This is a genomic window from Kitasatospora sp. MAA19 (assembly GCF_029894125.1).
Taxonomy (GTDB): domain Bacteria; phylum Actinomycetota; class Actinomycetes; order Streptomycetales; family Streptomycetaceae; genus Kitasatospora.
Map to the genome: position 1 here is coordinate 1 of NZ_JARXYZ010000006.1, position 217310 is coordinate 217310.

At 73.1% G+C, this 217310-nt stretch carries 231 protein-coding genes and 13 pseudogenes (1 of these 244 running past the window's edge); 109 read left to right on the forward strand and 135 right to left on the reverse strand.

From position 1 onward, the window contains the following. Positions 1-136 precede the first annotated feature (136 nt). The 3 genes from P3T27_RS11735 to P3T27_RS11745 form a co-directional block, all read right to left on the reverse strand. Complete coding sequence (locus tag P3T27_RS11735; protein ID WP_280677255.1) at positions 137-421, reverse strand: hypothetical protein; 285 nt, start codon at positions 419-421, stop codon at positions 137-139. Beyond that, the gene (locus P3T27_RS11740; protein ID WP_280677256.1) at positions 418-753 is read right to left on the reverse strand and encodes a hypothetical protein; all 336 of its coding nucleotides are present in this window, start codon (positions 751-753) and stop codon (positions 418-420) included. Before P3T27_RS11740 ends, P3T27_RS11735 begins: the two co-directional genes overlap by 4 nt. Before the next feature lie 269 nt (positions 754-1022). Beyond that, entirely contained in the window at positions 1023-1166 is a 144-nt protein-coding gene (locus P3T27_RS11745; RefSeq protein WP_280677258.1) for a hypothetical protein, read from the reverse strand. A 454-nt stretch (positions 1167-1620) separates the two neighbouring features. Here P3T27_RS11745 and P3T27_RS11750 point away from each other — a divergent pair. Next, positions 1621-2123 (forward strand): annotated as a pseudogene (locus P3T27_RS11750) (transposase); the annotation flags it as partial. A 239-nt stretch (positions 2124-2362) separates the two neighbouring features. Beyond that, complete coding sequence (locus tag P3T27_RS11755) at positions 2363-3340, forward strand: DUF5996 family protein (RefSeq protein WP_280677260.1); 978 nt, start codon at positions 2363-2365, stop codon at positions 3338-3340. A gap of 205 nt (positions 3341-3545) precedes the next feature. Here the strand turns inward: P3T27_RS11755 and P3T27_RS11760 are convergent, their stop codons facing one another. The 4 genes from P3T27_RS11760 to P3T27_RS11775 form a co-directional block, all read right to left on the reverse strand. Then, positions 3546-4259 carry an SDR family oxidoreductase gene (locus tag P3T27_RS11760; RefSeq protein WP_280677262.1) on the reverse strand — a complete coding sequence of 238 codons (714 nt, stop codon included), beginning with the start codon at positions 4257-4259 and terminating at the stop codon, positions 3546-3548. An 837-nt stretch (positions 4260-5096) separates the two neighbouring features. Next, a complete protein-coding gene (locus P3T27_RS11765; RefSeq protein WP_280677264.1) occupies positions 5097-5504 on the reverse strand; it encodes a hypothetical protein in 408 nt (135 codons plus the stop codon). Between the two features lie 529 nt (positions 5505-6033). Continuing rightward, positions 6034-6408, reverse strand: coding sequence for a transglycosylase SLT domain-containing protein (locus P3T27_RS11770; protein ID WP_280677266.1), 375 nt, complete (start codon positions 6406-6408; stop codon positions 6034-6036). A gap of 996 nt (positions 6409-7404) precedes the next feature. Then, positions 7405-7896, reverse strand: coding sequence for a signal peptide protein (locus P3T27_RS11775; protein ID WP_280677268.1), 492 nt, complete (start codon positions 7894-7896; stop codon positions 7405-7407). Between the two features lie 572 nt (positions 7897-8468). Here P3T27_RS11775 and P3T27_RS11780 point away from each other — a divergent pair. After that, complete coding sequence (locus P3T27_RS11780) at positions 8469-9236, forward strand: glucose 1-dehydrogenase (protein ID WP_280677270.1); 768 nt, start codon at positions 8469-8471, stop codon at positions 9234-9236. A 249-nt stretch (positions 9237-9485) separates the two neighbouring features. Here the strand turns inward: P3T27_RS11780 and P3T27_RS11785 are convergent, their stop codons facing one another. Further along, positions 9486-9926 (reverse strand): nuclear transport factor 2 family protein, encoded by a 441-nt coding sequence (locus tag P3T27_RS11785; protein ID WP_280677271.1) that lies wholly within the window; start codon positions 9924-9926, stop codon positions 9486-9488. Positions 9927-9928: 2 nt separating this feature from the next. Then, positions 9929-10432, reverse strand: coding sequence for a hypothetical protein (locus P3T27_RS11790; RefSeq protein WP_280677274.1), 504 nt, complete (start codon positions 10430-10432; stop codon positions 9929-9931). A 103-nt stretch (positions 10433-10535) separates the two neighbouring features. On the opposite strand from P3T27_RS11790, the gene P3T27_RS11795 reads away from it, so the two are divergent. Next, positions 10536-10931: a hypothetical protein gene (locus tag P3T27_RS11795; protein WP_280677276.1), complete on the forward strand. Its 396-nt coding sequence runs from the start codon at positions 10536-10538 to the stop codon at positions 10929-10931. 419 nt (positions 10932-11350) lie between these two features. Here the strand turns inward: P3T27_RS11795 and P3T27_RS11800 are convergent, their stop codons facing one another. Beyond that, a complete protein-coding gene (locus P3T27_RS11800) occupies positions 11351-11536 on the reverse strand; it encodes a hypothetical protein (RefSeq protein ID WP_280677278.1) in 186 nt (61 codons plus the stop codon). Between the two features lie 190 nt (positions 11537-11726). On the opposite strand from P3T27_RS11800, the gene P3T27_RS11805 reads away from it, so the two are divergent. The 3 genes and pseudogenes from P3T27_RS11805 to P3T27_RS11815 form a co-directional block, all read left to right on the forward strand. Continuing rightward, positions 11727-13052 carry a cytochrome P450 gene (locus P3T27_RS11805; protein ID WP_280677280.1) on the forward strand — a complete coding sequence of 442 codons (1326 nt, stop codon included), beginning with the start codon at positions 11727-11729 and terminating at the stop codon, positions 13050-13052. A 103-nt stretch (positions 13053-13155) separates the two neighbouring features. Continuing rightward, the gene (locus P3T27_RS11810) at positions 13156-13632 is read left to right on the forward strand and encodes a hypothetical protein (protein WP_280677282.1); all 477 of its coding nucleotides are present in this window, start codon (positions 13156-13158) and stop codon (positions 13630-13632) included. A 79-nt stretch (positions 13633-13711) separates the two neighbouring features. Further along, a pseudogene (locus P3T27_RS11815) lies at positions 13712-13867 on the forward strand (transposase); the annotation flags it as partial. A 21-nt stretch (positions 13868-13888) separates the two neighbouring features. Here P3T27_RS11815 and P3T27_RS11820 read toward each other — a convergent pair. Beyond that, entirely contained in the window at positions 13889-15106 is a 1218-nt protein-coding gene (locus P3T27_RS11820; RefSeq protein WP_280677284.1) for an alpha/beta fold hydrolase, read from the reverse strand. 112 nt (positions 15107-15218) lie between these two features. On the opposite strand from P3T27_RS11820, the gene P3T27_RS11825 reads away from it, so the two are divergent. The 4 genes and pseudogenes from P3T27_RS11825 (at position 15219) to P3T27_RS11840 (ending at position 18235) form a co-directional block, all read left to right on the forward strand. After that, complete coding sequence (locus tag P3T27_RS11825) at positions 15219-15878, forward strand: TetR-like C-terminal domain-containing protein (RefSeq protein ID WP_280677286.1); 660 nt, start codon at positions 15219-15221, stop codon at positions 15876-15878. Positions 15879-16061: 183 nt separating this feature from the next. Continuing rightward, a pseudogene (locus P3T27_RS11830) lies at positions 16062-16355 on the forward strand (deaminase); the annotation flags it as partial. A gap of 986 nt (positions 16356-17341) precedes the next feature. Further along, complete coding sequence (locus P3T27_RS11835) at positions 17342-18073, forward strand: hypothetical protein (RefSeq protein WP_280677288.1); 732 nt, start codon at positions 17342-17344, stop codon at positions 18071-18073. Positions 18074-18144: 71 nt separating this feature from the next. Next, positions 18145-18235: pseudogene (locus P3T27_RS11840) on the forward strand. A gap of 381 nt (positions 18236-18616) precedes the next feature. On the opposite strand, the gene P3T27_RS11845 reads toward P3T27_RS11840, so the two are convergent. After that, positions 18617-19072 (reverse strand): MarR family transcriptional regulator, encoded by a 456-nt coding sequence (locus P3T27_RS11845; protein WP_280677290.1) that lies wholly within the window; start codon positions 19070-19072, stop codon positions 18617-18619. Positions 19073-19190: 118 nt separating this feature from the next. On the opposite strand from P3T27_RS11845, the gene P3T27_RS11850 reads away from it, so the two are divergent. From P3T27_RS11850 to P3T27_RS11860, 3 genes are all read left to right on the forward strand, one after another. Then, entirely contained in the window at positions 19191-19583 is a 393-nt protein-coding gene (locus P3T27_RS11850) for a nuclear transport factor 2 family protein (RefSeq protein WP_280677292.1), read from the forward strand. Positions 19584-19898: 315 nt separating this feature from the next. Continuing rightward, the gene (locus P3T27_RS11855) at positions 19899-20456 is read left to right on the forward strand and encodes a hypothetical protein (RefSeq protein ID WP_280677294.1); all 558 of its coding nucleotides are present in this window, start codon (positions 19899-19901) and stop codon (positions 20454-20456) included. Positions 20457-20786: 330 nt separating this feature from the next. Beyond that, positions 20787-21995, forward strand: coding sequence for a PP2C family protein-serine/threonine phosphatase (locus tag P3T27_RS11860; protein WP_280677296.1), 1209 nt, complete (start codon positions 20787-20789; stop codon positions 21993-21995). 123 nt (positions 21996-22118) lie between these two features. On the opposite strand, the gene P3T27_RS11865 is transcribed toward P3T27_RS11860, so the two are convergent. Further along, positions 22119-22628 (reverse strand): hypothetical protein, encoded by a 510-nt coding sequence (locus P3T27_RS11865; protein WP_280677298.1) that lies wholly within the window; start codon positions 22626-22628, stop codon positions 22119-22121. 428 nt (positions 22629-23056) lie between these two features. On the opposite strand from P3T27_RS11865, the gene P3T27_RS11870 reads away from it, so the two are divergent. The 3 genes from P3T27_RS11870 (at position 23057) to P3T27_RS11880 (ending at position 26277) form a co-directional block, all read left to right on the forward strand. Continuing rightward, the gene (locus P3T27_RS11870) at positions 23057-23677 is read left to right on the forward strand and encodes an L-threonylcarbamoyladenylate synthase (RefSeq protein ID WP_280677300.1); all 621 of its coding nucleotides are present in this window, start codon (positions 23057-23059) and stop codon (positions 23675-23677) included. A 251-nt stretch (positions 23678-23928) separates the two neighbouring features. Beyond that, entirely contained in the window at positions 23929-25074 is a 1146-nt protein-coding gene (locus P3T27_RS11875; RefSeq protein WP_280677302.1) for an NADH:flavin oxidoreductase, read from the forward strand. Between the two features lie 237 nt (positions 25075-25311). Then, positions 25312-26277 (forward strand): alpha/beta hydrolase, encoded by a 966-nt coding sequence (locus P3T27_RS11880; RefSeq protein ID WP_280677304.1) that lies wholly within the window; start codon positions 25312-25314, stop codon positions 26275-26277. Positions 26278-26326: 49 nt separating this feature from the next. Here P3T27_RS11880 and P3T27_RS11885 read toward each other — a convergent pair whose 3' ends face one another. Next, entirely contained in the window at positions 26327-26761 is a 435-nt protein-coding gene (locus tag P3T27_RS11885; protein WP_280677306.1) for a hypothetical protein, read from the reverse strand. Between the two features lie 249 nt (positions 26762-27010). On the opposite strand from P3T27_RS11885, the gene P3T27_RS11890 reads away from it, so the two are divergent. Further along, positions 27011-27436 carry a helix-turn-helix transcriptional regulator gene (locus P3T27_RS11890; RefSeq protein ID WP_280677308.1) on the forward strand — a complete coding sequence of 142 codons (426 nt, stop codon included), beginning with the start codon at positions 27011-27013 and terminating at the stop codon, positions 27434-27436. 87 nt (positions 27437-27523) lie between these two features. On the opposite strand, the gene P3T27_RS11895 is transcribed toward P3T27_RS11890, so the two are convergent. Continuing rightward, positions 27524-28126 (reverse strand): ATP-dependent Clp protease proteolytic subunit, encoded by a 603-nt coding sequence (locus tag P3T27_RS11895; RefSeq protein ID WP_280677310.1) that lies wholly within the window; start codon positions 28124-28126, stop codon positions 27524-27526. A 1-nt stretch (position 28127) separates the two neighbouring features. Continuing rightward, a complete protein-coding gene (locus tag P3T27_RS11900; protein WP_280677312.1) occupies positions 28128-28766 on the reverse strand; it encodes an ATP-dependent Clp protease proteolytic subunit in 639 nt (212 codons plus the stop codon). A gap of 525 nt (positions 28767-29291) precedes the next feature. Between P3T27_RS11900 and P3T27_RS11905 the strand changes: the two genes are divergently transcribed. Next, a complete protein-coding gene (locus P3T27_RS11905; protein ID WP_280677313.1) occupies positions 29292-31460 on the forward strand; it encodes a glycoside hydrolase domain-containing protein in 2169 nt (722 codons plus the stop codon). A 569-nt stretch (positions 31461-32029) separates the two neighbouring features. Here the strand turns inward: P3T27_RS11905 and P3T27_RS11910 are convergent. From P3T27_RS11910 to P3T27_RS11930, 5 genes and pseudogenes are all read right to left on the reverse strand, one after another. Further along, complete coding sequence (locus tag P3T27_RS11910; RefSeq protein WP_280677315.1) at positions 32030-32959, reverse strand: CAP domain-containing protein; 930 nt, start codon at positions 32957-32959, stop codon at positions 32030-32032. A gap of 259 nt (positions 32960-33218) precedes the next feature. Continuing rightward, complete coding sequence (locus tag P3T27_RS11915) at positions 33219-34334, reverse strand: basic secretory protein-like protein (RefSeq protein WP_280677317.1); 1116 nt, start codon at positions 34332-34334, stop codon at positions 33219-33221. A 426-nt stretch (positions 34335-34760) separates the two neighbouring features. After that, complete coding sequence (locus P3T27_RS11920; protein WP_280677319.1) at positions 34761-35774, reverse strand: hypothetical protein; 1014 nt, start codon at positions 35772-35774, stop codon at positions 34761-34763. A gap of 318 nt (positions 35775-36092) precedes the next feature. Next, entirely contained in the window at positions 36093-36911 is an 819-nt protein-coding gene (locus P3T27_RS11925; protein WP_280677321.1) for a maleylpyruvate isomerase family mycothiol-dependent enzyme, read from the reverse strand. Between the two features lie 100 nt (positions 36912-37011). Beyond that, positions 37012-37431 (reverse strand): annotated as a pseudogene (locus P3T27_RS11930) (transposase); the annotation flags it as partial. Between the two features lie 123 nt (positions 37432-37554). Between P3T27_RS11930 and P3T27_RS11935 the strand changes: the two are divergent. From P3T27_RS11935 to P3T27_RS11945, 3 genes are all read left to right on the forward strand, one after another. Further along, the gene (locus P3T27_RS11935) at positions 37555-38070 is read left to right on the forward strand and encodes a SigE family RNA polymerase sigma factor (RefSeq protein WP_280677323.1); all 516 of its coding nucleotides are present in this window, start codon (positions 37555-37557) and stop codon (positions 38068-38070) included. Next, positions 38067-39044 carry a hypothetical protein gene (locus P3T27_RS11940; protein ID WP_280677325.1) on the forward strand — a complete coding sequence of 326 codons (978 nt, stop codon included), beginning with the start codon at positions 38067-38069 and terminating at the stop codon, positions 39042-39044. Before P3T27_RS11935 ends, P3T27_RS11940 begins: the two co-directional genes overlap by 4 nt. Before the next feature lie 304 nt (positions 39045-39348). Then, positions 39349-40683, forward strand: coding sequence for a glycosyltransferase 87 family protein (locus P3T27_RS11945; protein WP_280677327.1), 1335 nt, complete (start codon positions 39349-39351; stop codon positions 40681-40683). Between the two features lie 223 nt (positions 40684-40906). Here P3T27_RS11945 and P3T27_RS11950 read toward each other — a convergent pair whose 3' ends face one another. From P3T27_RS11950 to P3T27_RS11965, 4 genes are all read right to left on the reverse strand, one after another. Further along, complete coding sequence (locus P3T27_RS11950) at positions 40907-41581, reverse strand: hypothetical protein (RefSeq protein WP_280677329.1); 675 nt, start codon at positions 41579-41581, stop codon at positions 40907-40909. 267 nt (positions 41582-41848) lie between these two features. After that, complete coding sequence (locus P3T27_RS11955) at positions 41849-42325, reverse strand: MarR family transcriptional regulator (RefSeq protein ID WP_280677331.1); 477 nt, start codon at positions 42323-42325, stop codon at positions 41849-41851. Next, positions 42322-42816 (reverse strand): MarR family transcriptional regulator, encoded by a 495-nt coding sequence (locus P3T27_RS11960; protein ID WP_280677333.1) that lies wholly within the window; start codon positions 42814-42816, stop codon positions 42322-42324. Before P3T27_RS11960 ends, P3T27_RS11955 begins: the two co-directional genes overlap by 4 nt. Positions 42817-42914: 98 nt before the next feature. Then, complete coding sequence (locus P3T27_RS11965; protein ID WP_280677335.1) at positions 42915-44003, reverse strand: VWA domain-containing protein; 1089 nt, start codon at positions 44001-44003, stop codon at positions 42915-42917. A gap of 319 nt (positions 44004-44322) precedes the next feature. Here P3T27_RS11965 and P3T27_RS11970 point away from each other — a divergent pair, with 319 nt between their 5' ends. After that, positions 44323-44874 (forward strand): hypothetical protein, encoded by a 552-nt coding sequence (locus tag P3T27_RS11970; RefSeq protein ID WP_280677337.1) that lies wholly within the window; start codon positions 44323-44325, stop codon positions 44872-44874. Between the two features lie 222 nt (positions 44875-45096). Here the strand turns inward: P3T27_RS11970 and P3T27_RS11975 are convergent, their stop codons facing one another. Next, on the reverse strand, positions 45097-47823 hold the full coding sequence (locus tag P3T27_RS11975) for a PKD domain-containing protein (protein ID WP_280677339.1): 2727 nt from the start codon (positions 47821-47823) through the stop codon (positions 45097-45099). Between the two features lie 202 nt (positions 47824-48025). Then, on the reverse strand, positions 48026-48904 hold the full coding sequence (locus P3T27_RS11980) for a LysR family transcriptional regulator (protein WP_280677340.1): 879 nt from the start codon (positions 48902-48904) through the stop codon (positions 48026-48028). A gap of 165 nt (positions 48905-49069) precedes the next feature. Here P3T27_RS11980 and P3T27_RS11985 point away from each other — a divergent pair, with 165 nt between their 5' ends. Next, positions 49070-49921, forward strand: coding sequence for a hypothetical protein (locus P3T27_RS11985; protein ID WP_280677342.1), 852 nt, complete (start codon positions 49070-49072; stop codon positions 49919-49921). 155 nt (positions 49922-50076) lie between these two features. Here P3T27_RS11985 and P3T27_RS11990 read toward each other — a convergent pair whose 3' ends face one another. From P3T27_RS11990 to P3T27_RS12015, 6 genes are all read right to left on the reverse strand, one after another. Continuing rightward, positions 50077-50616 (reverse strand): hypothetical protein, encoded by a 540-nt coding sequence (locus tag P3T27_RS11990; RefSeq protein ID WP_280677344.1) that lies wholly within the window; start codon positions 50614-50616, stop codon positions 50077-50079. Between the two features lie 245 nt (positions 50617-50861). Then, positions 50862-51701, reverse strand: a complete 840-nt coding sequence (locus tag P3T27_RS11995) for a PIG-L family deacetylase (RefSeq protein WP_280677346.1) — start codon at positions 51699-51701, stop codon at positions 50862-50864. 167 nt (positions 51702-51868) lie between these two features. Further along, positions 51869-53095 carry a cytochrome P450 gene (locus P3T27_RS12000; protein ID WP_280677348.1) on the reverse strand — a complete coding sequence of 409 codons (1227 nt, stop codon included), beginning with the start codon at positions 53093-53095 and terminating at the stop codon, positions 51869-51871. After that, complete coding sequence (locus P3T27_RS12005) at positions 53092-54489, reverse strand: FAD-dependent oxidoreductase (RefSeq protein WP_280677350.1); 1398 nt, start codon at positions 54487-54489, stop codon at positions 53092-53094. The genes P3T27_RS12000 and P3T27_RS12005 overlap by 4 nt, the downstream gene beginning before the upstream one ends. After that, positions 54486-54695 (reverse strand): ferredoxin, encoded by a 210-nt coding sequence (locus tag P3T27_RS12010; RefSeq protein WP_280677351.1) that lies wholly within the window; start codon positions 54693-54695, stop codon positions 54486-54488. The genes P3T27_RS12005 and P3T27_RS12010 overlap by 4 nt, the downstream gene beginning before the upstream one ends. Positions 54696-54954: 259 nt before the next feature. Beyond that, on the reverse strand, positions 54955-56286 hold the full coding sequence (locus tag P3T27_RS12015; protein WP_280677353.1) for a carboxylesterase family protein: 1332 nt from the start codon (positions 56284-56286) through the stop codon (positions 54955-54957). A gap of 199 nt (positions 56287-56485) precedes the next feature. Here P3T27_RS12015 and P3T27_RS12020 point away from each other — a divergent pair, with 199 nt between their 5' ends. Next, positions 56486-57487, forward strand: coding sequence for an Lrp/AsnC family transcriptional regulator (locus P3T27_RS12020; protein WP_348534084.1), 1002 nt, complete (start codon positions 56486-56488; stop codon positions 57485-57487). A gap of 103 nt (positions 57488-57590) precedes the next feature. On the opposite strand, the gene P3T27_RS12025 is transcribed toward P3T27_RS12020, so the two are convergent. From P3T27_RS12025 to P3T27_RS12035, 3 genes are all read right to left on the reverse strand, one after another. Beyond that, a complete protein-coding gene (locus P3T27_RS12025; protein WP_280677357.1) occupies positions 57591-58013 on the reverse strand; it encodes a hypothetical protein in 423 nt (140 codons plus the stop codon). An 811-nt stretch (positions 58014-58824) separates the two neighbouring features. Continuing rightward, positions 58825-59820: an AraC family transcriptional regulator gene (locus tag P3T27_RS12030; protein WP_280677359.1), complete on the reverse strand. Its 996-nt coding sequence runs from the start codon at positions 59818-59820 to the stop codon at positions 58825-58827. Continuing rightward, a complete protein-coding gene (locus P3T27_RS12035; RefSeq protein WP_280677361.1) occupies positions 59817-60605 on the reverse strand; it encodes a phytanoyl-CoA dioxygenase family protein in 789 nt (262 codons plus the stop codon). Before P3T27_RS12035 ends, P3T27_RS12030 begins: the two co-directional genes overlap by 4 nt. Before the next feature lie 492 nt (positions 60606-61097). Here P3T27_RS12035 and P3T27_RS12040 point away from each other — a divergent pair, with 492 nt between their 5' ends. Then, the gene (locus P3T27_RS12040) at positions 61098-64139 is read left to right on the forward strand and encodes an amidohydrolase family protein (RefSeq protein WP_280677363.1); all 3042 of its coding nucleotides are present in this window, start codon (positions 61098-61100) and stop codon (positions 64137-64139) included. A gap of 46 nt (positions 64140-64185) precedes the next feature. On the opposite strand, the gene P3T27_RS12045 is transcribed toward P3T27_RS12040, so the two are convergent. From P3T27_RS12045 to P3T27_RS12055, 3 genes are all read right to left on the reverse strand, one after another. Further along, entirely contained in the window at positions 64186-65385 is a 1200-nt protein-coding gene (locus P3T27_RS12045) for an FAD-dependent oxidoreductase (RefSeq protein WP_280677365.1), read from the reverse strand. Beyond that, a complete protein-coding gene (locus P3T27_RS12050) occupies positions 65382-65579 on the reverse strand; it encodes a ferredoxin (protein ID WP_280677367.1) in 198 nt (65 codons plus the stop codon). Before P3T27_RS12050 ends, P3T27_RS12045 begins: the two co-directional genes overlap by 4 nt. A gap of 142 nt (positions 65580-65721) precedes the next feature. Next, positions 65722-66921: a cytochrome P450 gene (locus P3T27_RS12055; protein ID WP_280677369.1), complete on the reverse strand. Its 1200-nt coding sequence runs from the start codon at positions 66919-66921 to the stop codon at positions 65722-65724. 235 nt (positions 66922-67156) lie between these two features. On the opposite strand from P3T27_RS12055, the gene P3T27_RS12060 reads away from it, so the two are divergent. After that, positions 67157-67756, forward strand: coding sequence for a MarR family transcriptional regulator (locus P3T27_RS12060; protein WP_280677371.1), 600 nt, complete (start codon positions 67157-67159; stop codon positions 67754-67756). A gap of 40 nt (positions 67757-67796) precedes the next feature. On the opposite strand, the gene P3T27_RS12065 is transcribed toward P3T27_RS12060, so the two are convergent. After that, positions 67797-68495 carry a hypothetical protein gene (locus tag P3T27_RS12065; protein ID WP_280677373.1) on the reverse strand — a complete coding sequence of 233 codons (699 nt, stop codon included), beginning with the start codon at positions 68493-68495 and terminating at the stop codon, positions 67797-67799. A 224-nt stretch (positions 68496-68719) separates the two neighbouring features. Here P3T27_RS12065 and P3T27_RS12070 point away from each other — a divergent pair, with 224 nt between their 5' ends. Next, positions 68720-69508: a VOC family protein gene (locus P3T27_RS12070; RefSeq protein WP_280677375.1), complete on the forward strand. Its 789-nt coding sequence runs from the start codon at positions 68720-68722 to the stop codon at positions 69506-69508. Between the two features lie 195 nt (positions 69509-69703). Here P3T27_RS12070 and P3T27_RS12075 read toward each other — a convergent pair whose 3' ends face one another. Further along, on the reverse strand, positions 69704-70507 hold the full coding sequence (locus P3T27_RS12075) for a methyltransferase domain-containing protein (RefSeq protein WP_280677377.1): 804 nt from the start codon (positions 70505-70507) through the stop codon (positions 69704-69706). 83 nt (positions 70508-70590) lie between these two features. On the opposite strand from P3T27_RS12075, the gene P3T27_RS12080 reads away from it, so the two are divergent. Continuing rightward, on the forward strand, positions 70591-70848 hold the full coding sequence (locus P3T27_RS12080; protein ID WP_280677378.1) for a hypothetical protein: 258 nt from the start codon (positions 70591-70593) through the stop codon (positions 70846-70848). Positions 70849-70891: 43 nt separating this feature from the next. After that, positions 70892-71017: pseudogene (locus tag P3T27_RS12085) on the forward strand (RidA family protein); the annotation flags it as partial. Positions 71018-71112: 95 nt separating this feature from the next. On the opposite strand, the gene P3T27_RS12090 reads toward P3T27_RS12085, so the two are convergent. The 5 genes from P3T27_RS12090 to P3T27_RS12110 form a co-directional block, all read right to left on the reverse strand. After that, entirely contained in the window at positions 71113-71382 is a 270-nt protein-coding gene (locus P3T27_RS12090) for a hypothetical protein (RefSeq protein WP_280677380.1), read from the reverse strand. A gap of 40 nt (positions 71383-71422) precedes the next feature. Continuing rightward, on the reverse strand, positions 71423-71623 hold the full coding sequence (locus tag P3T27_RS12095; RefSeq protein WP_280677382.1) for a hypothetical protein: 201 nt from the start codon (positions 71621-71623) through the stop codon (positions 71423-71425). A 67-nt stretch (positions 71624-71690) separates the two neighbouring features. Next, a complete protein-coding gene (locus P3T27_RS12100; protein ID WP_280677384.1) occupies positions 71691-71927 on the reverse strand; it encodes a DUF6296 family protein in 237 nt (78 codons plus the stop codon). 252 nt (positions 71928-72179) lie between these two features. After that, positions 72180-72572 (reverse strand): STAS domain-containing protein, encoded by a 393-nt coding sequence (locus tag P3T27_RS12105; RefSeq protein ID WP_280677386.1) that lies wholly within the window; start codon positions 72570-72572, stop codon positions 72180-72182. A 74-nt stretch (positions 72573-72646) separates the two neighbouring features. Beyond that, positions 72647-73552, reverse strand: a complete 906-nt coding sequence (locus P3T27_RS12110; protein WP_280677388.1) for a SigB/SigF/SigG family RNA polymerase sigma factor — start codon at positions 73550-73552, stop codon at positions 72647-72649. Positions 73553-73928: 376 nt separating this feature from the next. On the opposite strand from P3T27_RS12110, the gene P3T27_RS12115 reads away from it, so the two are divergent. From P3T27_RS12115 to P3T27_RS12125, 3 genes are all read left to right on the forward strand, one after another. Continuing rightward, entirely contained in the window at positions 73929-74507 is a 579-nt protein-coding gene (locus P3T27_RS12115) for a carboxymuconolactone decarboxylase family protein (protein WP_280677390.1), read from the forward strand. Then, positions 74504-75355 carry an RNA polymerase sigma factor SigJ gene (gene sigJ, locus P3T27_RS12120; RefSeq protein WP_280677392.1) on the forward strand — a complete coding sequence of 284 codons (852 nt, stop codon included), beginning with the start codon at positions 74504-74506 and terminating at the stop codon, positions 75353-75355. The genes P3T27_RS12115 and sigJ overlap by 4 nt, the downstream gene beginning before the upstream one ends. 493 nt (positions 75356-75848) lie before the next feature. After that, complete coding sequence (locus P3T27_RS12125; RefSeq protein WP_280677394.1) at positions 75849-76430, forward strand: hypothetical protein; 582 nt, start codon at positions 75849-75851, stop codon at positions 76428-76430. 57 nt (positions 76431-76487) lie between these two features. Here the strand turns inward: P3T27_RS12125 and P3T27_RS12130 are convergent. Continuing rightward, positions 76488-76649: pseudogene (locus P3T27_RS12130) on the reverse strand (ATP-binding protein); the annotation flags it as partial. Between the two features lie 23 nt (positions 76650-76672). Here P3T27_RS12130 and P3T27_RS12135 point away from each other — a divergent pair. Further along, a complete protein-coding gene (locus P3T27_RS12135; RefSeq protein ID WP_348534094.1) occupies positions 76673-77092 on the forward strand; it encodes an endonuclease/exonuclease/phosphatase family protein in 420 nt (139 codons plus the stop codon). Positions 77093-77115: 23 nt separating this feature from the next. Here P3T27_RS12135 and P3T27_RS12140 read toward each other — a convergent pair whose 3' ends face one another. The 4 genes from P3T27_RS12140 to P3T27_RS12155 form a co-directional block, all read right to left on the reverse strand. Beyond that, entirely contained in the window at positions 77116-78078 is a 963-nt protein-coding gene (locus P3T27_RS12140) for a hypothetical protein (RefSeq protein ID WP_280677396.1), read from the reverse strand. Next, the gene (locus tag P3T27_RS12145) at positions 78075-78938 is read right to left on the reverse strand and encodes a hypothetical protein (RefSeq protein WP_280677398.1); all 864 of its coding nucleotides are present in this window, start codon (positions 78936-78938) and stop codon (positions 78075-78077) included. The genes P3T27_RS12140 and P3T27_RS12145 overlap by 4 nt, the downstream gene beginning before the upstream one ends. Beyond that, complete coding sequence (locus tag P3T27_RS12150; RefSeq protein WP_280677400.1) at positions 78935-79705, reverse strand: hypothetical protein; 771 nt, start codon at positions 79703-79705, stop codon at positions 78935-78937. The genes P3T27_RS12145 and P3T27_RS12150 overlap by 4 nt, the downstream gene beginning before the upstream one ends. A 156-nt stretch (positions 79706-79861) precedes the next feature. Further along, positions 79862-80809 (reverse strand): hypothetical protein, encoded by a 948-nt coding sequence (locus P3T27_RS12155; protein ID WP_280677402.1) that lies wholly within the window; start codon positions 80807-80809, stop codon positions 79862-79864. A 335-nt stretch (positions 80810-81144) separates the two neighbouring features. Here P3T27_RS12155 and P3T27_RS12160 point away from each other — a divergent pair, with 335 nt between their 5' ends. From P3T27_RS12160 to P3T27_RS12175, 4 genes are all read left to right on the forward strand, one after another. Then, the gene (locus tag P3T27_RS12160; protein ID WP_280677404.1) at positions 81145-82110 is read left to right on the forward strand and encodes an ATP-binding cassette domain-containing protein; all 966 of its coding nucleotides are present in this window, start codon (positions 81145-81147) and stop codon (positions 82108-82110) included. Then, positions 82107-82955, forward strand: coding sequence for an ABC transporter permease (locus tag P3T27_RS12165; protein WP_280677406.1), 849 nt, complete (start codon positions 82107-82109; stop codon positions 82953-82955). The genes P3T27_RS12160 and P3T27_RS12165 overlap by 4 nt, the downstream gene beginning before the upstream one ends. Positions 82956-83060: 105 nt before the next feature. Further along, positions 83061-84368 carry a sensor histidine kinase gene (locus P3T27_RS12170; protein WP_280677408.1) on the forward strand — a complete coding sequence of 436 codons (1308 nt, stop codon included), beginning with the start codon at positions 83061-83063 and terminating at the stop codon, positions 84366-84368. Continuing rightward, the gene (locus P3T27_RS12175; protein ID WP_280677410.1) at positions 84365-85042 is read left to right on the forward strand and encodes a response regulator transcription factor; all 678 of its coding nucleotides are present in this window, start codon (positions 84365-84367) and stop codon (positions 85040-85042) included. Before P3T27_RS12170 ends, P3T27_RS12175 begins: the two co-directional genes overlap by 4 nt. 31 nt (positions 85043-85073) lie before the next feature. Here P3T27_RS12175 and P3T27_RS12180 read toward each other — a convergent pair whose 3' ends face one another. Both P3T27_RS12180 and P3T27_RS12185 read right to left on the reverse strand, forming a co-directional pair. Next, entirely contained in the window at positions 85074-85520 is a 447-nt protein-coding gene (locus P3T27_RS12180) for an SRPBCC family protein (RefSeq protein ID WP_280677412.1), read from the reverse strand. A gap of 114 nt (positions 85521-85634) precedes the next feature. Next, positions 85635-86606, reverse strand: coding sequence for a helix-turn-helix domain-containing protein (locus P3T27_RS12185; protein WP_280677414.1), 972 nt, complete (start codon positions 86604-86606; stop codon positions 85635-85637). Between the two features lie 71 nt (positions 86607-86677). On the opposite strand from P3T27_RS12185, the gene P3T27_RS12190 reads away from it, so the two are divergent. The 3 genes from P3T27_RS12190 to P3T27_RS12200 all read left to right on the forward strand — a co-directional run bounded on the left by P3T27_RS12190 (position 86678) and on the right by P3T27_RS12200 (position 88649). Further along, positions 86678-87010 (forward strand): cupin domain-containing protein, encoded by a 333-nt coding sequence (locus P3T27_RS12190; RefSeq protein ID WP_280677416.1) that lies wholly within the window; start codon positions 86678-86680, stop codon positions 87008-87010. A 139-nt stretch (positions 87011-87149) separates the two neighbouring features. Next, on the forward strand, positions 87150-87806 hold the full coding sequence (locus tag P3T27_RS12195) for a hypothetical protein (RefSeq protein ID WP_280677418.1): 657 nt from the start codon (positions 87150-87152) through the stop codon (positions 87804-87806). A gap of 48 nt (positions 87807-87854) precedes the next feature. Beyond that, positions 87855-88649 (forward strand): AraC family transcriptional regulator, encoded by a 795-nt coding sequence (locus tag P3T27_RS12200; protein ID WP_280677420.1) that lies wholly within the window; start codon positions 87855-87857, stop codon positions 88647-88649. Here P3T27_RS12200 and P3T27_RS12205 read toward each other — a convergent pair. Continuing rightward, positions 88628-89281 carry a class I SAM-dependent methyltransferase gene (locus P3T27_RS12205; RefSeq protein WP_280677422.1) on the reverse strand — a complete coding sequence of 218 codons (654 nt, stop codon included), beginning with the start codon at positions 89279-89281 and terminating at the stop codon, positions 88628-88630. The genes P3T27_RS12200 and P3T27_RS12205 overlap by 22 nt on opposite strands. Positions 89282-89494: 213 nt before the next feature. Between P3T27_RS12205 and P3T27_RS12210 the strand changes: the two genes are divergently transcribed. After that, positions 89495-92248 (forward strand): M4 family metallopeptidase, encoded by a 2754-nt coding sequence (locus tag P3T27_RS12210; RefSeq protein ID WP_280677424.1) that lies wholly within the window; start codon positions 89495-89497, stop codon positions 92246-92248. 51 nt (positions 92249-92299) lie between these two features. On the opposite strand, the gene P3T27_RS12215 is transcribed toward P3T27_RS12210, so the two are convergent. Continuing rightward, a complete protein-coding gene (locus P3T27_RS12215; protein ID WP_280677425.1) occupies positions 92300-93298 on the reverse strand; it encodes a LuxR C-terminal-related transcriptional regulator in 999 nt (332 codons plus the stop codon). A gap of 221 nt (positions 93299-93519) precedes the next feature. Between P3T27_RS12215 and P3T27_RS12220 the strand changes: the two genes are divergently transcribed. The 5 genes from P3T27_RS12220 to P3T27_RS12240 all read left to right on the forward strand — a co-directional run bounded on the left by P3T27_RS12220 (position 93520) and on the right by P3T27_RS12240 (position 98216). Beyond that, positions 93520-94635: an alpha/beta hydrolase-fold protein gene (locus tag P3T27_RS12220; RefSeq protein ID WP_280677427.1), complete on the forward strand. Its 1116-nt coding sequence runs from the start codon at positions 93520-93522 to the stop codon at positions 94633-94635. Between the two features lie 73 nt (positions 94636-94708). Continuing rightward, positions 94709-95806, forward strand: a complete 1098-nt coding sequence (locus P3T27_RS12225; RefSeq protein WP_280677429.1) for an RICIN domain-containing protein — start codon at positions 94709-94711, stop codon at positions 95804-95806. Positions 95807-95992: 186 nt separating this feature from the next. Further along, on the forward strand, positions 95993-96418 hold the full coding sequence (locus tag P3T27_RS12230) for a hypothetical protein (protein ID WP_280677431.1): 426 nt from the start codon (positions 95993-95995) through the stop codon (positions 96416-96418). 11 nt (positions 96419-96429) lie between these two features. Beyond that, positions 96430-97611: a sensor histidine kinase gene (locus tag P3T27_RS12235; RefSeq protein WP_280677433.1), complete on the forward strand. Its 1182-nt coding sequence runs from the start codon at positions 96430-96432 to the stop codon at positions 97609-97611. Continuing rightward, entirely contained in the window at positions 97608-98216 is a 609-nt protein-coding gene (locus P3T27_RS12240; protein WP_280677435.1) for a response regulator transcription factor, read from the forward strand. The genes P3T27_RS12235 and P3T27_RS12240 overlap by 4 nt, the downstream gene beginning before the upstream one ends. 39 nt (positions 98217-98255) lie before the next feature. Here the strand turns inward: P3T27_RS12240 and P3T27_RS12245 are convergent, their stop codons facing one another. From P3T27_RS12245 to P3T27_RS12255, 3 genes are all read right to left on the reverse strand, one after another. Beyond that, complete coding sequence (locus tag P3T27_RS12245; RefSeq protein ID WP_280677437.1) at positions 98256-98777, reverse strand: peptidylprolyl isomerase; 522 nt, start codon at positions 98775-98777, stop codon at positions 98256-98258. Between the two features lie 23 nt (positions 98778-98800). Next, positions 98801-98926 carry a hypothetical protein gene (locus tag P3T27_RS12250; RefSeq protein WP_280677439.1) on the reverse strand — a complete coding sequence of 42 codons (126 nt, stop codon included), beginning with the start codon at positions 98924-98926 and terminating at the stop codon, positions 98801-98803. Between the two features lie 89 nt (positions 98927-99015). After that, a complete protein-coding gene (locus P3T27_RS12255; RefSeq protein ID WP_280677441.1) occupies positions 99016-100404 on the reverse strand; it encodes an MFS transporter in 1389 nt (462 codons plus the stop codon). Between the two features lie 219 nt (positions 100405-100623). Here P3T27_RS12255 and P3T27_RS12260 point away from each other — a divergent pair, with 219 nt between their 5' ends. Then, the gene (locus P3T27_RS12260) at positions 100624-100830 is read left to right on the forward strand and encodes a hypothetical protein (protein WP_280677443.1); all 207 of its coding nucleotides are present in this window, start codon (positions 100624-100626) and stop codon (positions 100828-100830) included. Between the two features lie 170 nt (positions 100831-101000). Here P3T27_RS12260 and P3T27_RS12265 read toward each other — a convergent pair whose 3' ends face one another. Next, positions 101001-102335: an ALF repeat-containing protein gene (locus tag P3T27_RS12265; protein ID WP_280677445.1), complete on the reverse strand. Its 1335-nt coding sequence runs from the start codon at positions 102333-102335 to the stop codon at positions 101001-101003. 195 nt (positions 102336-102530) lie between these two features. Between P3T27_RS12265 and P3T27_RS12270 the strand changes: the two genes are divergently transcribed. Beyond that, positions 102531-103484, forward strand: coding sequence for an NAD-dependent epimerase/dehydratase family protein (locus P3T27_RS12270; RefSeq protein WP_280677447.1), 954 nt, complete (start codon positions 102531-102533; stop codon positions 103482-103484). A gap of 42 nt (positions 103485-103526) precedes the next feature. Here P3T27_RS12270 and P3T27_RS12275 read toward each other — a convergent pair whose 3' ends face one another. Both P3T27_RS12275 and P3T27_RS12280 read right to left on the reverse strand, forming a co-directional pair. After that, the gene (locus P3T27_RS12275) at positions 103527-103850 is read right to left on the reverse strand and encodes a DUF1330 domain-containing protein (protein ID WP_280677449.1); all 324 of its coding nucleotides are present in this window, start codon (positions 103848-103850) and stop codon (positions 103527-103529) included. A 162-nt stretch (positions 103851-104012) separates the two neighbouring features. After that, a complete protein-coding gene (locus P3T27_RS12280; RefSeq protein ID WP_280677451.1) occupies positions 104013-105473 on the reverse strand; it encodes an MFS transporter in 1461 nt (486 codons plus the stop codon). Positions 105474-105638: 165 nt separating this feature from the next. Here P3T27_RS12280 and P3T27_RS12285 point away from each other — a divergent pair, with 165 nt between their 5' ends. Together P3T27_RS12285 and P3T27_RS12290 are read left to right on the forward strand one after the other, a co-directional pair. After that, entirely contained in the window at positions 105639-106094 is a 456-nt protein-coding gene (locus P3T27_RS12285; RefSeq protein WP_280677453.1) for a MarR family transcriptional regulator, read from the forward strand. A 251-nt stretch (positions 106095-106345) separates the two neighbouring features. Then, on the forward strand, positions 106346-107293 hold the full coding sequence (locus P3T27_RS12290; RefSeq protein WP_280677455.1) for an RICIN domain-containing protein: 948 nt from the start codon (positions 106346-106348) through the stop codon (positions 107291-107293). Positions 107294-107722: 429 nt separating this feature from the next. Here P3T27_RS12290 and P3T27_RS12295 read toward each other — a convergent pair whose 3' ends face one another. From P3T27_RS12295 to P3T27_RS12305, 3 genes are all read right to left on the reverse strand, one after another. After that, positions 107723-108190 (reverse strand): NUDIX domain-containing protein, encoded by a 468-nt coding sequence (locus P3T27_RS12295; protein ID WP_280677457.1) that lies wholly within the window; start codon positions 108188-108190, stop codon positions 107723-107725. A gap of 74 nt (positions 108191-108264) precedes the next feature. Then, a complete protein-coding gene (locus P3T27_RS12300) occupies positions 108265-108513 on the reverse strand; it encodes a hypothetical protein (protein WP_280677459.1) in 249 nt (82 codons plus the stop codon). Between the two features lie 2 nt (positions 108514-108515). Continuing rightward, a complete protein-coding gene (locus tag P3T27_RS12305) occupies positions 108516-108713 on the reverse strand; it encodes a hypothetical protein (RefSeq protein WP_280677461.1) in 198 nt (65 codons plus the stop codon). A 114-nt stretch (positions 108714-108827) separates the two neighbouring features. Here P3T27_RS12305 and P3T27_RS12310 point away from each other — a divergent pair, with 114 nt between their 5' ends. Next, on the forward strand, positions 108828-109667 hold the full coding sequence (locus tag P3T27_RS12310; protein WP_280677463.1) for a helix-turn-helix transcriptional regulator: 840 nt from the start codon (positions 108828-108830) through the stop codon (positions 109665-109667). Continuing rightward, on the forward strand, positions 109664-109876 hold the full coding sequence (locus P3T27_RS12315) for a DUF397 domain-containing protein (protein ID WP_280677465.1): 213 nt from the start codon (positions 109664-109666) through the stop codon (positions 109874-109876). Before P3T27_RS12310 ends, P3T27_RS12315 begins: the two co-directional genes overlap by 4 nt. A gap of 206 nt (positions 109877-110082) precedes the next feature. Here P3T27_RS12315 and P3T27_RS12320 read toward each other — a convergent pair. Further along, positions 110083-110181: pseudogene (locus P3T27_RS12320) on the reverse strand (aldo/keto reductase); the annotation flags it as partial. A gap of 144 nt (positions 110182-110325) precedes the next feature. Here P3T27_RS12320 and P3T27_RS12325 point away from each other — a divergent pair. Then, complete coding sequence (locus P3T27_RS12325) at positions 110326-112116, forward strand: beta-galactosidase (protein WP_280677467.1); 1791 nt, start codon at positions 110326-110328, stop codon at positions 112114-112116. A gap of 45 nt (positions 112117-112161) precedes the next feature. On the opposite strand, the gene P3T27_RS12330 is transcribed toward P3T27_RS12325, so the two are convergent. From P3T27_RS12330 to P3T27_RS12360, 7 genes are all read right to left on the reverse strand, one after another. Beyond that, positions 112162-112527 carry a DUF4253 domain-containing protein gene (locus P3T27_RS12330; RefSeq protein ID WP_348534085.1) on the reverse strand — a complete coding sequence of 122 codons (366 nt, stop codon included), beginning with the start codon at positions 112525-112527 and terminating at the stop codon, positions 112162-112164. A gap of 87 nt (positions 112528-112614) precedes the next feature. Next, positions 112615-113613: an aldo/keto reductase gene (locus P3T27_RS12335; RefSeq protein ID WP_280677469.1), complete on the reverse strand. Its 999-nt coding sequence runs from the start codon at positions 113611-113613 to the stop codon at positions 112615-112617. A 68-nt stretch (positions 113614-113681) separates the two neighbouring features. After that, positions 113682-114227, reverse strand: a complete 546-nt coding sequence (locus P3T27_RS12340; RefSeq protein WP_280677471.1) for a hypothetical protein — start codon at positions 114225-114227, stop codon at positions 113682-113684. A 217-nt stretch (positions 114228-114444) separates the two neighbouring features. Continuing rightward, positions 114445-114873, reverse strand: coding sequence for a sigma factor-like helix-turn-helix DNA-binding protein (locus tag P3T27_RS12345; protein WP_280677473.1), 429 nt, complete (start codon positions 114871-114873; stop codon positions 114445-114447). An 80-nt stretch (positions 114874-114953) separates the two neighbouring features. Beyond that, positions 114954-115745 carry a helix-turn-helix transcriptional regulator gene (locus P3T27_RS12350; protein ID WP_280677475.1) on the reverse strand — a complete coding sequence of 264 codons (792 nt, stop codon included), beginning with the start codon at positions 115743-115745 and terminating at the stop codon, positions 114954-114956. A gap of 20 nt (positions 115746-115765) precedes the next feature. Further along, positions 115766-115999, reverse strand: coding sequence for a hypothetical protein (locus P3T27_RS12355; protein ID WP_280677477.1), 234 nt, complete (start codon positions 115997-115999; stop codon positions 115766-115768). A 731-nt stretch (positions 116000-116730) separates the two neighbouring features. Continuing rightward, positions 116731-117231 (reverse strand): cupin domain-containing protein, encoded by a 501-nt coding sequence (locus P3T27_RS12360; RefSeq protein ID WP_280677479.1) that lies wholly within the window; start codon positions 117229-117231, stop codon positions 116731-116733. Between the two features lie 258 nt (positions 117232-117489). On the opposite strand from P3T27_RS12360, the gene P3T27_RS12365 reads away from it, so the two are divergent. The 4 genes from P3T27_RS12365 to P3T27_RS12380 all read left to right on the forward strand — a co-directional run bounded on the left by P3T27_RS12365 (position 117490) and on the right by P3T27_RS12380 (position 121452). Beyond that, positions 117490-118023, forward strand: coding sequence for a hypothetical protein (locus tag P3T27_RS12365; protein ID WP_280677480.1), 534 nt, complete (start codon positions 117490-117492; stop codon positions 118021-118023). 6 nt (positions 118024-118029) lie between these two features. Further along, positions 118030-119043, forward strand: a complete 1014-nt coding sequence (locus P3T27_RS12370; protein WP_280677481.1) for a hypothetical protein — start codon at positions 118030-118032, stop codon at positions 119041-119043. A 38-nt stretch (positions 119044-119081) separates the two neighbouring features. After that, a complete protein-coding gene (locus P3T27_RS12375; protein WP_280677482.1) occupies positions 119082-120392 on the forward strand; it encodes a Dyp-type peroxidase in 1311 nt (436 codons plus the stop codon). A gap of 235 nt (positions 120393-120627) precedes the next feature. Then, entirely contained in the window at positions 120628-121452 is an 825-nt protein-coding gene (locus tag P3T27_RS12380; protein WP_280677483.1) for a hypothetical protein, read from the forward strand. Positions 121453-121459: 7 nt separating this feature from the next. Here P3T27_RS12380 and P3T27_RS12385 read toward each other — a convergent pair whose 3' ends face one another. The 3 genes from P3T27_RS12385 to P3T27_RS12395 all read right to left on the reverse strand — a co-directional run bounded on the left by P3T27_RS12385 (position 121460) and on the right by P3T27_RS12395 (position 123353). Beyond that, complete coding sequence (locus P3T27_RS12385; protein WP_280677485.1) at positions 121460-121927, reverse strand: NADAR family protein; 468 nt, start codon at positions 121925-121927, stop codon at positions 121460-121462. Positions 121928-122039: 112 nt separating this feature from the next. Further along, entirely contained in the window at positions 122040-122303 is a 264-nt protein-coding gene (locus P3T27_RS12390) for an MMPL family transporter (protein ID WP_280677486.1), read from the reverse strand. Between the two features lie 186 nt (positions 122304-122489). Next, a complete protein-coding gene (locus tag P3T27_RS12395; RefSeq protein ID WP_280677488.1) occupies positions 122490-123353 on the reverse strand; it encodes an alpha/beta fold hydrolase in 864 nt (287 codons plus the stop codon). Between the two features lie 54 nt (positions 123354-123407). Here P3T27_RS12395 and P3T27_RS12400 point away from each other — a divergent pair, with 54 nt between their 5' ends. After that, positions 123408-124007: a TetR/AcrR family transcriptional regulator gene (locus P3T27_RS12400; protein ID WP_348534095.1), complete on the forward strand. Its 600-nt coding sequence runs from the start codon at positions 123408-123410 to the stop codon at positions 124005-124007. Between the two features lie 693 nt (positions 124008-124700). Here the strand turns inward: P3T27_RS12400 and P3T27_RS12405 are convergent. After that, the gene (locus tag P3T27_RS12405) at positions 124701-125528 is read right to left on the reverse strand and encodes an alpha/beta hydrolase (RefSeq protein WP_280677492.1); all 828 of its coding nucleotides are present in this window, start codon (positions 125526-125528) and stop codon (positions 124701-124703) included. A gap of 208 nt (positions 125529-125736) precedes the next feature. Beyond that, on the reverse strand, positions 125737-126000 hold the full coding sequence (locus P3T27_RS12410) for a hypothetical protein (protein WP_280677494.1): 264 nt from the start codon (positions 125998-126000) through the stop codon (positions 125737-125739). A 161-nt stretch (positions 126001-126161) separates the two neighbouring features. Between P3T27_RS12410 and P3T27_RS12415 the strand changes: the two genes are divergently transcribed. From P3T27_RS12415 to P3T27_RS12435, 5 genes are all read left to right on the forward strand, one after another. Then, the gene (locus P3T27_RS12415) at positions 126162-126305 is read left to right on the forward strand and encodes a hypothetical protein (protein WP_280677495.1); all 144 of its coding nucleotides are present in this window, start codon (positions 126162-126164) and stop codon (positions 126303-126305) included. Positions 126306-126406: 101 nt separating this feature from the next. Further along, positions 126407-126946 (forward strand): SigE family RNA polymerase sigma factor, encoded by a 540-nt coding sequence (locus P3T27_RS12420; protein ID WP_280677832.1) that lies wholly within the window; start codon positions 126407-126409, stop codon positions 126944-126946. Continuing rightward, positions 126946-127563, forward strand: coding sequence for a PASTA domain-containing protein (locus tag P3T27_RS12425; RefSeq protein WP_280677497.1), 618 nt, complete (start codon positions 126946-126948; stop codon positions 127561-127563). The genes P3T27_RS12420 and P3T27_RS12425 overlap by 1 nt, the downstream gene beginning before the upstream one ends. Before the next feature lie 88 nt (positions 127564-127651). Next, entirely contained in the window at positions 127652-128284 is a 633-nt protein-coding gene (locus tag P3T27_RS12430) for a carbonic anhydrase (protein ID WP_280677499.1), read from the forward strand. 143 nt (positions 128285-128427) lie between these two features. Then, the gene (locus P3T27_RS12435) at positions 128428-129063 is read left to right on the forward strand and encodes a flavin reductase family protein (RefSeq protein ID WP_280677500.1); all 636 of its coding nucleotides are present in this window, start codon (positions 128428-128430) and stop codon (positions 129061-129063) included. 15 nt (positions 129064-129078) lie between these two features. On the opposite strand, the gene P3T27_RS12440 is transcribed toward P3T27_RS12435, so the two are convergent. The 3 genes from P3T27_RS12440 to P3T27_RS12450 all read right to left on the reverse strand — a co-directional run bounded on the left by P3T27_RS12440 (position 129079) and on the right by P3T27_RS12450 (position 134365). Continuing rightward, positions 129079-129666 (reverse strand): hypothetical protein, encoded by a 588-nt coding sequence (locus tag P3T27_RS12440; RefSeq protein WP_280677501.1) that lies wholly within the window; start codon positions 129664-129666, stop codon positions 129079-129081. Between the two features lie 421 nt (positions 129667-130087). Beyond that, positions 130088-130300 (reverse strand): DUF4287 domain-containing protein, encoded by a 213-nt coding sequence (locus P3T27_RS12445; protein WP_280677502.1) that lies wholly within the window; start codon positions 130298-130300, stop codon positions 130088-130090. Positions 130301-130387: 87 nt separating this feature from the next. Then, the gene (locus tag P3T27_RS12450) at positions 130388-134365 is read right to left on the reverse strand and encodes a Pls/PosA family non-ribosomal peptide synthetase (RefSeq protein WP_280677503.1); all 3978 of its coding nucleotides are present in this window, start codon (positions 134363-134365) and stop codon (positions 130388-130390) included. A 383-nt stretch (positions 134366-134748) separates the two neighbouring features. Between P3T27_RS12450 and P3T27_RS12455 the strand changes: the two genes are divergently transcribed. Then, positions 134749-135408, forward strand: coding sequence for a histone deacetylase (locus tag P3T27_RS12455; RefSeq protein ID WP_280677505.1), 660 nt, complete (start codon positions 134749-134751; stop codon positions 135406-135408). Between the two features lie 289 nt (positions 135409-135697). Then, positions 135698-135949, forward strand: coding sequence for a hypothetical protein (locus P3T27_RS40985; RefSeq protein ID WP_348534087.1), 252 nt, complete (start codon positions 135698-135700; stop codon positions 135947-135949). Positions 135950-135966: 17 nt separating this feature from the next. Here P3T27_RS40985 and P3T27_RS12465 read toward each other — a convergent pair whose 3' ends face one another. From P3T27_RS12465 to P3T27_RS12475, 3 genes are all read right to left on the reverse strand, one after another. Further along, entirely contained in the window at positions 135967-136431 is a 465-nt protein-coding gene (locus P3T27_RS12465) for an NUDIX domain-containing protein (protein ID WP_280677507.1), read from the reverse strand. 96 nt (positions 136432-136527) lie between these two features. Continuing rightward, the gene (locus tag P3T27_RS12470; protein WP_280677509.1) at positions 136528-136776 is read right to left on the reverse strand and encodes a hypothetical protein; all 249 of its coding nucleotides are present in this window, start codon (positions 136774-136776) and stop codon (positions 136528-136530) included. After that, positions 136776-136973 carry a hypothetical protein gene (locus P3T27_RS12475; protein ID WP_280677510.1) on the reverse strand — a complete coding sequence of 66 codons (198 nt, stop codon included), beginning with the start codon at positions 136971-136973 and terminating at the stop codon, positions 136776-136778. Before P3T27_RS12475 ends, P3T27_RS12470 begins: the two co-directional genes overlap by 1 nt. A gap of 118 nt (positions 136974-137091) precedes the next feature. On the opposite strand from P3T27_RS12475, the gene P3T27_RS12480 reads away from it, so the two are divergent. From P3T27_RS12480 to P3T27_RS12495, 4 genes are all read left to right on the forward strand, one after another. Then, complete coding sequence (locus P3T27_RS12480; protein WP_280677512.1) at positions 137092-137928, forward strand: helix-turn-helix transcriptional regulator; 837 nt, start codon at positions 137092-137094, stop codon at positions 137926-137928. Beyond that, on the forward strand, positions 137918-138124 hold the full coding sequence (locus P3T27_RS12485; RefSeq protein ID WP_348534088.1) for a DUF397 domain-containing protein: 207 nt from the start codon (positions 137918-137920) through the stop codon (positions 138122-138124). Before P3T27_RS12480 ends, P3T27_RS12485 begins: the two co-directional genes overlap by 11 nt. A gap of 140 nt (positions 138125-138264) precedes the next feature. After that, entirely contained in the window at positions 138265-138468 is a 204-nt protein-coding gene (locus P3T27_RS12490) for a DUF397 domain-containing protein (protein ID WP_280677515.1), read from the forward strand. Positions 138469-138580: 112 nt separating this feature from the next. Beyond that, the gene (locus P3T27_RS12495; RefSeq protein WP_280677517.1) at positions 138581-138919 is read left to right on the forward strand and encodes a hypothetical protein; all 339 of its coding nucleotides are present in this window, start codon (positions 138581-138583) and stop codon (positions 138917-138919) included. Here P3T27_RS12495 and P3T27_RS12500 read toward each other — a convergent pair whose 3' ends face one another. The 4 genes from P3T27_RS12500 to P3T27_RS12515 form a co-directional block, all read right to left on the reverse strand. Beyond that, on the reverse strand, positions 138920-139999 hold the full coding sequence (locus tag P3T27_RS12500; protein WP_280677519.1) for a HEAT repeat domain-containing protein: 1080 nt from the start codon (positions 139997-139999) through the stop codon (positions 138920-138922). It lies immediately after the preceding gene. Positions 140000-140278: 279 nt separating this feature from the next. Next, complete coding sequence (locus P3T27_RS12505; protein WP_280677521.1) at positions 140279-141823, reverse strand: FMN-binding glutamate synthase family protein; 1545 nt, start codon at positions 141821-141823, stop codon at positions 140279-140281. Positions 141824-142058: 235 nt separating this feature from the next. Continuing rightward, positions 142059-143288, reverse strand: a complete 1230-nt coding sequence (locus tag P3T27_RS12510) for a hypothetical protein (protein WP_280677523.1) — start codon at positions 143286-143288, stop codon at positions 142059-142061. Between the two features lie 342 nt (positions 143289-143630). Then, on the reverse strand, positions 143631-144035 hold the full coding sequence (locus P3T27_RS12515; RefSeq protein ID WP_280677525.1) for a nuclear transport factor 2 family protein: 405 nt from the start codon (positions 144033-144035) through the stop codon (positions 143631-143633). A 141-nt stretch (positions 144036-144176) separates the two neighbouring features. On the opposite strand from P3T27_RS12515, the gene P3T27_RS12520 reads away from it, so the two are divergent. Next, positions 144177-145019 carry a MerR family transcriptional regulator gene (locus P3T27_RS12520; RefSeq protein ID WP_280677527.1) on the forward strand — a complete coding sequence of 281 codons (843 nt, stop codon included), beginning with the start codon at positions 144177-144179 and terminating at the stop codon, positions 145017-145019. 308 nt (positions 145020-145327) lie between these two features. Here P3T27_RS12520 and P3T27_RS12525 read toward each other — a convergent pair whose 3' ends face one another. The 5 genes from P3T27_RS12525 to P3T27_RS12545 all read right to left on the reverse strand — a co-directional run bounded on the left by P3T27_RS12525 (position 145328) and on the right by P3T27_RS12545 (position 149854). After that, the gene (locus P3T27_RS12525; protein WP_280677529.1) at positions 145328-146455 is read right to left on the reverse strand and encodes a serine hydrolase domain-containing protein; all 1128 of its coding nucleotides are present in this window, start codon (positions 146453-146455) and stop codon (positions 145328-145330) included. 74 nt (positions 146456-146529) lie between these two features. Beyond that, positions 146530-147204 (reverse strand): DUF4097 family beta strand repeat-containing protein, encoded by a 675-nt coding sequence (locus P3T27_RS12530; protein ID WP_280677531.1) that lies wholly within the window; start codon positions 147202-147204, stop codon positions 146530-146532. A gap of 64 nt (positions 147205-147268) precedes the next feature. Continuing rightward, the gene (locus P3T27_RS12535; protein WP_280677533.1) at positions 147269-147649 is read right to left on the reverse strand and encodes a VOC family protein; all 381 of its coding nucleotides are present in this window, start codon (positions 147647-147649) and stop codon (positions 147269-147271) included. Between the two features lie 395 nt (positions 147650-148044). Beyond that, positions 148045-148938 carry a LysR family transcriptional regulator gene (locus P3T27_RS12540; protein WP_280677535.1) on the reverse strand — a complete coding sequence of 298 codons (894 nt, stop codon included), beginning with the start codon at positions 148936-148938 and terminating at the stop codon, positions 148045-148047. Between the two features lie 397 nt (positions 148939-149335). After that, the gene (locus tag P3T27_RS12545) at positions 149336-149854 is read right to left on the reverse strand and encodes a MarR family transcriptional regulator (RefSeq protein ID WP_280677537.1); all 519 of its coding nucleotides are present in this window, start codon (positions 149852-149854) and stop codon (positions 149336-149338) included. A gap of 136 nt (positions 149855-149990) precedes the next feature. Here P3T27_RS12545 and P3T27_RS12550 point away from each other — a divergent pair. After that, positions 149991-151189, forward strand: a pseudogene (locus tag P3T27_RS12550) (FAD-dependent monooxygenase). A 70-nt stretch (positions 151190-151259) separates the two neighbouring features. On the opposite strand, the gene P3T27_RS12555 reads toward P3T27_RS12550, so the two are convergent. Next, positions 151260-151472 (reverse strand): hypothetical protein, encoded by a 213-nt coding sequence (locus P3T27_RS12555; RefSeq protein ID WP_280677539.1) that lies wholly within the window; start codon positions 151470-151472, stop codon positions 151260-151262. 97 nt (positions 151473-151569) lie between these two features. On the opposite strand from P3T27_RS12555, the gene P3T27_RS12560 reads away from it, so the two are divergent. Further along, complete coding sequence (locus tag P3T27_RS12560) at positions 151570-152034, forward strand: hypothetical protein (RefSeq protein WP_280677541.1); 465 nt, start codon at positions 151570-151572, stop codon at positions 152032-152034. Positions 152035-152115: 81 nt separating this feature from the next. Here P3T27_RS12560 and P3T27_RS12565 read toward each other — a convergent pair whose 3' ends face one another. The 3 genes from P3T27_RS12565 to P3T27_RS12575 all read right to left on the reverse strand — a co-directional run bounded on the left by P3T27_RS12565 (position 152116) and on the right by P3T27_RS12575 (position 153900). Further along, the gene (locus tag P3T27_RS12565; protein WP_280677543.1) at positions 152116-152613 is read right to left on the reverse strand and encodes a nucleoside deaminase; all 498 of its coding nucleotides are present in this window, start codon (positions 152611-152613) and stop codon (positions 152116-152118) included. Positions 152614-152736: 123 nt separating this feature from the next. Next, complete coding sequence (gene cynS, locus P3T27_RS12570; protein WP_280677545.1) at positions 152737-153207, reverse strand: cyanase; 471 nt, start codon at positions 153205-153207, stop codon at positions 152737-152739. A 105-nt stretch (positions 153208-153312) separates the two neighbouring features. After that, on the reverse strand, positions 153313-153900 hold the full coding sequence (locus tag P3T27_RS12575; RefSeq protein ID WP_280677547.1) for a carbonic anhydrase: 588 nt from the start codon (positions 153898-153900) through the stop codon (positions 153313-153315). A 124-nt stretch (positions 153901-154024) separates the two neighbouring features. Between P3T27_RS12575 and cynR the strand changes: the two genes are divergently transcribed. Further along, a complete protein-coding gene (cynR, locus tag P3T27_RS12580) occupies positions 154025-154921 on the forward strand; it encodes a transcriptional regulator CynR (protein WP_280677549.1) in 897 nt (298 codons plus the stop codon). Positions 154922-155092: 171 nt separating this feature from the next. On the opposite strand, the gene P3T27_RS12585 is transcribed toward cynR, so the two are convergent. From P3T27_RS12585 to P3T27_RS12600, 4 genes are all read right to left on the reverse strand, one after another. Continuing rightward, positions 155093-155842 carry a dienelactone hydrolase family protein gene (locus P3T27_RS12585; protein WP_280677551.1) on the reverse strand — a complete coding sequence of 250 codons (750 nt, stop codon included), beginning with the start codon at positions 155840-155842 and terminating at the stop codon, positions 155093-155095. Between the two features lie 346 nt (positions 155843-156188). After that, on the reverse strand, positions 156189-156935 hold the full coding sequence (locus P3T27_RS12590; RefSeq protein ID WP_280677553.1) for a 2OG-Fe(II) oxygenase: 747 nt from the start codon (positions 156933-156935) through the stop codon (positions 156189-156191). Positions 156936-156992: 57 nt separating this feature from the next. Then, a complete protein-coding gene (locus P3T27_RS12595; RefSeq protein ID WP_280677555.1) occupies positions 156993-157532 on the reverse strand; it encodes a hypothetical protein in 540 nt (179 codons plus the stop codon). Positions 157533-157815: 283 nt separating this feature from the next. Continuing rightward, on the reverse strand, positions 157816-158979 hold the full coding sequence (locus P3T27_RS12600) for a hypothetical protein (RefSeq protein WP_280677557.1): 1164 nt from the start codon (positions 158977-158979) through the stop codon (positions 157816-157818). Positions 158980-159154: 175 nt separating this feature from the next. Here P3T27_RS12600 and P3T27_RS12605 point away from each other — a divergent pair, with 175 nt between their 5' ends. Further along, on the forward strand, positions 159155-159907 hold the full coding sequence (locus tag P3T27_RS12605; RefSeq protein WP_280677559.1) for a helix-turn-helix domain-containing protein: 753 nt from the start codon (positions 159155-159157) through the stop codon (positions 159905-159907). Next, on the forward strand, positions 159904-160641 hold the full coding sequence (locus P3T27_RS12610) for an SRPBCC domain-containing protein (RefSeq protein ID WP_280677561.1): 738 nt from the start codon (positions 159904-159906) through the stop codon (positions 160639-160641). The genes P3T27_RS12605 and P3T27_RS12610 overlap by 4 nt, the downstream gene beginning before the upstream one ends. 188 nt (positions 160642-160829) lie before the next feature. Here the strand turns inward: P3T27_RS12610 and P3T27_RS12615 are convergent, their stop codons facing one another. Next, positions 160830-162032 (reverse strand): Cmx/CmrA family chloramphenicol efflux MFS transporter, encoded by a 1203-nt coding sequence (locus tag P3T27_RS12615; RefSeq protein WP_280677563.1) that lies wholly within the window; start codon positions 162030-162032, stop codon positions 160830-160832. A gap of 402 nt (positions 162033-162434) precedes the next feature. Here P3T27_RS12615 and P3T27_RS12620 point away from each other — a divergent pair, with 402 nt between their 5' ends. Continuing rightward, positions 162435-162617, forward strand: coding sequence for a hypothetical protein (locus P3T27_RS12620; RefSeq protein ID WP_280677565.1), 183 nt, complete (start codon positions 162435-162437; stop codon positions 162615-162617). Between the two features lie 59 nt (positions 162618-162676). On the opposite strand, the gene P3T27_RS12625 is transcribed toward P3T27_RS12620, so the two are convergent. Together P3T27_RS12625 and P3T27_RS12630 are read right to left on the reverse strand one after the other, a co-directional pair. Continuing rightward, entirely contained in the window at positions 162677-163135 is a 459-nt protein-coding gene (locus P3T27_RS12625; protein WP_280677567.1) for a hypothetical protein, read from the reverse strand. A 159-nt stretch (positions 163136-163294) separates the two neighbouring features. Further along, entirely contained in the window at positions 163295-163483 is a 189-nt protein-coding gene (locus tag P3T27_RS12630) for a hypothetical protein (protein ID WP_280677569.1), read from the reverse strand. 127 nt (positions 163484-163610) lie between these two features. Here P3T27_RS12630 and P3T27_RS12635 point away from each other — a divergent pair, with 127 nt between their 5' ends. Continuing rightward, positions 163611-163925 (forward strand): TetR/AcrR family transcriptional regulator C-terminal domain-containing protein, encoded by a 315-nt coding sequence (locus P3T27_RS12635; protein WP_280677834.1) that lies wholly within the window; start codon positions 163611-163613, stop codon positions 163923-163925. A gap of 324 nt (positions 163926-164249) precedes the next feature. Continuing rightward, positions 164250-165887 (forward strand): alkaline phosphatase D family protein, encoded by a 1638-nt coding sequence (locus P3T27_RS12640; RefSeq protein WP_280677571.1) that lies wholly within the window; start codon positions 164250-164252, stop codon positions 165885-165887. 87 nt (positions 165888-165974) lie between these two features. On the opposite strand, the gene P3T27_RS12645 is transcribed toward P3T27_RS12640, so the two are convergent. Both P3T27_RS12645 and P3T27_RS12650 read right to left on the reverse strand, forming a co-directional pair. Beyond that, complete coding sequence (locus tag P3T27_RS12645; protein ID WP_280677573.1) at positions 165975-166877, reverse strand: hypothetical protein; 903 nt, start codon at positions 166875-166877, stop codon at positions 165975-165977. A 192-nt stretch (positions 166878-167069) separates the two neighbouring features. After that, positions 167070-167600 carry a GNAT family N-acetyltransferase gene (locus tag P3T27_RS12650; RefSeq protein WP_280677574.1) on the reverse strand — a complete coding sequence of 177 codons (531 nt, stop codon included), beginning with the start codon at positions 167598-167600 and terminating at the stop codon, positions 167070-167072. A gap of 927 nt (positions 167601-168527) precedes the next feature. Between P3T27_RS12650 and P3T27_RS12655 the strand changes: the two genes are divergently transcribed. Then, on the forward strand, positions 168528-168725 hold the full coding sequence (locus P3T27_RS12655; protein ID WP_280677575.1) for a hypothetical protein: 198 nt from the start codon (positions 168528-168530) through the stop codon (positions 168723-168725). Then, positions 168712-168981 carry a hypothetical protein gene (locus tag P3T27_RS12660; RefSeq protein WP_280677577.1) on the forward strand — a complete coding sequence of 90 codons (270 nt, stop codon included), beginning with the start codon at positions 168712-168714 and terminating at the stop codon, positions 168979-168981. The genes P3T27_RS12655 and P3T27_RS12660 overlap by 14 nt, the downstream gene beginning before the upstream one ends. 57 nt (positions 168982-169038) lie before the next feature. Here P3T27_RS12660 and P3T27_RS12665 read toward each other — a convergent pair whose 3' ends face one another. Then, complete coding sequence (locus P3T27_RS12665; protein WP_280677578.1) at positions 169039-170028, reverse strand: helix-turn-helix transcriptional regulator; 990 nt, start codon at positions 170026-170028, stop codon at positions 169039-169041. A 213-nt stretch (positions 170029-170241) separates the two neighbouring features. On the opposite strand from P3T27_RS12665, the gene P3T27_RS12670 reads away from it, so the two are divergent. After that, positions 170242-170523, forward strand: a complete 282-nt coding sequence (locus tag P3T27_RS12670; protein WP_348534096.1) for a LuxR C-terminal-related transcriptional regulator — start codon at positions 170242-170244, stop codon at positions 170521-170523. Between the two features lie 108 nt (positions 170524-170631). Here P3T27_RS12670 and P3T27_RS12675 read toward each other — a convergent pair whose 3' ends face one another. Further along, positions 170632-171153 carry a hypothetical protein gene (locus P3T27_RS12675; RefSeq protein ID WP_280677579.1) on the reverse strand — a complete coding sequence of 174 codons (522 nt, stop codon included), beginning with the start codon at positions 171151-171153 and terminating at the stop codon, positions 170632-170634. 89 nt (positions 171154-171242) lie between these two features. After that, entirely contained in the window at positions 171243-173000 is a 1758-nt protein-coding gene (locus tag P3T27_RS12680) for an ABC transporter ATP-binding protein (protein WP_280677580.1), read from the reverse strand. A 276-nt stretch (positions 173001-173276) separates the two neighbouring features. Here P3T27_RS12680 and lxmA point away from each other — a divergent pair, with 276 nt between their 5' ends. The 11 genes from lxmA to P3T27_RS12735 all read left to right on the forward strand — a co-directional run bounded on the left by lxmA (position 173277) and on the right by P3T27_RS12735 (position 183325). Then, the gene (lxmA, locus tag P3T27_RS12685; protein ID WP_280677582.1) at positions 173277-173492 is read left to right on the forward strand and encodes a lexapeptide family class V lantibiotic; all 216 of its coding nucleotides are present in this window, start codon (positions 173277-173279) and stop codon (positions 173490-173492) included. Positions 173493-173592: 100 nt separating this feature from the next. Continuing rightward, the gene (lxmD, locus tag P3T27_RS12690) at positions 173593-174216 is read left to right on the forward strand and encodes a peptide terminal cysteine decarboxylase LxmD (RefSeq protein ID WP_280677584.1); all 624 of its coding nucleotides are present in this window, start codon (positions 173593-173595) and stop codon (positions 174214-174216) included. Further along, entirely contained in the window at positions 174213-175157 is a 945-nt protein-coding gene (locus tag P3T27_RS12695) for a hypothetical protein (protein ID WP_280677586.1), read from the forward strand. The genes lxmD and P3T27_RS12695 overlap by 4 nt, the downstream gene beginning before the upstream one ends. Then, positions 175144-176292: a class V lanthionine synthetase subunit LxmK gene (gene lxmK, locus P3T27_RS12700; RefSeq protein WP_280677588.1), complete on the forward strand. Its 1149-nt coding sequence runs from the start codon at positions 175144-175146 to the stop codon at positions 176290-176292. Before P3T27_RS12695 ends, lxmK begins: the two co-directional genes overlap by 14 nt. Then, positions 176289-177290 carry a T3SS effector HopA1 family protein gene (locus tag P3T27_RS12705; protein ID WP_280677590.1) on the forward strand — a complete coding sequence of 334 codons (1002 nt, stop codon included), beginning with the start codon at positions 176289-176291 and terminating at the stop codon, positions 177288-177290. Before lxmK ends, P3T27_RS12705 begins: the two co-directional genes overlap by 4 nt. Before the next feature lies 1 nt (position 177291). Beyond that, positions 177292-178098, forward strand: a complete 807-nt coding sequence (locus P3T27_RS12710) for a class I SAM-dependent methyltransferase (RefSeq protein WP_280677592.1) — start codon at positions 177292-177294, stop codon at positions 178096-178098. Continuing rightward, complete coding sequence (locus P3T27_RS12715; RefSeq protein ID WP_280677594.1) at positions 178095-179378, forward strand: insulinase family protein; 1284 nt, start codon at positions 178095-178097, stop codon at positions 179376-179378. Before P3T27_RS12710 ends, P3T27_RS12715 begins: the two co-directional genes overlap by 4 nt. Before the next feature lie 6 nt (positions 179379-179384). Beyond that, positions 179385-180722 carry an insulinase family protein gene (locus P3T27_RS12720; protein ID WP_280677595.1) on the forward strand — a complete coding sequence of 446 codons (1338 nt, stop codon included), beginning with the start codon at positions 179385-179387 and terminating at the stop codon, positions 180720-180722. Beyond that, a complete protein-coding gene (lxmJ, locus tag P3T27_RS12725; RefSeq protein ID WP_280677597.1) occupies positions 180719-181771 on the forward strand; it encodes a F420-dependent peptide dehydroalanine reductase LxmJ in 1053 nt (350 codons plus the stop codon). The genes P3T27_RS12720 and lxmJ overlap by 4 nt, the downstream gene beginning before the upstream one ends. 59 nt (positions 181772-181830) lie before the next feature. Further along, positions 181831-182592, forward strand: coding sequence for an ATP-binding cassette domain-containing protein (locus tag P3T27_RS12730; RefSeq protein WP_280677599.1), 762 nt, complete (start codon positions 181831-181833; stop codon positions 182590-182592). Next, a complete protein-coding gene (locus tag P3T27_RS12735) occupies positions 182585-183325 on the forward strand; it encodes an ABC transporter permease (protein ID WP_280677601.1) in 741 nt (246 codons plus the stop codon). The genes P3T27_RS12730 and P3T27_RS12735 overlap by 8 nt, the downstream gene beginning before the upstream one ends. Positions 183326-183346: 21 nt before the next feature. Here the strand turns inward: P3T27_RS12735 and P3T27_RS12740 are convergent. The 5 genes and pseudogenes from P3T27_RS12740 to P3T27_RS12760 form a co-directional block, all read right to left on the reverse strand. Further along, positions 183347-183718: pseudogene (locus tag P3T27_RS12740) on the reverse strand (transposase); the annotation flags it as partial. Between the two features lie 59 nt (positions 183719-183777). Further along, positions 183778-183924 (reverse strand): annotated as a pseudogene (locus P3T27_RS12745) (hypothetical protein); the annotation flags it as partial. A gap of 280 nt (positions 183925-184204) precedes the next feature. After that, positions 184205-184402: a DUF397 domain-containing protein gene (locus P3T27_RS12750; RefSeq protein WP_280677603.1), complete on the reverse strand. Its 198-nt coding sequence runs from the start codon at positions 184400-184402 to the stop codon at positions 184205-184207. A 443-nt stretch (positions 184403-184845) separates the two neighbouring features. Then, positions 184846-185058, reverse strand: coding sequence for a DUF397 domain-containing protein (locus P3T27_RS12755; RefSeq protein ID WP_280677605.1), 213 nt, complete (start codon positions 185056-185058; stop codon positions 184846-184848). Then, positions 185055-185888, reverse strand: a complete 834-nt coding sequence (locus P3T27_RS12760; protein WP_280677607.1) for a helix-turn-helix transcriptional regulator — start codon at positions 185886-185888, stop codon at positions 185055-185057. Before P3T27_RS12760 ends, P3T27_RS12755 begins: the two co-directional genes overlap by 4 nt. Positions 185889-186297: 409 nt before the next feature. On the opposite strand from P3T27_RS12760, the gene P3T27_RS12765 reads away from it, so the two are divergent. From P3T27_RS12765 to P3T27_RS12775, 3 genes are all read left to right on the forward strand, one after another. After that, on the forward strand, positions 186298-186537 hold the full coding sequence (locus tag P3T27_RS12765; RefSeq protein WP_280677609.1) for a hypothetical protein: 240 nt from the start codon (positions 186298-186300) through the stop codon (positions 186535-186537). Between the two features lie 113 nt (positions 186538-186650). Further along, entirely contained in the window at positions 186651-187091 is a 441-nt protein-coding gene (locus tag P3T27_RS12770; RefSeq protein WP_280677610.1) for an ATP-binding protein, read from the forward strand. Between the two features lie 11 nt (positions 187092-187102). Further along, on the forward strand, positions 187103-187663 hold the full coding sequence (locus tag P3T27_RS12775; RefSeq protein ID WP_280677612.1) for a hypothetical protein: 561 nt from the start codon (positions 187103-187105) through the stop codon (positions 187661-187663). Positions 187664-188097: 434 nt separating this feature from the next. Here P3T27_RS12775 and P3T27_RS12780 read toward each other — a convergent pair whose 3' ends face one another. From P3T27_RS12780 to P3T27_RS12850, 15 genes and pseudogenes are all read right to left on the reverse strand, one after another. After that, entirely contained in the window at positions 188098-188928 is an 831-nt protein-coding gene (locus P3T27_RS12780; RefSeq protein ID WP_280677614.1) for a DUF2785 domain-containing protein, read from the reverse strand. Between the two features lie 213 nt (positions 188929-189141). Further along, a pseudogene (locus P3T27_RS12785) lies at positions 189142-189303 on the reverse strand (IS5/IS1182 family transposase); the annotation flags it as partial. Between the two features lie 53 nt (positions 189304-189356). After that, positions 189357-190238: a S41 family peptidase gene (locus P3T27_RS12790; protein WP_280677616.1), complete on the reverse strand. Its 882-nt coding sequence runs from the start codon at positions 190236-190238 to the stop codon at positions 189357-189359. A 44-nt stretch (positions 190239-190282) separates the two neighbouring features. Then, complete coding sequence (locus P3T27_RS12795; RefSeq protein WP_348534089.1) at positions 190283-190405, reverse strand: hypothetical protein; 123 nt, start codon at positions 190403-190405, stop codon at positions 190283-190285. Between the two features lie 52 nt (positions 190406-190457). After that, positions 190458-190916, reverse strand: coding sequence for a MarR family transcriptional regulator (locus P3T27_RS12800; protein WP_280677618.1), 459 nt, complete (start codon positions 190914-190916; stop codon positions 190458-190460). Further along, positions 190909-191667 (reverse strand): alpha/beta hydrolase, encoded by a 759-nt coding sequence (locus P3T27_RS12805; protein ID WP_280677620.1) that lies wholly within the window; start codon positions 191665-191667, stop codon positions 190909-190911. The genes P3T27_RS12800 and P3T27_RS12805 overlap by 8 nt, the downstream gene beginning before the upstream one ends. Before the next feature lie 254 nt (positions 191668-191921). Next, positions 191922-193205, reverse strand: a complete 1284-nt coding sequence (locus tag P3T27_RS12810) for a sugar ABC transporter permease (RefSeq protein WP_280677622.1) — start codon at positions 193203-193205, stop codon at positions 191922-191924. After that, the gene (locus P3T27_RS12815) at positions 193202-193987 is read right to left on the reverse strand and encodes an ATP-binding cassette domain-containing protein (protein ID WP_280677624.1); all 786 of its coding nucleotides are present in this window, start codon (positions 193985-193987) and stop codon (positions 193202-193204) included. Before P3T27_RS12815 ends, P3T27_RS12810 begins: the two co-directional genes overlap by 4 nt. Before the next feature lie 55 nt (positions 193988-194042). Beyond that, positions 194043-195137, reverse strand: coding sequence for a substrate-binding domain-containing protein (locus P3T27_RS12820; RefSeq protein ID WP_280677625.1), 1095 nt, complete (start codon positions 195135-195137; stop codon positions 194043-194045). A gap of 331 nt (positions 195138-195468) precedes the next feature. Further along, positions 195469-195834: a hypothetical protein gene (locus P3T27_RS12825; protein WP_280677627.1), complete on the reverse strand. Its 366-nt coding sequence runs from the start codon at positions 195832-195834 to the stop codon at positions 195469-195471. Between the two features lie 127 nt (positions 195835-195961). Then, positions 195962-197116 carry a Gfo/Idh/MocA family oxidoreductase gene (locus tag P3T27_RS12830; RefSeq protein ID WP_280677629.1) on the reverse strand — a complete coding sequence of 385 codons (1155 nt, stop codon included), beginning with the start codon at positions 197114-197116 and terminating at the stop codon, positions 195962-195964. Further along, positions 197113-198363, reverse strand: a complete 1251-nt coding sequence (locus P3T27_RS12835; protein WP_280677631.1) for an FAD-dependent oxidoreductase — start codon at positions 198361-198363, stop codon at positions 197113-197115. The genes P3T27_RS12830 and P3T27_RS12835 overlap by 4 nt, the downstream gene beginning before the upstream one ends. Next, positions 198360-198578: a ferredoxin gene (locus tag P3T27_RS12840; RefSeq protein WP_280677633.1), complete on the reverse strand. Its 219-nt coding sequence runs from the start codon at positions 198576-198578 to the stop codon at positions 198360-198362. The genes P3T27_RS12835 and P3T27_RS12840 overlap by 4 nt, the downstream gene beginning before the upstream one ends. 54 nt (positions 198579-198632) lie before the next feature. Continuing rightward, the gene (locus P3T27_RS12845) at positions 198633-199871 is read right to left on the reverse strand and encodes a cytochrome P450 (RefSeq protein ID WP_280677635.1); all 1239 of its coding nucleotides are present in this window, start codon (positions 199869-199871) and stop codon (positions 198633-198635) included. A 133-nt stretch (positions 199872-200004) separates the two neighbouring features. Next, positions 200005-200460, reverse strand: a complete 456-nt coding sequence (locus P3T27_RS12850; RefSeq protein ID WP_280677637.1) for a MarR family winged helix-turn-helix transcriptional regulator — start codon at positions 200458-200460, stop codon at positions 200005-200007. A gap of 127 nt (positions 200461-200587) precedes the next feature. Between P3T27_RS12850 and P3T27_RS12855 the strand changes: the two genes are divergently transcribed. Then, the gene (locus tag P3T27_RS12855; protein WP_280677639.1) at positions 200588-201037 is read left to right on the forward strand and encodes an ATP-binding protein; all 450 of its coding nucleotides are present in this window, start codon (positions 200588-200590) and stop codon (positions 201035-201037) included. A gap of 177 nt (positions 201038-201214) precedes the next feature. On the opposite strand, the gene P3T27_RS12860 is transcribed toward P3T27_RS12855, so the two are convergent. The 3 genes from P3T27_RS12860 to P3T27_RS12870 all read right to left on the reverse strand — a co-directional run bounded on the left by P3T27_RS12860 (position 201215) and on the right by P3T27_RS12870 (position 205914). Further along, on the reverse strand, positions 201215-202111 hold the full coding sequence (locus P3T27_RS12860; RefSeq protein ID WP_280677641.1) for a neutral zinc metallopeptidase: 897 nt from the start codon (positions 202109-202111) through the stop codon (positions 201215-201217). A gap of 194 nt (positions 202112-202305) precedes the next feature. Further along, the gene (gene fusA / locus P3T27_RS12865; protein ID WP_280677643.1) at positions 202306-204432 is read right to left on the reverse strand and encodes an elongation factor G; all 2127 of its coding nucleotides are present in this window, start codon (positions 204430-204432) and stop codon (positions 202306-202308) included. A gap of 558 nt (positions 204433-204990) precedes the next feature. Continuing rightward, on the reverse strand, positions 204991-205914 hold the full coding sequence (locus tag P3T27_RS12870; protein WP_280677645.1) for an EamA family transporter: 924 nt from the start codon (positions 205912-205914) through the stop codon (positions 204991-204993). 49 nt (positions 205915-205963) lie between these two features. Here P3T27_RS12870 and P3T27_RS12875 point away from each other — a divergent pair, with 49 nt between their 5' ends. From P3T27_RS12875 to P3T27_RS12890, 4 genes are all read left to right on the forward strand, one after another. Next, positions 205964-206569 carry a MarR family transcriptional regulator gene (locus P3T27_RS12875; protein ID WP_280677647.1) on the forward strand — a complete coding sequence of 202 codons (606 nt, stop codon included), beginning with the start codon at positions 205964-205966 and terminating at the stop codon, positions 206567-206569. 29 nt (positions 206570-206598) lie between these two features. Then, positions 206599-207156: a DUF6328 family protein gene (locus P3T27_RS12880; protein WP_280677649.1), complete on the forward strand. Its 558-nt coding sequence runs from the start codon at positions 206599-206601 to the stop codon at positions 207154-207156. 210 nt (positions 207157-207366) lie between these two features. Then, positions 207367-208077 carry an AAA family ATPase gene (locus P3T27_RS12885; RefSeq protein ID WP_280677651.1) on the forward strand — a complete coding sequence of 237 codons (711 nt, stop codon included), beginning with the start codon at positions 207367-207369 and terminating at the stop codon, positions 208075-208077. Positions 208078-208210: 133 nt separating this feature from the next. After that, on the forward strand, positions 208211-208738 hold the full coding sequence (locus tag P3T27_RS12890; RefSeq protein ID WP_280677652.1) for an ATP-binding protein: 528 nt from the start codon (positions 208211-208213) through the stop codon (positions 208736-208738). 7 nt (positions 208739-208745) lie between these two features. Here the strand turns inward: P3T27_RS12890 and P3T27_RS12895 are convergent. Further along, positions 208746-209021: pseudogene (locus P3T27_RS12895) on the reverse strand (helix-turn-helix domain-containing protein); the annotation flags it as partial. Between P3T27_RS12895 and P3T27_RS12900 the strand changes: the two are divergent. From P3T27_RS12900 to P3T27_RS12910, 3 genes are all read left to right on the forward strand, one after another. Beyond that, entirely contained in the window at positions 209001-209126 is a 126-nt protein-coding gene (locus P3T27_RS12900) for a DUF397 domain-containing protein (RefSeq protein ID WP_280677839.1), read from the forward strand. The pseudogene P3T27_RS12895 and the gene P3T27_RS12900 overlap by 21 nt on opposite strands. 322 nt (positions 209127-209448) lie before the next feature. After that, positions 209449-210216 (forward strand): alpha/beta hydrolase, encoded by a 768-nt coding sequence (locus P3T27_RS12905; RefSeq protein WP_280677654.1) that lies wholly within the window; start codon positions 209449-209451, stop codon positions 210214-210216. A gap of 193 nt (positions 210217-210409) precedes the next feature. Beyond that, positions 210410-211225: an SDR family oxidoreductase gene (locus P3T27_RS12910; RefSeq protein WP_280677656.1), complete on the forward strand. Its 816-nt coding sequence runs from the start codon at positions 210410-210412 to the stop codon at positions 211223-211225. Between the two features lie 70 nt (positions 211226-211295). Here the strand turns inward: P3T27_RS12910 and P3T27_RS12915 are convergent, their stop codons facing one another. Beyond that, positions 211296-212237 carry an alpha/beta fold hydrolase gene (locus P3T27_RS12915; protein WP_280677658.1) on the reverse strand — a complete coding sequence of 314 codons (942 nt, stop codon included), beginning with the start codon at positions 212235-212237 and terminating at the stop codon, positions 211296-211298. A gap of 82 nt (positions 212238-212319) precedes the next feature. Between P3T27_RS12915 and P3T27_RS12920 the strand changes: the two genes are divergently transcribed. The 4 genes from P3T27_RS12920 to P3T27_RS12935 all read left to right on the forward strand — a co-directional run bounded on the left by P3T27_RS12920 (position 212320) and on the right by P3T27_RS12935 (position 215001). Then, positions 212320-213039 (forward strand): TetR/AcrR family transcriptional regulator, encoded by a 720-nt coding sequence (locus tag P3T27_RS12920; RefSeq protein WP_348534091.1) that lies wholly within the window; start codon positions 212320-212322, stop codon positions 213037-213039. Between the two features lie 115 nt (positions 213040-213154). Further along, complete coding sequence (locus tag P3T27_RS12925; RefSeq protein WP_280677660.1) at positions 213155-213481, forward strand: nuclear transport factor 2 family protein; 327 nt, start codon at positions 213155-213157, stop codon at positions 213479-213481. Between the two features lie 138 nt (positions 213482-213619). After that, positions 213620-214126, forward strand: a complete 507-nt coding sequence (locus P3T27_RS12930; RefSeq protein ID WP_280677662.1) for a SigE family RNA polymerase sigma factor — start codon at positions 213620-213622, stop codon at positions 214124-214126. 65 nt (positions 214127-214191) lie between these two features. Further along, positions 214192-215001, forward strand: a complete 810-nt coding sequence (locus P3T27_RS12935; protein ID WP_280677664.1) for a hypothetical protein — start codon at positions 214192-214194, stop codon at positions 214999-215001. Between the two features lie 44 nt (positions 215002-215045). On the opposite strand, the gene P3T27_RS12940 is transcribed toward P3T27_RS12935, so the two are convergent. Then, the gene (locus P3T27_RS12940) at positions 215046-215771 is read right to left on the reverse strand and encodes a dienelactone hydrolase family protein (RefSeq protein ID WP_280677665.1); all 726 of its coding nucleotides are present in this window, start codon (positions 215769-215771) and stop codon (positions 215046-215048) included. A 382-nt stretch (positions 215772-216153) separates the two neighbouring features. After that, a complete protein-coding gene (locus P3T27_RS12945; protein ID WP_280677667.1) occupies positions 216154-216504 on the reverse strand; it encodes a helix-turn-helix domain-containing protein in 351 nt (116 codons plus the stop codon). A 48-nt stretch (positions 216505-216552) separates the two neighbouring features. Here P3T27_RS12945 and P3T27_RS12950 point away from each other — a divergent pair, with 48 nt between their 5' ends. Then, positions 216553-217310: the 5' portion of an NAD(P)-binding domain-containing protein gene (locus P3T27_RS12950; protein ID WP_280677669.1), read on the forward strand. The gene runs 130 nt beyond the window's last position; 758 of the gene's 888 nt are visible here — the first part of the coding sequence; its start codon is at positions 216553-216555; its stop codon lies off the right edge, out of view.

Here is a 217310-nt window from a genome sequence, read left to right on the forward strand (position 1 = left end):
CAACATCACCCACCCCCCGGCCAGCACGTCAGTTCATCGAACGATCACACGAACGAGCGATCCCCAACCATGAGTAAAGGGACTTAACGTCCTCTGAAATCGCCGGAAGCGGCGGACCGGTGGTTTCAGGCGGGGATCAGCGACGGTCCAGGGCGTAGCCGTGCCGGGAAAGCGGTCCATGGGCCCGGTCCAGGAGGGCCCGCACCTGGTCGAGGGCGGCCGACTCGGAGCCGGACCGGACGAAGAGGTAGAGTTCCAGCCCCTCCGCGGCGGGCCGGACGGTGAGGTGTTCGAGCCCCTCGGCCGGTCGGGCGTGAGCCCAGATCAGGTCCTCGACGAGCGGGCCGGCCGATTCGGCCGAAGGGCCGGTGGCCAGGCCTTCCAGGCGTGCGAGCACGACCCGCATGGAGCTCAGTCTCATCTGATGACCTGCGAGTACGCATCCCAGCCGATGACCCGCGAGGGCGCGGCGCGGCCGGTCCGATCGCCGGCGCCGGTCGCGGCGGGTGTGGCGGCCGTAGCGGTCGCTGCGCCCGTGGACGGCGCCGGTGCCGCGGTCGGCGTGGCAACTCCGGTTCCGTCAGCGGGTGTTGCGGTGCTCGCCGCCCCGGAGGAGAGCGCGCCCGCGCCGGTCACGGCGGCCGTCGGCTTGCCGGCCCCGTCGGCGGCGCAGCCGGTCACCACGGCGGCGGTGCACAGGGCCAGAGCGGCGGACACCGCGGTGAAGGTCGATCGCTGGGTGCGTGCGGGCATGACGGCTCCCGAGGTCGAGGAGGACGGCGAGAAAGGAGGGGGGCGGGCCGGCGACGACGTTCGCCAGGCTGTGCGCGGCGGAATCGCACCGACGGCGCGGCGGAGCATCAGCGCGGTACGGCTGGATCCGGGTGCGGTGCGGAGGCCTCGGTGGCCTCGGTGGCCTCGGTGGCCTCGGTGGCCTCGGTGGCCTCGGTGGCCTCTGGAGGATTCGGCGGGCCGGTGGTGCGGAGTGCCGGGCCCGGCGCGTCGCGGGGCCCGAAGCGGGCTCAGTCCCAGCCGATGACCTGCGAGGACACGCCCGTGTCGGTGCGGACCGCGGCGGCGGTCGCGGCGGAGGCGGCCGGGGCGGCGGCGAGCAGGAGCAGGGCGGCGAGGCCGGCGGTGGCGATCGACGAAACGGCGCGGAGCATGGTGGTCCCCCGGGAGGCGGTTGGTGGTGTGAGCCGGCGAGACGGCCCTTGGGATCCGGTCCCGGGGGCGTTGTCCTCGCCCCCGTGCCGGCGATCACCATCCTGCTGGCCCTGGGGACCCCGCGGAATGGCTTCGCCCTGTCACCAACGGGACAGGCACCTTGGTGTCACGAAAGGCTCATCAGCCGCCGATGCCCCGTGCGCACCGTGCACCGGCCGGCCCGTAAGCCGCCGTCATGACACGCCCTGGGGCCCGCCTCCTGGATTCCGTCGGACCGCGCCGCACGGCCTCCCCGGAACGAGCGGACTGCCACGGCCCGTACCGGGCTTTGTGTCCGTCGCGTACCAGGGAGCGCTTGATCGGGTATCGGTGTCGGTGGCGCGGCAGGGGTGTCCGATGTCCGCCGTATCGTCCCTTCGCGTCCCGATCCCTGTCCCGTCGACCGTCCGAAGAGCCGTCCCCGTCCTCCAACTCTTCCGGGAGATCAAGGAATCGGGATACACCGGCAGCCCCAACCCGCTCTACCGCTCCATCACCCAGGGCCGCGCCGAGGGCGACAAGCCGGTCACCACCCCGCAGCGCTTCGCCCGCCTCCTCCTCAGCCGCCCCGGGAACCTGCGCGACAAGGACACCGCACTACTGCGGGAACTCACCGACGCCTGCCCGGAGAGGACCGAACTCTCCCACCTCACCCGCGAGTTCGCCCGGCTGCCGACCCCGGCGGAGGGCAACGACGCCACGCTTGCCGACTGGATCACCACGGTCCGCGCCACCGACCTGCCCCACCTGCACTCCGTCACGAACGGCCTCGAACTCGACCGCGCCGCCGTCGACGCCGGACTCACCCTCCCCTGGCACAACGGCCGCACCGAGGGCGGCAACACGCGAACCAAGAGGACCATGCGCCAGATACACGGCCGAGCCGGGTCCCCCTGCTCCGCCACCGCATCCTCCTCCAGCGATCACCACACAGCGCTACCACCGACTACGGGACAGCGCCGAAGACCGTACAGAGCCGAAGACCGTACAGACCCACGCCCGGCGCCACCGAGCGGGCAGGGCCCTGACCTGCGTGCGAGAATTGGTTACCGGTTCGCAGTTCGGTGTCCGAGGCCCGCCTGTCGCTGTACGGGGAGCGGGTGCGGCACCTGACGTCCCCTCCTGCTGATCCCATCGACACGCTGGGAGGCTCTCGGTGAGCGAACGTCTCAATGCGTGGCCGGCGCTGGTGTATGAGGACCTGGCGCCCATGGTTGGCTACGTGAACCGGGTGGTACAGGTCGCGGGCAAGTACACCCTCGACGAGCCCTTCGAAGTCGGCTGGGGAAACATCGTCCTCGATGTCACCCCCCGGGGGCTCCGTACGCCAACCCTTCGGCAGCGAGGCGTGACCTTCACGGTGCACTACAGCCTGCTCGACGGTGGCGTGGTCATCGAGGCCGACAACGGCTCGCGGACGGTGCCCTTGTCCAAGGGGTCGGTCGCCATGTTCTATGCGTCCTTCTGCGATGCGGCAGACGAGCTCGGCATACACCGACCGCGCAGCTCGTTGATCTGCGAGATTCCGGATGCCCCGCCGCGTTTCGAGGACGATCACGTCGAACGCACCTGGGACGACCACGCGGCCCGGCTGATCTGGACAGCGTTGAACCTCGCCGCTGACGGACTCGAGGCGTGGCAGGCCCCCTTCCTGGGACACCGCCCCCGGGTCGGTGTGATGTGGGGCGGCTTCGACCTGTCCGCCACGCGTTTCCGGGCGCAGCCCACCGTGCCGCCGCCCCACCGGCCGCCGTTCATGCAGAACGCCCAGCTCGACGCGTACGTGTCGGTGGGATTCTCCTTCGGGGATGCCAAGGCGCCGAACATTGGCATGTATGCGTACATCTGGCCCCAGCCGGACGGTCTCGGGGGCCGGTCCTGGGGTGTCGAGGGCGCCGCCTGGCATCCCGACGCAGGTCTGGTTCGTCTGCCGTGGGCCACGCTCAGGGAGACAGCGGACCCGCACCAGGCCATTGTGGCGTTCGGTGACGCCGTCTACGATGCCGCCGTCGAGACGGCAGGCTGGCCGTCCGATCTCGTCGGACCCCGCGTCGAGGGTTGGTACATGAGCAGGACACCGCCCGCGCTCGTCCAGCACCAGCACCAGCACGGCGACTCAGGTCGAGATTCCTGACCCGGAAGGCTATTGGCTGGCGCGGCGGCTCGTTGAGGCCCTGGACGATGACGGCGCGTCGCGACTGAGCAGCTGGTCTTGCGGAACAGCGGCCCCATGGTTCATCCGCGTCGGCGCATGACGAGGAATGTCTTCGGGGGCTCGTGTATGAGGACGCCTGCGTGCCCTGGGCGCCGCGCTCAGGCGCCCGGGTGGCTGTCCAGGGTCAGTGGCCGGCGCTCTGGCCGCCGTCGACGTGGAGGATCTCACCGGTGACGAACGGAGCGTTCTCGAGGTAGATCACCGCGCCGACGATGTCGCCGACCTCGCCCATCCGGCCGATCGGATGCAGGGCGGCGAGCGTCTTGTGGTACTCCTCCGGGTTCAGCGGTGTCTTGATGATGCCGAGCGAGACGGCGTTGCTGCGGATTCCGCGGGAGGCGTACTCGATGGCCAAGGCCTTGGTGGCCGACTGCAGGCCGCCCTTGGTGAGGGAGGCCAGGACCGAGGTCACGGCGGACATGGCGTGGTCGACCAGGCTGGTGGTGAGCTGGACGACGTGGCCGCAGCCCTGGCGGAGCATCTGCTCGACGGCGAGCTGGGTGATGCGGAAGAAGCCGGTCAGGTTGACACCGGTCACCGCGTCGTAGTCGGCCTGGGTGTAGTCGGTGAACGGCTTGGCGATGAAAATGCCGGCGTTGTTGACCAGGGTGTCGATGCGGCCGAAGCGCTCAATGGCGGCGCCGGCCACGCGTTCGGCGGTGGCGGGGTCGGCGATGTCGCCCTGGATGGTGAGGATGTTCGGGTCCTGGGACGGGGCGATGCTGCGCGAGGTCGCGACCACGGCATAGCCGAGCTTGCGGTAGGCGTCGACCAGGCTGGCGCCGATGCCCTGCGACGCGCCCGTGATGACGGCGACCTTCTGACCGGGAGTGCTCATGGTGACCTTCTCCAGTGGTTGCCCGGGCCGGCTCCCACCGCGGGATGCTCCGCGGGACCGGACGACCGGTCGGCAATCCTCCAGGGGGTGCGGGCGGGCCGGCCCAAGCACCCGCCCGCTACCTGCGGTGGGAGTCTCCGCCTTCCGGGAGGGAGGAAACCGGTCGCAGGACCGCGCTCCGGGCTCCGCGCCGCTGGTGCCCCGAGCCAGGGAGCCGGCGCCCCGGAACCGGCCTCGGTTGGCTGTGCGCGGGGCGGGTCGAGGCAGGGAACTCGCCGAAGAGGTCGTCGTGGGGTGCGAGAGCGCCAGTGGTGGCCTCTCCGCCCCGGCGTGGTCGGGCTTGATGAACAGGTTGGTCGTCGCCCCGAGACCATGGTCGCGTTCAGTGCCGAGGCGCCGCACCTGCGGGAGGCCTTTTGGGGCGCTTCTGCTCCATCTGTGGGTCACTGAAGAGCGGTATTGAACGCGTTGGTCGGATGCGCGCAGGCGGTTCCGCAGGACGTCCGGTTCGAGGAGAAGTCGCAGGTCATCGTGGTCGCGGTCCGGCTCAGGTCCCGGGCGCACCGCCGCTGCGGGATCTGCGGCACCCGCTGCCCGAGGTTCGACGCCGGAGCGGGACGACGGCGCTGGCGGCGCCCAGGACGGAGCGGCGCGGGTGTTGGACTTCTCCGTCTGCCCCGGGCGCGCTACAGCACCGCACGTTACAGAGCGCGACTGGCCACAGCCCTCGGGCAGGTGCCGCGTGGCTTACTCCTGGTCGGGCACGGCCTTGATGGTGCGCCGGCGTCGCGCGTCGACGTTGCCGACCTTCCGTCGGTCAACCTGCTGCCAGCGCTGCTACTTGGGGGCGGGGAACGAGTAGGTGGCGGTTCCCTTGAAGGTCTTGCCGTCGTCGAGCTTGCCGAGTTCGAACTCGAACGTCCCCCCGCGCAGCCCGTCGAACACGACCCCGTTTCCCTCGCGACACTCGATGGTCCTGTGGCCGATGTCCGTGTTGATGCCGTCGGTGCTGCGCAAGGTGACGGTCATTTCCGATTTGGGCCGGTTGCAGCTCTTCACGGTGAAGTGGATGTCGCCGTCGCCGGTCTCGAACTCCGGGGTGATCCACAGGTGTTGAAACTCGAAGCTCACCGTTCGGCTGGCGGCGTAGGCCAGCGAGGCCTGGCTGACGGCGAGAACTGCGGTGCAGCACGCGGCCACCGCGATGCGCCCCACGTTTCGCATCCCGGTACGGGAACGGATCATCTGGCCTCCCTACAGGTGCGTACAGTTCGCAGGCCTATCGTCTCGGAGAGATCGCGTGCTGGGTATCGCACGGGCGGGTGACGGCGGACTGTCGGCGTTGACCGCACGCGGATGCTCGTCAAGGCCCCGGAGTCCTACCTCTGACCCCAACCGCAAACACGAGTCGACGCGGTGGCGCCGGAGCACCGCGACGAGCGGCGGGGCCGCCAGGGTGCACAGGCCGGTCACGCGAAGCTGGCGAGAACGACCACACCCTCGACTTCGGTTTCCGGCACTGCGGGTGTGGGCGCCGACGCAGGTCGAGCACGACCAGGACGTCAGGCCGCCGACGGACACGACGCCCGGCGACGCCCGGCGATGCGCTGCCGGGCGCCGGCGTAGGTGCGCTGCCGCCGATCGGGGTGCTTCGGGCGGCCGGGAAACGGCACGAGGGCCTGTGCCCGCGCAGACGCGCGGGCACAGGCCCTTCGTGGGTCACTCCGGTTGCCCCTGTCCGGCCCCCGGGGTGAGGGGAAGCCGAGTGGTCGGCTTAGTACCAGTGGTGGGTCTGCCAGAAGCTCCAGGCGGCGTTCGGGCTGCCGTAGCGGGTGTTCATGTAGTCCAGCGTCCACTTGATCTGGGTGGACGGGTTGGTCTTCCAGTCCGCACCGGCCGAGGCCATCTTGGAGGCCGGCAGCGCCTGGCCCAGACCGTACGAGCCCGAGCTCGGGTTGGTCGCCGTGACGTTCCAGCCCGACTCGTGGGAGACGATCTGGCTGAACGAGGCCAGCTGGTCCGCCGGCACGATCTGAGCGGCGATGGCCTGCGGGGAGGCGTCCGCGGCCGAGGCGACGGCGGGGACCACGGCGGCACCCAGGGCGGTCACACCGGCGGCACCGGCAAGAATCGCGGCAGAGGTACGCATACGGAGCTTGAAAGCGGGCATGAAGAGCAAGACCTCAATCGGGTTGGGCCGGTGTCACTCCCCGCTTCGACCGTGGCCGGACAGGGGCCGAACGGTCGCGGGGTGTGACTCGGCGGTAAGCCGTTCACCGGCGGGACAGGAGCCGGTGTGGCTGGCGACGAATGCCAAGGTGCCAGACCGGATCGGCACTCGACAAGACCCCCTCGCTACGATCCGCGGTCGTAGCCGAAGAGACCGGCACCGGTTCGAGAGGCGGGTCGCCCGGAGCGCGTCGACCCCTCCCGGCCTGCGCAAACACTCTCCAACAACCCACCAAATAGTCTCAAAATGGTGCAAAACGGACATCACTATCCGTCGTCGTACAGCACATTCGCGTGTGAGCGCACTCACGGCCCCGGCCCCGGCACCATCACCGACCGATCCACCGTGATCACACCGAGTCAGCGCCGATCGGCCGCCATTGAGACCGTCACCACACCCGGCCGACACGGGAACGGCACCACAGGGCGTCGCCACAGCTGTCGGCCCCCTGGTCGGCACGGCGGCAGTCGGGCAGGGCGCGAAGCCGTCGCAGGACCCCGGTCGGCCACCGAGACGCTCGTCCCGCCGGCACCGCCCGCATCGAGGACCTCACGTCGCGGCGGGGCGGGGCGGGGCGGGGCGGGCACCGGCGGCTGGTGCCCGCCCCGCCGGTGTCCAGTGCTCGTTGGGCCAGGCACGAACGGCTGCGTCGAGGCGCTCGGCGCCCTCCCGGTGGGCCGGGTGGGGCATCCGGCCGGCGGTCTCGCCGTCCACCACGTACTCGAGGGCGCAGGCCAGGCCATGGAACCTGTGCTGGCGGCGCAGCTACCACCGCGACCACGTCCAAGTCGGCTTGCCCTGGAACGTCACCGTCGGCATCCCCCGCTCCGAAGACATCCCGGCGTCGTTCGTGGCCGTGCGCGAGTCGCCGGGCATCTCGATGCGGCCCACGCGGCCGGCGAAGCCCCGGGGGTTTCAGGCGTACAGCGCGACCCTGGGCTGGACCGTACCCGGGCCGGCCTTGACGACGGTGAGCCGGTACCGCTGGGTGAGGGTGTGATGGCTGTGGAGGACCAGTTTCGCCTGGGTGAGGTCGGTGTACAGCGTCCCGGTCTGGCTGGCCAGCGGCACGGTCTTCCAGTGGCCGCCGGTCAGGACCTCGAGCTTGATGTCCGCCGGGGCGAGGAAGGGCCCGTTGTCCGGTGACTCGACGAGGATCTGCGGGGCGACGGACCGGTCCGCCGACGAGTCGTTGCGGTAGGTGACAGTGATCCGGTGCGCCGCGTGGTCGGACGGCAGCGGCCGGTCGGGCAGGTCGACGAACGAGGCCGGCGCGGCAGCGGCCGCCACCTGCGGGGCGAAGTCCCCCGTGGCGAGCGCCTGCGACGGCAGCGCGAACACCGTGGCCAACAGGGCGACGAGGGCGGCCGGGGCCAGAGCCCGGCGGAGGATCTTCCAGGTGGGCATGGCGTCTCCTTCGGTCGTCGACGGCGCTCCCGGGAAGTTCACCGGCGGCCGGGCAATCACCCGCCCACCGAGCGCGTCCACGGCTGGACGGACTGCCGCCGCCGGGCAGCCCGGACCGTACCCATCCACCCTGCACACGGATGGCCCACCGCGCATCCGCGCCGCACCGACGGCCCCGCGCACGGCCCTCCGATCACGAGGCCCGGGAAACGCAAGGCTGCCGGCCGGGCAGAGCCGGCGGGGGCGGATCCGCCGGCGGGGTGGCCTCGTGTTCCTGGTGGGTCTTACGGACCGCTTCATCGGCGGAGACGGCCGTGGCGTGCGGGGTGATCGTGGCTGCTCCGGAGTGGGTGTCGGACGTCCCGGCCGCCGTCCCTGGGCCGTACGGGTCGTCGAGTGCCGCCGTTCGACGGATGCGGCGGTCGGGTCCGATGCGGCTGTCGTCCGGCTGAGACACCTTCCTTGTGGGCGTACCGGGGGATGTGCCCCAGCCCGACGAGGACCCCGGTGTCGTGGGGTTCCGAACCGCTTGCCCATCGTTCACCTGAGTGGTTGCAGGAAGGACCCTCGACGTGTCTGATCCCGTCGTCCTCATCACGGGCGCGCTCACCGGCATCGGCCGCGCCACCGCCTTCGCTTACGCCCGTCAAGGCGCGAACCTCGTGGTCTCCGGCCGCCACGAGGACGTGGGTGAGCAGCTCGCCGGGGAACTCTCCGACCTCGGCGCCCCGGCCGAGTTCGTGCGGGCCGACGTCCGCTTCGAGGCCGATGTGAAGGACCTCGTCGACCGCGCGGTCGCGCGGTTCGGGCGGATCGACGTCGCCTTCAACAACGCCGGCACCGAGGGAACACCCGCCCCGGTCACCGAGGTGACCGACGAGGCCTACCAGGCCGTCTTCGACACCAACGTCAAGGGAACGCTGCTCTGTCTGAAGCACGAGTTCCGGGTCATGAGGGAACAGGGCGCAGGCAGCATCGTCAACGTCAGCTCCGGCTACGGCCTGACGGGCTACCCCGGGGCGGCCTTGTACGTCGGGAGCAAGCACGCCGTCGTCGGCATCACCAAGGCGGCCGCACTCGAAGGCGCCGCCCACGACATCCGGGTCAACGCGGTCGCCCCCGGCTACACCCGGACCGCCATGTACGACCGGTTCACCGGCGACGACACGGTACGTGCCGCAGTCGATTCGGCGCTGCCCATGCACCGGGCGGGTACCCCGGAGGAGATCGCCCAGGCCGTCCAGTACCTGGGTTCCGACCAGGCGAGCTACGTCACCGGGCACATCCTCCTGGTCGACGGCGGCCTCCTGGCGGGCGGCCCCCTGTTCCCGAGCACGTGAATCGCGAGGTCGGCGCAGGCGGGTGACAGCTGCCCAGCCCGGACTGCATCGGCTGGGGTGGACGAGACGGCGACCGGCTTCGGTGGGAACGGACAGCGATTCCGGAGTCATCCACGGAGGGCCCTGTTCGATGTTCACGGGAAAAGACAGCAGTGCCGACCTGCGGCCGCCGTCCTTGCCAGGCCCATGCCGGACCACGGAGAGGGCGGCGGCATGCTCGAGTACTTCGGCAGGCCGTGGTTCGCCCCGTCAGCGGGTCTCTGCCGGCCATCCGAGGGCTCGGAAGACGGCGACGGGGTCGAGGTAGTCGCGCCAGTGCGTCACCTGGCGGTCCTTGATGGTGATCACGGAGACGAAGTGGTTGTCGTAGCCGCGTCCGGTGTGGACCGCCCGCCCGTGCACGGCGTACTCCAGCACGACCACGGACGCCTCGGGGTCATGATGGACAGCCAACTCGTCCGCGCCGGCCAGGACCATGACGTCGCCGTAGCCGCGGTACAGGTCGGCGACCGCACGGCGACCGTGGACTCGGCGCGGGTAGCCGGGGACCGAGACCACGTACTCGACGACGACGTCCTCGGCCAGGAGGTCGAAGAAGTGGTCCCCGTCGACCAGGCCTGCGAGGCCCTCCTGGATGATCCGGAAGAACGGGTCCAGCGCCGCGAAATCCTCAAGGTTCTCGATGGACATGGTCACACGGCCGCCGGTGAGGTCCAGGCGTGGGCGTTGCGCCGGGCGAACTCGCCGAAGGCGGTCGGCTTCTGGCCGGTGACCTTCTCGACGTCGTCGTTGGGCGTGGAGCCGTTGCCGGTGATGATGGTGCCGGTCAGCCAGCGGAGCATCACCGCGTAGTCGGCGGGGACGACACCGGCGGCGACGTCGCCGACGGTGAGCGCCTGCGGGCCGGTGGGCGCGTACCGAGCGCCGGCGTGGCGCTCGGGGGCGAGGAGCGTCTCCGCCGCGACGGCGGCGATGTCGGCCGCGTCGACGAAGGCTTCCGTGCCACTGCCGGTGGGGACCGTGACAGCCCCGTTGACGACGGGCAGGTGGGCGTCGGTGAAGTTCTGCATCACCCAGGCCGGGCGCACGATGGAGTGGGTGATGCTCGCTCGGGCAGCGAGGTCGGCTTCGACGGCCTTGATGTCGACCGCGATCCGGTGCGGCACGAGGAGACCGGTGGGCTGGGTGTGCCGCATTCCGTGATGGTCGGAGAGGAAGGGAAGTTCCCGCTTTCGAGCCCACTGGATAACCACCTTGCCCTTGCCGGTGCGGCATGACGAGCCCGCAGGGGCTCCGCAGGTGACCATGGGGCTGCCCGGCCTGGACGGAACCCGGCGCAAGACCGGCCTGACCGTCCTCCACCAGCTGCTCCTGGAGGTCCTCGCCCCGCTGCCCGGCGTGGCCGACGTCGCCCTGTGCGGCAACGGGCTCGTGCCGCCCGGCAGCCCGCACGGCCCGTACCTCTACCGCCTCGAACCTGGCACCCGCCGGGCCCTCGGGAACGGTCGGCAGCTCACGCGGCCCGACCGGCACGGCCAGTACGGCGGTGCCCGGGACCGACGCGACCGCAGGGGACGACTTGGCCTGTACGCCGGGTTCTGTCTCCCCGGCGGCCCAGGTGCCGGGGGCGGCGGGCTCGGCGGGCGAGGCGGAGGGCTGCTCGGCAACGATGGCCGGGTCCTCGGCCATTGCTGAGGCCCCCACCGGTGCCTGGGCCACCGGGGTCGTCCGCTCGACGACGGGGGCGGGGCGGGTCAGCACAGGGGCGACCGCACCTGCGGGCTCCGGCTGCGCCACGGGTGACGGCGCCGGGGCGGGCGCGGCGGTGACGGCCTGGTCGTCGGTCTTGGCGGCACGGACGGCGGCCGGGGTCGGGTCCAGCAGCGGGGCGATCCGCACGACGTCACCGACCGACAGGCCCGAAGCCTTCGCGATGGCCGGTGCCTGGGCTCCCTCGTACCCCGCGAGCCCGGCCACCCGGCGCGCACGCTGGGCGGTGAGCTTGTCCAACTCCTTCCGCGCGGCCGCGACCGTCTCCTCGGCGGCCGCGATCTCGGTGCGCGGCTCGCGCAGACCGGCGAGCTCGGCGGTGTACGTCTTGCGGTCCATCGGGCTTACTCCCTCTCGGTGGCGGGCTGGTCGGCGGTGGTCGTGGTGGGGACGTAGGCGATCGGGCCGCCGGAAACCGACGGCAGGCGGGTGCCGAGCAGCAGGCCCGCCACGCGGGCGTTCTGCGGGTCGGTAGGGGTGGCGGCGTCGGCGGGGGCGGTGAGATCGGTGCCGCCCCACGACGGGTCCAAGGTCTTCAGGAACCCGCAGGCGCGTAGGCAGACCACGCCCCCGCCGGCATCTGAAGGACGGCCGTCTCCGTGCTCGGGGTCGAGGGCGAATACGTTCGTTCGGGTGGATTGGCGCCGGTAGCGGCAACGGGGCGCGGTCCGGCCGTCATGATGCCGTCACGGAACGACCGCCCGTTGGGAGCACCCCGCTATGACGACGCAAGGCCAGGCCGCCACCGAGACCGGCGACGAACCGCTGGACCTGGCCGGTCAGGAGCTGGTCAGCGATCCGTTCACCTCCTACGCGCACATCCGTGAACGCGAGCAGATGACGCGGGGGTGCGTACGGGGCGTCGACCCCATGTGGGTGGCCACCCGCCACGACGACATCCGCACGATCATGAGCGATCCCGGCTTCACCATCGACGCCGCGGCCGTCCCCGGCGCGTCGGTGGCCCATCGCACCGAACAGACCTGGCAGGCCCGCGGCATGTACTCAGGGCACGAGAAGTACCTGCGCGCCGGGATCTTCGACTCGGACGGCTCCGACCACCGCCGGTTGCGCGGCCTGGTCGCCGCCGCCTTCTCCCCGCGCCGCGTGGGCGCGCTGCGTCCCAGGATCGAGGCCATCGCCGCCGACCTGCTCGATCAGCTGCCGGACCACGCCGAGAACGGCGTCGTCGACCTGATCGAACACTTCGCCCGGCCGCTGCCGATCACCGTCATCTGCGAACTCATCGCCGTCCCCGAAGCCGACCGCGACCGCTGGCGGGATCGCAGCGCCGCACTGGCCGCCGGCGCCTGCGGTGAGGAGCTGGGCAACGCGCTCGCCGGCATGGTCGCCGACGCCCACGTCCTCATCGAACTCCACACCGCCGCCCCCGGCGGCGACCTCATCTCCGAGCTGCTCGCGCCCCACCACCGCGACCGGTTGAGCACCGACGAGCTCGTCTCGCTCATCACCAACCTGGTCGTCGCCGGGCACATCACGACCGTCAACCTCATCGCCAACGGCACCGAAGCACTCCTCACCCACCCCGACCAACTCGCCCTGCTGCGCGAGGACCCCACCCTCATGCCGCACGCCGTCGACGAACTCATGCGCTACTGCGGTCCCGTCGTGCGCGCGCTGCCCCGCTACGCCACCCGTGACACCACCGTCGGTGCCACCCCGGTGCGCGCCGGAGAAGCCGTCCTTCCGATCGTGTCCGCCGCCAACCGCGACCCGGCCGCCTTCACCGATCCCGACCGCCTCGACCTCGGCCGCACCCGCCGCAGCAGGGAGCCCCACCTCGGATTCGGGTACGGCGCCCACCGCTGTCTGGGCGCACACCTCGCCCAGGAGGAGGCCGCCGTCGCCCTGGCCGCGCTGTTCAACCGTGTACCCGACCTGCAACTCGCCGTCGATCCGGGATCCCTGCAACGCGGCACCAACCCGCTCAACTGGCACATGAAGGACCTCCCCGTACGCCTGGGACCCCGGAACCGCACGGGGCCGGCCAGCGGTCGCCGCAGCGGAGTTGCGGCCGGCTCCTGACCGGCGCCGCCGCGGGAATCGGTGCAGCGTCCCGCCCGTACGAGGATGCCGACCGGAGCCGTGAGGGGCGGGCTGTCAGCGGTGAGGGTTAGCGTGTGCGGCCATGGCAGACATCTTCGAACTCACCCTCACGCTGGACCTGCGCGACGAGTTGTCCGAGGACGACCTCGTCGAGCTCCGATGGCACCTCGGGCTCGGCCCCGAACCGGAGGCGCTCCGAATCGTGACCACGTTTCCGTACTGGGGCGAGGACGACGACGGTGAACTCGTCATCGACAACCACCCCCAGCCCCTTCTGGGCCGTCACGGCGAGGCGCACAAGGTGAGCGGCGCACTCGTCTCCGCCTTCCATCGCCGGGAGGACACCTGGTGCGGCGTATGGGCCCTGACCAGTCGGCAGGAGATCCACCCCGACGAATTCGGTGACACCGGGAAGCTGCTCAGCTGGCTTGCGGACAAGGCCGACGACAGGCATCGGCAGCTCGACGGCAGCGTGCGCCTCGGGTGGATCCGGTTCTACGAATCGGACCAGGTCGAGCCGTTGGTTGTGCGTGACGGCGTTGTCGTCTGGAGGCAGTAGTCGGCGCACTGGGGCTGGGGAGGTCAGGTGAGCAGGCCTGTCCTGCCCCCTAAGCAGGGGTGGGGATCTTCGATGACCCCTGACGCTGGTGGCCGAGCACCGACGTGGGCACGGTGCGCTTGACGACGCGCTCAACCGCGGCCGGACCGACGCGGTGCGACTGCGGCGGACGCCGGCCGCGCTCCCGCAACCCCGGGCCGGCGACGGGCGGCTCGTGCTGGCCGTGGACGTGAGCAAAGGGGCGGGTTCCGCGTGGTCAGGCGGCGGGTGTGGGGGCCGGGGTCAGGGTGGTGTCGAGCCAGTCGAAGGTGATCTGCTGGAAGCGCGACATCGCTCCCATGTGGCAGTGCTCGCCCGCGCCTTCGGCCTCGGGGAGGGTGATCAGGGTGTGGGGGCAGGTCAGTGCGGCCTGGACACGCTGGGGCTGGCCGCGGAAGAACTGGTCGTCCTCGGCGTCCAGGATGAGGGTGGGGCAGTCGATGAGGTGGGCGACGCCGTCGAGGGTGTAGTCGGCGGTGCGGCGGATGTAGTCCGCGACGGAGTCGGCGCCGAACGCCCACACGCCGTTGCGCAGGGCCCAGCGGAGCTGGGTGCTGCCCTGCATGAGCAGGCTCGCGACGGGGTTGGCGAGGTCGTCGCGCCCGGCCTCGATCCATTCCGCCAGGAACGGGGGCATGAACCGGGTGTGGGCGTCGTGGTAGTCGTAGAGGCCGTCGTCCAGGACCAGGGCGGCCAGGCGGTGTTCGTGGGCGGCGGCGCGGGCGGTGAGGTAGCCGCCGAGGCTGTAGCCCAGCAGTGCGAGCCGGTCGGGGGCGATCTCTGGCCGGGTGAGCGCGTACTCGACCACCGGGGTGACCACGGCCTCCCAGTCCGGACGGAAGACGAGTCCTTGCTCGCGCAGCGCCGCACCCTGGCCGGGCCCGTCGTAGGCCAGCACGTTGTAGCCCCGGCGCAGCGCGGCCGCGCCGATGACGAAGTAGGCCTCCTCCAGGGTGGAGTCGAAGCCGCTGGTGAAGATGACGGTCGGGCGGGGGGCGCCGGAGTCGTCGACGAGGAAGAGGTAGCCGGGCAGGCTGGTGTCCTCGTAGGGGATGCGTACGGCCTGGACGGGGGTGTCCATCAGCGCCGCGGCGGTCGCGAAGGTCTCGCGGGACAGGGCGGAGAGGGTCTTGGCCTCGGGGTCGGCGGCGGGGTCGTCGCGGCGGTAGAACTCGGCGGTGCGGTAGTAGTTCGACGCGCGCAGCAGGGCCTCGCGGGCGCTGACCCTGTGGCCGGCCGTCAGGGCGCCGGTGCCGATGGCGTGGACGCGCTGCGCGGTGTTCTTCCACTCGCGCAGCCAGGCCTCCTCGTCGCCCTCGCCGACGTTGCGGAGGGTGGCCAGGACCTCGCCCAGGTCGGCGCCGCCGTCACCGGCGAAGCCGGCCGCGCGCAGTGCCTCGAAGGAGAACGACTCGTCCTCGTACAGGAATCGCATGGTGCACACCCCAGAACACTTGTCGAGACGGAACCGTTCCGTCTCGTCTTCGAATGACGATAGGCCGCACCGAGTCGAGACGCAACCGTTCCGTCTCGTGTAGGTTCGGGACATGTCCAGCTCTCCCACGCCCCAGCCCCAGCCGCCGGCCCCGGCCCCGGCGTCCGCGCCCGCCTCCGGCCACTCCCCCGGGCGCCGGCTCCCCGGAGGACCCGTGCTCCAGGACTCGGTGACCGAGGCGATCGCCGCCGCCTTCTTCGAGGAACTGGCGTCGGCCGGATACGCGCGGCTGTCCCTGGAAGCGGTCGCCAAGCGCGCCGGTGCGGGCAAGGCGGCCATCTACCGCCGCTGGGCGTCCAAGCTGGACATGACCGTCGACCTGGTCGCCGCCGTCGCCGTCGACGCTTCCGGGCCCACCGACACCGGGACCCTGCGCGGCGACGTCCTCGCCTTCCTCACGGAGGTCGCCGACGCGCTGAACCAGCGGCTTCCCGCGAGGATCATCCCCGACCTGATCGCCGAGGGCGGCCGCAGCCCCGAACTGGCCGAGGCACTCTTCACCACCGTCCGCGACACCCGCCGCGCCAAGGCCACGCAGCTCCTGGAACGGGCGGTCGGCCGCGGCGAACTCCCCGCCGACGTGGACCGCGAACTCGCGCTCGACCTGCTCGCCGGCCCGCTCTACTGGCGCCTGGCGGTCATCCACACCCCGACCGCCCCCGACTACCTCGACCGCCTCACCGACAAGCTCCTCGCTGCCTTCAGCGCCTGACGCCCAGGGCTCACACCACGCGGCGCGGGCCGGTCGGACGGGCCGGACGGGCCGGACGGGTCCGGTGATCCACCGTGGGTGGGAGTCCCGGTGCGGCGTCCCGCCCAGGTGGCGTGGTCAGGGCACGGTGCGCGCTTCCACGATCGGTGGGCATGTACTCGGCGAGGAATCGGGAGTACAGACATGGGCCTCATCCACATCGAACTGTTCACGACCCTCGACCTCGTCGGGCAGGCGCCCGGCGGCCCCGACGAGGACCCGGTCGAGTTCCCGTTCGGCGGCTGGCAGGCACCCCTGATCGACGAGGCCACCGGAGCGCAGATCCTCACCGCGTACGAAGGCACGGACGCCCTCCTGCTCGGCCGACGGACGTACGACATCTTCGCCGCCTACTGGCCGCACCAGAAGGACGGCGCGATCGCCGAGCTCTTCAACCACGCCCCCAAGTACGTGGCCCCCCGCGGCACGCCCAACCTCCCGCCACCGCGCCGCCGGCGTCCCGGCTTCGATAGTGGGCCGCTGACCTGCTAGTATTCTTCTCGTCGCGAGGGAGATGATTCCTCGTCAGGCGTCAGCGGTGCTACCAGAGCACGCCCTACTTTCAGTAGGGAGAGTCCGTGCAACCCGGGCCTGGCGCTCCACTGTCGGGCGAGGCCCGGCACCCGTTCGGGTGCCGGGCCTCGCCCGCGTTTGCGGGCCGTGCGCGGTTGGCGGGGCGTCACGGCCAGACTCGGTAGCGGCCAGGCGGTTGCAGCCGCCCGGCCCTCAGGTCTCCAGGAATCGCCGGTGCCGGTACCCGTGGGCACCGAACGGGGCTGTCCGGACAAGGTGGGAACCGAGGAGGACGGCCCGGCGGTCGAACTCGGCGCCCAACCTGGTGACGAGCTTGCCGAGGTCTGCCCGGGCACCGCGGGGAAGCCACGGCGGCACGCCCTTCCCGGCGGTCTCGCGCCAACAGGTGGCTCCGCCCGGCCGGGGCCTCGGGGACGGGTCCCGACGGCCGGACAGAACAACCGGAGGACAGTCCGGCAGGGCGTCAGTCAGTGGCAGAGCCACGACCACCGGGGACCGGTCAGGAGTATCAGTGTCAGTGGCCCGCGCTACGCTCCCCGGACCCTGAGGAAACCCGGAAGGCCGCCCCCTGGAATTCGCCTACAGGAGGCGGTCTCCGGCCTTGGCGGGCCGCAGCCGGCGAAGCCCGGGAACGCGCGCCACAGTGGCGGGGCCGGCGAACGAGCACTGCGGCAGCACGTGGCCCCTCGGCGCACGGGCCCGGCCCACCGAACCGGTGTCGAGGGGACGCCCGCCCGGCGCTTGCGCCCGGGCCGGTTCACCACGAGACGTGTGAGCCTCCGGTCCGTCCGGACGTCAACCCGCGGCTGTGTCAGGAGACTTACCGGGACGGCTGCTCGATCGAAAAATCGGGTGTCGCCGTTCCGTTCGAGGCTGGTAGCGTCCACGGCGTGGCAAAGCTGAACCAGATCATCGCCGTTGAGAAGGGCGTCAAGTCCAAGTCCTTCCAGGAGCTGACGCAGGCCCACCAGGACCTGCAGAAGCCCGCGCTGCTGGCCGGGATCTCCCGCACCTACCAGCCCAAGGACGAGGAGGGCGAGCAACTGCCGCCGGAGTCGACCCGTGTGCAGCTGAAGGCCGAGGACATCCTGCGGTCCACCGCGAGCACCCTCACCCGGCTCTTCGACGTCACGGCCACCAAGGACTGGGCCAACATCGGTGCCCGCGCCGACGTGGTGGTGGACGGCCAGGTGCTCCTCGCCCAGGTGCCGGTGCCGTACCTGCTGTTCCTGGAGAAGCAGCTCACCGACCTGTTCACCTTCATGAAGAAGCTCCCGGTGCTGGACGCCTCCGAGTCATGGAACCTCGACCCGTCCACCGACTCCTGGAAGACCGAGCCGGTGCGCACCATCCGGACCAAGAAGGTGCCGCGCAACCACGTCAAGGCCGAGGCCACCGAGAAGCACCCGGCCCAGGTCGAGGTCTACTACGAGGACATCGCGGTCGGCTACTGGACTACGGTCAAGTTCTCCGGCGCGCTGCCGGCCCGCCGGGTGAACGAGCTCGCCGAGCGGGTGGAGAAGCTCCAGCAGGCGGTCAAGTTCGCCCGTGAGGAGGCCAACGCCGTCGAGGTCACCGACCAGCGGGTGGGCGACGCCGTCTTCGGCTACCTGTTCCGGTAGCCTCTTCGATCGCCCGCCCGGGGAGCCGGGCGGGTGCACCGAGCGCGCAAGGACCCCGTCCCGGGAGACCGGGCGGGGGCGCTGCGCGGTGCGAAAAGCTGACACTGATGTTGAAGCTGACCAGGGGTCACCGTGGAGGTTCGAGTCCTCCCCCCGGCACCACCGGCCGGGGTAGCCCAAGCCAGGCAGAGGCGGGCCCCGTGAATCTCAGACTCTCGCTCCAGTCTCAGCATTCGCCGCCGAACACCGGATCGACCGGGTGCGGACGAATGTCGACGAATGCAGGTTCGAGTCCTGTCTGTGCCGCTCCGTGGCACGGTAGTTCAAAGGCAGAACGCGTCGATTTCAATCTGATCCGCCACCCTTAAACGTGCCGGTGTGCGCAATTGGGCGGCAAACAGGGGCCCGGGAGCAGGCTACGCTCCCGGGTCCTCTCGCGTTTTCCGTGGCCGTCGGCGGGTGGCGGTCACCACCGGCGCGCTGAGCGGGCCTTCGACCGGGCCGGCGCCGAGGGCCCGGGCGCACCGGCCGGGCCGGTGACGGTCAGTCGCGGCCGGCGGCGAAGGGGCCGTCGTCGAGGAAGCGGCGCAGGAGGCGGGCGAAGGCCTGGGCGTCGGCCTGCGGCCAGGTGGCGAGCGCGTCCTCGATGCCGGCGGCGAGCCGCTGCCGGGTGGCCGCGATGACGGCGCGGCCCTCGTCGGTGAGGGCGAGCAGGGTGGCGCGGCCGTCGGCCGGGTCGGGCCGGCGCTGGAGCAGGCCGGCCCGCTCCAGGCGGTCGGCGCGGCGGGTGACGGTGGTGCGGTCCAGTCCGATCTCGCGGCCGAGGTCGGCGGCGCTGGACGGGCCGGTGCGGGCCAGGCCGCTGAGGACCGGGTAGGTGAGGTCGTCGACGGCCTCCCCCAGTCCCTCGGTCAGGTGGGTGTAGAGCCGGGCGCGGGTGCTGCGCCGTAGGAGCAGCCCGAGGGCCTCGGCGATGTCTTGTCCTGTCGAGTTCTTCACCCCTCCAGATTAGCGTGCGCCGCACACGCTTTTCCGGTACAGTCACAAGCGTGCTTAAGGCACGCATCCCCGATCGATCCACGGCGGGCCGCCCCCGCACGCACCCGAAGGAATCCCCATGAACCGCACCGACGTCCGCGCCGCCCTCACCGACCTCCTCCTCACCCCGGGCCTCGACCTGGACGAGGCCGCCGACCGGCACTTCGCCCCCGACTACCGCCAGCGCACCGACGGCGAGTGGGCCGACCGCACCGGATTCCTCACCCACATCGCCCACCTGCGCACGGTCGTCGCCGACGGCTCCGTCGAGGTCCACGACGAGCTCGCGGCCGGCGACCGCTACGCCGACCGCCACACCATGACCGTCGTCAAGACCGACGGGTCCACCGTCCGCATGGAGGTCTACCTCTTCGCCGAGTTCGCCCCCGACGGCCGCTTCCGCCGCATCGAGGAGACCACCCTCCTGCTCGAAGGCGCCGACGGCGACCGGAACCTCGGCAGCGCCCGCTGAACCCCGCCTCCCGCCCCTCCTCCCGCCCCCGACCCCTCAGGAGGCCGCCGTGAAACAGTTGCCGTTCCCCGACCGGCTCGACGACACCCCGGCATCGACGCCCTGAGCAGCCGGCCGCGCAAGACCAACGGGAGCGTCGTCTCCGCCCACCGCAGATTCGCCACGGGCAGAGACGACGGCTCGACGGCGGGAGGGAAGCTGCCGCTGGACCTGCCGCTCGACGGCACACCGCAGCCCTAGCGTGAGGTACGGCGCCGCGAGAGATCGTTATGCACCGTCAACTTCCCACTGCTCGAAAGGACTTCACGCCAACCCATGTCCAGACTCCGCTCCCGGGTCGCCGCCCTGGCCGCCCTCACCACGATCGGGCTCGGCGCCGTCGCCACCGGCATCGCCGACGCCGCACCGGCTGTTCCGGCCGCCGCTCCCGCCGTGGCCGCCGCGCTGACCGAGCCCACCCACATCCCGATGAACAGCCTGCTGAACCGCAACCAGGCCTGGTACTCGCCGAACGGCCACATCATGCTGGCCATGCAGGGCGACGGCAACGTCGTCCTGTACCGCGACACCACCCCGATCTGGGTCGCCAAGGGCGCCATCCCCAACGGCAACATCCTGGTCATGCAGGGCGACGGCAACCTCGTCGTGTACGCCGCCGACAACACCCCGCTGTGGGCCAGCAACACCGGCGGCCACCCCGGCGCCGAGCTGGCCGTCTACAACGAGGGCGCCATCGCGGTCCAGCTGAACGGCAAAGTCCTGTGGACCACCGCCCAGTCGGCGCCGTCCCTGCCCCCGTGCCCGCCGTGGGGCCCGCCCTACCCGGGCCAGATCACCTGGCCGTGGTGCCCGACCTGGCCCTTCCCGAGCTGACCCCGCCCGGACGGCCGCACGCCGGCCCGTACCCCCGCTGCCCGAGGGGCCGCAGGAGTACGGGCCGGGCCCCGGCCCGCCCTGGACCGGGCGCGGCACCGCTCGCCGCGTCCGGCCCACGTCCGGCAACCGCGCCAGCCAACCGCCACCGGCCACACCCGTGACTTCGGTGGGCTCTGGTCGCCGGGTTGGCCGTGCCAAGGTCCGCACGGCGGGCCGGGGCCCGGCTCCGGCCAGCCAGGCCCCGGCCGGAGCCGCACTCGGCGCGATCGTGCCTGACGTGAGAGCGGCCGGGATCGGTGTGAAACTGGGCACGGAAGGGGTGATCCCGTGTCGGAGCCACCGCACGCGTCCACCGGTCCCGACGCCTCCGTCAACGAGAATCGGCTGGAAGCGCTGATCATCGAGGCACAGACGGCCCTGCCGGTCGAACTGTCCGATCTGGCGAACCGGTGTGCCTCGGCCCTCGACCTGGACACCGCGCTGATCTACCTCGTCGACCTGCAACAACGGCTCCTCATCCCCCTCAACGAGGCCTTGGAGCCGCTGTCGGTGGACCGCTCGTCGGCCGGCTTGGCGTACCGCACGGTCTCCCCGCGAGTGAACGACGCCGGCGACAGCGTGATCGTCTGGATGCCTCTGGTCGACGGTGCGGAGCGGCTGGGCGTGCTGGCGGTGCGGACCGCCTCGCTCGACGGGGTGCGGATGCGCCGCAGCCGGATGCTGGCCCACCTCTTCGCCATGCTGATCACCTCCAAACGCGGCTACAGCGACTGGCTCGCGGCCCGCACCCGCACCGCGACCATGCGGTTACCCACCGAGATGCTCCGGGCCTTCCTGCCACCCCACACCATCGGCAGCAGGAGGTGCGTCTCGACCGCGGTCCTGGAACCGGCGTACGACGCCGCCGGCGACGCCTTCGACCACTCGGTGGTCAAGAACGTGCTGCACACCATGATCCTCGACTCCATGGGCCACGATCTGTCCTCCGGCCTGACCACGTCGGTCGCCATGGCGGCGGCGCGCAACGCCCGCCGCGGCGGTGGCGAGCTGGCCGACGTCGTCGGCTCCGTCGACCAGGCGCTCGCCCGGTGGCTGCCCGACCATTTCTGCACCGGCGTGCTGTGCCGGCTCGACGCGAACACCGGGGTGCTGCACTGGGTCAACTGCGGCCACCCTCCACCGCTGCTGATCCGTGCCAAGCGGGTGCTCGACGGGGCGCTGAACAGCCCCCCGCAGCCGCCGATCGGCCTGGCCGGCCACCTCGCCCCGGCAGCCCGGCAGGTCCACGAGACGACACTGGAACCGGGCGACTGCGTCCTGCTCTACACCGACGGTGTCGTGGAAGCGCGCGACGCGGACGGTGCGGAGTTCGGCCTCGACCGGTTCACCGACTTCATCATCCGCTCCTCCGCCGCCGGCCAGCGCCCGGCCGAGGTGCTGCGGCTGCTCATCCACGCCATCCTCGACCACCAGCGCAACCAGCTGCGGGACGACGCGACCATCCTGCTCTTCGAATGGCGCCCGCAGCACCAGTGACGCGGGATGGCGCGAGGTGCGGGCGCCGGGTCCGCCCCCGCCCGGCCGCCCCTGGTGCCGGGTGGGGGCACCAGGGGTGGCCGGGCGGGTGCGGGTGTCGAGGTGGTCACCCCCGGCGGGGCGTCACTGCCAGACGCGGTAGACGGCGTCGCGCGCCTGGCCGAGGTACTGCTGGTAGGTGCCCAGGTGCCAGGCCGCCCAGGAGGCCCAGCCGCGGCCGGTGCCGTCGTTGTCGATCTTGAAGGCCTTGCGCGCCGACCAGCCCATGTCCTGCCAGTTCTCGGCGGTGACGACCTCGGCGTCGTGGTAGTGGACCTCGGGGTACCAGCGCTCGTTGATCTGCCAGGCACCGAGGTCCTTGGTACCCGGGTCGGGGTCGGTGGGGAGGTTGGTGTGGACGGCCAGGCGGTTGCAGCCGGACTCGGCCATGGCGATCGCCACGGCGTAGATCGCGTCGTCGTTGCGGCCCTCGCCGGACTTGTCCTTCGCGAAGCCCGCCAGCTGGGCTTCGCGGGCGCAGGCGTCGATGCCGCTCTGGTCCCCGGCGGCGTTGGCGGTGAAGGTGGTCGAGGTGAGGCTGAGGGCCAGAACGGCGACTGAACCGGTCAGCAAGGCGCGGGTCTTGCGCAGCACGAGAGTTCTCCCTTCGATGACGGCCCGGGTCGGGCCGGGTACGGGGAAGGACGCTAGGCAGTGCGGGTAGACAGGCGATCAACGACCTTCTCGGCCGGCGCCGGGTGCGACAGGGCGGCACGGGCGCGGCCGGCGGGGGCCGAGGACCCGTATCTTCCCCGGCACGGGGACGGACTGCGGCTACCCGCGGCCTGTCCCGTGGTCAGCACGAACGCCGACGGCAATCGCCCCGGTGGGCACTGCCTCACGAGCCGCTTCCAACGGCGTTCTGGGTATCGGTTGTTGATCGGTTGTCTACCGACAACCGGCCTACGGAGAGTCCGTGTTCCGTTCGTCGTCTCCGAACGGGGTGGCCCGCAGTGTTCGCGAGTACACGCCCGGAGCGCGCCGGGCCCGGGTCGGCCGGGTGGATCCCGTAGGGTCGGCCAATGGCGAAGTACTTCGATGTGCACCCGCAGACCCCCCAGGCCCGCACCATCGGCACCGTGGCCGACAGCCTCCGCTCCGGCGCCCTCATCGCGTACCCGACCGACTCCTGTTTCGCCCTGGGCTGCCGCATGGGCAACCACGAGGGCCTCGAACGGATCCGGTCGATCCGGCGTCTCGACGACCGCCACCACTTCACCCTGATGTGCGCGGACTTCGCCCAGCTGGGGCAGTTCGTCCACATCGACAACGCCGTCTTCCGCGCCGTCAAGGCGGCCACCCCGGGCAGCTACACCTTCATCCTCCCCGCCACCAAGGAGGTCCCGCGCCGTCTGATGCACCCGAAGAAGAAGACGGTGGGCGTCAGGATCCCCGACCACGTCGTCACGCAGGCCCTGCTCGCCGAACTCGGCGAGCCCCTCGTCTCCAGCACCCTGCTGCTGCCCGGCGAGGACGAGCCGATGACCCAGGGGTGGGAGATCAAGGAGCGCCTCGACCACGTGCTGGACGCCGTGGTGGATTCCGGCGACTGCGGTACGGACCCGACGACGGTCGTCGACTTCTCCGGCGGCGCGGCGGAGATCGTCCGACGCGGGGCCGGCGACCCCACCCGCTTCGAGTGACGACACGGTCCGGCTGACGAGGCTGTGACGAGGGCGGGTGGGGGCGGCCTCCGGCCCTGGCCGACTCGGGCGGGCACCCGGGCACGCGGGCACGGCCGACCGGGAGGGCCGACCGGGAGGGCGGACCGGGGCAGTGGCGCGGATCACAGCCGGGTCGGCGCGGCCGGCGAAATGCGAAGGCCGTCAAGGTGGTTGGCACGGGCGACCACTTCCGTTCCGGCGCACACCACCGGTACCCGCGAGGAATCCCCATGACCGTCACCGAGCCCGCTGCGTCCGCCGACCCCGCCGCCTCCCGCGCGGCCGAGATCCTGTCCCGGCCCGTCACGATCAACGGGCTGACCGTGCCCAACCGCATCGTGATGGCGCCGATGACACGCAGGTTCTCCCCGGGCGGCGTGCCCGGCGAGGACGTGCGCTCGTACTACGCCCGCCGCGCCGCCGCAGGCGTCGGCCTGATCGTCACCGAGGGGACGTACGTCGGCCACGAGTCCGCCGGCCAGAGCGACGACATCCCGCGCTTCCACGGCGAGGACCAGCTGGCCGGGTGGGCCCGCGTCGCCGCGGACGTCCACGCGGCGGGCGGCACCATAGTGCCGCAGCTCTGGCACATCGGCATGGCGCGCAAGCAGGGCGACCCGCCGTTCGCCGACGCCCCCGCCGTCGGCCCGTCCGGCATCCGGCTGGACGGCACCGAGGGAACGGGGCGGGCGATGACCCGAACCGACCTGGACGCCGTCATCGGCGCGTTCGCCGAGGCCGCCACGGCCGCCGAGCGGATCGGCTTCGACGGCGTCGAGCTGCACGGTGCCCACGGCTACCTGCTCGACCAGTTCCTGTGGGCGGGCACCAACCGCCGCACCGACGCCTACGGCGGCGCCCCGGTCGCCCGGACGAAGTTCGTGGCCGAACTCGTCGCCGCGGTGCGCGAGGCCGTCTCCCCCGGGTTCCCGGTGATCTTCCGCTACTCGCAGTGGAAGTTGGAGAACTACGACGTCCGCCTCGCCGAGACCCCTCAGGAGCTGGAGGCGATCCTCGCCCCGCTCGCCGAGGCCGGCGTCGATGCCTTCCACGCCTCGACCCGCCGCTACTGGGTCCCCGAGTTCGACGGCTCGGACCTCAACCTGGCCGGCTGGACCAGGAAGCTCACCGGCCGACCCGCCATCACCGTCGGCTCGGTCGGCCTCGACGGCGACTTCGTCCGCGCCTTCGTGGGCGAGGGCGCCCCGGTCCAGGGCATCGACGACCTGCTCGACCGGCTGGAGCGTGACGAGTTCGACCTGGTCGCCGTCGGCCGCGCCCTCCTCCAGGACCCGCAGTGGGCCGCCAAGGTCCTCTCCGGCCGCTTCACCGACCTGCGCCCCTACGACGCCGCCGCGACCCGCACCCTCAGCTGACCACCGCACCCCGAGGCCCCGGCCCGCACGGCGGGTCCGGTCGGACCCGCCGTGCGGGCCGATCCCCGGCGTCCACAACGCCGAGCTGCCACCGGTGACGCCTGGCCCCCGCGCCGGGCGTCACCCCGAACGGGTGGAGCCGCACCGGGTGGGGCTGGCAGGCTGTACCGGTCGGGGCGCTGCCGGGCGCCCCTCGGCGCGGGGGTTCTGATGGTGGGTGGATCGGCGGCGCGGCGCGTGCCTCCCCTGGATCCGCAGGTGCGGGCCGCGGTGGTGGCCGCTGGTGAGCGGGCGCGGGAGGTGCTCACGCCGCAGTGCCTGACGGCGTGGCAGGAGCGGGACGCCGCCGCCCGGCCCCGTCCGACGCTCGACCGGTTGCGCGACGGCGGCCGGTTCGAGGTGGAGGAGGTGCGCGTGGCGCGGGCCGACGGCGAGGGCGATGTCACGCTCGTCAGCGCGCGGCCCACCGGGGTTCGCGAGGCGTTGCCGTTGCTGTACTACCTGCACGGCGGCGGGATGGTGACGGGCAACGCGTGGTCCGTCCTGCCCCGGCTGCTCCGCGCGTGGGCGCTGCCCCTGAGGTTGGCGGTCGTGTCCGTCGAGTACCGGCTGGCGCCGCGCACCCGCTTCCCCGGGGCCGTCGAGGACTGCCACGCCGGACTCCTCTGGGCGGCCGAGCACGCGGACGCGCTGGGCGTGGACGCGCGGCGCGTGGTCATCGGCGGCAAGAGCGCCGGCGGCGGGCTCGCCGCGGCCCTGGCCCTGCTGGCCCGCGACCGCGGCACCGCGGCGCCGGTCGGCCAGCTGCTGCTGAGCCCGATGCTCGACGACCGCGGCGACACCTTCTCCGGCCACCAGATGGCCGGCCACGACACCTGGGACCGCACCTCCAACGCCACCGCCTGGCAGGCTCTGCTCGGCGACCGGTACGGCGCCGCCGACCTTTCGCCGTACGCCGCCCCGGCCCGCGCCACCGACCTGTCCCGGCTGCCTGCGGCGTACGTCGACGTGGGGTCCGCCGAGACGTTCCGGGACGAGGCCGTCGCCTACGCCAACGCGATCTGGCAGGCGGGTGGCGAGGCCGAACTGCACGTGTGGCCCGGCGCCTGCCACGGTTTCGACACCATCGCCCCGCACGCGGCCCTCACCCACGACGCCCACAACGCCCGCACCCACTGGCTGCGGCGCGTCCTCCAACGGTGAACCCGGCCCGCCCCTTGCGGCCCGCCCCGCGACGGCGACGGCGACGGCGTCAGGCCGGGTCCGCAGGGGTCCGCGCGAGGCGGGACTCGATCTCGTCGAGGATCGGCCGGTAGGCCTCCTCGGCCGCCCGCATCCGGGTCTCGCACTCGGCGAACAGCCGCCGGGAGCGGGCCTTGCGACCGGGCATCAGGCCGTAGCGGCGCAGGCGCACCGTGCGGTGGTCCGCCATGAAGCCGGGCTTGCAGCGCACGCCGTGGGCGTGGCGCACGACGTCCTCGGCATGGCGCAGCAGGTCCTGGCAGGCGTCGTGGGCCACCTTCCAGCGGGCGGCGTCCTGCGGGGAACCGGGCACCTCGACGCCACGCACCACCGGCTGGACGACGTCGTACAGGGTGAACTCGAGCCCCTCGGGCGCCTGCGCCCAGGACATGACGCGCCACGGCCACGCGATCAGGGTGTAGGTGCGTCGCTGTACGCGGATCACGCGGTCCCCCCGGGGTCTGTGGGCGCCCGGGCCGGGTGCCCGGCACCAGCGTAGGGGCGCGTGCCCGGGTGAGGGTGGGGGACGAAGTCCGGCGCGGACTCGATCGACACCCGACCGTTCGTCGGATGAGTCGCTCGGGTGCGGCTTGCGCTCGCCGTGGTGGCCGCGCCGCGGAGTGCGCCGCACGGCTTCACCCAGGGCAGAACGCCGCTCCCTTCCCCCGGCGCCCCGGATCCCTAGGCTGAAGGGGTGAGCACTCATGCGCCGAACGAAGCCCGCGTCATCCCCCTGCGCCCGCACGCCTCGTCGCCCGGTTCCGGTGGGGCGACCCGCGCCCCGCAGCGACCGGCGGGAGCGTCGCCGGCGCCCGCGCCGAGGGAGCCCCTGTGGCGCGACCTCGTCGGCGATGCGCTGCGACGCGAACGGCTCGCCCAGGAGCGCACGTTGAAGGACGTCGCGGAGGCGGCCCGGATCTCGATGCCGTACCTGTCGGAGCTGGAGCGCGGGCTCAAGGAGGCCTCCTCCGAGGTGCTCGCGGCCGCCGCCCGGGCGCTCGGGCTCGGCCTCACCGACCTGCTCTCACTCGCCCAGGACGAGTTGGCCCGGCACGCCCGGAGCCGGGTGGGCGGGAACCGGCCCTCGGCGCGGCACGACGGGCTCTGCCTCGCCGCCTGACCGAGCCGGCGGCCGGTGCGGCGACCGGTGCGGTGGCCGAGCCGGCGGCCGGTGCGGTGGTGCGCACCGCCGCCGGACCGGCCGGGGTCAGGCGAATACGCGCCGTCGGCTCAGCACCTCGTCGGCGAGCCCGTAGGCGACGGCCTCCTCGGCGGTGAGCACCTTGTCCCGGTCCATGTCCGCGCGCAGCGTCGCCACGTCGTGATGCGTGTGCCGGCACAGGACCTCCTCCACCTGCGAGCGGATGCGGACCACCTCCTTGGCCGCGAGGCTGAGGTCGGAGACCGTCCCCTGCCTGCCGCCGCTGGCCGGCTGGCCGAGCAGCACCCGGGCGTGCTGGAGCACGAACCGTCGCCCGGGATCCCCGCCCGCCAGCAGCACCGCCGCCGTCGACGCCGCCTGACCGACGCAGAACGTGGAGATCGGCGCCTGCACGAACGTCATCGTGTCGTAGATCGCCATCAGCGAAGTGAACGATCCACCGGGCGAGTTGAGATAGATCGAGATCTCGCGTTCCGGGTTCTCCGACTCCAGGTGCAGGAGTTGCGCGATGACCACGTTGGCGACCCCGTCGTCGATCTCGGTGCCGAGGAAGACGATCCGCTCGTTCAGCAGCCGGCTGAAGACGTCGTAGGACCGCTCGCCCTGCGCGGTCCGCTCGATGACGTAGGGAACCGTGTACGACCCCATGTCACAACCCCATCCGTCGGCGCGACGCGGCCGGGCGGATGTCGGCGACCGACTCCACCACCCGGTCCACGATCCCGTACTCCCTGGCCTGCTCGGCCGTGAACCAGCGGTCCCGGTCGCCGTCCCGCGCGATCGTCTCCTCGCTCTGCCCGGTGTGCTCGGCGGTGATCCGCTCGATGGCCTTCTTGGTGAACTGGAGGTTCTCCGCCTGGATCTCGATGTCCGCGGCGGTGCCGCCGATGCCCGCCGAGGGCTGGTGCATCATGATCCGCGCGTTCGGCAGCGCGAGCCGCTTGCCGGGCGCCCCCACGGTGAGCAGGAACTGACCCATGCTGGCGGCGAACCCCATCGCCAGCGTCGAGACGTCGTTCGGGATCAGCCGCATGGTGTCGTAGATGGCGAGACCCGCGGTGACCGACCCGCCGGGGCTGTTGACGTACAGGCTGATGTCGGTGCGCGGGTCCTCCGCCGACAGCAGCAGCAGTTGCGCGCACACCCGGTTGGCCGACACGTCGTCGACCTGCGTGCCGAGCAGGACGATCCGCTGGGCGAGCAACTGTGCCGCGAGATGATCGTCGAAGCGGCTGGGCGGTGTGCCGCCCTCCTCCGCGTGGGGCGCGAACGTGGTGAGGGGAGTCATCTGGTCTCCTTGTCGAGGCGGGGATGCCGTCGACACCCACTCTTGGCCCCGGAAGACCCCCGGACGCGTTTTCTCTGCCCACCGCAGATTCGCCACGGGCAGAGCCGACGGCTCGGCCCTTGGGCGGCTGTACCGGGGATCGCCCCGCCGGATCACCACCGCACCCCGGCCCGGGGGTTGTTCCGCCGGGGCGGCTTCGGGCCTGCCGGGGCCCGCGACGAAGTTCTCCGCGACGACGCCTGCTGCCGACGGTCTCACGCGCGGCGGGCTCTGAGAACCGGCCGATCCGTGTCCGTCGGCGTGCCCGGGGCCGGGCCGGTGGGCCGCAACCCGCCGGACCGCCCCGGTACGCGGCGAACGGGCGCCTTCGGAGCGACGGCTGACGGGCGGTCGGGCGGACGGGAGGGGCCTGTGTCGATCATCCGTCGCGGGCGTGGATATCGTGGCCGCCGCCGACGCCGCGCGGCCGACTTCTCGGGCGCGCGGCCTTTCACCATGTCAGGAGAGATCTGGGTGAAGTCCCGTATGACAGCGCTCCGGAGCGCCTCGGCCGTCGCGGCGGCCGTGCTCATGGCGGTGCCCGCCGCCGCCGGCTCCGCCGAAGCAGCGCCCGCCGGCAGTCCGGTCACCAAGGCGGTGACGTACCAGGGCCGCGTCTTCCAGGTGCCCGCGGCCTGGCCGGTGGTGGATCTGGCCGTGGACCCGCAGGCCTGTGTCCGCTTCGACCAGCACGCGGTGTACCTCGGGCACCCGGGCGAACAGCAGGTCTGCCCGCCGCGGTTGATCGGCCGCACGGAGGCGTTGCTGGTCGAGCCCGCCGCGGCGGCCGCACCGGACCGGGAGGGCTCCAACCCCGTCGCGCACACGCTCCGGGCGAACGACGGTGTCGTCGCGGTGACCGGGACGTACGACACGGACCAGCCGCTGGTGCGGCGGATCATCACCGGCGCCGGGCTCACCCCCGCGCCGGCGCACCAACCGACGCCGGCGCCCGCCGAACCCCGGACGGCCCTCGCACCGCGGTCCACCATCGCCGCGGCCCCGCCGTCCGACCCGGCCGTGGCCGCGGCGCCGGCGCTCGTACCCGCGTCGGCGACGAACTACACCGGCAAGGGGTTCGACGCCTGTACGGCGCCCTCCGGCTCCGCGATGAACGCGTGGATGACCTCCTCCCCGTACCGGGCGGTCGGCATCTACATCGGCGGTGCCAAGCGGGCCTGCGCCCAGCCGAACCTGACGGCCTCCTGGGTCCAGCAGCAGCAGGCCGGCGGCTGGGCCTTCATGCCGATGTACGTCGGCGTGCAGGCCTCGAAGATCGTCTCCCCCGCCTCCGAGGGTGCCAACGCCGCCGACGACGCGGTGAGCCAGGCCCAGGCCCTCGGCTTCGGCCCCGGCACGATCCTCTACTACGACATGGAGGACTACGCCCCGCAGTACTCGGGCGCGGTGCTCGGTTTCCTCACCGCCTGGACCAACGAGCTGCACGCCTGGGGCTACAACTCCGGCGTCTACAGCAGTTCCTCGTCCGGTATGAAGGACCTGGCCGCCAACGCCGGCAACAGCGCCTACACCATGCCCGACGCCGTCTTCAGCGCCAACTGGAACGGCCAGGAGGACACCAACGACCCGGCGATACCGGCCGGCTACTGGTCCAACCACCAGCGCGTCCACCAGTACGCCTCGCCGAAGGACCCGGAGACCTGGGGCGGCTTCACGATCGGGATCGACCAGGACTACCTCGACACCCAGCTCACCAGCGCCCCGCCGTCCCAGTCCTCCGGCTTCTTCCTCGGCGTGCGCCAGAGCTCGGGCAACTGGCCCGGCTTCAGCCCGCTGGCGGGCGGGGCGGGCGTGTTCCGCGGCTCGGAGGCCGCGATCACCGGGCTGCCGGGAGGTTCCTCGCAGGAGCTGGGCATCGGCCTGGACGGACAGCTCTACCACGGGGTCCGCGCCGCGAACGGCGGTTGGAGCGGCTTCGCCGCGCTCCCCGGCAACGGCACGCCCACCATGGCGGCCCGCCGGGCCGGCATCGCCGGCCTGCCGGACGGCTCCTCCCAGGTGCTGGCGATCGGCAACGACGGCAACGTCTACCACCAGACCCGCTTCGCCAACGGCAGTTGGAGCGGCTTCGCCGCGCTCCCCGGGATCGGCACCCCGACCATGGCGGCCGGGGACGTCGCCATCGCCGGCCTGCCCGACGGGTCCACCCAGGTCCTGGCAATCGGCAACGACGGCAACGTCTACCACCAGACCCGCTTCGCCAACGGCAGTTGGAGCGGCTTCGCCGCGCTCCCCGGTGTGAACAGCCCGCGGATGGCGGCCGGGCGGGTGGCCATCGCCGGCCTGCCGGACGGCTCCTCGCAGGTGCTGGCGATCGGCGGCGACGGCAACGTCTACCACCAGACCCGCTTCGCCAACGGCAGTTGGAGCGGCTTCGCCGCGCTCCCCGGCAACGGCACGCCCACCATGGCCGCGCGGACGGTCGGCATCGCCGGTCTGCCGGACGGTTCGTCCCAGGTGGCGGTGGTCGGCGGTGACGGCAACGTCTACCACGAGACCCGCTTCGCCAACGGCAACTGGTCCGGCTTCGGCGCCGTCCAGGGCCCGTACGGCTCGAGCACCTTCCCGGCCCAGCGCGCGGCCATCGCCGGCCTGCCGGACGGCTCCAGCCAGCTCGTGGTCACCCGGAGCTGACCCGGGCCCGCCCCACCACCCGGCGCCCCCGCCCCCGGCACTTCTTCGGGAGGCGGGGGCGTCGGCGGTCCGTCGTCAGCTGACGGTGTCCCGGGTGTGGAGGGATGGACACTGCGCGGACCACACCTTGCCGTGGTGGATGCAGACCACACCTTGCCGTGGTGGATGTCGCGGCGCACGACCGTGGTGCCGGGCTCGAACCGGGCGCCCGACCCGGGGGTGGCGGTCACGGCCGGCCCCAGGTCCCGCCCGCGGGCTCGTGCCAGGTCGTCCGCACGACCACCCCGCCCGGGAGATGTGCTCGCCGAACCAGGTCCGGCAGCACCCGCCGCCGCCCGGCCGGGCCGGAGCCGGCCGCGCGGCATGGGCCTGAGCAGCGGGTGCGGGGACGGCGGGCGTGGCCGGTCAGGGCGCTCGCCTCGGCGGGGAGGCCGGCCTTCCAGGTGGGTTCGGTGGGCGTTCGCTCGACGATGCCTCCCGACGCCGGGTGGGGCGGGGCCCCGGCGGGACCGCTCCCGGGACCGCTCCTGCGGGGTGGAGCGGCCCCGGTGGAGCGGCCCCGGTAGGTGTCAGCGGGTGCCGAAGTCCGCGTTCCAGGAGGCCGCGCCCGTGCGGGCCAGACCGACCTCGGTGTAGTTGTCGAGCATGATCCCCAGGTGGAGCGGCGACTTGATCCAGCCGTCGACGGCGGCGTCGATGTCGGTGGGGCCGTAGAAGGCGATCTCGCCGAATCCCCTCCAGGCGTAGCCGAGGCCCCGTGCGATGGTCGCCGAGTCGCAGAAGTGGCCGGAGACGCGGCGCTGGTCCATCTGGTCGGCGTTGCACTTGGCGGCCTGGGCGAGCGTCTGGTTGAGGCGCACCGCCGGCTTGCCGTTCTGGGCGCGCACGGCGTTGAGCCGGTCGAGGAAGCGCTGCTCGACGGAGGTGACCGGGCCCGTGCCGGTGCCCGACCCGACCAGGTCGAACCGCTGGGACATGCTGCCGTCGCAGTTCTCGACGGTGGCCTCCCGGTCGAGGCCGTGGTAGGTCAGGCAACGGTTGTCGAGGGCGTTGTGGAGGTAGGTGCCACCGTCGGCGGCGGGCTCCAGGGTCCACTGCTGGTTGGCGCCCGCCCACCAGTGGGTGAACTGGGTGGACCGGCCGTCCCTGGTGTCCATCTCCAGCACGCGCTCGGTGCCGTTGACGTTGCGGGCGAAGTCCACCCGGCCGCCGGGCTTGTTGGATATCCAGAACGAGGTGGAGGCGTCCTGGTAGCCGCGGGCGACGATCCGGGAACCCTCGCCGTCGGCGCTGGCCAGCGAGTTGTGGTTCTGGTGGTCCTGGATCGTGACCATCTGCTCGACCACGCCCGCGGGCGCGGCGTTCGCCGGCGCCGCGAGCAGCGTGATACTGCCCGCGGACATCGCGGAGACGGCGAGCGCCAGGCCTGCCAGCCGGGTGCGGCGGCGGGTGCCGGTGCTCGGACGGGTGCGGAGGGTCCGGGTGGACGGGTGGGACACGGGGTTCTCCTGCTGTCGGTGGACCGCCTGCGGATGCGAGTGCGGACTGGGGCAGGACACCAGGCCCGTGTTGACGATCGATCAACGGGGTGCCGAGGAGTAAGCCCTGGTCACCCGCCGGGAGTCGTCGCCGGGGACGGCGCGGACGTCGGGTGGCGGCGCGGTGGGCGGGGGTCCGCGGAGGATCGACGGCCGTCAACGCCGTGCGGCCCGGTACCTCGTGGGTGCCGGGCCGTCGGGCGGGGTGTGCCGGTCGGTCCTACTTGGGCATCTCGTTCCAGAGCTGCTGGGCGCTCTTGCCGGTGAGCTGGCCCCAGATCTGGTCGGTGTAGTTCGTGGTGTTCAGCAGGTGCGCCAGGTCGGGCTTGTTGTAGGTCTTCGAGACGTAGTCGATGAACCGGGCGGTGGCCTGGTAGCCGCTGTCGTAGTTGGAGTCCGGGCCGAAGTGCTGGGCGCCGGTGCCCGGCTGGAAGTTGTAGTCGCGCACCCAGTCCGCCAGGCCCTCGCCCATCCACCACGGGCGGGAGGTCGGGTTGTCCCAGACCGCGACGTGCACGGCCTCGTGCACCAGGAAGCCGGTGTCGCCCTTGTTGCCCCGGGTGTAGCCGATGTTGACGTGGACCTCCTTGACGCCGTTGGGGGACACCGTGGTGTACGCGGGATTGGTGGTCAGCGTCGGGTCGAGGATGATCTTGAAGTAGGTGGGGGCGGCGAAGGCCCCCTTGGTGATCAGGTTGGAGATCGTCGGGTAGTAGTCCGCGACGGTCTTCTTCTGCTGCTCCAACCACGGACCGAGGTCCGGGGCCTGCGAGTAGTCGAGGTCGATGGTCGGGCGGCCGGCGGTCGGCGGGGTGGTGGCGCCGTTGCGGTCGAGGTTCCAGGACTGCGCCGGGTCCCCGGCGTTGCAGGCGGCCACCTTGGCGTTCAGGTCCGCGCCGCGGGTGAGGCAGAGGTTGTTGTCCGAGACGCTGTGCAGCAGCCAGGCCCGGCCGTTGCCCGCCGAGGTGTTCTCCAGCCGCCACTTCTGGTTATCCGTGCCGACGTAGTTCCAGGAACCGACGGTGTTCTTGGCCCGGTCGCGGTCGACGGCGTTGTTGGTGCCGGGCACCTTGACCGACCAGGTGCCGTTGCCCTCGTCCCTGACCGTCCAGACCTGCTGGACGGAGGACTCGTTCCAGTCGCGGACCACCACGTTGGAGCCGTGGTTGCGGCTGTCCCACTGGAGGGCGCCGCCCGCGTAGCTGGAGATGCGGTAGTCGGCGCCGCTGGACGGCAGCGGCTCGGCCGCGCTGGCGGTCCCGGCGCCGAAGGCCATCCCGGACACGACGGTCGCGGCGGACAGGACGACGGCGGCGGCCGTACGACGGGTGATCATCTCGGGGCTCTCCTCTCGGGCGGCTCCCCCTGGAACCGGCCTGCGGTCATGCCACCGGGCCGCGGTGTACACGGCGTCGACGGTCCGTCAACGGGTTCGTTGATGGACCGTCGACGGCCACATGTCGGAGCCGGTCGTCCTGGACGAGAACGGCCGGGAGATGACGAGAAGGCGCTGGAACGCCGCCGGCGACCTGGCCTTGGACACCACGACCCGCTGAACGGTGTCCGGAGCGCCGGGTCGGCCGGCCCGCCGACAGGCGCAGCCGGCCCGGGCGTGCCCATGCCCGGGCCTCGGCGGACACCGGCGGGCGGCTCAGCGGACTTCGACCGGTGTGCAGCGTCATGAGGCTGCCCCGCGCCGAGGGCGGCGCGGGGCAGGTCGGTCGGCGCCCCGCCCGGCGGCGCCGCCCTGCACGGTTCCGGGTCAGCTGGGAGAACCGGACCAGATGACGTTCTTGCGCAGCTGCCCGGAGCCGTAGTTGAACTCGACGGAGAACGGGTCGGCCGCGCCGGCCGGCAGGGCGTACGCGGACAGACCGGTGGCCTCCTCGCCCGGAGCCAGCGAGCCGGCGAGGACCTTCAACCGTCCGCTTCCGTCGATCAGCGAGAAGACGAGGTTGCCCTTGGCGTCCTTGACGATGGGCATCCCCGATCCGTAGAGCGAGAGTTCCCCGGATCCGGTGTTGACGACGGTGATCTTCACCTGGATGATCTTGGCGTTCCTGGGGGCCTCGACCACGGTTCCGCGCGGAACGTACGGCTCCGGCCCGGCCATGGTGACCTTCAACCCGTCCCCGTACGTGTAGGACTGGCCGAACGACAGGCGCCGGGCCTTCTCGTCCGCGGCCGCCTTCTCCCGCTCGGCCTCGATCCTCTTCCGCTCGGCCTCGATCCGCTCCTTCTCCTTCGCCGCCCGCTCCTCGGCGGCCTTGATCGCGGCGTCGGCGCGAGCGCGCGCGGCGTCGTCCTGCGCCCGCCGCTCCTCGTTGACCGCCTGCACCCGTGTCACGACGAACACCCCGGCGCCGACCGAGACCAGCAGTCCGGTGACGCCCAGGATCACGCCCGCGAGCGCCATCGCCCGGTTGGTCGCCAGGCCCTTGCGCACGTAACCCAGGCCGACGGCACCGAAGACCACGGCAAGCAGGGCCGGCAGCCAGGACAGCCAGAACAGGATGACGGCCAGGCTGAGGACCGCACCGACGATCCCGAGCACCATGGCCGCGATGCCCAGGCCGTTGCGAGGCTGTGGCGCCGGCATCGGATACGGCGGCCAGTAGAGCGGCACACCCGGGCCCGCACCGGGGGCCACGGCAAGGGCAGGGGGCGCGGCGGGGACCGTGGCCTCGGCCTGAGCCGGGCTCGGCGGTGCCCACGAGTCGGTGTCGGTTGCCCCCTCGGCGGACTGCGGGCTGTCGGGCGGGGCGGGGACGGTCATACGAAATCCTTCAAGCACGTTGAGATGATGAGCGACTGGCTGTTCAGCCTCGACACCGAAGGCTCTCCCGACCCCCCGGCGACAGCGACCCGGTTTCCGCGAAGCGGTCACCCGCCCAGGCCGGACCCGCGCGTCAACACCCTGAGACGGGGCACCGACAGGGTCGGCGAGTGATCAACATACAGGTGCCCGGCAACCACCCCGACGCCTGGGCGGTCCGCCGGAGCAGGCGGTGCGGAAGGCATTCCGATTCGATGTCGCCGGGCCTGCCGCGCCGGGACGGGAGCGGCGGAACGGGTGGCGGCGGGACGGCCGTGGTCAGGGGGCCGCGAACAGCCTGGGGAAGCCCGGGGCCAGCCACGGCCTGCGGCCCCAGGCGAGCACCTTGCCCCGGGCGAGGGCGCCGGTGGCGGTGTAGCGGCCCAGCGCGATGAGGAGGAACGCCACCGGCTCGGTGAGGATCGTGCAGTCCGGGCGGCGCGGCGGCTCCTGGCTCACCACGGCGGCGCCGTCCGTGAAGGTCACCGCGAAGGCGCCCAGGCCGCGGATCCGCAGCCGGTAGCAGGCGTTGTGACCGGCCGCGGCGCGCGCGTCCAGCACCCACGGCATCGCCGTCCGCACGAAGGGCATCGCCAGCTCGACGCGGTGCCGGTCGATCGGATGCGGGCGCCCGAGAGCGAGGGCGATGTCGTAGAGGTGGCCCAGCATGTGGGTCAGCAGGTAGGCGCCGAGGGTGTCCAGGTCCATCGGGCCGAGCGGGGTCAGCACCGGCTCGGTGCCGGCGCGCGCGGCGGCTGCCGTCGTGAACTCCCGTGTCTGCCGGGCGATCTCCTCGGCGAGCACGGCCGGGTCCCGCTCCGGGCGCTCGGCCAGCGAGGCCGCGTTCGCCGCGGCCAGCGAGCCCGGAGTGCCGTCCCCGTACGGCCGTTCCTCTCCGGCGGCCAGTGCCGCCATCAGCTCGTTGGCCATCGCCAAGTGGGCGGCGGCCTCGGCGACCGTCCACTCGGCGCCGGGTATCGGGGTGCCACCGCGGCAGCCGGCGAGCAGGGTGACGGCCTCGTCCCCGACCGCGGTGACCGCCTCGAAGAGCGCGGTGCGCGCGACACCGGGGAACTGCTCGGGGAGCGGGAGGGTCATGGTGGTGAAGACTGGCCGACCCCCGCGCCGCTGTCCAGACCCTTGACTGCTCCCCGGCCGAAGCCGGGGGATTCCGGCTTCTGTTGGGTGGATTTCTGACTCAGGCCGCCTTCCGGGACGGCGTCCCGGTGGGTCTTCTGCCATCAGCGTCAGCCGGATTCAGACCTGCCCGGTTGAGCATCACGTAGGCGGAGTTCTTGTCCCTGGGGGACACGGCTCCGCACGTGGTGCAGGTGTAGGTGCGCATTCCCAGCGGCAGTGCGTGCTTGGTTCTCGCATCGCAGTGCGCGCAGTCCATCGTGGTGTGTGCGGGGTGGACCAGACGAACGTCTCGTCCGTGTTTGCGGCCCATCTCGATCAGGGCCTGTTTGGTCGCTCCGATCGCGGCGTCAGCGGCTTTCCCCGCCATCGGGCTCTTGGCGAGGAACTTCGGCCGGAAGCCTTCCACCGCAAGAGCGTCGTGGTCCCGGACGACGGCTTTGGCCCACTTGCGGGCGGTGTCCTGGCGTTGCCTGGCGAGCAGGCCAGGCCGGCCCCGACTCGGTGCCTCACGGTGAACGCCGCCGGCGCGGCGGCGCCGGCCTGCGGAAATTGATAGCGAAGTCTTGTCATCCGTTTTCGGCCGGTGGTGCGTCCAAGGAGTATGAAGCGCGAACCGATGCGCCCGGGGGGCTGCCGATCCGACCCGTTCGACGAGTTCGTCGCGGCGCGGTACCAGACCCTGCTGCGGGGGGCGTACTTGATCACCGGGAACGTTCACGACGCCCGGGACCTCCTGCACGACGCGTTGGTGCAGGTGTACCCGAAGCGGTCGGTGATCCGGGACGCGGGGGCGACCGAGGGATACGTCCGCATGACGATGGTCCGCACCCACGTCTCGCGGTGGCGCCGGACCAGACGGGAGGAACTCACCTCCGCGCTGCCGGACCGGCCGGTGGTCCAGGAGAGCGGGTGGGACGACCAGTTGGCGGCGGCGCTGGCCGGGCTGCCGCGGCGGCAGCGGGCGGCGGTGGTGCTGCGCTACTACCTGGATCTGCCGGTCGCGCAGGTGGCGGAGGAACTGGGGTGTTCGCTGCCCACGGCGAAGACGCACCTGGCGCGCGGGATCAAGGCGCTTCGGCAGGAAATGGAACTGGTGAGGGAGTTGGTGGGGCCGTGAGCGCTGAGGCCGCATTCGAGGAAGAGCTGGCGGGCCGGCTCGCAGAACGTGCGGCATGGATCGGTGGCAGCGCGCCGCTGGCCGAGCTGCACACGGCCGGGCGGCGGCGGGCGCGGCGGCAGAGGGCCGTGCGGGGCGCGGCGGCGGTGGCGGTGCTGGCCGTCGGGGCGGGGGCGCTGACGCAGCTGGGCGGCGGTTCCGGGGACTCCCGGACGGGCCCGGCCGGTGCGGGCGTGAGTCTGGTGAGCCCGACGCCGGGAGCGACGCGCTCGGTCGCCGTGATCCTGGAGTGCGCGAACGGGCCCACGGGCTGGCGGACGCTGGGCCTGCACCAGCACGGGAAGCAGGTGCTGTCGGACTCCCCGTCACCGGGTGGGCTCACGCCGTCCGGTACCCCGTCGCCGGGTTTCCCCTCGCCGGGCTTCCCCTCGCCGGGCTTCTTCTCGTCGGGGGTGCCGTCCTCCGGTGGCCCGTCGACCAGTGGCCCGTCGACCGATCACCCGCCGTCCGGTGACCCGTCGTCCTGGCCCACGTCCTCGGGCTCGCCGTCGCCACTGTCGTACGCCACGACGGCGCAGTCCGATCTGGAACGGGCGGGTCAGGCCATCGAGTACATGGCGATGGCGAGCTACCGCGACCACTACTTCGGCACCTGCCGCGACACGAGCACGAACACGCTCTACGTGATGCGGGTCCCCGGCAGCGGCCTGGACGCGGCAGCGGCCTCGACGTTGACCGACTGGCCGGCGGTGAAGCTGCAGTTCGCCGTCGCGGCCGGTTCGCGCGACGAGCTGTCGGCGTTCGGCGCCCGGATCCGAGCGGACAGGGAGGACTGGCGGGCCAAGGGCGTGGAGATCGAGGCGGTGACGGTCGCCATCGACGGCGCCGGAGTGGTGGTCGACACGCCGCAGTGGCAGACCGCGGCGGCGCAGATCGAAGCGAAGTACGGCCCCCAGGTGGCCGAGGTCCGCTGAGGCCCGACGCGAAGGGCTGACGCGAGGGGCCGGCGCCACGCCCACCCGTGAGGGGTACGGCGGCCGGCGGCCCCGAGGAACAACGAAAACACGACAGGCGGGCCGTGCGACGGGCACCCCGCCCTGCCTTGCCATGCCCCGCCGCGCCCCGACGCGCGACGGGCGCCCCGCCGCGCCCCGCCATGCCCTGGCGGCACACGGAGCTTCGGCACGAAGAACCACGGCACCCCCGCCCCGCGCCGCCGTGCCTCGCCGCGCCGTGCCCCGCCGCGCGAACCTTTCCGCCCAGCCGAACGGGAGACCGATGTCCGAGACAGCCGCTGAGGGACCACGCCGGAACGAAGGACCGCCTCCGGACCGGGCCGACTCGACGGTCCTGGTCCTGGCCGCAGTGACGGCGGTGGCGTCCGCGCTCCTGGTCCGGTTCCTGCTGCTGGAGTACGAGTCGCCGGACTGGTACCGCTTCCTCGGTCCCTGGTACCGGTACATCACGGAGCAGGGCGGCTTCCCCGCCCTCGGCAACGCCGACTTCTCGGACTACAACGTCCCCTACCTGTACCTCATGGCCGCGCTCACCTACCTGCCGGTGCCGGCGATGGAGGGCGTCAAGTGCCTATCGATCCTCTTCGACCTGGCGCTCGCCCACTACACCTACCGCATCGTCGCGCTGCGGTGGCCGCACCGGCCCCGGCGGGCGCTCGCCGCAGCGGTGGTCGTGCTGTTCCTGCCCACGGTCGTGACCAACAGCGGCTGGTGGGCCCAGTCCGACGCGGTCTTCACCACCTTCCTGGTGGCAGGCGTCTACCATCTCCTGCGCGACCGTCCCTGGTGGACCTGCTCGTTCTTCGGGATCGCCCTGGCCTTCAAACTCCAGGCGGTCTTCCTGTTCCCGCTGCTGCTCGTTGCCGTCCTGGCCCGGCGGATACCGTGGCGGAGCCTGCTGGCCGTCCCGGCCGTGTACCTGGCACTCGACGTCCCCGCAATCCTGCTCGGTTCCGACCCCTGGCAGCTGCTGACGGTGTACGTGCGGCAGACGGGGACCTACCGGGACCTCACGCTCAACGCGCCGACGGTCTACCAGTTCGTCTCGGTGCCGTACGGAGAGGAGGACCCGGTGCGCCGGGCGGGCGTCCTGGTCGCGGGCCTGCTGGTCCTGGCACTGATCTGGCCGGCGGTCCGGGCCGTACGGCGCACGGGCCGGGCCCAACCGGAGGACCGCACCGCGGGCAACGCGTGCACGGGGCTCACCGGAACGAGGATCCTGCTGCTGGCCACCGCCTTCGCGATCACGGTGCCGTTCCTGCTGCCGTCCATGCACGAGCGCTACTTCTACATCGCGGACATCCTCAGTGTGCTCGCCGCCTTCCAACTGCCGCGGCAGCTCTGGTACCTGCCGGTCCTGGTCCAGCTCTCGTCCTTCGGCAGCTACCTCAAGTTCATCGCGCCCGGCGTGGCGCCGTACCTGTCGATGCCGGCCCACGGCGTGCTGATGCTGCTGGCGCTGATCGCCGTACTCCGGGCCACCGCCCGCGAGTTCCGGGATACCGCCCCTGCACCGTCCGGATCCGCCGGGCGCACCACGAGGCCGCCGCTCCCGCTGCCGACCCCGTCGGCCCGCTGTGCCCCCGACGCCACCTGAGCGCCGGCCCGCCAACCCTCGCCCGGCACGCCCTCGTCCCGTCGCGGACGTGCCGGGCGAGCCCGCCGACCGCCCGACGCCCCGCGCGCGGCCGTCCGGTGGATCGGACGGTGGTCTCCCGGTCCGCCGGAAACGGGGGTGACCGCGGCGGCCCTCACCGGCACGGTGAACCCGCGGTGCCGGCAGGGCGCAGCGGGGTTGGAGACGTCGGGGGTACGGGCGGTCAGCGCCTTTGCCACCACCGCCGCCGCGGTGCCTCCGCCAGGGCGCCGCCGTCGGCTGCCGGTCCGGTGAACGGCGGCAGTGCCCGGAACCGTTCGTCCAGCACCGCGCTCGCGCCCACCCGGGCCAGTGTCTCCCGCACCAGCGTCAGCGGATGCGACGGGAAGTGGGCGTCCCACTCCGGGAGGTCGCCCACGTGGTACGGCAGCGGTGCGCGCAGCTCCGGGTCGTAGGGGTGGGGACGGACGTAGGCGTCGAACCCGACCCGGTCGGCCACCACCGCCTCCCGCATGCCGCTGACCGGCCCCTCGGCGGCCTGCGCCTTCAGCACCACGCTGTACCGGTCCCGCGGCACGGTCCATGACCCGATGAACACCTGCCCGCTGCCAGTCGCCTTGGGGACCTTGGCGAGCTGCCACAACCCCGGCACGCCGCCCAGCTCGCGCACCTCCGCCTCGATCAGCGCGGCCCCGTGCTGCGCGGTGTACCGGGCCAGTTCACGCAGCAGCTGCTCGCCCGCGTCGAGCGGGGCGACCAGATCCGGTACGAGCGCGAAGTCGTGGACGGACAGGACCACCCCTCGTTCGTCGTCCCACACCTGGTCCCCGCCCCCGGTGTCCTCCTCGTCCTCACGCGGGACGAAACCGGCCAGGTCCAAGCTGATGATCGCACTCATGCCGGCCATCCTTTCGTTCCGGCCGGCCCGGGGCACCCCCTTTACCCCGTCAGCCCCCTGACCCGCCGCGCCCCGGGCCGGGGCGCGGCAGCACGGCGAGTACGACGTCGGACGGCCTTTACCGGCAGCGGCCCACTGCACATGCGCTGCGGCACCTGTGCAGGGTCTCGCGGTTCGTGTCCTGGAGCACGGCCCTGACCAGCGGGTTTCCGGGCTTCCTCGGCCCACGTCCGTGTGCCGGCGTCTCCGGTCGGCGCGGGCGGGCGGTCAGGCTGTCAGCTCCGCGAGCTCCGCGTTGGCGCGCTCGGTGACCAGGGCGAGGACGCGGCCGGCGGCGGCCAGGTCCTCGGCGGGTATCCCGCCCCAGATGCGGGCGCTGATGGGGCCGGTCTCCGTGCCGACGGCGGCGATCAGCGCGCGCCCTGCGTCCGTGGGGCGAAGGTGCGCGCCGTCTGCGACGAGCAGCTGCTTGGCCAGCAGCTCGTCGAACGTGGCGCGGATGTCGTCCGGACCGGTCTTGAGGGAGCCCCGGACCTGGGTGACGAGATCGTCAGACGTCTGCGGGGCGTCGGCGGTGACGGCGGCGCGCAGGACGACCTGCTGCTGGAACGTGACGGCGTGCCGGGCCAGGACGTGCTCCAGGACGCCGCGGGCGGCGTAGTGGGCCAGGCCGAGGGCGCGGGCGTCGGCGACGGGTGCGGTGGTGGCAGGTGCGGTGGTGGTGGCAGATGCGGTGGTGGTCATGGTGTTGTCCCCCGGGTGCTCTCGTCGTTCGGTACGGATGGAATGAGAGGCGCGTCGAGCAGAGTCGTCAACTCGTCGGTGAAGGCGCGCGTGCGCGGGGCGTCGAGGCCGCCGAGTGGCTCCAGCAATTGCTGGAGCAGTTCCTGGACCACCACGACGGCCTGCCGCGTGACGGCCTGGCCCTGCTCGGTGAGGCCGAGCTGTACGGCGCGAGGGTCGCGGGGATCTCGGGTGCGCTCGATCAGGCCGGCCGACTCCAGGGCGCGCGCCAGCTTCGAGACGTACAGCGCCTCCATACCGGTGTGGTCGGCGAGTCGGCGCTGACTGGGCCGCTCGCCGGCGCGCTGCATGCCGTGCAGCGACGCGACCAGTGAGTACTGCGCGTGGGTGAGGCCCAGCGGGGCCACTGCCCGATCGACCGCGACGCGCCACTTGTTGGCGAGCCGCCAGACCAGGAAACCGGGCGTGGGGCCCGGCGAACCGTTGCTCATGCCGAATAGATTACATAGCTACTATGTCCATGGCTACTATTTTCCGGAGGATGCGGCGGCGCACGCCGTGATGATGCCGACAAGACCGCAGCTCCCGGCTACAGGAGGACGAGCAGCTTGGTGCCCGGCACCAACTTCCGGTTGACGGAGGTCGATTGGACGAACACGGTGTACGACGGGTTGTCGCCCGGCTTCACCGTGGCCTCCGACTTCGGCAGGCCGAGGAGCTGGCGGGCCGCCGGGCCCGAGAACACCCTGCCCGTCATCCGGCCGGTGGCCGGGTCCTTCTCGGCCACGGCGAGCTGCTTGTTGCCCTGGATCTTCTCGCGCTTGGACAGCTCGTAGAAGGCGCAGCCGGTCTTGTAGGGGTGCCCGGCGCTGGTGACGAAGTCGCGGATCGGCATCTGCTGGTCGACCGGGACCAGGATGTACTTGCCGGTGTCCAGGGCGTCGAGGTTGGCCTTCACCTCGGCGGTGCTCAGGTCCTGGCCCATGGCGAACAGGTTCCTGGTGCCGCGCACGCCCTGTTCGCGGCCCCGCAGGAAGCTGGTGGCGGCCGTCTTGACGGTGCCGATGGCCTCCTCGACGCCCTTGCTGGAGTCCGCGTCCCAGATCGCGATGTTGCCCGCGGGGAAGCCGTACTCCTGGGCGGTGCGCTTGGCCAGGGAGTTCGGGACCAGGATCGCCGAGGTCCAGTGGTCGGGGAGGTCGTCCATGGCGCTCTGGATGCGGTCCATCCACGTGCGCAGGACGGCGGCGCCCCGGCCGCCCATGCGGATGTGCATCTGGCCGGTCTGTGAGCAGCCGGAGGCGTTCTCCTCGCCGTCGGTGACGACGACCTGGAGGAAGGAGTGCTCCCCGTACCCTTCCCAGATGTTCTTCAGGTCGTCGACGGACTTCACGGCCGCCTCGATCAGCGCCGTCGCACCGTTGTCGACCCGGTAAAGGCCCTTCAGGGACGGCAGGTGCTTGACGTCCATGTCCCAGACGAGGTTCTGCACCTCGTGATCGAAAGCGTAGAGGCTGATGCGGGTCTCGTGACCGAGCCGGTCGGACTCCTCCTGCAGGCCCTTCACGAACTCGTCCACCACGCGGACAAGTTGCGCCTCGTGCTGGCGCATCGAGCCGGACTTGTCGACCACGAGCGAAACGTGGTTGACCTTGTGGTTGATCCTGTTCGCAGACATACTTCCAACCCTTTTCCAACGCTCTTTCGACGCCTTTCCGGCGCCCCCTCCAACGTTGTTCACACACTACGAGGAGGCACTGACAGTGCCTTCTGACCTGTCGAAGGCGCAGGCGGCCGGGGCGGCAGCCCGCCGATCCGGGGGTGGTGGTCCCGCGGTGAGGTGTTGCTCAGGCCGACCGGGACCAGTGGTGCCTCCCGGGGAGAGGTCCCATCTGTCCGAATCCGGCAGGACCGCACGTCGGCGGTGGCGAGTTCTTGTCAACTCCCTTCGTCGATGGGAGCATTCGGCTCCCGGTACGAGAAGCAGGAGATATGTGGTGGCGGCCGACGGCAGCAATATGACGCACGCGGTGATCGAGACGGCGGTCAAGGAGCGCAATCGGCTGCACACCGGCCGGAGCCGGATCACCGCGCTGGTCGTGTTGGGGTTCCTGGGCGCCATCGGCCTGTTCCTGGCGCTGGTGGTCGGCAAGGCGGACGCGAACACCGCGCCGACCTGTGACGGCCGGACCATGACGCGGCACAGCGAGTGCCGGATCTGGTCCAACCACGGCGGCGGAGGCACCTACTCGTACGACGAGATGATCGACCGTCGGGAGTCGTCGCACCAGGTGTGGCGGGTGGTCGGGTTCGGCGGCGCCGCGCTCGCCGTGGTCCTGATGGCGGTGTCGGCCACCAAGCTGGATCCGAAGCGGCCCTGGGGCAAGCCGGTCGACGCCTCCTGCCCGCGGTGTCACCAGCCGACCCTGCGGGAGAAACTGACCGTGCACAGCATCTCCAAGGGGCGGACCACCTACCGGTACAGCGGCATCGTCACCCTGTGCACCCCCGTCTGCGGCTTCACCTCCGTGCGCCAGCGCCAGCGCTGACGCCGACCCTCCGCCGTCGTCGATCGTGTGACGGGCCGGCTGCTCGGGACGGCCGTTTTTCACTGACCTCCCATTCCCGGATACCGGTTTTTCCCGGGCTGGCCCCGGATTTCCCTGACGTGCATCCGCTCGTACCCGGCCCGCGCTGATGCCGGCCACGCCCGGAAAGGCGTGGCCGGCATCAGCCGGTGCATGAGCGAAGCACGACTTCTGCAGCAAGCCTCAGGAGGCAGGCCAGGCGTCGGTGAAGTAGCCGAAGAGGTCGGCGATGATGTCGGTGCTGCCGACGTGGTTGTAGATGCCGACCTTGCCGTCGGCGCTGACCGGCGTGGTGACGTGGTTGGGGACGGTGGCGCCGCGCAGCAGGTTCAGGTTGCTGGTGATCGGACGCGGGCTGCCGTCGGCGTGGACGGTGAGGTAGCTGTCGGCGGTGGTGTTGGTGGCCGTGACGTTGAGGACGGCCGCGGTGGATCCGGCGGGGATGCCGGAGACGACGGTGGTGCTGTCCGGGCCGGGCTTCGCGAACGGGTTGGACCGGGTGTCCGTCAACCGGACCGGGACGGTCGGGGTGAACTTGCCCTTGCCGTCGTTGGCGTAGTAGCCGAAGACGTCCAGGATGACGTCGGTGGACCCGACGTGGTTGTAGACGTTCACGCTGCCGTCGGCGCCGACCGGGACGATGAGCTGGTTGGACTTGTCCTTCCCGGGCTCGGGGTTGAGGTTCGAGCTGATCGGGCGGGGGCGGTCGCCGGCGTAGACCGAGAGGTGGGTGTCGGCGCTGGTCCCGGTGCTGGTCAGGTTGAGCACGACGGAGGCCACGTCGGCGGGGACTGCGCCGACGCCGGCGATCTTCACCGTGCGGACCTCCCCGGCGCCGAGCTTGCGGCTGTCACGGGTGTCGACCAGCCGCGAGGGCTCGAGCGGGGTGAACAGGTAGCCACCGTTGGGCCGGTAGAAGCCGACCACGTCGACGATCACCTCGGCCTGGCCGGCACTGAGGTAGGTGCTGATCCGGTGAGCCTGGCCGACCGGCACGGTCACCAGATTGGTGGAGGTCCGGCCGGCCGCCACGTTCACGTTCGACGTCTGCGGGCGCTCCTGCCCGGCGGGCCAGACGATCAGATGGCTGTCCTGGGTGGCCTCGGTGACCGTGACGTTGAGGACGACCGAGGAGATGCTGCCGGGCGTACCGTTCGAGCCGGGCGCGTCGCCGGTCGGGATCGTGAAGCCGCCCTCCTGTCCGCCCCGCAGGATCACGGCCGGGTCGTCGCGGGTGTCCAGCAGCCGGTACGGGTCGATGCGCAGGAAGCGCGACGGGGCGTACGCGGCGCGGAAGGGGTACGCGGCGGTGTCGGTGCGACCGGTGCTGTCGGTGACCGTCACCTTGACCGTGTAGTCACCGGGCGAGGCGTAGCCGTGCAGGAAGACGTCCAGGCCGTTCTTGGACTCGACGGTGCCGTCGCCGTAGTCCACCACGACCTTGCCGACGGCCCAGGGGGAGGATGTCCCGGACGGGTCGACCCGCACACCCAGCGGCGGGGTGTCGGAGGTGTCCCACTGGTCCGGGATGTTCGCCCCGACGGTCGCCGACGCCTTGAGCGGGCCGGGGGTGGTGACCTTGAGGGGCGTTCCCCAGCTGTTGACCACGTTGCCGTCGCCGGTCTCCACGCCCACCGTCGCCGTGCAGTCGCAGGCGCAGGTGTAGGCGTGGCGCACGCTCGGGGTGGCGGAGGTGACCGTCGGGCTGCCGTCGCCGAAGTCGAAGCGGTACCTCATGACCGAGGTCGGCCAGTGGACCGTGCGCTCGGTGGTCGCCGTCAGAGTGACCTCGGCGCCGTAGGGCGCGCGCGCCGGATCGGTCTGCAGCCACACCCGGCCGACGTTCTCCTGACGCTCGTCCTTGCCCCGGTCGTAGTACCCGAGGCCGGTACCGGTGTTCTCGACGTCGGGGTCGTCGGCCGGGAACGCGGGCGGGACGAAGCCCGGCGCGGTGGCGTCGGCGGAATCGGTCACCGCGGAGTTGTGGGCGCTGCCGTCCGCCCAGTTCTGGACCACGATGTCGTGGCCGCCGGCCTGGTCGCCGGTGGCGGCGGCCAGTGCCTGCGGGGTCTGGTGCACGGTGCCGGCCCAGGAGTACGCGTTGCCGTTGCTGGAGTTGCCCCAGTACGGGGCGACGGTGTTGTAGCCGGCCCGGGTGCCCGTGGCGGAGGCGGCCGAGACCACGATCTCGGCGCCCTGGCCGCCGGTGTTCCCGCACTGGTACGGGGCGGCGGGGCTGAAGTGGTTCCGCACCAGGTTGTTGAAGAGGTTCGCCTGCGGGGAGTTGCCGGCGAGCTCGATACCGGCGGTGCAGCCATCCGTGACCGTGTTGTTGGTGACGGTCGTCCGGGGCGCGTCGGTGACCCGGATCGCGTTCGCGCCGTTGCGCACGAGCGTGGTGCCGGCGGCACCGGCCTCCACCGAGATCGTCCGGGCGTTGTTGCCGGACAGGGTCACGTCGCTGCTGCCGGCCCCGGTGACCCGCAGGTCGCCGTCCCGCAGGTTCTTGACCGTGACCCGGCTGGAGTCGGCGACCTCGGTCCGGAAGGTGGAGAACGACTCGACCACCACGTCGTGCACCGCGAGGAGCTTGAGGCCTCCGCCGATCCAGGCGCCGACGCCCCCGTTGACGCCGCGGAAGGTGATGGGGCGCCCCGGTTCCCCGGAGCGGGTGAGCACCACCTCTCCCCGGTACTCCTGCCGGCCCGCCACCTCGACGGTCTGGCCCGGTCCGGCGACCGCGGCCGCGGCGCCGATGGTGCAGAACGGCAGGGCCTGGGTGCCCTGGCCGCCGGAGTCCGAGCACTTGGCCGGGTCGGTGTTGTCGACCCGGAGCGTACCGGGCGTACCGGCGGCCGCGACTGCGGGCAGGCCGAGAACGGTGACGAGGCCTGCGGTCAGCAGCCTCATGGTGCGGCGTGGGCGCACTGGGCGGTCCCCCTGGAGTAGCGAGTTTCGAGGCCCACACCGAAGGCATCCGGCGACCGTGTGGCCGCCGGAAGGATGGAGCCGATGTGATTATGTATATAAACTTTCTTTGCGTCACCTTTGCCAAGATGTCTGAAATCGGATCGCGCCGGGCCCGTTCGCGTCAGCGGGGGCGCGTGGCAGATCAGACGGCGGTCCCGGTGCTCGCCGCGCTCGCCATGAGTGTCTGCACCGCCGGCCCCCAGGGGCGCGTCGGCGGTCCCGACAGCAGCAGTCGGCGGTGCACCGTCGGCCGCAGCGGCACCAGGACGGTGCCGGCCGGCAGCATGCACCGGGCCAGCCCGGGCACCACGGCGACGCCGACCCCGGCGCGCACCATGTCCAGGAGCGTGGCGAATCCACGGATGCGCGGGGGCGGCACGTAAACGCTGCCGTCGAGGCGGTGCAGTTCCCGGAGATAGCGTTCGCAGCCGCCGTCGGAGAGCAGCATGGGGTCGTCATCGAGGTCGCGCAGCGTCACCGAGCGCTCGTGCGCGAGCGGGTGGTCGCCGGCCAGCGCCGCTCGGAAGTCGTCGTGGAGCAGCAGCAGAGCGCCGTCGGGCACCGGGTCGGGGTCGACCAGGACGGCCAGGTCGGCGGTCCCGTTCGCGAGCCAGCGGGCGACCTCGGTGTCCTCCCCCTCGAAGACGCGCACCTTCAGGTGCGGGTGTGCCTGCGCCCACGTGGTGAGCAGATCCGGGAGCAGGCCGCGGCAGACGGTGGGTGGCGCGGCCACGCGTACGACTCCGCCGGGGACCGCGCGGTGCGCCGCGCCCAGGGAGAGCACGGCGTCCACGGCGCTGACGGCCTGGCGTGCGTGCGGGAGCAGCTGTGCGCCGAGCGGGGTGGGGCGGATCGGCGCAGCGCCCCGGTGGACCACGGGCGCGCCCAGGGTGCGCTCGAGTGAGGCCAGGGCGTGGGAGACGGCGGACTGGCTGACCTCCAGGACGGATGCCGCGGCGTTGAAGGCGCCGGCGTCCACGACCGCGACCAGGGCCCGCAGTTGCGCCAGGTTGACCGCCATGAGCCCGCCTCACCCCCCGGTGAACGCCGTGTGTTGGACCTGATCGTCGCCGCTGGCCAGACTACTGTTCGCACGCCGTGATACGGCAGCCGGTGTCCTCGTCGGGAGCGCGGCGCCGGCTTCTCGCGGCGCAGATCCCGTGGTGTCCGTCGAAGGGGGCAGGCCGTGGAAGCCGACGAGTTCGAGAGCCGCTATGCGGCGGCGGGCGATCGGGCCCGCTCCGGTGACCTGGCCGGGGCCGCGCGCCGGTACGACAGCCTTGCGTCCGACAGCGCAAGGGAGTTGGGCGCGCGGGACCTGAACACGCTCAGGGCCCGCCATCAGCACGCCCACGCCGTCGGGGAGTCGGGCCGGTACGCCGAGGCGGCCTGCCTGTACGAGCGGCTGGCAGCGGATGTCGTCGAGGCGTTCGGCGCGGCGCATCCGCTGGCGCTCGCCGTCGGCCACAACCGCGCGGGCTACGTCGGCCGCGCGGGCGACGCCGCGCAGGCGGCCCGTCTGCTCGCGGCCCTGCTCGCGGTCTACGCGCGGGCGGGCCTGGACGGCACGGATGTCCTGGTCATCCGCCATCAGCAGGCCCACTGGGTCGGGGAGTCCGGTGACGCCCTGCGGGCGGCGGAGCTGGAGCGCGCGGTGGTCGAGGGCTTCGCGAATCAGGTGGGCCCCTACCACCAGCAGACCTACCTGGCCCGCCATCAGCACGCCCACTGGATCGGCCGCTCCGGCGCCGCCGCCGACGCCGCGAGCCGCTACCGGGTCCTGGCGGAGGAGTTCGCGCGGGCCTACGGGCCCGATGAGCAGATCGTGCTGGACGCGCGGCACAACCAGGCCCACTGGAGCGGGGCGGCCGGCGACTTCGCCGAGGCGGCCCGCCTGTACGCGGTGCTGGCGGACGACTGCGCCCGCGTGCTCGGTGCCGGCCACCCGATGACCGGGCTCTCCCTGGAACGCCGGGCCCGCTGGGCCACCGGTGTGTCGGGGGAGCCTCCCCGCTGGCTCGGCTGGCGGTCGGTCTGAGGCTCCGGGCGGTCGCCGCCTCCGCATCCGTCCGGTGGCGGCGACCGGTCGGGCGGTGACGGGTTCCGCCGACCCGACCGCCCGGGTGGCAGGCGGCAGGCGGCAGGCGGCAGGCGGATCGGTCGTCGTCCCGCGCACGTGCGGGACGCTGCGCCTCAGCCTTCGTCCGCCCTGGACAGGGCGTCGGTGATCAGGCGGGTGGCGAAGTCGTGGTCGTCGCCGGACATCCGGTTGACGTGCTCCGCGAGCAGGGTGGCCGTGGCTTCCAGGGGGTTCATCTCGGCATCGGTCCAGGGGCCGTACTGCGCGCGCCACAGGTTGGGGCTCAGGCCGCTGCCCGCGGCGATGAGCAGGCCGGCCATGGTGGGGATGACTTCGGGACGGAAGGTCCTGGGCATCATGCGCATCGTGGCCACGAGGGCGGGCACCGTGTACTCGATGACGTCCTTGTCGTGGTCCTCGCAGGCCGTCCGCAGCCAGTTCATGAACATGTAGATGAGCGTGCAGGTGCCGTCCAACAGCGCGTTGAACTCCGTGGGGCCCAGGGATGCGGCGAACTGGTCGAGCATCTGCTGCTGCTTGGGGTCCTTCCCGGTCCTGCCGTCGTAGACGGCTTTGAGCCGGGAGTCGATCACCATGAGCGCTGTGCTCACATCGCCGACGGAAGCGTACCGGGGGTCACAGGGTGATGACACGGGACTCCTTCGCGAACGGCCGTAGCGGGCGCGCGGCCTGTCCGTTCGTAGGGTAGGCCGCCGACCGGACCGGGTCCGGCGAATCCTGCTGTTGCCCGTGGGGCGGGCTGGTCCGCCGTACCCGACGCGGGGTGTTTCAGTACGTGTGAGTGATTCCTTCAGGGATGGGTTCGATTATTCAGGACCGCACCGGTCCGGCCTCGCCGGCCGGGGCGCCCCGGTTGAGGCGCCCCGGCGGCGGGTGGTCAGCGCAGTCCGGCGAACAGGTCCCGCTCGGGCAGCGCGGCGCCGGTGGTGTCACGGACCCGGACGAAGGTCTCCACGCCCATCAGCTCGGTGAACCGCTCCTTGCCCATCCGCAGGAAGAAGATGTTCTCGCTCTGGCTGGAGTGCGCGAGCAGCGCGTCGTACTTCCGGCCGCCGAAGACGGTGGTGTCCACCCAGGTGGTGATCTCCTCGTCGGGCAGCCCGAACGGGGGCAGCTCGGGGTCCTGCCCGTCCGGCTCCGGGGCCTCCCAATCCGCGCCGAACTCGCGCATGACCTCGCCGAACCGCCGCATCATCGAACGCGGCGCGGTGGTCCAGTACACCTTGGGCGCCAGGTCGGGGGTCAGCGCCAGGGCGGCCGCGGTGATCCGGTTGGCCTGGATGTGGTCGGGGTGGCCGTAGAAGCCGTTCTCGTCGTAGGTGACGACGACGTCGGGGCGGTAGCGGAGCATCAGGTCGGCCAGGCGGGCGGCGCCGTCGGCGACGGGCGTGCTCCAGAACGAGCCGGGCGCGTGGTTGGCCGGCCAGCCCATCATCCCGGAGTCGGCGTAGCCGAGCAGTTCGAGGTGGTCGACCCCCAGGATGCGGCAGCTGACCTCCAGCTCCTTGCGGCGCAGGGCGGCGACGGCGGCCGGGTCGTGCCCGTCCTCACCCGGCTTGACGCCGCCGGGGCCGTCGCCGCAGGCGCCGTCGGTACAGGTGACGAGGACGGTGCGCACGCCCTCGGCGGCGTAGCGGGCGAGGACGCCGCCGGTGCTGGTGGCCTCGTCGTCGGGGTGGGCGTGCACTGCCATCAGGGTCAGGGGCCGGTCGGCCATGGGTTCCGTCCTCCGGTCGGTCGGGGTGAGCCGCCACCAGTCTGCGCCAGTGCTTCGCCGCCGTGACATCCGCCCCCGTCCCTCGACTTGGCGAAGCGTCCGCCTCCTGTGGCGGCTGCGCGCCGATCACCGGGCTGCGCCGCCGGCGGGCGGCGGGCGGTGCCCCGTCAGCCGGTGGTGCCGGTCGCGTCGCGCTCGACCGGGAGGTGGCGGGGGCCGCGCAGGATGGGGCTGCGCCGGTAGGGCGGCGGGTCCTCGGCCAGGCGGGCGTCGTCCAGCCGGCGCAGGAGCGCGTTGAGCGCGATCTGGGCCTCGATCCGGGCGAGCGGGGCGCCGTAGCAGATGTGGATGCCGCTGCCGAAGCCGAGGTGCTGGTTGTCCTTGCGCAACGGGTCGAAGCGGTCCGGGTCCTCGAAGCGCCGGGGGTCCCGGTTGCCGGCGGCGAGCACCAGGATCAGCGGGGCGCCCCGGGGGACGGTGACCCCCGCGACCTCGATGTCGGTGAGCGGTGAACGCTGCGGCAGGTACTGGACGGGCGGCTCGAAGCGCAGCAGTTCCTCCACCGCCCCCGGCATGAGCCCGGGATCGGCCCGCAGCCGCTCCAGGGCCTCGGGGTGGCGCAGGAGGGTGAGCATGCCGTTGGTGATCAGGTTGACGGTGGTCTCGTGTCCGGCGATCAGCAGCAGGACCGCCGTGGACATCAACTCCTCCGGGGTGAGGCGGCCTTCGGGGCCGTCGTCGTTGGCCAGGGCGGAGAGCAGGTCGGCGGTGGGGTGGCTACGGCGTTCCTCGGCCAGGCCCCCCAGGTACCGGCCCATCGCGATGCGGGCCTGCCGGGCCTCCTGCCGGCGCCGCTCCGGGTCCTGACCGGGCGTCGGGTCGAAGCCGGCGATGACGGCGTTGGTCCAGGCGCGGACGCGGGGCACGTCCTCGTGGGGCACGCCCATGAGCCGGCTGATCACGGTGATGGGGAGCGGGTAGGCGAAGTCGTCGACGAGGTCGATCCGGCCCTTGTCCGGGAAGGCGTCGATCAGTTCCTCGGCGATGCGGGTGATGTCGCCGTGGAGGGCGTCGATCCGCCCCGGGGAGTGCGGCGGGCCGAAGGGGCGCATCGCGAGGCGGCGCAGCCGGTCGTGCTCGGGGTCGTCGAGTCTGATGAAGGCGGGCGTCAGGCCGTCCTGGGTGAAGGCGGGGTCCGGGTCCTTCCGGCTGCGCTGGTCCGAGCTGACCCGGGGGTCGTGGAGCAGGGCGGCGATCTCGTAGTAGGTGCCCACGAGGTAGGCGCCGTCGTCCTGGCGCACCACGCCGTTCTCGCGCAGTTCGGCGTAGAGCGGGTAGGGGTCGGCACGGTTCGTGTAGTCGTTGATGCGGCGCAGGAGGGTGTCGGGGGTCATCCGGGGGTTTCCTCGTCGGCGGGGGGCGGCGGTCCGGGGCGTCCATGCCGGACCAGGGTCAGGTGCCGGTCCGGCAGGTGCCCGGTGAGGGCCACGGTCGGTCCGTGCGACAGCAGGTGCGGGTCGGGCACGTCGGAGGGGACGGTCACCGGAACGGCGGGCCGGTCGGCGGCGCCGGGCGCGGGGGGAAACGGTGCGGACGTCTCGATGAGGTACTGGTAGTGCTCCAGCCACTTGGCGCGGTTGACGGTGACGGCCGCGGTGATGCGCCCCCGGTAGCCGTAGACGGCGACGAAGCGGCCCTCCTGCAACGAGCCCTGGGCGAGGACCACCTGGTCGGAGAAGGTCGGTACGCCCACGGACTTGATGTTGAGGCCGAACTGGCTCGACCAGAAGGCGGGGACGGTCAGGTGCGGCCGCCGGCGCGGTGCCGGGCTGACCATGTTGTGGGCGGCGACCTCGGCCTGGGCGACCGCGTTGCCCCAGTGTTCGAGGGAGAGCATCTGGTACTCGAAGAGCGGGTGCGGGAAGCGGGCGACGTCCCCGGCGACGAAGACGTCGTCGGTGACGATCCCGTACATGGTGAAGGCGCGGCACCCCGCGTCGCAGGCGACGCCCCTGGGGCCGGCGGCCAGGCCCGATCCTTCGAGCCATTCGGTGTTGCGCACGGCGCCCAGGGCGACGACCGCGACATCGGCGTCGATCCGGCCGCCGTCGGAGAAGTCGGCGCCGGTGAACCGGCCGTTCTCGCTCCTGAGCGCGGTGACCGTCACGCCGCAGCGCAGATCGACACCGTGGGCGCGCTGCGCCGCCGCGGCGAAGGCGCCGAGCGCCCCGCCCAGCGCGCCGACGAGCGGGACGGGGCCGCGTTCGGCGACCGTCACCTCCAGGCCGCGCTCGCGGCAGGCGGAGGCGATCTCGGAGCCGGTGAACCCGGCACCGATCACCAGCACCCGGCGGGGCCCGGCGTCGAGGCGTTCGGTGAGGCGGGCCGCGTCGTCGGCCGTGCGCAGGGTGAGGACGCCGTCCAGCGCGGCCTGGGCGGGTTTCGGCCAGGGGCGGGCGCGGGTTCCGGTGGCGATCAGCAGCCGGTCGTAGGGGAGGTGTTCGCCGTCGGCGAGGACCACCTGCCGCTCCTCCGGGTCGACCCGGTCGGCGCGCACCCCGAGCTTCCAGCGCGCTTCGACGGCCCGGCGGCGCGGCAGCCCGACGTCCCGGGCGTGGACCCGTCCGAGCAGCACCTGCTTGGACAGCGGCGGTCTGTCGTACGGGGGGTGGGGCTCCTCCCCCACCACGGTCAGCGAGCCGGCGTAGCCCTGCGCGCGCAGCGTCTCGGCGGCCCGCAGGCCGGCCAGCGAGGCGCCGACGACGACGATCCGCTCGACGCCGTTCATCGGGCCGCGGGACCGGCCGGCTCGCCGACGAGGATGGCCTGCACCGGGCAGGCCGCCGCCGCCCGGAGGACGCGCTCCTGCTGCCCGTCGGGGACGGCCGGTGTGAACATCAGGGACTCCTCGCCGTGCAGTTCGAACACGTCAGGGGCGAGGAACACGCACTGGGCGTACGCCTGGCAGCGATTGAGGTCGACAACGATCTGCATCCCGGTACGCTCCTCCGCGCGGCCCGCCCGCCGTGTCCGTCCTACGGCCTGGCGACGGGCCGCGCGAGCGGTGGTACTCCGGAGGGATGGACGGCCGGGCGGCACACCGGTGCACGGGAGCCGGTCCGGCAGGGGCGGGGATCCGGCGCGGCGGACGGCGCGTCCACCGGCGGGCGCGGCGCGGCGTCACCCGGCCGGGTTCCTGAACGTGCGCCGGACGTGGGCGCCGGGCCGGGCATGGGCCGGGTGGGCGGCGCCGTCAGCCGAACCGTTCGACGTCGGCGCCGCTCCGGTACGGCGCCCAGTCGCCGCCCGGGGCGCCGGTGGCCGTGAACGCGGCGAGCGCGCCGGCGAAGTCGGCGGCCAGGGCGCGGTCCGAGGCGCTGACGGCGCCCAGCATCGGGGCGTCCGGGTAGGCGTCGAAGGTCCCGAAGAGGAAGGGCAGTTCGGCGCAGTGGGTGGCGCCGAGGCCGAGGTCGTCGGTGGGCGGCCGGCGGGCGAAGCGGTAGACGTACGCCGGGGTGCCCTGGGCGGCGCGGTACTCGGCCAGCTCCGTACCGCCGACGCCGAAGAACCGGTCCGCGGCGGCCTCGCCCTCGGGTCCGCGGTGGCCGAAGGCCGTCATCTCGTCCGTGACCGTGCCGAGCAGCAGCTCCTTGCCGCCCAGGCCGCCGGCGCCGGCCGCCGCGAGCAGGGGCTGCGGGAGTCCCGCACCGCCGAGGACGGGGTACATGAGCGGGGTCGGGTCGCCGGGCGTGCCACGGTCGGCCGCCAGCTGGCGGTAGGCCTCCAGCAGGCGCTGGACGGGCAGGGCGCGCAGCTCCTCGTAGCCGCTCCGGTCCCCGGCCAGGCCGAGCAGGCGCAGGTAGGCGGTGGCGGTGGCGGCGGCGTCCGCCGGGTCCTGCGGGCGCAGGCCCCACGGGCCGCTCTGGGCGATCACCCGGCGGATGGAGCCGCCGGTGGCGGGGTCGAGCGCCAGCGCGAGGGCCGAATAGGCGCCGGCCGACTGGCCGCCGACCGTGATCGACTCGGGGTCGCCGCCGAACGCGGCGATGTTCTCCCGGACCCAGCGCAGCGCGGCGCCCTGGTCGCGGCAGCCGGGGTTGTCCGCGCCGAACTCCGGCAGGTACAGGTAACCCAGCGGCCCCAGGCGGTAGTTGGCGGTGACCACGACGATGCCGCCGAGTTCGGCGAGGCGGGCGCCGTGGTACCGGTCCCAGCCGCCGCAGCCGCTGCTGAAGCCGCCGCCGTGGAACCAGAGCAGCACCGGGCGCAGCGCGGGGGTGTCGGTCGCGGGGGCACCGGCGGGGGCGGGCAGGGCCTGGCGGGGCGTCCAGACGTTGAGGGTGAGGCAACCGTCCTCGTCCCAGTCCGGCTCGCGCTCCCCCATCACGGCCTCCAGCCGGGACGGATCCTGCGGCACCGCCGGGCCCGGGCGCAGCGCGTCCCGGACCCCGCTCCAGGCGGGCTGCGGGTGCGGTGCGGCGAAGCGCAGCGCGCCCACCGGGGAGGCCGCGTACGGGATGCCCTGGAAGGCCGCCACCGCGCCCTCCAGCGTGCCGCGCAGCCGGCCCTGCCCGGCGGTGAGCACCGGGCCCGTTCCGCGGCCGTCCCTCCCGTTCGTCCCGCCCGTCCCGTTCGATCCGTTCGATCCGTTCGTCATCGCCGTCCCGTCCCCTCTCGTCGTGCCGTGCTGGACAGTTCAGGTGTACGGCCTGCCGAAGGGATCGGCCAGTATTGGCTCGTTCGGTGATGAAAAGCGGACGCGGCAGTGCCCTAGAGTGCCGAAGGTGCGCCATTCACTCGACGGGACCGACCGCAGGATCGCCGCCGCGCTGCTGATCGCGCCCCGTGCTTCCTGGCGTACGCTCGCGCACTGCCTGGACCTGTCCGAGCGCACGGTCGTCCGCCGGGCCGGCCCGCTGTACGCCGACGGCACGCTGCGGGCCACCGCGGTACGCAACCCCGTCCGGTTCCCCGCCCTGATCCCGCTGGCGCTGCGGGTGCGCTGCCGTCCGAACCGGGTCCGGGTGGTGGCCGCCACCTTGGCCCGCCGGCCCGACACGGTCTGGGTGGACGTGCTGGGCGGCGGCGACGAGATCAGTACGATCCTCTTCCTGGACGGCCCCGAGGCCCGCGACACCCTGCTGCTGCGCGACCTGCCCGCGACCGCCGCCGTCGCCTCCTGGACCTCGCACACGCTGCTGCGGGTCTTCCCGACCTCGTTCTCCTGGAGCGCCGGCCTGCTCTCCGAGCGGGAGACCTCGCTGCTCCACGCGGCCGACCCGCTCTCGGCCGACCCGCCGTCGGCCGACCCGCCGTCGAGCGGCGCACCCGAGCCGGCGGAACCGCTGCTCGACGCCCCCTTGATCGAGGCGCTGAGCGCGAACGGCCGGGCCGGCTACACCGAACTCGCCGCCCGGACCGGCCTCAGCCCGCTCACCGCCCGGCGCCGGGTGGACGCGCTGATCCGCGGCCGGGTGGTCCGGCTGGCCACCGAGCTGGACCTGGCGCTGCTCGGCTGCCACGCCGAGGCGCTGCTCTGGCTGACCGTCAGCCCCGGCGCGCTGGACGCCACCGGCGAAGCGCTCGGCCGCCACCCCCGGGTCCGCTTCGCCGCCGCCACCACGGGCCCCGCCAATCTCCTGCTGGCGGTGGCCGTGGCCGATCTCAGCGCCCTGTACGCCTTCCTGACCGAGACCGTCGGCGCCCTGGAGCGGATCTCCACCGTCGAGACCACCCCGATCCTGGTCACCGCCAAGCGCACCGGCCTGCCCCGCCCGACCCGGTGAGCCTGCGGGCCGCGCGGGGCCGCGGTGGTGTGGTCTCGCGGGGCCCGCACGGACCCGCCGATCCTGGCATCCGAGGAACCGCCGGGGCCACCGTCCGTCGCGGCTAGCCGAGGCCGCCCGCAGGGGCGTGCAGGTCCGTCAGGTGTGCGAGGGCGTCCTGCCAGGTGCCGGTGTGGACGGGCAGGGGCCGCAGGGCTGCCGCCAGCGCGTGGACGGCGTCGGCGGTGGCGGGGCGAGCGATCCAGTTGACGATGGACGCCAGCAGCCAGGCCCGGGTCGGCGGGGCGCCGGCCTGGGGTGCCTGGGTCAGGACCGCGGTGACCGCCGGGCCGGGCCGGCCGGACCGGTCCGGGTCGGCCAGGTGGAGGGCGCCGGTGCCGGGGGCGGGGCGCAGCACGGTGTAGGGCTCGGGCCGCAGCCGCCAGCCGGCCCGTTCCAGCTGCCGGGCGCGTTTGACGAGGTCGGACATCCAGGCGCGGGGGAAGAGCACCGCCTGCTCCCCGTCGTGCCGATCCCCGTCCCGCACGGCGGCTCCGCACAGCAGCGGGATCGCCCCCGCCTCCGCGGACGCGTGGGCCGCGTAGCCGGCGAGGACCGCTGAGCAGCACGAGCGGGAGCAGCCACCACGCCATGACCACGAAGGCCCCTCCCACGGCCACCACGGTCAGGGCCGCCTGGAAGGCCGTGACGAGGAGGACGACGGCCATGGCGGGCTGGCGGCGCGAGGCGAAGACCGCCCGCTGCAGCCCGTCGTGGAAGTCGGGCTCCTCGAAGCGCGGCAGTTCGGCCGCCACCGCGGCCTCCAGCACCATCCCCGCCACCAGGCGGTCCACCTTGGCCGTCAGCACCGCCATCCGCGCCGCCCCGGACAGCCGCAGGGCGCCGGCCGCGGCGCCCGTCACCAGCAGCACGATCACGGCCGGCACCAGCACGGGCGAGCGCCCGGCCGCCGCCGGCCCCTGTGCCAGCACCGAGCCGAACACGCGCTGCGCCACGACCAGTCCCCCGGCCACCCCGGCCGCCAGGAGGACCTGCACCAGGACCACGTGGATCAGCGCCCGCCGGTCGGCCAGCCAGGCGAGACGGACGGCGAAAGCCGCCGAGGACAACAGGACACCCACACGCCGTTCAGCCATCGCCGGCCCCTTCCCCTGGCCCCGTCACCACCGCCCGGAAATCCCGGGCGCCGACGGGCGCACATCACCATCACTGCCCCTCGGGAGCCCGGGGCAGTCGGCGGTCGGGGGCTTCGTCGAAGGTGCTGGTGTTCGTTGACGATCGTTTTTCTGGACGTGGGGATTCGGCGAACAGTCGGTCGGTCAAGGAGATGCTTCGGGTCATTCGGCTGATTCGGCCGGCCGGCCGAGGAAGCCCCCGGGCACGGCGGCGCCGCGGTCTGCGGGCAGGCCGTGCGTGGTGCCGCCCCGGGCCCGTACCTGGGTCGGGAGTGCGCCCCAGTGCCGCCGGAACGCGGTGCTGAAGTGCCGGGTGTCCGCGTAGCCGCAGGAGCGGGCGACGGCCGCGACGGACAGCGCGCGCAGCGCGGGATCGGCCAGGCGCTGCGCGGCGATGCCCAGCCGGTGGCGGGTCAGGTAGGCGATGATCGTGCACCCCGTCTCCTGCTGGAAGAGCCGTGCCGCGTGGCGTTCGCTCAGGTGGACCTGGGTGGCGACGTCCCGTACCCGGACCGGGCGGTCGAAGTTGTCGTCGAGGTAACGGGTCATCCGGGCGACGGTCGCCGCCGCGCGTCCGCCCGGCGCGGGCGTCGGGCGCGGGGCGGCGGGCCGGCCGGCGACGGCGCGGGCGCAGCTGAGTACCAGTGCGGGGGCGAGGGCGGCCAGCAGGTCGGGGCTGGCGGGGCCCGGGGCCGCGGCCTCTTCGGCGAGTGTCACCAGCAGCCGGGGCAGCGGGGTCTCGGCGGCCGGGACGACGTGGCGCGGGCCGGCCGCGAGGGTGTCGAGGAGGGCGGCGGTATCCGGGGAGCCGGGTGCGGCGCCGCGTGGAGCGCGTTCGGGGACCATCGTCCAGGACCAGAAGACGATGCCGAGCGGGTCCCGGGGGTCGGTGGTGATCTCGTGGACGTCGCCGGGGCGGGCCAGGAACAGCCGGCCGGCCTCGACCGGGTGTTCCCGCCCGCCGATCCGGAACGTCCCGCGTCCGGCGTAGGCGTAGCAGAGCTCGAAGTAGGAGTGGCTGTGCCAGTAGTTGCGCCATGGCTCGGGCGGGTAGAACCCCCAGTCGACGAACTCGACCCGTCGGCCGGCGAGGGTGGTGCCCAGCCGTACGGAGTTGAGCAGGGGCAGGGCGGCGCCCGTCCGGGCCAGTTCGGTCACCTCGGTTCGCCTGCCCCGTCCGTCCGGCGCGCGGTGGGGTCGATCCCGCGCAGCATCATGCCCTGGCCGAGGGACCAGGTGTGCTCGTCCGTGGTGGGCCGGTCCTCGGGGTCGCGGAACTGTACCAGCCAGGTGGTGCGGGCCTGGTCGGAGGTGTTCAGCCCCGAGCCGTGCACGGTGAGGTAGTTGAAGAACAGGACGTCGCCGGCCCGGGCCGGGCACGGCCGGGCGTCCTGGAGGCGCCAGGTGTCGGGCGGCAGGTGCCAGCTGCCGTCCTCGACGTGGGGCAGCGGGCCCTTGCGGTGGCTGCCGGGGACGGCCCGGATGCAGCCCTTCTCCTGCGGGGCGTCGTCGAAGTGGAAGACCGCGGCGGCGACGGTGTGCCGGGCGTGCGGGAAGAACGGGTGGTCCTGGTGCAGGGGGAAGGGCGAGCCGGTCTCCGGCGGCTTGATGAACATCTTCGTGTGGTGCAGCTGGACGTTGGGCCCGCCGAGGAGCGCGGCCGCGACGTCGGTGAACCTGGGGTCGACCAGCAGCCGGGCGAATGCCGCCGAGTGGAACTGGGTGTCGTGGGCGTGCTTGAGGGTGGTGCGTGCGGCGGACGCTCCCGTGACGGTGCGCGCGCTGGCCCAGGTCGGGTCGGCGTCGGAGGCGAGGCGGGCGGCGAGGGCGTGGCACTCCTCCCGCAGCGTCGCCGCCTCCTGTCCGCTGATCAGGTTCCGGACGAGGAGGAAGCCGTTCTCGTGGTAGGCGGCGAGGTCGTCGGGGCCGAGGGGCTCGTTCATGGCCTCGACCGTAGACGCGGGGACCGGGCCGGTCCGAGGGGCGATACGGACGGCCCGGTGGGTTTTCCGGACATCGGCCCGGCCGCGACTGCGGACAGCCTGCGGCAGGAGGGGTGAATTCTCGGTGGTGGGTGGGGCGTTGATGCCTCGGCGTGCTGGAGGGGGTGTTGTTCTGTTCGAGCCCCGAACAATAATGAGGACGGTTGGACCCGCCTGACCGCGGGGGCGCGCGGGTGCGCGGCGGCGGGCGGTTTCGGGGCTGCCGCCCGGCCGTGTGGCGGGCGGTGGCGATCGCATCGGCGCAACGCGCTCTGGTCGTGGTGGAAGGGAGAGGGTGTGTCGTTCTCCAGGAGTGGGCACGCGCGGGGGGTCAGTCGGCGGGGGTTCATCGGGGCGGCGGCACTCGCGGGTGCCGGTGCCGCGCTCGGTCCCTTCCCGGCGGGCGCGGGCGCCGAGGGGGCGGGCGCCGCGGCCGGGCGCCGGTCGAGGACGGTGGCGTTCACGGAGGGCACCAACGCCGCCGTCGCCCTCTCTCCCGACGGCGGGCGGCTGGTCATCGAGGTCCAGGGCGTCCTGTGGGCGCTGGCGCGGGGCGGCGGCGCGGCGACCGCGCTGACCGTCCCCGGGCTGGAGCCGACGCGCCCGGCGTGGTCGCCGGACGGTTCGGCCCTCGCCTTCTGCGCGTACCAGGACGGGGGCTTCCACCTGTGGACGATGTCCCCGGACGGGACGAACCTGCGGCAGCTGACCTCGGGGCCGTGGGACGACCGGGGCGCGGCCTGGTCCCCGGACGGATCGCACCTCGCCTTCGCCTCCGAGCGCGCGGGTGACGCGGTGTCCGGCGGCTCGTACGACGTGTGGACCGTGGAGGTCGCCACCGGCAGGCTGGCGCGTCTGACCGACCGGGCCGGGGTCGAGGACTACGACCCCTCCTGGCACCCGGACGGCGACCGGATCCTCTTCGTCCGCGCGGACGACGCCGGCGCTCGGACCATCGCCTCCGTGCCGGCCTCGGGCGGGCCGGTGAGCGTCCAGCGCACGGTGGACAGCGGCAGCGTGGTCTGCCCCGTGGTGTCCCGGGACGGCCGGCTGGCGTACGTGTGGGTCGGCGACGCCTCCGCCGCCACCTCCTACACCGCGGCGAGCGCCTCGCTGGCCGTCGACGGCGAGGTGGTCTCCGGCGGCGAGGACGTCTCCCCGCTGCCGCCCTGCTGGACTCCCGACGGCGGGCTCGTCTACTTCGCCGACGGCCGGATCACCGACCGCTCCCCCGCGCTGGACACGGCCGGGCGGATCCCGTTCACCGCCCGGACGGACGTGCCGAGCCGCCCCGAGTACCGGCGCAAGGTGCGCGACTTCGACTCCACCGACGACCGGGCCGTGCTCGGCGTCCACCTGCCCGCGCTCTCCCCCGACGGGCGCTCCGTCGTCTTCTGCGCGCTCAACGCCCTGTGGCTGCTGCCGATCGGCGGTCAGCCCCGCAAGCTCCTCCAGGCGGACCCCTCCCACTACGTGCAGATGCCCTCGTGGAGCAGGGACGGCCGCAGCGTCCTGTACGTGTACGACGGCGGTGGCAGCGGCGGCGACGGCCTGGCCGCGGTCCACCGGCTGACGCTGGAGGGCGGCGCCGACACGGTGCTCGCCACGGGAGGCCGCTTCAACCCGGCGCTCTCCCCCGACGGCACCCGGCTGGCCTGCCAGGACGTCACCGGCAACCTCCTCCTCGTCGACCTCGCCACCGGGACGGAGACCCTGCTCGCCGCGCCACTGGGCGGCAACGGCCTTCCGGGACGGCCCAGTTGGTCCCCCGACGGCCGCTACCTCGCGCTGTGCGACCGCAACCGCCTCAACCAGCGCTTCCGCGAGGGCTACAACGTCATCCGCGTGATCGACACCCGCGACAAGGGCTCCACGGCCTTCCTGCCGCTGCCGCACACCTCGGTCTCCGACCGCTGCGACAGCGGACCGGTCTGGTCGCCCGACGGCGCGTGGCTGGCGCTCGTCGTGGAATCCGCCCTCTGGGTCCTGCCGGTCGGGCCGGACGGCTCGCCCACGGGCCGGCCGCGCCGGCTCACCGACGAGGCGGCCGACCACCCCTCCTGGTCGGGCGACTCCACCCGGCTGCTCTACCTCTCCAACGGACGGCTGCGGCTGATCGGCCCGGACGGCACCGGCCTGCGCACCGTCGCCCTCCCCCTGCGCACGTCCCGCAGCCTGCCGCCCCGCTCCGACGTCACCCGCATCCACGCCGCCCGGCTCTGGGACGGCACCGGCGACGACGTCCGCGAGGACGTCGACATCGTCGTCTCCGGCAACCGCATCACCGCCGTCGAGCCGCACCGCCCGGGCGCGCGCCGCGCGGGAGAGCGGCTGATCGACGCCACCGGCTGCACCGTCCTGCCGGGCCTGTGGGACGCCCACACGCACCCGTACCAGAACACCTACGGCGGGCGCCAGACCCGCCTGAACCTGGCCTACGGGATCACCGGCACCGCGTCGCTGGGAGGCTTCGCCTACGAGCAGGCGCGCATCCGCGAGTCCGTCGACGCCGGGGTGATGGACGGGCCCCGGTTCCTCACCACCGGCGAACTGCTCGACGGCGCCCGCGTCGCGTACAGCATGGGCCGCGCCCACCGCACCCCCGAGGGCGTGCGGCGCAGCCTGGAGCGTGCCGTGGCGCTCGACTACGACTTCGTCAAGACATACGTGCGCGCGCCCGGCTGGATCATGGCACAGGCGGCCCGGACGGCGCACGAGCGCCTCGGCGTCCCGGCCGGCAGCCACCTGCTGACGCCCGGGGTCCAGCTGGGGCAGGACCTGACGACCCACCTGTCGGCCACCCAGCGGCAGGAGTACGGCCGGGTGCTCTCCCCCACCGGACACACCTACCAGGACGTCCACGAGATCTACCGCGGCGGCGACTTCGCCGTCGTCATCACCCCCTTCTCCGCGTTCTACCTGCTCGGTGACGACCCGTCACTGGCCGAGGACGCCCGGGTCACCGCGCTGATGCCCCCGTGGGACGCCGTCGGCGTGCAGCGCCAGGCCCGGACGGCGGCCACGGCGCAGCAGCGGCGCGCCGTGCAGCTGGAGATGGCGGTCTACCGCAGGATCCTGGACGACGGCGGGGCCCTGGCCATGGGCACGGACGCCCCGCTCACGCCGATCGGCCTCCAGGTGCACCTCGGGCTGCGCGCGCTGCACCGCTACGCCGGGCTGTCCACGGCCCAGGCGCTGCGCAGCGCGACGGTGGTGCCGGCCCGGCTGTTCGGGGTCGAGGACGACCTCGGCACGGTGGAGGCGGGCAAGCTGGCGGATCTGACGGTGGTCGAGGGCGATCCGTTCCGCGACTTCGCGGACCTGGCCCGCACGTCGTGGGTGATGCGCGACGGCTTCGTCCACCGCCGCCAGGACCTGGTGGGCGATCAGGCCCGGCCGCTGGAGGGGGCGGCGGCGCAGGGGGCGGCGGGCCGGGACGAGGACTGGTACGCGATCGGCCAGGCCCTGCGGCGGGACGGCTGCTGCGCGCCCTGAGCGCCCGTCGACGCGGGGAGGTACTGCCGGGCCGCCCCGGCTGGGCTCACTGCGCCCCGGGCGGCCACGGGCCGTGCGCGGCCAGCTGCGCGCGCAGGTCGCGCAGCGCCCGGGCGCAGGCGATGCCGACCGCTCCGCGGAGCAGCCCGTCGCGTGCGCAGGCGGCGGCGAAGCGCCGCTCGGTGAGGCTGCCGTCGACCACCTCGAACCGGTCGGCGTCGCCCGGGCTGCCGTAGGCCTGGACCCGCAGCCCGTACTGGTCGGTCCACAGGTACGGGACCGGGTCGTAGGGCTGGCGGGCGCTGTCCGGGCCGGCCAGGAGGTTGCGGGCGGCGTGCAGTGCCTGTTCGGTGGCGTTGGTGCGCTGTTCGAGGCGCCGGCGGCGGCCGGTGCGCGGGTCGGGCCAGGAGGCGGCGTCGCCGGCCGCCCAGACGCCGGGGCCGGCGGCGCAGTAGGCGTCGCAGGCCACGCCGTCGTCCAGCGGGACGCCGCTGTCGGCCAGCCACTCGGTGGCCGGTTCGGATCCGATGGCCATCAGGACGGCGTCGGCGGCGACGTGGGAGCCGTCGGCCAGCCGGACGCCGGTGGCGCGGCCGTGCCGTTCGGTGACCGCCCGGGCCACGCCCTGGCGGATCCGCACCCCGTGCTCGCGGTGCAGGCCGGCCAGCAGCGCGGCCGTCTCGGTGCCCAGCACGGCGGCCAGCGGTGCGGCGGTGGAGACCAGCCAGGTCACCTCGGCGCCGAGTCCGACGGCGGTGGCCGCGGCCTCGGCCCCGAGCAGCCCGCCGCCGACCACCAACAGCCTTACGCCCGGGCGCAGTTCATCGCGCAGGGCGAGGGCGTCCGCGAGGGTGCGCAGGACGTGGGCTCCGGCCAGCGGCGCCTCGGCGCCGGGCAGCCGGCGCGGGCGCACGCCGGTGGCCAGGATGACGGCCTCGCAGCGCACCCGGTGGCCGTCGGCCAGCCGCACGGCCCGGCCCTGGCGGTCCAGGCGCTCGGCCCGTACCCCCAGGCGCAGATCGAGGTCGAGCTCGCGCAGGGCCTGCGGGGCGCGCAGCGCCAGGCGGTCCGGCTGCCACTGCCCGCCGAGCAGGTGCTTGGACAGCGGCGGCCGGTCGTAGGGCGGCTCGGTCTCGGCACCGATCAGGGTGAGGCGGCCGTCGTAGCCGGCCCGGCGCAGCGCCTCGACGGCGTGCAGGCCCGCCGCGCCGGCCCCGACGACGGCCACCTCCCGCAGAGCGGTCACACCCGCTCCAGGCGGATCGCCGCGGCCGGGCAGACCGCGGCGGCGTCCTGGACGCCCTGGTGGAGTTCGGCGGGCGGCTCGGCATCGAGCAGGACGACGATGCCGTCCTCGTCCCGCTGGTCGAAGACCTCGGGGGCGGCGAGCACGCAGTGCCCGGCGCCGCAGCACTTCTCCTGGTCGATGTGGACGAGCATGGGTTTCCCTTCGGGACATGGCTGGTTCGGACTCCGCCGGGGGCGGCGGGTGGTGGGGTGGGGTGGGGTGGGGTGGGAAGCGCGGCGGGGCCGGCGGTGGAGGTGACGGCCGGTCAGCCGGGCCGGTTCCGGTGACGCCGCGTCACCAGGCGAGCGGCAGCTCGTGGACGCCGTAGATGAGCATCTCGCCGCGGAAGCGGACCTCCTCGAACGGTACGGCCAGGCGCAGTTCGGGCAGCCGCCGCAGGATGGTGTTCAGCGCGATCTGCAGTTCCAGCCGGGCCAGCGGCTGCCCCAGGCACTGGTGGACGCCGAAGCCGAACGCCAGGTGCCGGCGCGCGTCGCGGGAGAGGTCGAGCCCGTCTCCGCCCGGGAACTGCTGCTCGTCCCGGTTCGCGGCGCTGACCATGCAGATCACGCCCTCGCCCGCCCGGATCCGGACCCCGCCCACGGTGACGTCCTCGGCGGCGACCCGGGTCAGACCGGAGTGCACGATGGTCAGGTAGCGCAGCAGTTCCTCGACCGCGCCGGCGACCGACTCCGGGTGCGCGCGCAGGTGGGCGAGCTGGTCGGGGTTCTGCAGCAGGGCCAGGACGGAGAGCGCGGTCATGTTCGCCGTGGTCTCGTGCCCGGCGACCAGCAGCAGCCGGCCCATCGCACCGATCTCCTCGGTGCTCAGCTCGCCGCGGGCCACCAGGCGGCTGAGGATGCCGTCGTCGGGCTCGGTGCGCTTGGCGTCGGTGAGCTTGATCAGGTAGTCGACCAGGCGGTCCTGCGCGCCCCGCACCTCCTCGACCGTCGCCTCGCGGCTCAGCAGGACCCGGCCGCACTCCTGGAAGAAGTCGTGGTCCTGGTAGGGAACGCCGAGCAGCAGGCAGATGACCAGGGACGGCAGCGGGAGCGCGAACTCGCGGACCAGGTCGCCGGAGGAGCGGCCGTCGGTCATCGCGTCCAGCAGCTCGTCGGCGATGCGCTGGACTTCGGGGCGCAGCGCCTCGACCTTCTTGATCATGAATTCGCCGGTGAGCATCCGGCGCAGGCGGGCGTGCTCCGGGTCGTCCATCCGGAGGAAGGTGAGCTGACCGGTGCCCAGCTGCCGGGCGCCGGCGCTGACGAACGGGAAGCCGGAGCGGGTGGCGTCCGAGCTGAAGCGGGCGTCGCTGAGCACGGCCTTGATGTCCTCGTGGCGGGTGACCAGCCAGCTGGGGGCGCCGTCCCAGAGCGAGATGCGGCTGATCGGCTCCTCCTGCTGGGCCTGCTGGTAGGCCGGCGGCGGGGCGAACGGGCAGGCGCCGCGGGCGGCGGGGTGGGTGAACCGGGGGGTCTGAGCGGCAGTGGCCATCATGGGCTCCCTTCTCGGAGCGGGATATGCCGACGGCGCCGAGCGGATGGGCCCGCGGTGCCGTGGGGGTAGCACCCAGGACAGTTATGTGCCCTAAGCAACTAACTTACCGTCACGCTAACTCGCGGTCCGTGGTGACGAAAGGGCCCATCGGGCGACGGACGAATCTGTCCGAAAACCGGTCAGAGGTCGACACCAGGGCCACCACCCGGGCGGGATCGCTACAGTTCCCCCCATGCCAGACGCGACAGACAATCGGACCGCCACCTCGGAACTGGAGGCGGTGCTGGCCTCGCTGGCCTACCTGCTGACCCGTTCGCAGGAACACGAACGCCAGACGGCCCGGGCCGGCATCACGGCGGCCCGCTCGGACGTCTACCTCCTACGCGCGCTCGCCGAGGCCGAGGAGGCCAGCCGGGTGGGCGACCTGGCCGCCCGGCTGATGGTCAAGCCCTCCCACGTCACGCGGCAGATCGACCGGCTGCAGGGCCAGCAGCTGGTGGAGCGCACCCCGGACACGCTGGACCGCCGGGCCCGGCAGGTGGCGCTCACGGCCGAGGGCCGGGCGATGCTCAACCGTCTGAAACAGGCCAACATCACCGGCCTGACCAACGCGCTGGACGGCATCCCGGAGCCGGACGTCGCCGCCACCGTCAGCGTGCTGCGCCACCTGGTCGACCGGTACGTGCGCCAGGTCCGGATCACGATGCTGTCCGAGGACGCCGCTCCCTTGGGCCGGACGGCCGACGTCGCCGGGGGCGCGGAGGGCGCCGGGAGCACGGAGGGTGCCGGGAGCGCCGGGAGCGCCGGCTCGGGCCCGCGTCAGTGCGTCTGACGCGGCCGAGGACGGTCGCCGCCCGGCCTGCCGGGTGCGGTCAGACGATGGTCCCGGTCGGGGCGTCGAAGGTCTCGGCCGGGCCGAAGTCGCTGAAGGTCATCCTGGCGACGGCCGCCTTCCCCTCCAGCACCATCCGCTCCTCGACGTAGCGGGTGCGGCCCTGCGCGTCGATCCACTGGTCGAGGTCGATGCCCGTGAGGCCCTGGACCTTCGCCATGGCGTGGGTCGGGGCGGACGCCTGGGCGAGCTGCTCCAGGCCCAGGTGGCCGGCGAGGTGGTAGACCGGGACGCCGTCCCGGGTCTCCATGCCCTTACGGGCGGCCGGCCCCTGGGCGAGCAGCAGCGGGGCGAAGCCGCCGAAGTCGAACTCCGAGGCGCCGGAGGACCTCCGGGTCTTCAGCCAGCTGCCACTGGCGTCGTGACCGCGGATGAACTCGGCGTCGGCGGTGGTGACGAACTCCAGGGTCGTGCCGTCGGCGCGCTTCTGCTCCCGGCGGCCGGTGTTCACCGTGTTGAGGTTCTGCCGCGCCGTGATCACCCCGCCGTCGGGCTCGCCCGTCGCCCGGACCGAGACGGCGTACGGCTCCTTGCCCGCGTTCGCCACGGCCTGCGCCGGGTCGAAGGCCCCCGGCACGGCGGCCGCGACGGACGGCGCGGGGTCGCCGCCGTCGCAGCCGGTGAGCGCGGCCAGGGCGGCGGCGGTTGCGGCGGTGGCCAGGAGGATGCTTCGGCGCACGGTGGAACGGCTCCCTGCGGTGATGGTGGTGCGGGCGGGCCGAAGCCTGCCATGAACGGCGCCCACCTCGAAAGGGCTTTCGGTCGTCGGGCCGCCGGGGCCGCCGCCGGCCTACGGGGACGGTGGCGGGCAGGCGGCAGGCGGGGAGGGCGGCGTGTCGGGTGGCGGACTCCGGTCCGCGACGCCAGGGTGACTGCCGGGGGCCTCACCAGGAAGAGCGAGAGATGCCCGAAGTCACCACTGCGTACGCGACCGGTACCCCGTGCTGGGTCGATCTGATGGCGAAGGACCAGCAGGCGGCGCTGGACCTCTACCGCGACCTGTTCGGCTGGCAGGGGCAGGTCGGCCCGGCCGAGTTCGGCGGGTACGCGGTCTGCGAGCTGAACGGCAGGGCCGCCGCCGGCATCGGCCCGGCGATGGCCCCCGAGGGGATGCCGACCCCGCCGACCGTGTGGACCAGCTACCTGGCCAGCACCGACGCCCAGGCCACCCAGGACGCGATCGTCGCCGCGGGCGGCACCCTGCTGATCCCGGTCATGGACGTCGGCACGCTCGGCAGGATGCTGATCGCCGCCGACCCGCAGGGCGCCGTGTTCGGCGTCTGGCAGCCCGGCGAGTTCTTCGGCGCCCGGGTCGTCAACGAGGCCGGCGCCCTGACCTGGAACGAGCTGCACACCAACGACGCGCCCGGCGCCACCGCCTTCTACGGCGAGGCGTTCGGCATCGAGATCGAGCCCGCGGAGGGCGCCGAGCAGTACTGGGAGCTGCGGGTCGGCGGCCGCACCGTCGGCGGCCTCACGCTGCTCGCCAACGACCCGCCCGGCACCCCCGCGCACTGGCTGACCTACTTCTCGGTCGACGACGTGGACTCCACCGTGGACGCCCTGGTCAAGCGCGGCGGCAGCGTCCTCGCCCCGCCGTTCGACATGGTGGCCGGGCGGATGTCGGTGGTCGCCGACGCGCAGGGCGCCCCGTTCGCGGTGATCAAGCCCGGCCCGATGCAGGCGCTGTAGGCCGCGAGGCGCGTGCGGCGAAGGCCTCGTCCCGCCCGCCCGGGAGCTCCCGGGCGGGCGGGACGTGGAGCGCCACCAGCGGCGCCGCCCGGCGTCGCGCCGACGGGCCCGTGCCAGCTGGTGCGGACGGCCGGGCGTGCGGACGGCCGGGCGCGCGCCCGGGCCACCCGGAGCCGCCGGCCCGCGGCGGCGGGGTCACGGGCGGCGGGCCCACGCGGAGATCATCGGGGCGGTGGCGAGGTCGAGTCGCCCGGTGGCGACGTTCGCCAAGTGGCGGTCGATCTCCTCGTCGGTGGCGAGGCCGTGCCCGGTGAGCTGGTGGCGGATCTGGCGGACCGTCGCGTCCTCCAGGACGGCGCACGCCGGGGAGGTGATCGGGAAGTACGCGTCGGCCTGCACGTCCTCCAGCCCGGCTTCGCGCAGCACCCGGGGAAGGGTCCGCCCGTACGCGAGGTCCGCGCCGCGGGCCGCCATCAGGGTGCGGAAGCCGGAGCGCAGCCGGTTGGCGAGCCGCTGTTCGGGGCCGGACTCGTCCGGGCACAGCAGCGGCTGCAGCCCGGGGTCGGCGTCCTCCAGGAGCAGCCAGCCGCCGGGCCGTAGCGCCTGGACCATCCGGCGCAGGGCCTCGGCGCGGTCGGTGACGTGCACCAGGACCAGCCGGGCGTGCACGAGGTCGAATCCGCCGGGCGGCGGCGGATCGGCCGCCACGTCGTGGGACAGCACCTCGATCACGTCTCCGGCGACGTCCCGGGTCCAGGACACGTCGATGTCGGTCGCGACGACCGTCCCCGTCGGACCGACGCGTTCGGCCAGGCCGATCGGGACGGAGGGGCCGCCGGCGCCGACCTCCCAGCACCGCATGCCGGCGCCGATGCCGAGCCGGTCGACGTGCCGGAACGTCACCGGGTCGAACAGCTCGGCGAGGGCGCCGAAGCGGGTACCGGCCTCCTTCTGCCTGTTGTCCAGCAGATAGCCGCGGTCGTCGTCGTGCTCAGCCATGCGGCGATTCTGGCAGACGGGCACGGGCGCGGAGCCGGCCCCGTGGTGATCACCACCCGGCCTGCGCACGGGAGAATGGACGGATGACCGGCAGTCAGCAGCTCCCCCGGGGCATCAGCGCCCTGATCCCCCACGCCCCCACCACGGCCACGCCCGGCGAACGGGCCGCCTCCCAGCTCCGCCACCTGCGCGAGGCCACCGTCCCCGTCCCGGTCCTGGCCGCAGCCGCCGAGCTGATCGCCGGCCACCTGGACGACACCGACCCGGTCACCCGCGAGGCCGCCGCCACCGTCCACGCCCGCCTGCTCGCCATCCTGGACGACGCCGCCCCCGGCCGGTGACCCGGGCCCGGGAAGGGCGCCGTCCGGGTCCGCGCTTTCGGTCCGGGCGTACTGCGGCGGCCACCGCCCGGCCAGCACGGTCCTCGGTGTCACCGAACTGGCCTTCCCCGGCCAGGCCATCGAGATCAGCTTCATCGTCTTCATCGTCGACACGAAGCTGCCCGCCTGAGCCCGCTCGCGGGGCGCGGCGTCGGGGCGCGGCGTCGGGGCACGGCGTCGGGGCGGCGGGAGCCGGGCGTCCGTAGCGGGCCCGGAGGACCCGCGTCACCGGTCCCCGGTTGCCGTCCGCCTCGCGCCGGCCCTGCCCACCAGCCAGCCGCCGAGCACGGTCAGGAGGACTGCCGCCAGCGCGTACACCGGCAGCCAGAGCGTCGTCGCGGACGCCAGGCAGGTGTTGACGGCGGGTCGGCTCTGGTCGCTCTGTGCGTAGGCCGGCGCGGTGCCGTCCTGGCCGGCCAGGTCACCCAGGGTGGCTTGCGCGCTGAGAGCCGCGTAGGCGCCCAGGTGCGCGCACGCGCGGCGGGTGCCCGGCATCGGGAGGAGCCAGGACCGGGCTGCCGCGTGAGGGACCGGGTCAGGCGGTCTCGCAGAGCCAGGGCGAGCAACCGCCGCCGCCCGAACGGCAGATCCGCCACGACAGGCTCTGCCCCCACCTGCCGGAGGAGACGGTCACGTCCCTCCGGCTGCCGTTGCCGTTGTCGTGGACGAGGTCCCCCTGGCCGGCGGTGGTCACGACGCCGACCACGGCGGCAACGGCGGTGGCAACCGGAACCATCGGGTTCCGAACGGTCCCGCGGTCTCCGCCCCTGCCCGTGAGGCGCCGGCCGGGGCCGGCCGGGCACTCACGGCAGGGGTACCGCCTGCAGGCAGGGGTGCGGCAGGACACCGGCGGGCGCCGTCAGGACGGTGGCCACCTCGCCGAATATCTCGACCCGCAGGTCACCGTCCGCGTTCTCCCAGACGAGGGTTCCACCGGGCCCGACGGCGTCGGTGGCGTGGACCACCACGACGGCCGGCGGCGCGTGTCCGCCGATCGGTCCCGGCAAGGTCACCGCGTAGCGGCGATTGAGGCTCCTCATGACCGGCCTCCCGTTCGTTTCCCGCCCTGTGCCGATTCTCCTCCCGAGCCGGGCCGTCGTACCCGAACGGTGAGCACCGTTCGGGCCCCGATCAGGCCATGACGGCGATCGTGCCGACCGGTATGGCCGACGCGGCCATGGCCGGACCGGGGCTTTCCCGGCCGGCCGCTCGGGTGTGGCGGGACCCGGGGAAGCATCGACGGATTCGGGCTCCCGTGACCACCCTCGGTCACTCCCTGTGCTGCGTGGAGTTCACTCCCGACCGGTTGGTCGACCAGGCCCGGACGGCGGGGCGTCCCGGACCGGGAGGACGTCGGTGGCGCCGGTCAGTTCGAGCATCCGCAGCACCGGCGGCCGGGGTCGGGCCAGTTCGATCCGGCTGCCCCGGGCCGCCGCGCGGTCCTGGGCCCGGAACATCGCGTCGAGCCCGGTGGAGTCGCAGAACTCCAGCCCGGCGCAGTCGATCACGACGACGGCGGCGGGCGCGGCCAGGGCGGCGTCGAGGGCCGCCCACAGGGCGTCGACCGAGTCGAGGTCGAGTTCCCCGTACAGGGCGAGGACGGTGCCCCGGGCCCACGGCCGGGCCTGCACGGTGAGCCCGACCGGCCCGGGGGCGGGGTCCGTGGCGGGCGGTCGGCGGGTCATGGTCTCGGTTCCCTTCGTCTCGGTTCCCTTCGTCCCGGCCCCGGCCGGCGGGTCGCGCCGAGCAGGCGGGGACGTCAGTCCGGGTCCTGCGGGTCGTCCGCCCAGCCCGGGGCGTCGCGGTCCTCCAGTTGCTCGCGCAACCGGGTCAGGGTGGCGGTGAGCAGCCGGGAGACGTGCATCTGGGAGACGCCGATGCGTTCGGCGATCTCGGACTGGGTCCAGCCGTCCCAGAAGCGGAGCTTGAGGACGGCCTGCTCGCGGCGCGGCAGCCGGGCGAGCAGGGGGCGTACGGCGGTGCGGAAGTCGGCGAGTTCGATGCCGGGGTCGCAGGAGCCGAGTCGGTCGAGCATGGCGCTGCCGGTCTCGTCGGCGTCCTGGTCGCGCAGCGCGTCCAGGGAGTTGGGGCGGCAGGCGCGGGCGGCGGCCAGTCCCTCGGTGGTCTGCTCGACGGTGAGGTGGAGGTCCTCGGCGATCTCCTCGGGGTGCGGGAGGCGGCCGAGTTCCTGCTCCAGCCGGTCGGAGTCGCGGACGACGGCCAGGTACAGCTCCTGCATGCTGCGCGGGACCCGGACCGGCCAGGAGGTGTCGCGGAAGAAGCGCTTGATCTCGCCGGCGATGGTGGGGATGGCGTAGGTGACGAACTCGGTGCCGCGGTACGGGTCGTAGCCGTCGACGGCCTTGATCAGGCCGATCGTGCCGACCTGGAGGATGTCGTCCATGTCCTCGGCGCGGTGCCGGAAGCGGGCCGCGATGAAGCGGACCAGCGGCATGTTGAGCTCGATGATCGTGCCGCGCACGTAGCTGTAGGCGCGGGTCTCGCGGGCGAGGCCGGCCAGGCGCTCGAACAGCGCGTCGCTGAGTTCGCGCGCCTCGAACTTGCCCATCGACCGCAGCTCGGCCTCGGTGGGGCGCGGGGGCAGGTCGGGCGGGATGCCGGACCGCGCGACGGCACGGTGAACGGTTTCCGGTGAGGTGGACACGGTTGCTGTCTCCTGGGCATCGGGCGAACGCCCGGCGGCGCCGACGGCTCGTGCTCGCGCGTCGCGGGCTTCCTTCCCGCGGGACCCGGGCCCGGCTGCTCGGAGCGGTGGTCCCGGTGGCACCCGGCGGGGTGCGGGAGCGGCCGACTGGCCTCCGGCGGCCGCTGCACGGTCTTTTTTTACCCGACATACGACATTGAATTCATGTTTTGGTCGGTTTGTCGCTGTTTCTCCGGGTACGCGCGCTCGCGCAACGACGGCCGCACCGAGAGTGGCGGCCGAGCACCAGGCCGGCGCTGTCACACGCGAGGGCCCTGCGGTGTCTTCATGTCGAACACGCACACACACCACACCCACGCACGAGGAGAACACCATCATGGCGCCACGCGTTCCGAAGGCGGAGCTTCCCGTCGAGCTCAGCGAGAACCTGGTCAAGCAGCTCGGCGAAGTGCCCGAGCCCATCGAGGTGGTGTGGCACAGCCCCAAGGTCGCCACGTCCAATCTGGAGTTCTCGGCCAAGCTGGGCGAGTGGGACGCGGCCGACGCGGGCCTCAAGTCGTTCGCGCACATGGCCGTCGCGGCGCAGGTCGGCTGCAGCTGGTGCCTGGACGTCGGCTACTTCCAGGCCCAGCACCAGGACCTGGACCTCACCAAGGCGAGCCAGGTGCCGCGCTGGCGGGAGTCGGAGGTGTTCACCCCGCTGGAGCGGGACGTCCTGGAGTACGCCGAGGCCATGACGAACACCCCGCCGACCGTCACCGACGAGCTGTACGCGGGCCTGCTCGGACGGCTCGGCCCGGCGGCGATGGTCGAACTCACCGCGTACATCGCCTTCGTCAACATGGCGACCAGGAACAACGCCGCGAACGGGGTCACCTCGCAGGGCTTCTCCGATGCCTGCGAGATTCCGTTGGCCACGCGTCCCGAGCCGTCCGGCGCGGCGCCCGCGGCATGACCCGGGACCCGTTCGTCGCCCACCGCAGCCTGCTGTTCACGGTCGCCTACGAGATGCTCGGGTCGGCCGCCGACGCGGAGGACGTGCTGCAGGAGTCCTGGCTGCGGTGGGCCGACGTCGACCGGGCGCCGGTGCGCGACCCGCGGGCGTACCTCGTGCGGACCGTCACCCGGCAGGCGCTCAACCGGCTGCGGACGCTCTCGCGCAGCCGCGAGGAGTACGTCGGCGAGTGGCTGCCGGAGCCGCTGCTGACCAGCCCCGACGTCGCCGAGGACGTCGAGCTCGCGGAGAGCGTCTCGATCGCGATGCTGACCGTGCTGGAGACGCTCGGACCGGTGGAGCGGGCGGTCTTCGTGCTCCGCGAGGTCTTCGAGGTGCCGTACGAGGAGATCGCGGAGGCCGTCGGGAAGTCCCCGGCCGCGGTGCGCCAGATCGCCCGGCGGGCCCGTGGGCACGTGGCGGCCCGGCGGCCCCGGATACCGGTGAGCCGGTCGGAGCAGAGGGCCGTGGTGGAGCGGTTCCTGGCCGCGCTGCGCACCGGGCGGGTGCAGGAGCTGATGGAGGTCATGGCCCCGGACGTGGTCTTCATCGCCGACGGTGGCGGGCTCGCGGCCGCCGCCCGCGCTCCGATCCACGGGGCCGAGCTCGTGGCGGCGCTGCTCGCGCGCCCGGACCGGGTGGTGTCGACCGTGTGGCTCAACGGCGAGCCCGCTGGCCGGGTCGAGCTCGACGGCCGCCTGGCCACGGTCAGCCTCGTCGTGGAGAACGGGCGGGTCACCCGGATCCACGCGGTGGCGAACCCGCGGAAGCTGACGCGACTGGACGCGCCGGCCGAGCTCACCCGGTAGACCCGCCGTCACCGAAGAATTCCTGACGATGCGTCAGGAATCCTTCGGCGGTGCCCGGATCGCCACGGCGCGACCACCCGATCCGGTGAGTCCCGGCGAATCTTCCGCCGCGTCCAGGCCCAGGAGGTAGCCGAGGAGCCGGCGGCGATCGCGGGGGCCGCGTTCCCGGCGTCGCTCTCCGGCGAGGAGGCGCCGCTGGTCGGTACCGGGCGGCGGGCCCCGACCGGTGCGCAGCGAGTCAGGCCGGGTGGGCCGGGTGCGCGGCTTCCGCCGGTCCCGGGCCGACCGGGCCCCCGGAAGCCGTCCCGGACTTTTGTCGGGGCCCTGTCTAGTTCGTTCGCGTCCTGGTGTGGTGGGATGTGCCGGCACGGGTTGATGACGCCGACGGGGGTGCGCGTTGAGGAGTGGACGGCTGCTCGGACTGGATGGGGATGCGGCGCAGCTTGCTGCCGCGGGTCTGGTTCGTCTGGGTACGGACGAGTGGTTGGGCGGGGTGGCAGGGGCGCCGGCGTGGCTGGGGCGGATGCGGGCGGCGTCGTTCGCGGACGCGTGGCTGGCGTTCGGCGAGTCGTCGGCGCCGGGGCTGCGGGTGCCGGCGGGGGCGGTGCTGCGGGCGCTGGTGTTCCGGGCGGCGGAGCTGGTCCTACGGGCGCGGGCGGGGGACGGTCCGGCGGTGCTGGAGTGGCTGGGCGGGCGGTCGGCGGAGGCGCGGGAGCAGGCGGGCCGGGAGGGTGTGACGCACCCGGCCGAACCCGCGGCGCTCGCCCTGGTCTGGCACGGCGTCCAGGCGGTCAGCGCGGACGGCGGGCGGGCTTCGGCGGCGGATCGGGAGTGCCACGGCCGGCGCATCGACGAGCGGGGTGAGGCGTACGTCCGGGAGCGGCACCGCCGCCAGGACACCCTCGCGCTGATGCTGTCCTGCGCCCGGATCGCCGCCGCCGCGCTGGTGGAGCTGAGCGAGGACGACCCGGCCCGGGTCAGCGGGTGGCTGGCGCAGGACGCGGCCCGGTACATGGACTGCGGCGCCCCGGTGCCGCTGTGGGTCCCGGGGCGCCCCGGGCAGCCGGCCGGGTGAGGGGGCGGCCCGGCAGGCGGCTCAGGGTCCGGCTCAGCGGCCGGCTCAGGGTCCGGCTCAGCGGCCGGGCAGGCTGAGGGTGGCGCGCAGGCCGCCGGCGGGGCCGGGGGTGAGGCGCAGTTCGCCGTGGTGGGTGTCGGTGATGGCGGCGACGATGGCCAGGCCGAGGCCGTGGCCGCGGCGGGCGGGGTCGGTCTGGGCGGTGCGGCCGCGGCCCCGGAGGAAGGGTTCGGCGGCTGACCATCGACCCCGGCTGGAGCCGCTCCCTGCGGGCCGAAGTCCAGGGCCCCGGCGGGCCGTTGGCCGTGTACGTCGTCCACCTCGCCTCCGTCCGGCTCACCGTCAGCGGCTTCGCCACCGGCCACCGCAACCGCAACCTCGCCGCGCTCGGCCAGGCGCTGGACGAGGAGCCCCTGCGCAGGGTGCTGCTCCTGGGCGACCTCAACACCGCCGCCGGGGACCGCGAACTCGGCCCGCTCACCAGCCGGCTGAGCTCCGCGCAGGACACCGCCGGCGACGGCTTCGGGTTCACCTGGCCGTCGGCCTTCCCGCTGGCCCGGATCGACCACGTCATGACCCGGGACCTCCCCGCCACCGCCGCGTGGACCCTGCCCGCCACCGCCAGCGACCACCGCCCCGCCGCCGCGCGGATCACGGCGTAGGGCGAGCAGGCGGCGGGCCGGTGTCAGGCGAGGAGGTCGGACTGGAGGGTGACCACCTGGCGGAAAGCGGCGGCCGGGACGCCGTCGGGGTTGGTCATGGTGATGACGGCGACGAGGTCGGAGGCGCCGAGGTAGGCGATGCGGGCGGTCGGGGTGCCCTTGGCGCCCGTCGCCGAGCTCTCCTGGGCGTCCAGATGGACGCCCTCGACGGTGTCCCAGACACCGTGGGAGGTGGTCTTCGCGCCGGGCAGGGCCTTGGAGCGGGCGTCGGAGCGCAGGGCGGAGAAGACGTCCCAGGACTCGAAGGAGGCGCCGAAGCGGAGCAGCCGGATCTGGGTGCGGGTGCCGTCGGAGGCCGTCCACTCCCGGACGGTGGCCGCACGGCAGGCGTCCCGCAGGAGCAGCTCGCGCAGCTTGGCCGGGTCCTGCTGCTCGGCGAGGATCGCGTCGCAGGTGACCCATTCGGCCGGGGCCTGGCCGGAGGGGGCCGTGGACGGGCTCGCGCTCGCGGACGGGGAGGCGGTCGGGCTCGGGGCCGGGGTCGCACTCGCCGACGGGGAGGCGGTGGCTGCGGCTGTGGGGATCGGGTAGAGCGCCGGGGTGAGGGTGCCGCTGGCTTCCTTGGGGGCGGGCAGCAGCAGGTACCGCAGGTCCGCGGTGTGCAGGACGTTCCTGCCCGTCCGGTCCGGCGCGCTGCTGCCGGAGGGCAGCGGCGGCAGCGTCAGCGGCGGGAAGGTGTAGCGGCCGTCGCCCGGGGTGGCCAGGCCGGGGAGGTCGGTGCGCTCGGGGGCGGTGACGGCCAGCGCGGCGCCGGTGCCCGCGAGGGCGAACACCAGGGTGGCGGTGGCCCAGCGCGCCGCCGCCCCGCGCCTCGCCCGGCGCCGGGCGAGGCGGGCCTCGTGCTCCTCAGGGGTCTCCGCGGGGGTCTCCGCGGAAACCTCGGCGAAGGGGTCCGCAGGGGCGTGCGGGGTGGCGTGGTCGGTCATGCGGACGCTCCGGGGCGTGCGAGACGGTCGAGCTGCATGGTGAAGAGGGCGACGATCCGGTCCTTGGGCAGCGGCGCCACGCCCTCGACGTTCATGACCACCAGGAGGTCGCCCTCGGCGGCCGAGCACTCCAGGTAGTCGATCGGCGCGGACGGCGGCGCCGGCATCAGGTAGCAGTGCGCCTCGGGGTGGCCCGGGATCTCCGGGCCGACCCGGAACAGGCCGGTGTCACCGGTGAAGACCGCGGTGTACTCGTTGAGCTTCTGCACCTCCTGCTGGTTGAACTGGCGCAGCTTCAGACCGACCACCAGGTCGCCCTCGCCGGTGCGGTACGTCCGCACGCCGGTGGCCTTGACGTGCAGCCCGTCCCAGTAGGAGCGGAGCTTGTCGCGCTTGTCCTTGGGGATCTGCTGGAGCTCGGCGTCCAGGTCGGCGGACAGCCGCTCGGCGCCGAGCTCGGTGTCGTTGCCGTACCCGCCCTCGTCCGGGCCGAGTTCGTAGCCGGCCGGGACGGGCAGCAACAGGTCGCGCAGCGAACCGAAGTGGTTGCCGTTGGACTTGGCGCCGAACGGCGTGGCGGTCGCGGCCGGGGCGGGCGCGGCCGACGGCCCGGCGGCGGTGGCCGGAGCCGGCTCGTCGTACTGGGTCTTGATGATGCCGATGCCGATGGCCACCCCGGCCAGCGCCGCCGCGGCCGTCGCGGCGCCCGCGCGCAGCAGGCGGCGGGAGGCGGGGCGCGGCGCGGTGGGCTGGTGCTCGGCGGCCGGCTCACCGGCGGTGGGCGGGACCGGCTCGGGGGCCGGGGTCTCGGTCACGGTGTTGCCGGTCACGGTGTTGTCGGTCACGGTGTTGTCGGTCATACCAGCCGCTCCCACTGCTGCTTGGCGAGGTCCTTCACGACCTCGGGGTTCACCGGCTTGGTGTCGAAGACCTCCACCACCATCACCACCGTGCCGCGTTGGGCGAGGGCGCTGCCGTAGTAGAACTGCTCGGTGCTCTCGTTCCAGTGGCCGGGCTCCTTCTCCACCTGGTAGCCGCCGTTGGCGCCGTCGGCGAACGACTCCAGGTTGCGGGCGAAGGCGGTGTACACGGCGGCCTCGTTGGCGCGGTCCGGCGCGTACTGGATCAGCAACACGCGGTACTTGGCGTCGCCCTTCTTCCAGTCCACCTCGGCCGCGCGCCGGAAGCCGCGCGTGTTCAGGTCCTTGAAATCGCGGGCGGCGGTGCCGCTGTGATCGGATACTTCGCCGACCGACATCCAGCTCGGCTTGTCCGGGTAGTCAGCCCAGGCGGTACTGCCGTCCGGGGCGCTGATCAGCAGTTTGACCAGGTCGCCGTCGATGGCCAGCGGCTTGGGCTGCTGGGCGGCGAGGGCGGCCGGGTCGACCGCCTGGGCCGGGTAGGACGGGCGCGCGACCTGGATCGGCGGCAGTGGCGTCGGCGGGCGCTGGGCCTGGACGGCGTAGCCGACGCCGCCGCCGACCAGGGTGCCCAGCACCAGGCCGGACACCGCCAGCAGCACCGGGCGCGGGCGGCGCGGGGCGCGGGGCGCCTGCTCGGGACCGACCGGCGGGAAGCCGGGCAGCGGCGCGTCGAGGGCCGGTGCGCAGCGGAGGGCGTCGGGCACCTCGGCAGTGAACTGCGGTTCGCCAGGAGTAACTTGGGGCTGCGGTGAAGCGGCGGGGGCCGGTGCGTCGCCGGGTGGGGGCAGCGCGGGTTCGGTGGTCACGGGGTGGCTCCAGCGGAGGAGGGAAGGATGACGGCGTCGGGGCGGGCGGTGGGCTCAGCCGCCGGAGGTGAGCCACTCGCGCTGGCGCTTCATCAGCTCGCTCAGCAGCGCCCTGTCGGGCGCGCCCTTCACCTCGACGTCGATCGTGTACTGGACGTCGCCCTGGCTGGAGATGCCGGTCATCGAGCCGGTGAACGCCTGCTGCTTGGGCTTGTGCACGTAGCCGTGGGCGTCCGGGTCGCCGTCGATGTCGATCGGGTCCTGCGACTTGACGGTGTATCCCTTGACGAACCGGCCCGCCATCGCGGTGGAGCCGAAGCGCAGCAGGGTGACGGTCACTTCGGACTTGCCGTCGGCCGTCCGGTACGTCCGGGTGGCGCCCGTCTGGTACCCGTACGAGCCGAGGACGTCCATGATGCCGTCCTGCTTGCCGAACAGGTCGGCGACGTCGTCGTTGCTCATGGTCATCCCGTCCGCGGGCCCGTAGGACTCGCCGCCGGCCGGGATCGGGAGCAGGAAGTAGCGCAGGTCGCCCTCGTGCTTGCCGCCGTTGACCGTGCCCTTGACCGTGCTGGCCGGCTTGGGAGTGGTCGGGGCGGCGCTCGGCACGGGCACCGGGGTGGCGGAGGGGGTGGGGCTCGGGCTCGTCGGGGCCGTGGTGGCCGGTGCGGGTGCGGCGGCGGCCGCCGGGCGGGCGTCCGGTCTGCCGACGGCGACGGTCACCGCGGCGCTGGCCGTCGTGACGGCGAGCAGGCCGGCGGTGGCCAGCACGACGCCGACGGCGCGCGGCAGCCGGCGCGCGGCCGGCTCCAGTACGGCGACCGGCTCCGGTACGGCGGCCTGCTCCGGTGCAACGGCGTGCTGCTCCGGTACGGCGGCCTGCTCCGGTGCAACGGCGTGCTGCTCCGGTACGGCGGCCTGCTCCGGTGCAACGGCGGCCTGCTCCGGTGCAACGGCGTGCTGCTCCGGTACGGCGGCCATGTCGTTTTCGGGCGCGGACAAGGAACTCCCCCGGGAAAATGTGGGATCTCGCGCACGGACTCCCTCGCAAACCGCTCCCCCAGCGGTTCTCCGGACCGTCCATCACGCGTCTCAACAGGGATTATGAGAGACCGTCCACACCACTGCCAACAAAGTTAATCGCCGCACTCCGGTCCAATACTCGATGAATCGGACACGTCGTGATGCAACCGCAACAGGCGCTCCGGGCGTGGTACCGCGGTACCGCGCTCCCTCCGATGATCGGTCCGGGGTACCACGGATCGCGCCGCCGCCGCACCTAGCGTGGAGGGTGAGGAAGGCCGGGACGGTCCGGCCCCGGAGCGTAGGGGTGAGCGATGATCGAGGCGCACCAGCTGACGAAGCGGTACGGCGAGAAGACCGCCGTCGACCGGCTCGACTTCACGGTCAGGCCCGGTACGGTCACCGGCTTCCTCGGGCCCAACGGCGCCGGGAAGTCCACCACCATGCGGATGATCGTCGGACTGGACGCGCCCACCAGCGGCTCGGTGCGCGTCAACGGCCACCGCTACGCCGCGCACGCGGCGCCGCTGCAGGAGGTCGGGGCGCTGCTGGAGGCCAAGTCGATCCACCCTGGGCGCTCCGCGTTCAACCACCTCATGGCCCAGGCCCACACCCACGGCATCCCGCGCGCCCGGGTGGAGGAGGTGATCGAGCTGACCGGGCTGCAGTCGGTGGCCAGGAAGCGCGCCGGGGCGTTCTCGCTGGGCATGGGACAGCGGCTGGGCATCGCGGCGGCGCTGCTGGGCGACCCCGCCACCGTGATGCTGGACGAGCCGGTCAACGGCCTCGACCCGGAGGGCGTCCTGTGGATCCGCAACCTCCTCACCTCGCTCGCCGCCGAGGGCCGCACGGTCTTCGTGTCCTCGCACCTGATGAGCGAGGTCGCCCTGGTCGCGGACCACCTGATCATCGTCGGACGGGGCCGGCTGCTGGCCGACACCACCGTGCAGGAGCTGGTCCGCCAGGCTGGCGGGGACGTCGTGAAGGTGGCCAGCGCCGATCCGGCCCGGCTGCGTGCGGCGCTGGCCGGGCCGGGCGTGGAGGTCACCGGACGGGCCGGGTCGGAGGAACTGCTGGTCACCGGCCTGCCCGCGCGCACGATCGGGCTCAGGGCCGCCGAGCAGGGCATCGCCCTGTTCGAGCTCGCCACCCGCACGGTCTCCCTGGAGGAGGCGTTCATGGACCTGACCAGGGACGCCGTGGAGTACCACGGCACCACCACCACAGCCGAGTCCGCCGCCGCGGGCGCCGGCGCCGAGTCCCCGAGGAGCGCGGCATGAGCACCGTCGCACCGAGCCAGACCCCCGCGGCCGCCGCCCAGCGGCCCGCGCGCCCCGCCTACCGGGTGACCCCCGCGCGCGTGCTGCGCTCGGAGTGGGCCAAGCTGTGGTCGCTGCGCTCCACCTGGATCACGCTCGGCCTGGGCCTGCTGTTCCTGGTCGCCTTCGGCCTGATCGCCGCGTTCCAGTTCAAGTCGAGGATCACCTCGGGCCGCCCGATGGACCGCGACTTCGCCGACGCCAGCGCCCTGAGCCTGTCGCTGTTCGGCACCAACTTCGCCCAGCTGGCGCTCGGCGTCCTCGGCGTGCTGGTCGCCGCCGGCGAGTACTCCACCGGCATGATCCGCTCCACCCTGGCCGCCGTGCCGCGCCGCCTGCCGGTGCTGTGGTCCAAGGCGACGGTGTACGGCCTGATCGTGCTGCTGCTCGGCACCGTCGGGGTGTTCACCGCCTTCCTGGCCGACAGCGGTATCCTCTCCGGCACCCGCGCGGCGATGACCTTCTCGGACGCCGGTGTCCTGCGCGGTCTGCTGGGGGCCGGGCTCTACCTCGCCCTGGTGGGCGTGATCGGCGTCGCCCTGGGGGCGCTGCTGCGCTCGGTGGCGGGCGGCATCTCCGTCCTGGTGGCCTCGCTGATGCTGGTCCCCGGCCTGATCTCGCTGCTGCCCTCCTCCTGGCAGACCCACATCAGCCCCTACCTGCCCAGCCACGCGGGCGAGGCGATGTTCGCCCTGCACCACGACGCGACCACGCTGTCGCCCGCCGCCGGGCTGGTGGTCTTCCTGCTGTGGACGGTGCTCGCCCTGGCCGGCGCGGCCGTGCGCCTGGTGCGCAGCGACGCCTGAGAGACTCCGTGCACGTTCCGGTGCGGTACCCGGCCCGCCGGGTGCCGCACCGGGCCCGTTCTGGACGAGCTGGACGAGCTGGACGAGCTGGACGAAGGTGACGCCATGAGCGAGTACGACACCGCCGCCGCGGGCGCGGGGAGCGACCCGCTGTCGGGGCACCCGGTGTTCGCCCGGCTGGCCCGGATCGGGCAGCGGGCGCGGCAGGCGGACCGCGACCACCCGTGGGTGCTGGACACCGCCGTGGTGGCCGCGGTGTTCCTGCTGTTCTGCGTCCCGGACCTGATCCACGACGGCGGCGAGTGGGGGGCGCGCGAGCACCGGATCGTCTTCACCCGGCCGCCCGTGGCGGCGATGCTGGCCCTGCAGGCGGGTCTGGTGGTGCCGCTGCTGTGGCGCCGGCGGCGGCCTGCGGCGGCTTTCGCGGCGGTCATGGCCGTGTTCGTGCTGCAGTGGTCGCTGGGGGTGGCGCTGCGCGCGGACGTCGCCCTGCTCGTCGCCCTCTACAGCCTGGCCCTGCACGGGAGCCTGCGGCACCTGGCCTGGGCGTGCGCGGCGATGGCCGGCGCCGCGGCCCTGGTCGCGGTGGAGCTGTCCGGCGGGCTGCCGGTCGGGGACGCGTTGTTCTTCCTGTTCAGCGCGGCGACGGCGGCCGTGGCCGTCGGCATCGCGGTGCGCATCCGCCGGGCCCAGCTGGCCGGGCTGCGCGAGCGCGCGGCGCGCCTGGAGGTCGAGCGCGACCAGCGCAGCCGGCTGGCCACGGCCACCGAGCGCACCCGGGTGGCCCGGGAGATGCACGACATCATCGGCCACAACCTGTCCGTGATCGTCACCCTGGCCGACGGCGGCGCGTACGCGGCCGAGGCCTCCCCCGAGCGGGGCCGGGAGGCGCTGCTGCTGATCGGTGAGACCAGCCGGCAGGCGCTGGGCGAGCTGCGGCGCATGCTCGGCGTCCTGCGCGACCAGGGCGAGCAGGACCCCGAGTTCACCCCGCAGCCGGGCATCGCCGACCTCGACGGGCTGTGCGCGCGCATCCGCGCCGCGGGGCCGCAGGTGGTGTACACCGCGCGCGGCGAGCTGGAGCGGCTGGACCGCGGGGTGCAGCTGATGGCCTACCGCATCGTCCAGGAGGCGCTCACCAACACCCTCAAGCACGCCGGACCCGACACCCGGGCGCACGTGACGCTGGCGGCCGAGGGCGGCCGGCTGCGGGTGCGGGTGCAGGACGGCGGTCCGCCCGGCGGGGCCGCGCGGAGCGGGCCGGCGGGCGAGGAGGGGCACGGCCTGACGGGCATGCGCGAACGCGCGGCCCTGTACGGCGGCACCGTCGCCGCCGGCCCCGGACCCGGGGCAGGATGGACCGTGGAGGCCGTCCTCGACCTCACCCCCGACCCGACAGGCAGCCTGACGTGACCACCGTCCTCATCGTCGACGACCAGCCCCTGCAGCGGTACGGCTTCCGGATGCTGCTGGAGAGCCAGCCCGGCACCGAGGTCGTCGGCGAGGCCGCGCACGGCGCCGAGGCCGTGCGCCTGACGGCCGACCTGCGGCCCGACGTCGTCCTCATGGACATCCGCATGCCCGGCATGGACGGCATCGAGGCCACCCGCCGCATCGTCGCCACCGGCGGGCGCTCGCGCATCCTGGTCCTGACCACCTTCGACCTCGACGAGTACGCCCACGCCGCGCTGCGCGCGGGCGCCAGCGGGTTCCTCCTCAAGGACGCCCGCCCGGAGGAGCTCCTCGCCGGGATCCGCGCCGTCTCCGAGGGCGACGCCGTCGTCGCCCCCGCCGTCACCCGGCGCCTCCTGGACGCCTACGCCCACCACCTGCCGGTGCGCCCGCCCGGTACGGCCGCCGAGGACGATCCGCGGCTGAACGCCCTGACCGAGCGCGAGCGCGAGATCCTGGTCGCCGTCGGCCGGGGCTGGACCAACGGCGAGATCGCCCGGCGGCTGGTGCTCGCGGAGTCGACCGTCAAGACGCACGTCAGCCGGGTGCTGGCGAAGATCGGCGCCCGGGACCGGGTACAGGCCGTGATCTTCGCCTACGACCGCGGCCTGAACCGGCCGAACCCGCCGGGCTGACCGGGTCGCCTGCCGACTCGGCGGCGTTCGGTCAGCGGCCGCCGAGTTCGGTGGCGGCGGCGTCGAGGATGGTGCCGAAGACGTGGGCGATGACGGGTTTGGCGATCCGGCGGGCGAGGGCCGCGCCGATGAGGGGGACGGGGAGCTCGAAGCCGGTCGTCCAGACCACCAGGGTGCCCTCGGGGACCTCCTCGAAGGTCATCCGGCCGAGTTCGTGCCGGGCCGGCGGGAAGCTGCGGTCGACGGTGTAGTCGAAGTCGTGCGGGGCGTTGTAGGCGGTGATCCGCTCGTGGAACCGGCCGATCAGCCAGGTGTGCAGCCGCACGGCGCCCACCCCGTAGGGCGCGCCCTGGCCGGGCCGGGCCAGCCGGGCCCGGAGCACGTACGGGGAGCGGGTGTAGTTGGTGGTCGTGGCGCACCAGTCGAACACCTCGGTGATCGGCGCCTCGACGACCCGTCGCACGGTCACGGTCTCCATGGCTCGTCCCTCTTCTCCAGCCGGGCGGCGCGGGTGTCGGCCGCGCCCTGTTCACCGGTGAAGACCGGGCGCGGCCTGGCACCGTGACATCGGACCGCAGGAGAGGGGCCGGGGTCACGGTCCGCCAGGGCGGCCGAAGGTGCGGCGGTAGGCGCCGGGGGTGGTGCCGAGGGCGGTGTGGAAGCGGCGGCGCAGGTTGACGGCGGAGGCGAGGCCGACCCGGGTGGCGATGGCCTCCACCGGCAGGTCGGTCTGTTCCAGCAGCGCGCGTGCGGCATCGATGCGCCGGTGCAGCAGCCACTGGCCGGGGCTGGTGCCGAGTTGTTCGGTGAAGCGGCGGGCGAGGGTGCGGCTGGAGAGGCCGGCGTGGTGGGCGAGGGTGTCGAGGGTGAGGCGGGAGTCGAGGCGGGCGGCGGCCCAGTCCAGGAGGGGTGCCAGGGACTCGTCGACCCGGGCGGGGGTGGGAAGAGCGGCGTACTGGAGCTGGCTGCCCTCCCGGTGCGGGGGCAGGACCATGTGCCGGGCGACCTGGGCGGCGTAGGCCGCGCCGTGGTCACGGCGCAGCAGGTGCAGGCACAGGTCGATGCCCGCGCCGCTGCCGGCGCTGGTCGCGACGTCGCCGTGGTCGACGTACAGGACGTCCCGGTCGACCTGGACGGTGGGGTGGGCGGCGGCGAGTTGGGCGGTGCGGCCCCAGTGGGTGGTGGCGCGGCGGCCGTCGAGGAGTCCGGCCTGGGCGAGGGCGAAGGCGCCGGTGCAGATCGAGACGATCCTGGCGCCGCGGCGGTGCGCGGCGCGCAGCGCGTCCAGGACCGCGGCCGGTACGGGGCCGCCGGGTGGCTGCCAGCCGGGGACGACGACGGTATCCGCGCGGGTCAGGGCGTCCAGTCCGGCGTCGACGAGCAGGGGAGAGCCGATGGTGGTGGGCACGGGTCCGGGCTGGGCGGCGCACACCTGAAAGTCGTAGTGGTCGGGCAGGCCGGCCCGCCGGGTGCCGAAGACCTCGGCGGCGCAGGCGAGTTCGAAGGGCGACTGGGGCGCGTTGAGCAGAGCCACCACCCGGTGGCGGTTCGCGGCGGATGTCATGGCAGGAATGTACCCGAGGATGTCTTTTCGGACTCTCGGCCGGTGGGGGCGGGCGCGGCCACAGTGGTCGCATGAGCGAGAACAGTGAGATGCGGGACCTGAAGACGGTGGTGCGGGTCGAGGAGGTGGCGCCGGTGGACGTGGCGCCCGGGATCGTGCGGCGCAGGCTGCCGGTGACCGGGTACGCGAGCGGCTGGCTGATCGACTTCGCCCCGGGCAGCGAGTGGCCGGACGTGGACGTGCACGCCACCGAGGAGCGGTACTACGTGCTGAGCGGCGAGGTGATCGAGGGGAACGAGCGGCACGGGGCGGGCAGTTACGTGGTGTTCGCGCCGGGCAGCCGGCACCGGCCCCGGACGGAGGGCGGGGCACGGATGCTGGGGATCACCGTGCTGCACGACTGAGGGGGCCTCCGGCGGGAGGGCCCCGGGTGTGACGATGTCGCGGGTCTGTCACCGCTCGGGCGCAGCGGCGGTGTTGGGGTGGGCCGGTGGGGGTGGCCGGCGGGAGGATGGGAGGAGTCGGGGGGAAGGGGGCGGGGTGGTGCGCAAGGCTTCCGTGGAGTGGGGGGCGCTGCACCGGCAGTGCGCGGTGGGCGTGGTGGCGGGGGTGGCAGTGCTGGGAACGGCGGCCGTGCCGGTGGTGTGGGCCGGGTCGCAGGATCTGCCGGGTGATCGGCGGTGGTGGTTGGTGGTGTGCGGGGTCGCGCTGCTGGCGGCCGTCGGCGCCTCGCTGCCGCTGCTGCGTCAGGTCTCCGTCGGCGACTACGTCGTCTCCTGCGTGGCGCTGGTGCTGCTGCTGGTGCTCGCCCTGGGCACGGTGTTCGCGGCGGCCCAGGCCGCCTCCGGCGTGCGGACCCGGCTGCACGAGCCGCGCAGGGTGGTGGCCACCGTGACCGCCTGCCGGACGACGGGCCGCCAGCTGGACGACCAGGACCACGGCCGCGACATCTACGGCTGCACGTACCACTGGAGCGTCGACGGCCGGGAGTTCAGCGAGGAACGGCCGACGGATGAGCTGTATCCGGACGGCCATGAGACCAGGGTGTGGCTCGACGGCGGGCAGATGATCACGGGCCGGCCGAGCCTGCTCGGGATCCCGTTCTGGGGCGTGCTCGCCCTGGCCGGGCTGCTGGGCGCGATCCGGTTCTCGGCGTTCCTGGCCTGGAAGGCCCGCGAGGTGGGCCTGTTGGGGCAGTAGGGCCGGAACCGGGGGTGGCGGGGGCCGTGCTCTGGCAGCATCGGGCGGATGGGGCAACGGGAGGGGACGGGGCGGCGCTTCGTCGTGGGCGCGGGGTACGCGCTGTACCGGGGGCCGTTGGCGGACAGCGTGCTGCATCGGCACGCCGCGTTCCAGGTCGCCGTCGCGGCGGCGGGGGGTGAGGTGACGATCGTGGACGGGGCTGGGGTCCGCCACCGGGGCGCGGCGGTGGTGGTGGCGCCGATGGTGTGGCACCGGATGGCGCCGGTCCGGGAGATGGTGGCGTTCTTCGTCGATCCGCACTGCGCGTTCGCGGACCGGCTGCGGGCGGGGTGCGGCGACGGTGTCACCGTGGCGCCCCAGTGGCGGGACCTGGTGGAGGAGGACGTCCGTCCGTCCGGGGTGCTGCCGTCGGCCGAGGTGGACGCGCGGTTGTGGGCGGCGATGGAGGCGCTGACGGATCATCGGGTCGCGCTGCCGGGGCTGGCCGCGCGGGTGGGGCTCTCGCCGCAGCGCCTGCGGGCTTTGGCGCGGCGGCAGTTGGGGGTGCCGCTGGCGCGCTGGCGGATCTGGCGGCGGCTGGCCCGCGCGGCCGCCGCGCTGGGCGAGGGGCGCACGCTCGCCGAGGCGGCGCTGGCGGGCGGCTTCGCGGACCAGGCGCACTTCAGCCGGCAGATGCGGGAGATGACGGGGTTGACGCCGTCGGTGGTGCTTCCGGTGCTGCGCGACGCGCGCGCGGCGGACGGCCCGACCCCGTCCCGAACTGCCATGCCCTGGCGGGAAGTTCAGCGCCGACCGGCGGTTCGGCCCCGACCGGCGGTTCAGCCCCGGCGGGCGACGTAGAACGACAGCGAGCCGGTGAGCGTCGAGACGGTCTCGGTCTCGCGCACGCCGTGGAATCCGGCCTCGGCGATCAGCCGGGGCAGGATGCCGTCGGCGTTGGGCTGGGTGTCCTCCTTGCCGTCCGCCAGTTGCACGATGCGGAACGCCAGGCGCATGGCGGCCGTGCGCTGGCGCCCGAAGTCGGCGATGACGAGCTTGCCGCCGGGGCGCAGCGCCGTGTGCATGGAGGCGAGGATCGCCTGCTTCATGGGGATCGGGCACTGGTGGAGGACGAGGCTGGAGACGACGGTGTCGGCCGTTTCAGCGCCCACGATGTCGGCGACGGCGTCGCCCATGCCGATCCGCCATTCGGGGGCCACCCCGGCGGCGGCGGCCTTGCGGCGGGCCACGTCGAGGGTGCTGGGGTCGGGGTCGACGCCGATGACGCGGGCGCGTGGTTCGACGCGGCCGAGGAGGACGGCCAGTGAGCCGGTGCCGCAGCCGACGTCGAGGATCACGTCGTCGGGGCGGGGGGCCACGTGCATGGCGAGCAGGCTGCGCCACAGGCGTTCGCGGGTGAGGGAGACGATGGGGTCGTAGAGGCGTACGGGGCCGAGGCGGCCGGCGGCGGGGGTGAAGGCGCGATCGGTCATGCGGGCCAGTGTCGGCCGGGGGGTGTCGTGGCGTCTTGAACGAATCGCTCGTCGGGCAGGGCGGGTTGGGGTCTCCGGGGCTCGGATCGCGATCCCGAGGCCGCATAGAAAGTCTATCGACATATGCAGTCGGATGACTTATCGTGATCGTCGCGGTGGTCCGGCGCGGCCGGCCTGCCGCGACCACCGTCCGGCTCCTGCGAGAGGACCTCCGTGCCCCGTCGTTCCCGCACGTCCACAGCACTCGGCATCGGCGCCACCGCCGTGGTGGCGCTGGCCCTGGCCGCGCCGCCCGCCCTGGCCGGGCCCGCGGCCGCCCCCGACCCGGTGCCCTCCCTGGTGGCCGGTCAGGACACCGCCGCCCCGCAGTTGGTCACCGGCCTGGCCGAGCCGGCCGTCGGCAGCCCCGCCGACGCCGCCCGCGCCCACCTCGCGGCCCACGCCGACCGCTACCACGTCGACCCCGGCGAGCTGACCGAGGTCGGCTCCGAGAGCACCGCCGACGGCCGGCGCACCGTCAGGTTCGAGCAGCGCCACGACGGCGTGCCCGTGTTCGGCGCGCAGTACCTGGTGCACCTGACGGGCGAGGGCGCCGGGCAGCGCGTCGAGTCGGTCGGCGGCCGGTACTTCACCGGCCTGACCGCGCCGACCACCGCCACCGTCCCGGCCGCCGCCCTGCGGGACCTGGCGCTCGGCTCGGTCCAGGACCCGAAGGCCCGGGCCGCGGCCACCGCCGAGGACCACGGCCTGGTCGTCCTGCCGGACGGCGCCGGCCGGCTCGCCCAGCGCTTCACCGTGCACGCCACCGACCCGGCGACCGGGGGGCCGCAGGCCCGCGAGGTCTTCGTGGACGCCACCGTCGGCGTGGTCGCCCTCGCCTACGACACCCGCGCCCCGCACCCGGCGGGCGGCACCGACCAGCGCGCCGCCGCGCCCGCCGCGGCCGGCCTCGAACCCGCCACCGGGACCGCGCCGGACGCCCGCGGCAACTCCGCCAAGGTGAACATCGCCCGCCTGCCGGACGGCAGTTACCAGCTCACCGACCTCACCCGGCCCGCCGCCATCACCACCTACGACGCGGGCGGCCGGGACGAGATGGACTTCGGCGGCGGCATCCCCGCCGACCTCCCCCCGGCCCACTCCCCCGGCCCGGGCTTCCCGGCCTCCACCGGCACCAGCGGCGCCACCGACGCCAGCGTCAACGCCGGTATCGTGTACGACTTCTACCACGACCGGCTCGGCCGCAACGGCCTGGACGGCAAGGGCGGCGCGATCACCTCCGTCGTCAACGTGACCCAGGACGGCGCCCCCTACGCCAACGCCTACTGGGACGGGAAGAAGATGATCTACGGCAGCGGGGGCCCCAACTACTACCCGTTCTCCGCCGCCCTCGACATCGCCGGGCACGAGATGACCCACGGCGTCATATCGAACACCGCCGACCTGGCCGGCATGGGACAGGCCGGCGCGATGAACGAGGCGATCGCCGACTACTTCGGCAACGCCATCGAGGTCACCGCCCGCGGCATGTCCATGAACGACCCGGCGGCCGCGCTGCTCGGCGAGAGCAAGTGCCGCACCGGCACCCCGCAGGCCTGCGCGGACCGCCGGATGGACGACCACCGCACCACCGTGAACGACTACCTCGGCGGCACCATCGACAACGGCGGGCAACACCTCAACGCCACCATCTTCAGCGGCGCGCTCTGGGACATCCGGCGCACCCTCGACCCGCTCACCGCCGACCGGGTGGTCTACCGGGCGCTCACCGCCTACCTCACCCCGCTCGACGACTTCGTGGCCGGGCGCAACGCGGCACTCGCGGCCGGCCGTGACCTCGGTCTCAGCCCCGCCCAACTGCGCACCGTGGCAGCCGCGTTCGACGGGCACGGGATCCGCACCGGCTGGGAGAGCCGGATCGGCATGGACAGCCGCACGCTGGCGCGCAGCCTCTCCTACTCGATGGCCCCACCGGCCGCCGCCGGCGGGCACTGGGTGGCGATGGCCCCCGCCCCCGACCCGGTCAAGGGCACGGGCGGCGGCAACGACAGCAAGACCACCGCGCTGTACACCGGCTCCACCACCGGGCGCGGCACTCCCGTCCGGCTCAGCCCGGACGACGGCCGCTACCACAGCTGGCCCGCCACCGACGGCACCAACGCCGTGTGGAAGGCCATCGGCACCACCGCCCAGGACCACAGCCGGGAGTTGTTGACCGCACCGCTGTCCGGAGCCGGCCCGGTCCGCAGCCTGTTCCTCGCCCCCGGGCAGGAGCCCGGCAGTGCCCAGATCTCCGGCGGCGACATCGCCTTCACGGTGAACGGCTCCGGCCGCACCGGCATCTGGCTGTCCCACGACGGGGCCCCCGCGGTCGAACTGCCGCTGGCCGACGGGCACCACCCGGACGACCTCACCCTCAAGGACGGCTACCTCGCCTGGACCGAGTCCTGGCAGGACGGACAGCAGCACGTCACCGCGCCGACCGTCTACTCGATCGCCGCCGGCAAGGTCACCGCGCAGTACACCGCGCACGCCGCCCCCGGCGCCGCCGCCAGCACCGCCTCCTCCGCCCGGCTCGCCGGCGGACGGCTGCTGTGGATGGACGCCCCCAACCGCATCGGCGCCCACGCCGCCATCCGCTCCGGCGCCCTGGACGGCTCCGGCGTGAACGAGGTGCTGGCCGCCGACGCGCCGAACGCCCCGACGATCGGCAGCAACCTCGCCGCCTCCGACCAGGCCGTCACCTACAAGGTCGAGAGCACCAAGCCCGCCGGCGGCTGGACCAACGCCGCGCTGCCCAAGCTCTGGCAGCTCCCGCTCGGCGGTGGCACCCCGCAGCGCCTCTCCTGCAACCGGGGCGGCCAGGACCAGCCCGCGGCCGACCAGGGCACCCGGGTGGTCTGGCTGGACTCCACCCCCGGCCGCACCGACCTGGTCGTGCGCGACCGCGCGGCGGGCACCTGCTGACCACCCTTCCCTGACCCCCACCCCCCAGGGGTCCGGCCCGGCGCGACCGGCTCACAGCCAGCCGCGCCGGGCCGCCTGCACGCCCGCCTGGAAACGCGTGGTGGCGCCCAACTGGGCCAGCAGCGCCGAGACGCGGCGCACCACCGTGCGCCGCCCCAGGCCCAGCCGCCGGGCGATGGCATCGTCGGTGGCGCCGCTGGCCATCAGGGTGAGGATGCGGCGGTCCCGGTCGTCGATCTGCAGGTCGACGGCGGACACCGAGGCCGGCACGGCCAGCCGCCACAGCGTCTCGAACACCGCGGCCAGGGCCCGCAGCAGGCTGGAGGGCCGGATCAGCAGCGAGACGACGCCGGGGCGGCCGTCGGCCGCCAGCGTGACGATCGCCAGGTCGTCGTCGCCCAGGGCCAGCTTGAGCGGCGGCTCGTCCAGCGTGCGGGCCTGCTCGCCCGCCTCGATCATGCGCGCCATGTTGGGGCCGGCGACCGGGTCGTCGAAGGCGCAGCCGTGGTAGATCGAGCGGTAGACGACCCCGGCGGCCATCCGCTGGCGCTGCAGCACCTCCTGGTCGAGGTAGAAGGCCGAACTGCCGGAGTAGGGCGGCACGTCGATGACCCGTACCTGGTGGCGGGCGGCGAGCTGGAGGCGGCGGCTGGCCGCCAGCACCTGGGCGACGTCCTCGACCACCTCCAGGGCGCCGTAGGTGCCGGCGTCGCGCCGGGCGAAGCGGTAGAGGCGTTCCAGCTCCGCCCCGGCCCGGCGCGCGGTGGCCTGGCGGACGGCGTCGCTGTGCAGCACCGCCTCGACCACCCGGCCGGGCGGCAGCGCCTCCCAGGCGTGGTCGCGGTCGTCGGTGGTGCCGGCGGTGTCGAAGGCCACGGCGACGCCCTCGTCCGCGAGATCCCTGAGCACGGCCAGGACGGTGTCCTCGTCCAGGCCCGCCCCGTCCGCCAGTTCCGGTACCCGCGCCCGTGGCCGGCCGACCAGGCAGTGGTAGACCCGGCCGCGCTCGGAGTCGGGATCCAGCACGTCGTGCACGACGCCCCCCGTCATCGTGTCGGTGTGTCATCTCGTCGGTGCCGCCCGGGTGGTCGGTGCCGCCCGGGCGCACGGACCGTCGGAGGCTACCCGCACCGGTGGCGCACATGCGCCAGTGGCCCAGGTGCGCCGCCGGGTGCTCTGGCGGACGGCGAGGTGACCTCGCAAGAGTTGTCGGTGTCCAGACAGCTCCAGCGGTTCCCCCGGGAACGGCACCCTCACGGCCAAGGACGACCATGACCCCAGCCCTGCCCGCCCGGCGCCCGCCCGTACGGCCCCGGCGCGCCCTGCTGCGGCGCGCCAGGACGGCCGTCGCCGCCCTGGCCGCCTGCCTCCTGCTGCTGGGCGTGCCCGCCGCGCGCGCCGAGGCCGGTGCCCCGCCGCCGATGAAGGACGGCTTCGGGCTCACCCAGGTCGGCGCCGCCACCGGCAGCGCCACCAACTTCGTGATCACCGTGACCACGCCCCAGGTCGCCGGGGAGCACACCATCCGGATCCTGCTGCCCGCCGGCTACGCGGCCGACCCGGCCAAGCGCTACCCGGTCCTCTACTTCCTGCACGGCGCCTCGGACAACCCGAGCGACCCGGCCCTGGCCTACCCCGCCCTCACCGCCGCGCAGTCGATGATCACCGTCATCCCGGACGGCGGCCTGCGCGGCTGGTACACCGACTGGCTCGACCAGGGCACCGCCGCCGGGGCGCAGAACTGGGAGACCTTCCACCTCGACCAGGTCGTCCCGTTCATCGACGCCAACCTGCGCACCCTGACGGGCCGCAGGAGCCGGGCCGTCGGCGGCCTGTCGATGGGCGGCTTCGGCGCCCTGCACTACGCCCAGGACCGCCCCCAGCTGTTCGGCCAGGTCCTCACCATGTCCGGCGCCAACGACCTCTCCGCGAACGAGATGATCATCCGCGGCGCCGTGGTCGCCACCCTGACCAACGTCGGCACCGTGCTGTGCGGGCCCAGCAACGGGCAGCCCTGCGGCCTCGACTTCGGCCCCACGGTCTCCAGCGACGCGATCTTCGGAACGCCCTACCCGGTGTTCAACGCCGACTGGCGCTGGAACGCCGCGGACCCGGCCTCCCGGATGGGTCTGCTGGCCGACACCGGCATCGCGGTCTACACCGGCAACGGCAACGGCAGCGCCGCCGACATGGAGTTCTGGGCCGAGGGCACCGCCAAGCGCGTCAAGGACCGCCTGGACGCCCTCCACCTGACCTACCACTACGTCGACTACGGCGACGGCGCGGTCTGGGGGCCCCACTGCAACGGCGGCCACAGCCCGGGCTGCTGGGCGCAGGACCTCGTGGACTACGTCCCGCGCCTGGAAGCGGCCTTCGCCGCTGCCTGACCCGCCCGCCGCGCCGCCCTCCGGGGCCGTGCGGTGACACCTCCCCCCTCTCTCGACGAAAGGACCCGACCCAGTGCCCTCCACCACCACCCCGAGCCGCCCGGCTCCCTGGCTGCGCCTGATCGCGGCCGTCCTGGTGACCTGTTGCGCCGCCCTGGGCTTCACCGCCGCCCCGTTCGCGACCGCCCGGGCCGCCGCGGCCCCGGCCGCGGCCTGCGCCTCCCCGCAGCAGTGCCTGACCCTCAAGTCCCTCAGCAACGGGCGCCAACTCGACGTCCAGAACGGCTCGATGGGCGACGGCGCCTACATCGTCACCAACTCCGCGCCCGGCTACCACCAGTCCTGGCGGCTGAGCGTCGACCCGTCCGACTACTCCTTCACCATCGTCAACAACGACACCGGCAAGTGCATCGACCTGGCCTTCTTCACCCCGGCCCTGCGCCAGCAGACCTGCGCCGGCCAGGCCAGCCAGCGGTGGTTCCTGCAGCCGGCCCCCGGGTCCGACGACGCGTTCATGATCCGCCACCTGGGCGACAACACCTGCCTGGACCTGCTGCTCGGCGCCAACTACGACGACGCCTGGACCGACCAGTACACCTGCAACGGCACCGCCAACCAGCAGTGGTCCACCGGCTTCCCGCAGGCCGCCCGCAGCCTGGCGCTCGACCACGCCGCCAAGCAGTGCCAGAAGGACGTCTCCTCCTGCTCCTGGGCGCTGAAGAGCGAGGCCCCCGCGGCGCCGCTGCCGAAGATCTGCGTCTCCTCGGTCTGGTTCAACAACACCAGCAGCGCCGCCCAGCAGAGCTTCGCGGTCACCAACATGAGCGGCTGGTCCAGCAGCATCGGCGGCGAGATCGGGGCGGAGATCTCCGGCGGCGCCCCCGGCGGCGTCTTCACCACCGCGGTCAAGACCGCTGTCAACTACAGCAACGTCTGGCAGGGCTCGACCACCGTCAACAACGCCGTCACCGTCTCCGTCCCGCCGCAGCAGTACGGCTGGGTGACGCTGGCCGAGCTCGCCCGCAAGGTCACCGGCACCTGGACCTTCGACGCCCGCGGCATCCCGTGGACCGCCGAGGACACCATCACCGTCCCGCTCACCTCCGACCCCAGCGGCGGCGCCACCCTCTACATCGCCAACACCAGCCCCACCTTCACCACCTGCGCCTGAGCCCCACCGCACCACCACCAGCCGCCGCCCGGCCCCGCCGGGCGGCGGCCCCGCTCTTCCCCGCCCCGACCTGCCCGGACCTGCCCGGACCCGCCCGGACCCGCCCGGACCTGCTGACAATTGTCACGGGTGGCCGGTGCGGCAGCACACTGCCGGGCGGGACCGGCGCGCGGACAGCATGGGGGCATGACCTCCACCGATGCGATGAGCCACCCCGACACCGTTCGGGCCTTCCGCACCATCAGACGACTGGTGTTCGCCTACCTGGGCCTCAGCGTCGTCACCCTGGCCGCCGCGTACGCCCTGCGCAACCACCCCGACCTGGTGAACCCGGCCGTGTGGATCCGCGGCACCCTCGTCGTGGCCAGCGCCGTGGTCACGTACCTGTTCACCACCCGGGCCGCCCGCGGCTCGCACGGGGCGTACCGGCGCCTGCGGATCATCTCGGCCGTCATGATCGCGGCGATCGTCGTGATCATCTCCGTGCCGGGCACCTTCCCGTTCTGGATGAAGGTCGAGCAGGCCCTGTGCGGGCTGGCGCTGCTGGGGGTGGCCCTCGTGGTCAACGGACGCCACCTGCGTACCCTGTTCGCGCGATCCGACGCGACGTGAGGAAGGTGCGGGTGGACGAGGACACGCGGACGACCCGCCGCGGGCGCGCCGACGAGCAGCGCACCCCGCAGCGGTGGACGCAGGGCTGGCGGCGGATCACGCTGGGCAGCGGGATGCTGGTCTACCCGTGCCTGACCGCCGTCGCCATGAGCGGCACCGTCTCCGGGGCGGCCCTGGTCGCCGGGTACGCGGTCGTCGCCGCGTTCTGCCTCTGCGTCGTCCTCGCCGCCACCACGGTCCGCGCCCACCGGCGGCAGGCGATCGTGCTGGTGGCGGTGATGGGCGCACTGTTCCTGGCCGCGCTGCCGTTCGCCCACGGGGACGCGTTCTTCCTCGCCGCCGTCGTCGTCTCCTTCGTCGCCGTGCTGTGGCGCCGCCACGCCACCCCGGTGCTCGTCGCCGCCACGCTGGCCGCGCTGCTGGTGCCGTGGGCGGTGCCCGCCTGGCACACCGGGCCCGGCACGTTCCAGGCGCTGGCGCTGCTGTTCACCGCGCTCACCACGGGGGCGTTCGCGGAGATCGCCGCCACCAACCAGGCCCTGGTGGCCGCCCGGGCCGAGGTGGCGCGCCTGGCCTCGGAAGCGGAACGCAACCGGATCGCCCGCGACCTGCACGACCTGCTCGGGCACTCGCTCACCGCGATCACCGTCAAGTCCCGCCTGGCCCAGCGCCTCGCCGGCAAGGACCCCGACCAGTCGCTGGCGGAGATGGCCGCAGTGGAGTCGCTGTCCCGCCAGGCGCTGGCCGACGTCCGGGCCGCCGTCACCGGCTACCGCGACGTCACGCTGACCGGCGAGCTGGCGCGCGGGCGCGAACTGCTGCGCGCCGCCGGGGTGGTCGCCGACCTGCCGACGTCCACCGACCCGCTGGCCACCCAGGACGGGGAGCTGTTCGGCTGGGTGGTGCGCGAGGGACTGACCAACGTGGTCCGCCACGCCCGGGCCGGCCGCTGCACGGTGACCGTCACCGGCTCCTCCGTGGAGATCCGCGACGACGGGACGGGGGCGCGCGGCAGGACCGGCGAGGGCAGCGGGGTCGGGAAGGGGCTGACCGGGCTGCGGGAACGGGTCGCGGCGGCCGGCGGTACCGTCGAGGCCGGCCCGCTGAGCCCGCGCGGGTGGCGACTGCTGGTCACCGTCCCGCCGGGCACCCGCGACGGGCGGCGCAACCCCGCCCGGGAAGGGACGACATGACGATCCGCCTGCTGCTCGCCGAGGACCAGGAACTGGTCCGCACCGCGCTGTGCGCCCTGCTCGACCTGGAGGACGGCTTCGAGGTGGTCGCCGCCGTCGGCCGCGGCGACCAGGTGACCGACGCGGCCCTCGCCCACCGGCCCGACGTGGCCCTGCTGGACATCGAGATGCCCGGACTCGACGGCCTGGCCGCAGCCGCCGTCCTCTCCCACCAGGTGCCCGGCTGCCGGGTCGTCATCCTCACCACCTTCGGACGCGCCGGCTACCTGCGCCGGGCGATGGAGGCGGGCGCGCTGGGCTTCGTCGTCAAGGACGCGCCGGCCGAGGTCCTGGCCGACGCCATCCGCCGGGTCGCGGCGGGCGAACGGGTGGTGGACCCGGAACTGGCCGCGGCCACCCTGGCGGCGGGCGCCTCCCCGCTCACCGCCCGGGAACGGGACGTGCTGAACGCCTCCCGCTCCGGAGCCGGCGTCGCCGAGATCGCCGCCAAGCTCTACCTCTCGGAGGGAACGGTGCGCAACTACTTCTCCTCCGCCATCGCCAAGACCGCCACCCGCAACCGCACCGAGGCCCTGCGCACCGCCGACGAGCGCGGCTGGCTCTGACTCCGCCGCGCGACGGGCGCAGGACCACCCGGGGGCGGGTCAGAGGCGCTCGATGGTCACCTTGGTGATCACGACGTCCTCCACGGGGCGCTCACCGTCGACCGGGACGGCCGCGATCGCGTCGACCACGGCCCGGGAGTCGGCGTCGGCGACCTGGCCGAAGATGGTGTGCCGGCGGTTCAGGTGGGCGGGGGTGCCGACGGTGATGAAGAACTGGGAACCGTTGGTGCCCGGCCCGGCATTGGCCATGGCGAGCAAGTAGGGCTTGGTGAAGTGCAGTTCGGGGTGGAACTCGTCGGCGAAGGCGTAGCCCGGGCCGCCGGCGCCGGTGCCGGTGGGGTCGCCGCCCTGGATCATGAAGCCGGCGATCACCCGGTGGAACGACGTCCCGTCGTAGTACGGGCCGCTGCCCGGCCCGCCGGTGCGCGGGTCGGTGTACTCCCGGGCGCCCTCGGCGAGTTCGACGAAGTTGCGGACCGTCTTCGGCGCGTGGAACTGGAACAGCTCCAGCCGGATCGGGCCCAGGGTGGTGTGCAGGGTCGCGAACAGGCCCTTGGCCATGGCGGACTCCTTTGCTCGGATGGTCAGTTGGGGGCGGGGACCGGCTCGACGGGGCCGAAGTCGCGGAAGGTGCCGCAGGTACGGCCCGTCAGCGCGGTGAGACCGAGCACGCTCGCGGCGGTGGCCAGGACGGTGGTGCGGCGGATCATCGAGAAGGGTCTCCGGTCGAGAGGATCGGTGCCGGCATCCTGGCACACGGCGGGTTCGTGGCCGAACCGGCCTTGTGCCAGGTGACAGGTCAGGAGGGGGCGGGCAGCCGGCGGGCGCCGAGGGCGACGGACAGGGCCATCAGCAGGTAGATCACCACGGCCGCGACCGCCGGCCCCGCGATGCCGCCCCCGGAGGAGAAGCCGCCGAGCAGGGCCACGCCGACGGTGGTGCCCGAGGAGCGGCCGGCCGACATCAGGCCGCTGGCCAGGGCCGAGCGGTGCGCCGGCGCGGCGGCCATGACCAGGGTGATCTGCGGCACCGTCGCCAGGCCGAAGCCCAGGCCGATGAAGAGCAGCCCGACGCCGGTGCCGACCGGGACGCTGCTGCCCACCAGCGCCAGCAGCAGGCCGCCGACCAGGGTCAGCGCCGTCGCGATGCCCAGGACCCGCGGGGCGCCGAGCCTGGCGTGGACGCGTCCGGCGACCAGCGGCATGAGGGTGATCGGCAGGGCCGAGGGCAGGAAGCACAGCCCGGTGGTGACCGGGTCGTACCCGCGCACCTGCTGCAGGAAGACGCTGATCGAGAACACCAGCCCGTAGTAGCCCGCGAACAGGAGCAGGCCCGCCGCGACGAAGGCCCGGAAGCCCGGCGCTCGGAACAGGTCCCCGGGGATCATCGGGAAGGCGAAGGTGCGCTGGCGCACGACGAAGGCGGCCGCGGCCAGCACCGCGACGGCGGCCGCCGCCAGGGGCAACGGCCTGGTCCAACCCAGTTCCCGTCCCTCGGTCAGGGCCAGGGCCACACCGCCGAGGGCGGCGATCGCGAGCAGCTGGCCGGGGATGTCCTGGGGCTCCCTGCGCGTCTGCCGCTCGTCCCGGGGCATGTGCCGCGCCGACAGCCACAGGATGGCCAGCACGGCCGGCACGTTGACCAGGAAGATGCTGCGCCAGCCCACCGCCGCGACCAGCGCCCCGCCGAGGATCGGGCCGAAGGCGACGGGGCTGCCGCCGACCATCGCCCACACCGAGACGGCCTTGGCGCGCGCCTCCGAGTCCCGGTAGGTGTCGGTGATCATCACCAGCGTCGCAGGGGTCAGCAGGACCCCGCCGAGGCCCTGCAGGGCCCGGGCCGCGACGAGCGCGGCGCCGTCGGGGGCGAGGCCGCACAGCAGGGACGTCACGCCGAAGGCGGCGACCCCGAGGCGGAACATCCGCACCGCGCCGAAGCGGGCGACCATCGCGGCCCCGGCCAGCACCAGGCTGGCGAGGACGATCGCGTAGGCGTCGACGACCAGTTGCATCGTCGACAGGCTCGCGTGCAGGCTGGTGCGGATCGCGGGGATCGCGACGTTCACGATGCTGATGTCGATGACGATCATCGCGGTCGCCAGACTGGCCGCCGTCAGGACCCGGCGCGGTCTCGGGGACGCCCCGTCCACGTCCGGCGGGTCGATGTCGAGGCTGGTCGAGTTGGCCATGCGGCTGCCGTTTCAGGTGAGGGTGGGGTTCCGTCGATCATCGTGCCGCGAGACCCCGGCCCCGGTAAATCCCGGACGGCGCCAACTGTCCTGCGGAGCGGTCGGGTTGTCCACCTGCGTGGCGGATTGGACCGGTTTCGGGTGGGTCGGCGGCGAGGGCGGGGCCGCGGGTTGAGAGGATCAGCCCGACAACGGGGATGAACGGGAAGGGGTGGGACCGTGATCGGCGCTGTGCTGGTCGGAATCCTGGTGGTCGTGGTCGGCGGCTGCGTGTGCGTGGTGTGGGCCGAGCGCGGCGGGCCCCGCTGGGTGCGCGTCGTGGCGTCCGCGACGCTCGCCTCGGGGGCCCTGCTGCGCCGCTTCCAGCGGAGCCGGCGCCGGAGCCTGCGGAGCGGCGGCAGCGGGGACGGCGGGGGCGGGGACTGAGACGTGTCCGACGAGGAGGGGCGGCTGCGGCGCGCCTTCGCGGGGCAGTTGGACGGCAGCAACGCCGCCCGCTGGCACGAGAGGTTCGCCCGGCTGCTCGCCGAGCGCCCCCCGGGCGCTGAGCGGATACGCCCGCCCCGGCCGCGCGGGCGGCTAGGGCGGGCGGGGCGTCAGCTCTGGGTGGAGCGGCGGCGGGAGACCGCGACCAGCGCCGCGCCCGCGGCGACGGCCGCGGCGGCGCCGCCAGCCTCCCAGCCCAGGCCGTCGGTGCCGGTGGCGGCGAGCTGGCCGGAGCGGGCGGTGGTGGTGCCGGTCGTGGTCCCGGCGGTGGTGCTGCCCGTCGTGGTGCCCGTGCTGGTGGCGCCCGTGCTGGTGCCCGTCGTGGTGGTCAGGGCGGCGGGCTGGGCGGCCGGCTGAGCGCCGGTGCCGGTCTGCGGCTCCTCGGCGGGCCGGGTCGGCTGCAGGGCGGGCTTGTTCGCGGCGGCCTCGTCCTCGGCGCGGGCGGTGAACTGGCCCTCCGCGAGGAACTTCGCGACGTCCTCGTCGGTGCCGTCCAGCGCCCGGCCGGCCGCCTCGCGCACGGCCCGCCCGCCGGCCGCCATGATCTGGGAGAGCTTCACCCGGTTGTCGTCGGCCCGCTGCTTGGGGAACTCGACCTCCAGGAAGTGCCGCACGTCGGCTGCAGTGCCGTTCAGCGCCTTCTGGGCCGCCTGACTCACACCCGGGCCGACATTCTTGTCGGCCAGGATGACGAGGACCGCGACGCGGTCGTCCTCGGCGCGGGCGATGAACTGGCCCTCCTTCAGGAACTTCACGACGTCCTCGTCGGTGCCGTCCAGCGCCCGGCCGGCCGCCTCGCGCACGGCCCGGCCGCCGGCCGCCATGATCTGGGAGAGCTTCACCCGGTTGTCGTCGGCCCGCTGCTTGGGGAACTCGACGTCCAGGAAGTGCCGTACATCGGCGGCGGTGCCGGCGAGGGCCTTCTGGGCCGCCTGGCGCACGCCCGGGCCGGTCTCCTTGTCCGCGAGGATGGCCTCGACCTTGGCGCGGTCCTCGTCCTCGGCGCGGGCGGTGAACTGGCCCTCCTTGAGGAAGGCCAGGAGGTCCGCGGCGGTGCCCCTCAGCGCCTGGTCGGCGGCCTTGCGCAGCGCCGGTCCGGCGCCGTCGGAGATCTGGACGACCCTCAGCCTGTTGTCGGGGACGCGGTTCTCCTCCAGCTCGACCTCCAGGAAGTGCCGCACATCGGCGGCGGTGCCGGCGAGGGCCTTCTGGGCCGCCTCGCGCACCTTGGGTCCGGTCTCCTTGTCGGCGAGGATACGCCGGACCTCGGCCCGGTCCTGCTCCTCCTGGCCCGATCCCTGGTCCTCGGCGCCCTTGGACGCGGTGTCAGGGCCGGAGACGCCGGCCGGCTGGGGGTTGTCGGCGGCGGAGGCCATCGACGGGAAGAGGACGGTGGGAGCCAGAACGGCGGCCGCGACGACGGCGGACACCCGAGGCAGCTTCATCCGGTAAACCTGCTTTGTGCGGAGGGATCGTGAACGCCCGACAGCATAGATCCTCTTTTACGGTTGCCATACCAAATATGCGCCGGTCCTCCATGTCTCCGGTCCCGAAGCCCGCGCGGGAGCCCGCGACGGCGGCTCAACAGCCGGTGGCCACGGGAGCGTTGCAGGCCGGCGCCACCCCTTAAGGTGGGGCGGATGAGCTTCCACGTGGTTGTCGGATACGGGCCCGCCGGGGCCGCCACCGCCCGTCTGCTGGCCGAACAGGGTCACACCGTCCGGGTCGTCACCCGGTCGGGACGCCCCGCGCAGGGCGGTCCGGCGGCGCCCGGCATCGAGCACGTGGCGCTGGACGCGGGCGATCCCGCGCGGCTGGCGGAGGCCGCGCGCGGCGCGGCGACGATCCACGGCTGCGCGGCGCCGCCGCTGGCGCAGTGGACCGCGCGGTGGCCGGCGCTGGCCTCCTCGCTGTGCGCGGCGGCCGAGTCCACCGGGGCGGTGCTGGTCATGCTCGGCAACCTCTACGGCTACGGGCCGGTCGCGGGCCCGATGACCGAGGACCTGCCGCCGGCCGCGACCGGCCCCAAGGGGCGGGTGCGGGCGGCGGTGTGGGAGCAGGCGCGGGCGCTGCACGAGGCCGGGCGGATCAGGGCGGTCGAGGTGCGGGCCTCGGACTTCTTCGGCCCCGGGGTGACGGACGGCGGGCACCTGGCCGCGCGGGTGATGCCGGGCCTGCTGAAGGGCCGGTCCGTCGCGGTGCTCGGCGCGCCGGACGCACCGCACAGCTGGACGTACCTGCCGGACGTGGCACGGGCGTTGGTCGAGGTCGCGGGCGAGGAACGGGCCTGGGGGCGGGCCTGGCACGTGCCGACGGCCCCCGCCCTGCCGGTGCGCGCGATGGTGGAGCGGCTGGCCGCGCAGGCGGGCACCGGCCCGGTCGCGGTGCGCCGGCTCTCCCCCGCCCTGCTGGGCACGGCGGCGCTGTTCTCCCCGCTGCTGCGCGAACTGCGGGAGGTCCGGTACCAGTTCGACCGGCCGTTCGTGGTGGACTCCTCCGCCTACGAGGCCGCGTTCGCGGTGCGCGCGACCCCGCTGGAGGAGCAGGTCGAGGCGACGGTGCGGTGGTGGCTCGAACGGCCGCGGGAGCGCTGACGAACGGCTCAGCGCTTGAACTCGTCAACCGCTTGAGCCCCGTCAGTGCTTGAGCGCGTTCGCGGCGCGGTAGCCGGCCGGCACGCCGTCGACGAAGACCACGTCGGCGACCATGTGACGGGTGCGCAGCGGGAGGATCTCCTGGTAGGCGGGCGAGTCGTACCAGGCGCGCAGCCGCTCGCGGTCGGGGAACGCGATGAGGATGAGGCCCGGTCCCCAGGTGCCCTCGACCGTCTCGACGGGGCTGTCGTGAATCAGGAAGCGGCCGTCGAAGGGGTCCAGGGTGGCGTCGATGCGCTGGAGGTACTCGACGATGTCGGGGCCGAACTCGACCGAGTGGACGTGGGCGAGGGCGTAGGCGGTCATCGCGGTTCTCCTGCGGGTTGGTCGGGTGTCCGTCGTCTGCGACGGTACGGCCGGCCGGGGTGGGGCCGAATCCGTCACGGATCGGCAGGGGGTACGTAGTCGGGACCGCCCCCGGTGGGTGCCGGGGGCGGCGGTGCAGGAGCAGGGTAGTCCGACGGGTGGTCAGGTCGTCGCGGCGTCCTTGGCGGGGGCCGGGCGGCCGGCGGGCGCGGCGGCGGGCGGGGCGGGGATGGTGGCGGCGACCGCGGCGGCGGCGAGGGCCACGCCGCAGCCGATCAGCAGGCCGACCCTGAAGCCGCTCTCCGACGGCAAGGTGTGGCCGCCCAGGGTGGTGGTGAGCTGGGAGAGGACCACGCCCACCACGGCGGCGGAGACGGAGGTGCCGAGCGAGCGCATCAGGGTGTTGAAGCTGTTCGCGGACGCCGTCTCGGACAGCGGCACCGCGCTCATGATCAGCGCGGGCATCGCACCGTAGGCCAGGCCCACGCCGCCGTTGCACACCAGCGTCACCACCAGCACGCCCCCGGTGGAGCCGATCAGGACCATCGAGAGCCCGTACCCGACGGCGATCGCGAGGGCGCCGGCGACCAGGGTGAACTTGGGGCCGCGGGCGGCCGACAGGCGTGCGCCCAGCGGTGAGACGGCCATCATCATCAGGCCCGAGGGTGCCATCCACAGGCCCATCGCCAGCATCGACCGGCCCAGGCCGTAGCCGGTGGCCTCGGGCAGTTGGAGCAGCTGGGGGATGATCAGCGCCTGCGCGTACATGCCGAAGCCGACCAGGACGGAGGCCGCGTTGGTCAGCAGCACCCGGGGGCGGGCGGTGACCCGCAGGTCCACCAGCGGTTCGGCGCAGCGCAGTTCCCACCGGCCCCAGGCGAGCAGCAGGACGACGGCGGCGGCGAACAGGCCGAGGGTGAGGGGAGCGGTCCAGCCCCAGTCGGCGCCCTTGGAGACGGGCAGGAGCAGGCAGATCAGGCCGGCGCCCAGGCCGGCCGCGCCGACGGGGTCGAAGCGTCCTGCGGCGGGGCGCTGGGCGGGGGCGGGGACGAGGAAGCGGATCATCGCGGCGGCGACCAGGGTGAGGGCGGCGGCGCCCCAGAACAGGGACCGCCAGCTGGCGTACTGGGCGACGGCGGCGGCGATCGGCAGGCCGAGGCCGCCGCCGATCCCCATCGAGGCGCTGACCAGGGCGATGGCGGAGCCGAGGCGTTCGGGCGGCAGGACCTCGCGCAGCAGGCTGATGCCGAGCGGGACGACGCCCATGCCCATGCCCTGCAGGCCGCGGCCGACGATCATCGGGACGGCGGCGGAGGCGAGTGCGCACAGGACCGAGCCGATGAACAGCGGTACGCAGCAGGCCAGCAGCATGCGGCGTTTGCCGAGCAGGTCGCCGAGGCGTCCGCTGATGGGGACGAAGACGGCGCCGGCGAGCAGGGTCGCGGTGATCGCCCAGGAGGCGTTGGACGGCGCGGTGTGCAGCAGGCGGGGCAGTTCGCCGATCAGGGGGGTGACCAGGGTCTGCATGATCGCGGCCACGGTGCCGGTGAAGGCGAGGGTGGCGACGATGCCGGTGGTGGACGTGCCGGTGGCGGTCGGGCCGGCGGGCTGGGGGCCGTCCATGGCGGGACTCCTCGGAGACTGGATGCGCTTGATATGTATCGTGCACATCATATGTATCGAGCACACTACATGGCCGGGTCACACCCCTTTGCCATACTGGGCAGGACCCGCGAAACCCGCAGGTCAGCGCTGCGGCGATGAGGATGAAGGGCGAGGGAGCACAGCATGGGCGAACGCACGCACCTGGTCGAGTTCGAGTACATGGTGCTCGGCCGCCACCACTACCTGAGCCAGTCCGCCGCCCGCCCGAGCGGCAGCACCCTGGAGCGCAGCGCGTACATCCTGCTCAGCCGCATCCGCATCCAGGGCCCGATGTCCATCGGCGAGCTGAGCGAGGCCTTCAACCTGGACGCCTCCACCCTCAACCGGCAGACCGCCGCCATGACGCGCGCCGGCCTGGTCGAGCGGATCGCCGACCCGGACGGCGGGATGGCCCGCAAGTTCCGCCTCACCGACGAGGGCGACCGCCGCCTGGACGAGGAGCGCGAGGCCCACGTGGCGGCCCTGGACCGGGTGATGGCCGACTGGTCCGCCCAGGACGTCACCGCCTTCGCCGCCTACCTGCGCCGTTTCAACACCGACATCGAGCACCTCGACGGCCGCCCCTGGCCCCGGCCCTGACGGGGCAGCCAACACGCCGACAGGGCAGGGCAGTTGGATCGCCGTGGCGCTCCCAGGAGTCCGGGACGGCGGTGACCGCCGGGGCGCCGGCCGGGTGGTGGGGTGGGGTGCCGGGCGACCCCCCAGAAAACTGGGATACCGGCGACTGATCGGACGCTGACAAGCTGACGGCGGCGGGCGGCCCGGAGGGCACCCCCGTGCCACCCGGTCCGGCCGCCGTCCCCCGTCGTCTCCCCTTCCTGGAGAGCCCTGTGCGTTCGTTAGTCCGGCGTGTCGTCCTCGGCATCGCGCTCGCCCTGACCGGCCTGGTGCTGGTCCCCGGCGCCGCCTCGGCCGACACCCCCTCGTCGGTCCTGTTCAACCAGAAGTCCGAGCGCTGTCCCGACGGCGTGCTGACGGGCACGCGCCTGCACCCCTGCGCGCCGGCCGACGGCCCGGGCCAGTGGGTGTTCAAGCCCGTCCCGGGCCTGCCGAGCGTCTACACCCTCAACAACACCAACGACCAGCGCTACTGCCTGACCGCCGACTACACCCCCGCCAGCGCCGGGTGCGTCGCCAACGACACCTCGCAGCAGTGGCGGGTCACGCCGTGGACCGCGGCCGACAGCACGTCGAGGTACGACCTGATCGGGGTGCGGCTGCAGAACATCTCCACCTCCCAGTGCCTGGACAACACCGAGCACAGGATCGGCGGCGGCTGGCGGCTCTACATGTTCCCCTGCAACGACGGCGGGTACCAGGAGTGGGACATCTACCGCAGCACCTACGAGGCCCTGTTCGGCCGCGTCGCCACCCACAGCGGCATGACCTGGGCCACCCTTGAGCAGCGCGCCGACAACGTCGTGCACGTCGGCAACGACACCACCAGCAACGCGTACAGCGGCGACACCCCCGCCTCCGCGCAGCTGCCCGTGCTGTGCCTCAAGCAGGACGGCCGCCCCGCCCCCGCCGGCGTGCCCACCAGCGGCTACCACAGCTGGGCCGGCGGCGAGGTGAAGGCCACCGTCCCCACTTCCGGCAGCCAGCTCTCCAGCCGGGCCGCCGCCGACCAGCTCTGCGCCGGCTACTTCGGCACCGGCTTCAGGATGGCCGAGTTCCACGACGGCGCGGGCTGGGGCCTGTGGGCCAACGGCACCCTGCCCGCCGGCACCCGCTTCTGGACCGCCATCAACGACCAGCCGGCCAACCCCTGGAGCTGACCCTCCGCCACGGGGGCACGGAGGGAGAGGGCGGGCGCCGACCCCGGCGCCCGCCCTCTCCCATGCCGTGCGACTACTCCAACCCGTTCCAGTCACCTTGGTACCGCCACAACGGCTCGTCGGGGTTGGGCGGCGCCACCTCGTCCGCGTACGCGTAGCGGAGGTGTCCTGATCAGGGGTGACGTTCGAATTGGTCGTCAGCTGATTGAGCAGGTCGGCGGCACGGTAGATCGCGGAGATGCCAGCGGACGGACGAGGGTGGGCGTGCTGCCGCAGTTCACCCAGCAGGTGCCGTCGGCCCCGGGGGAGGTGCCGCTGCGGCAGCGGCCGCCACAGGCATCATTCAGCCGAAGTGCCGAACACGTCACCGCCTGGGCCGATGTGCGCGCGCCGACCCCGAGTCGGCCACCTGTTTTCCGGCGGCGCCGATCAGGCCGTGCGCTGTCCGTGGAGGAGGACGGGCAGCGAGCGGTTGGCGAGGGATTCGGTGACGCGGGAGACTTGGGAGGGCGCCATGACGTCGGGGAGTTGGCGGACGGGGACGAAGCGGGCACCGAGCAGGCCACTGCGGTGCTGGGGCGGGACGGTGAGACGGGCGTCGTCGCGGACGGTGCCGCCGTCGAAGACGAGGCTGAGGCGTTCCAGGTGGCGGTCGGCGGGGGTGAAGTCGACGGCGAGGACGTCGGTGAGGCGGCGGTTGAGGCCGGTCTCGGTGTGGAGGTGCCGGGCGGCGGCGAGGTGCGGGGGCTCGTTCGGCTTCGCGGCGCCGCCGGGCAGGATCAGCCCGTCCATGTAGTCCGGGTCGACCAGGAGGACGTCGCCGAGCCGGTTGCGCACGAGGACGAGGCAGCCGAGCCGGCACACCGGCGGCTTGGCCAGGAGGCGGGGGTCTTGCATCGGGGGTTCACTTCCTGAGAGCGGCGAGGAGCACGAGGGAGAAGCCAGCCAACCACAGCAGGCGGGCGAGGAGTTCAGTCGTCATGCGTGAGGCGCTCGTAGCGCAGCCCTTTGCGCAGCAGGTCGACGATCCTCAGGAGTTCGACGGCACGGGCCGAGCCCAGACTCACCAGGTAGCACCCGGTCAAACGGCCGTGCTCCCAGTCGACTTCGACGGACGGCAACCTCACCCCACCCAGGGCGAGGACGGTCGTCAGGTCGTCCAGGACGTCGGCAGCCTGCCGCCGCCGCTCGGCGGTCGCGCGGGAGAGCATCGAGGACATGATCACTCCCCCGGCCGCTTGTGGACCTCGAAGGCGCGCCAGGCACTGTAGGCAACGGAGAAGGAGCTGAACCCCTTGGGCTCACCGGTCGGTTGGCGCAGCCACTCCCGGGTGACCTCGTTGAGGACCCGGTAGCACCGGGCCTCGGCGTCCCAGCGGACGCCGTAGCCGTGGAGGCGGGGAACCTGGCCATGGGGCATGAGAGAACCCTCCGCGATCGATGTTTCACGTTCTGTGCACATGGTGGCCCGGCGCCACCTAGCATCGGAAGCGAAGATGGACTTGTCTTCCAGGGCATCCACGTTGGAGTACCCATGGTGAACATCAGGGAAATCGATCCAGAGTCAAGCCGCTGGGCCCCCTTCGGAGTACTGCTTCGCAGGTCACGACAGGCGGCCGGCCTCACCCAGGGCCAGCTTGCGAGGCGCATCGGGTGCCACCCGTCCACGATCTCGGTCGCTGAAACTGCCACGAAGCAGGTGTCGAGACGATTCGCCGAGAAGGCGGACGAAGTCCTCGGGACCCACGGCTCCCTGACGCTGATGTGGCTTCAGGCCTCCAACAGTGCCGGTCTCGCCGAGGGATTCGCCGAGTTCACCAAGCACGAGACCCAGGCCACGGAGATAAGGCTGTTCGAAATCGGCCTCATCCCAGGGTTGTTCCAGACCCGGGCCTACGCCGAGGCCGAGTTGGCCGGTGCCGTGGATCTGGGCGAGGTCACCGCCGACCAGGCCGAGGAACGTCTCAACTTCCGGATGGCCCGGCAGAAGTTCCTGGAGCGCACGCCCCCGCCCCTGGTCTTCGTCGCCCTCGACGAGAGTGCTCTTCGATGGCGGCTCGGTGGTCCCGCCGTCATGGCGGAACAGCTCCAGCGGCTCGAAGACCTGGCCGAAGGACTGCCGAACGTCCTGGTGCAGGTCGTCCCCTTCACCATGGGGGTCCACCGATCGTTCCGCTCAGCCGTCACGCTGCTGACCGTCGGGGACAACACCCAGCTCGGATACACCGAGACACTGCACCGGGGTTTCCTCGAACGCGATCGGGCCACTGTCGTGACGTGGCGCAGGAGATACGATCGTCTTCAGGTAGACGCGCCGCCCAGGGCCGAGTCCCTGGCCATGATCAGAAGCATCCGGAAGGAACTGGCACCATGAGCTCCCGCTTCGACCTGTCCTCTGCCCACTGGGTCAAGTCCTCCCACAGTTCCGACGGGGGTCAGTGCGTCGAGGTCGCTCCCGGGTTCACCGGCATCATGCCCGTCCGTGACTCCAAGGACCCCCACGGCCCGGCCCTCGTCTTCCCCGCCGCCGCCTGGCAGTCCTTCGTCACCGCCGTCCGCACGGGAGAATTCGGCACCAGCTGATGTTGCTTGTGCGCCGCCGCCCCGGCCCGGGGCGGCGGCGCCTTCTCGACCCTCCCGCCGCTTCCGACGTGCATGAGAAGTCGGCCCCGCCGACTTCCTCCCCCAAGGGGGACCCGACACCGCTGACAGCGGGGGCGGACGTTCCCCGGGAGGCGGCGGTGGGTGCCCGTATTGGATGGGCGGATGTCAGCTGATTCGGAGTCAGGACTGCTCGCCGGGCCGCTGGTGGACAGGCCGACCCGCACGCCCTGTCCGGCCAGGTCGGCCAGGCGGGCGTGCAGGGCGGCGTCGGTCAGGGCGGGCGCCGACCCCGGCGCCCGCCCTCGGCCGTGGGCGTTCACGCCCCTCGGCCCCGACGGCGGCTGCCGACACGCGCTTCGACGAACGCCCCGCCGGTCGCTACGCTCGTGGCCCACTGTGGCCGTCCCCGACCGGAAGCGGGTCCGCACATGCTCGAGTACGACGCCACCGGGTTCCTGCGTGACGGGGTGGCGCACCGGATCGTCTCCGGGGCGCTGCACTACTTCCGCGTGCATCCGCAGCTGTGGGAGGACCGGCTGCGGCGGCTGCGGGCGCTGGGCGTCAACACCGTGGACACCTACGTGCCGTGGAACTTCCACGAGCTGCGACGCGGGGAGGTGGACTTCACCGGGTGGCGGGACGTGGCCCGCTTCGTGCGCCTGGCCGGCGACCTGGGGCTGGACGTGATCCTGCGGCCCGGGCCGTACATCTGCGCGGAGTGGGAGTTCGGCGGGCTGCCGGCCCGGCTGCTGGCCGTCGACGGGCTGCGGCTGCGCTGCGCCGACCCGGCGTACCTGGCCGAGGTGGACGGCTGGTTCGACGCGCTGGTGCCCGAGGTGCTGCCGCTGCTGGCGAGCCGGGGCGGGCCGGTGGTGGCGGTGCAGGTGGAGAACGAGTACGGCAGCTACGGCGACGACGCCGCCTACCTGCGCCACCTGCGCGACGGACTGGTCCGCCGGGGCGTGGACTGCCTGCTGTTCACCGCCGACGGCGCCCAGGACACCATGCAGCAGGGCGGCGCCATCCCCGGGCACCTGGCCACCGCGACCTTCGGCTCGCGCGCCCCCGAACGGCTGGCGGTGCTGCGCCGCACCCAGACGCAGGGGCCGCTGGCGGCGATGGAGTTCTGGATCGGCTGGTTCGACCAGTGGGGTCTGCCCCACCACGTGCGCGACGCCAAGGAGAGCGCCGCCTCGCTCGCCGAACTCCTCGCCACCGGCGCCTCCGTCAACCTGTACATGGCGCACGGCGGCACCAACTTCGGCCTGTGGTCCGGCGCCAACCACTCGGGCGCCCACCCCTGCGACGCCGGGTACGAGCCCACCGTCACCAGCTACGACTACGACGCGCCGATCGGCGAGGCGGGCGAGCTGACCGAGAAGTTCCACGCGCTGCGGGAGGTCATCGGGCGCCATCTACCCCTGCCCCAGGGCGAGTTGCCCGCCGACCCGCCGCGGGTGGCGCCGCAGCGGCTGGCCCGGGCCGACGGGCGGGCCGAACTGCTGGAGAGCCTGGACGCGCTGGCCGAACCGCTGGAGCGGGCGGCGCCGCTGCCGATGGAGCAGGTCGGACAGGACCGCGGGCTGATCCACTACCGCACCCGGGTGCCCGGGCCGCGCACCGAACTCCCGCTGCGCATCGACGGGTTGGCGGACCGCGCGCACGTGTTCGCCGACGGGCGCCCGATCGGCGTCCTGGACCGCAACTCCCCCGGCGCGACGCTGCCGCTGGCCACCGGCCCGGACGGGGCCACCCTGGACATCCTGGTCGAGGCGCTCGGGCGGGTGAACTACGGCCCGCAGATGGACGACCGCAAGGGCATCACCCGCGGGGTCTCACACGGCGGCCAGCGGCTGTTCGGCTGGCAGATCCGGCCACTGCCGCTCACCGACCTGGGGCGTCTGGCCTTCGAGGAGTCGGTGGCGGCGCGCGCGGGCCACCCGGCGTTCCACCGCTTCACCGCCGCCCTCGACTCCCCCGCCGACGCCTTCGTCGCCCTGCCCGGCTGGGGACGCGGCCTGCTGTGGCTCAACGGCTTCCTGCTCGGCCGCTACAGCGCCGCCGGCCCGCAGCGCACCCTCTACGCCCCCGCACCGCTGTGGCGCGCGGGCGCCAACGACCTCGTCGTCCTCGAACTCGACCACCACGGCGAGGCGGTGGAGCTGCGCGACCAGCCCGACCTCGGGCCCACCACCGCCGCGCCCAGCTCCGAGTACTGACCGGCCCGGGGGGCAGTACGGGGTCAGTCCGGGGTCAGTACGGAGTCAGTCCCACCAGAACGACCACTGGTGGTTGTCGACGAGGCCTTCGGCGTAGGCGGTCAGGGTGCCGACGCCCTGGAAGACGAGGTCGGGGCAGAACGCGGTGTGCTCGGCGGCCAGCGGAAGGGCCTCGGCAAGCGTGGCGGGCGGGACGGCGACGCTCAACTCCAGGGTGTCGAAGCCGACCTGGACGACCTGGGCGCCGAATCGCCGCTCCCAGTCGGCGAGCACGGCGGCGAGCACGGCGGCGATCCTGGCGGTGTCGTCCTCGTAGTTGACCGGGCCGCTCCACCCGCAGGCGGCCAGCGCCTCGGCACCGCTGCCCGCCCGGACCAGGCCGAGGCGCGCCTCCCGTACGGACAGCAGCACATCGGCCAGGCCTCGGGCCTCGACACCGGGGGCGCCGACAGCGGACGGCGGCGGTGGGCACCGCCGGCGGGGAAGGCGGGCGGGGCGTCAGGCCCAGGGCAGGGCGGCCCGGGTGCGCCAGTACGCCTCGGCGGGTTCGGCCAGGGCGGCGAGGGCGGCCAGGTCCTCGGGGGCGGGGTGCAGGGTGGCGGCGGTGAGGTTGGAGGCGAGCTGGTCGACGGTGGCCGCGCCGGACAGGACGAGGTCGGCCCAGGGCTGGGCGGCGGCCGCGGCCAGGGCGAGGGCATCGACGGGCGCGCCGGTGCGGGCGGCGAGGGCGCGCAGCGCGGCGGTGTCGTCCCCGGTGGCGTTGCGGCCGGCCAGGCGGCCGTTGGCCATGCCCTCCTTGACGACCACCAGCCAGCCGGCGGCGTGGGCCTCGGCCAGGGCCGGGGCGGCGGAGGGTTCCAGCAGGTTCCAGGTGGCCTGGACGGCGGCGAACAGCGGCCGGCCGTCCACGGTGACCTTCAGGGCGGCGCGGATGGTGTCCGCCTGGGCCGGGCCGCTGGTGGACAGGCCGACCCGCACGCCCTGTCCGGCCAGGTCGGCCAGGCGGGCGTGCAGGGCGGCGTCGGTCAGGGCGGGGCTGTCCGGGGTGACGGAGTGGACCAGGTAGACGTCCAGGTGCGGGCCCAGCAGCGCCCGGCTCTCGCGGACCTGGCGGTCGAACACCGCCGTCGAGTGCTCCTTGACCTCGTGCGCGGCCACCCCGGTGGCCTGCCAGCCGGCGGTGTAGGTGTAGCCCCACTTGCTGCCGACCGTCACCTGCGCCGCGGCCGCGGGGCGCTCGGCCAGCCACTGGGCGACGAACTCCTCGGCGCGGCCGTAGGAACGGGCGGTGTCGAGGTAGCGCACGCCGGCGGCGTACGCGGCGTCGAGCAGGGCGTGGGTACGCTCGCGCAGCGCCTCGACGGTGCGTTCGGCGGGCAGGTCGGCGTCGCGGCCGAGGGTGATGTAGCCGGGCCGGCCGACGGCCGCGGTGCCCAGGCCGTAGCGCGCGATGGGCGGGCGGTCGGCGGGGGCTCCGGTGGCGGGGGCGGTCGGCATGGCGGGGTCTCCTCGGGTGGGCGGCGCTCACCTGGGACTTTATCGGGCGTGCCGCTGCGGCCGGCGGGCTACCAGGGGGTGGTGGCGCGCCGGGCCGGGGTGCCGGGCTGGGCCGGGATGCCGGTCCGGGCGGGGGCGCCGGGGTGGGCCGGGGTGCCCGTGGTCTCCGCCGGGCGGGGCGCGGGCGCGCCGAGGCCGCCGGAGGAGGAGGTGCGGACGGCCCGCGGCGCGGCGGGCAGGGCCTCGACGGGGCGGCGTGTGTCCCGGATCGGGGCGGGGGCCGGGGCGAGGACCTGGTCGAGGCGGATGACGAAGTTGACGTAGTCCATGGCCTTGCCGGGCCAGTGGCAGTCGTTGCTGGTCACCAAGCGGCTGCGGACGCCGTCGCGTTCGGTGACGGGCCCGGGGGTGACCCGCAGGTTCGGCTGCCAGGTGCGGCCCCACAGGTGGTGTTCCAGGGCCAGCGTCCAGCTGTCCTCGTCGACTTCCAGCATGGCGCCGACCCGGCCGGGGACCACCCGGGTGCCGTAGGGGCCGCGCACCACCGCACGCTGGTCGAAGCTCGCGTCCTTGCCGACCACCGTGATCCGCCACGCGCCGTGGAACCTGAGCATGGCCGCACTCCTGACGTCCTGGCGCGCCGTCCGGGCGGGCGCGCCTCCCTCGAAGTCAACGGCCGCCGACCGCCGCTCGGCTCAATCGCACCGGCTCCATCGCACCGGCCCGCGCCGGCCGGTCAGGCGGCGTCGGGGCGAACGGCGGGCCGGACGGGTTCGGACGGAGCGGGTTCGGGCTGGGCGGGGACGGGCTGGGCGGGAACGGGCGCCGGCGCTACCGGCGTTCGGCCGCCAGGGAACGCAACTGCACATGGACGGCGCCCGGTTCGGTGCCGGTCACGGCGGCGACCTCGGCGGCGGGCAGGTCCAGGACCAGGTGCAGCAGGAGGACGTCCTGCTGGGGGGCGGTGAGGTGGGCGACCGGCCCGAGCGGGCGCGGGCCGGCCAGGGCGCAGACGCGGCGGCGGACCGCCTGCCAGGCGCAGGCCGCCGGGCTGGCGGTGGCCAGGGCGTCGAGCCACTGGCCGCTGAGGTCCTCGAAGGCGCCCTGGACGGCCAGCGGGGCGTCGGCCGGGGTGAGCAGCAGGGCGGCGTAGTCCAGGTAGTGGCGCAGGTGGAGGTCGTACAGCGCCCACAGGCCCAGGGCCGGCCCGGTGGCGGTGCCGGCGGTGACGGTGGTCGGCTGTCGTGGTGGTGTCGGCATGGTGGGTTCCCGGGGTGGCGCGGGTGGGTGCTGGTCCGCGGACGGGGGCGCCGGTGGCGCGTCCCCGTCCGCGGACCCGGTCACACGAGCACCGGCGGGCTGTCGCCGGTGCCGTCGCGGCCCGCCGCGGCGGGGTGGCCGGGGTGCCCGGCGTCCTCGGCGCGGTCGGCGGCCAGGCTGTTGCGCAGGGTCACCCACAGCCTGAACAGGATGTCCGTCGAGGTGCCGCTGCTGGAGGACCGCATGGCCCGGGTGAACTCCCGTTGGTACGTACGGGAGTTCACCGGTGCCGGGAGGCGGGCGTTGTTCGTCCGCTCCCAGGCGGCCGCCCACAGCTCGCGGCGGGCCTCCTTGACCCCGCAGACCTCCAGGTAGGTGACGAACACGGTCCTGCGCAGCGGGGCCTCGCCCTTGAGGACCAGCGCCAGGGTGCTGGAGGGCAGGCGCCCTCCCCTGGCCCGGGCCCGGCGGTCCAGCTCCTCCAGGGAGGGCCAGTCGGCCTTGCGCCGCATCTCGTGCATCGCCCGGCGCAGGTCGGCGAGGGAGTCGACCTGCTCGGGGTTGAGGCGCCGGGGCGCTCGGCGCTGGGTCCCGGAGGCCCGGGGTACGTGGGCCCAGTAGTTGGCGTGGGTCCACTTGCGGCGGGCCGTCTTGAGGTCGCCGTCGCAGGCCCGGGTGAGGGCCTCGACGACCTCCCAGCTCGGCATGGTCCGGCCGCTGGTGGCCCGTTGCAGGGTGGTCGAGTGGTAGTTGGTCCGGGTGGCGAGCTGACGGTAGGTCAGTCCGGCCCGGTCACGCTGCTCGCGCAGCCACGCGGCGAGCCGGCCCAGGGCCGGCTCGGTCGCCGCGATCGGTTTCTCGTGGCGTCCCATCGGCGGGCAGGGGTTCCCCTCTAGGCCCGCTCCCGCCGGAGCCTGACGGCCAACAGGCAGCCGCCGGTGGCCAGTTCGAGTGCCGCTCCCGCCGACATGCCCGCCGTTACCAGGGCGGCGGCCACGACCACCACCACGACGACCACGGCCGTCTGCGCGGGGCCGGGCAGCCACGGCAGGCCCGGACGCGACGGCGCCGGGTGGTCTGCGGCACAGTGGGCGGGGGCGGGCTTCTTCTTCCGCTTCCTCGTCATCGAGGAGGTCCTCCTATATCACTGTCTACTCCAACGGGCGGGCACTTCGGTGGTTGGCGTCACACGAGGTACCCGTTCGCACAACACTCTGTCAGGCATACGGGTGATTCCCAATCGGTTCGGTGAACATCGCGCGGATTGATGCGCCAGAATCCCGGCCCCGGCCCGTGATCTCGTCACAACCCTTCGATATCAACGCAGTTCAGAGACTCGAAACCGGAATTTGATGCATTTTTGTGCAACCTGCCCTTGTAGCCGTCCTGGCCGAATGTGACGATGTGCAGCAGCGTCATCCAGACCTGCGGGTCCGGAACCCGGGGGCGCTGTCTACTCCAAACATTTCGGGAACACCGGCAGCGGGCCGTGTTGGCGCATGGGCCCGTCCGAACAGCAGAGACCGCCCGGCCCCAGCGGCCCGAGCGGTCTCTCTGTGTTTCCCAACCGTCCTGCGTTTCCCACCCGTCCTGCGCTCCCCGGCCACCCCGCGCCCACCCTGCCGGAGCGGATTGCGGGCCGGGCCGGCGCTCGGGGCTCAGAACTCAGGACTCAGCACTGGGGGCGGCGGCCGTGGTTGGCCCCGCGCCTGGCCCGGGCCTTCTTCTTGCGGCGACGCTTCGACGACATTGGCCACTCCTCTCGCAACCGGGACCCCCGGCCTCCACCGTTCCACACCCGGCTCGCCCCGGCCTGTCGGGAGCGCCCGGCCCCCGCCCGGCCCGGCCGCCCCGCGTTCAGGAGGCCAGGGCGGCGCGCCAGGCGGGGCTGTCGACGTAGTGGTTGTCGAAGCGCCCGGCGGAGGCGGCGATCGCGCCCGGGTCGGCCTCGCCGCGCATGACGCGGCCCAGCAGGCGCAGGTAGTCGAAGCGGTCCATGCCCGGGGTGAACACGAACAGGACGTCGGCCTCGGCGCCCGGGGCGGCGGCGAAGGCGTGCGGGGTGTGCGGCGGCACGGCGAGGAAGTCGCCCTCGCCCAGGATCGTGACCTCCTCGCCGACCAGCACCCGCAGCGAGCCGCTGATCACGAAGAACAGCTCCCACGCCCGGGTGTGGAAGTGCGCGGGGGCCCCGACCGCGCCCTCGGCGAAGGTGGAGCGGTAGCTCGTGAACCCGCCCTCGGTGTGCGCCGAGTCGGCGAGCAGGGTCATGGTGCTGCTCGGGTCGGCGCAGGTCTCGGCCTCGGCGTGGCGGGTCAGCACGGGGGCGGGGGCGGTGGTGTTCTTCGTCGTCGTCATGTGACCAGACTAGGACCGGAAAGACCGGCCATCAGGTGGCAATCTGGCACCGTTTTCATGGGTCAATTCCGGAGGGGCCGGCGCCGACGGACGCCCCGCCCCGGCCACCGCCAGGGTGGTCAGGGCCGCCAGGACACCCCCGCCCCCGCCGGGGCCGCCCTACCCCATCCGGACAAAAGGGTCATCTGCCCCATGGGCTCGTATAGTCGCAGGCGCAGGGGTGGACGTTCGTCTCGGCTGCTGTGAATGGGGCACGACATGGAGATCAAGCCCGCGGCGATGGTGCTCCCGAAGGACACCAGCCACCTGGAACAGGGCAAGTACGGTCCGGTCTTTCCGCGCACACCGGCGTGCTACGGCTTCACGATCATCGCGAAGGTGAAGTCCGGGCACGCCGACGCGCTGCGCGCGTACGGCAACACCCTGGCCGAGGCCCTCGCGTCCGATCCGCACCTGCTCGCGCCGCTGAAGCTGCACTACCTGCGCTGGGTGCTGTTCGACGACGACACCAGGTTCATGTACCAGGGCATCTTCGACACCGACTTCGACAAGTACACCGAGGACGCCATCGCGCTGTTCACCAGGGCCGGGGTGAACACGGCGTTCGAGCACCTGGAGGGTTTTCCGGAGGACTGGAGGACCAATCCGGAGGCGTTCGTCGGATTCGTGCGCGAACACCAGTGCCCGAGTTTCATCGAGTACGGCGAGTACCCGTACGTGACCGCCGACGAGGTGAAGAAGGCGCTGCGGGTCAGGAACGCGTTGTCCGAGATGCTCGACCAGCTCCAGTGAGGACCCATGAACGACCAGCGCACGGCGCGCGTCTACAACACCAGGCACCGGCCGCGGCCGTACACACCCGGTCGGCGCCGGGTCAGCGTCTACGTGGCGTGGAGCTATCCGGGCGAGGCCGGCAGGAACCCGGCGGAGCTGGACAACCGGTTCTCCACGATGACCGAGGTGCGGCGGGTCGCGTGGCCGGCCTACGAGGAGCCCCAGTGGTCCGATCCGATGCGGTTCCAGCAGGGCATCGCCGGCACCCTGGAGCTGTTCTTCTGGGCGTGGGAGCCGTTCCAGGACTTCGTCGCCGAGACCACCGGGCACCCGGTCGCCATGTACCAGCGCATCGACCAGGCCGGGTTCGTCACCCCGTTGGACGAGCGGGTGCTGGCCGACACCGACACCCTGTTCGTGTTCGGCCTGGACCACATGGTCACCGGGCAGCAGGCCGCCGCCGAGGAGATCGAGGCGCTGCGCGACTGGGCGGGCCGGGAGGGCACCTGCCTGGTGCTGGGCCCGCATCACGACGTCGGCGCCGGCGACGACCTCGCGGTGCGTGACATCGAGTACCACCACCACGGCGACCTGCTCGTACCGCGCCAGCAGCGCTTCGGCCGCTACACCCGCTCGCTGATGGAGGGGCTCGGCGTGCCGGTGGAGAACCGCTACGGGTTGCGTCCGGCGGTGGTCGGACCGGGCCGCATCGCCCCGCTCTCGGTCAACCGCGACCTCGACACCCGGGGCTGGCTGACCGGGGTGACCACCTTCAACTTCCACCTGCACCTGCCGCACTACGCGGTCACCACCGACGACGAGCAGGCCGCTCTGGTGCTGGGCCGCCAGCCCGTCGACCTGAGCCGTCCGCACCCGTTCACCGAGGCCGGCAACACCGAGTTCAACATGTTCCTGTGGCTGCCCCCGGCGGGCCCGCGCGCCGGGGACGTCCTCATGGCCGACTCGACCATCTTCAGTTCCCTGTTCGGCGGCGACGAGAGCCTGCGCGCCTTCTGGCGCAACGTCGTCACCACGTAGAGCCGGGGAATCGCCGAGCAGCCGGGGAAGGAGCCAGCGTGGACCTGCACGACATCCAGCGGGGTGTGCTCAGCCCGCGCCCGTCGCCGTACGCGGCGACGTACGTCCTGTTCCGCATCGACGACCGCGCCCACGGCCGCGAGCTGATGCGCCGTGCCGCGTCGGTGGTCACCTCGGCCGCGGACACCCTCAGCCCGCTCGGCGAGACCTGGGTCAGCGTCGCCGTCACCTACCAGGGCCTGCGCGCGCTGGGCGTGCCGCAGAGCGCACTGGACACGTTCGCGTGGGAGTTCCGCCAGGGCATGGCCGCCCGCGCCACCGCGCTCGGTGACATCGGACCCAGCAGCCCCGAACACTGGGAGCAGCCGCTGGGCGGCCCGGACGTGCACGTGGTCCTCACCGCCCTCGCCCCCGACACCGCGCTGCTGGAAGCCGCGATCGACCGGGCCCGGCCCGCCTTCCGGCAGTTGTCCGGCGTCACCGCGATCTGGCGCCAGGAGTGCCACGCCCTGCCCACCGAGACCGAGCCGTTCGGCTACCGCGACGGCATCAGCCATCCCGCCGTCGAGGGCAGCGACGTCCCCGGCTCCAACCCCCGCGAACAGCCGCTCAAGGCCGGCGAGTTCGTCCTCGGCCAGCCCGACGAGCTCGGCGGCGTACAGACCACCGAACCCGACGTCCTGGGCCGCAACGGCAGTTACGTCGCCTTCCGCAAGCTCCGCCAGGACGTCGCCGCGTTCCGCCGCTTCCTCGAACAGAACTCCGACGGCCCCGACGACGCGGAACTGCTCGCCGCCAAGCTGATGGGCAGGTGGCGCAGCGGCGCCCCGCTCGCGCTCGCGCCCGAGCGCGACGACCCGGCCCTCGGCGCCGACCGTACGCGCAACAACGTGTTCGGGTACGCCTGCGACGACCCCGGCGGGTTCGTCACGCCCGGCGGCTGCCACATCCGCCGCGCGAACCCCCGCGACGCGGCCGTCGCCGGTGAGCCCCGCCTGCACCGCATGATCCGCCGTGGCACCGCCTACGGCCCCCTGCTGCCTGACGGCGTGACGGTCGACGACGGTGCCGACCGCGGCCTGATGTTCGCGTTCGTGGGCGCACACCTCGGGCGCCAGTTCGAGTTCGCCCAGTCGCAGTGGCTCAACGACGGCGTCTTCTTCGGCGCCGGGGACGCCCGCGACCCCATCGCGGCCACCGGCGACGGACCGCACGACTACACCATCCCCCGCCGCCCGGTCCGTCGCAGGCTGCGGGACCTGCCGGGGTTCGTCACCACCCGCGGCGGCGAGTACGCGTTCCTGCCCAGTCTCAGCGCACTGCGCTGGCTCGGCGCGCTGACCGACTGACCGGCCGAGTTGGCCGGGCCGCTCGCGGGGTGCCGGCCTCGCCCGCCGGTCGCCCGGCCCCGTCCGGCCGGTGGCCCCGACCGGGCAGGCCGGCCCGGTCGGCTCGTCAACGGGGCGGCGCGGGGGCATCCGATCGGGGGGCGGATGTGCGGTGCGGGCCGCTGTGCCCGTAGCGTCGTCGCTGCACATGGCGAAGGGCCCGGGGAGGGGTGTCGGCGATGCGGGAGTGCGGGTCATGAGGGGTGGACGGCGGCTCGGACGGGCCGTGGCGGCCCTGGCGGTGGCGGCGGCGGTGCTGACGGCGTCCGCCTGCGGCTCCTCCCCCGCCCAGGACGACCCGGCCGACGACCCCGGCGGCACCGCCGCCCCCGGCGGGCGGCCGCTCGCCCTGGTCTACCGGGGCCCGGCGGCCTGCGAGGGCTGCCCGGAGGCGGCGCGGGAGCTGCTGGAACGCGACGGCTTCGCGGTGCACTACCTCGGTCCGCAGGAGCGGCTGCACTTCGGCGCGGGCGCGCTGGCCGGCGCCGCGCTGTACGTGCAGCCGGGCGGCACCAACGGGCAGGAGGTGAGCACCGCGTGGGGCCTGCTCCGGCGCGAGCCCGGCTTCTCGCCGGAGCTGGTGCGCGACTACGTCCACGGCGGCGGGCACTACCTGGGCCTGTGCATGGGCGGCTACCTGGCCGGCGACCCGGGCTACGACCTCCTGCCGGGCGACTCCGGGCAGTACATCCGCTCCCAGGGCGCGACCGTCACCGACGAGCAGGACCATCTCGTCGACGTCGCCTGGCGCGGCCGCCCGCAGCGGATGTACTTCCAGGACGGCCCGTACTTCGACGTCGACGGCCCGGGCGTGGACGTCCTGGCCCGCTACTCCAACAACCGCGCCGCCGTCGTCGTCGCCTCCTACGGCACCGGCCGGGTGGCGGTCAGCGGCCCGCACCCGGAGGCCCCCGCGGACTGGTACCGCGACTACCACCTGCCGGACGAGTCGCGGACCGACCTGAGCCTGGGCGACGACCTGCTGCGCGCCCTGATGTCCACGCCCCCACCCGGCTCCTGACGCACCGTCATATACCTGCGGCGTCGCCCGCGGGGAACTCGGCGCGCAGCCGGGCGCGGGTGCGCATCAGGATGCGGCCGAGCATGTTCCGGCCGGTGCCGGTGCGCCCGCGCCCCCAGTAGTGGTCGGTGCCGGTGTCCTCGACGATCTCCTCGTCGCCGGTGGCGAGCAGGACGGCGCGGATGTCGGCGTGCTCGCGGAACTTGGCCTCCACCGCCCGGCGCATCACGTCGTCCTTGACGCGCTCCCAGTCGCGGCGCAACGGTTTGGCGGGGTCGTGGCCGAGTTCGGCGGCGCGCAGCGGGGTGCGGGCACGACGGATCAGGTCGGCGTGGCGGGTGCCGGGGAACTTCTGGGCCTGGAAGTAGTGCTCGGAGGTGGGCCAGAGGTGTCCGTCGAGGTGCAGGGGGTGGGGGGAGAAGTTGGAGAAGCAGCCGTGGGGGGCTTCGTCGGCGCCGTAGAAGTAGATGGTCATCCGGGCCTCGTGGAGGGGTGGTGGCGGGAGCCGTACGGTCGCAGGCGTGCGGCCGCGCCCGCAACCGGTTTCCGTCCGGTCGCGGGCGCGGGTACGGGTCTTGGTGTGGGTGTCAGCGGTGGGAGAAGCCGATCTTCGGCAGGACGCGGTCCAGCCAGGCCGGGGTGTGCCAGGCGGCGCGGCCGGTCAGGCGCAGCAGCACGGGGAGCAGGACGAGCCGGACCAGGGCCGCGTCCGGCAGGACGGCGACGCCGAGCACGAGGCCCATCTCCTTGGGCGGCAGCGGGCCGGACAGGGCGAAGGTGGGGAACACGGCGACCATGACGCCCGCCGCGGCGAAGACGACCCGGCCGGAGTGGGCGAGGGCGCCGATCATGGCCTCGCGGGGTCGCCGGTGCGCTCGTAGTGCTCCTTGGCGGAGGCGGGCAGGAAGACGGTGTCGTCCATGGCGAGGGCGAAGATCATCGCGAAGAAGAACACCGGTGCCCAGCCGTCCTGACGTACCGAGCGGGAAGCCGGCCCCGCCGACTTCCCGCTCCCCGCGCGCGTGCGCCCGGCGGGGCTACCGGCCGACGGTGTGGAGGATGCGGTCGGCCACCAGGTCCGGCCGGTCGGTCGGCAGGGCGTGGCCGGCGCCGGGCACGACCTCCACCCGGGCCGAGGGCACGAGGCCGCCGATGCGGTCGGCGACCTCGCGCGAGTCGTGCAGGGCGCTGCGCGCCCCGAGCAGGAACAGCGCCGGGACGCTCAGGCGGCGCAGTTCCTCGTCGGAGAAGACCGGGGGCACCGGGAGTGCGCGGCGAAATCCCATCGACGCCCGCATCAGGCCCATCAGTTCGCCCTCCAGGACGGTGCTGTTGCCGACCAGGCGGGCCAGGCGGGGGCGCAGCGGGCGCGGCGCGGCGGCGGCGAGCCCGCCGGCGATCAGCCAGGCGTAGAAGCGGGGGCCGAAACCGGCGAAGCCCGCGGGGTCCAGCAGGGTGAGGGAGGCGACCCGTCCGGGGTGGTGGATCTGGTGGTTGAGCGCCAGCCAGCCGCCGTAGGAGCAGCCGACCACCTGGGCGTCCGTCACGTCCAGTGCGGCCAGGAGTTCGTCCAGCCAGGCGGCGCCGTCCCGGCCGTCGCCGATCGGGGCGCTCTGCACGCTCGCGCCCGGCTCGCCGACCGTGTCGACGGCGATGACCGGGCGGTGCCGGGCCAGCGTGTCGATGTACCGGTGCCACATCAGCGCGTTTCCGCCCGAGCCGGGCAGCAGCACGATCGGCTCGCCGTGCTGCGGGCCGGTCCGGTAGACGCGGGTGGTCCCGAACGCGGTCGGGAGGTCCAGTGCGGTGCGCTCTCCGGGCCACAGCTGCGCCAGGGTCCGCTCGTAGGCGGCCTGAAACCGGTCCCTGGCCTGGTCGTTCTTGAACTGGCTGATTCGCATGATACATGTGTATCACGGCATGATACGGGTGTACCAGGAGGTCGAATCATGAACGTGCGGGTCGATCACGAGGACCGCAGGCGGCAGATCGCCGAGGCGCTGCTGCGCATCGCCGACACCCAGGGGCTGCAGTCGGCCAGCATGCGGGCGGTCGCCGCCGAGGCCGGCGTCTCGCTGCGGCTGGTGCAGTACTACTTCGAGACCAAGGAAGGGCTCCTGCTGGACGCGCTGGAGCGGCTCGGCACCCAGCTCCAGGCCCGCATGGCGCGGTGGATCACCGAGGCGGGTTCCCCGCCCACGCCGCGCGCCCTGGTGACCGCGGTCCTGTCGAGCATCCTGCCGACCGACCCGGAGAGCCGCCGGATCACCCGGACCTACGCCGCGTACTACACGCTGGTGCTCAGTGATCCCGCGCTGGTGGAGAAGCACGGAACGCCCCAGCCCGACCTGCTGGAGGGCTTCCTCGCGAAGCAGATCCGCGCGGCCCAGCGGTCGGGGGAGATCGACTCCGGCAAGGACCCCGAGATGACCGCGGCCGGACTGCTGACCATGGTCAACGGCCTCGGCTCCAGCGTGCTGGGCCGCCAGCGCACCGGCGACGCCGCGTTGGCGATCCTCACCCACCACCTGGACGAACTGTTCCGGACAGCCTGAGAGCCCGGGCAGCTCCCGGCGGGCGGGGAGCGGATGGCCCCAAGTCCCGGGCCCCGGTACGCCGTTCGGCCGGATCGCGTCCGGTCGGCCCACCGGCGCCCTGTCCGCCCGACCCCCGGCGCGCAAGACTGTCCCGGTCCCGCGCGAGGGACCGGCGAAGAGGTCAACTCCCGTACGGGGCAATCCTTTTCCGCTACCGAATGGGGAGGTTCACCGACCGTGTACAGGAGACTTCCACAAGCCGTGCTGGCGGGCGTGCTGGCCGCGGCCTTCGCGGGAACGACCGCGGCGGGCGCAGCGGGAACGACCCCGGCACAGCGGCTCACCGCCGCGTGCGGGACCGATGCCACCGCCCAGGGCCTGGCCGGCGACGCCGTCCCGGGCAGCCTGCTGGAGACACGGCGCTCCGACGGGCGGACCGAGCAGTTCCAGCAGTTCTACGCTGCGCCCGCTGCCGGTGCTCACCCCCGGCATCCGGCTGTACGGGCTGTACCGGCCGGTGGAGGAGGACACCCTGGTCGGCGGCGACCTGTACGACGCCGCCGACACCCCGTACAGCACCCGGGTGCTGGTGGGCGACGTCCAGGGCTGCCCGAGGCCCTGGACCGCGAGGCCCGCCGCTGGAGCGGGGGCCGCAGCCGCGACGACGTCACCGTCCGGTCCCTGCGCCGCGCGCCCTGAAGTGCTCCGGCCTCACTGCTTCAGGAACTCCAGCAGGTCCGCGTTGAAGCGCTCCTTGTCGCCGGGGACCATCGCGATGCCGTGCGAGCCGTTCTCGTAGACCTTCAGGACGGCGCCGGGGATGAGCTCGACGGCGCGGCGGGCGGTGGCGTCGATGGGGACGATCCGGTCGTCGTCGCCGTGGACGATCAGGGTGGGGATGTCGAACCGGGCCAGGTCGTCGTGGAAGTCGGTGTAGCCGAAGGCGTCCACGCAGTCGACGCCGCCCTCGATGGTCTGCTGCATGGCCATGAACCAGAAGGCGTCCCGGTTGCCCTGGGTGGCCCGGGAGCCCGGGCGGTCGGCGGAGAAGAAGTTGACGGAGGTGTCCTGCCAGAACTGGGAGCGCTCGGTGAGGATGCCGGCCTTGATGTCGTCGAGGACGGTGCCGGGCACGCCGTGGGGGTTGCCGGGGCCCTGCGCCATGCGCGGGGTGATCGCCGACAGCAGGACGGCGGAGCGCAGCCGCCCGGTGCCGTGGCGGCCGATGTAGCGGGCGAGCTCGCCGCCGCCCATGGAGTGGGCCACCAGGGTGGCGTCGCGCAGGTCGAGCCCGGTGAGCAGGCTGTCGAGGTCGTCGGCGAAGGTGTCGAAGTCGTAGCCGTCGTAGACCGGGGTGGAGCGGCCGTGGCCGCGCCGGTCGTGCGCGATGGCCCGCAGGCCGGCGTCCGCGACGGCCTTCATCTGGTCCTGCCAGGCGTCGCCGTTGAGCGGCCAGCCGTGGATGAACACCACGGGGCGTCCGCTGCCCCAGTCCTGGTAGAAGATCTCGACGCCGTCGCGGGTCCGGGAGATGGGCATGCTGCTGCTCCTTCGGGTGGTACGCGGGGGGTCGGCCCGCCGGGGCCGCAGGTTCATCCAACGGGAGGCGCGCGGGGGCCGCATCCCACGGCGGCCGGGGACCGGGTGGCAGGGGACGCGGCGCTGCGCCGTCCGGGTGAGGGCGGCCCGGACGCGCCGCTGCCCCGGACCGGCGGTCCGGGGCAGCGGCGGTACGGGACGGGACGGGTCAGTGGCCGATGCCGGTCTCGGTGAAGTCGCCGGCCACGCCGTCCGGGCCGATGACCAGGAGGGCGTTGAGGTAGGAGGCACCGCCAGGGCCGAAGTCGACATCGGTGACGTGCAGGGCACTGCCGTTCGGGCCGACGGAGAACGCGCCGTGGTCGAAGTTCGCGGTCGGAACGGGGGAGTCGGCGGAGGCGATGGTCGCCCCGCCCACGACGAGCGGCAGCGCGAGAGCGGAGACGGCCAGGACGCGGTACGCAGTACGCATGAGGAAAAGCCCTTCCAGACATCAGAGGTGATGGTTCGACAGACCGCCCGGATTCGGCGGCTCACCACCATCGACGCACATTCGCATACGCACAGCTACAGGGGGGCCGCCACTCGGGTGCGGCTATCACTCCGATCCCGCACCCGTCGGAGCCTTCTGGCATGATCTGCCGCTCCATCACCCGCGAGAACGGGCACCCCGCCGACGAGCACCCCCGCACGGCCCCCGACCGGGCGAACCACCGCCGGACGGACCACCGACGGGCGAACCACCGGCGGCGTCCGGGCGGCGTCCGCCCGGTGTGAGGCGCGCCACTTTCGGGGCGGTGGTGCAGCAGGGCGGGGCCGGGGGCCGTCAAGGGGGCGGAAAGTGACGGCGGGAAAGAGAGTGAGGGCGGCGGGTGAGGCTGCGCAGGGCCAGTCCCGGGATCGACTTCGTCGAGTTCGTGCAGCAGCGTTCGGGCGCGTTGTTCCGGACGGCGTACGTACTCACCGGGGACGCGCACACCGCGGAGGACCTCGTTCAGGAGGCGCTGGAGCGGGCCTGCCGCAACTGGCGGCGGGTGGCGGCCGCGGAGGTGCCCGAGGCGTACGTGCGCCGGATCCTGGTGAACCTGGCCAACGACCGCTGGCGGCGGCTGAGCCGCTCCGGCGAGCGCCCCGCCGCGGCGCCCGGCGCCGAGCACGCCGACCCGCGCGACGCCTACCGGTCGGTGGAGCTGCGCGCGGAGCTCGTCACGGCGCTGCACACGCTGCCGATGGGGATGCGCACCGTGGTCGTCCTGTACTACCTCCACGACCTGGGGGACCAGGAGATCGCGCAGACACTGGACATCTCCCCCGGCGCCGTGCGCTCCCAACTCGCCCGCGGCCTCGCGAAACTGCGGTCCGCACTGCCCCGGCAGGACGTCCCGTCCGCGCCGCCGACCTCGCGCGGAGGTGCGTGATGACCCGCTTCCCGTCCCACGATCCCGACCGCACCGGCCCCGGCTTCGGCCCCGATCCCGACCCCGATCCCGACTTCGACAAGGAGCTCCTCGCCGCCATGACCGCATTCGCCGACAACGCCCCCGCCCCCGTCATCGACGCCCTCGACATCCGGCGCACGGTGCGCCGGCGCACCGTGCTCACCAGCGTGGTGGCGGCGGCCGCGGTGGTCGCCATCGGCACGGGCGCGACACTGCTCGCGCCCGGTTCGGGCCCGACGCCCGCCGGGGGCCTGCCGGTCGGGCCCGCGAGCGCCACGGCGCAGCCGTCCGAGGGCACGCCCTCCCCCTTCGCGTCCTCCGCCACCTCCGGGCCGCCGGAGGCCTCCGGCACCCCCTCGCCCGCGGCGCAGCCGGGCGAGGGCGCACAGGTGAGCGTGCCGTCCCTGACGGGTCTGGACAAGGATGCGGCCATCAGGCTGCTGGAGGCGGCGGGGCTGCGCTACGAGGTCCACGAGTTCACCGACTGGAAGGTGCCCGCCGGATCGGTCATCAACTCCGAGCCGCAGGCCGGCCGCACCGCGCCGGCGCACTCGACGGTCCAGGTGTTCGTCTCCAAGGGCTCGCCGAGCCACTGACCGGCGCCGCCGCCGGGCCCCCGCGCCCGGCGGCCCGCTCGTGGACCCCCGGCTGCGGGCCCCACCTGCGGCGATCTAGGGTGCAGGCATGATCTCCTCACCGATATCCGGCCCCGACCAGGCGATGCGGGTGCTGATGGAGGGCAATGCCCGGTTCGTCGCGGGCAGCCCGGAGCATCCCAACCAGGACGCCGGGCGCCGGGCCGCCCTCGCGCCGGCGCAGCGGCCCTTCGCGGTGCTGTTCGGCTGCTCGGACTCCCGGCTGGCGGCCGAGATCATCTTCGACCGGGGGCTGGGCGACCTGTTCGTGGTGCGCACGGCCGGGCACGTCACCGGGGCCGAGGCGCTGGGCAGCATCGAGTACGGGGTGAGCGTGCTGGAGTGCCCGCTGGTGGTGGTGCTGGGGCACGACTCCTGCGGCGCGGTGGGCGCGGCGATAGCGGCGCTCGACCAGGGCCGGCTGCCCGGCGGTTTCGTGCGCGACGTGGTCGAGCGGGTCACCCCGAGCGTGGTGTCGGCGCGGGCCGCGGGCATCGAGGACCCGGACGGGATCGTCGACGAGCACATCCGCCAGACCGTGGACCTGCTGCTGGAGCGCTCCCAGCTGCTGGCCGCCAAGGTGGCCGAGGGCGCGGTGGGCGTCGTGGGCCTGTCCTACCGGCTGCGCGACGGCCAGGCCCGTGCGGTGGCCGCCCGCGGCCCGGTCGGCACCTCGCGCTGACCGGCCGGTCGGGGTCTCGCCCGGATCGCCGGCCGCCGCGCGCTGACCGCCGAACGCGGTGTCCGATCCCCGCCAGCGGGCCCCGGGCGGGCGGGGCAGAGTCGGAGGCCGACAACGGTTTCCCACCCAAGGACGGCATTCCCGTGCACAAGGCCACCGACCTCAAGGTCCTCTACTTCGGCACCCCGGTGGTGCTGATCAGCACCCGTAACGAGGACGGCAGCGCCAACCTGGCGCCGATGTCCTCGGCCTGGTGGCTCGGACAGTCCTGCGTGCTGGGCCTGGGCAACACCGCCCAGACCGCCGTCAACCTGCGGCGCGAGGGCGAGTGCGTGCTCAACCTGCCCTCCTCCGGGCAGGTCGACGCCGTCGACGGCCTCGCGATGCTGACCGCCAACCCGGACATCACCGAGCACCGCCGGGAGCAGGGCTACCGCTACGAGCGGCGCAAGTTCGCCGCCGCCGGGCTCACCGAGCAGCCATCGGAGCTGGTGGGGGCGCCGCGTGCCGCGCAGTGCCCCGTCCAGTTGGAGTGCCGGCTGGAGGTGGCCACCCCGATGGCCGGCAACCCGTACTGCACCGCCTTCGAGGTCACCGTCGTGCGCGCCCACGTCGAGGAGCGGCTGATCGTGCCCGGCACCGACCACTACGTCGACCCGCTGGGCTGGGATCCGCTGATCATGAAGTTCTGCGAGTTCTTCGGCGACGGCCGGCGCCTGGCCCCCTCCCGGCTCGCCGAGGGCTGGCAGATGCCGGGCCGGCTGCCCGCCGCCGTCTGACGACGGGGCAGGGCCCTACGCGGTGGCCCCGCAGGAGTCGCAGACCAGGGTGGCGGGCAGCTGGAGGAAGCAGGAGGGGCAGATCGCCGGCGGGCGGGGCGGGGCGGCGACGGCCGCCTTGCGGGTGACGGACGCCTGCAGGCGCGGCGCCAGCGCGGGGGTGCCGCCGTCGGCGGGCAGCGGCGCGCCGAAGTGCCGGTAGCAGGCGAGGCGGGCCGCGGCGGCGTGCTGCTCGCGGTCCATCTCCCCCGCCAGCGGCGGCTGCCCGGCCACGGCCAGCACCTCCTGGTAGCCGACGCCGACCATGCCGTCGGTGGCGTGCACCACCAGCGCGGTCAGCGGCGGGTCCCCGCGCCGGTGCGCCTCGCGCACCACCAGGGCCAGCACCTTGCCGATCCAGGTGCGCTGGTGCACCCGGGTGCGAATGCCGGCCGCCTCCTGCACCGCCTCGGCGAGCTCGGCGTAGGTGATCACCGCGTGGTAGCGGCGTGCCACGTCCACCAGGGCCGGGTAGGCGGCTCTGGTCCAGGCGACCTGGGCCTGGGTGGAGCTGACCGCCGAACCGTCCGCCACCCGCCAGTAGCCGCGCTGCTGCTGTTCCATTCGCCCGCCCCTGAAACCTCGTCTGAAACCTCGTCCGCCGGTCCCCGCCGGGAGCGAGGCTACCCCTCCTCCCGGCGCCGGCGGCCGCCGGGGGCTTGACTTCAAGTGCTGTTGAAGTCGTCGAATGGGTCCCGACCGCAGCCGTACGGGCATCGCGGTCGATGCCCCGCCCGTACGGAACGACCCGGGTCCGGGGCCGCCTGCTTCCCGATCGTGCCGCAGGCGGCCCCGGACCCGCCGTCGTCCGCCCGGGGCCCCTCCCCCGGCAGGTGCTGCCCACCTCCACGGTGCGAGCGCCTTCGTGCCGCGGGAGCCCGGGTGCGTGCCGTACCGGAGGGCACGCGCGTCGACCCCCGGATCCGGGCGGGATCAGGGGGCCGTGGCGGGGGGCCGTCGCGGGGCGGGCGGGTGGCCCGGGCGGTCAGGCCGCGGCGTCGGCGAGGGTGTGGGCGACGAGGGCGTTGGCGTGGCCGTGGCCGAGGCCGTGCTCGGTCTTGAGCCAGGCGACGAGCTCCATGTGCCGGGTGAGCGGGGAGGTGCGGATGAGGTCCTTCCACTCGGCGATGGGGCGGCCGTGCTTCTTCTCGATGGACGGGAAGTAGCTGGCGGGGCCCTTGGCGGGGGTGGCGGTCATGGCCGGGTGTCCTCTCGGTGCGGTCGCGTTCTGCAGGTAGGACCGCGACCGCACCGGGAACTCATCGCCCGCCCGGGGTGAGCCGCGTCACACCCCCGCGCGGCGCCGGGCGCGGCCGGCCCGGCGCCCGGCGGGCGGGGTGGGGTCGGCGTTCCAGGCGGCGACGGGGTTGCCGAGCCAGCGGGTGGCGCCGGGGACGTTCTCGCCGCGCATGACCAGGGAGGCGGGGCCGACGGTGGTGCCGGCGCCGAGGGCGGAGTTGAGCAGGACGATGGAGTGCGGCCCGGTGGTGGAGCCGGCGCCGAGGTGGACCGGGCCCAGCCGCATCACGCGGTCGTGGAAGAGGTGGGTCTGCAGGACGGTGCCGCGGTTGACGCTGGCGCCGGCTTCGACGGTGACGAGGTCGCTCTCGGGCAGCCAGTGGGTCTCGCACCACACGCCGCGGCCGATGTGGGCCCCGAGGCTGCGCAGCCAGACGTTCAGGTAGGGCGTGCCGGTGATGCTGGAGCCGCCGAAGGGCATGGCGAGTTCCTCGACGAAGGAGTCGTAGAGCTCGTTGCGCCACACGAAGGTGGACCACAGCGGGTGTTCGGCGACGCGGAAGCGTCCGACGAGGAGCCACTTGGCGGCGGTGGTGACCAGGCAGGCGACGACGGCGGCGGCGATGAGGACGAGGCCGGCGGCGGCCAGGGCGCGGGGCAGGCCGTAGTCGTCGCGCAGCGCCTGGAGGGCGGCCAGGACGAGGTCGCCGAGGAGGGCGGCCAGCACGATGGGCAGCAGGCGGCACAGTTCGACGCCGGCGCGGGCCCACATGAGGCGCCGGGGCGGGTTGTAGGTGCGGGCGTCGCCGCCGGCGGCCGCGACGCGCGGGAGGGCGAAGGCGGGGCGGCCGAGCCAGGAGGAGCCTTCGGGGGCGTGGGCGGGGGTGTCGGACAGGACGCCGACGAGGGAGTTGTCGGGCAGCTTGCGGCCGGGGCCGACGATGCCGGAGTTGCCGACGAAGGAGCGGCGCCCGACGTGGGCGGGGCCGATGTGCAGCCAGCCGGCGCGCAGCTCGTAGGGGGCGACGAGGGTGTCATCGGCGAGGAAGGCGCCGTCGTCGACGCGCATCAGGCCGGGCAGGGCGAGGACGGTGGAGGCCTCGACGCGGCGGCCGACCTTGGCGCCGAGCAGGCGCAGCCACACGGGGGTGAAGAGGCTGGCGTAGAAGGGGAAGAGGGTGCGCCGGGCGGTGTCGCTGAGGCGGGTGACGGCCCAGGCGCAGTAGGCGACGCGGCCGTGGGCGGGGTGGAAGCCGGGGTGCAGCGGGATGGAGAAGAGGCGGACCAGCAGTGCTATCAGCGCGGCGTGGCACACGATGGCGAGGGCGGCCAGCGGGATGGTGGCGGGCAGGAGTCGGAGGAGGGCCGCGGTGAGGGTGCGGTCGGTGTCGATCATCGGGTAGACGATGGCGAGCGCGGGCAGGGCGGCGACGATCGGCAGGAGGCCGAAGAGCGTCAGGCCGGCGCCGTAGGCGAGGTTCCAGAAGCGGGAGCGGGGGGTGACGGCGGGCTCGGGCCAGGTGGTGCGGGCCTCGGTGGAGGGCCGGGCCGGGGAGCCGTGCCAGTGTTCGCCGGCGGGGACGGCGCCGGTGACGCAGGAGCCGGGGGCGATGTCGGCGCCGGCGCCGACGCGGGCACCGGGCATGAGGGTGGAGCGGCCGCCGATGCGGGCGCCTTCACCGATGTCGACGTGGCCGAGGTGGAGGGTGTCGCCGTCGAGCCACCAGCCGGCGAGGTCGGCTTCGGGTTCGATGGTGGCGCCGGCGCCGATGCGGGCGAGGCCGGTGACGGGGGGCAGGGTGTGCAGGAGGGCGCCGGGGCCGACGCGGCAGCCGAGCGCCCGGGCGTAGCGGCGGGCCCAGGGGGTGCCGGCGAGGGCGCCGACGCCGAACAGGGTGACCACGCGTTCGGCGGCCCACAGCCGCAGGTGGGCGTGGCCGCCGCGGGGGTGACTGCCGGGGCGCAGGCGGGCGGTGAGCAGGCGGGCGGCGCCGGCGGCGAGGAGGGTGCGGCCGGGGGCGCTGAAGAAGAGGAGCAGGCCGCCGGCGATGAGCCACCAGGAGCTGTGCGGGGCCCAGCTGAGGCGGCTGCCGGTGAGGTTGTCGAAGACGGAGAGGGCGAGGATCCAGCGCAGTCCGGCGAGGGTGAAGACGCCGAGCAGGATCAGGCTCTGCCACAGGCCGGCGCTGGCGGGGGTGCGGCGCACGGGCCGGGCCGGGGCGGGGGCCTGGGCGGTGCCCGCTTCGGGCTCGCCGCGCAGGCCGTCGAGGTAGGCGGCGAGGTCGCCGAGGACGGGGTGGGCGTAGAGGTCGGCGACGGAGACGCCGGGGTGGCGGGTGCGCAGTTCGGAGACGAGGCGGGCGGCGGTGAGGCTGGAGCCGCCGAGGGCGAAGAAGTCGTCGCCGCCCGCGGGGGCCATCCCGAGCAGGCCCTCCCAGTGGCCGGCGAGCCAGGCGGCGGTGCCGTCCAGGGGGGCGCTCTGGGCGCGGTCCTGGGTGCCGGTGGTGGCGAGCGGCCAGGGCAGGGCGTTGCGGTCGACCTTGCCGGAGGTGCGGGTGGGCAGGGAGTCGACGAGGGCGAGGACGGGCACGAGCGGGGCGGGCAGGCGCTCCAGCAGGAGGCGGCGGGCGTCCGTGAGGTCGGGGGTGGCGCCGGGTCGGGGGACGAGGTAGCCGACGAGCAGGTCGGCGCCGGCGGGGGTCTTGCGGACGGCGGCGGCCGCGGCGCGGATGCCGGGCAGGGCCTGCAGGGCGGCGTCGATCTCGCCGAGTTCGATGCGCCGGCCGGCGAGTTTGACCTGGTCGTCGGCGCGGCCGACGAAGACGAGGCCTTCGGGGTCGTTGCGCACGAGGTCGCCGCTGCGGTAGACGCGGGGCGAGGTGAACGCCGGGTGGGCGGTGAACTTCTCGGCGTCCTTGGCGGGGTCGAGGTAGCGGGCGGTGCCGATGCCGCCGATGAGGAGTTCGCCGGTCTCGTACCAGGGGACGGGGTTCCCGGCGGGGTCGACGACGGCGATCTCCCAGCCGTCCAGGGGCGCGCCGATGCGTACGGGCTGGCCGGGCAGCATGCGGGCGGCGGTGGCGACGACGGTGGTCTCGGTGGGCCCGTAGGTGTTCCAGAACTCGCGGCCGGGGGTGGCGAGGCGCTCGACGAGTTCGGCGGGGCAGGCCTCGCCGCCGACGATGATCAGGCGCACGGCGTCCAGGCACTCCTGCGGCCACAGGGCGAGCAGGGTGGGGACGGTGGAGATGGCGGTGATGCGGCGTTCCACCAGCCAGGGGCCGAGGTCGGTGCCGGCCTTGACCAGGGAGCGGGGGGCGGGCACCAGGCAGGCACCGTGGCGCCAGGCCAGCCACATCTCCTCGCAGGAGGCGTCGAAGGCGACCGACAGGCCGGCCAGGACGCGGTCGCCGGGTCCGAGCGGCTGGGCCCGGAGGAAGAGGCGGGCCTCGGCGTCGGCGAAGGCGGCGGCGGAGCGGTGGGTGACGGCGACGCCCTTGGGGCGGCCGGTGGTGCCGGAGGTGAAGATGATCCACGCGTCGTCGTCGGGCGTGGGCCAGGCGGGGCGCCCGCCGGGCTGCGGGCCGGGGCCGGGGGTCAGCCGGCGTTCGGCGCCGAGGACGGCGCACACCCGGGCGTCCTGCCAGATCATGTCGGCGCGCTCGTCGGGGTCGTCGGCGTCGACGGGCACGTAGGCGGCGCCGCAGCGCAGGACGGCGAGGATGGCGACGTAGAGGTCGGCGGTGCCGGAGGGGATGCGCACGCCGACCCGGTCGCCGGTGCCGATGCCGTGTCCGGCCAGGACGCCGGCGAGGGCGTCGACCTCCTGCAGCAGAGCGCCGTAGCCGAGCACGGCGGTGCCGGTGTCCAGCGCGGGTGCGTGCGGGTGGGCCTGTGCGGTGGCGGCCACGATGTCGAGCAGGCTGCGCGGGTGCGCGGGCTGAGCCACCGGCCAACCGATGGCGTGGCCCGGCGCGGGGCGGTTCAGCGTGCCCGGCCCTGCCAGGTCCTGACGTACATCCATAAGGGGGTCCTCGACTGGGGGGTACATAAAGGGGTGCATACAGGGAGTCACCTTGCGTGCACCCCATTCACCATGACTCCGCTGGGAGCCCGCTGGATCCCAGGAAGATGGAGTCAAAGGAACTTTTCATTTTCGGTGACATTTGGGGACAGCAAGGAACGATTCGAAAGTCATTTCGGGTGCTTTCGAGCGTTTTCGCTGGTGAAGGCTAGTCGTCGAAGGCGCGGGGCATATGACGGTGGAGGGAAGATCGGTGAACGCCATGACGGCAGAAACACTACGGGTAGTGAAGACGGGTCCACCGAATCTGGAGGTTTGACGATGGTCGTGGCCGGATCGCACCGGTGGCCGGGCGCGAACGGGGCGCCCGGGGAGCGAAGCCCATGAGCGCCTCCCGAGCGGCCGGTGGTGAGCGCCTCGTCTGGTACGCGGCGTACGGGTCAAACCTGGACTCCGCCCGCTTCGCCTGCTACCTGCGCGGCGGCCGCCCGATCGGCGGCGCGCACACCCACCTGGGGTGCCGTGACCGACGCCCGCCGCTGCGCGACGTGCCGTTGCTACTGTCAGGTACGCTCTATTTCGCCCAGGAGTCGGCGGTGTGGGGCGGCGGCCGGGGATTTTACGATCCGCAGACCAATGGCCGAATGCCGTGCCGCGGCTACCTGGTGACGGAAGGTCAATTCAGCGACGTCGCCGCCCAGGAGATGCACCGCTCCCCCGGCACCGATCTCGACCTCACCCGCGCGCTCGCGCACGGGCGCGACCGGATCGGGCCCGGCCGGTACGAGACGCTGGTGTGCGCGGGCGAGTTGGACGGGTACCCGCTGCTGACCTTCACCGCCCCCGTCGCTCTGGCCGACGCCGAGCTCAACCCGCCCTCGGCCGCCTACCTGCGCGTCCTGGCCGCGGGCCTGGCCGAGTCCCACGGCTGGGGCCCCTGGCACACCGCCAGCTACCTCGCTTCCCGCCCGGGCGCCGCCGGGCACTGGAGCCCGAACGCGGTGGCGGCACTCGGGCCGCTGGTCGTACCGCCGTCGGAGTGACGCCGCCGGGGGCGGTGCGGGGGCGGTGCGGGGGCGACCCGCCGCGTCATCGACAGCATCGGGCTGCGCCACACCGACTTCCCCGCCCCCGGCGACCAGGGCCTCCGGGAGCCCCACCCCAAGGGCTACTACCGGACCGCCGCCGGCGCGCCGCTGCGCGACTTCACGCAGATGGACCCCTCCTGGACCTGGGCGGCGGGGCAGATGATCTCCACCGACTCCGACCTCAACCGGTTCCACGGCGCGCTGCTGGGCGGCGACCCCCCTTCCTGAGGCCCAGCTCGCCCAGATGCGTACCGCCGTCCCCGCCGACGACCTGGGCCCCGGCATCCGCTACGGGCTCGGGCTCGCGGGCATGCCGCTGCCGTGCGGCGACGGCGCGTACTGGGGCCACAGCGGCGGCATCCCGGGGCACCAGACCCGGGCCGGCGCCACCGAGGGCGGCCGGCGCGCCACCAGCGTCGCGGCAACCGTCGAGTCCTCCGCCCCTGCGGTCTCCAAGCACCTCGGCAGCGTCATGGCCACGGCCCTGTGCCGCTGACCGGCGGCGGGAACGGTCTACGCGGAGCGCTGGCCGTGCAGGAGGAGGGGCAGGCTGCGGTTGGCGAGGGCTTCGGCGACGCGGGCGGCCTGGGCGGGAGCCATGACGTCGGGGAGTTCGGGGGTGGGGACGAAGCGGGCGCCGAGCAGTCCGCTGCGGTGCTGGGGCGGGACGGCGAGGCGGGTGGTGGTGACGGTGCCGCCGTCGAAGACCAGGCCGAGGCGCTCCAGGTAGCGGTCGGCGGGGGTGAAGTCGACGGCCAGGACGTCGGTCAGGCGCAGGGTGAGGCCGGTCTCCTCGCGCAGGTGACGGGCGGCGGCGAGGTTCGGCGGCTCGTTCGGGCCGGCGGCGCCACCGGGCAGGATCAGGCCGTCCATGTAGTCCGGGTCGACGAGCAGCACGTCGCCGCGCGGGTTGCGCACGAGGACCAGACAGCCCAGCCGGCACACCGGCGGCTTGGCGAGAAGTCGGGGGTCACGCATGGGTGGGGCTACTTCCTGTTGCGGGATTGCCAGCTGATACCGGCGAGGAGAGCGGCGGCGAAGCACGCCCACCAGAGCAGGCGGGCGAGGAGGTCGTCAGTCGCCATGGGTCAGGCGCTCGTAGCGCAGGCCCTTGCGGAGCAGGTCGACGATCCGGAGCAGGTCGAAGGGGCGGGCGCAGCCGAGGCTGATCAGGTAGCAGCCCGTCATCCGCCCGTGCTCCCAGTCCACTTCGACGGAAGGGAGCTTCGCGCCACCCAGGGTCAGCACGGCCACGAGGTCGTCGACGACGTCGGCGGCCTCGCGCCGCTGCTCGGCGGTGGCCCGGTAGAGCTTGGACCCCATCACGCCCCCACCCGCCGACGCGCCTCGAACCCGCGCCAGGCGCTGTAAGCGGCGGAGAAGGAGCTGAACCCGCTCAGCTCGCCCGAGGATTGGCGCAACCACTCCCCCGTGGTCTCGTTCCGCACCCGGTAGCACCGGGCCTCCGGATCCCAACGCACCCCGTAACCGTGGAGCCGGGGCACTTCAGCGTGAGCCATGGGAATAACCTTCCGCAGTCGATCCTTCACGTTCTGTATGGAAAAGGGTTGCGGAACGACCCCCTCCTAGGGAAGCATCTGAAGTCGCCAGTTCAGCATGGTTCAGTTGGGAAGCTTCATGAACCGTAAGGATCTTGACCCCACGTCATCCCCCTACGCGGCCCTCGGGATCCAGCTCCGCCGTTCGCGCGAGGCACGCAACCTGACCCAGACGGAGCTTGGAGAGGCCATCTCCTACTCCGGGGCCTACATCTCCAGCGTCGAGCGCGGCATCCGTCCGCCGAGCCGCAGATTCGTGGAGGTCGTGGACGCGTACCTCGCCACTGGCGGCACGCTCGCCCTGATGCTCGACCAGCTTGAGCACAGCATCTTGATAGAGGGATTCCCTGAGTACGCGGAGAAGGAGGCCGAAGCAACTGCCGTCCGGCTCTTCCAGATCGGAGTCGTCTCAGGGCTTCTGCAGACCGCGGACTACGCCACTGCATACGAGCAGGCCTTCGTCCGACGCGGGGCTGTCACACAGCAGCAGGCCGACGAGCGAACGCGGTTTCTCCTCGCCCGGCAGGAACGGATCAACCGTCCGTCGCCGCCCTACGTCCAGGCCGTTCTCGACGAGTGGAGCTTGCGACGACCAATCGGCGGATCAGCCGTGATGGTTGGCCAGTTGGCCCACCTGGAGAGACTGGCCAACCAGCCGAACATGACCATCCAGGTAGCCCCGCTCAGTCTTGGGGAGAACCGGCCGTTCGCACACCCGGTTACCCTGCTCACGATGCCGAATCGTTCACTGCTCGGCTATTCGGAGACCCACCAGCGCGGCTTTCTGGAGCGCGACGCCGAAACCCTCGCCGACTGGGCCAGGGAGTACGATCGACTGCAAGCCGAGGCGCTGCCTCTGGCCGCGTCGCTCGAGCTGATCCGCGTAGTACGGAAGGGATTTGAAAGTGCACCTTGACCTATCCGGCGCTCGCTGGCGCAAGAGCACGTACAGCGGCGGCGGGGGCGAATGCATCGAGGTCGCAGACGGCTTCCCCGACGTCGTCCCGGTCCGCGACTCCAAGGACCCGAGCGGCCCCGCCCTCGCCTTCCCCACCACCTCCTGGCAGGCCTTCGTCACCGCCGCCCGCACCGGCGAGTTCGACGCCCGGTAGCAGCAACTCCCGGCCCCGCCACCCCACCCCAGGGGTGGCGGGGCCATGCCGCTCCACTGCGAGAAGTCGGTCTCGTCGACTTCCCACTCCCCGCCTACCGTGGTGGCCAGTTGACACCGCCCGATCAGGAGGGAACCACGATGAACAGCACACTCATCACCACCTGGCGCAAGAGCTCGCACAGCAGCGGTGGCGGCGCGTGCGTCGAGGTCGCAGACGGCTTCCCCGACGTCGTCCCGGTCCGCGACTCCAAGGACCCGAGCGGCCCCGCCCTCGCCTTCCCCACCACCTCCTGGCAGGCCTTCGTCACCGCCGCCCGCACCGGCGAGTTCGACGCCCGGTAGCAGCAACTCCCGGCCCCGCCACCCCACCCCAGGGGTGGCGGGGCCATGCCGTTCCACTGCGAGAAGTCGGTCTCGTCGACTTCCCACTTCTCGCCTACCGTGGTGGCCAGGCATGTCACGCCCAACCGTCCAGCGGTCCGACCTGGCGGGCTGGGCCGGCTACGGCTACTGCGCCTTGCATTCCCGGTTCTTCTGGGGCCTGCGCCTGCACCCTGGTGTGCACCCCGACCGGGATGCCGATCATGTGGGCACTGGCCAACCCGAAGATCGGCGAGCGCGAGGTCCTCGCCGCGATGCCGCGATGCTGGAGGTCGACCCCGACCTGGTTGCCCAACGCGAGGGCATCCTGTCCATCTCGGACAAGGGCTTCGCCTCCAAGCCCTTCGAGAAGGAGCTGGCCGATCAGGGTATCCAGCTGCTGCGCGCCTCACCCGCTACTGATCGCGTGTGATCACTGAGGCTGAGGGCCGGGAGGGGATTCGAGCAGGGTTCTCGGCAGGTCGGTCGCGACCAGTTCGGCAGCGCGCGTGGGGTTGCCGTCCGCGCGAACGAGCAGCGCCTCGATGTCGTAGCCCGATGACCCGAAGGCGGCGTCGACGCCGAGGGAGCGGCCCCAGCCGAAGCGTTCCATCGAGACGGCGGCGTCCAGGTCGGGGCGGAGCCGGTGGAGCGTGCAGACCAGCTCCCAGGCAAAGGCGTCCAGGCGGGCCCGCCGCGCCGGGTTGCAGGCGTTCACGGCGTCGGTGACCCAGTCGTCACCGGGCTCGTACTCCAGGAGGGCCGGCAGCGGTTCGGGGACATCCGTGACCTGCGCCGCGCTGAACGTGAGGACGTGTGCGCCCTCGGGGTTGTCGATCAGTTCGGCCAGGAGCGGGACGGCGCGGGGGTCGTGCCGACAGGCCAGTCCGCGGATTGCTTCCGTACGGGTCTCGGCGTGCTCGTCGGCCGTCCGCTCCCAGAGCGCGGCCCGGATCGCGGGGCTGTCCACCTCGGCCTGGACACCGAGGGTGAACGTCGCCCAGTCGCGGACATTCGGGTCCGGGTCCTGGGTCAGCCCGATGAGGGCGTGGATGTCCGGTCCGTCCGGCAGGCCGGTGACGACCTCCGCGAACGAGCGGGCCACCTCCTCGCGGACCTCGGCGTCAGGATGCCCGGCGAGGGTGACGAGGACGGGGACGGCGCGCGGGTCGTGCGTCTGCTCGATCGCGCGTGCCAGGGACTTCAGCACGCGGCCCTCGGTCTCCCGCTGCGCGAGGGCGACCAGCGCGGTGGCCGTCCCGGCGCGGACTGCCTCGTGCTGGTTGCCGGTGTCGCGCAGCAGGTCGCAGCCTGCCACGCGCTCGATCGGATCGGCCGAACCGATCAGCTCCAGGCCGAGCGGCAGCGCCGCCGCCCCGTCGGCGGCCGCCCGCCACAGCAGCGATACGTAATCGACCCAGCCGTCGTCGTCGTCCGGGTCGTCCGAGGAGGCGATGGCGCGCGCTGCCGCCAGTGCCCGCGTGACCAGTTCCGCCACGGTGTCCGATTCCATGCGGGCATTCTGGTGCACGAACCGCGCGTGCGCGCGGGAATTGTCGGCCCGACCGCGCTTCCGGTCCACGTACGCGTCGACAACGCCGGACGCACCAGATCACCAGGGGCGACCAGAAGAACACCGAAGCCGCGCCGCATGCTTCCGCTGCTGCTCAAGCTCGCGAACCACCTCCACGGACACACCCGACTTCTCAGCACCCGCGGGGTCACGGGCTGGTGCCGCGCCCGTGCTCCGCGCAGGGGGTCCTTGAGCGCGGTGCCTGTCGCTGTCGGCGTGTCAGATGGCCGGTTTCCGGACGGGGGTCGGCTTGGTGGCGAGGAGTGCCGTGATCTCATCGGCGAGGTGCGGGCCGAGTTCGCCCCAGCCGTCCTTGTAGCCGTAGACGCCGGCCAGGGTGCGGGCCTCGTAGTCGCCGTTCATGATCTCGATGTCGTCGGCCGTGATGAGTGCCGGGTGGGCGACGCCGACGGCCGCCGAGACCTTGAGCAGCTCCTTGCGCAGGGTGCGCAGGTAGACGGCGGCCCGGGTGGCCTTCGAGGCCGGGTCGAGGCCGCGGGCCAGCCACGGGTTCTGGGTCGCGATGCCGGTGGGGCACTTGTCGGTGTGGCACTTCTGCGCCTGGATGCAGCCGATCGACAGCATCGCCTCACGAGCGACGTTGATCATGTCGACGCCCAGGGCGAAGGCGACCGCGGCGTTCTCGGGCAGGCCGAGCTTGCCTGAGCCGATGAAGGTCAGGTCGTCGGTCAGCCCCAGCTCGGCGAAGGTGCCGTAGACCCGGGAGAAGCCCATCCGAAACGGCAGCGACACCGAGTCGGCGAACATCCGCGGCGCCGCCCCGGTGCCGCCCTCGCCGCCGTCGACCGTCACGAAGTCGACCCCGCGGTCGCCCCGCGCCATCAGCGTGGCCAGCTCCTGCCAGAAGCCCATCTCCCCCACCGCGCTCTTGACCCCGACCGGCAGACCGGTCTCGGTGGCGAGCAACTCGACGAAGTCGAGCATCGAGTCGACGTCGCCGAACGCGCTGTGCCGCGACGGGGAGGCACAGTCCTGGCCGACCGGGATGCCGCGGATCCGGGCGATCTCCTCGGTCACCTTCGCTCCCGGCAGCATCCCGCCCAGCCCCGGCTTGGCGCCCTGGGAGAGCTTGATCTCTATCGCCTTGACCGGGGCTCCGGCGACCACGTCCTTGAGCTTGTCGAGGTTGAAGCTGCCGTCCTCGTTGCGGCAGCCGAAGTAGGCCGTGCCGAGCTGGAGGACGAGGTCACCGCCGTTTCGGTGGTACGGCGAGAGGCCGCCCTCGCCCGTGTTGTGCATCGTGCCGGCCAGCGCCGCCCCCTTGTTGAGCGCGGTGACGGCCGCGCCGGAGAGCGATCCGAAGCTCATCGCCGAGATGTTCACCACGCTCGCCGGCCGGAACGCCTTGGCGCGACCGCGCGGCCCGCCCAGCACCTTGGCCGAGGGCAGCGGGGCCTGCGGGTCGTGCGCGTCGGGCAGCGCGCCGGCGAACGTGCGCTGCTTCACGTAGGCGTGCCCCTGCACGTGTTCGACGTCGACCTCGGTTCCGAACCCGAAGTAGTTGTTCTCCTCCTTCGCCGACGCGTAGATCCAGGTCCGCTGATCACGACTGAACGGGCGCTCCTCCTCGTTCGAGGTCACGATGTACTGCCGCAGCTCCGGCCCGATCCTCTCCAACAGGTACCGGGCGTGCCCGACCACCGGGAAGTTCCGCAGCAGCGCGTGCCGCTTCTGGACGAGGTCGCGGGCGGCCAGAAGCGCCACCGCTGTTGCGGCGGCCGCGCCGATCCTCCGAGCGTGCATGAACGTTCCTCCTCGATGCACGACCCCATCACCATGCGGCGGAGTCGTCGTGTCGTGTTCGGCGTTGGGCGGCGGGCGCGCAGCCGAGCGGGCGGCGGCGTCCGTCGACGAATGCGAAATGATGTTAAGAGGCCGCACGAACGGGCTTGCGGTCAGGGCGCTGGTCGGGGCTCGTGCTCGCTCCACCCGCCGAGCGGCTCGGGCGTACTGCGCGTTGTGCACTGCGCGTCGTGCGTTACGACGGGCTGAGCCCGGGTGCGGCCGGGGCGAGTCGGTCGGTGCGCTCCAGGTCGAAGAGCAGGCGTTCGATGTCGGTGATCAGCGATCCGTAGACGTGCCAGGCGCCCGGTTCGGCCAGCGTGCCGCGCTTGATCTCGTCGGTCAGCGTCCTGTGCCAGGCCGTGGCGTCCTCGATCGCATGGCGTAGCGGCCCGCAGGCGGTGTCCAGTTCGGGTCCGCCGGTCCGCCCGGGGGTGGCGAACGACTTCATCGCGTGTCCGGCGGTCTCCAGGGTCGCCGCGTACCGGTCGAGGAAGAGCTGACTCAGGCCGTGGCCGGTGTGGTGGCGGTCGTCGACGCTGTCGGCCAGTGTCCGTGCGATGCCTCGGACCTGGAAGGAGACCCGGTGCAGGGCGCGCAGCACCTCGCCGTGGGCCGGCGGCTTCCGTTCTGCGTGGATGACGCACCGGGTGTTCCAGCGCTGGCTCTCCTGGCCCTGGCGTACGTCCTCCTGCGCCTGGACCACCAGTTCGTCGAGGTGCCTGCCCCGCTCCAGCCACAGGTGGGCGCGGTCGGTGTGCTGCCGCTCGCGCAGTCCGTGGCCCATGTCGCCGAGCAGTTCTCCCATGGCCGTGGCGAGTTCGCGCACCGAGGTGTCGGAGGCGCCGAGGTACAGCGGTGGAAGGATGAGGGCGTTGACCGCGATTCCCGTGACCGCGCCGGTCAGGGTTGCCAGGGTCAGTGTCACGACGTGGCCCATGGGGACGGCGGCCGCCGCTGCCAGGGCGAGTACCGCTGTCGAGGCGATCTGGAGGCGGCTTTCGGAGCCCCGGCGACCGCCGGCGACCAGGGCGATGGCCGGTATCACGGCGACGCTTCCCGCGGCCGGACCGAGCAGCCACGCGACGGCCACGGCCAGGGACAGCCCCGCGGCCCGGGCTGCCACACTGCGTAGCGCCTGCGTCACCGATCGGTAGATGGTCGGGGCGTTGACCATGGCCAGTGCGGTGGCTACGGCGAGGTACTGCTGCTGTCCGGGGAGCCACCACGAGGCGGTCTGCCAGGCGAGCAGGGCCGCGACGAGCCCCTTGGCGCTGCGGGTGAGGATGGCATTGCGGGTGAGGACGCCGGTCAGCCGCCCCGGGAGCGCCGGCCAGGAGGCGCGTGGCAGCCGGGGGGTGCGGCTTGGCGCTTCGCGCCACCGGGCGGTGGCGGCCGGACGTGGCGCGAAGGCCAGGGCTCTCATGTCTCTCTGCTCCTGCTCCGTCTACTGCTGCTCCGCTTGCGGCGGGACGGCTCAAGGCCAAGCGGTGTGCCAGCTTCGCTCTGCCGCGCGTCCCACCCCGCGCCGTCACCTGGGGAAGGGGAGACGGCCGTGCCGTGGTGGGACAAGAACGACGCTACCGCCATTTATGTTGAAAGTTGTACATATTGATCTGTGGGCTATGCCATACCGATCGGATGCCCCAGCGTCCCCCGGGCCCGCGAGGCTGCCCTGCACACGAACGCGGCGGCCTGCTCCGACGCGGTGTCGGAGTAGGCCGCCCTGGTGGCTTTGTCGGACCGCACCAGACGGCCCGGCCGGGTCCTATGCCTCGGGCAGCGGCTGGACGGTCAGGTGGTAGTCCTGCAGGATCCGGCCGTCGTCGTCCAGCACAAGGAAGACCCGGGCGGCCCAGGCCACCTCGCCGGTCCGGGGGCCCTTGGCGTACGCCAGCTGGATGGTGAACATGACCACGTCGTCGTGAACGGTGACGTGGTTGTCGTCGGTGATGTCGTAGTCGCCGGTGGCGACGAACAGCCCGTACGCCTCCGCGACCCGGTCGACCAGCCCGTCGTGGCCGCGGAACTGGGTGTTCTCGACGAACTCGACGCCGTCCGGGGCCCACAGTTCGGCGACGGCGCGCTCGCGTGCGGCCGGGTCCGGCTCGCTCCAGACGGCGACATAGCGCTGCACGATCCGGTCGACGTCGATTGCGGTGGTCTGCGACATGACGGGTCAGCTCCCTTGTTCGGTGCGTGATCGGCGGCCGGGCTCCGGCCGTGGGCACCAGGCTCCCGGCGGCCGTCGCAGGAGAGTCAAGGCAACGGCTCCGCCGAACTCTCCCCCTGCTGGAGGCCGCACAATCGACGGATGATCAGCTACCTGTCGATCGGCGACTTCTCCCGCGCCACCCACATGACCGTCAAAACCCTGCGCCACTACCACGAGGTCGGCCTGCTGGAACCGGTCGACGTCGATCCTCGGACCGGCTACCGGCGCTACTCGGCCGAGCAGATCCCCACCGCCCAGGTCGTGCGCCGCTTCCGGGACCTCGGGATGCCCCTGGAGGAGATCCGGACCGTCCTGGCCGCCTCCGATGTTCCCACCCGCAACCGGCACATCAGCGCGCACCTGCACCGCCTGGAGGAGGAGCTGGGCCGCACCCAACGCGCGGTCGCGGCACTGCGCGACCTCCTGTCATCGCCCGCACCCAGCGACTCGTCCGCGATCGAGCTGCGCAGCGTCGGCGCGGTCCGGGCCGCGGCGATCACGGCGACGGTCGAGGCCCAGGACGTCGGAGCCTGGTTCCAGGGCGCCCTCGGCGAGCTGTTCGCAACCGTGGCGGGCCAGGGGCTGCGGGAGACCGGCCACGCCGGCGGCGTGTACGCGGACGAGCTGTTCACCCTGCACCGGGGCCAGTCCACCGTCTTCGTGCCCTGCGACGGCCCCGTCCGACCGGTCGGCCGGGTCGAACCGCTGCTCGTGCCGCCGGTCGAGCTCGCCGTGATCGAGCACTGCGGGCCGCCCTCCGAAATCGACCGCGCCTACGGCGCGCTGGCCGCCTACGTCGCGCGCCACGCGCTCGCCGTCGACGGCCCGATCCGCGAGTACTACCTGGTCGGCCAGCGCCACACGGCGGACAGCGCACTGTGGCGGACCGAAGTCTGCTGGCCGGTCTTCCGTACTGGCGTCACCGACCCGCAGGCAGCGTGATGAGCTCGTACGCCGGCACGCGGGTGCTGCCACTTCTCGGCAACAGTTTTCCCATCCCGAGGCAGGATCCGCTCCCGGAGCCAGCCGACAAGCGCTCTCGGTTCTGACCTACGCAGCCGCCCCGGGGCGCCGGGAGCTGCGGGGGCGGCCCGCGCGGTCATGGCGGCTGCTTCGGGTCGCGGTTGCACTTCGACGTCGACCTGCCGCGGCGTGTGGTCCGGGTGGACCTCGTCGTCCATGCCGGCGGGCGTCGGCCCGGGGTGAGCGAGCCGGCGTGGCCCGTGCGGGTCCACGCCGCTCGACCCTGTCTACTGAGCCGGCTCGGCCGCCTTGTGAGCCGGCTCGGCCTGCCCACTGCAGAACACCTCCTTGACGAGCCTCTGCTGCGCCTTCTGGAACGCCTCGGCCGTGGCGGCGAAGTCGAGTTCGGCGTCCCCGGTGGTGAGTGAGGCGGCCAGGGTCTTGCTGCCGTCGGGCGTGCTGTACATCAGCGCTCCCCAACCCCAAAAGCCGCCGTTGTGGTGGAGGACGGTGCCGCCGTCCGTCTCCTCCACGAACAGCCCCAGGCCGTAGCCGAGTTTGGGGTGCGGCGTGCGCATTTCGGCCAGCAGCGAGTCCGGCAGGAGCTTGCCGCTCATCAGCGCGGAGAAGAACGTGTGGAGATCCTTGGTGGTCGAGATCATGTCACCGGCGGCGGAGACCCAGGAGACGTTGAAGCGGGTGACGTCGACCACCTTCCACTGGCCTTCGTGCTCGTACCGGTAGTAGCCGTGGGCGTGCGGCTCGGGGATCTCCGGCGAGGCGTCCGGCACCACGGTGCCCGACAGTCCCAGCGGCTGCAGGATCAGCCGCTGCATCTCCTCGGCGAACGAGCGGCCGGTGACGTCCTCGACCAGCAGCCTGGCCAGGACGTAGTTGGTGTTGGAGTAGCTCCAGTCCGCTCCCGGCTCGAACCGCGCCGGCTTGGAGAGCCCCAGCCGTACCAGCTCCTCCGGCCGGTAGGTGTGGAACTGGTTGTCCACGTACTCCTGGCCCTGCCAGGGGATCCCCGGCGCGACTGTCCCGTCGTCGTAGTACTCGCCGGTGTAGTTGAACAGCCCGCTGGTGTGCTGCAGCAGCATCCGCACCGTGATTCGCCGGTCCAGCCCGAATCGGGGCAGGTAGTCATCCGCCGGGCTGTCCAGCCCGATCCTGTCTTCGGCCACCAGTTGCAGCACCACGGTCGCGGTGAAGGTCTTGGTGGTGCTGCCGATCCGGAACCGCCCGTCGGTCGGCGGCTTGGCGCCCTCGCCCAGCTTGCGCACCCCGGCGCTGCCGGCCCACTCGCCCCGCTCGTCGTTCACGCGCAGTTGGACCCCGGCGAAACCGGAAGCGACGATCTCCTCGATGCCCTTCTGCAGCTCCGGGCGGTCCTGGTCGGTAAGAGTGATGGACATGGTGTGTGCTCCTTCAGAGCTGTTACGAAATTCAACTGAATGGACGGGATCGCCGCGCCTGAGGGGTGCCCCTCTTACAGGCTGCGGGCGGTGATGTCTCCGTAGGCGGTGGTCGCGTGGATGGTCAGGACGGCGTCGGCGCCGTCGGTGTTCGTGAGCGCGTTGTGGATCCGGCCGTAGGAGGTGCCGGCGTCCAGGGAGGCGGAGACTCCGCGGGCGGCGCCGACCGAGATCCCGCCGTGCTCGGTGCGCAGCGTGACCGTGCCGCGGACGGCTTCGGTGATGCGGATGTCGCCCTTTTGGGTGCTGATCTCGGCGGGGCCGCCCAGGCGGCCGGCCGAGATGTCGCCGGAGAGGAGGGTGAGGCGGGCGCTTTCGGCCTCGTCGAGCTCGACCGAGCCGTGCGCGCTCTCGAAGGTGACGTCGCCGAGCCGTCCGACGCCCCGGAACTCGGCGCTCGCCGCCTTCGCCTCGATGCGCGAGTCGGCGGGCAGCTGAACCGTCACCTCGACGGATCCGAAGTTGCCGAGGATCCGGTTCTTCGCCGGTGCGGCCTCGATCCGCAGGGCGCCGTCGCCGTAGGCGACCTCGATCTGCTCCGCCGCCTTCACGTCACGGCCCTTCGAGGCGTCCGCGGGCAGGACCTCGACCGTGGTGTCGGCGCGGTCGGTGGCGGTGAACCGGATGCGTCCTGCGGGGATGTCGAGGACGGCCGAGATCGGGGCGGGGGTGTCGTACTTCTGCGTCATGCTCTTTTCTCGCTCTCCTTGGATGGTGATCACGCTCTTTCCGGCCTTCACTGGACGGTGAGAGTCAGGTTCCTGTCGGGGGCACCCATTCGGTCAGCTGGACGGCCACTCCGTTGGGGTCGACCAGCCGCACCACCAGCTCGCCCCACGGCTCCTGACGCAGGGGCACGGCTATGCCGACCCCTGCGTGCCGCAGCCGCTCGTACTCGGCCGCGATGCCGGTGACCGCGAACGACACCATCACGTCGGTCGGCCCTCGGCCGGGACCGCGCTGTTCGAGGTCGCGCCGCACCAGGACGAGGTCGACGCCCGCGTCGTCACGGCCGAGCTCCACGAAGTCCTCGTGGACCAGGACCTCGCGGAATCCCAGGTGGGTGGTGAAGAACCGGCTGGAGGCGGCGGGATCGGTGACCGTCAGGAACACCGCGGAGGACACAAGGTTCATCGTGCATCCCGCTTTCGTGCTCGATCTCTTGGGATGGATCAAGCTTCGGGCGCGGCGGCACGGGGAACAACGGCGATCGTCGCAACGGTCGTTAACCCCAGGGTTGACGGTCTCCGCGCGCACGCAGCACCGGGCCCTGCGACGCCGCCGGTGAGGGACTTGCCTGCCCGGTGCCCACACCGCCGCTTCCTCCGCGCCCCGTTCGCCGGCAGGCCCTGGCGACGAGGAGTCAGCAGCCGTGTGACTCTCTCGCCCGGTCTCGCCCAGGCCAGGTGCAAGGACTCCACGGCGAGCACCTGCAGCACCTCTTCACGGGAGATGCGCGCATGCTCAAGCCGCCGCCAGGCCGCCTGCGCGCACCCCAACGGACGGCACCGACCACCTCCGGAGCGTGTTCAGAGGGTTGGGGCGCCAAGGTCGCGGATGACCCCGGCGAGGGCGCGGATGGGTTCGGTCTCGGTGTCGGAGCGCCAGACGAGTCCCCATCTCAGGGGCGTGGCGTCGTGAACGGGCAGGTAGGTGATGTCGGGTCGTGCGTGGTAGCGGGTGACATGGGAGCCCAGGGCATGGACGGCTTCACCGGTTCCGACGTTGGTGAAGATGTCGTCCAGGTTGGCTCCGATCCGCGAACGGCGCTCGATCGGGCGGCTGCTGGGGGTGTGGAACGGAGTGAAGGCGTCCTCCCAGTACTCGGGCAGAGGCAAGGCCGAGCCGATGACACCGAAATCACCGAGAACCTCAAGGGAGACCGATGCGCGGTCGGCCAGGTCGTGATCGGGAGTCACGAGCACCACCCGGGACTCGGTGAACAGGACCGGCCCGACCGAGAGGTCGGGTTCTTCGACGGGGAGCCACGAGACCAGGGCGTCGATCTGTCCGGACCGCAGCGGGTCGAATGGGTTGATGAAGGGGTTGTGGCGGATCTGCAGTCCCCACTGGGGGTGGCGGGAGCGGAAGGCGTCCCAGAAGGGACGCAGGTCGTGGGCGTTGCTGGGGATCATGCCCACGCGCAGCACGTCGACCTTTCCCTGCGCTGCCATCCTGGCCCGCTCCATGCCCTCCTGCAGTCCCTGGTAGACCGGCAGGAGGTCATCGCGGAGTTGCTCGCCGATCGGTGTCATCCGAACGGTGCGGCTGGTGCGCTCGAACAGTTCGGCACCGATCCTGCGTTCCTGTTTCTTGATCGCCTGGCTGACCCGCGCTGGGGAGACATGGAGGCGGTCGGCGGTCCTGCCGAAATGAAGCTCCTTCGCCAACGTCAGGAAGATCTCGATGTCGCGCAGTTCCACCCTGCCCCCGTTCGTCGACCTCTGTGCTGATCCAGCGGTGCGTGATCACCCATTGTTCCGCTGGATCAGGTGCCGGTCTGGATGAGGGTCCAGCGGAAGGTGATCCAGTCGGCGATGGCCGGCGGGGCCACGCCGTTCCACCTCGGCCTCGCACTCCACGTCGCCACCGAGCGCGGGAAGTCGACCTCGCCGACTTCCCGCTCCGGATGCCGCGGCTACGGCCAGCTGACACCTGTTCAGGACAGAGGGCGCCGGGCCCAGGGCCCGCCGGGCGGCTCCCAGCGGCCTGCGGATCCCGCAGCGGCCGCAGCCCCGGGCGCCTCCGGTGGCGAGCAAGACTGCCGACCCCCGGCGTTCTCGAACGCCTTGACTCTTCCGGAGGTTGAAGCAGGTCCGGTCAGGTGGCGGGCGGTGGCGCGTCGTCGAGGAGGGCCAGGCGTGCGATGACGTCGTCGGCCAGCTTCCCGAGCAATCGGCCCAGGTCGCCGCGGTCTTGATCCGACCAGTCGGCCATGGCGTCCGCGAACCAGCCGAGCATGGACGTCGTGTAGCGGTTCGCCGCCTTCGCCCCTTCGGCGGTCGGCTCGATCAGGCTGGCGCGCCGGTCGTGCGGGTCACCGACGCGGCGGACGAGGCCGCGCCGCTCCAGCTCTTGCACCTGCCGGGTGACGTGCGGGCCGACCACCTGCATCCGCTCCGCGATCTCCCCGATGCGCAGCGGTCTGTCCGCCGCGTGCACCGTCAGGAGCACCCCCGTCGCGGGGCGGTCCAGGGTGAGCCCGGCCGCCTCGGTCGCCCGTTCGACCAGGCGGCCGCGGGTCATGGCGTTGCTCAGGTGCGTCAGCCGTGGCAGGACTGCCCAGACGGCCTCCGCAGACCGGTCCGCCCCGGCTTCGTCCGGTGACTCCGCGTTCATCGCGCCACTCCACTTGAATACCTAAGTTAGGTATATGTATTCTGAGGCTGCGACCAGCCTCCACGGGAACACCCTGCCATCCACAAGGATACCTAAGGTACGCATCTTCATGCGGCCGTCGGGAGGAGACTCCGTCATGAACCACTGCGCGAACCGCAAGGTCCTCATCTCGGGCGCCAGCATCGCCGGCCCGTCCCTGGCCTACTGGCTCGACCGCTACGGCTTCGAGGTCACCATCGTCGAGAAGGCGTCCCGGATCCGGGGCGGCGGCTACCCGCGATCGACATCCGCGGCACGGCCCGCGAGGTCGTCGACCGCATGGGGCTGCTCCCGCAGCTGCGCGAGGCCCACGTCGACACCCGAAAGCTCTCCTTCGTGGAAGCCGCCGGAACCCTCATCGGCTCCATCTCCCCCGAAGCCACCACCGGGGGCGCCGCGGGCCTGGATCTCGAAGTGCGACGCGGCGACCTGGCGCGCGCCCTCCACGCGCCGGTCCGCGGCAAGGTCGAATTCGTGTTCAACGACTCCATCGCCACGCTGGAGGACCGCGCGGACCGGGTCGAGGTCACCTTCGACAGCGGCGCCCGCCGCTCCTTCGACCTGGTCATCGGCGCGGACGGGCTGCACTCCAACACTCGCCGACTGGTCTTCGGCCCCGAGGACCGGTTCCACCGCTACCTCGGTTACGCCTTCGCCGGCTTCACCCTCCCCAACGACCTCGGCCTCGCCCACGAGGGGATCGTGTGGAACACCCCCGGCAGGGCGGCGGTCCTCTACGCCCAGGAATCCAGCGACCGCATGCACGGGTTCTTCGTCTTCCTTCGGGAGGAAGCCCCCGTCCACGCCTTCCGCGACCCTCAGGCGCAGCGCGAGCTCGTCGCCTCCACGTTCCCCGAGCGCAGTTGGCACATCCCCCGCCTGGTCACCGCCATGCGCGAGGCCGACGACCTGTTCTTCGACATCGTCAGCCAGATCCACATGCCCACGTGGGCACGTGGGCGCGTCGCCCTCGTGGGCGACGCGGCCTACGCAACCTCGTTCCTGTCCGGTCAGGGCTCCAGCGTCGCGCTGGTCGGCGCCTACATCCTGGCCGGGGAACTGGCCACGCACGCCGATCACGCGGACGCCTTCGCGGCCTACGAGCAGAAGGCGCGCCACTTCGTGGAACAGAACCAGGCCCTGGCCACCTCGGGCGGCACCGTCGTCGCCCCCAGCACCCAGGACATGCTCGACGCCCGCAACGAGGCCCTGCGCAACACCACCGACCTGACGGGAGCCGAGGGCCGCGCCGCCCATACCGGCCTGATCCTGCCGGACTACGACCACGCCGGATGACGGGCCACCCGGCCCGGCCGGCGTCCTCGTGCCCCTGTCCCGGGACCACCGCGTCGGCGGGCCGGCCCTCTCACCCGGTCGCGGGGTGCACCATCCGGCGGGCCTCGGTGAGCGTCACCTTGCCATCGGCCCAGGAGTACACCTCCAGCAGGGACAGGTAGCCGCCTTGTGTGAAGACCAGAACTCCGCCCAGGCATTCGTCCGACTCCCCGAGCAGTTCCTCTTCGAGCGCCACGGCGTTGCCCGGCAGGCCCGTCGCCGCGGCGACGGCAGCGGTGTCCACCTCCAGGGAGCATCCCGGCGGCCAAGGGGTCGGGTGCGCCCGACGAGGGTGGCCTGTCCGCTACATTTTCCGTGACAGATCGTCATGAGGAGGGCGAATGCCGTACATCGTCGACTTCGGGGACGTGTCCACCGTCGGTTTGGAGTCGTCCCCGGTCGCGGAGGCCCTCGCCGGACTACGCGCCAACGAGGCGCGCTATTACAAGAACAAGTACGATCACGTCTTCACCGTCAGCCCCGCGAGCGAGGCGCCGGAGGCGCTCGACTGGCTGAACCACATCCTTGCCAACGAGCGCGACATCGTCATCTCCGCCCGTCCGCTTGAGGTGACGTCCTTCGAGGTGGACGGTTTTCGGATGGTTCACGTGTTCTACGAGTCCGGCCTGTCGATCAACGTGATGTACGGCATCGAGACCGGGAAGAAGCGCGCAGTCGGCTTCAAGCTCTCCGAAGGGATGGAAGTTCCCGAGGAACTGGCGTCACGTTTCAAGTTCGCGCGCCAGAAGTCCAAGCTGGCCGGCGTGATCCGCGGCTCCTACTTCGTGATCAAGGGCGAATACTGAGCCCGGAGGGCCCGGACGGAGCTGTCGGCTCCGGGCGGGGTCCGGGCCGCCTTGTCGATCACGCCGGCCGTGGCGCGCTGCTCAGGCGGTGGGGGCGCCGGCCACGCGGCGCTCGCCGCCGTTGCGCTCCTGCCAGAACCGGTAGACCTCGACCGCGTCCGCGCGGGACTCGTGGCGCATCGGCAGCCGGCGCTCGTCCCAGTTCTTGGCGAACTCGCCGTAGAAGGAGTCGAGTTCGAAGTACTTGCGGTCGTCCACGTAGTGCGGCTCGTAGGCGTCGCGGGTGGTGAGGAAGACGACCTCGCCCGGGGAGCAGTAGTACAGCGAGCCCAGACACATCGGGCAGGGGTGGGCCAGCACGTAGATGGTGGTGCCGGTCAGGTGCTCGGTGCCCAGCTTCACGCACGCGCCGCGGATGGCGAGGATCTCGGCGTGTGCGGTCGGGTCGTTGGTCTGGGCGACCTTGTTCGCGCTCTCGGCCAGGATCCTGCCGTCCTTGACGATGACGGTCGCGAACGGGCGGCCGCCCTCGGCGACGTTCTGGCGGGCGATGTCGATGGTGCGCTGCGCGAAGTCCATGGGAGGGGTCCTTCGGGGAGGAGAAGCGGGGTGCTCGGCGGTGCGGGCCGGGGAGCGGGCCGGGCGCCGGGAGTGGGCTCCCGGCCCGCTGCGGGCCCTGCCGCCGATCGGATCAGGGCTGGATCAGAACGGCTTGGTGGGCAGGTACTTGCCGTCCAGGGTGATGACGGCGCGCTCGCCGCCCTCGGGGTCGGCGACCTTCTTCACGTCGAGCTTGAAGTTGATCGCGCTGATGATGCCGTCGCCGAGCTGCTCGTGGACCAGGGCCTTGAGGGTGGTGCCGTAGACCTGGAGCATCTCGTAGAAGCGGTAGACGGTCGGGTCGGTCGGGATGCCGCCCGGGATGGAACCGCGGGTGGGGATGGTCTGCAGCAGCAGCGCGGCGTCCGCGTCCAGGCCCAGGAGCTCGGCGACGGCCTCGGCGGAGGCCTTGGGCAGCGGGTGCTGGCCGAGCACGGCGGCGGTGACGAAGGCGACCGACAGGCCGGCGGCGTCGGCGATCTGCTGCCAGGTCAGGTCCTTGCGGATCTTGGCGTCGACGGCGGCGGCGGCCAGGGCCGTACGGGCGGTGTTGTCGAACTGGGCGTGCACCATGACGGTGGTGTCCTTTCACGGGGTGCCCCTCCGAAGGCCGGAGCGGCGGGATTGCGGGCGTCCCGGGACGGGGTGGTCCGGGATCGAGGGGGGTGGTTTCGGGGGTCAGGCCGCCAGGGCCGGGGTGCCGGCGGCGTCGAGCCGGGCGACCGCGCCGGTGGGGATGTCGTAGACCCAGCCGTGCAGGGTGACCTTGTTCCCGGCCAGTGCGCGGGCCACCGAGGGGTGGGTGGCCAGGTTGGCCAGCTGCGCGAGGACGTTGCCCCGCACCAGCGCGTCCACCCCGGTGTCGGCGGTGCGGGCCAGGGAGGCGTCGGCGTGGCGCAGCCAGTCGGCGATGGTCGGCAGGGCGCTCAGGTCGTGGCCCTCGGCCAGGGCGGTCATCGCGCCGCAGGCGGAGTGTCCGCAGACGACGATGTCCGTGACGCCCAGGACGGCGACCGCGTACTCGATGCTCGCCGCCACCCCGTCGGCGCCGGCGGTGTAGGCGGGGACGAGGTTGCCAGCGGTGCGGATGACGAACAGGTCACCCGGCTCGCTGCCGGTGATCAGCTCGGGCACGACCCGGGCGTCGGAGCAGCTGATGAACAGCGTCGTGGGCGTGTGGGTGGTCGCCAGGTGGGCGAAGAGCTCCGCCTTGGCCGGGAAGACATCGCGCCGGAAACGGGCGACGCCTGCTGCGAGGTCTTGCATGGTCACTCCCTTCGGAGGGTGCCGGCCCCGTTGGGCTGACGAGATCCACCATGCATGACCTGTATCTATAGTGTCCAAGACGCAATATCCATAGCTCCTATAGATGAGAGCTATGATGTGGGACATGGCCCTGGAACTGCGTCACCTGCGCTATCTGCTCGCCGTCGCCGAACACGGCAGCTTCACCCGCGCCGCCGAAGACCTGCGCATCGCACAGCCCACCCTGTCCCAGCAGATCAAACAGCTGGAGCGCACCGTGGGCGTCCAGTTGCTGGACCGCACCGGCCGCGCGGTCCGGCTGACCGACGCGGGCCACGCGTACGTGCACTACGCCCGCCGCGCCCTGCAGGAGCTCGCGGCCGCCGACCGTGCCGTGCTCGACGTCCAGGACCTCTCCCGCGGCGCCCTGCGTCTGGCCATGACGCCGACCTTCACCGCCTACCTCATCGGCCCCCTGGTCGCACAACTCCACACCCGCCATCCCGGCATCACCCTGAACGTGCGGGAGTTGACGCAGGACCGCATCGAATCCGCGCTGCTGGCAGACGAGCTCGACCTGGGCATCGCCTTCCACGGCCCCCATCTGCCCGGCATCGCCGGCACCGACCTGTTCACCGAGACCCTCAGCCTCGTCGTCGGCCCCCTCCACCCCCGGGCGGGCAGCACCCGGCCGCTGCCCGTGACAGACCTCGGCGCGCACCCCCTGGCCCTGCTCAGCGGCGACTTCGCCACCCGCGGCCACATCGACGCCCACTTCGCCCGCCACCACACGACGCCGCCCATCGCGGTGGAGGCCAACTCCATCAACGCCCTCACCGAGATCGTCCGGCGCACCCCCCTGGCCACGGTCCTGCCCGACGCCATCGCCCGCGACCACCCCCACCTCCACCCCGCCCCCCTCACCCCCGCCCTCCCCGCCCGCACCGCCGCCCTCCTGCGCCGCGAAACCGCCTACCAGAGCGCCGCGGCACAGGCGTTCACGCGCCTCACGCTCGACTGGGTCCAGGCGCTGGGGACGTGAGGACGGTGATGCGTACGGCCACGGCGCCGGGGGCCGCTCCGTGCGGAGCGGCCCCCGGCGCATGAGAAGTCGGTGGTGTCGACTTCTCATGCGCCGGGGGCCGTGTTCAGGGGCTCAGGGGCCCAGGGTTCAGGGGCTCAGGGACTCAGGGGCGGCTTCCGGGCCGGGGGCTCAGCCGGCGGTCAGGGTGCGGCCGAGGAGGGCGAGCAGGCGGTCCCAGTGGTGCTGCCGGGCGGCGGAGTCGAAGGCCTCGGTGTCGGACATGGTGAAGCCGTGGACGGTGCCCGGGTAGGTCTCGATGCTGTGGTCGACACCTGCGGCGTCCAGGGCCTGGTTGAGCTCGCTGATGGCCTCGGACGACAGGTCGCCTTCGGCGAGGCCGAGGTGGACCTGGGCGGTGAGCTTGGAGACGAGGCGGTGCGGGCTGTCGGGCGCGTCGGTGACCAGGAGGCCGGGGTGGAATCCCGCGACGGCGGCGACCTGGCCGGGGTGGGCCGTTGCGGTGCGCATCGCCAGGGCGGCGCCCATGCAGTAGCCGATCGCGGCGACCGGACCGGCGCTGACCTCGGGCTGAGCGGTGAGGAACCTGAGGTAGGCGTCGGCGTCGCGCAGGGCGCGTTCGGCGATGTGCTCCTGGATCAGGGGCATCAGCTGGGCGAAGACCGCCGGCCGGGCCTCTTCTCCGATGTGCGCGGGGAGTTCGATCACCGGCGCCGGGCCGTGCCGGTAGTAGAGGTTGGGAACGAGCACGTAGTACCCGTGCTCGGCCAGTTCGCGGGCCATCTCCCGCAGCACGGGCCGCAGGCCGAAGGCGTCCGAGTACAGCAGCACCCCCGGGTGCCGCCCGCCGCCGTCGGGGAAGGCGGCGAAAGCGTCGGCCTGGCCGTCCGCGGTGGGAATCTGCAGCGTCTTGGTGGGCATGAGGTCTCCTGTCGTGGTTGATGTATCGAGCCTGTGATCAACACGACGGAGGCGGGGCCCGCGCAGCAGCGCAGGGCCCTCGATCGGACAGCGGGCCGGCACCGGCCCGCACGGCGCTCAGAAGAGCACCGGGTCGCCAACCCGTGTGTGGCGCAACGCCGTCCCGGTAGTCATGCCGCACAGCGTAGTCCACCGGACAAAGCCGATGCCAACTCCCCGGTCCCACGGCGCGGTTCGCGCGGACGATCCGCGGACGCTCTCGGCCGATGCCCCGGCCGACACCCCGGCCGACACCTCGGACGACACCTCAGCGACCGACCGGAGGCCGCGACCAGGCACCCGTCTCCTATGCCGCCCCGCCCCGGTGCGCCGGATCGGGGCTGCACAGCCAGCCGTTGACGGCGAAGCGGCTGTCCTCGTGGCGCCCGCTCGGGCAGCTGACGGGCCGCACCTCGTGCCAGGCGGTGGGGAGGAAGAACACGATGCTGTCGTGCTCGGGCTCCCAGTCCCGCCAGGTCTGCTCCTTCCACTTCCCGGACGTCTCGGTGTACAGCGGCAGGGCCGCGTCGAACACCCGCAGCGCTCCCCCGCCGAAGGGCCGGGGCGTGCGGTGCAGGTAGTAGACGAAGGTGAGCAGGCGCCGGGGCGAGTACTCGGCGCTGGTGTCCTGGTGGGAGCGGTAGAAGTCGCCGTCGTTGTGCACGTTGAGGCCGTAACTGGGCTCGGTGTGCCGGCAGGAGACCCCCAGCGTGTGCTCGACCGCCTCCAGCACCTCGTCGATGGCGGCCGTCAGCTCGGGTGCGGCGAAGTCCTGGCAGGACCGGGAGCGGCGGAAGCCGGGGTCCAGCTCCCGGTCCCGGATCATCGAGGGCTTCAGCGCGCCGCCGGCCGAGCCGGTGGCGATGGCGCGCTCCAGCAGGGCCCCGGCCGTCCGCTCGCCCAGGAACTGGGTGATGCGGCAGACCGTCACCGGCAGCCGCCAGATCGCGCCCGTGCTCACCGCCGACGGCTGCTCCACCGCCTCGGCCGGCCCCGTCCCGGTGTCACATCCCGTCCCGGTGTCGCGCGTCGTCCCGGTGTCCTGCCCGGTCATCGTGTTCCGCCTTCCCGATCGCGACGGGTGTTCCGCGCGGCCCGCTCCCCCGCGCCCCTACCGGCTCCAGTCGACCGGGACGACGTCCTGCTTGAGCCCGCGGTCGCTGCAGATGGCGCACGGGTTGCCCGGGACGCCGGGGCCCTGGTCGGTGCCGATGGTGATCGCCCCGTGGGCGCCGGCCGGGGCGTGGACGCCGTCGCCGATCATCGCGGCCTCGTAGCCGCCCAGCAGCTCCTGGAGGGTGCCGGGGCCCAGGTTCTCCGGGGCGGTGATCGCGGCGATGCCGTCGTAGTCGGTGTAGGCGGCGCCCAGCGTCCGGCCGCCCATGGTGGCGAACACGATCTTCGCGCCGCGGATGGGCTCCCCGGTCACCGCGTCGGACACCATCGCCTGGATGTTCTCCAGCTGCATCTGGGTGACGTTCAGGCTCGCCTGACTGACCGACAGGCGGGTCGGCTTCAGGCTGGGGCACTCCGCCCCGCTGCACGACGACGGCGACGAGGCGGCCGCGGAGGCGCTGACCGCGCTCCCCACGCCCAGCGACGCCAGAGCCGCGGCCATCACCGCGACGGTCTTACGGCCTGCAGAGCTCATGTCCACTCCCGTGGGAACTGCCCGAGCGTGGGGATCCGTACCAGCGCGTGACGGCCGGGACGGCCTGGGCGCGTGCAGCACGCGGCGGGGCGCCGTCCCCATGCGGACGGCGCGGCCGAGCGTAGTCACCGCCCGTCCGGCCCAGCCAGCCGACAAGCACGAGTTAACGAGATCTGATGAACCGTCAACACGACGGGTGACGAACGCGATCGAGGCGCACCCCTTCCACCGCCCTTCACCCCCTCCACCCCCTTCAACTCCCTTCAAGACCCTTCAACTCCCTTCAACGGCCCGCCGGCGGCGGATAACTGGGCGCCGTGAAGGACGCGTTGGCGTTGAACGTGAGGCCTTCCCGGCCGGAGGCGAGCGTGCGGCCCGGATCGTTGCGGACGATCTCGATGCAGTGGCTCTCGGCGTACAGCGCGGTGAGGTGCAGGCCCGGCGCGGGCGCCTGGACCGTCTTCCGCTCCCACCTCAGAGCGGTGACGGAGTGCGCGCTCCCGTAGCCCAGCGCACGGCCCAGGGACGCGACCGACCTGGCGCCGAAGCCCTCGGCCTCGACGCCCGCCTCGAAGCCGACGGACAGCCCGGCCCGCTCCCGGTAGGGCTCGGCCTGTGCCCGGCCCACCCCCCACGGGACGAGAGCGCCGATCGTGCCCGCCCGCGCTTCCTCCCGCAGGTCCACGACCGCCTGGCGGGTGTGGAAGCGCTTGCGCCGCACGGTGTACGTCGGGGAGTTGCGCACGATCCACTGCGCGGACCTGCCCCGGTCGGCGACGGCGACGCACGGCAGGACCACCTCCCGGTCGACGACCGGCGCGGTCGCCTCGGGCACGTCGCTCCAGCCCGCGATCACCGGCCCCGCCGGCCCGCCCCGCGCGACCGTCTTCAGCGGCACGTCCAGCACGTGGACGTCGCCGGTGTCCTCCCCCTCGTAGTCGCCGTCGAAGTAGGAGATCCACGTCGCGATGCCGGGGGTCAGCAGGCAGCCCGCACCCTCGGGGACGGTCTCGGGCCGGACGGTCTCGGCGATCTCCAGGCCGCCGCGCCCGCACCGAACACCGACGGCCACGTAGCGGCGCCCGCCGATCTCCTCCTTCACGCAGCGCAGGTCCGTCTGGGCGACGAAGGCCTCGCCGTCGAGCTCGCGCAGGACGTCGTGGGCCCCGTGGACCCGGCCCGAGGACCACAGCGCGCTCAGCGCCCGGTACCCGGGGGGCGCCACCGGCACCAGGCCGCGCAGCACCCCGTCGGAGTCGGCGACCTTGCGCCACTCCCTGGGCTCCGCCAGCGCCGCCGACCCCGCACGGGTGCCCTTCACCCAGGTCATCGGGCCGTCCCTGGGGATGACGCTGCACAGGGCGTGGTAGCCCTCCGGCGGTCTCGTCTCGCCCGCGCTGAAGACGAAGGTGAGTTCGCCGAACTCCTGCGGTGCCGAGTAGCCCATGTCCGTTCCTCCCTGCCGGGCGCCTGGCGGCGTCCGGGCGACCACGGAGGCCGCGGGCGGGCCGCCGCGGGCGTCGTGGACCGTCGGTACCCATTTCAAGGCCCGGTCGGCGTTACCACCACCCGACAACTTCGACTGTCTTGACAAATTATTTTGTCGGTCGGATCCTGGAACGGTGCTGGACGTCGCTGTGATCGAAGAACCCGCCGCGGCCGAGGCGTCCCTGGACCCGATACGGTCCCGGATCCTCGCCGCCCTCGCCGAGCCCGGCTCGGCCGCCATGCTGGCCGGCCGCCTGGGGCTGCCCCGGCAGAAGGTCAACTACCACCTGAAGGAGCTGGAGCGTCACGGGCTGGTCGAGCTCGCCGAGGAGCGACGCAAGGGCAGCGTCACCGAGCGGGTGTACCGCGCCACCGCCTCCTCCTACGTGATCTCCCCGACCGTGCTGGCCACCGTGAGCCCGGACCCCTCCCGCTCCCCCGACCAGCTCTCGGCCCGCTGGCTGCTGGCCCTGGGGTCACGGCTGGTGCAGGAGGTCGGGCAGCTGCTGACCGGCGCCGCCCGGGCCGGGCGGCGGGTCGCCTCCTTCGGCATCGACGCGGAGGTGCGGTTCGCCTCCGCGGCCGACCGGGCGGCCTTCGCCGAGGAACTGGCCCAGACCGTGGCGGCCCTCGTCGGCCGCTACCACGACGAGAACGCCCCGGGCGGCCGCACCCACCGGGTGGTCGTCGGGCTGCACCAGGTACCCGCCACGACCGACCCCCGAGAGGGTGGCGCGAGCGCCACCGGGGAGGCACGGGCGGAAACACGGGCGGAGACCCGGGCTGAAGCCCAGGCACCACAGGCACTACAGGCACTACAGGCACTACAGGCACCGCAGGAACCGCAGGCACAACAGTCCGACGCTGGGCAGGAGAACCGCCGATGACGCACCCGTTCGAGATCGAGCTGGAGACGAGCCTGCCGGCGAGCCCGGAACAGGTCTGGGAGGCGATCGCCACCGGGCCGGGGATCGATGCCTGGTTCATGGGCCGCAACCAGGTGGACGGGCACGCGGGCGGGATCGCCGCCATGGACACCGGCGGCCACCGGCAGGAGGCGCTGATCACCGCCTACGAACCCGGCAAGCGCTTCGCCACCCGCACGCCCCCGGCCGAGGACGGCCGGTTCATGGCCTTCGAGTACCTCATCGAGGGCCGCGACGCCGGCAGCACCGTCCTGCGCATCGTCCACAGCGGTCTGCTCGGCGACGACTGGCAGGACGAGTACGACGCGCTGCGCCGCGGCTGGCCCTTCCACCTGGGCACGTTGCGCCAGTACCTGGCCCACTTCCCCGGACGCACCGCCGTCCCGGTCTTCGCCGCCGCGCCGACGGGCCCGCGGCCGGCACAGGACGTCCGGGCGGCACTCGCCCTCGGACTGTCGCTGCCCACCCCGGTGGCCCTCGGCGCGCGGGCGCACGCCGAGCCGGCGGGCCTGCCGCCGCTGGACGGCGAGGTGGTCTGGGCGGACGACGAGCGCTTCCAGATCCGCACCACCGACGCGATCTACACCTTCCACCACGGCCCCGGCATCGTGCTGACGTTCCACCACCTGTTCGGAGCGGACACCGGCGGGGCCGAGGCCGCCTGGCAGCAATGGCTGGCCGAACTCCTCGGCTGACCAGCTCCCTCGCCCCCCATAACCGCCTCCCCGCGGGCGGTCGACACCACTCGTCGAGCACGAGGCCTACTCCAACGGCGTCCAGAAGCAGGTCTTCGACGTCGTCCGCTGACCGGCCCGCGGCAGCCCGCGCTCGCCCCGCCGGAGTGGGAAGCCGGCCTCGTCGACTTCCCACTCCTGGGCACGTGTTACGCCCCGCCGCGGCGGGGCGTGAGCACCCCGCGCAGGGGTACGGCCAGGAGCAGCGCGAGCAGGACGAGCAGTGCGCTCGCCCACAGCGGGCCCAGGGGCCCGGCGGTGGTGCCCAGGGTGGTCGCGGCGAGGAGCGGTCCGGCGGTGGCGCCGGTGTTGAGGGCCGCCGTCGCGTACGAGCCGGCCATGGTGGGGGCGGCGGAGGCCTCGTAGAGGACCCGGGTGATCAGCGTGGCGCCCAGGGCGAAGGACAGCGCGCCCTGCACGAACACCAGGGCCAGCAGCGCGGCGGGCTCGTCGGCCAGGAGTGCGAGGGCCGGCCAGCCGGTGAGCAGCAGCGGGCCGCCGGTCGCGAGGACCAGGCCGGGTCGGTGGTCGGCGAGGCGTCCGGCGGCGGTGACGCCGAGCAGGGAGCCGGCGCCGAAGAAGACCAGGGCGACGGGGATCCAGAGCCGGTCCAGTCCGGCGGTGTCGGTGACGACGGGGGCGAGGAAGGTGAAGCCGGCGAAGGTGGCGGCGTTGACCAGGGCGCCGAGGGCCATGGCGAGGAGCAGTCGGGGGCGGCGGAGTTGGGCGAGTTCGGTGCGCAGCGCCGGTTCGCCCGTGCCGTTGCTGCGGTCAGTGCTGTTGCTGCGGCCTGCGGCGTGCGGGGCGGGGCGGGCCGGGAGGCCGTGGAGGAGGCCGGCGGCGGCGGGCAGGCAGAGGGCGGCGACGGCCCAGAAGGTCGCGCGCCAGCCGAGCAGGGTGCCGAGGGCGGCGCCCGCCGGGACGCCGGCGATCGTGGCGAGCGTGGTGCCGGACAGCAGGACGGCCAGGGCGCGGCCCTTGCGGTCGGGGGCGACCAGGGTGGCGGCGGTGGTCAGGGCGACGGCGAGGAAGCCGGCGCAGGCGAGGGCGGCGAGGACGCGGGTGGCGCACAGCAGCGGCAGGCTGGTGGTGGTGGCGCCGGTGGCGTGGGCGGCGGCGAAGGCGAGGAGGAGGCCGAGGAGGCTGGTGCGGGCGGGCCAGGTGCGGGTGAGGGCGGCCATCATCGGGGCGCCGGCGGCCATGCCGATCGCGAAGGCGGGGCCGAGCAGGCCGGCTGTGGCGACGCTGACGTGGAGGTCGGCGGCGAGGTCCGGCAGGAGGCCGGCGAGCATGAACTCGGAGGTGCCCATGGCGAAGACGGCCAGGGCGAGCAGGTAGAGCGGCAGGGGCATCGGGTGGCTCCGGGGTGAGGAGAAGCGCGAGAAGGGGGCGTCTCGTCACCGCGGTCAGCGCCCGGGAGGGCACGGGGGCACGCCGCTCCGGCCGCGGGGTGCGGCGGGAGGGCGGGGCGTGGGGTTCAGGGGGCTGACGGCGTGTGACCGAAAGACCCCACCCTGGATGCCTCAGGGCTCGACATGGGCCGCACGCTACCGCAGCGGTGCCGGTTCGGGCACGCGGGTTTCGGGCCGGCGGCGGTGCGCGCAGCCGGTTCGAGTTCGGGATGCGGGCGGTGCAGAACGGCTGGCTGCCGCAGCCGGTCTGAGCCCTGAGTTCTTCGGGCTCCCCTGCGGTCAGCCGGTGGTGGGGGCGGGCAGGGCGAGGGTGAAAAGGTCGACGGCCCGCAGACCGGTGACGTGTACGTGGTCTTCGACGACGGCGCCCCGCAGGTGGTGAAGTCCTACCGCTCGGACCTGAACACCGTCGAGCACCTGCCCGTCACCGTGCCGGCCGGCGCCACCACGGAGCGCCTGCAGTTCCGCTGCACGGGCACCAACAGCGCGTTCTGGACGGTCGACCAGGTCTCCTTCGGCGCCTGACGCCGATGCGGACCGCCCGCCGCCCCGGGGTGCAGGGGCGACGGGCGGCACCGGCCGTACTAGAACGGCGGGAGCGTGCCGAGCTTGACGTCGCCCGTGTAGTGCTTGCCGAGCGCGTCGAAGTCGTAGTACAGGTGCACGTCGTCGCCGACCAGGTAGAACCTCTGCGTGCCGTTGACGAACGGCGACAGGCCGAGGTGGAAGGTGATGCCCTGCGCCAGGCTGCCCGACGCGCTGCCGACCTTGACCTTCCCGAGCAGCGGCACGTTGGCGTAGACGACGATGGACGCGGAGCGAGCGGTCGTGTCGAGGGTGAGTGTGGTCTCCAGCGGGCCGGTGACGTAGGTCCAGGTCTGCACGTCCGTGATGGCGGGCGCGACGTTCTGGACCACTGCGACCGGGGCCGGGGCCGGGGCTGCCGGAGCGGCCGCCATGGCCGCCGTGCTGCCGAAGCCGACTGTCAGCACGGCGAGACCGGCCACCACAACACCCGCACGACGTACAAAGCGGTTCTTCATGGTTCCCTCCCAAATGTGTGGGCTGATGGTCGGGTCCCCCGGGGTGATGTCTATCAGTCAACTCAACTGCGCGGCCAGCGTGTTGTACATCACGACCACCCCCCGGCGTGCAAGTGGACTCACTCGTTCGAGTGACTTTCCTTGACTTTGCCATGCCCGCTATGCAGCGAGGAGCGGACCGAGCTGCGCGGCCCACTCCGGGTACAGAGCAGCCTTCTCCTCGTGCAGGTTCATGATGTCCCGGGCCAGCGCGGGGTCCGGGTCGGCGGAGAGGTCGGGGCCGATGGCGATCCCGGCCAGGTGCGGCATGATCTCCGGATCGCCGGCCAAGTGGACCGGGTCGTGCATGTAGCGCCGCAGCGCCGCCGACGACCTGGCGGCGGGCGCCCTGGCCGCCGTCGAGCGGCTGCGCGAGCTGCCCGCCGACGGTGACCCGCAGGCGGCTCTCGCCGACGCCGGCCGTGCGCTGCTGGAGCTGTACGGCGGCGAACACGCCTGCGCCGTACGGCGGTTGGCGCAGTCCCAGGCCGCACAGTTCCCCGAGGTGCCGGCCGGGGTGCGCGAGCGCACCGCCCTGCGCGTGCGCGCCGCCCTCGCCGACCGCCTCGCCCGCCTGGCCCTGGCCGGCCGCCTGCGCCCCTGCGACCCCGAGCGCGCCGCCGAACACCTCCTGGCCCTGCTCACCGGCCCCCTGGACTACCGCCCCGACACCCCCGCCCCCGACCTGCGCGCCATCGCCGAGGAGGCCGTGGACGTCTTCCTGCGCGCCTACGGCCCCGTCCGGGCCTGAGGGGCGCCCCTCGGGCGGGCGCGGGGGGCCGCGCCCGCCGCGCCCGCCGCCCGCCCGTAGCGCCCCATCGACTCCCCAAGCCCGGGTGCGGAGGCGGCGCAGGCGTTCACCGTTCCTCCACGGGTACTCCCAGGGCGAGAACGGCGGGAACGGCGCCCTGCGCGCCGCCCGCACCCGATTTCCGACCTCCTGGGGTGATTTGTCGGACCTTCACGTCTCTCCCATCAGATGATCACTCGGCTGCCAGGATCCCGACCCCTGGCGTACGGCGCGGTCCACTCGAATTCCTTCGCACACCGCCGAGCAGCGAAAGGCCTTCACCCCATGACCCGCCCTGCCGACCGCCCCTCCCCCGACCAGCAGCTGCGCGAGGCCGCCGCGCGCCTGGACCGGCGCCGCTTCCTCACCGTCACCTCGGCGGCCGCCGCGCTGGCGTTCACCGTCAACCTGCCGTCCGCCCACGCCGAGGACGCCGAGTTCGCCCCGCGCGTCATCACCGACAACCCGTTCACCCTGGGCGTGGCCTCCGGCGACCCGCTGCCCGAGGCGGTGGTGCTGTGGACCCGCCTGGCGCCGCGCCCGCTGGAGCCCGGCGCCGGGCTGCCGCCCACCGGTTCGGTGCGGGTGGGCTGGGAGCTGGCCCGCGACGAGCGGTTCCGCAAGGTGGTGCGGCGCGGCAGCGCCCGCGCGCACGCCGAGTTCGACTACGCGGTGCACGTGGACGTCGACGGCCTCGACCCGGACCACGGCTACTGGTACCGCTTCACCGTCGGCTCCTGGAGCAGCCCCGTCGGGCGCACCCGCACCGCGCCGGCCCGTGGGCGCCGCCTGGACGCCGTCCGCTTCGGCCTGGTGTCCTGCCAGGCCTACGAGGACGGCTACTTCACCGCCTACCGCCACCTCGCCGACGAGGACCTGGCCGCGGTGTTCCACGTCGGCGACTACATCTACGAGTACGGCATCGACGCGGCGGGCGGCGACCGCACGTACACCGACCGCACCCTGCCGGCGCTGTTCGATCACGAGACGGCCACGCTGGAGGACTACCGGCTGCGCTACTCCCTCTACAAGAACGACCCCGACCTGCAGGCCGCGCACGCCGCCCACCCCTGGTACGTCACCTGGGACGACCACGAGGTGGAGAACAACTACGCGGCCGGCATCCCCGAGAAGGGCCAGGACCCGGCACCGTTCATCGCCCGCCGCGCCGCCGCCTACCGGGCGTACTGGGAGAACATGCCGCTGCGCATGCCGCAGCCGCGCGGCACCGAGCTCACCCTCTACCGGCGCGTCCAGTTCGGGCAGTTGGCGCAGTTCGACATCCTCGACACCCGCCAGTACCGCGACGACCAGGCCAACGGCGACGGCTGGCAGTACCCCACCCCGGAGTCCGACGACCCCCGCCGCACCCTGATGGGCGCCACCCAGGAGCGCTGGTTCGCCGAGGGCCTGCGCCGCTCCAAGGCCACCTGGAACGTCGTGCCGCAGCAGGTCGTCTTCTCCCGCCGCAAGAACACCACCGCCGACCGCTCCAAGCTCTCCATGGACGCCTGGGACGGCTACCCGGCCGCCCGCGAGCGCTTCCTCGCCGCCGTCGACCAGGCCGGGGTGAAGAACCTGGTGCTGCTCACCGGTGACGTCCACGTCGCCTACTCCCTCGACGTCAAGCGCGACTTCGACAAGCCGGACTCCCGTACCGTGGGCGTGGAGTTCGTCGGCACCTCGATCAGCAGCGACGGCGACGGCGAGGAGCGGCCGTCCAACTGGAACACCCTCATGTCGGCCAACCCGCACATGAAGTTCTACGACGGGCGGCGCGGCTACACCACGCTCACTCTGGACCGCCACCAGGTGCGCGCCGACTACCGCGTCCTGCCGTACATCACCCGCCCCGGCGCCCCGATCACCACCGCCGCCTCCTTCGTCACCGAGGCCGGCAACCCGGGCATCCGCCCGGCCTGACCCGCCTGACCGGTCCCGCCGCTCACGGGGGCGGCGGGACCGGGCTGCCGATGCCAGCCGTTCCCGGGCACAGACGGCAGCCGGCGGTCAGGCGGCGGCAAGGCCGCCCAGGTTCAAGCCGACAGCCTTCGCGGACCTAAGCGCTGCTCTGGCGCGGTCCGCGCCGGTGCGGGCGGCCGCCGCATCGCTGCCGACTCCGACCGGCCGGGGTGCGAGGCCCGCGCACGGGCCGCAGATGCCCGGGCGGGGCACCGGATCGTGGCACATGGCGCACTCGGCGTACCGGGCCACTGCGGGCCGCACGGCGGTCTGGGCGGGCGGCATCTTGCGCTCCAGCCGGTAGCGGAGCACCGCGGCCGCCGAGTGCACCGGGGCGGGCAGACCCGGCAGCAGGGCCTGGGCGAGGTCGGCGGGACCGCTGCCGCGCTCCAGCCACTGCGCGACCAGAGGCGCGAGTTCACGAGCCTCGGCCTCCCCCAGACGCAGGCGCGGCTCCGGGCGGATCACCCGGAACAGTGTGGCGACCGCCTCCCGGGCCTGCTCGTCCGGCACCGCCACGGGCTGCTCGTCGGCGGTGACCGGCTCCCCGGCCCGCCGGGCGGGGAGGGAAGGTTCTTTCCGTCGGTCCTTTACAAGGGCGACAGCACCGTCGGTTGCCGCCTCACCGGGCGCCGGACGGGTGGCACCCGGTGGCGAGAGCTGAGGGGTGTCGTAGACGTGGGTCTCGGTGATGATCGTGCCGTCGGGCATCCGGATCTTCTCGACGCGGTAGAAGCCCGCGTCGGCCAGCTCCTTCAGCGCCTTGCGGATCGCGCCCCGCCCCTGGGGGCTGGTGTCGGCCATGTGCCGACCGTCCTCGCGCCAGCCGTCCGGGCGGGAAAGGAGGTCGGCGAGCAGGCCGCGGGCGGTGTAGGACAGCCGCCGGCACTGCAGCATGCCGTTGGGCAGCACGGTGAAGTTGCGCACGTGGGCGCTACGATGGACGCGCATCGGGAGGTCTCGCTCCTGTTGCCGGACCCCGGAGCGTTGGCGCGCTGCCGGGGTCGCCTATTTTCGGTTAGGTTACGGAACGTACCACAACGATCAGGCACACAACGGGCTTTTGTGACAACCGCCCTGACGGCACGCCAGACCGACCGTCGGCGCCCGACGGCCTCACGCGCGGGGTCACCGTCGCGGAGTTCAGCGGGTCGGACGAACCATCGCCGTCAATCGAGGCGATTCCGGTGATGGCTGCTGGGCGTTGAACGCCTGGTAGCCCCAGGTCTCGTAGAGACGCTGGACCTTCCCGTCCCCGGCGAGCGGGTTCACCATCAGCGTGACTCGGCCTTCGGTGCGGCTGGCCAGCAGTGCGTCGTGGATGCGACGGGCGGTGCCGGTGCCACGCCAGGGCGTGCGAACGCCGATCTCCTTGATGGCCAGGGTCGGGGTGTCGGTCCAGCCGTCGGGAAGCTGATCGGTCATGCGCTTCCAGTACCGGTCGCCGGCCTCGATGGTGTTGCCGTAGACATATCCGACCGGCAGTTCGCCGTCGTAGCCGAGGACGAGTTCGAAGCCGGGATCGGCGGTATGCCGGTCGAGGCGTTCGGCGAATGCGGCGACGCGGTAGTTCGGCAGGTGCAGCAGCGGGCCGCGCACGTCGGCGTAGACGTCCAGCAGATCCTGCCGGGCTTCGGGCGCCAAGGCAGTGTGGTGGCGGAGTTCGACGGTCACGCGGTGGTCCTCCAAGTGTCGTGAGTGTACGCGGTCCAGGTCCTGTCCGATGTGCCGCCGGGCGCCCGCTCATGCAGGTTGGTGCCGAAGGCCGCCAGCATCCGCTTCATGTGCACAGAGTCACGCCCATCCACCGGTCGTCCGGACTGGGCGGGTGGGGCCTTTCGTGCGTTCTGGGCCTGTTGGAATCCAACAGGCCGAAGGGTTCCGGCGATCGAGGGACAAGTCCGGCTCATCTTGCGTGGAGGCGCGTTAGGGGTGTGGCTCTGGCCGGGTTCGTGCAATTTCGTGCATGCGGGGTTGTGCTTCTGACTCGCACGGCTGACGGTGGTGCACGTCCCTGCAACTCCACAGACGTTGGAGATCGTCATGGCACTAGCTAGCTGCCGTACGTGTTCCAGGTGATGACGGCGCCGTCGCCGCCCTGGGAACCGTCGCTACCGGACCCCCGCCCGTGCCGTCGAGACCGCAGTTCTCGGAGAACCTCTGGTTGGTGGCGCCGTAGGCTCCGCGGCCACCGCCCCCGCCGGCGCCCCCGTCCCCGCCGTCGCCGCCGTGGCCTGCACCCTGCGGAGGCGCGAGCTCGGTCAGCGCGGGATCGCCGTCGGCTGCGCCGGCACCGCCACAGCCGCCCTTCCCGCCGTCCCCGACCGTTCCGCCGACACGTCCGCTCTCCGCCTCGGAGACGCCCCGGTAGCCGCCCGGAGCGCCTCGTACGGACGGAGGGGGCCTCATGCGGGCGCCCGGGCGGGTTCCTCCGGCCGGGCGCCCGTTGTCGTGGTTGGCACCAAGTGCGCCGGGTGTGGGGAGAAGCTGACACTGGATCGTATGTTCGAGGAATCGCTCCGCTGGCAGGGTGGAATCCGCAGACAGCAGACGGAGGGCGCCCGTTCGGGGTGGTCCTCCCTGGGAAACGCGGAGGCGTCCTTGAGGATCACGAAGCGTGCCGTTCGGGGTGGCACTGTGCTGGCCGGGGCCGTGGGGCTGGTGGTGCTGGGGTCGCAGGCGCAGGCCGTGGCGGCCGTCGGCGGGCCGGCGCGGACGGTGCCGGCGAAGGCGGCGAAGGCGGCGGTGGGTCTTCCGTGGCAGGCGCGAGGGGCGGAGCGGGTCAATGGCTGGCAGTGAGCGGGCGGGCGGTGGCCACGAGGTGTGGGTCGCCGCCGCCGGGGACCGGGCGGGGGCGGCCGCGACCGCCGTGATCCGGTTGATGGGGATGCTGCCCGAGGGCTGGATCTGCGAGCAGCGGGTCGAGGGCGGGCGGATCGCGCTACGGGTCGTCCCCGCCGCGGGCGGGACGGCCGAGGCGGTGGAGCGTTGGCTGGCCGGGGCGCTCGCGGACCGGGCGTTGACCGGCTGGCGGGCCGTCCCGCCGGGGGCGTGACCCCGGCGGGACGGCGGTTGGACGGCGGTCGGGACGGCGGTCGGGACGGCGGCGGGGTCAGATCCAGCCGCGTTCGCGGGCGAGCAGGGCCGCCTGGGCGCGGCCGCCGGCGCCCAGCACCCGCAGGATCTCGGCGATGTGCCGGCGGTAGGTGCGGACGGAGATGCCCAGGTTGCGGGCCCCGATGTCGTCCTTGCCGGCCTGGCACATCTCGGCCAGGACGAGCTGTTCCACGGCGGAGAGCCGGTGTGCGGCGTCGGACTGCGCCGCCGGGTCGGGCAGGTCGGAGGCCTCGTTCCAGATCTTCTCGAACAGGGCCAGCGCGTTGGCGACCAGCCCGGGCTGCCGGGTGAGCAGTGCGCCGCGCGAGGTGTCGGTGGGATCGGCCGGAACCAGGACGGTCTCGCGGTCGTAGACCAGGATCCGCTCGGACAGGTCGTCGAGGACCCTGATCTCGGCTCCCTGCGCCGCGAGTTCGTGCAGGTAGCCGGCGGTCGACGGGTGTGACAGTGCCTGACGGAGGATCATGCTGCGCATGCGGACGCCGCGTTGCAGACATCGGGCGTCCAGCGGACGGGCGTGGGCGATGTTCTCCGGTGTCAGTTCGGTGTACGGCTCCGCGGAGAGGATCTCGTGGCGGGCGAAGAAGGCCAGGTCGTCGATCCGGGTGCGGATCTCCTCCAGTGCCTCCAACTGCTCGACGTCCTGGGCCGGGTGTGACCGCGGGCCCTGCTCGCGGCGCAGCTCGTCGATCAGCCGGCGGGACTGGGTGACCTGCTGCAGTTCCTCGTGAAGGGACAGCAGGCGGAGGCGGCTGAGCCGGTCGACCGCCAGGCCGGGATCCGACGCGGTGAGCGCGCCCGCGTCCGACTGATGCAGCAGGCCGAGCTCGATGAGGCGGTCCAGGGCCGCGCGGACGGCGGCCGGCGAGGTGTGCAGCAGCAGGTGGACGTTCTCGTCCGTGGTTTCCGGGTTCCGCAGGAAGTGGCGGTAGAGCCGTTCCTCGACCGGGTCGAGGCCAAGTGTGGACATGCCGGTGCCGGCCATGACGTTCCCCCTGGTGTGATGCTCGGCGTGCCGTCCGACGGCGGCCGCGTGGGCGGTCGCGCGGTGGTCGGACGTTGGCGTTCGGTCGTCAAGGGGATGGTAATTCACTGGTGGGTCGATAGTAATGTGATGGAAAAGTGTAGAGGTTTCCGACAGTGACCCGCGGTCGGGTCGCAGTGGACTGAAATGCCGATGAAGGAGGGCACATTGGGAGTGTTGACGGGGGCATCGGTGCACGGGGCGATGGACTTCTCCGTGCTCACCGACCGGGAACGGGAGGTGCTGAGACTGCTTTCCTCGGGAGAGACCAACCGCCGGCTGGCGCGGCACCTGGGAATCACCGAGCGGACGGTCCGGGCGCACACCGCGAGCATCGTGCGCAAACTGTGCCTGCGGTCGAGATTCGAGGCGGCGCTGGTGTCGGCGCTGAACGCCGAGGAGCTGGCGGACGAGGAGCCGGCGAACGGGGCGGTGTCGGCGGTCGCCGCGGACTGAGCCCGGGGCGGCGGCGTTCTCGGGGGTGTACGGCACGAGGCCGGGCCCGTACGGAATTCGCTTCCGTACAGGCCCGGCCCTTTGTCGTGCGCACGTGGCCCTGGCGGGTCACGGGATGAGCGCGGCGACCGCTTCGACGAGGAGCATCCAGGTCGGGTGCCCGCCGGTGCCGAAGGCGGAGGCGAAGGCGTAGCCGACGGCGGCGTCGGCGGGGCGGGCCGGGACGTCCTCCCGCCACTCGGCGATGACGATCTGGTCGCCGTCGCTGGAGAAGTCGCCGAGGCGCTTGCCGTCGCGGGTGAGCCGGCTGCTGGGGATGGAGTCCGGGACCAGGACGTAGACGGCGCCGTCGTACGTGGTCTCGACCCGGTAGGACCCGCGGAGGAACTTGCCCTTGCCCGGGCGCAGCGGCACGGGCGTGCCGTCCACGGTCAGGGTGAGGTGGGCGGCGTCGCGGGTGCCGATGGCGATCTGCGGGTCCGGTTCGCAGTCCGGGTCGCGGGTCAGGACGACGGTGGGGATCCGCTCGCCGGACACCGTCAGCCGGTCCTGGCCCTCAAGGCTGACGGTGATCGCGCCGAACAGGGTGTCCTCGGTGGTGAAGGGGGCGGGCGTCGGCCGGTCGGTCATCTGTGCTTCCTTCGGTGGGGTCGGAACTCCGGGCACGAGGCCGGGAGTTCGAGGGCCAGGTCGATCCTCGCACCTGCCCGGCGGAGTGCTCACCCGGCGGCGGGCGCCAGCCGGCTGCCCGCCAGCTCGCGGTAGAAGTCGCTGCGGTCGAGCAGCTCCTCGTGGGTGCCCTGGTCCAGGACGCGGCCGCGGTCGAACAGGACGAGCCGGTCGGCCGAGGCGACGGTGGAGAGCCGGTGCGCGATCAGGAGCACCGTGCAGTCCCGCGCGGCCAGTTCGACGGTGGAACGCAGTGCCTGTTCGCTGCGCCCGTCCAGATGGGCCGTCACCTCGTCCAGCAGCAGCACCTGCGGGCGGCGCAGCAGCGCGCGGGCGATGGCCAGCCGCTGCCGCTCGCCGCCGGACAGGGCCAGGCCGCGGGCGCCGATCTCGGTGTCCAGGCCGTCCGGGAGTCCGGCCACGAAGTCGGTGAGCAGCGTGCGGCGCAGCACGTCGGCGATCTCCTGCTCGGTGGCGTCGGGGGCGGCGTAGAGCAGGTTCTCGCGCAGGGTGCCGGCCAGCATCGGGCAGTCCTGTTCGACGTAGGCGATGCGGCGGCGCAGATCGGCCCGGGGCAGCGTGCCGACATCGGTGCCGTCCAGCCGGATGCTGCCGCCGTCCGGGTCGTAGAAGCGCTGGAGCAGGGAGAACAGGGTGGTCTTGCCGGAACCGGAGGAGCCGACCAGCGCGGTGATCCGGCCGGCCGGGGCGGTGAAGGCGACGCCGTCGAGCGCGGGGGCGCGGCCCGGGTAGGCGAAGGTCACGTCGGCGACGGTGACGTCGGGTGCGTGACCGGTCGGGTGGGCCGGGGCGGCGTCGACGTCGTCCTCGGCCTCCATCCGGTTCAGCTCCTCGATCCGGGCGAGAGCGCCCAGGCCCTGCTGGAGCGAGGAGAAGCCGCCGACCAGCGAGACGATCGGTCCGCCGAGGTTGAACAGGTAGAGCAGGAAGGTGACCAGCGCGGCCAGGTCGAGGCTGCCGGTCGCGGCGAGCACGCCGCCGAGGCCGATCACGGCGAGGAAGGAGGCCTGTACGACCAGGCCGGCCAGTACGGCGATCAGCGCCTGGTACCGGGCTCCGCTCAGTCCGGCCTGGTAGGCCCGCTCGGCGGCGGCCTCGGCCCGGGCGGTCTCGGTCGCCTCGCCGCCGTTCGCCTTGACGGTACGGGCGGCGCCGAGCGCGCGGTCGAGGGCGGCACCGATCTCGCCGACCGACTCCTGGGCCCGGGTGGTGAGCGTGCGGATCTTGGGCATCACCACGCCCAGCGCGATGCCGACCGCCACCAGTACGGCGGCCGTGATGCCGAGCAGCGGCAGGCTCACCACGCCCATCAGGACGATGGTGGCGATCAGGTGGACCGATCCGTCGACCAGCTGGATCAGGCCTCCGGTCGCGGCGTGCTGGACCAGGGTGCTGTCGGAGGTGACGCGGGTGGTGAGGCTGCCGGGCTCGACGCGGTCGAGTTCGGCGGTGCGCAGCCGGATCAGCCGGGCTATCAGGCCCTTGCGGACCTGGAACACCACCCGCTCCGAGGTGCGCTCGCCCAGCCAGGCCTGCCCCCAGGTGAGGGCGACGGAGAGCACGAACAGCCCGCTCAGGAGCAGGATCTCGTCGCGCAGCCCGTCACCGGTGGTGAGCTTGACGAGGACGTCCTGGACGACCAGCGGCTGGGCCAGGCCGGCCGAGCTTCCGAGCAGGGTGAGCAGCAGCACCAGGGAGAGGACCCCGCGGTGCGGCCGTGCGTAGGCGAGCAGCGCACGCAGGGCGGGCCGCTCGGCCGGAGTCTGTTCTACGTCAGGTGTGGTCACGCGATCATTTGTATCCCCTTCCACGCGTACGGGGACATGGTCACTTGCGGCAATGCCGCCGCCGGAATTGCCGAGGCGGTCATGACGGAAGCGGAATTGGCGGGAGCGGCGATACCGCAATTGCCAGTAGTGGCCGGGAAAACCGGCGGGTCAGGATGTGGTCGTCCCCAGGGACAACGGGCCGCCGGCCGATCCGGGAGAACCGGGTGCCGGCCGATCGGCCCGGTAACGGAAGTCCGTATTCCGGAAGTCCGCATTCCAACGGAGGAGATCCTCATGCAGAACACCACCGAGCTGGACCTGTTCGACGGCTACACCGCCTACACCTCGGCCGAGGAGCTGGGTCTGGCGGACGGCAACGAGACCGGTCCGGCGTTCACGCCCACCATCCCGTGGGCGATCCGCGCCACCATCATCAGCGCCAAGTCCTCGCAGCAGTGCGCCGCCGCGCTCGGCTCGCTCGCCGCGCGGACCATCGAGAGCAAGTGCTGATCACGCATTGAACCCTGATCGGGGCGGGACGGCGCCGTGGCCGGGCGCCGGCCCGCCCCGGTTCGTACGGCCGGGCGGGAAAGGCGGAGGAGAAACGGGAATGGATGATCAACTGGGCGTGCCGGACCCCGGGTTCCGGCGGGTTCTGCTGGCGGGCACCGGGGCGCTCGGCGTGGCATTCCTGCCGTTCTGGATCAACTGGTTCAGGAACGCCCTGCCGCAGGTGGAGCTGAGGGTGGTGCTCACCCGGTCCGCGTGCCGGTTCGTCTCGGTGCAGGCGGTGTCCGCGCTCAGCGGGCGCGAGGTGTTCGTCGACGAATGGGGCGGTGAAGCGAGCGGCGTCCGGCGGTTCGGTTGGGAAGCCGGCCCGGTGGCGCCGCACGTCGAACTCGCCCGCTGGCCGGACCTCGTGCTGGTCCACCCGGCCACCCAGCACTTCGTCGGCCGGTACGCCCTCGGCCTCGCCGACACCCCGTTGCTGCTCGCCCTGCACGCCACCGACGCCCTGGTGGGGGTGGCCCCGGCGCTGCCGCCGGCCGCCGAACGCAACCCGATGGTCCAGGAGCACCTGCGCACGCTGCGCGCCCGGCCCGGGGTCGTGGTGGCGCCCACCGTCCCGGCGGCCAGCGCGGCCACCGGCGAGGTGGCGGACGGCGGCGCCGCGCCGCTCACCGACCTGCTCGCACTCTGCGCCGACCGGCGCGGGGAGGGGGCGGCGGCATGACGTCCGTACCCGTGGAGGCCGCGTTTCCCGCGGACCTGGACGGACTCGAACCGGTCGCCGAGTACGCCACCGGCCTGCAGAGCACCAGCGTGCTCCGGGCCGCGGACGGGGCGTACTGGTGGTGGCAGCGGCCCGGTCCCCGACACCTGCCCGACCTCCGGCTGCCGGACGCCCCGGACGCCGCCCGGTTCGCCCTGCCCCGGCAGGCCGGCGACGGGCTGCTCTACGAGGCGCCGGGCCCCGCCTCCGCCGCCGCCTGGCTGCGCGACTTCCGCCCGGCGGCCCGGCTGCTGGTGGCCGGTTCGCTGGCCTCGGCGGCGCGCGGGCTGCGGGCCCTGCACCGGTCCGGACCGCCCGCGCCGGAGCGCTCCGGGCCCCTGCCCGGGCTGCTGCGGCTGCGCGCATGGGCCGACTCGGACGACGAATCGCGGCGCCGGGCAGGGAGATCGTGGGGCCGGGGCCGCACCGACCGGCTGCTCGGCTGGGCGGAGCAGGCGGCCGGGGCCGGTGACCCGGCGGGGCCCGTCCACGGCTGGGCGTCCCTGGGCTCCCTGGTGCCACCGCTGCACTCCGGACGGACCGCCCTGCTCACCGGCCCGGACCTCGGCACCGGCCGCCCGGAGCTGGACCTCGGCTGGATCCTCGGCGAACTGGCCGAACTCGGCTGGCGGCTCCCGTCGTTGGGCACCGCACCGGCCCCGTACGGCCCCGCCGCCCTGGGCCGGGTGTTCCTCGACGCGTACGGCCCCGGGCCCGACCCGGTGCTCACCGGTCGCTGCGCCGTGGTGCGGATCGCCGTCCACGTGCAGGACTTCGCCCGCCACCAGGGCTGGCACGACGAACTCCTCGACTACCTCGCCTTCATCGCCGACCTGATCGACCAGGAAGGGCGGCCCGCGCTGCCCCCGAGCCCCGGAGACCACCACCATGACCCCGCCTGACCCGGCCGGAGGAGCGGCCCTGCTGCGCTACCGGCCGACGGACCCGGCGGCCGCCCCGGCCGTGCAGGAACTCCTCGACGAACTGGGGCTCGGCCGCCTGGAGCCGGAGGACCTGGCCGGTTACGGCGGCCGCAACGACAACTGGGCCGGCCGGACCAGCACCGGAGCGCGGGTCTTCCTCAAGACGGTGGCCCGCGCGCCGGACGGCACCAGCGGCGAACTCGACCGCGCGCTGTCCTTCGAGACGCTCGCCCTCCGCCTCCCGCCCGGCTCCGACCTGCGCGTCCCCGAGCACCTGGGTAGCCACCGTCCGGGCGCGGTGAGCGCCTACCGGCTGCTGCCCGGCGCCCGCTCCGGCGCCGAAGCCGCCCTGGACGGGGACTTCGACGAGGACCTCTGCCGCACGGCGGGCCGGGCCGTCGCCACCCTGCACGGGCTCGACCCGCGCGGCGCCGGCTTGGACGAGGGCGAGCCGCCGCTGCCGCCGCTCGACTGGCTGGAGGCGTTCCCGTGGAGCGCCCTGCGGGACCGCAGCATGGGGCAGATCGCCGCATGGAAGCTCGTCCAGGACGACCCGGAGGTGGTCGCGGCGCTGCGCGGGCTGCGCGAGCGGGAACGCGCCGCACCCCGCACCCCGGCCCACTGCGACCTGCGGTTCGACCAGTTCGTGCTGGCCGAAGGGCAGTTGTACCTGTGCGACTGGGAGGAGTTCCGGCTCGCCGACCCGGCCCGGGACGTGGGCGCGTTCGTCGGGGAGTGGCTCTTCCACGCCACCTGCGCCGTCTTCGCCCCCACCGGTGGCGGGGAGGGGTCGCAGGAGCCGGCCGGGTTCGACCTCAGCCACCAGGAGGTGCTGCGGCGCGGCGGTGAGGGCCTGCGCCGCCATCTGCCGCGCGTCGAGGCGTTCTGGCAGGGCTACCTGGAGCGCCGCACCCCCGACCCCGGGTTCGCCGAGCGGGCCGTTGGCTTCGCCGGCTGGCACCTCTTCGACCGGCTGATCGCCACCGCCCAGGCCCACGCCACCCTCAGCCCGGTGGCCCGCGCGGCCGCCGGCATCGGCCGCACCCTGCTCACCCGCCCGACCGGGGCCGTCACCACGCTGAGGCTCCACCCCCCGACCGGGAGCACCCGATGACCACCCCGACCGGCACACGACTGCTCGCCCCCGCGCCGCTCGCCCCCCGTCTGGCCGAGGCGCTGAACCGCGTCACCGTCCGGGCGGACGGTCGGCAGGCCGTGGTCGCGGGCCGCGAACTCACCGCCGAGAGCCCGCGCGACCTGCGCGGCCGCCTCACCAACGCGCTCTACCGGGAGCTCCACGCGGGCAACACCCGTACGCCGGACGCGTCCGGGGCGGCACCGCGCCGCGACACTCGCGACCCCGCCCTGGAGCAGCGGTACGCGGACGGCGTCCCGCACCGGTGGGCCCCCGCCGAGGGCCGGCTGGTCGAGATCCGGCCCGATGGCGGGCACCTGGTCGTGCGGCTGCCCGAGATCACCGCCCGCATCCCCGTCGACCGGCTCCTCGGCCCGTCCGACCCCGGCCCCGGCGACCTGGTGCGCCTCGCCGTCGAGGCGGCCCGGCCCGCCCTGTCCCCGGGCTTCTTCTACGTCATGGGCTCGCGGCCGCTGCCCCGCCCGTCCGGCCCCGTCCGCCGCCTCTTCCTGCACCTCACCGGCCCGGACGCGGCGGCCGCGCACTGGGCCGCCGTGCTCGGCGCCCTGGAGGCGGTCGACGCCGGCTACCACGCCAAGGTGCTCTCCGACCCGGAGGACTTCCCGCGCCGCGACGCGCTGGTGGTCTACCTGCACGGCGACGGCGGGGCGGCCGAACGGGCCGTCACCCGCGCCGTACGGGACCTGCCCGGGCGCGGCGCCGAGGTCTCGCTGTTCACCGACGAACTGGCCCCCGGCCTCGCCGCCGCCTGGGACCCGGCCGACCCCCGCCCAGGCCGGCGCGACCTCAGCTTCGGCCAGCACCGCTGCCTCGCCCTCGCCACCGCCCTGATCGACCACGCCTCGGAGATCGGCACCGGAAGCCTCCCCGAGCAGGTCGCCCGCGCCTTCCGTCAGGCGGGCATCGACCCGCTGCGCCCCGCCCACAACACCACCGCCGACCCGGAGGAGAACTGAGATGACCGACACCGCAGCAGACCCGGCCGTCGAGGCCACGCCCGGGCAGGCCGGGGGGTTCGGCACCGCGCTGAACACCGCCTACAGCGAGGCCCTCGCCGGGGTGTACGACGAGGTCTACCCCAGCACCCCCGACCTGGACGACATCGGGACCTTCCTGCTCACCCTCGCCCGCCCGGGCGCCAGCGTCCTCGAACTCGGCGTCGGCACGGGCCGGGTGGCGCTGCGCCTGGCCGACCAGGGTTTCGACGTGCACGGCGTCGAGACCTCCCCGGCGATGCTCGCCCGGCTGGCCGAGAAGGACCCGGAGGGCAGGGTCACCCCGTACCTCGGCGACCTCGTCGGCCTCGATCTCGGCCGCACCTTCGACGTCGTGCTCGCGCCGTTCAACGTGCTGTGCTGCGCCACCGCCGTCGACGAGCAGATCGCCCTGATGCACGCGCTGGCCCGGCACACCGCCCCGGGCGGCCACGTCGTGACCGAGACCTTCGACCCGAGCGACCACCACGTGCAGAGGGGCAACGCCGTCACCACCTACCCGGTCGGCGAGCGGAGTGCGATGATCGAGTCGATCTCCGTGCTGCCCGCCTCGCAGAACATGCTGGTGCAGAACACCCTCTTCCTCGATGGCGCGGCGCCCAACTGCGCTACCACCGTGCTGCGTTACCTCTGGCCCTCCGAGCTGGACCTGCTGGGCGGCATCGCCCGATTGGAGCTGACTGCCCGTCATTCCGGTTGGCGGGAGCAGCCGTTCGACGGTGGCGACGGCCGGAAGATGTGCGTGTCGGTCTTCCGGCCGCTGACATGAGCCCCCTGCTTCACCGCCCCCTGCTGAACCGGGAGCAACTGGACAACGGGCTGCGGGTGTCGGTCGAGCCGAGGCCCGGGCACGGGCGCGGGCTCGTCGCGGTGGCCCTGACGGTGGCCGCGGGCAGCGACGAGGACCCGGCCGGGCGGCACGGGACGGCGCACCTGGTCGAGCACCTGATGTTCCCCCGGGGCGGGGGAGCGGACGGTGGCGACGGGCACGCCGCCCGGGTCGCGGGTGCGGGCGGCGTCTGCAACGCGGAGACCCACCGCGACCGCACCGTGTTCCACACCGTGGCGCCGGCCGGGATGCTGGACGATCTGCTGGGCTGGGAGGCCCGTCGGCTAGAGGAGTTCGCGCCCGAGGAGGCGGTGCTGCGCACCGAGACCGAGGTCATCGCCGAGGAGATCCGGGGCGGCGCGGCGTCCGGGCGGCTCTGGCAGACCGTCCTCGGCGCGCTGCGGCCCGGCAGTCGGGACAGCTACGGCACGGCGGGAGAGCTGGCCGAGACCACCCCCGCGGAGGTGGAGGCGTTCGTGCGGCGGCACTACCGGCCCGGCGCGATGGCGCTGTCGGTGGTCGGGGAGGTGGAGCCGCAGCGGGCGCTGGAGCGGATCCGGGAGGCCTTCGGCGGCCTCCCGCCGGGCCCGAGCGCCACGATGGACGGGGGCCCGCCAGCCCGGGCGCCGGAGACCGTCACCGCTGCGCTGCCCTGGGCCGCCGACGCCGTCACCGCTGCGCTGCCCTGGGCCGCCGACGCCGTCGCCGTGGGGCACCTGCTGCCCGCCCCCGCCCGGGACCTGCCGGGCCACCTCGCCCAGGTGGTGCTCGCCGAACTGGTCGGCCGTGGCCGCCTGCCCGCCCTCGTCCGCCGCGATCCCCGGCTCACCACCGCCCGGGTCACCTGCGGCCTGTACGGGCAGTGGCTCGGCGCGAACGCCCCCGAACCGGTGCTCGCCGTCCTCGGCCGCGCCCCCGGCGTCCGCGCCGAGGAGGCCGCCGAGGCCTGGACGGACGTGCTGCGCGACCTCGCCCGCCGCCCGCCCGAGGCGGCCGAACTGCGCCGCACCGTCAACGCGTTGCTGCTCGCCTGGCACCGGGGCGAGGACTCGCTGACCGCCCGTGCCGTCACCCACGGGCACCACGACCTGTTCCTGCCCGGCAGCGGCGGACCGGCCGCGCTCCCCGACGCGCTCCGGCGGACCACCCCGGACAGCGTCGCCGCAGCCGCCCGGGCGCTGCTCGCCGGGCCCCGTTCCCTGACCGTCCTGGACGGATGAGAGACCATGACCCCGCACCGCGCACCCGCTCACACGCCCGCTCACACGCCCGCCTGCGCAGCTGCCACGGGCCGCGCCTGCCTGGACACCGTTCTGCCCAGCGGGCTCCGCCTGGTGGCGCTGCACACCCCGGACGCGCCCCTGGCCGAACTGCGCCTGGTGATCCCCTTCGCCCGGACCGAGCCCGCGCTCGCCTCCTCCCAGCGGGCGCTCGCGGCCTGCCTGGGCACCGGCGCGCGCACCGCCGCCGGACGGATCCTCACCCGGCAGGACATCGCCGACCGCGCTGCCGACCTGGGTGCCGAGCTGAGCACCGTGGTGACGGCCGAGTCCCTGGTCGTCGGCATGGGCGTGCTCGCCGCCGGGCTGCCCGGGGCCCTCGACCTGCTCGCCGACCTGCTGCTGCGGCCGCATCACACCGACCGCGAGATCGCCCTCGCCCACGCCCGGCACCCCGGCGCGGGTGCCCGGCCGGCGGGCCGGGCCCGGCTGCGCGCCACCCTGCTCGCCCGCGCCTTCGGCGACCATCCGCTGCTAGGCCCTGGCCTCGCGACGGCGCCCGCCGGGCCGGTGCCGCAGGCCGCCGAGCTGCACGCCCTGCACCGGCGGGCGGTGGTGCCCGCCGGGTCGGTGCTGCTGATCACCGGCGAGGTCGACCCGGCGGCGGTCGTCGCCCGGGCCGAGGAAGCCCTCGGGGCGTGGCGCGGCGGGCCGTCCGGCCTGTTCCTGCCGCCCTTCGCCCGCGACACGCCCGCCCCGGGCCGTACGGCCCTCGCCGCCGCTTCGGGAGACGGGCCCGCACAGGCCTCGTTGCTCACCGCCGGACCGGCCGAACGCGGCCACGCCCCGCTCCACCTCGCGCAGTTGGTGCTGGGCGGGCACGCGTCGAGCCGGCTCGCCGAGCGGCTGCGCGACCGGCACGGGCTGGCGTACGCCGTCTCCGCCACCCTCCGCGAGAACCGGGCCGGCTGCTGGCTGGAGACCGAGGCCGCCGGGGCCCCCGGCATGGCCTCCCTCCTCGCCGAGGAGACCGTTGGCTGCCTGCGCGAACTCGCGGAGCACGGCCCCACCGCCGCCGAGACCGAACGGGCCCGCCGCTACGCCCTCGGCTTCACCCGGTTCGCCCTCGCCACCCGCGCCGAAGAGGCCACCGCCCTGTCCGGCTTCCTCGCCGCCGGGCTGCCCCTGGACTGGCTCGACCGTTACCGTGACGTTCTGGAGTCGGTGACGCATCGTCAAGTCATCGACGCAGCTTCGATGTTCCTGGATCCGGACCGGATGGCGGTCGCCACCCTCGACCCCGGCGCACCCGCCCATCACGACGAGACGGAGCCCGCAGCATGACCCCCGACCCGGCCGCCCCCGCCGTCCTCTACCCCCTCCAGCCGGACCACCCCGAGCTGGTCGCCCCGTTCGCCGCCGCCGCACAGCGCAGCGGCGCCCGCCGGCTCTGGCTCTGCCAGTCCTTCCGCGCCGAACCGCACCAGACCCTCGCCTACCTCGCCGGCCGGGGCCACGCCGTCCCGGTCGGCACCGCCGTCACCCTGCTGCCGCTGCGCCACCCGTACGAGGCCGCCGTGCAGGCCCGTTCCCTCGCGCTGCTCACCGACGCACCCGTCGTCGCCGGATTCGGCATCGGCAGCCCCGGCTTCGTCGCCGGGCTCACCGGGCAGCCGTACGCCAGCCCGCGCCGCGCCGTCCGCGACTACCTCGCCTCCGTCCGCACCCTCCTCGACGGCGGGACCGTCGCCCAGGACGGCCCGTACCACCGGCTGAACGGCTCCCTCGCCCAACTGCCGTACGCCCGGGTGGAGGTGGGTGCGGCTGTGCTCCGCCCCGGCATGGCCCGGACGGCCGGTGAGGTCGCCGACGTGGCGATCACCTGGATGACCCCGCCCGGCTACCTCGCCGACACCCTCGCTCCCGCCCTGGCAGAAGGAGCGCGGGAACGCCCGGCCCCGCCGCGCATCGCCACCGCCGTGCACGTGATCCCCACCGCGCCGGGCCGCGACCCCCGCGCGCTCGCCCTCGCGGCCACCCGCGAGCACCTGGCCGCCCCGCACTACGCCGACATGTTGCGCCGGGCCGGCGTCCCCGTGGACCCGCACGACCCGGAGGCGACCGCGCGCGCCCTGCTCGACTCGGGGGTCGTCCTGACCGGGACCCCGGAGGAGATCGCCGAGGGGCTGGGGGAGTACCGCCGTGCCGGGGTGGACGAAGTGGTGCTCAACCCGGCCGCCGTCCTGCTCACCGAGGGCGTTCACGCCGCCGCCGAGGAGATCGGGCGGATCATCGCCGCCTGCCGCGCCGCCCGCCCGCAGCAAGCTGCCGACCGGGGACAGCATGCTGCCCCCGTATCGGCGCCCGTCGCGTCCGCCCGGCTGCTTGGCTGAGAGCGAGCGCAGGATGCGACGCGCGCACCGTACTTGAACCACTCTCAGGGAGAGGCCACTTGACCGGCAACGACCACGCCGTCGCCTTCGCGGGCGTCAGCAAGCACTTCGGCGCCCACCAGGCGCTGGAGGACGTCAGCTTCACCCTCCGCCCCGGCCGGGTCACCGGCCTGCTCGGCCCCAACGGCGCGGGCAAGAGCACCCTGCTGCGCATCCTGCTCGGCCTCGCCCGGCCCGACCGGGGCACCGTCCGGGTGCTCGGCGCCGCCCCCGGCGCCCTGCCCGACGCCGCACACCGGATCGGCGTCGCCATGGACGCGGTCGGCTTCGCGCCGCGCCCGACGGTCCGCCGGCACCTGGAGGTCGCCGCCCGGGCGCTCGCCCTGCCCGCGGACCGCGTGGACCGGGCCCTGGAGCAGGTGGGCCTGGCCGGGCGGTCCGCCCGCACCCGCTACAAGTCCTGCTCCACCGGTATGCGCCAGCGCCTCGCGCTCGCCACCGCCCTGCTGCCCGATCCCGAACTCGTCATCCTGGACGAGCCGTTGAACGGCCTCGACCCCGAGGGCATCCGCTGGACGCGCCACCTCGTGGAGCACCTGGCCGCCGAGGGCCGCACCGTCCTGATCGCCAGCCACCTGCTCGCCGAGGTCCAGCAGAGCGTGGACGACGTCGTCGTGCTGCGCCGCTCCGTCCTCTTCCACGGCCCGCTCGCCGACCTCGTCCGGCAGGGCGGCGGCAGTCTCGAGGCCGCCTACTTCCAGCTGATCGACACCTGCGCGACCTCGGTCGGCAGCCCTTGGACGGAGGCGTCCCGTGCGTGACCAGTTCTCGGCCGAACTCCTCAAGGCCCGCTCCGGCGGGGCGCTGCCCGCCCTGCTGCTGACCGCGCTGCTGACCGCCGCTCTGGGTAAACTCGGCGCCGTCTACGGGGAGTCGGGACTCGCCGACCCGGGCGTGGCGGCCGCGACGAGCCACCGCGTGCTGATCATGGCCGGTTCCTGCGCGCTGTTCGCCTCGCTCTTCGGCGCGCTGGTCGTCACCGGCGAGTTCCGCTCCGGGGCGATCGGCCGCACCGTCCTGCACGCGCCCGGGCGTTCCGTCGTGGTCGCCGCGAAACTCGGCGCGGCCACCGTCGCCGGTCTGCTGTTCGGGCTGCTCGCGGTGGCCGAGGCCGCGACGGTCGGTGCTCTCGCGCTCGCGGCCCGGGGCAGCGGCCTGGCGCTCGACGCCCGCAGTTGGGGGATCGCGGGTGCCGCCGTGGCGGTCTGCGGCCTCGGCGGCCTCTGGGGCGCCGCGATCGGATGGGTGGTGCGCCACCAACTGGCCGCCGTTGTCGGCCTGTTGGTCTGGGGGACGGTCGGCCAGCTCCTGGTGCTCGGACAGCTCCCCGGGTTCGGCCGCTTCCTTCCCGAAGGGGCGCAGTACGCCCTGCTCGGGGATCGGCTGACCTTCCCGGAGGCGCTGTCCGTGCCGCTGGGCGGGCTGCTCCTCGCGCTCTGGTGCGTGCTGGTCGCGCTGGCCGGACGGACGCTGTTCCTGCGTCAGGACGTCTAGGGTCTGTTGCGAAAGCGCTGGTCAAAGCCACTCGTTGATGGCTGCGACCAGCACTGTCGCCTCGTAGCGCACAGCCAACTTGTCGTACCTCGTGGCTACTGCGCGGTGTCGTTTCAGCCGGTTGATGCCGCACTCCACCGCGTGGCGTTCCTTGTAGTCCTTCTTGTCGAAGGCCGGCGGCCGGCCGCCTCGCGAGCCGAGCTTCTTGCGGTTGCGGACCTGGTCGGCCTTCTCCGGGATGGTGCATCCAATCCTGCGTCTGCGCAGGTAGGAGCGGTTCGCGTGAGAGCCGTAGGCTTTGTCGGCGCGAACCTTGGCCGGTTTGGTTCGTGGCCGTCCCGGACCGGTGCGGGGGACGCGGATGCGTTCGAGGACCGGCTGGAACTGCGGGCTGTAGTGCGGATCCTGAGCTCGCGGTCGGCGTCCATCAGGCTGCCGTCCGGTGCGTCGTAGTAGGTGTCGCGGTAGACCTCGGCGCGGCCGGCGCCGTACTGCTCCTCCAACTGCGTGAGGACATGTTCGGGGTCGCGTACGACTGCCTTGAGCTCCGCCTCGATCGCCATGCCGGTTCCTCCTTCAGACCACGCGTTGAGCGCCATCCAGCAACACCTCGAACTGCCGCTGCCAGCCCCGGTAGAGCGGGCCGGTCGGGGTGGGCAGCACCTTGTCTGCCACGGGGTGGGCGGCATCAAGCTCACGGCCACATCCCCGAGCGCCTGGCACTGTCGCCGACCAGCTCACGGCCGCCCATGCAAAACGCTCGGCCGGGAAGCCCCAGCCGAGCGTCTGGCCGACGTCCTCGCGACCGGACAACCGACCACGTGTTGCGTCACTCCCCGGAAGCAGCCCCGGGCGGAGGCCTTCGCTTCCGGCTTCGGTTCAGACTTCGCCGAACTCGCCACTTCGGACAGCGGCAACGAACGACTTCCAGCCCTCGGCCGAGAAGACGAGAGCCGGGCCCTGGGGGTCTTTGGAGTCACGGACCCTGCCCGGGTGTACATCGTCCACCTCGATGCAGCCACCTCCGCCATTGCTGTAGGTGCTCTTGCGCCACTTGGCGCCCGTTGGGTCATGCATGGTCCAGTTCCTTCCGTGCCTCCCGGATCATGGCCGAACTGTCCGGCTGGCTGAGCGCGTTGACCTGGAGTCGATCGTATCTATCGACCCATCGGGCCACCGTCTCGGCATCTTGTTCCAGGTATCCCCGTTGAAGCGTCTCCGTGTATCCGACCAAAGCCATCCAGCAACACCTCGAACTGCCGCTGCCAGCCCCGGTAGAGCGGGCCCGACGGGGTGGGCAGCACCTTGTCTGCCACGGGGTGGGCGGCATCAAGCTCACGGCCACATCCCCGAGCACCCGGCACTGTCGCCGACCAGCTCACCGCCGCCCATGCAAAACGCTCGGCCGGGAAGCCCCAGCCGAGCGTCTGGCCGACGTCCTCGCGACCGGACAACCGACCACGTGTTGCGTCACTCCCCGGAAGCAGCCCCGGGCGGAGGCCTTCGCTTCCGGCTTCGGTTCAGACTTCGCCGAACTCGCCACTTCGGACAGCGGCAACGAACGACTCCCAGCCCTCGGCCGAGAAGACCAGAGCCGGGCCCTGGGGGTCTTTGGAGTCACGGATGGGCATCAGGCCCGGAAAGTCGGAGGCCACCTCAACACACTGTCCACCGTTGCCGCTGTAACTGCTCTTACTCCAGGAAGCACCCGCCAGGTCAACGTTCTCGCTCATGCTGAAGAGTCCCTTCGCGCCTTGCTGATCATTGTGAGCGATGCCGCCTGCGACAGCGCTTCCACTTGGAGCAAATCGTATTCCCTTGCCCAGGCGGACACGGTTGCCCGGTCGTTCTCCAGGTATCCACGCTGATGCGTCTCGGTGTACCCGAGTGAGGTACCGTCGCCGAGATCGAGAAGCGACATGGACCGCATGAACGGGCGAAGCGCTCCCAGGCCAAAGGGGGCAACTTGGACCACGTAGTTGGGCCGTTGGGCCAACTTCTCCACATGCGCTAACTGTTGGGACATGACAGTCCCGCCACCGCCAACCACGGTCCGAAGACAGCTCTCGTCAAGGATCACATGGATCAGCGGAGCAGGGTCCCTGTTGATTCGCTCCTGTCGGTTCAGGAGGAGCCGGACGCGTTCGGTTCCCTGCTCAGCCGTGACACTTCCTCGCGCAACAGCACCAGTCTCCAGGGCCTCAGCGTAACCGCGAGTCTGCACCAGACCAGGGATGATGCCCAATTCAAAGAGCCGGATGACCCTGGCCTCCCGTTCCTTGGCTGCGTACTCCGGATAGCCCGGCAGGAAGGAAGACCCCCTGAGGCTCCAGTACGTCAGTTCCAGTGCTCCACCGGTATCAAGGACCTTGTCAGCGGCACGGACCCACTCAAGTGTGGGATTGCGTGTCCCTCTTTCGAGGTTCGAAATCTGACTATCACTCAGCTGGGTCCGATCGCCGAGCTGGGTCTGCGTCAAGCCCACCGCCTTGCGCAGCCTGCGCAGTTGAGCCCCAAACGCCTTGAGGGGTGAAGCCGATGGATCCAGCTGAGACTCACGCATCGCCAGGCCTCCACTGCTGCGCGAATACCACAAGGTGGAACTGTCAAGTGGGAAAGCCTTCCGATCGTAGCGGGCGAGGCGCCACCATGGCTACACCCGGTGATTCGCCGGAAGCACAGAGCAACCCATGGAGACCCGTGCACCACGCGCAGAATCCCGAGCCTCGCTTCCAGCTCCACGAAGTCGTCATGGACTTCGTGGAGCTGGAGGACGGGAAACCACATGAAGGCGTCTCCGTGGAGGTCATGCCCGGGCAGGCCTTTCCGACTGCTCGGGGCCACTACCCCCGAGCGGCGGCCGACCTCGGTGCCACGGTCGCTCGACCCCAGGGAGATCGCGCCGCCCGGCACCTGCGGGAAGCCATGCCGTCGGCCGCAGTGGCCGTCAATACCTCACATGTGGAGCAGAGTTGAACAAGGCACGCATCATGATCAAGCCCCCTGTTCGCCGTTCGGGCCAGCAGGCCGAGGCCGTTCGCCGGCACCAGCCGCCGGAGGAGATCCGCGCCCTCCACTGGATCCCCCGGCACAAGCTGCGCGACGTCATGGCGGACGACCAGTACCGCCGCATCGAGGACGCCCGGGACACCTGGGAGCACGGCGGCGGCATCCCCGTCCTCGTGCGCGGCGTCCCGGTCCCGGTCGGCTGATCAAGGCCCCGGCCGGCGGCGACGCCCCAGGCCCGGACCGCCATGGGCGCGGTCCGGGGCTCAGCGCGCGGCGCACTCCATTCGCACGCAATCTTCCCTTGAGGTGCTTCCCCATGCTCAAAACCCACCGGCCCGATACGTTCGTCGCACGCCTCGACTCGCGGACCGAATTCACGCCGCTGGCCCGGTACTTGCTCCGGGCCTACCTCACCGCCCTCCCCACCGGCGACCGCTACTGCGACATCGCCGAACTCCTCCTCGGCGAGCTCTTCGCCAACGCCGTCCAGCACACCGACGCCCCCGCCGACCGACTCATCGAGGTCCGCTTCGCCCTCATCGGCGACCGCCTCCGCCTCGAAGTCCACGACGCGGGCAGCGGCCGCCCCTCCCTCCACTCCCCCGCGCCCGACGACGAGCACGGGCGCGGGCTGTTCCTCGTCAACGAGCTGGCCGAGAAGTGGGGTTGCTGCCCCCGGGCCGGTGGCGTCGGCAAGTTCGTCTGGGCGCTGATCGCCCCCTCCCCCACCGCCGCGCTCACCGCCCTCGCCGTCTGAAGGTGCCCTCCATGCGACTCGCCGTCACCGCCCGGCACCTGTTCGACACCGGTTCCACCCCCGCCGACGCCTACGCCGCCCTCGCCCGCCGCACCCGCGAGCCCGTCCGCGCCGCCCGAGCCGTCTGCATCGCCCTCGGCATCCCGGCCGCCGAAACCCAGCTCCGCCTCGACGACTGCCACGCCGCCCTCCTCGCCAACCCGCGCCCGGACTCCGAGGCCGACACCGGCGAACTCCTCGAAGCCCTCGGCGTGTTCGACGTCCCGAAGGCCCTCAGCCCCACCGAGCTCGCCGTCGTCGACCTCTTCCTCACCGCGATCGACGCCCTCGGTGGCATCCGCGCCGGCCACCAGCACGGCCTGGCCCGCTGGTTCACCACCGGCAACCTCACCGCCGCCTACCTCTCCCTCGCCGCCACCCAGCCCCGCCCCACCACCGGTGACCCCGCCCACTACTGGACCGCCCTCGTCGCCGCCGGCGAACTCCTCACCGCCACCCCCTCCCCCGACACCCGCATCAAACCCGCCCTCACCCACTGCCGCACCCAAGCCACCCACACCACCCACACCTGAAAACCCGTTCCGCGCACAGGAAATCGACCCCGTCGACTTCCTGCGCAACGCGGTCGGCCGAGCCAGATCAACCGGGCGCTACTCGCCAGGCCTGCGAGTAGCACCCGGGAGCGGTCGGGCCCAAGGGACGCCAGCCGTCCACGACATCGATCGGCGCCCCGTCCACTTCCACGCACCTCGGCGCCACACGCCACGGACCGAGAGGATGAGATGACCACGCGGCCCCGCCGCCCCCCTGGTCCCGGGGTCGCCGGGTGGCGAGGGCTTCCCCGCACTCGACGGCCTCACACAGGACGGCCGCGAAGTCCTGGGGCAACATGACGGCGGCCAGGGCGTGTTTGGGAACTCGTTGACCTGTCTGGTTGGCCGTCGGGCGCCTGCCGGTGAGACGCGCCCCCGGGAGACGTACCTCACCACGCGGTGACACCCGCCCGTCACGCCCCCTGGAAGGTCAGGGCCAGCACCTCCGTCAGACGCCGCTTCAGCGCCTCCGCGTGCGGCGGGCGCCCGGGGGCGGGGGCGCCGTCGATCCGGACCCCGGTGTCGGCGAGGAGGTACAGCATCCGCAGCGTGCGCATGGCGTTGGAGGTGTGCGCGGCCACGGTGGGGGCGCCGCGCCGGCCGGCGGCGAAGTCTGTCTCGATCGCGTCCAGCCAGCCGACGGCCTCGGCCTCGGACAGTTCCGGCCGGGTGAGCGTGCGGGCGACGCCCTGGGCGAGCCGGTCGTCCTCCTGTTGGGCGAAGAGCTCGTCGGTCGGAACCACGAGCCGCTCCGCCGCCAGCGCGAGCATCTCCTTCGGGTCGACCTCCGGATGGAGCCCGAAGGCGCCCAGCAGGTCAGCGCCGTGCGCGACGGCGTGGAGCCAGCCGAGCTTGGGGTCGTACCCGCGCAGGTCCGCCTCGGCCGGGAACCAGCGTCGGAAGGCGGCGAGCCATGCTGGGTCGAAGTCGCCGCGACCGACGATCATGCCGAGCACGAGCGGGGCGAAGGTGCGCGCCTGGATCTCGGGGTCGTCGAACCGGTCGGCCATCACGGTACCCAGCTGGGCGCGCAGCGGCTTGTCGATGACGTCCCGCTGGATCCACGTCCGCAGCACCACGTAGGGAGCGCCGTCGCGGATATCCGGGTCGGGGTGGCGGAGGGCCTCGGCCAGTTCGGTGGCGAGGGCCGACAGTTCGGCCGCCGCCGGGGCGGGGCAGTCGTTCTCGTAGAGGTACAGCCAGCGGGCCGCGTCGATCGGCGGCCTGTCGTCGGTCTTGATCACTGCCTCACCTTCGGGGAGGGTCCCCGGCAAGGCAACCGATTATCGGACGGATGCGGGGCGAGCAGGCGGCCCGAGCAGGCGGCCCGAGCCCAATGGGGGCCGCCTGTCAGTACGCCTCACCACGCTCGCCCCATGACCACGCATGGAACCACGTTGACCGCATCTGACCGTCGGCTGCGGGAGTTCGCGCCCCGCACACCGTGACGGCCACCGAGGCGAACCACCTGTCTTCCCGCGCCGCTTGCGGTTGGCGGCCTGGTCGGCAGGCTCCGGGATCGTGCAGCGGATTCCCCGCTTTCGCAGGTAGGCCCGGTTGGCGCGGGAGGAATAAGCCTTATCGCCTCGCACTCGCAGTGGACGGACACGCGGTCGGCCGGGGCCATAGCCAGTCCCCCGGCTGCTCAGGACGGAGCAGCCGGGGGACTCAACTACGCGCGAAGGTGTTCCAGTGCCTTCTCCAGCGCGTCCTCGGCGGCAACCGCCACGTCCGGCTCTACGCCAACGCCCTCCCAGTTGGTGCCGGTGACCGGGTTGATCGAGCGGGCCGCCGGCACGGTCACCGTCACATGCGGCGCAACAGGAATACGGGCCGTCGGGTGGGCGCCACCGCGCGTCGTCTGCCCGACCAGCGTCGCACGCTTGAGCACCTTCAGGTTGTACGCCAGCTCCTCCCCGCCGGAGAACGTGAAGTCGCTGGTCAGCACCGCCACCGGCCGGTCCGAATAGCGCGGCGAGGCGAGGTGCCCGAGGGTCCAGTACTGGCGGGTGGAGTCGGTAGCCCGGTCGTAGATGTCGTTGAGGTGCACCTCGTCGTCAGCGAAGAAGTAGCTGCACCACAGCTGCACGCCCTCCGGTGAACCGCCGCTGCACTGCCGCAGGTCGATGACCAACGCCTCGGTGGGAGCGACCAGTTGCATCGCGGCGGCGATCGCGGGACCGCCCATCCCGGCCGGGGGAATCATGCGCAGGTCGAGGTAGCCGATGTTGCCGTCGAGCTGCTCTGCCCGCCGGATGCCGTAGTTCTTCTCCCGGGCGTACCGCTCGAACCGGGCCCGGGCGACGTCCTCCGGCTCCTCGTCCATCGACTGCGGCTCCTCGCTCCACAGCAGCCGCAGGTGCTTGTCCGGACACACCCCCTGCAGGTCCTCCGTGACCCGCTCGCACAGTCCCCGCTCGTCCAGGCCCGCATAAGCGCCTTCCGCCAGCCGGTTCCGGATCGCCGCTTCAATGGCCGCCGTCTTCTCGGGGAACACGTAACCAGCGGTGATCCGGGCGAGGGCGGTGTCGAGTATCGCTCCATGAGTGATCATTCGCGCGATCGTAGGTCAAGGCCGAACCGATGCCCAGCGGTTTCTCAGCACTGGGTGGCGCCGGGGTCGCGCAGTCCTACGCGGTCGTTCGCCCAGAACGCCTCGGAGCAGACGAACGTCCCGGTCATCCACGGCTCGTACGACGACAGCTTCGCCACCTGGCGCACGGTCGCTCCTTCCCTTGGCGCGCTGCCGTTGGGTCCCGTGCGGTGCGTGGCGTCAGTCGAGGTTGAGGCGTTTGTTGAGGGCCTCGCCCGAAGGCAGGGTGTCGATGAATCTGTGGAGGAACTCGAGGACGGCGTCAGTGTCCAGGCCGGCGGAGGCGGCGTCGATCGAGGCGTAGAGGTCCTCTTCGATCCTGGCGACCGCGGTGGCCAGGCGTTCGCCCTCGGGGGTGAGGCTGAGTTGGAGGTAACGGCGGTCTTCGGCGTCGGTGCGGCGCTCGACCAGCCCGGCCATGACGGCGCGTTCGACCAGCCGGCTGGGGCTGGTGCCGCTTTCGCACACCAGGAGCTGTCCGAGCCCGTTGAGGCTCAAGGTGCCGTGCTGCTGGAGCAGGCGCAGCACCTCGGCCTGCGACGGGGTGATGCCGTGGGGTTTGAGCGCCTGGATCAGCAGCCGGTTGCCTTCGCGCTGGGCTGCCAGGATCGCGAAGCGGAGGTGTTCGGCCTTACGCACCGGCGGCCTGCCGGGTGGTCGGCAGGCCAGCGGTGAGGAAGTCCTTGACCGCGGTGGCGTAGGTCGCCGGGTGGGAGAAGCGGAACATGTGGCCGGTGCGCGGCAGCACCACCTCCCGGGCGTCGGGGATGCCCGCGAGCATGATCTTGGAGGCGTTCTCTCCGATCAGGACGTCGTGCGAGGGCGTCAGGATCAGGGTCGGGACCTGGACCTGGCCGAGCACCTCGACGTAGTCGGCGGTGAGGACGGCCTGCACGCGCGCGCCGAAGGAGGCGGCCGGGGTGTTGGCGAGGAACACTTCGCGGCTGCGCGCCTCGCTCCAGGGCACCTGCCCCTCGCCGTCGAACGGGGAGGCGAGGCGGTGGGCGTGAGCTCGCAGCGTCAACTGCCGGTAGAACGGGCCGCGGGCCTTGCCCATCACCTGCGCCAGCGCCTTCCACGGCTTCGAGTCGACCGGATTGGCCGCGAATCCGCCGGACACGACCAGGGCGCGCAGGCCCTGCGGGCGGCGGGTGGCCAGCGCGAGCGCGATGTTCGCACCGAACGAGTCGCCGACCAGCACGTAGTCGTCGAGGTCCGCGACCGCGTTCTCGACGAAGTCGGCGTAGCGCTCGATGTCGTTCACGCCCTCGGGCAAGCGCAGCGTGCGCCTGGGCAGCTCCCCGTAGGGGGCGAGCTGCTCGGCGCTCCACGGGGCGCCGGAGAAGCAGGGGATGAAGACGAGGGTCGGAACCTTCTCGATAGTGCTCATATCGGACACATTACACGACACATGTGTCGTGTAATGTGTTACCCGGGTCACACGGAGATCCGCCCCATGCGCTCGTCCACCTCTCGGCTCGGTGTCGCCGGCCGAAGGGGAGGTCTGGAGTCCCGGGCCAATGACGTGGAGTGGCCGGCAGCGGGTTCGCTGGCGGGATGACCCCCGTGTTCCCTGGCCCGCGCCCCCGCGCCCCCGCGCCCCCGCGGTGCTGCGGGGGCGCGGGCCAGGCCTTTCGGACTTTCCTAGGTGCGGCCGCCGGCGGTACGGGTACGGCGGGAGAGGGAGTCCAGGACGACGGCGGCGAGCAGGACCGCGCCGGTGATCATGTACTGGATGGCCTGGGCGGCGTGGACCATGTCCAGGCCGGTGGTGATGGACTGGATGACCAGGATGCCCAGCAGGGCCGACCAGGTCTTGCCGCGGCCGCCGAAGAGGCTGGTGCCGCCGATGACGGCGGCGGCGATGGCGTTCATCAGGACGTTGCCGCCGCCCAGTTGCTTGTCGGCGGAGCCCTGCTGGGAGGCGTAGAACAGCCCGCCCAGGCCGGCCAGGAACGCGGACAGCATGAAGACGGAGATCCGCACCCGGGCCACGTTGACGCCGGCACGCCGGGCCGCCTCCACGCCGCCGCCCACCGCGAAGATCTGCCGCCCGTAGGGGGTGCGGCGCAGGACGAAGTCGGTGAGGACGACGACGCCCACCAGCACGACCAGGGGCAGCGGCAGGCCGCGGTCCTGGTTGAGGGCGTAGGCGGTGGCGAGGGTGAGCACGGCCAGGGCGCCGGTGCGGATGGCGGTGTCGGCGGTGGGGCGGGCGGTGAGGCCGGCGGCGGTGCGGCGGCGGGCGGTGCGCAGGTGGGCGAGCAGGTAGAGGGCGGGGGCGAGGACGGCCAGGGCCCAGGCGTAGGCGATGTCGCCGTCGCCGAGGAAGGTGGTGTCCAGGGTGGCGATGAGGCCGCCGTGGCGGTTGTTGACGGTGCCGAGGTCGCCGAGGACGTACTCCTGCAGGCCGCTCCAGGTGAGCATGCCGGCGAGGGTGACGACGAAGGCGGGCACACCGACGCGGGCGAAGAAGAGGCCGTGCAGCAGGCCCATGACGGTGGCGGCGGCCAGCGCGGCGAGGACCGCGATCCATTCGTTGACGCCCTGGCGCACGGCGAGGACGGCGGCGAGCGCGGCGCTGGCGCCGGCCACCGAACCGAGGGAGAGGTCAATCTCGCCGAGGATGAGGACGAAGACGACGCCGACGGCGATGAGGCCGGGGCCGGCGATGAAGCGGGTGATGTTGGTGAGGTTGTCGGCCTGGAGGAAGTGACCGGTGACGGACTGGAAGATGACGGCGATCAGGATGAGGCCGACGACGACGGGCAGGGAGCCGAGTTCGCCGGCGGCCAGGCGGCGGCGGGCGGCGTCCAGGTAGCCGGCGGGCCCGGCGGCCCGGGTGTGCAGGCGGGGGTCGGCCCCGGGGGCCACCGGGTCGGCGCCGGGGGCCGCGGGGGTGTCGGCGGGGGTGCTGGGGGTGGTCATGCGGCGTCCTCCTCCTCGGTGTGACGGGCCTGGCGCCGGGCGTGGGCGTTGTCGGTGGCTCCGGTGATGGCGGAGACGATCTGCTCCTGGGTGGTGCCGGCGACGGGGAAGACGCCGTTGTTGCGGCCCAGGCGCAGGACGGCGACGGTGTCGGCGACGGCGCGCACGTCGGCCATGTTGTGGCTGACGAGGATGACGCCCAGGCCCCGTTCGCGTAGGCGCTCGACGAGGTCGAGGACCTGGGCGGTCTGTTCGACGCCGAGGGCGGCGGTGGGCTCGTCCAGGATGACGAGGGCGGGCTCGCCGACCAGGGCGCGGGCGATGGCGACGACCTGGCGCTGGCCGCCGGAGAGCGCCGCGACGGGGGTGCGCACGTCGGGGATGCGGATGGCGAGGGTGTTCAGGAGTTCGCGGGCGCGCTGCTCCATGGCGACCTCGTCCAGGAGCCCGCGGCGGCGTTTCTCGCGGCCGAGGAAGAGGTTGGCGATGACGTCGAGGTTGTCGCACAGGGCGAGGTCCTGGTAGACGGTCGCGATGCCGAGGGCCTGGGCGTCCTGCGGGCGGGTCAGGCGCACGGGCCGGCCGTGCCAGGTGATGGTGCCCTCGTCGACGGGGTGGACGCCGGCGATGGTCTTGACGAGGGTGGACTTGCCGGCGCCGTTGTCGCCGACGAGGGCGAGGACTTCGCCGGGGTGGACGTCGAGGTCGACGTCGGTGAGGGCCTGGACGGCACCGAAGCGCTTGGAGACCGAGCGCAGCTGGAGGACGGGTGCGCCTGTCACGTGAACCTTCTTCTGCGGTGGTGGACTTGGACCCGGGCGGGCTGCCTGCGGACGGCTACTTGAGGCCGGCGGCGGCGCAGGCGGCGGCGTAGTCGGCGGTGCAGATGTCGGAGACCTTGTAGAGGCCGTCGGCGACGACGGTGGAGGCGATGTTGGCCTTGGTGACGACCTTGGCGTCCAGGAACTTGGCGGGGATGCCCTTGTCGGTGGCGCTGTCGACGGTGGCGGTGGCGACGGTCTTGACGTCCTTGCCCTTCAGGAGGTCGACGGCCAGTTCGGCGGCGCTGTCGGCCAGCGGGCGGTAGGCCTTGTAGATGGTGAAGGCCTGGTCGCCGTTGACGATGCGCTGGATCGCGTCGAGGCCGGCGTCCTGGCCGCCGACGGGCACCTTGATACCGGCGCCCTGGAGCTGGGTGATGATGGCGCCGGCCATGCCGTCGTTGGCGGAGTAGACGGCCTGGAAGCCGTTCTTGCCGAGCTCGGTGACGGCGGCGCCGATCTTCTGCCCGGCGACGGTGGCGTCCCACTGGCCGGACTGCTCGTAGACGATCTTCTTGACCTTGGTGTCGAGGATCTTGTGGGCGCCGGTCTTGAAGTCGGCGGCGTTGGGGTCGGCCTCGTCGCCGTTGATCATGACGACGTTGGCGTCGGAGGCCCGCGGACCGAGGGCGTCGACGAGGGCCTGGCCCTGGAGTTCGCCGACCTTCTCGTTGTCGAAGGAGACGTAGGCGGCGACCGGTCCGGTGGCCAGGCGGTCGTAGGAGACGACCTTGACGCCCTTGGCGGCGGCCTCCTGGACCCAGCCCTGGGTGGACTTGGCGTTGTAGGGGTCCAGGATGATCACCTTCACGCCCTGGGCGAGGAGGGTGTCGAACTGCTGCTTCTGCTTGGCGGCGCTGGCCTCGGCGTTGTTGTAGAGGACCTTGCAGTCCGCACACAGGGCGGCGACCTTGGCCTCGATGAAGGGGCGGTCGAAGGACTCGTAGCGGGTGGAGGAGGCGTTCTCGGGTAGGAGCAGCCCGATGGACTTGCCGTCTCCGGAGGCGGCCGCGTCCTTCTTGTCGCCGCCCGCCTTGCCGCAGGCGGCCATGGACAGGGCCAGTGAGATGCCGGTGGTGGCGATGAGGACGCGACGCAGTGCTGCGTTCATAGGGGTGCCTCTCCCTGACGTCGCCGCGGCTCTGCGGCGGGGTGGGGGGAGTTAAACCTGAACGCGTACATGACGTCAATAAGTAAAGTCAGACTCCGGGAAATGCGCCTCGACTCGTTATCTTCATGAACACTGATGGGGAGTTGAAACCTGGAGGAAGCTCCAAATGACGGAACGGCGGAACCCGTAGCGGGGCCCGCCGTTCAAGAGTCGATCAGCATGATGGAGCGTCAGGACGGCGGGGGCGCCCGCCGGTCCCCCGTGCGGCGGGCGCCCCCTGTGCGGTGGTGGTGCAGGTGGTGGTGCCGGTGGTACAGGTGGTGTCGGTGGGTCAGGGGCGGTCGAGGGTGATCGAGTTGATCGGGCCCAGGTCGTACCAGACGCCGTTCTGCGCCGCGATGTCGTAGACGCAGTCGCTGCCGCCCGAGCCCCGGCACAGGTGGGCGTGCGCGCCGCCGCTCTGGTTGTTGAGGACCCAGTGGTTGCCGTTCTGGTTGCTCAGGTTGTGCGCGCCGTAGCTCCAGTACACGTCGCTGGGGCTGGAGGCCGGGTTCTGGTTCTGCGGGTAGACGCAGACGGCGCCGGACGGGCAGCCCGCCCAGGAGCCGTCGGCGGCGCCGGCGCTGCCGGTGCCCAGGGCGGTCAGGGCCGCGGTCGCGAGGGCGAGGGCGGCGACGGCGTGGGTGATCCTGCGCATGGGTGGTTCTCCCTTGGCTGGTGAGCGGCCTGACGTGCGGTCCGGCCCGTGCTCAGCAGCCTAGGAAGGCGGCCGTGGCGGCGGTCCCTGACATCTGACAGGGGCGCGCCGCCGCGCTGCAAGGGGCTTACGGGCCCCAGGGTGCGAGCGTGGTCCTCCGGCCCGTCCGTGCCGCCTCTCGGATCTGTTCCAGCATGCGGTGCCGCCGGACGGCGTGCCGGAAGTCGGGAACGCCGTCCGCGCCCGGCGCGAGGCTCCCGGTGATCTGCTCGCGCAGCAGCGCGTACTCGTGGGCGACGTTGTAGGCGGGCTCGGCGGCTCGCTCGGTCCAGTGTGTCAGCGACCGCTGGTAGCGGGCGGGGACCGGGAGTTCGGTCAAGCCGCCGTCGTCGCCCCGGGCGCCGGACAGGCGCAGCCGCCCCATCCACCACAGGTCGTGGTCGGCCTTCACGACGAGATCGCCCTGGGTGCCGTTGATCTCCCAGTGGAACCCGGTGGCGCGGGATGTGCCGCCGCGGAAGTGCATCGTGGCCACGGCCCCCGATTCGAGCAGACCGGTCACGGCGATCTGGTCCTCGGTGCTCTTGGCCGCGACCGCCCCGCTGGTGACGTGGGTGACCTCGGGGCGCAGGTTCTCGATGTGCGCCGATGCCTCGCGGAACTCGCCGAGCACCATGGTCAGCGCGTCGACCGAGTGTCCGAAGGGGATCGACAGCAGGGTGGCGCCGCTCGTGACGTCCAGCACGTACGCGTGGTCGTCGTCGTAGGTGGCGCCCCAGGGCCCGCCCCAGCCGAGCATGCTGGTCGACAGCACCCGCCCCACGTAGCCTTCGGCGACCAGGTCGCGCAGGTACCGCAGCGGTGGAGCCGACCGGGCCTGCAGGCCGACGGCCGTCAGCAGTCCCCTGCGGTGCGCGAGGTCGGCCAGTTCCTCGGCCTGCGCGAGGTCGGCACCGAGCGGCCACTCGCTGAACACCGTCTTTCCCGCCTCGAGCGCGGGTCGGATGAGTTCGAGGTGGTGCGGCACCTTCACCGTCACGACCACGAGGTCGACTTCCTCGCTGCGGGCCAGCTCTTCCGCGCTGCTGAAGGTCAGCGGTACCGCGTACTTCTCGCCGGCCGCGCGCGCCGATGCGGCGCTGCTGGCGCTGAGGGCCCGCAGCTCGTATCCGTCGAGCCCGGTCAGTGCCGGCACATGGGCGGTGGCCGCCCACCCGCCGCGCGCGCTCAGGCCCACGACGCCGACGCGAATCGGTCGCTGACGAGGGGAAGCGGATGTCATGAGTACACCCCAAGTGTTCGAGGTCGTATGTTCTCCCGGCAACGATCACCGGCGAGTGGAGGACACGGCCCGGTGTTCGTGACGGTGGTCCAGAGCGCGCGCTCGACGACCAGTCGGCGCAGCGTGCGCAGTTCGCGGGGGGCGTTCCAGCCGAGTACGCCGGTCACCACTCCCTGGTGGCCGTAGGCGGCGGTGAAGCGGCCGTTGGACGGGTCGCCGGAGATGACGCGCAGGTCCGCGTCGGGTGGGAAGATGCCGTACGCCTGGATCCTGGTGTCGTACTGGTCGGTCCAGAAGTAGGGAACGGGGGCGAACGGGATGGCGTCGCCGAGCAGGTTGCCGGCTGCCGCGACGGCCTGTTCGGTGGCGTTCGTCCGGTGTTCGAGCCGCATGCGGGTGGCGAAGTGGGTGTTGTGCCAGGAGGCGACGTCGCCGGCGGCGTAGATGCCGGGTGCGGCCCGGCACCACGCGTCGCACACCACTCCGTCCGCGAGGCTCAGGCCCGAGCCGGTCAGCCAGCCGGTCGCGGGTGCGGAGCCGACGGCCATGACGACGACATCGGCCGGTAGCGTGGTGCCGTCGCCGAGTTCCACTCCGGTCACCTGGCCGCCGGTGCTGCGCAGTCGGCGCACCGGGGTCCCGCAGCGCAGGCGGGTGCCGTGGACGCGGTGCAGGTCGGCGACGAGCGCGCCGATGCGGTCGCCGAAGGGGTGGCGCACCGGGACCGGTTCCGGTTCGACCAGGGTCACCGGCAGGCCCATGGTCCGGGCTGCCGCGGCGACTTCGGTGCCGAGGAAGCCGGCACCGACCACGATCACCCGGGGCCCGGCGAGCAGTGCGGCGCGCAGGGCGAGGGCGTCGTCGAGGGTGCGGAGGACGTGGACTCCCGCCAGGTCGCTGTCGGGCAGGCGGCGGGGGGTCACGCCGGTGGCGATGATCAGGGCGTCGAAGCGGATGGTCTCGCCGGCGCCCAGGTGCACCCGGCGGTGCGCGACGTCGAGGGCGGTGGCGGGCTGTCCGAGGCGCAGGTCGGCCTCCAGGCGCGCGAGATCGTGCGGGGAGCGCAGGACGGCTCGTTCGGCGGACCGGTCACCCGTCAGGATCTGCTTGGACAGCGGTGGCCGGTCGTAGGGCGGACGGGGCTCGTCGCCGATCAGGGTGAGGTGGCCGTCCCAGCCGCGGCCGCGGAGGGTCTCGGCGGCGGTCAGGCCCGCGGCCGAGGCCCCGACGATGGCGATCCGCTTCACCGTTCGCCCTCCTGCTTCTCCTGTTCCGCCAGCCAGATCGCCTGGGCCGGGCAGAGGGTGGCGGCCTGCCGGACGTCGTCCGTCAGGTGCTCGGGCGGGGTCTCGGTGAGCAGGACGACGATGCCGTCCTCCTCGCGCTGGTCGAACACCTCGGGTGCGGTCAGTACGCACTGGCCGGAGGCGACGCACTTGTGCTGGTCGACGATGACCTTCATCGGAACTCTCCTTGTCTGCTTGGTACTTGGCCTCTGCTTGGCAGGTGGCCGCGGTCACCAGGTGACGGGCAGTTCGTAGACGCCGTAGACGGTCCCGTCGTGCTTGAACGGGATCTGGTCGAGGCCCACCGCCAGCCGCAGGGTGGGGATGCGGCGGTAGAGGGTGCTGTAGACGACCTGCAGTTCGACCCGGGCCAGCGGCTGGCCCAGGCACTGGTGGACGCCGAAGCCGAAGGCCACGTGGTGGCGGGGGTTGCGGTCGACGTCGAGCCGGTCGGGGTCGGGGAAGGCGGCGGGGTCGCGGTTGCCGATGTCGTTGGCGAGGACGACGCCCTCGCCGGCGCGGATGGTGACCCCGCCGATCTCGATGTCCTCCCGGGCCACTCGGCGCCGTCCGCTGTGCACGATGGTCAGGTAGCGCAGGAGTTCCTCGACCGCCGAGGCGATCGGCTTCGGATCGTCGCTCGCGCTCACCCGGGCCAGCTGGTCCGGGTGCCGCAGCAGGGCCAGGGTGCCCAGCGCGATCATGTTCGCCGTCGTCTCGTGCCCGGCGATCAGCAGCAGTATTCCCATGCTGGCCGCCTCGTGCCGGGAGATCTCACCGGCGCGGACCCGCTCGGCCAGCGTGGAGAGCAGGTCGTCGGTCGGGTGGGTCAGCTTGTCACCGATCAGCCGGTCCAGGTAGTCGAGCAGCAGTTGAGTAGCCGCCCGCGCCTGCTCCGGGGTGGTGGTGCTCCTGACCAGGATCCTGCTGTTGGTCTGGAAGAAGTCGTGGTCGGCGTACGGGACGCCGAGCAGCGCGCAGATCACCAGTGACGGCACGGGCAGCGCGAACGCCTGGACGAGGTCCACCGGCCTGGGGCCGGCGAGCATGGCGTCGATCAGATCGTCGACGATCTTCTGGATGGCCGGCCGCAGCGCTTCGACGTGCTTGATGGAGAAGGCTGCGGTGACCATCCGGCGCAGTCGGGCGTGTTCCGGATCGTCCATGGTGATGAAGGTCCGCGACTGCCTGCGGCGTTCCTTCGCGGCCGGGCTCTGGTGGGGGTAGTGCGGGTGGGTGCTGTCCGAGCCGATCCGTGGATCGGCCAGCAGGGCCCGCACGTCCTCGTAGCGGGTGACCAGCCACGGGGTGGTGCCGTTCCACAGGCGCACCCGGCTGATCGGGGCTTCGGTCTGCCGGGTGTGCAGGGCCGGCGGCGGGTCGAACGGGCAGCCGGCTGCCCGGGTCATGGGGTAGTCCGGCGTCTCCGCCGGCGGGACGTCGGTGCCGGGTGCCGAGATGGTGCTCATGGTTCTCCGCCCTTTCGGAAGTCCGACAGGAGGGCAGGTGCCAGGATCGGGGCCCGGCGCGCGCGGCGCGACGGGGCAGCGGAGCAGGTCCTGCCGTCTGCAGGAGGAGGCGCCGAGGAGCGTGTCTCCGGGGTCAGGAAGCCGATGCGCCGCGGAGCATGCGCCGGACGATGGGCAGGGCCGTGTGCATGGCCTCGCTCAGCGCCTGCACGTCCTGCTCGGGCAGCGTGGCCAGCAGAGCGGCCACCCGGGCTCGCTGCGCGCGGTGGCGCTCGGCCAGCAGGTCACGCCCGGCATCCGTGGTGGCGACAAGGCAGACCCGCCCGTCGGCGGGGTCCGTCGACCGCGATGCCAGGCCCTGGCCTTCCAGTCGCTGGACCAGTGCGGTCATCGACGGCTGGGCGATGCCTTCCGCCGCGGCCAGCGCGGTCAGCCGGATCGGACCTTCCCGTTCCAGCCGGCCGAGTGCCGCGGCGGTGGTCAGGCTCATGCCCTGCCGGTCCGACAGAAGATGCCTGACCAGCCCGGTGGCCAGCTCGTTCAGCTCCGCCGCCACCTCCTGGAGACCCTCTTCGGGTGTCTCATCCATACCTCCACCTATATCACTCATCTATATTGACTGTCTATATATCTGGGTGATATAGGTGGGAAGTGGATCGTTAACGGTTCTGGTCACAGCCAAGGCGCCACCCCGGTGCCGGAAGAAGGTGATGACCGTGACCTCCACCTATGGCCCGACCGTCTCCCCGCGGCAGGCCGCCGTGCGGCGCACGCGGGCACCGGGCCACGCCTGGCCCCTGGCGCACTGCCCGGAAGCCGCCAAAGCAGCCCGCACGATCACCCGAGTGGTCCTCGCACAGTGGCGGGTCGCCGACGAGGCGGCCGACTCGGTCCTGCTGACCGTCTCCGAACTCGTCACCAACGCCGTCGAGCACGCTCAGCCCCCACTGCACCTCGAACTGAGCCGCGACCCGGGCACCCGGCGGGTGCACATCGAAGTCCGCGACGGAGGCCCTGCCGCCACGGAGAGCGCCTGGGCAGCCAGCCGCACCCGCGGCGAGCACGGCCGCGGCCTGCAGATCATCGACCAGCTCACTGCCGCGCACGGCGACCGCGCGGAGCCCGGACACGCCATCCACTGGGCCGACGTCGCCATCGCGGCCTGACCCGACCGACGTCAGGAGCGAGACCTGCTCCGGTGCCTGGCCGCGCCCCGCGCGCGTCCGGCCGCCGTCCCGGGCCTGCCCCCACCGGGCAACGGGCTGCCGAAAGGGGTCGACCGGTCAGGCGGTCAGCCGCTCACTGACCGCCTTTGGCCACTGGCCGTATTCGGAAAGACTCGGCTAGAGCTTGCTGAAGGTGTCGCACTGGGCGAGGTCGCCGGTGCGGTAGCCGGTGGTGAACCAGGTCTTGCGCTGCTCGGCCGAACCGTGCGTCCAGCTCTCCGGGTTGACCCGGCCGGTGGCCTGCTTCTGGATCCGGTCGTCGCCGACGGCCGCGGCCGCGTCCAGGCCCTGGGCGATGTCCTGGTCGGTGAGGGAGGCGATCAGCGGCCGGCCGGTGGAGGGCTGCGGGGTGGTGGTGGCGTGGTGCGCCCACACCCCGGCGTAGCAGTCGGCCTGCAGCTCCAGCTTCACGGCGGCGCTGTTGGCGCCCTGACGGTCGTTGCCCACCTTCTGCATGGTGCCGGTCAGGGTCTGGATGTGGTGGCCGTACTCGTGCGCGACGACGTAGGACTCGGCGAAGGGCCCGCCCTTGGCGCCGAAGCGGGCCGACAGCTCGTTGAAGAAGCCGAGGTCGAAGTAGGCCTTCCGGTCGCCGGGGCAGTAGAACGGGCCGACGGCGGAGGTCGCCGGGCCGCAGGCGGTGGAGACCTGACCGGTGAACAGCACCGTCTCGGCGTTGCGGTAGGCGATGCCGGTGCGCCGCGGCAGCTCGGTGCGCCAGAAGTCCTGCAGGCTGTTGGTGACCGCCACGATCCGGCAGTCCTGGCGCTTGTTGGCGTCCGCGCCGGTCTTGCAGGCCTGCTGCACCTCGCCGGCGGTGTGCGCGCCGCCCGAGCTGGTGGCGCCGCCGCCGGAGGACAGGCCCAGCAGCTGGGGGTCCACGCCCAGGACGACCGCGAACAGCACCGCGATCAGGCCCACCGCCCCGCCGCCGATGGCGACCTTCCCGCCCGGGATCCCGCGCCGGTCGTCCACCTGCGAGGTGTCGAGGTCGCCCTGGTCGTCGAACTGCATGCCCCTGCCCGTTCTGTCTTGTTCGTCAGTGCTGGTGACGGTCTGTGCCGGTGACGGCCCGCCCAGCCTACGGGCAGCGGGCGACGACGCCGCGCAGCTGGGCGGGGCGGTCGGCCTGAGGGCGGGGGCGGTCGGCCTGCGCAGGACTGCGGGACGCCCGCCCCCTGCCGGGGTGGCAGGGGGCGGGCCGGTGCTCACGCCGTCGGTGCGGGGGCGTAGCCGGCCGGACGGGTGGTGAAGGTGCCGCGGCCCTGGGTACGGCTGCGCAGCCGGGTGGCGTAGCCGAAGAGTTCGACCAGCGGTACCAGCGCGGTGACCTGCGCCGTGCCGGTGCCGGTGCCGGCCGTCGTGGTGGCCTGGACGTGGCCGCGGCGGGCGGCGAGGTCGCCGAGTACGGTGCCGAGCGCGTCCTCGGGGACGGTGGCGTTCACCTGGGCCAGCGGTTCCAGCAGGTGCAGCCGTCCGGTGCGCAGGGCCTCGCGCAGGGCCAGGCGGGCGGCGGTGCGGAAGGCGAGTTCGGAGGAGTCCTTGGGGTGGGTCGCCCCGTCGGTGAGGGTGACGGCGACTCCGGTGACGGGGTGGCCGGTGAGCGGGCCCTCGGCGAGGGCGTCGCGGCAGCCGGCCTCGACGGCGTGCACGTACTCGCGGGGGACCCGTCCGCCGGTGACGGTGGAGGTGAACACGAAGTCCTCTTCGGTGGTGTCGTGTCGGGTGGGGTGGGCTGATTGGTCGGGCTGGACGGGCTGGATGGGCTGGACGTCGAGGACGAGGTGGGCGAACTGGCCGGCGCCGCCGTCCTGTTTGGCGTGCCGGTAGACGAAGCCGGACACGCCCTCGACCAGGCGCTCGCGCAGGGCGACCTGTGGGCGGCCGGCCACGGCGTCGATCCCGTTGTCGCGGCGGATCTTCTCCACCGCGACCTCCAGGTGCAGTTCGCCCAGGCCGGAGAGGGTGCGCTGGCCGGTCTCGGGGTCGGTGCGCAGGCGCAGCGAGGGGTCCTCCTCGGTCAGGCGGGCCAGGGCGGTGGCGAGTTTGTCGGTGTCGGCGGTGTGGCGGGCCTCGACGGCGACGGTGACCACCGGTTCGGCGCTCACGGGGGCCTCCAGGAGGATCGGGCGGGTGGGTGTGCACAGGGTGGCGCCGACGCGGGCGGCCTTGGGGCCGATCACGGCGACGATGTCCCCGGCCAGGGCGTGGTCGGTCTCGGTGTGGCGGTCGGCCATCACGCGCAGGATGCGGGCGACGCGTTCGGTGCGTCCGGTGGTGGTGTCCAGCACGGTGTCCCCCCGGTGCAGGGTGCCGGCGTAGATGCGCAGGTAGGTGAGGCGGCCGGTGGGGGCGGCGTTGACCTTGAACGCCAGGGCGGTGAAGGGCTGTTGGGGGTCGGGGGCGCGCTGTTCCTCGGTGGTGTCGGTGGTGGTGCGGGCGCCGCGTACGGGTGGGACGTCCAGCGGGGAGGGCAGGTAGGCGGCGACGGCGTCCAGGAGCGGTTCGATGCCGCGGTTGCGGTAGGCGGAGCCGCACAGCACCACGACGGCCTCGCCGGTGCGGGTGAGGTCGCGCAGGGCGGCGGCCAGGGTGGCGGCGCTGAGCGTTCCGCGGGAGCAGAACTCCTCCAGGGCGCCGGGGTGCAGTTCGGCGACGTTCTCCTCCAGGGCGCGGCGCCGGGCTGTCGCCTCGTCGGCGAGGTGCGCGGGCACCGGGCCCTGCCGCATGTCCGCCTGGCCGTCCGGCCAGGTGAGCGCGCGCAGGTGGAGCAGGTCGACGACGCCGGTGAAGGCGTCCTCGGCGCCGATCGGCAGTTGGACGGCCAGCGGGAGCGGGTGCAGGCGCTCGCGGATAGAGGCGAGTGCGGTGTCCAGGTCGGCGCCGGCGCGGTCGAGTTTGTTGACGAACGCGATCCTGGGCACGCCGTGCCGTTCGGCCTGGCGCCAGACCGACTCGCTCTGCGGTTCGACGCCGGCCACTGCGTCGAACACCGCCACGGCGCCGTCCAGGACGCGCAGTGAGCGTTCGACCTCGTCGGCGAAGTCGACGTGGCCGGGGGTGTCGATGAGGTTGATCCGGTGTCCGTCCCAGGCGCAGCTGACGGCGGCGGCGAAGATGGTGATGCCGCGGTCGCGTTCCTGCGGGTCGAAGTCGGTGACGGTGGTGCCGTCGTGGACCTCGCCGCGTTTGTGGGTGGTGCCGGTCAGGTAGAGGATCCGCTCGGTGACGGTGGTCTTGCCCGCGTCGACGTGGGCGAGGATGCCGAGGTTGCGGACGGCGGCGATGGTGGCGGTGGTGGTGTTGGTGGCGGCGATGGTGCTGATGGTGCGCATGGCCCGGTGCCTTTCGGAGTGACCCGTGGGTCAAGGGGGGTGGGCGCGCGATGGTGCCGACGGATCGTCAGATGTGGCGTCACGGAAGGCCGTTGTGGCAGGGCCTTGCGGTCAGACGGTCGCGGCGGTCTCCCGGTGCCGGCCGCGCAGCGGGCACCGGAGGGCCGGGGACACCAGGATCACCTCGTACCGCGACGTGGGAGAGACGGCGGCGGCGCTGCGCTTCGGCACGGCCGGTCCCTCCCTCTCACCTTGTCGTCACGGGAGCGCGCCGGGGCCCTCGGGGCGGCGGCGCGCGTCTGCGTGGCGAGTGTAGGGAAGCCGGGGCGGGCGCGGCACCGGGTTTTCGGTGCCGCGCCCGCCCCTGGCGGGGGCCGTCACGCGACGGCCGGCCGCTCGGCACGGTACGGCGGCGCTCTTCTGCGGGCCGCGACGTTCTCCGGGCCATGGAGTTCTCCGGGCCGTGGAGTCGGACGCTCTCGTGGTGAACCGGCCGCCAGGGTCCGCCCGGTGGTCGGGCGGGCGCGGAGGCCGAGCGGCGCGCCCGGGCCGGGCCGGCTAACTCGTCGGCCGCCGCCCCGACGGCACCGCCGGGCTCCGGCCGCGGCCCGTCGGTTCGGCGGCGGGTGCGGGCGGCCGGGTGCGGGGGCGGCCCAGCAGGACGCCGGCCAGGACCAGGGCCAGTCCGCACAGCCGGCGCGCGCCGAGCCCCTCCCCCGCGAGCGCGACGCCCAGCAGGACGCCGGCGAGCGGGTTGAGCAGGCCGAGCAGGCCGACCGTGCCGGCCGGCAGGTGGCGCAGGCCCGCGAACCAGAGGGCGAAGGCGAGCGCGGTGGCCACCAGCGTGACGTAGCCGAAGGCCGGCAGCGTGCGGGCGTCCATCGCCGGGGGCGCGCCCTCCACGACGACGGCGACCGGCAGCAGCATCAGGCCGCCGGCGGTCAGTTGCCAGGACGTGGCGGCCAGCGGGTCCGCGCCGTCGCGCCAGCGGGCGGCCAGCACGTACCCGACGGAGGAGACCAGCATGGCCGCCACCGAGGCCGCCAGCCCCGCCCCGTCCACCGCGCCGCCGGCGCCGAGCAGTGTCAGCGCCACCCCGCCCAGGCCCACCACCGCGCCGGCCAGGTGGGCGCGCTGCGGGTGCTGCCCGGCCAGTGCCCAGGCGGTGAGCAGCATCGCCAGTGGGGAGGCGGCCATGACGGTGGCGGCGGTGCTGGTGGGCAGCAGGTGGGAGGCGAGGTAGAGCAGGACGAAGAACACCGCGGTGTTGAGCAGTCCGAGCAGGGCGCTGCGCCACCACCAGGGTCCGTGCTGGCGGCGGCGGGCCAGGGCCAGCAGGAGCAGTCCGGCCGGCAGGGCACGCAGGGCCGCGCCCCACAGGGGGCGGTCGGCGGGCAGGTAGGCGTGGGTGACGTAGTAGTTGGCGCCCCAGGCGAGCGGTGCGACCGCGGTCAGCAGGACCCACCGCAGATTGGCTTCCATGGAAGGCAATATATCTTCCCGGGAAGATAGTGGCGGTAGGATGGCCGCCATGGAGCACCACCAGCACCAGCACGCCCAGGTGGGCACGGGGACCCCGGCAGGCTCGGGCGCCCATCCGGGCGTGGGCACCCAGCCGGGCCCGGACGCCGACCACGTGGCGCTGATCCAGGCCGCGTGGCGGCGCGAACGCCCCGACCTCGACGTCTCCCCGCTGGCCGTCATCGGGCGCCTGCACCGCCTCGCCGCCCGCCTGACCGGCGAACTCACCCTGGTCTACGCCCGCTACGGCCTCAGCGAGGGCGAGTTCGACGTCCTGGCCGCGCTGCGCCGCGCCGGCACCCCCTACGAGCGGGCGCCCGGCGAACTCGCCGCCCACACCATGGTCACCACCGGCGCGATGACCAAGCGGATCGACCGCCTCGAACGCGCCGGGCTGGTCACCCGCCGCCACGCCGAGGACGACCGGCGCGGGCGCGTCGTCGCCCTCACCGACGCCGGCCTGCGGCTGATCGACGAGGCGTTCACCGCGCACGTGCGCAACGAGCACCGCCTGCTCGCCCTGCTCTCCCCCGAGGAGTCCGCCGCCCTGCAGTCCCTCCTCACCACCTGGCAGCACCGCCTGGACGGCACCCGGCCGGGCGCCGCGGACGGCTGACCGCACGGCGGGCGCGCAGAATGTGACACATGACCAGCACCCCGCAGCCGTCCCAGCCCGAACCCCGGCCCGAACCCGAGCCGCAGTCGCAGCCGCATCCGCAGCCCGCCGCCCCGGCGGCGTTCGGGCCGGAGAGCCCGGGAGCCCGGGCCGACCGGCGGCTGGTGGAGCTGCTGCAGGAGCTGCGGGTGCTGCAGACCGGCGTGCAGATCGTGTTCGCGTTCCTGCTCGGGGTCGCCTTCACCCCGCGCTTCGCCGAACTCACCGACGGCCAGCAGGACATCTACGTCACCACCCTGCTGCTGGCCGTCATCTCCTCGGCCGTGCTCGCCACCCCGGTGGCACTGCACCGCGGACTGTTCCACCACCCCGGCAAGGCGCGGATCGTCAAGGTCTCCGCCCACGTCGCCCAACTGGGCCTGCTGCTGCTCGCCTGCGCGCTCACCGGCGCCGTCCTGCTGGTGCTGGACGTCGTCCTCGGGGGCGGCACGGCTGTGGCGATCACCTGCGTGGTCGCGCTGATCTTCGCCGGGCTGTGGTTCGTCCTGCCCTGGGCGGTGCGCCGCCCGCTGCGGGACGCCGACTGACCCGCCTGCCCCCAGGACCGTGTCCCCGCTTCCCGTCACCCGCGCCACGCCAGCGGCAAGCGGGCGCGGGTGACGGACGGGACCGGGCCGGGCCGGCTGTCGGGCGCCGGGGGCCAGGCCGGGGAGCCGCACACCTCCCTCACCCCTCAGAGCCCGCCCGCACCCGAAACCGCTTACCGCCCCGCCCGGACCGGCGGGTACCGTGCCCGGATGCACAGCAACGACAGCGACGACGGGGGCAGCAACGCAGGCGGCTGCGGGGACAGTGGCAGCAACGCAGGCGGCTGCGGGGACAGTGGCAGCAACGCAGGCGGCTGCGGGGACGGCGGCGCGCCCGCCTGGGACGTCCTGCTGCTCGGCGGGGCCTCCGGCATCGGCAAGAGCCGCGCCGCCGCCCATCTCGCCCGGTGCAGCGGCGCGTTCGTGGTCGAGTTCGACGACGTCGTCGCCGCCCTCCACGCCGCCACCACCGCCGAGGGCCACCCCGGCCTGCACCACTTCGACGCCCTGCCCGACCCCGACGCGCTGCCCGCCGACCGCGTCCTGGAGCTGCAGATCGCCACCGCCCGCGCCCTGGAACCGGCTCTGCTCGGCGTCGTCCGCAACCGCCTCACCGTCGACGTGCCCGCGATCGTCGAAGGCGACTACCTCACCCCGGCCGCCGCCGCCCGCATCGCCGCCGAGGCCGCCGGACGGGGCCGCCGCGTGCGCGCGGTGTTCCTGCACGAGGGCGACCCGGCCCGGATCAGCGCCAACTACGGCCGGCGGGAACCGGATTGCGGCCCGCAGGAGCGCCGCGCCACCGTCAGCGCCCGCTACTCGACCTGGCTCGCCGACCAGGCCCGCACCCACCACCTGCCCGTCCTGGACTGCCGCCCCTACCCCACCCTCGCCGACCGCCTCCACCACACCCTCGCCTGACGCCCGGGCCTGGGGCCCGCACCGGCCCCACAACGGCCGCACCCGCCACCGACACGCCCAGCCCCGCCCCCTCCCCGCCGAGAATGGGGACGAGGGCCGGCACGCACCGGCCGCGCCGGGAAGGGGACGAGCGGTGCTGATCGTGGTGAGCGGCGGGCCGGGCAGCGGGAAGACGACGCTGGCGCACGCGCTGGCGCGGGCGGTCGGCTGCCCGGCGGTGTGCCGGGACGAGCTGAAGGAGGGCCTGGTCCACGCGGGCACCCGCGCCGGGAACCCGAACGAGGTGGTGCGCGCGGCGTTCTTCGACGTCCTGGGAGTGCTGGTGCGCGCAGGGGTGAGCGTGATCGCCGAGGCCGCGTTCCAGGACCGGCTGTGGCGCCCCGGCCTCGCGCCGCTCGCCGCGCACACCGAACTGCGCATCGTGCACTGCCAGGTGGACCCGGCGGTGGCCCGCGAACGACTCCGGACCCGCCTGGCAGCGGACGGCCGCCGAAGCGCCCACGCCGACCGGGACCTGCTCGCGGCCCCGCCCGGAGCGGGCAACCTGCTGGACGACTTCACCCCGCTGTCCCTGCCCGCGCCGCGCCTGTGCGTGGACACCACCGACGGCTACCGGCCGCCGCTGGCGGACATCACCGCCTTCACCTCCCCACATCCCTGACGATCCGTCAATTCACCAGCCCATCATCGTAGTCGGCGCGCGCGGCGAGAACCTCGGGCAGGTGCGACTCAGCCCACGCCTTGATCGCCTGCACCAGCGGGAGCAGGTCGCGGCCCAGCGGGGTGAGGGCGTAGTCGACACGGGCCGGGACGGTGGGGGTGACGGAGCGGGTGAGCAGGCCGTCGCGCTCCAGGGCGCGCAGGGTCTGGGTGAGCATCTTCTCGCCGACGCCGGCCAGGCGCCGCCGCAGGTCGCGGTAGCGCTGGGGCCCGTCGGCGAGGGCGTCCGCGACTCCAAGAACCCCAGCGGTCGGGCTCTCCTCTTCCCCTCCGCCGCCCGGCGATCCTTCGTCTCGGCTGTCCGCACCGGCGAGTTCGACGCGCGCTGACAGCAACTCCCGGCCCCGCCGCCCCACCCGGGGCGGCGGGGCCGTGCCGTTCCAGCACGGAAAGTCGGTCTCGTCGACTTCCCGCTCCTCACCTACCGTGGTGGCCAGGGCGTGCCTGGAGTCGTGATGACGTGGCAGGAAAAAGGTTGGCGGGATGATCATCGGGCTGGTAGCTTTCGGTCGACCGTGACGCCGCCTGAGGAGGTGAGACCCATGAACGCTGTATCGACGTGGGTGCTCCCCCTTCCCGTCACGGCCGGCGATTGACGTAGGCGTCGCCGGGAGCGCCTCGCCAACAAGGCACTCCCGAAAGGCAACACCCATGCACTCTCTGCAGTTCACCGCCGAGTCGTCGTCGAACGGCATGCTCGAACGCGACTTCATCGTGGGCGGCGTCCCCGGCGTCCTCTGGTCGCCAGCCTCCAACGCGGCCGATCGCGCACCCCTGATCCTGATGGCCCATGGCGGCGGCAACCACAAGAAGCACCCGGCGATGGCCGGCCGAGCCCGCCTCCTCGTGGCTGGCTGCGGCTTCCACGTCGCCGTCATCGACGCGCCCGGTCACGGCGACCGGCCGCGCACGGCGCACGACGAGGCGGAAATCGCCGAGCTGTTCCGGGCGAGGGCGGCGGGCGAGCCGGAAGGCCCGATCGTCGTGCGCTACAACGACCACCTGGCGGAGCTCGCCGTGCCCGAGTACCAGGCGACCCTCGATGCTCTCCAGGAACTCCCGGAGATCGGCACCGACGGGCTGGTCGGCTTCTGGGGCATCAACATGGGCACCGCGATCGGCGTACCGTTCGTGGCAGTCGAACCCAGGATCACGGCCGCGGTCTTCGGCCAGCACTGGCCCGATGTCCTAGCCGAGAAGGCGAAGCAGATCACCATCCCGATCGAGTTCGACCTGCAGTGGGACGACGAGCACATCTCGCGCGAGGCCGGCCTCGCGCTGTTCGACGCCTTCGCCTCGAAGGAGAAATCGCTGCACGTGAACTCGGGCAAGCACAAGGAGCTGCCCAGGTTCGAGGCCGACAGCGCGGTCCGGTTCTTCGCCCGGCACTTCGGCCCACCGATCACCTCGCCGGCGTGACGTGCACGGTTGCGGCGCCGGACGACGGGGTGCACCGACCCGGACCAGGGCCGCCTGGACGGGTAGTCCCGAGACCCGGGCGGTATCGGCGGCCCGGCCCTGGGCAGGGATGGAGGATGTCCGGCGTCGGGCCGTGACAACCGGAGACCGGCCCCGGACTTCCGGCCGGGGCGGCACGAGGGAAGAGGCGATCGTGGGACAACTGGACGGCAGGACCGCACTGGTGACGGGCGGCTCGCGCGGGATCGGGCGCGCGGTCGCCCTGCGGCTCGCCGCCGACGGGGCGCTGGTCGCGGTCCACTACGGCAGCAACCAGGCCGCCGCCGAGGAGACCGTGGCACTGATCGCCAAGGCCGGCGGCCGGGCCTTCACCGTGCAGGCCGGGTTCGGCGAGAGCGGCGCGGTGGACCGGCTGTTCGAAGGCCTCACCGCCGGACTCGCGGAGCACGGCGCGGACCACGGCGGAGACCACGGCGAAGACCACGGCGCCGACGGTCTGGACATCCTGGTCAACAACGCGGGCATCCACGCGATCGGCTCGATCGGACAGCTCACCGAGGAGGAGTTCGAACGGCTGCTCACCGTCAACGTGCGCACGCCGCTCTTCGTGATCCAACGGGCCCTGCCACTGCTGCGGGACGGCGGGCGGATCGTCAACATCGCCTCGGCCGCCACCCGGATCGCCACCCCCATCCAGATCGGCTACACCGTCACCAAGGCGGCACTGACGGCCCTCGGCGCACCGCTCGCCAACGAGCTCGGCCGACGCGGGATCACCGTGAACACCGTCAACCCCGGCGTCATCCGCACCGACATGACCGCCGGATTCTCCACCGCCCCCGAGGCGTTGGCCGAAATCGAATCGATCACCGCACTCGGACGGATCGGCGAACCGGAGGACGTCGCGGACGTGGTGGGTTTCCTCGCGGGCCCGCAGGGCCGCTGGGTGACCGGCCAGACCATCGACGCCTCCGGCGGCACCTACCTCGGCCCGATCCCCGCCCAGTAGCCCCCAGCCCCGGGCAGGCACCGGGGGGCCCGCCCGGGCCCGGGGTCGGCGCCCCCGGGCAGCGTCCACCTCAGCGGGGGCGCGACGGACGAGGCCGCGGGCTGCCGGCCGGGGCGGCGACCGGGCCGGCAGCCGGGTCGGCAATGAACTGCAGCAGGTGCTCATTGACCAGGTCGGGGCGTTCCAGGTTGAGTCCGTGGCCGGCTCCTTGCACGATCTCGGCCCGGACTCCCGGGATCAGCGCGGTGACCCTCTTCAGCACCTGGTGCGGCCGGAGCAGGGCGCTGCGGCTGCCCACCAGGACGAGGGCGGGCAGCCGGATGGAGCCCAGTTCCTCATCGGTGAACGGCCTGGCCGCGGGGCGGGTGTTCGGCTTGTAGGTCCGCATGCCCAGCATCAGGGGGGCGATCATCTCGGGTGGTGAGCTGAGGGCGGGGTTGGCGAGCAGCCGTCCCAGCGCGGGGCGCAGACGCCGCGGGGCGAGCATGGCGAACAGGCCGCCGATCATGTGGGCGTAGAACCGTGCGGGGACCTTCTCGATCCCGCCGGGGTCCAGCGGCGCGATCGACGCGAGGCGCTCGGGTGCGTGGACGGCCTGGTTGAGGGTCAGCCAGCCGCCGTAGGACAGGCCGACCAGGTGGATCCGTTCCAGTCCGAGGCCGGCGAAGACCTCGCTGAGCCAGGCCGCGTTCTCCGTGGAGCCGGCTGCGACGGCGCGTTGGACGCTGCGGCCGGGGTCGTCGAGGGTGTCGATCGCGTAGACCGGGTGGCGCCGGCCCAGGGCGGCGATCTGCGGGTACCAGTTGGAGGGATGTCCGGCGTGGCCGTGCAACAGCACGATCGGTTCGCCGCTCCGGGGTCCGTAGTGGTGGACGTGGACGGTGCCGTAGGTGGTTTCGACGTCGAGTTCCCGGCGGGGACTCGGCCACAGCTCCATCGCCTGGTCGTAGGCCGCAAGGAACTTCGCGCGGGCTTCCTCGCTGACGAAGTGTCCGATGCCTGTCCTGGTCATGTTCCCTCCCGGTGCACGAGATGCACGAAACAGCAGCACTTGATGGTATGTTTGTACCATAAAAACGTTTGGAGGGAACCCGATGCCGAAGCTGGTGGATCACGAGGAGCGGCGGGCCCACATCATCGACGCGCTGCTCCGCTCGGCCGCTGACAGCGGGCTGCACGCCGTCACCATGCGGTCCGTCGCGGTCGAGGCGGGCGTCTCGGTACGGCTCGTGCAGTACTACTTCGACACCAAGGAGCAGTTGCTGCTCGCCGCCATGGCCCGCCTGGCCGTCCGCATGGGCGAGCGGATCCGCGACCGCGTGAGGACGGCCGGGTCCTCGACGGCTCCGCGCGACATCATCGCGGCGGTCCTGCTCGAAGCCGTGCCGACCGACGAGGAGAGCCGGACCTTCCACCTCGTCTACACCGAGTACGCGGTGCTCTCCGTCACCGACCCCGCACTCGCCGGCCAGTCGTTCCTCTCGGCGCCCAACGAGATGGAGGACTTCCTGGTCGGCCTGCTGACCGCCGCCCGGCAGGCCGGGGACACCGATCCGCGCATGGACGCCCGCCAGGAGGCCGTCGTCCTGCTGGCGGCCTCCGCCGGCCTCGGCCTGAGCGTCCTGCTCGGCCAGCGGACGGCGCAGGACGCGGCCGCGGTCCTGCACTACCACCTCGGCCGGCTCTTCCCCGGTTCGCGGGCCTCCGACGGCTCCGACAGCTCCGGCGCCTCCGACGGTTTCGGCGGCTCCGGCGGCTCCGGCGGCTCCGGCGGCGACGGGAAGAGCAGCCGCGTGCATCGGCCCCGGCCGTAGGCGGGATCCGCAGGAGAAGCCCCGGTGCCGGGCCGTCGGTGCAGGTCGGCCGTGTCGGCATCGAACGCCGGTTCGCGCTGGACTCCCTGGTCCGCGCCCGCCATGATCGGCAGTCATGAGTGAACCAGCGCTTGTGGTCGATCGGCAACTGGCCGCGTACAACAACCATGACCTCGACGCCTTCGTGGCCACCTACGCCGAGGACGTGTCCATCACCAGACGCGACGGCAGCAGCCTGCACGGCCGGGAGGCCCTGCGTGCCGTGTACGGCCCCATGTTCGCCGCAGGCCGGTGCCGGGCCGAGATCGTCGGCCGGCTCACCGAGGGCGACCGGGTGGTCGACCACGAGGTCGCCCACGGCCTGGCCGCCGACCCGGTCCGGGTGCTGGTGGCCTACCGGGTACGGGACGGCCTGATCGACCGCGTCGACTTCCTCGGCTGACACCCGCCGCCGCCCGCCGCCGCCTCCGCACCGCCCGGTGCAGGAGAAGGCGTCCCGTCCGCGCGACATCCCGACGCCTCACGTAGTCATGAGGGGTATGCACGGGGATCACAGCACAAGGGAACAGGCGGGAACCGAGTGAAGTCAGCACAGGAGGATGAGTACCTGGAGTTCGTGGCCGCGAGGGCGAAGGCGCTGTACCGCTCGGCGTACGTCCTCGCGGCCGGCGACTCGCATCTTGCCGAGGACCTGGTCCAGGAAACCCTCAGCCGGGTGTACGTGCACTGGAACCGGGTGGCCGGTGCGGACAACCCGGGGGCCTACGCCCAGACGGTTCTGGTCCGCACCTTCCTCAGTCTGCGGCGTCGGCGGAGCACCGGCGAGCGCCCCATCGCGAACCTGCCCGACGGTGCGGCGTCCGGCCCGGACACCGCGCTGCGGCTCACCCTGCTGGACGCGCTCGGCCAACTCCCGCCCCGCGACCGGGCGGTGCTCCTGCTGCGCTACTGGGAGGACCGCAGCATCGAGGAGACCGCCCGGATGCTCAGGCTGAGCAGCAGTGCGGTCCGCTCCCAGGGCACCCGTGCACTCGGCAGGGTGCGGGCGTTGCTCGGCGACAGCCTGTCCGACCTGATCCCGCACTGAGCGGCGGGCCCGCAGGCCGAATCCGCCACAACCCTCCCATCAGCGACAGAAAAGGTGACACCGGCATGCCGTTCGAAGCAGACCTCGCCCATGCCCTGGACCGCACGACCGACTCCCTCGAACCCGATCTCACCACGCTCCTGAGCGGGGCCGTCGAGCGCGGGCGCAGCCGTCGGCGTCGGCGCAACGCCGGCGTCATCGCCGGGGTCGGGGGCGCCTGCGCCGTGATCGTGGCGGCCGGCCTGGTGCTCCCCGGCGTGCTCGCCGGGACCCGCTCCGCGGGATCCGACATCGAGCCGGCGGCGCTGGCGATGCCGCGTTCCGCGGTCACCGACACCCAGATGATCGAGGCCGTGGAGATGATGTTCCCCGGGGCCCGGTTCAGCCAGGCGAGCGGGCAGAGCAACAACCCCTCGGATCCGTCCGCCGGGCTCGTCGCCAACGGTGCGGTGCTCGTCGACGACGGGCACGGCCCCGCCTTGGTCGGCGTCTCGGCCCTGCGGCTCAAGCTGCCGCTCAGGGACGGCGACGGGCTGAGCTGCGACCAGAAGAAGTCCGCGCGTGCCGCAGGTGACACCTGCACGGTGAGCGAGCTGCCGAGCGGTGCCGCGCTTCCCGGCGGGGCCGTGGTGATGTCGGAGCAGAACGCGGCCAAGCACCCGGCCGGTGCCGACATCGCCCGCCGCTGGACGGTGACGGTGACCCTGAAGTCGACCGGCGCGCAGCTTCAGCTGGTGCAGTGGAACAGCACCGGCGGCGGCAGCGGCGCCGACACACCGAAGCCCACCCGCGCCACTCCCCCGCTCTCCGAGCAGCAGGCGGTGGCCGCACTCACCGGTGCCGTCTGGGCGCCGGTCCTCGATGCCGTCGGCTGACCTGCTGCGCCGCGGAGTTCGGGGAATCGCGGCTGCCGGGCGGATCACTGCGTCACGGGCAGGCATTCGGCGAGCAGGTCGACGACGTCGCGCCAGGCCCGCTGCGCGTGCCGTGGGTGGTGGCCGACGCCGGGGAGGACGGTCTGGTCGACCGGCGGGTGGTGGAAGGCGTGCAGGGCGCCGCCGTAGACCGTGAGGCGCCAGTCGACGCCCGCGGCCTGCATTTCGGCGGCGAAGGCGTCCCGTTGCCCGGCGGGCATGATCGGGTCCTCCGAGCCGACCCCGGCCCACACGGGGCACCGGATGCGCGCGGCCTCGCCCGGTCGGCCCGTGGTCAGTGCGTTGACCGTCCCGATCGCGCGCAAGTCGACGCCGTCGCGCCCGAGTTCCAGCGCGATGGCGCCCCCGGTGCCGTAGCCGATGGCGGCGATCCGGTCGGGGTCGGTCCGCGGTTCGGCGCGCAGTACGTCGAGTGCCGCGTGGCCGATGCCCCGCATCCGGTCGGGGTCGGCGAGCAGCGGCATCACGCGGGCCAGCATCTCCTCGGGGTCGGTGAACCAGCGCCCGCCGTGGAGGTCGAAGGCCAGTGCCACGTAGCCGAGTTCGGCGAGGGCGTCGGCCCGGCGGCGCTGGAAGTCGTTCAGGCCCGGCCCCTCGGGCCCGATCAGGACCGCGGGTCGGCGGTCGGCACCGGCCGGGAGGGCGAGGTGCCCGATCATCGTCAGGCCGTCGGCCGGGTACTCGACCGTGCGTGTGGTGACCGTCGTCATGGGACGGGACGGTAGTGATCGTCGGGCCCGGTCGGGCCGGTGTTCACCGCCGGCGCAACAGCCCGTGGGTGGGCACTGCGGACGGCTCCGGTCCTGACCGAGCACACCGGCACCAGGGCGCCAGGGCGCCACCGGGCGAGAACGTCCTCGCAGAGCACCCCGTCACCGTTTCCCCGAGCCGCGGTGATGTCCCACAGACCGGAGCCGGTAGCGGTCGACCGGCCTGGTTCGCGGCCCGGAACCACGGTTGCCGAGCAGCTCACGTCGAACCGGGCAGTGGCCACTTTTTAGTGGGTACTTGTCCGCGCGCGGGGGCGAGGCGAACCTGGTGGTGGGCGGTCGCGGGGCCGCCGGGTCCACGCGAGACGGGGGTGTCGAGGTATCAGGAGGCCGATCGGGCCTCGGCGAGCTTCTCCAGACGGCGATGGCCCCAGTCGGAGACGGGGGCCAACGCCTGCGAAAGCTCGCGGCCGAACGCGGTCAGGGAGTACACCGTCTTCAGCGGCAGCCCGTCGTGCACCTCCCGGTGCACCAGCCCGTCGGCCTCCATCTCGCGCAGCGCCTGGGTCAGCACCTTCTCGCTGAGGCCCGGCAGCCGCCGGCGCAGCTCGCCGGGGCGGTGCGGACCGGACTCCAGCAGCCACAGGAGAACGGTCTTCCACTTGCCGTCGATCACGGCGATCGCGGCGGTCACTCCGCAGACATTCGTTTCCTGGGCACGGCTGCGCGTCATCCTCGTCCCGTTCGTCACTGTATGCCGATATTTCAAGGGAGTTGCTTCATGTCCCCTCACGACGGACAGTCTGCCGTCACCGTGCTCGGTCTGGGTCCGATGGGTCGGGCCCTGGCCGGGGCGTTCCTGGATTCCGGTCTGCGGACCACGGTCTGGAACCGGACGCCGGGCAGGGAGCGCGAACTGGTCGAGCGGGGCGCGATCGGCGCCCGGTCGGCCCAGGAGGCGGTCGCCGCGAGCGCTCTGACCGTGCTCTGCGTGGTGGACTACGACGCGGCCGACGCCGTGCTGCGGCCGGACGCGGTCGCCGGTGCGCTCAAGGGGCGCACGGTGGTGAACCTGAGCGCCGACACCCCGGCCCGGGCCCGGTCCACCGCGGCCTGGGCGGCCGGGCACGGCATCGGGTACCTGGACGGCGCGATCATGACGCCGACCACGACCATCGGGACGCCGGCCGCGGTGTTCATCCACAGCGGCCCGCAGGGGCTCTACCGGGAGCACCGGCCGGTGCTGGACGCGCTGGGCGGCACCCACACCCACCTCGGGGAGGAGATCGGGCGGGCGGCGGCCTACGACATCGCGCTGCTGGACGTCTTCTGGACCGCGATGGCGGGTTACGCGCACGCCCTGGCGGTGGCGCGGGCGGAGGGTGTCACCGCGCGGGAGCTGGCGCCGTTCGCCCAGGGCATCGGCGCGATCCTGCCGCCGCTCTTCGAGCAGCTCGCGGAAGGAGTGGACGGCGGCAGTTTCTCCGGCGAGGGCAACCCGCTCACCTCGGCGGTGTCGTCCATGGCCCACATCGTCCA

Coding starts and splice junctions, on each gene's coding strand:
- P3T27_RS12325 (WP_280677467.1), top strand. CDS start 110,326: ATGCTCGAGTACGACGCCACCGGGTTCCTGCGTGACGGGGTGGCGCAC.
- P3T27_RS12590 (WP_280677553.1), bottom strand. CDS start 156,935: ATGACCGGGCAGGACACCGGGACGACGCGCGACACCGGGACGGGATGT.
- P3T27_RS11805 (WP_280677280.1), top strand. CDS start 11,727: ATGACGACGCAAGGCCAGGCCGCCACCGAGACCGGCGACGAACCGCTG.
- P3T27_RS12775 (WP_280677612.1), top strand. CDS start 187,103: ATGCGACTCGCCGTCACCGCCCGGCACCTGTTCGACACCGGTTCCACC.
- P3T27_RS11745 (WP_280677258.1), bottom strand. CDS start 1,166: ATGCTCCGCGCCGTTTCGTCGATCGCCACCGCCGGCCTCGCCGCCCTG.
- P3T27_RS11775 (WP_280677268.1), bottom strand. CDS start 7,896: ATGCCCACCTGGAAGATCCTCCGCCGGGCTCTGGCCCCGGCCGCCCTC.
- P3T27_RS12940 (WP_280677665.1), bottom strand. CDS start 215,771: ATGACGACGGTCACCACACGCACGGTCGAGTACCCGGCCGACGGCCTG.
- P3T27_RS12515 (WP_280677525.1), bottom strand. CDS start 144,035: ATGTCGCAGACCACCGCAATCGACGTCGACCGGATCGTGCAGCGCTAT.
- P3T27_RS12345 (WP_280677473.1), bottom strand. CDS start 114,873: ATGCCGACACCACCACGACAGCCGACCACCGTCACCGCCGGCACCGCC.
- P3T27_RS12385 (WP_280677485.1), bottom strand. CDS start 121,927: ATGACCATCTACTTCTACGGCGCCGACGAAGCCCCCCACGGCTGCTTC.
- P3T27_RS12215 (WP_280677425.1), bottom strand. CDS start 93,298: ATGACGGGGGGCGTCGTGCACGACGTGCTGGATCCCGACTCCGAGCGC.
- P3T27_RS12355 (WP_280677477.1), bottom strand. CDS start 115,999: ATGACGAGGAAGCGGAAGAAGAAGCCCGCCCCCGCCCACTGTGCCGCA.
- P3T27_RS12190 (WP_280677416.1), top strand. CDS start 86,678: ATGAGCGAGAACAGTGAGATGCGGGACCTGAAGACGGTGGTGCGGGTC.
- P3T27_RS12595 (WP_280677555.1), bottom strand. CDS start 157,532: ATGAGCTCTGCAGGCCGTAAGACCGTCGCGGTGATGGCCGCGGCTCTG.
- P3T27_RS12475 (WP_280677510.1), bottom strand. CDS start 136,973: ATGGCTCACGCTGAAGTGCCCCGGCTCCACGGTTACGGGGTGCGTTGG.
- P3T27_RS12430 (WP_280677499.1), top strand. CDS start 127,652: ATGATCTCCTCACCGATATCCGGCCCCGACCAGGCGATGCGGGTGCTG.
- P3T27_RS12920 (WP_348534091.1), top strand. CDS start 212,320: ATGCCGAAGCTGGTGGATCACGAGGAGCGGCGGGCCCACATCATCGAC.
- P3T27_RS12310 (WP_280677463.1), top strand. CDS start 108,828: ATGGTGAACATCAGGGAAATCGATCCAGAGTCAAGCCGCTGGGCCCCC.
- P3T27_RS11955 (WP_280677331.1), bottom strand. CDS start 42,325: ATGACCACCACCGCATCTGCCACCACCACCGCACCTGCCACCACCGCA.
- P3T27_RS12445 (WP_280677502.1), bottom strand. CDS start 130,300: ATGACCGCCACCCCCGCCAAGGGCCCCGCCAGCTACTTCCCGTCCATC.
- P3T27_RS12490 (WP_280677515.1), top strand. CDS start 138,265: ATGAACAGCACACTCATCACCACCTGGCGCAAGAGCTCGCACAGCAGC.
- P3T27_RS12530 (WP_280677531.1), bottom strand. CDS start 147,204: ATGACGCAGAAGTACGACACCCCCGCCCCGATCTCGGCCGTCCTCGAC.
- P3T27_RS12275 (WP_280677449.1), bottom strand. CDS start 103,850: ATGACCGCCTACGCCCTCGCCCACGTCCACTCGGTCGAGTTCGGCCCC.
- P3T27_RS12465 (WP_280677507.1), bottom strand. CDS start 136,431: ATGCGTGACCCCCGACTTCTCGCCAAGCCGCCGGTGTGCCGGCTGGGC.
- P3T27_RS12720 (WP_280677595.1), top strand. CDS start 179,385: ATGACCCCGCACCGCGCACCCGCTCACACGCCCGCTCACACGCCCGCC.
- P3T27_RS12630 (WP_280677569.1), bottom strand. CDS start 163,483: ATGCACGACCCGGTCCACTTGGCCGGCGATCCGGAGATCATGCCGCAC.
- P3T27_RS12640 (WP_280677571.1), top strand. CDS start 164,250: ATGACCCGCCCTGCCGACCGCCCCTCCCCCGACCAGCAGCTGCGCGAG.
- P3T27_RS12295 (WP_280677457.1), bottom strand. CDS start 108,190: ATGCAAGACCCCCGCCTCCTGGCCAAGCCGCCGGTGTGCCGGCTCGGC.
- P3T27_RS12875 (WP_280677647.1), top strand. CDS start 205,964: ATGGAGCACCACCAGCACCAGCACGCCCAGGTGGGCACGGGGACCCCG.
- P3T27_RS12860 (WP_280677641.1), bottom strand. CDS start 202,111: ATGCAGTTCGACGACCAGGGCGACCTCGACACCTCGCAGGTGGACGAC.
- P3T27_RS12350 (WP_280677475.1), bottom strand. CDS start 115,745: ATGGGACGCCACGAGAAACCGATCGCGGCGACCGAGCCGGCCCTGGGC.
- P3T27_RS12675 (WP_280677579.1), bottom strand. CDS start 171,153: ATGACCGACCGGCCGACGCCCGCCCCCTTCACCACCGAGGACACCCTG.
- P3T27_RS12010 (WP_280677351.1), bottom strand. CDS start 54,695: ATGCAGATCGTTGTCGACCTCAATCGCTGCCAGGCGTACGCCCAGTGC.
- P3T27_RS12575 (WP_280677547.1), bottom strand. CDS start 153,900: ATGCAAGACCTCGCAGCAGGCGTCGCCCGTTTCCGGCGCGATGTCTTC.
- P3T27_RS12405 (WP_280677492.1), bottom strand. CDS start 125,528: ATGCCCATCTCCCGGACCCGCGACGGCGTCGAGATCTTCTACCAGGAC.
- P3T27_RS11935 (WP_280677323.1), top strand. CDS start 37,555: ATGAAGCGCGAACCGATGCGCCCGGGGGGCTGCCGATCCGACCCGTTC.
- P3T27_RS12160 (WP_280677404.1), top strand. CDS start 81,145: ATGATCGAGGCGCACCAGCTGACGAAGCGGTACGGCGAGAAGACCGCC.
- P3T27_RS12480 (WP_280677512.1), top strand. CDS start 137,092: ATGAACCGTAAGGATCTTGACCCCACGTCATCCCCCTACGCGGCCCTC.
- P3T27_RS12585 (WP_280677551.1), bottom strand. CDS start 155,842: ATGCCCACCAAGACGCTGCAGATTCCCACCGCGGACGGCCAGGCCGAC.
- P3T27_RS12905 (WP_280677654.1), top strand. CDS start 209,449: ATGCACTCTCTGCAGTTCACCGCCGAGTCGTCGTCGAACGGCATGCTC.
- P3T27_RS11790 (WP_280677274.1), bottom strand. CDS start 10,432: ATGCGGCACACCCAGCCCACCGGTCTCCTCGTGCCGCACCGGATCGCG.
- lxmD (WP_280677584.1), top strand. CDS start 173,593: ATGGATGATCAACTGGGCGTGCCGGACCCCGGGTTCCGGCGGGTTCTG.
- P3T27_RS11950 (WP_280677329.1), bottom strand. CDS start 41,581: ATGAGTGCGATCATCAGCTTGGACCTGGCCGGTTTCGTCCCGCGTGAG.
- P3T27_RS11855 (WP_280677294.1), top strand. CDS start 19,899: ATGTCCAGACTCCGCTCCCGGGTCGCCGCCCTGGCCGCCCTCACCACG.
- P3T27_RS12805 (WP_280677620.1), bottom strand. CDS start 191,667: ATGAGCACTATCGAGAAGGTTCCGACCCTCGTCTTCATCCCCTGCTTC.
- P3T27_RS12565 (WP_280677543.1), bottom strand. CDS start 152,613: ATGGACTTCGCGCAGCGCACCATCGACATCGCCCGCCAGAACGTCGCC.
- P3T27_RS12415 (WP_280677495.1), top strand. CDS start 126,162: ATGATCTGCCGCTCCATCACCCGCGAGAACGGGCACCCCGCCGACGAG.
- P3T27_RS12665 (WP_280677578.1), bottom strand. CDS start 170,028: ATGGCCGGCACCGGCATGTCCACACTTGGCCTCGACCCGGTCGAGGAA.
- P3T27_RS12370 (WP_280677481.1), top strand. CDS start 118,030: ATGAACGACCAGCGCACGGCGCGCGTCTACAACACCAGGCACCGGCCG.
- P3T27_RS12265 (WP_280677445.1), bottom strand. CDS start 102,335: ATGAAGCTGCCTCGGGTGTCCGCCGTCGTCGCGGCCGCCGTTCTGGCT.
- P3T27_RS12380 (WP_280677483.1), top strand. CDS start 120,628: ATGAGGGGTGGACGGCGGCTCGGACGGGCCGTGGCGGCCCTGGCGGTG.
- P3T27_RS12200 (WP_280677420.1), top strand. CDS start 87,855: ATGGGGCAACGGGAGGGGACGGGGCGGCGCTTCGTCGTGGGCGCGGGG.
- P3T27_RS12455 (WP_280677505.1), top strand. CDS start 134,749: ATGAGCGCCTCCCGAGCGGCCGGTGGTGAGCGCCTCGTCTGGTACGCG.
- P3T27_RS12750 (WP_280677603.1), bottom strand. CDS start 184,402: ATGCATGACCCAACGGGCGCCAAGTGGCGCAAGAGCACCTACAGCAAT.
- P3T27_RS40985 (WP_348534087.1), top strand. CDS start 135,698: ATGCGTACCGCCGTCCCCGCCGACGACCTGGGCCCCGGCATCCGCTAC.
- P3T27_RS12185 (WP_280677414.1), bottom strand. CDS start 86,606: ATGACATCCGCCGCGAACCGCCACCGGGTGGTGGCTCTGCTCAACGCG.
- P3T27_RS11980 (WP_280677340.1), bottom strand. CDS start 48,904: ATGGCGGTCAACCTGGCGCAACTGCGGGCCCTGGTCGCGGTCGTGGAC.
- P3T27_RS12510 (WP_280677523.1), bottom strand. CDS start 143,288: ATGAGAGCCCTGGCCTTCGCGCCACGTCCGGCCGCCACCGCCCGGTGG.
- P3T27_RS12810 (WP_280677622.1), bottom strand. CDS start 193,205: ATGACCACCCCCAGCACCCCCGCCGACACCCCCGCGGCCCCCGGCGCC.
- P3T27_RS12180 (WP_280677412.1), bottom strand. CDS start 85,520: ATGGAGACCGTGACCGTGCGACGGGTCGTCGAGGCGCCGATCACCGAG.
- P3T27_RS12870 (WP_280677645.1), bottom strand. CDS start 205,914: ATGGAAGCCAATCTGCGGTGGGTCCTGCTGACCGCGGTCGCACCGCTC.
- P3T27_RS12035 (WP_280677361.1), bottom strand. CDS start 60,605: ATGAACGAGCCCCTCGGCCCCGACGACCTCGCCGCCTACCACGAGAAC.
- P3T27_RS12695 (WP_280677586.1), top strand. CDS start 174,213: ATGACGTCCGTACCCGTGGAGGCCGCGTTTCCCGCGGACCTGGACGGA.
- P3T27_RS12830 (WP_280677629.1), bottom strand. CDS start 197,116: ATGACATCCGCTTCCCCTCGTCAGCGACCGATTCGCGTCGGCGTCGTG.
- P3T27_RS11770 (WP_280677266.1), bottom strand. CDS start 6,408: ATGCGTACCTCTGCCGCGATTCTTGCCGGTGCCGCCGGTGTGACCGCC.
- P3T27_RS12425 (WP_280677497.1), top strand. CDS start 126,946: ATGACCCGCTTCCCGTCCCACGATCCCGACCGCACCGGCCCCGGCTTC.
- P3T27_RS12845 (WP_280677635.1), bottom strand. CDS start 199,871: ATGAGCACCATCTCGGCACCCGGCACCGACGTCCCGCCGGCGGAGACG.
- P3T27_RS11735 (WP_280677255.1), bottom strand. CDS start 421: ATGAGACTGAGCTCCATGCGGGTCGTGCTCGCACGCCTGGAAGGCCTG.
- P3T27_RS12600 (WP_280677557.1), bottom strand. CDS start 158,979: ATGGGCTACTCGGCACCGCAGGAGTTCGGCGAACTCACCTTCGTCTTC.
- P3T27_RS11965 (WP_280677335.1), bottom strand. CDS start 44,003: ATGTCTGCGAACAGGATCAACCACAAGGTCAACCACGTTTCGCTCGTG.
- P3T27_RS11960 (WP_280677333.1), bottom strand. CDS start 42,816: ATGAGCAACGGTTCGCCGGGCCCCACGCCCGGTTTCCTGGTCTGGCGG.
- P3T27_RS12520 (WP_280677527.1), top strand. CDS start 144,177: ATGATCAGCTACCTGTCGATCGGCGACTTCTCCCGCGCCACCCACATG.
- P3T27_RS12945 (WP_280677667.1), bottom strand. CDS start 216,504: ATGACGCGCAGCCGTGCCCAGGAAACGAATGTCTGCGGAGTGACCGCC.
- fusA (WP_280677643.1), bottom strand. CDS start 204,432: ATGCGCACCATCAGCACCATCGCCGCCACCAACACCACCACCGCCACC.
- P3T27_RS12390 (WP_280677486.1), bottom strand. CDS start 122,303: ATGATCGGCGCCCTCGCCCACTCCGGCCGGGTCGTCTTCGCCGCGGCG.
- P3T27_RS12840 (WP_280677633.1), bottom strand. CDS start 198,578: ATGAAGGTCATCGTCGACCAGCACAAGTGCGTCGCCTCCGGCCAGTGC.
- P3T27_RS12245 (WP_280677437.1), bottom strand. CDS start 98,777: ATGGCCAAGGGCCTGTTCGCGACCCTGCACACCACCCTGGGCCCGATC.
- P3T27_RS12050 (WP_280677367.1), bottom strand. CDS start 65,579: ATGCTCGTCCACATCGACCAGGAGAAGTGCTGCGGCGCCGGGCACTGC.
- P3T27_RS11810 (WP_280677282.1), top strand. CDS start 13,156: ATGGCAGACATCTTCGAACTCACCCTCACGCTGGACCTGCGCGACGAG.
- P3T27_RS12625 (WP_280677567.1), bottom strand. CDS start 163,135: ATGAAGAACCGCTTTGTACGTCGTGCGGGTGTTGTGGTGGCCGGTCTC.
- P3T27_RS12205 (WP_280677422.1), bottom strand. CDS start 89,281: ATGACCGATCGCGCCTTCACCCCCGCCGCCGGCCGCCTCGGCCCCGTA.
- P3T27_RS11905 (WP_280677313.1), top strand. CDS start 29,292: ATGACAGCGCTCCGGAGCGCCTCGGCCGTCGCGGCGGCCGTGCTCATG.
- P3T27_RS12915 (WP_280677658.1), bottom strand. CDS start 212,237: ATGACCAGGACAGGCATCGGACACTTCGTCAGCGAGGAAGCCCGCGCG.
- cynS (WP_280677545.1), bottom strand. CDS start 153,207: ATGGTGCACGCCCAGTTCGACAACACCGCCCGTACGGCCCTGGCCGCC.
- P3T27_RS11945 (WP_280677327.1), top strand. CDS start 39,349: ATGTCCGAGACAGCCGCTGAGGGACCACGCCGGAACGAAGGACCGCCT.
- P3T27_RS12500 (WP_280677519.1), bottom strand. CDS start 139,999: ATGGAATCGGACACCGTGGCGGAACTGGTCACGCGGGCACTGGCGGCA.
- P3T27_RS12115 (WP_280677390.1), top strand. CDS start 73,929: ATGGCGCCACGCGTTCCGAAGGCGGAGCTTCCCGTCGAGCTCAGCGAG.
- P3T27_RS12770 (WP_280677610.1), top strand. CDS start 186,651: ATGCTCAAAACCCACCGGCCCGATACGTTCGTCGCACGCCTCGACTCG.
- P3T27_RS11900 (WP_280677312.1), bottom strand. CDS start 28,766: ATGACTCCCCTCACCACGTTCGCGCCCCACGCGGAGGAGGGCGGCACA.
- P3T27_RS12410 (WP_280677494.1), bottom strand. CDS start 126,000: ATGCGTACTGCGTACCGCGTCCTGGCCGTCTCCGCTCTCGCGCTGCCG.
- P3T27_RS12660 (WP_280677577.1), top strand. CDS start 168,712: ATGGCTGGCAGTGAGCGGGCGGGCGGTGGCCACGAGGTGTGGGTCGCC.
- lxmK (WP_280677588.1), top strand. CDS start 175,144: ATGACCCCGCCTGACCCGGCCGGAGGAGCGGCCCTGCTGCGCTACCGG.
- P3T27_RS12790 (WP_280677616.1), bottom strand. CDS start 190,238: ATGATCACTCATGGAGCGATACTCGACACCGCCCTCGCCCGGATCACC.
- P3T27_RS12365 (WP_280677480.1), top strand. CDS start 117,490: ATGGAGATCAAGCCCGCGGCGATGGTGCTCCCGAAGGACACCAGCCAC.
- P3T27_RS12545 (WP_280677537.1), bottom strand. CDS start 149,854: ATGAACGCGGAGTCACCGGACGAAGCCGGGGCGGACCGGTCTGCGGAG.
- P3T27_RS12710 (WP_280677592.1), top strand. CDS start 177,292: ATGACCGACACCGCAGCAGACCCGGCCGTCGAGGCCACGCCCGGGCAG.
- P3T27_RS12825 (WP_280677627.1), bottom strand. CDS start 195,834: ATGCGCAGGATCACCCACGCCGTCGCCGCCCTCGCCCTCGCGACCGCG.
- lxmJ (WP_280677597.1), top strand. CDS start 180,719: ATGACCCCCGACCCGGCCGCCCCCGCCGTCCTCTACCCCCTCCAGCCG.
- P3T27_RS12715 (WP_280677594.1), top strand. CDS start 178,095: ATGAGCCCCCTGCTTCACCGCCCCCTGCTGAACCGGGAGCAACTGGAC.
- P3T27_RS12395 (WP_280677488.1), bottom strand. CDS start 123,353: ATGCGAATCAGCCAGTTCAAGAACGACCAGGCCAGGGACCGGTTTCAG.
- P3T27_RS12535 (WP_280677533.1), bottom strand. CDS start 147,649: ATGAACCTTGTGTCCTCCGCGGTGTTCCTGACGGTCACCGATCCCGCC.
- P3T27_RS12645 (WP_280677573.1), bottom strand. CDS start 166,877: ATGCGCGTCCATCGTAGCGCCCACGTGCGCAACTTCACCGTGCTGCCC.
- P3T27_RS12525 (WP_280677529.1), bottom strand. CDS start 146,455: ATGTCCATCACTCTTACCGACCAGGACCGCCCGGAGCTGCAGAAGGGC.
- P3T27_RS12560 (WP_280677541.1), top strand. CDS start 151,570: ATGCCGTACATCGTCGACTTCGGGGACGTGTCCACCGTCGGTTTGGAG.
- P3T27_RS12925 (WP_280677660.1), top strand. CDS start 213,155: ATGAGTGAACCAGCGCTTGTGGTCGATCGGCAACTGGCCGCGTACAAC.
- P3T27_RS12880 (WP_280677649.1), top strand. CDS start 206,599: ATGACCAGCACCCCGCAGCCGTCCCAGCCCGAACCCCGGCCCGAACCC.
- P3T27_RS12080 (WP_280677378.1), top strand. CDS start 70,591: ATGACCGGCAGTCAGCAGCTCCCCCGGGGCATCAGCGCCCTGATCCCC.
- P3T27_RS12060 (WP_280677371.1), top strand. CDS start 67,157: ATGCCAGACGCGACAGACAATCGGACCGCCACCTCGGAACTGGAGGCG.
- P3T27_RS11870 (WP_280677300.1), top strand. CDS start 23,057: ATGGCGAAGTACTTCGATGTGCACCCGCAGACCCCCCAGGCCCGCACC.
- P3T27_RS12495 (WP_280677517.1), top strand. CDS start 138,581: ATGTCACGCCCAACCGTCCAGCGGTCCGACCTGGCGGGCTGGGCCGGC.
- P3T27_RS12305 (WP_280677461.1), bottom strand. CDS start 108,713: ATGCCCCATGGCCAGGTTCCCCGCCTCCACGGCTACGGCGTCCGCTGG.
- P3T27_RS11975 (WP_280677339.1), bottom strand. CDS start 47,823: ATGAGGCTGCTGACCGCAGGCCTCGTCACCGTTCTCGGCCTGCCCGCA.
- P3T27_RS11875 (WP_280677302.1), top strand. CDS start 23,929: ATGACCGTCACCGAGCCCGCTGCGTCCGCCGACCCCGCCGCCTCCCGC.
- P3T27_RS11785 (WP_280677271.1), bottom strand. CDS start 9,926: ATGTCCATCGAGAACCTTGAGGATTTCGCGGCGCTGGACCCGTTCTTC.
- P3T27_RS12240 (WP_280677435.1), top strand. CDS start 97,608: ATGACGATCCGCCTGCTGCTCGCCGAGGACCAGGAACTGGTCCGCACC.
- P3T27_RS12070 (WP_280677375.1), top strand. CDS start 68,720: ATGCCCGAAGTCACCACTGCGTACGCGACCGGTACCCCGTGCTGGGTC.
- P3T27_RS12095 (WP_280677382.1), bottom strand. CDS start 71,623: ATGGTTCCGGTTGCCACCGCCGTTGCCGCCGTGGTCGGCGTCGTGACC.
- P3T27_RS12505 (WP_280677521.1), bottom strand. CDS start 141,823: ATGCACGCTCGGAGGATCGGCGCGGCCGCCGCAACAGCGGTGGCGCTT.
- P3T27_RS12165 (WP_280677406.1), top strand. CDS start 82,107: ATGAGCACCGTCGCACCGAGCCAGACCCCCGCGGCCGCCGCCCAGCGG.
- P3T27_RS11740 (WP_280677256.1), bottom strand. CDS start 753: ATGCCCGCACGCACCCAGCGATCGACCTTCACCGCGGTGTCCGCCGCT.
- P3T27_RS12140 (WP_280677396.1), bottom strand. CDS start 78,078: ATGACCGACCACGCCACCCCGCACGCCCCTGCGGACCCCTTCGCCGAG.
- P3T27_RS12360 (WP_280677479.1), bottom strand. CDS start 117,231: ATGACGACGACGAAGAACACCACCGCCCCCGCCCCCGTGCTGACCCGC.
- P3T27_RS12335 (WP_280677469.1), bottom strand. CDS start 113,613: ATGCCGACCGCCCCCGCCACCGGAGCCCCCGCCGACCGCCCGCCCATC.
- P3T27_RS12170 (WP_280677408.1), top strand. CDS start 83,061: ATGAGCGAGTACGACACCGCCGCCGCGGGCGCGGGGAGCGACCCGCTG.
- P3T27_RS12935 (WP_280677664.1), top strand. CDS start 214,192: ATGCCGTTCGAAGCAGACCTCGCCCATGCCCTGGACCGCACGACCGAC.
- P3T27_RS11820 (WP_280677284.1), bottom strand. CDS start 15,106: ATGCGATTCCTGTACGAGGACGAGTCGTTCTCCTTCGAGGCACTGCGC.
- P3T27_RS12230 (WP_280677431.1), top strand. CDS start 95,993: ATGACCTCCACCGATGCGATGAGCCACCCCGACACCGTTCGGGCCTTC.
- P3T27_RS12090 (WP_280677380.1), bottom strand. CDS start 71,382: ATGCCGGGCACCCGCCGCGCGTGCGCGCACCTGGGCGCCTACGCGGCT.
- P3T27_RS11925 (WP_280677321.1), bottom strand. CDS start 36,911: ATGACCCTCCCGCTCCCCGAGCAGTTCCCCGGTGTCGCGCGCACCGCG.
- P3T27_RS11895 (WP_280677310.1), bottom strand. CDS start 28,126: ATGGGGTCGTACACGGTTCCCTACGTCATCGAGCGGACCGCGCAGGGC.
- P3T27_RS12285 (WP_280677453.1), top strand. CDS start 105,639: ATGGGCGAACGCACGCACCTGGTCGAGTTCGAGTACATGGTGCTCGGC.
- P3T27_RS11850 (WP_280677292.1), top strand. CDS start 19,191: ATGAACCGCACCGACGTCCGCGCCGCCCTCACCGACCTCCTCCTCACC.
- P3T27_RS12250 (WP_280677439.1), bottom strand. CDS start 98,926: ATGATCCGCCGCACCACCGTCCTGGCCACCGCCGCGAGCGTGCTCGGT.
- P3T27_RS12315 (WP_280677465.1), top strand. CDS start 109,664: ATGAGCTCCCGCTTCGACCTGTCCTCTGCCCACTGGGTCAAGTCCTCC.
- P3T27_RS12610 (WP_280677561.1), top strand. CDS start 159,904: ATGACGCACCCGTTCGAGATCGAGCTGGAGACGAGCCTGCCGGCGAGC.
- P3T27_RS12255 (WP_280677441.1), bottom strand. CDS start 100,404: ATGGCCAACTCGACCAGCCTCGACATCGACCCGCCGGACGTGGACGGG.
- P3T27_RS12440 (WP_280677501.1), bottom strand. CDS start 129,666: ATGGAACAGCAGCAGCGCGGCTACTGGCGGGTGGCGGACGGTTCGGCG.
- P3T27_RS12100 (WP_280677384.1), bottom strand. CDS start 71,927: ATGAGGAGCCTCAATCGCCGCTACGCGGTGACCTTGCCGGGACCGATC.
- P3T27_RS12000 (WP_280677348.1), bottom strand. CDS start 53,095: ATGACCCCCGACACCCTCCTGCGCCGCATCAACGACTACACGAACCGT.
- P3T27_RS12075 (WP_280677377.1), bottom strand. CDS start 70,507: ATGGCTGAGCACGACGACGACCGCGGCTATCTGCTGGACAACAGGCAG.
- P3T27_RS12145 (WP_280677398.1), bottom strand. CDS start 78,938: ATGACCGACAACACCGTGACCGACAACACCGTGACCGGCAACACCGTG.
- P3T27_RS12005 (WP_280677350.1), bottom strand. CDS start 54,489: ATGAACGGCGTCGAGCGGATCGTCGTCGTCGGCGCCTCGCTGGCCGGC.
- P3T27_RS12820 (WP_280677625.1), bottom strand. CDS start 195,137: ATGAACGCAGCACTGCGTCGCGTCCTCATCGCCACCACCGGCATCTCA.
- P3T27_RS11760 (WP_280677262.1), bottom strand. CDS start 4,259: ATGAGCACTCCCGGTCAGAAGGTCGCCGTCATCACGGGCGCGTCGCAG.
- lxmA (WP_280677582.1), top strand. CDS start 173,277: ATGCAGAACACCACCGAGCTGGACCTGTTCGACGGCTACACCGCCTAC.
- P3T27_RS12760 (WP_280677607.1), bottom strand. CDS start 185,888: ATGCGTGAGTCTCAGCTGGATCCATCGGCTTCACCCCTCAAGGCGTTT.
- P3T27_RS12220 (WP_280677427.1), top strand. CDS start 93,520: ATGACCCCAGCCCTGCCCGCCCGGCGCCCGCCCGTACGGCCCCGGCGC.
- P3T27_RS12055 (WP_280677369.1), bottom strand. CDS start 66,921: ATGGCCACTGCCGCTCAGACCCCCCGGTTCACCCACCCCGCCGCCCGC.
- P3T27_RS12705 (WP_280677590.1), top strand. CDS start 176,289: ATGACCACCCCGACCGGCACACGACTGCTCGCCCCCGCGCCGCTCGCC.
- P3T27_RS12615 (WP_280677563.1), bottom strand. CDS start 162,032: ATGCCCCTGCCGCTCTACCTGCTCGCCCTGGCCGTCTTCGCCATGGGC.
- P3T27_RS12885 (WP_280677651.1), top strand. CDS start 207,367: ATGCACAGCAACGACAGCGACGACGGGGGCAGCAACGCAGGCGGCTGC.
- P3T27_RS12755 (WP_280677605.1), bottom strand. CDS start 185,058: ATGAGCGAGAACGTTGACCTGGCGGGTGCTTCCTGGAGTAAGAGCAGT.
- P3T27_RS11765 (WP_280677264.1), bottom strand. CDS start 5,504: ATGATCCGTTCCCGTACCGGGATGCGAAACGTGGGGCGCATCGCGGTG.
- sigJ (WP_280677392.1), top strand. CDS start 74,504: ATGACCCGGGACCCGTTCGTCGCCCACCGCAGCCTGCTGTTCACGGTC.
- P3T27_RS12450 (WP_280677503.1), bottom strand. CDS start 134,365: ATGGATGTACGTCAGGACCTGGCAGGGCCGGGCACGCTGAACCGCCCC.
- P3T27_RS11915 (WP_280677317.1), bottom strand. CDS start 34,334: ATGATCACCCGTCGTACGGCCGCCGCCGTCGTCCTGTCCGCCGCGACC.
- P3T27_RS12105 (WP_280677386.1), bottom strand. CDS start 72,572: ATGACCCGCCGACCGCCCGCCACGGACCCCGCCCCCGGGCCGGTCGGG.
- P3T27_RS12850 (WP_280677637.1), bottom strand. CDS start 200,460: ATGGATGAGACACCCGAAGAGGGTCTCCAGGAGGTGGCGGCGGAGCTG.
- P3T27_RS12300 (WP_280677459.1), bottom strand. CDS start 108,513: ATGTCCTCGATGCTCTCCCGCGCGACCGCCGAGCGGCGGCGGCAGGCT.
- P3T27_RS11920 (WP_280677319.1), bottom strand. CDS start 35,774: ATGACCGTCCCCGCCCCGCCCGACAGCCCGCAGTCCGCCGAGGGGGCA.
- P3T27_RS12470 (WP_280677509.1), bottom strand. CDS start 136,776: ATGGGGTCCAAGCTCTACCGGGCCACCGCCGAGCAGCGGCGCGAGGCC.
- P3T27_RS12270 (WP_280677447.1), top strand. CDS start 102,531: ATGAGCTTCCACGTGGTTGTCGGATACGGGCCCGCCGGGGCCGCCACC.
- P3T27_RS12340 (WP_280677471.1), bottom strand. CDS start 114,227: ATGCTCAGGTTCCACGGCGCGTGGCGGATCACGGTGGTCGGCAAGGAC.
- cynR (WP_280677549.1), top strand. CDS start 154,025: ATGGCCCTGGAACTGCGTCACCTGCGCTATCTGCTCGCCGTCGCCGAA.
- P3T27_RS11995 (WP_280677346.1), bottom strand. CDS start 51,701: ATGGCCGACCGGCCCCTGACCCTGATGGCAGTGCACGCCCACCCCGAC.
- P3T27_RS12280 (WP_280677451.1), bottom strand. CDS start 105,473: ATGGACGGCCCCCAGCCCGCCGGCCCGACCGCCACCGGCACGTCCACC.
- P3T27_RS11825 (WP_280677286.1), top strand. CDS start 15,219: ATGTCCAGCTCTCCCACGCCCCAGCCCCAGCCGCCGGCCCCGGCCCCG.